This is a genomic window from Tenacibaculum aquaeponti, assembly GCF_052084715.1.
GTDB lineage: Bacteria > Bacteroidota > Bacteroidia > Flavobacteriales > Flavobacteriaceae > Polaribacter.
Map to the genome: position 1 here is coordinate 1 of NZ_CP197288.1, position 230,686 is coordinate 230,686.

The following is a 230,686-nucleotide window of genomic DNA, read 5'->3' on the forward strand; positions in this document are numbered from 1 at the left end:
ATGAATAAAACTGCTGAATTAGTATGGTTAAATTGCCTGTCTTTTATAAAAGACAATATAAAGCTTCAAGCCTATAAAACATGGTTTGAGCCTATAAAACCAGTTAAATTATCTGGAGAGGCATTAACAATTCAGGTACCAAGTAAATTCTTTTATGAATGGTTGGAAGAGCATTATATTAAATTATTACGAGTAGCGTTAGTTCGTGAACTAGGTGATAATGCGAAATTAATTTATGATGTTCGTATGGAGAATACTTATAGTAGTAATAATCCTCAAATTGTTAAAATTCCTAGTGCAAATAGAAACCCTCTTAAACCACAAAAAGTAACAGTTCCTTTAGAAAATAAAAGAGAATTGAAAAACCCTTTTGTTATACCTGGTTTACAGAAGGTTAAGATAGAGTCTCAATTGAATCCAAATTACAATTTTGATAATTTTGTGGAAGGAGATTCAAATAGATTAGCTAGATCTGCTGGTATGGCTGTAGCTAATAAACCAGGCGGAACATCTTTTAATCCTTTATTGATATATGGAGGAGTAGGGTTAGGAAAAACACATTTAGCTCATGCCATAGGTGTTGATATTAAAGATAAATATCCAGATAAAACAGTTTTATACATTTCTTCTGAGAAATTTACTCAGCAATTTATAGATTCTGTAAAATCTAACACTAGAAATGATTTTATTCATTTCTATCAAATGATAGATGTTTTAATTATTGATGATGTTCAGTTTTTATCTGGTAAAGCTGGAACTCAAGATGTGTTTTTTCATATTTTTAACCATTTACATCAAAATGGAAAACAGGTGATTCTTACTTCAGATAAAGCACCTGTAGATATGCAAGATATTGAACAGAGATTATTGTCTCGTTTTAAATGGGGACTTTCAGCTGAACTTCAAAGTCCTGATTATGAAACTCGTATTTCTATCTTACAGAAGAAACTATTTAGAGATGGTGTCGAGATGCCTGAAGATATAGTTGAATACATAGCTAAAAATGTAAAAACAAATGTTAGAGAACTTGAAGGGGTAATTATTTCTATGATTGCTCAAGCTTCATTCAATAGAAGAGAGTTTACCTTAGATTTAGCAAGACAAATTGTTGATAAATTTGTTAAGAATACCAAGAAAGAGGTGTCTATAGATTATATTCAAAAAGTAGTTTCAAAATATTTTGATATGGATGTAGCTACTTTACAGTCTAAAACAAGGAAAAGACATGTTGTACAGGCTAGACAATTAGCGATGTATTTTGCTAAACGTATGACAAAATCTTCTTTAGCCAGTATTGGAAGTCAAATAGGACAACGCGATCATGCTACAGTACTTCATGCTTGTAAAACTGTAGATAACTTAACAGAAACTGATAAACAATTTAGAAAGTACGTTGAAGATTTAACAAAGAAATTAACATTCTAATTTAATTTATAATGAAAATACTAATGGTTTGTTTGGGTAATATTTGCCGTTCACCATTAGCAGAGGGGATTTTAAAATCCAAATTAGATGCTGAGCATTTTGTTGATTCTGCTGGAACCTCTGGTCACCATAGTGGAGAATTGCCAGATAGAAGATCTATAGAAATAGCAAGATTAAATGGTTTAGATATTACAGATCAAAGATCAAGAAAGTTTACTGCAAATGATTTTGATAACTTTGATATGATTTATGCTATGGATTCTAGTAATTATCATAATATTATTCAGCTTTCAAGAAATGAAGAAGATGTTAATAAAGTGAGAATGATATTAAATGAATCTTCACCGGAAGAAAATTTAAATGTTCCAGATCCTTACTATGGAGGAGATCAAGGATTTGTTAATGTATATAATATGCTTGATGAAGCATGTGAAGTAATCGCATCTAAAATTCAATAATTATGATTGGTAAGTTATATTTAATTCCTACTACACTTGGAGATACAGAGCCTTTAGAGGTTATGCCTATTTCTGTAAAAAAAGTTATTGAACGTTTAGATTATTTCATTGTTGAAAATGAAAAAACAGCAAGAAGATATATTAAAAAAATAACACCAAATAAACCACAATCATCTTTAAACTTTATGATGATTGATAAATATTCACACGAACTAGAAACCAGAAACTATTTAGATGTTTGTGATGAAGGTATCTCTGTAGGAATACTTTCTGAAGCGGGTGTTCCTGGTGTTGCTGATCCTGGCGCTACTGTAATTAAGCAAGCACATGAAAAAGGAATACAAGTAATTCCGTTAGTTGGACCTTCTTCTATTTTAATGGCAATAATGTCTTCTGGTTTAAATGGACAGAATTTCGCTTTCAATGGATATTTACCAATTGATAAGTCCGATAGAAAAAGAAAAATTAAAGAGTTAGAAAAATTATCAAGAGATAAAGAACAATCACAGTTATTTATTGAAACTCCTTATAGAAATAATAAAATGCTTGATGATTTAAAAGCTACATTACAATCGAATACTCAATTGTGTGTAGCTTGTGATATTTCTTTACCTACAGAATACATTAAAACTTTTCCAATTCAAAAATGGAAAACTGAAAACGTTGATTTACACAAAAGACCTGCTATCTTTATTATTCAAGCGTAATCAAATTAAAAAGTTTTAAAGAATAGAGTTTCTTATACAGTTGCTTTTTTATCTGCCTTGATATGTGATAAATCATATCCAGCAAATTTTTTCATATAACTTTTGATAGATGTTCCGTAAGCATCTTTAAATTGGTAATTTCCATAAGAACGTAAGAATTTCTTTACATTGCCAGGTCCAGCTAAATGAGCAGAAGCTATTATCCCAGACTCAGTGATAAGTATTCCATTTATTCTTTTACCAACAAAACGGGAAATATCCCTTCTTAAAATCCATTTATTCACCCTACAAAGAGCAGTGAAAGCCCTCTCTTGTAGTTCAGGGTTTTTCAGGAATTTTTTTGTGTCGTAAATTTTAAATCTCTTTAAAGTACTTTTACCAAACTGATATTTACCTAAAAAACCATGAGTGTTAACCACATAATATCTACCTTGAGATTCTTTAAAAGCCAAAGCTTCTTTAAATCCAACAAAGTTTTTTTCTAGTTTAAGAATGTCTTTAGTAACTTCGTAGTTTACTGGTGTTGTTACACCTTTTTCGTATTTCTTTTCTATTTTTTTTGTAGTAAAACTTATAAGCGTAATACTAACTAATAATATCCCTAATTTTCTGATAATTAATATACTTTCTATTTGGCGGGCGCAAATATATGACAAAAAAAAGGATTAAAACAAATCTTAGGATTTTGTAGATTTCATGATTTTTAATTATTCGTAAAAATTCGTTTTTATTTTAATGAATATATAAATAAGGGTATAAATTCAGTGTTAAATTCTTTTAAAATGAGTTAATTAAGTTGAAATAAATTTTTGTTAAATTATCGCTTAATTCCTTGATTATTAATCCAAAACTGATATTTTTTGGCGTTTCTATTGTGTTGCGATAATGTTTTTGCAAACTCATGGAAGCCTATGTTATCTACACTAGCACACATAAAAAAGTAGTCGTGTTGTGCTGGATTTAAAACTGCTTCTATAGAAGATATATCGGGCATAGCTATTAAAGTAGGAGGAAGCCCAACGTTTTTATAAGTATTATATGGTGATTTTGTTTCTAAATCTTTAAAAAGGACTCTCTTAACTACAAAATCTTGACCATGTTTTTGTTTTAAAGCATATATGATAGTAGGGTCAGCTTCTAAAGGCCATTTATTTTTGTAACGATTTAAATATAATCCAGCTACTTTTGATCGCTCAGAAATTTTTGCAGTTTCTTTTTGAACAATAGATGCTAAAGTAATTACCTGATCTTTTGTTAAACCTTGTTTTTTTGCTTTTGCTAACCTTGAGGTATTCCAAAACTTATTATAATAGGAAAGCATTTTGTTTCTAAACTTATCCGCGGAAGTATTCCAATAGAATTCATATTGATTAGGAATATACATGGCAAGAGCAGAAGCTTCAGTAAAATTTTGTTTTTTTAAGAAATCACTATCTCTAAAAGAGTTTAAAAGAGTAATGCTGTCTGTTTCTAGTTGTTGCGCAATTCTACCAGCTAATTTTTCTAAAGTATCTTGATTGTTGAATGAAACTTTTACTGGTGTTTGATTTCCTGAGCGAAGTAAGTTAACAAGATCATTTAAACTCATTCGTTCTTTTAAAGAATATTTACCACCTTTAGGTTTCGTGAATTTTTTCTTTTCTGCAACCCAATTAAAATCATCTGTATCATTTATAAAATCACTAAGTAACTCTTTAAGTTCTGTCATTGTAGTTTTAGAAGGAATAAAAATATCTCCACTTTTAGTAACAGCAGGAGCGAAAATTTTTTGGTAATAAGTAAATCCTACAATTCCTAATATTATAAATAAACCAAGAGTTATGTATATGATTTTATTCTTCATGAATTAATTGAAATAAAATTTCGTTTTTATATTTTCCATTAACTAATATCCAATCTTTTTTAATCCCAACGTTTTTAAAACGATGCTTTTTAAATAGTGATAAACTATTATGATTATCTTCTGTAATGTTGGCGTACAATTGATGTAAATGTAAGGTTAAAAAACTATAGTTAATTAAAATTTTTAAAGCCTCAGAAGCGTATCCTAGATTTTGAAAGTCTTTATGAATAATTATTCCAACTCCAGCTCTTCGGTGTTGTGGGTTAAAATCAAATAAGTCGATTAACCCAACTCTTTTATTCGAACCCTTTTCAATAATAACTAAACGAAGTTGTTTAGCTTCATATAAATCTAAATGACAATTTTCAATATATTGTTTTAGTAAAAAACGTGAAAATGGAGTTTGGGTATGACTTACTTCCCAAAAGGACTCATCATTTTCAATAGTAAATAGAAAATCTAAATCTTCAGGTTCAATTGCTCTTAAGACAATATGATCACTTTCTAAAGTCTTCATTAATTTTAATACTTCCTTTAAAAACAAAAGTAGCAGGCCCTATTAAATGAATGTTCTTATAACTATTGTCGGTGTATTCAAAGGTAACTGCTAAATTTCCGCCTTCTACTTGTAAGTCTACAGTGTTATTTTCCGTTTTATTTAATTTATGCATGGCTAAAGCAACAGCAGTTACACCGGTTCCACAAGCTAAAGTTTCGTTTTCAACACCTCTTTCATATGTCCTAACACGGAAAGAATTTGTATTTGTTTGTTCTACAAAATTGATATTACTTCCTTCTTTTCCATAAATAGAATTCCTTAGTTTTCTTCCATTTGAAAAAACATCATAATCTTCAATATTTTCAACTAGCTCTACATGATGAGGAGAACCGGTATTAGCAAAAGCATAATTTTCATGAATCGTTACAGTATCAACATCGATCATTTGTAATTTCACAATCTCATTATTGATTTCAGCAATATGTAAGCCATCTATAGCTATAAATGTAGCTTTATTATTAATAACACCAAGCTTATTGGCAAAAGCGACAATACATCTACCACCATTTCCGCACATTGTACTTTCATTTCCATCAGCATTATAATAAACCATTCTGAAATCGGTATTATCATCATTCTCTAATAAGATTAATCCATCTGCACCAACACCAAAGTTCCTATGACATAGTTGTGAAATAAGCTTGGCGTTATCTTTTGGAAAGGTTTTTGCTCTATTATCGATCATAACAAAGTCGTTTCCTGTTCCTTGGTATTTATAAAAAGTAATTTCCATATGAAATTACAAATATATGTATTTACTTAGGAAAAAAGAGATGTTAAACACTGGTTAAAGTGCGTTAAAATGAAGTTAAACAGATAAGCTTAAAATGTTAAAATTGTATATTTGAGTAACAAAAAATTTTAGAACAATATGAAGAGAATTTTTGGAATAATAGGCGTTGCATTTTTAGGAGGTGCAACTGCTTTAGGAGGTTATAAATTATTTGTTGAACAACCTCAGGTGGTTATTGAAAAATCAGTAGAGCCACAGTTACAAACTGTTAAGGCAAGCTATACGCCAGCAGTTTTAAATACATCTTCTGTACCTACAGATTTTACAGATGCTGCTGAAAAAACGGTGAATACAGTAGTACATGTTAAAAACACAGCAGTAAAAGAAGTGTATAATCCTTTTGAAGAGTTTTTTGGTCGTGGCAATGGAAGAAGTAAACGAGAACAAGTAGGAACAGGAAGTGGTGTGATTATTTCTTCTGATGGATATATCGTAACAAATAATCATGTTATTGATGGAGCCACAGATATTGAAATCACACTTAATAATAGAAAAAAATTAAAAGCCAATTTAATTGGAGCTGATCCTAAAAACGATATCGCTTTATTAAAGATAGAAACTGACATGGAGTTGCCATTTATCACTTTTGGTAATTCTGATAATGCCAAAATTGGAGAGTGGGTTTTAGCAGTTGGAAATCCATATAATTTAAATTCTACAGTAACAGCTGGAATTGTTAGTGCAAAAGGGCGCGATTTAGAAGGAAACACTAATATCGAATCATTTATACAAACAGATGCGGCAGTTAATCCTGGAAATAGTGGAGGGGCTTTAGTGAATACAAGAGGAGAATTAATTGGAATTAATACAGCGATTACTTCTAGAACAGGTTCATTTATTGGATATTCTTTTGCCGTGCCTTCGAATATTACAAAGAAAATTGTAGATGATTTACTTGAGTATGGGAATGTTCAAGAAGCGATTATAGGTATTAATATAGATGCTTCTTATAATCAAATAGAAGGTGTAAAGATTGGTAATATAGACGAAGGGAGTGAAGCTTTAAAAGCAGGTTTAAGAGAGGGAGATGTGATTACTAAGGTAAATAATGTGAAGATAGCTAAGTTTTCGGATTTAAAAGGTCAATTAACAGCTAAAAGACCTGGTGAATTGGTAAATCTTACAGTAGATAGAAATGGAACAGAATTAACTAAGACTGTGAAATTATCAAAAAGAGATTCTTTTATTTCTGAGAGTTTTGGAATTGAATTGAAAGATTTGACAGAAGAAGAAAAAGAGAAAAGAGATATATCATACGGGGTTAAAATTTTGAGAACTAGTCATCCTGCATTTAAGCAGTTTAAGGTAGGGAAGGGATATGTAATAACAAAAATTAATAATAAAGAAATTCATAGCGCTTCTGAAGCGAAAAACATTTTAGATACCTATTCACCAAGAACAAGAAAAAGATTTATATTAGAAATGATAAGCCCGACAGGTCAAGTTGAACGATATGGGTTCTAGTGATTATAAAGATAAAAACTCGATATGAAAAATATCGAGTTTTTTTTATTTAAAAAAGTTACGAAATCGTTTGAAATAACTACTTTTGCAGCAAATTTTTTAAAAATTAGTTCACACAACTATGTCAATAATAACAAATTACGAAGAAGAAGTTGCTAGTCAAGTTCAAATTAGAAGAGCTACAACTGAATTTATCAATATTGTAAATGATTTATGGTACGATAAATCAATTGAATTAGTATTATTTAGAAATCCATTAGTAGATAAAAGAGCTAGTGAAGTATTAAATTTAATTGATTATGCAAAAGAATTTGTAGCAAAACCAATTTCTATTCAGGATGCGTTAGATATTGCTAAAGCAATTCAATCTACAGAATTACCAGCTTCAAAATTAGATATTGGAAAATTAGCTTATGAGTATCATTTGATAGATGATACAAACTTAGAAAAAGTTGATTTTGTAAAAAAACAATTGAAAGATGCTAAAGCTGCAAATGATATTCAACCAAAAGATGTTGTTCTTTATGGTTTTGGTCGTATCGGTCGTTTATTAGCTAGAGAGTTAAGTAGTAAAATGGGTAAAGGTTCTCAATTAAGATTAAGAGCTATTGTTACTCGTGGAAAGATTGATGAAAGTGTTTTAGAGAAAAGAGCTTCATTGTTGAGTATTGATTCTGTTCATGGTGATTTCTTAGGAACTGTAAGTGTAGATGCAGAAAATAATGCGTTAATTATTAATGGGACTTCAGTTCAAATGATTTCAGCTGCTGCACCAGAGGATATTGACTATACAGCTTACGGAATTAACGATGCTTTAATTATTGATAATACTGGAGCATTTAGAGATAAAGAAGCTTTAAGTAGACATTTACAAGCTAAAGGAGCAGAAAAAGTTTTATTAACTGCGCCAGGTAAAGGAATTCCAAATATTGTACACGGGGTAAATCATTTAGAAAATAATCCTGATAACATCGATATTTTCTCTGCTGCATCTTGTACAACTAATGCTATTACTCCTGTTTTAAAAGTTTTAGAAGATAACTACGGAATTAAAAAAGGCCATCTAGAAACAATTCATGCATATACTAATGATCAAAATTTAGTAGATAATATGCATAAAAAATATAGAAGAGGTAGAGCAGCAGCTTTAAATATGGTAATTACAGAAACAGGAGCAGGAAAAGCTGTTTCAAAAGCATTACCAGCTTTAGAAGGAAAATTAACATCTAATGCTATTAGAGTTCCAGTTCCAAATGGATCTTTAGCTATTTTAAATCTACAATTAAATTCAGAAACAACTGTAGATGCTATTAATGCGATCATGAAACAGTATGCTTTAGAAGGAGATTTAGTGGAGCAAATTAAATATTCTTTAAGTAACGAATTAGTTTCTTCTGATATTGTAGGAACAACTGCACCATCAATTTTTGATAGTAAAGCAACAATTGTTGATGGAGATACAATTGTAATTTATGTATGGTACGATAACGAATATGGGTATTCTCATCAAGTTATGCGTTTAGCGAAACATATTGCTAAAGTTCGTAGATTTACATACTATTAGTAGTAAATTTCATCTGATATATGTTAAAAAGTTCGGAGCATTTGCTTCGAACTTTTTTAATTAAAAATAGTAAATTGCATCTCTTTATTATTCTTTTGTTAAAATGAAACTATTTACTTTAGGACTTATTTTTTTTATGATGTCAACTCAAACACAAGCACAAAATTTACCATATTATGAAATTCCAAAAGCTTCTGATTCCTATACAGCAGGTTCTGTTGCAAGTAGAATGATAGATGGTTTAGGTTTTCGTTATTATTGGGCAACTGAAGGTTTAACTGAAAAAGATTTAAAATTTAAACCTAGTGATGAAGCAAGAAACTTATTTGATACTGTAGATCATATTTTAGTATTATCAATAATGACATTAAGTGCTGTTGAAGAAGTAGAAATGAGTTTTCCAGAAGAAGGAACATTAACATTTTCAGAAATGAGAAAATTAACATTAGAAAATTTTAAAAAAGCTAGTGAAATTTTAAAATCTTCAAATGATCTGTCAAAATATATAATGAAAATTCCTAGAAGAAATAATAATGTGGTAGAGTATCCTTTTTGGAATCAGTTAAATGGACCTATAGCAGATGCAATTTGGCATTGCGGACAAATAGTAACTTTCCGTCGTACATCGGGAAATCCTTTACCTAAAGGCCCTAGTTTTTTAACGGGAAAAGTAAGAAGATAAATGACAACAAAAGATAAAATTGAATCGCTTCGAAAAGAACTAAATCAACATAATTATAATTATTATGTTTTAGATAATGCAACAATCTCTGATTATGAGTTTGATATTAAATTAAAAGAGTTAGAAAAACTAGAAGAAGAGAATCCAGAGTTTTTTGATTTAAATTCTCCAACGCAACGGGTAGGAGGAGAAATTACAAAAAATTTTCAGACAATTACTCATAAAAATAGAATGTATTCTTTAGATAACTCATATTCTAAAGAAGATTTATTAGATTGGGAAAAGCGCATTCAAAAGAATTTAGGAACTGAAAATATAGAGTATACATGTGAGTTAAAATACGATGGAGCATCTATCAATTTAACTTATGAAAATGGTGTGTTTGCTAGTGCAGTAACAAGAGGTGATGGTTTTCAAGGAGACGAAGTAACAACAAATATTCGTACTATTAAATCTATTCCATTAACACTGTCAAATGATTTTGTTTCTAATTTTGAAATGAGAGGTGAAATTATTTTGCCTTTGGATGGTTTTAATAAAATGAACGAAGAGCGTATTGCTAATGGTGAAGATCCTTATAGAAATCCAAGAAATACGGCAAGTGGAAGTTTGAAACTTCAAGATAGTAGAGAGGTAGCTAAAAGACCTTTAGATTGCCTTTTATATCAGGTGGTTACTAATGAAAGAAAATATAAAACTCATTATGAAAGTTTAAATGCAGCTCGTGATTGTGGATTTAAAATTCCTGATACTATTACATTGGCAAAATCTATAGATGAAGTTTTAGAGTTTGTAAATCATTGGGATGTTGAACGCCATAATTTACCTTACGAGACTGATGGCGTGGTGATAAAAGTAAATTCTTTAATCCAACAAGAAGAATTAGGATATACATCTAAATCCCCAAGATGGGCAATAGCTTATAAGTTTAAAGCAGAGCAAGTTACTACAGTTCTAAATGAAATTACTTATCAAGTTGGCCGTACTGGAGCAATTACACCAGTAGCAAATTTAGAGCCTGTTCATTTAGCAGGAACAATTGTTAAAAGGGCTTCTTTACATAACGCAGATCAGATAGAAAAGTTAGATGTTCGTATAGGAGATACAGTTTTTGTTGAAAAAGGAGGTGAGATTATTCCTAAAATAATGGGAGTAGATTTGTCAAAAAGAGCCGAAAATTCTTTACCAACAAAATATAAGGAACATTGCCCGGTTTGTCATACTCCATTAGTAAGAACTGAAGGAGATGCAAAACATTATTGTCCAAATGAATTTGGATGTGCACCTCAAATTACAGGAAAAATCCAACATTATATCAGTAGAAAAGCGATGGATATAGATGGTTTAGGATCAGAAACCGTTGATTTGTTACATAAAGAAGGATTAATTAAAAATTATGCAGATCTTTATGAATTAACTGTTGAGCAAATTATTCCTTTAGAAAGAATGGCAGAAAAATCTGCTATGAATATGGTAGAAGGAATAAAAAAATCAAAAGAAATACCTTTTGAAAAAGTGTTATTTGCTTTAGGAATTCGATTTGTAGGAGAAACAGTAGCAAAAAAGTTAGCAAAACATTTTAAATCTATTGATAGTTTGTCTTCAGCTACTTTTGAGGATTTAGTTGCTGTAGATGAAATAGGAGATAGGATTGCGGAAAGTGTTATAGGTTTCTTATCCGATGAAAATAATATCGAAATTATAAATAGATTAAAAATCCATGGTGTTCAATTAGAGGTTTCTCAAGAAGCTCTAGCGAATCAGACTAATAGATTAGAGAGTAAAATTTTTGTGGTTTCTGGAGTTTTTCATCAAATGAGTAGAAATGAACTTAAAAAAGCAATAGAGGATAATGGAGGTAAGGTTAGTAGTTCAATATCTAAAAAAACAAACTATATTGTAGCAGGAGATAATATGGGACCTAGTAAGTTAGCAAAAGCTGAGTCTTTAAGTATTCCTATTATTTCTGAAGAAGATTTTTTAAAAATGATAAATTAAATAACTATTGAGTATAAAAAAAAGTTTTAAAATTCCATTTTTAATTATTTATGCCTTATTAGGTGTATTGTCTTTATATATTCTAGTGTATCATGAATATAAATACAGTCTGAAACTGTTACCTACTTTAATGCTAGCACTTTCATCTTTGCAATTGCTGAAAAAGTTTGATAAACGAATTTTTGCTTTTTTTTTAAGTATTATTTTAGGTGATGTGATTATTGTTAATTTCGCTAAATTCGGTTTAGGTTTATATTTTCATAGTTTAAGTTTTATTATTTTATCTTATTTGAGTTGGAGTTTTTTCAAGAAAAAATTAAGAAAAGAAATTATTAAGTATTTTGTGATATTTTTAATCTTATTTCTAATTGTTTTCTTTTTTTCAATAGATAATAAAGGAACTGCTTATAATTCTATATTTATATATGGTGTTTCTCTTTCTTTAGTTACATCATTATTATTTACAAATTATTTAAAAATGATGATACAGGCTAATTACATATTGTTTTTAGCCATTGCAGCAAGAATTGTGTCCGATTCAATATTAACAATTGTTATGTTTAATAATTATAATATGTATTACACATTTGTAGCATACATTATTTATTTTACATCAAACTATTTGTTTTTTAGAGGGTTTACCTTAAAATATGTTTAAAGAAATATTATGAATAAAAAAGTTATTTTTTCTGTGTTATTTTTGTTGGTTTCTTGTGTTGAGGTTTTAGCAACAATATATAATTACAGGGTGTTAGAACTTATTTTTAAACCACTAATTGCTGTTACGTTAGTTCTTTTGTATTTAGTTAATGTTTCAAAGCCAAGTTTTTGGTTTGTTTCAGCTCTTTTTTTCTCATTTTGGGGAGATGTGTTATTGTTGTTTCCAGAAGATTTTTTTGTTTTAGGATTGGTGTCCTTTTTGATAACACATGTAATTTACATTAAAATTGTTTCAGGGTATTTCAATAAAATTGAAATCAGTACAAAAATTCTTTCATTTCTAGCGTTTTTAATGTATTTCTCCGTAATTGTTTTTTTAATTAAAGATAACCTTAAAGAGTTACTTCTCCCTGTAATTGTATATGGATTAGTAATATCCATGTTTGGGACAACAGCATTGTTAAATTATATTCATAATAAAACAACAGAAAATTTATGGTTATTAATTGGAGCTCTAATTTTTATTTTATCAGATAGTGTTATAGCACTAAACAAGTTTTACAGTGAGCAACCTATATTCTCAAGTGTGATCATGATAACTTATATTGTGGCTCAATTTTATATTTGTAAGGGAATGATTGCAAAAAGCAACTTAAAGATTTAAAAAAGGAATTTCTTTTTTATGAAGTAATAATAATATTCCTCCACTTATAAGGGTAATAATAGCCATTATAAACAATGCTCCGCCATCATTATTATGAATAATGCCTATTTTAGTGATATGAGAAAAAATAGCTCCAGACATTATTCCAATAGTTATTAATGCGCCTAACCAAGTTCTTTTCGGAAGAAAAAGTAAAATTGTAGCAATTAATTCGATAATTCCAGTTCCGATTCGCATTAAAGCTTCATTTTCACCAGCTACTTTAGTAAATAAATCAACACTAGCTTCATTTGCAGTAAATTTGAAAAATAAAGTTTGTAGCATAATTATTCCAGAAATAATTTTAAGCATTAATGGTAAATGTTTTTTCATGGTAAATGAATTTTGTTTTTTATATAGACGGTTAAAGTTTATTATCTTTTCAAAAAAAGTTTTTTTTATTGAAGTTATACTTAACTTGTATTTTTAAGAATGTAAAAAAAATTAAACATCAAATAAAAATTTGTGTATTCTTGTCAAAACCCCTGTTTTAATTAAATAAAGCATTAATTTTACCTAAAAATTTGAACACTTAACATGCAACAGTTTATAGGTACAGGAGTAGCGTTAGTAACTCCTTTTAATGAAGATAAAAGTATTGATTTTGATGGTTTAGAAAGATTGATAAATTATCAAATAGACAATGGTGTAAACTATTTAGTTGTTTTAGGAACCACAGGAGAACCAGCTACTTTAACACAGGAAGAAAAAGAAGCAGTTAAATCTAAGATTATTGATGTAAATAATGGAAGGTTACCATTAGTTATTGGCATAGGAGGAAATAATACAGCAGCAGTAGTTGAAGAAATTAAAAATACTGATTTAACTCATTTTGATGGGATTTTATCAGTTTCTCCTTATTACAATAAACCAACTCAAGAAGGTATATACTTACATTTTAAAGCAGTTGCAGAAGCTACAGAAAAACCTATCATATTATACAACGTTCCTGGTAGAACTTCTTCTAATATGTCACCAGAAGTTGTAGTGCGTTTAGCAAATGATTTCAATAATATAATTGCTGTAAAAGAAGCAAAAGGAGATATGGTTCAAGCTATGCAAATTATACAACATGCTCCCGAAGACTTTTTAGTGATTTCTGGAGATGATATGATTGCTTTACCTATGACTTTAGCTGGAGGAGCAGGTGTTATTAGTGTAATAGGTGAAGGATTACCAAAAGAGTTTTCTTCTATGATTCAATTAGGATTAGAAGGAAAAACTAAAGAAGCATATGACTTACATTACAAAGTAATGGATAGTATAGATTTAATATTTGCTGAAGGAAATCCTGCAGGAATTAAATCTCTATTACAGAAAAAAGGAATTTGTTTAGATGAAGTTCGCTTACCTTTAGTTAAAGCTTCGGAAGAATTACAAACTCAAATTTCAGATTTTATAGATAGTTTATAAAACTCTAATAAAATAAACCACAAAACCATACGCTTATACCTTAAGCATATGGTTTTGTGGTTTATTTTATTTTCTACCTGTCAATATTTGCTAAGTTTAATAATGATTAAACTATACAAATATGAAACTTATCAAAATATTTTTTTGTTTTCTGTTAAGCTTATTTTTAAGTAGTTGTGGAGCGGGAAAATTACCACAAGCAGAAACTTTAGGAGAAGAGAATTCTTCATATTCATATGTGCCAATAGATCCTTTTCCTGTATCAACAGTAATGGGTAATAGTTGTGAACCTTGCCAACCTGGTCAAGATATTCCTTATAAATCATTATTAAACTCATTTCCTGATCAAACAGTTCGATTATCAATTGCAAAATTGAATGTAGATGGCTCCATTACTTATGGAAGTGTAGTAAAAGCTACAGCTAAAAATGAAACTTATGAAGTTACATTAGATTATGTAAATGTTGATGTAACTCAAATTCCTTTTTTTTATAGAGAGAAAGAATATTACAAGACAAATTCAAAAGGGAAAAATGAAAAAAAGATAGATTATGAGTTAAAACCAAGTGTAAGATATGATTATTTAAAAGGAAATTCTTTAGAAAATAATACAGTTCATAATTATGAAACAAAGAAGAAGCAAGTTGTAGCTTCTTTACCTGACGATAAAAAAGATTGGCAAGAAAAAGTAGTTCCTGTTTATATAGGAGTAGGATTAAGAGTTGTAGCTAGAGTTACAGTTTTAGATGCAGATGTTAATTTATCTGGATTAGGAGTAATTGGAAGTGAAGCAAAAGCAGGAAAGCTAAAAGGGAGTTTAAGTGTACAAACATTAGGTATAACTGGTAAAAGTGTTTCTTCAGCATTGCCGTTGCCAAGCGAAATTAATGAAACAACAATTCAAAATGCAATTCTTTCCATAGGAACTATAAAAGCTCAATTATATACATCTGATCCAAAGGATGATGAAAGCGGAGAAAATAAAGGTGATATTGTAATTTCACCAAGAGTTGTAGGTGTTTATAAACCATTTAAAGGAGGAGCAGAGGTTATTAATCCAATAATATCAGAATTAGCAAGAGAACCTGTACGTTGGTATAGACCTTGTAAAAGCAAGGCGAAATATCCAAGTTCTTGTAGAGAATAAAAACATAATAAATAATAACAAAATAAATTTAACATACGTTTAGTAGCTTTTTCAATTACTTTATCCGTTATTGCTTGAGAATTTCAATAAAAATTCAATTTTAATAATACATAATTAATTAGTAATTTTGCAAAATGCAAAAAATGAAGAGAATAGTTTACGCAGTATTTACATTTTTAATGTTAACTTCATGTGGAGAATATCATAGAGCTTTAAATCGTGGTACTACAGAAGAGCAATATAAGATGGCGATTAAGATGTATGAAGCCGAAAAATATAATAAGGCTTTACGTTTATTTGAAAAAATAACTCCTTCATATAGAGGTAAACCTCAAATGGAGCGTATACAATATATGGTAGCTAATTCTAATTTTAATGAAAAGAATTATGGAATGGCAGGGTATTATTTTGGACGTTTTTCAGATAATTACCCTAAAAGTTCTAAGAGAGAAGAAGCAGATTTTCTTTCGGCTTTAAGTTATTATAAAGCAGCACCAACATATACTAAAGATCCAACGAATATAAATAAAGCTATAGATGCTTTTCAGTCTTTTATTGATAAATATTCAGATTCTCCTAGATTAACTGAGGCAAACAAATATTATCAAGAGTTACGTTACATGTTAGAAAGTAAAGCTTTTGAAATAGCTAAAAACTATTATAATACTGCAGAGACCGATCCGAGAAATTACAAAGCTGCAATTGTTGCTTTTGATAATTTATTATCAGATTTTTTAGGAACATCGTATAAAGAGGAGGCATTATTTTACAGATTAAAAGCAGCACATGATTTAGCAGTAAAAAGTAGGTTAAGAAAAAAATCTGAACGTACTAAAGTTGCTATTAAAGCGTACGAAAAATTAAAACGTAATTTTCCTAAGACAAAATATGAGAAGGAATCTGAAGAAATGTACGCTACTTTAAAAGAGATAGAACAAGACATACAAAAACAATTAGTTAAAAGTTAAATATGAATTACAAAGAAACTAAAGCCCCAGTTAGTACAGTGACTTATGATAGAGAAGCTATTGAAGCATCTACTGATAACATTTATGAGGCTATTTCTATCATAGCTAAAAGAGCAACTCAAATTAATTCTGATTTAAAGAAAGAGTTAGTTGATAAGTTAGATGAGTTTGCAACTTATAACGATAGCTTAGAAGAAGTTTTCGAAAACAAAGAGCAAATCGAAGTTTCTAAATTTTACGAAAGATTACCAAAACCAACGGCTATTGCTGTTGAGGAGTGGTTAAACGACAAAATTTATCACCGTTCTACTATTGATAAAAAGAAATAATTAATGTCTATACTTAACGGCAAAAAGGTATTACTTGGTATTACCGCTGGTATAGCAGCATACAAAACGGCTAGTTTAGTTCGTTTATTTATAAAATCAGGCGCAGAAGTCAAAGTAATTATGACTCCTGCGTCTAAAGATTTTATAACACCTTTAACTTTATCTACCTTATCTAAAAATCCTGTTCATTCTACCTTTTATGACAAAGAAGATGAGAATGAATTATGGAATAATCATGTCGATTTAGGGTTATGGGCAGATATTATGGTTATAGCGCCTGCTACAGCCAATACATTATCTAAAATGACAAATGGAAGTTGTGATAATTTATTGTTAGCAACATATTTGTCAGCAAAATGTCCAGTGTATTTTGCACCTGCAATGGATTTAGATATGTATAAACATCCTTCAACAAAATCTAGTTTAGAGAATTTACAGAGTTTTGGAAATATAATGATTCCAGCAACTTCAGGGGAATTAGCTAGTGGTTTAGTTGGAGAAGGAAGAATGGCAGAGCCAGAAGATATAGTTAGTTTTATAGAGAATGATATATTAGCAAAGTTGCCTTTAAAAGGGAAAAAGCTATTGTTAACAGCCGGACCAACCTATGAAGCAATAGATCCTGTACGTTTTATAGGAAATCATTCTTCTGGTAAAATGGGATTTGCTATTGCTAATGCTGCTGCAAATTTAGGAGCAGAAGTATTTCTAGTTTCTGGACCATCTCATCAAACAATAAAACATTCTCTAGTACATAGAATAAATGTAACATCAGCTCAAGACATGTATGATGCCTGTCATACATACTTCAATGATGTTGATATAGCTATTCTTTCTGCAGCAGTTGCAGATTATCGACCAAAAAATGTAGCTTCTCAAAAAATAAAAAAGAAAGATGCTTCGTTAGTAATTGAGTTAGAACCTACAAAAGATATATTAAAATCTTTAGGTGAAATAAAGAAAGATCAACTATTAGTTGGTTTTGCTTTAGAAACTAATGATGAAGTGTCAAATGCACAGAAGAAGATACAAAAGAAGAATTTAGATTTAATTATTTTAAATTCTTTAAGGGATAAAGGAGCTGGATTTGCAGGAGATACAAATAAAATCACTATTATTGATACAGATTTTAACGAGAAAACATTTCCTTTAAAATCTAAAAAAGAAGTAGCCAAAGATATCATAAATGAAATCGTTGAAAAGCTAAGTAATTAAAGTTTTTTGTTATTTCAAACGATATTAATTTAATATTTACCTAGTATTATGATTGCCAAAAAAAGACTTGTTTTTTTATTAGTAGCATTATTGTCTTCATTAACAATAATAGCTCAAGAAGAACTAAATGCTGTAGTTGTTGTTAATGCAGATAGAGTTCAAAGTACAAACAAACAAGTATTTAGTACCTTAGAGCAATCACTAACGGAATTTATTAATCAAACAAAATGGACGAATAAGAAGTTTTCTTCTCAAGAAAGAATCAATTGCGCATTTACGATTATAATTAATGAGCAAAATTCAAATAATTTTACCGCTACATTACAAGTTCAATCTTCAAGGCCTGTTTATAATTCTTCTTACGAAACTCCTTTGTTAAATATTAATGATACGAATTTAAACTTTCAATATAATGAGTTTGAACAATTGTTATTCAACCCGAATTCTTTTGATTCTAATTTAGTTTCTACAATTGTATTTTATGTTTATGTTATATTGGGTGTAGATGCTGATACGTTTGCTTTAAGAGGAGGAGAAAATTATTTTAAACAAGCTGAAAATGTAATGCTTCAGGCTCAACAAGGAGGTGAATCTGGTTGGGAAAATAAAATAGGAGAACAAAACCGTTTTGCTTTAATAGATAGTTTGTTGTCATCTAAGTTCGGAACTTTACGTTCTATTTATTATGAATATCACAGAAAAGGTTTCGATTTATTTGCAGATAAAGAGAGAGAAGCAAAACAAAATATTGCAAATAGTATTCTTCAATTAGATAAATTATTCAATATTACTGTTGGTAATTACATGATCAGAGTTTTTCTTGATGCTAAATCGAATGAGATAAGAGAAACTTTTTCTCAAGGAAAAACGATAGGTATGGAGAATAAAATTAAAGAAACTTTACAACGAATATCACCAACTTTAAGCAGTCAGTGGAAAGAAATTAAATCTTAGAATTCTTTTAAGATTATACTAAGAAATTTCCGACTCCTCTTTTACTTAAATTCCGTATTTTTATAGGCTCTAAATGTTGGAATTTGTTAGCAAAATTATTCATACAAAATTATGCGTTAATAGATAAGTTATCTATTGATTTTACTGAAGGTCTTTCTATTATAACAGGAGAAACTGGTTCTGGTAAATCTATTCTCTTAGGAGCTTTAGGTTTAGTTTTAGGAAACAGGGCAGACTTATCTTCATTAAAAAAAGGCGATACTAAGTGTATTATTGAAGCTGAATTTAATTTAGCAGCATATAAATTAGAACGCTTTTTCTCAAAAAATGATTTAGATTATGAAGAAAATACAATCATTAGAAGAGAAATTCTTCCTTCGGGGAAATCAAGAGCATTTGTAAATGACACTCCAGTTAATCTTAGTAATTTAAGTCAATTAAAATCTAAGTTAATAGATATTCATTCTCAACATCAAACCTTACAATTGTCTGATGTAGATTTTCAGTTTTCTATTTTAGATGCCTTAGCAAAGAATGATAAAAAAATAGCTTCATACAAACGAGGTTTAAAACAATATAATATATTAATTTCTGAACTTAAAAAACTTAAAGAAAACCAAGAACAAGAACAGCAACAATACGAATATAATTTACATTTATATAAAGAATTAGAAGAAGCTGATTTTAAACTTGATGAACAAGAAGAGTTAGAAAAGAAACTAGATGTTTTAAATAATATAGAGGATATTAAGTTAAATCTATCTGAAGCAATTCAAATCACTACAGGTGAGGAATTTGGAGTTCAAAATTTATTAAGTTCTTTAGAGAATAATTTACAAAAAATAAGTGGTTTTTCTAAAGAGTATGAAGAACTTTATCAAAGAATTGTTAGTGTGAAAATTGAAGTAGATGATGTTGTTATTGAACTAGAAAATTCTAATGAAACAGTCGAATTTAATCCTGATGAATTAGAAACTATAAACGATAGGCTTCAATTACTGTATAGTTTACAAAAGAAACATCAAGTAGCAACTATTGATGAGTTATTGGCCATTTTTGAAAGTTTAGCAGTTAAAGTAAGTTCAGTTGAAAATGCTTCAGAAATTATAACCAGTAAACAAAAAGAGATTGAAGAAGTAGCTATTAAGTTAGATAGTGTTGCTGAGTTAATAACTGAAGCTAGAGAAAAATCGATTCCTAAATTAAAAAAAGAACTAGAATTTTTACTTTCTGAATTAGGGATGCCAAATGCAACTTTTTCTATAGCTGTACAACCTACAGAAAAATACTTGTCTAATGGTAAGGATGAATTACAGTTTTTATTTTCTGCAAATAAAGGAGGTAATTATGGAGAGCTTAAAAAGGTTGCTTCAGGAGGAGAACTATCTCGAATAATGTTGTCTGTAAAAAAGATTTTATCTCAAAACACGAAATTACCAACTATTATTTTTGATGAAATTGATACAGGAGTATCTGGTGAAGTTTCAAATAAAATAGCAGATATTATGCAAAAAATGGGGAATTTTATGCAAGTAATTGCTATTACCCATTTACCTCAAATTGCCTCTAAAGGAGTGTCACATTTTAAAGTATATAAAGAAGAAGTAGATGGAGTAACATCTTCTAATTTAAAGCAATTAACCAAAGAAGAACGAATTGTAGAAATAGCAGAAATGTTAAGCGGTAAAGATATCTCTGATAGCGCTTTAATTCATGCTAAAGAATTATTAAATTAAGAAGTTATGAGTGATAATAGAGCAGAAAATTTATTCTTTGAAGCAGATCAATTAATTGATGAGAATAGAATTATAGAAGCAAAAGAAATGCTTATTGATCTTTTGGCAGAATTTCCAGATTATGGTAGGGCACACAATCATTTGGGTTGGTTGTATAATTTAAAATTTAATAATTATCCTAAGGCTAAAAAACACTTAGAGTTAGCTATTAAATTTGCACCAGATTATCATGCAGCATATAGTAATTATTCATATCTATTAATCGATATGAATCTTAATGATGAAATGATTACATTTGGCAACAAAGTAAGACAATTATCAACACCAGATAAGTCTACAATTTTTAACAAAATGGCACAAGCTTATGAGTTAAAAGGAGAGATCATGAATGCCCATAAGTACTATAAGTTAGCAATTAAAGAAACACTAAATAATAAAACATTAGACTCTATTTATGCTTCAATTAACAGAGTAAGAAAAAAAATGAGTCTAATACAAAGATTGAAATTAATTAACCAATAAGATAATAAACACTAAATTATGTATAACTTATTAAAAGGTAAGAAAGGAATTATTTTTGGGGCGTTAGACCAAAACTCTATAGCATGGAAAGTAGCTGAGAGAGCTCACGAAGAAGGAGCAGAATTTGTTTTAACTAATGCACCTATTGCATTGCGTATGGGACAATTAAAAGAATTAGCAGAAAAAACTGGTTCTGAAATTATTCCTGCAGATGCAACTTCTATGGAAGATTTAACGAATTTAGTTGAAAAGTCTATGGAAATTTTAGGAGGAAAATTAGATTTTGTTTTACACTCTATAGGAATGTCTGTTAACGTTCGTAAAGGTCGTGCTTATACAGATCCTAAATACGATTTTACAACTAAAGGTTGGGACGTTTCTGCGGTTTCTTTTCATAAAACAATGAACGTTTTATACAATAAAGAAGCAATGAATGAATGGGGAAGTATTGTAGCTTTAACTTACATGGCTGCACAAAGAGTTTTTCCTGATTATAATGATATGGCAGATAATAAAGCTTTCTTAGAGTCAATTGCTAGAAGCTTTGGATATTTCTTCGGAAGAGATCAAAATGTTCGTGTAAATACGATTTCTCAATCTCCAACACCAACTACAGCTGGACAAGGAGTTAAAGGGTTTGATGGATTTATCAGTTATGCTGAAAAAATGTCTCCATTAGGAAATGCTACTGCTTTAGAATGTGCTGATTATACGATCTCATTATTCTCTGATTTAACAAAAAAAGTAACTATGCAAAACTTATTTCATGATGGAGGATTCTCTAATGTAGGTGTTAGTGATGCTGTTATGGAGCGTTTTACTGAAGAATAAAGAAAATAATCTATATACAAAAAATGCAAATCGTTAGATTTGCATTTTTTGTAATAATTACCAACAAAATGCGCATAGAATTTATAGAGAACCAATTACAGGATTTAAGAAAAGAATTACAAACTCACCCTCTATATGCTACATTAAAAAACATAAAAGATATTAAAGTTTTTATGGAAGAGCATGTATTTGCTGTTTGGGATTTTATGTCGTTACTAAAAGCATTACAATACCATTTAACAAATACAAATGTTCCTTGGTTACCTGTAGAAAATTCGGTTACGGCAAGATTTATAAATGAAATTGTGCATGGAGAAGAAACAGATATTAATGAGTTAGGTGAACCTAAGAGTCATTTTGAAATGTATTTAGATGCTATGAATGAAGTAAAAGCAAATACTTCTGAAATAGACATATTTATTGAGAAAATAACAGATGTCAATTCTATAACAAATGCATTAAAGTGTGTTAAAATAAATGAAACAACCCGAAATTTTGTTGCTTTTACTTTTAATGTAATAAAAATTAATCAACCACATATTATTGCTGCATGTTTTACGTTTGGTAGAGAGGATATTATTCCAGATATGTTTTTAGAAATTATAAATAAAGCAGAGTTAAATGAGAATAAAAAGTTTACAAAGCTTAAATATTATCTTGAAAGACATATTGAATTAGACGGAGATGAACATGGACCATTATCGTTACAAATGATTAGTGAGTTATGTGGGAATGATGAGCAAAAATGGAATGATGTTTTAGAATATGCCAGAAAATCAATGCAAATGCGTATTAATTTATGGAATGGGATTGAAGAAAAAATTAAGAAATCGGTTTTAGCATGAGTGAAATAAAGATATCACTTGTAATACCTGTTTACAATCGTCCTGATGAAATAGAAGAACTTTTAGAAAGCTTAATTCAACAAGATTTCAAAAAGAAGTATGAAGTAGTAATTGTAGAAGATGGTTCAACAGAATCTTCTGAAACCATTGTTAATAAATATACTTCTTTATTAAATATCAGTTATTTTTTTAAACCAAATAGTGGTCCAGGTGATTCAAGAAACTATGGTATGAAAAGAGCTTGGGGAAATTATTTCATTATATTAGATTCTGATGTAATATTGCCAAGTCATTATTTATCTACTATTGATAAATTTCTATCAGAAAATTATTTAGATTGCTTTGGTGGAGCAGATGCTGCACATGAAAGTTTTACAGATCTTCAAAAAGCAATAAATTATGTAATGACATCTTTCTTTACTACAGGAGGAATACGAGGTGGTAAAGTTAAAGTTCAAAAGTTTGAACCAAGAAGTTTTAATATGGGGATTTCTAAAGAAGCTTTTGAAGTAACAAAAGGCTTCTCTAAAATTCATCCGGGAGAAGATCCTGATTTATCTCAAAGAATAGTAAATAAAGGATTTACTACAGGTTTTTTACCAGATGCATATGTATATCATAAAAGAAGAATTTCTTGGAAGAAATTTCATACACAAGTCAAAAAATTTGGCTTAGTACGACCAATTTTAACCAAGTGGCATCCAGTTACAGCTAAAATAACATTTTGGTTTCCAACCTTATTTGTTCTTTTTACAGTTTTATCTTTAATAGGAGGAATATTTGTAAACTCTATTGCTTTAATTCCTTTAGTAAGTTATTTATTACTTTTATTTGTACACTCTACAATTCTAAACAAAAGTATTAAAGTTGGATTTTTATCTATTTATGCAGTATTTATTCAATTTTTTGGTTACGGATTGGCTTTTTTGAAATCTACTTTTTACATTCGCTTATTAAACAGAAATCCGGAAACACAATTTCCAAAATTATTTTTTAAGTAGGTGAAAAGAATATTAGTTACAGGAGGAGCAGGTTTTATTGGCTCACATTTATGCGAGCGATTATTGAATGAAGGTAATGAAGTAATTAGTTTAGATAATTATTTTACTGGTAGTAAAAAAAATATAATTCATCTTTTAAATAATCCTTATTTCGAAGTAGTTCGTCACGATATTACTGAACCTTATTATGCAGAAGTAGATGAAGTGTATAATTTAGCATGTCCAGCTTCACCAATTCATTATCAACATGATCCTATTAAAACGATTAAAACATCTGTTGTTGGTGCAACAAATATGTTAGGATTAGCAAAGAGAATTGATGCAAAAATTTTACAAGCTTCAACGAGTGAAGTTTATGGAGATCCTAAAATTCATCCACAACCAGAGTCGTATTGGGGAAATGTAAATCCTATTGGTTTAAGATCTTGTTACGATGAAGGAAAAAGATGCGCAGAATCTTTATTTGTGAATTACCATAAGCAAAATAATGTTCGAATTAAAATTATTCGAATTTTTAATACTTATGGAACTAGAATGAATACGAATGATGGTAGGGTAATTTCTAATTTTATTGTACAAGCTTTAAAAGGAAAAGATATTACTATTTATGGAGATGGAAGTCAGACTAGAAGTTTCCAGTATGTAGATGATTTAGTAGAGGGAATGATTCGTATGATGAATACTGATGATTCTGTAACTGGTCCAATAAACATCGGTAATCCAGGAGAGTTTTCTATTTTGGATTTAGCTAAAAAAATCATAGATATTACAAATTCAACATCTCAATTAATTTTTAAGCCATTGCCTGAAGACGACCCAATGCAGCGTAAGCCTGATATTTCTTTAGCCAAGAAAACATTGAATAATTGGGAACCAAAAGTTCCATTAGATGAAGGATTACTTAAGGTTATAGATTATTTTAAAGGTGTGATTTAAATTAAAACTATTATTTTAAGTTTGTTTAAAAAGTATCTAATAATAGTAATTTTCCTTTTATTTTCCTTTTATTTTCCTGTAATTCAAGAATTGACGATAAAGTTAAAGTGGGATTAATAAATGTAATCAATAATGATTCTCTATATGAGTTATTAACTAACGATTTTCATTTTAAATATTATAAAGATGGAGTAGGGAAAGATAGAACAAAATCAATTAAAAATGATACTATAATTCTCTTAAAAAACAATCTTATTACACCTGAAATCATAAATAAAATAAATAAAAGTAGAATTTTACTTTTAGACAGCATGCAAATATGTGAGCTATCATTTAAGTATGATAGAGAGAAAAAGATAATGAGACCTTTTTTAGAAATGCTTTATGATGAAAAATTAAATAAAGTAGTATTTGAAATTAAGCATTTAGTACCACAATATCTTAATAATAATTATAAATGTATTGAGTTAGGTGAAAACGATTTGTAAGGGCTTAATTAAAAATTCTATTCATTAAATCTTTAATGATTTGATCATTCGAAATGGTTTGATCAGTATTTCCAAAACAATTGGCATTTTTATTTTTAGATTTTATTTTTTTAGAAGCAGAAGTATGAATTTCTTCTAAACCTATTTTTTTAAACAATTCAACATTATTAGGGGTAATTCCGCTACCAGCTAAAATGGTAATTTTATCCCCATATTTTTCATGTAAATCTTTAATTAGAGCTAAACCTTCCTCTGCAGTATTTTTTTGTCCAGATGTTAAGACACGATCTACACCTAAATCAATAAGTTGTTCTATTGCTTCATAAGGATCAGGAGTGATATCAAAAGCTCTATGAAAAGTAAAAGGAAGTGGTTTACTTAATTCTATTAACGCTTTTGTACGCTCCATATTTATAGTATTATCACTATGTAATACACCAGAGACAATTCCAGAAAAACCTAATTCTTTGCACAATAAAATATTTTCCTTCATTATTTTATATTCCACAGGGGAGAAATTAAAATCTCCACTTCTAGGTCGTATTAAAACGAAAGATGGAATATTTATATTGTTAGCTATAAGTTTTAATAAGCCATAAGATGGAGTAATACCTCCTAATTGTAATTCAGAACACAATTCAATTCTATGAGCACCAGCTTCTTGAGCATGAATAGCAGATTGATATGAATTAGCACAAATTTCTAGTTTCATTAGTTGATAATTATTTCGTCAATAAAAGTCCAAGCATTATATCCAGCCCCTTGTTTACCTTCAGGAATAATTCCATAATTTGGGATGTCAATAAAAACTTTTGAAGCTTTTACATTTTTAAATTTCACATGTACATTACACAATAAAGAATCTCGATTTTTTATGGGGGTAAAATCTTGTTGTTGTTTTATATTCTCAGTACTAACGAAATCAAATTTTATTTTTTTAGGAGCATAAATCCATTGTCCGTTTCCATTATGAAAACGAATTTTTATTGAGTTAATAGGAGTTAGAGTATCAAAATCTATTGAAATATTAACATCTTTTCCAAAAAAACCTAACCATTCTTTGTCACCATATCTTTTACTACTGCCAGAAATACCATTAATTAAAGCTTTAGCTCCTCCAGCATTATAAGACGGATGCGGATCTGTACTTAATGTTATTTTTTTTCCAATAGCTTTGTGTAAATTAATTTTAGTAGAAAAAAGTGAACTTATTTTTTTACCATGATTATCAAAAACTAATGCTTTGAGGTTAGTAGTTTTATTAATTATGATTGGATTTACATATACTGTCGATAAATTAGAAGTAGGTTCAGTTCCATCTATAGTATAAATAATTTTTTCATTATTAGAAGTAGAAAGTTGATACATAAGTTTTCCTTTTTTTTCTAATAAATCACCTTTAATTATATGTAAATTATTTGCGTAATTAATATCTTTTGCGTTAAATCTTTGTTGAAAATGTGTTAATCTCGCTATAAAATTAGCATATTTTTTTTGATTTTCACTAGACCAAAGTACTTCTGATAAAGCAATTGCTCTAGGAAAAACCATATACTCCACTTTTTCAGGGGTTTTCATATATTCTGTCCATACATTTCCTTGAGCTCCTAAAACGTATTTTTCCTCTTCTTTAGTCAAATCTTCAGGAATAGGATTAAAATGATATACTTTTTCTAATGGTAAATATCCTCCGATAGCCAAAGGTTCATTTTCATCTTCTGATTGATAATAGTCAAAATAACAATGAGAGGTAGGTGTAAGTATTACATGATGTTTTTCTTTAGCTGCTTTAACTGCACCTTTAATTCCTCTCCAAGACATCACAGTTGCATTTGGGGCTAAAACACCTTCTAAGATTTCATCCCAGCCAATAATTTGTTTCCCTTTACTATTAATGTATTTTTCCATACGAGTAATAAAATAACTCTGTAAGCCATGTTCATCTTTCAAGTTTTTTTCTTTGATTAATTGCTGACAAAAAGAAGATGTTTTCCATTTTGTTTTTGGAGCTTCATCTCCACCAATATGAATATATTTTCCAGGAAACAGTTCAACAATTTCATCTATAACATCTTCTAAAAATTTAAATGTAGTTTCTGTAGGGCAATATACTTCATCAAAAACTCCCCAAGTTGTAGCTACTTTTATAGGTGTGTCAGAACAACCTAGTTCTGGATATGCAGCAATAGCAGCTTGAGAGTGCCCAGGCATTTCAATTTCTGGAATAATAGTAACAAAACGTTCGCTAGCATAGGTTACAATGTCTTTTACTTCTTTTTGCGTATAATATCCTCCATATTTTTTTCCGTCGAATTGTTGTGGTTGGCTATTATAGTGTCCTATTAAAGTTTCATCTCTATAAGCAGCAATTTCTTGAAGTTTAGGATATTTTTTAATTTCAATTCTCCAACCTTGATCTTCTGTTAAATGCCAATGGAATGTATTGTATTTTAATGAGGCTATAACATCAATATATTTTTTTATAAAATCTACAGAAAAGAAATGCCTACCTACATCTAAATGCATTCCTCGATATTTAAATCTAGGTTTATCTTTTATTTTTATACAATGAATAGGAATTTCTTCTCCATTGTTCACCACAGGTATTAATTGTAATAAAGTTTGAACAGCATAAAAAGCACCTTTACTTGTCTTAGACCCAATAATTATTGAGTTTTCATTTATCTCAAGAGAATAACCCTCTTCATCTGTTATATTAGTATCAGTAACAAAGTTTATTTCATTTTCAGCAGAAGGACTATTACTGTGTAATTGTAATTGATCGTCAAGATAAGATCTCAAATATTTAATAACATTTTTAAATTCTGATTCACCAGTAACAAATGTATCTTTTGTAAGATTAAAAATACCTTCTTTTATTTCTTGTTCTAAAGGCACAGGTATAATATTTGGAGAAATAGGAGCATTTTTTGAGTTTTGTTTTGTACAGGTTAAAAAACAAAAACATAGAATTACTAAAAAGAGATACGACTTCATTTTATTATCTTAGGATTTTTAAAAAACAACAAACCAAATGAATTTTAGTAAACAGCTATTCATACTAATTATTTTTTTAATTGTTAGTTGTAAAAAGCGAGAAATTTCGCTTGCACAAGATACAAAATCGTTATTAACTTATGTTAATCCCTTTATAGGAACTGGTGGTCATGGACATACATATCCAGGAGCAACAATGCCTTTCGGAATGATGCAATTAAGTCCAGATACACGTTTAGATGGTTGGGATGGTTGTTCTGGTTATCATTATTCAGATGAATATATTTACGGGTTTTCACACACACATTTAAGTGGAACAGGTGTTTCTGATTATGGAGATATTTTATTGATGCCAACCAATAAAGTAATTTTCAATAATGGAGCAGATGGTAAAGAAGGTTACCGTTCTAAATTTTCACATGATAAAGAAAAAGCAGAACCAGGATTTTACAAAGTACATTTAGATGACACCGATATTAATGTTGAACTTACTGTTTCTAAACGTAGTGGAATGCATAAGTATCAGTTTCCTTCGACTGAAAATCAATTTGTCACAATAGATATTGAGCATAGAGATGAGTTATTAGAAGGAGTCATAAATTTTGAGATAGAGAATAATAAGATTATTAAAGGATACCGATTTTCAAAAGCTTGGGCTACAAATCAAAAACTTTTTTATTACATAGAATTTTCACATGCATTAAGTCCTGTTAAAATAAATAGTGAAGTATCAACTGTAGAGGATATTAAAGCTACTAAAGGAATCTCTTCATTTAAATTCATTAATCCAAATAATGAACCTGTTTATGTTAAAATAGGAATTTCTGCTGTGGATATAGAAGGAGCGAAAAAGAATCTAGAGCAAGAAATAGGAGATAAAACTTTTTCATCAGTTAAAAAAGAAGCTCAAGAAACTTGGGAAAAGCAATTAAGAAAAATAGTTGTTGAAAGTGATAATGAAGATTATAAAGTCAATTTCTATACATCGATGTATCACACAATGATTGCTCCGAATTTATATCAAGATGTTGACGGTCGTTATAGAGGAATGGATTTAAAAATTCATGAAACTAAAGATTTCGATTATTATACAGTTTTTTCTCTTTGGGATACTTATCGTGCAACTCATCCACTATACACGATTATTGAGCAAGATAGAACGAACGATTTCATTAATACATTTTTAGCAAAGTATGACGAAGGTGGTATTATGCCAATTTGGGATTTATCCGCAAATTATACGGGTTGTATGATTGGTTATCATGCCGTTCCAGTAATTGCAGATGCATATTTAAAGGGAATTAAAGATTACGATGTTGAAAAAGCTTTACAAGCAATGAAACATTCTGCGACAAGAGATAAATTAGGATTAAAATCTTATAAATCTTTAGGATATATTCCTGTTGAAGAAGAAAGTGAATCAGTATCTAAAACATTAGAATATGCTTACGACGATTGGACAATCGCTCAGATGGCTAAACAAATGGGAAAAGAAGAAGATTATAAAGAATACATTCAACGCGCACAGTATTACAAAAATGTCTTCGATCCGAAAACACAATTTATGAGAGGTCGATTCAGAAATACTTGGTTTGCACCTTTCGATCCGTATGAAGTAAACTTTAATTATACAGAAGCGAATGCTTGGCAATACAGTAATTATGTTCCACAAGATATTTCAGGGTATATTAAGTTATTAGGTGGAGCTTCTGTTTTAGAAAAGAATTTAGATACACTTTTTGCTGCTGAATCAAATACTTCAGGTCGTCACCAGAAAGATATTACAGGATTAATTGGTCAGTATGCACATGGAAACGAGCCAAGTCATCATATGGCGTATTTATATAATTATGTAGGAAAACCAGGCAAAACACAGGAGAAGATATATCAAATTCTTACAGAACAATATACCAATGCTCCAGATGGTATTTCTGGAAATGAAGATTGCGGACAAATGAGTGCTTGGTACATTTTTAATTCGTTAGGATTTTATCCTGTTACGCCAGGTTCTAACAAATATATTATTGGTACACCATTACTTAAAAAAGCTACAATTTATTTAGAAAATGGTAAAACATTTACAGTAGTTGCTGAAGGAATCAGCGATGAAAATAAATATATTAAAAACGCGAGATTAAATGGTAAAACTTTAGATCGAACTTTTATTAGACATGAGGAAATTGTAAACGGAGGTTCTTTAGAATTTGAAATGACAAATTCACCAAGTAATTGGGGAACTCAAGAAAATGCTTTACCAAAGAGTAGTATAGAAGATCATTTGATCGTTCCTGCTCCATTTATAGAAAAAGGAGAAGTTGCTTTTAAAGGAAATACTCAAGTTGTACTAGCAAATGCTGACACAAATGCTGAAGTGTATTTCAAATTAAATGATGGAGAATTTAAAAAATATGAACAACCGATTCAACTTTCAGAAAAAACAAAGTTATCAGCTTATGCAAAAATAGGGGAAACCAAAAGTGCTATTATTGAAACTAATTTTGTGAAAATTGATCCGAATATTAAAATTTCATTAGAAACAGCATATGCAAATCAATATAATGCTGGAGGTGATAATGCACTAATCGATGGAATAAAAGGAGCAAGAGATTTTAGAACTGGAACTTGGCAAGGATATTCTAATGTAGATATAATTGCAACTGTTGATTTAGGAAAAGAAAAATGGGTTGAAAGTATTAGTACAAATTATTTAGAAGATCAACGTAGTTGGATATTCTTACCAACATCGGTTGTGTATTATACTTCTGTTGATGGAAAATCGTATAAGCAAGTAGCTGACTTAAAAATTGATTCAGCAAAACCTAAAGAAAATACGAGTATTAAAGAAGTAACAATGCACCTGAAAGGAAGTAATGTTAGATATGTAAAAGTTGTAGCTAAAAAATTAGGTGATTTACCAGAATGGCATTTAGGATACAAACATAATGGCAAGTCTTGGATATTTATTGACGAAATAATGATAAAATAATAGAACTAAAGGAAGAAAAATGATAAATAAAGAAACGTTATTTAGTGTAGGTTTGTTAGCTACTGTCTTAATGACAGGTTGTAAAACAGAAAAAAAAACAGAAGAATCAGTAAAAGTTCAAACAGTTACCACCGTAAATAAACCTTTAGTAATTGCAACTTGGAATACACCAGAAGCAGTAAATGCTGCTGCTAAAGTTTTACAAAACGGAGGAACAGCTTTAGATGCAGTTGAACAAGGATGTAGAGTAGAAGAAGCAAATCCTAAGAATCAAACTGTAGGAATTGGAGGATTACCAGACCGAGATGGTTTTGTGACTTTAGATGCTTGTATTATGAATGAAAAAGGTGATTACGGAGCTGTAGTTGGTGTAGAAAATATTAAACATGTAATTTCTGTAGCAAGAAAGGTTATGGAAGATACACCTCACGTATTATTATCGGGGAAAGGAGCTGAGCAATTTGCGGTTTCAAAAGGATTTCAAAAAGAAGATCTTTTAACTGAAGCTTCTAAAAAAGCTTGGGAAGAATGGAAAGTGAAATCAGAATACAAACCGATAATCAATATTGAAAATCATGATACTATAGGAATGTTAGCGATGGATGCTGAAGGAAATCTTTCAGGAGCATGTACAACAAGTGGTTTAGCATATAAACTAAGAGGTAGAGTAGGAGATTCACCAATTATTGGATCGGGATTATTTATTGACAATGAAGTTGGTGGGGCTGTAGCTACAGGTTTAGGAGAAGAAGTTTTAAAAACAGTAGGGAGTTTTTTAATTGTAGAATTAATGCGACAAGGAATGTCACCACAACAAGCATGTGAAGAAGCTATTAAAAGAATAGTTACAAAGCCTAATAGTAATTTTAAAGACTTTCAAGTTTGTTATATTGCTATGAATAAAAAAGGAGAAATAGGAAGCTATGCTATTCATGAGTGGTTTAGTTTTAGTATGTTTGATACTAATGGATATAACAATATTAAATCAGATTTTTACTTAAAAGATAAATAATAACTTATGACAACAACCAATAAATCTTACAAAACAGCTTTTATATTTTTAACGACTTTATTTTTTTTATGGGGATTTATTACCGTATTAGTAGATTCGTTAGTTCCTCGTTTGAAGGATGTTTTCGAAATGTCTTATGCGAAAACAGTATTAGTTCAATTTGCTTTTTTTACAGCTTTCTTTGTTATTTCTGTTCCAGCAGGGAAATTGTTAAGTAAAATTGGATATAAAAAGGGAATTGTATTAGGTTTAACTATTATGGCTCTAGGTTGTTTATTATTTTACCCAGCTTCTTCTTATAGAAGCTTCTCCGTATTTTTAATAGGATATTTTACTTTAGCTGGAGGAATTACGGTATTACAAGTTGCAGCAAATCCTTATGTAGCTTTATTAGGAAATGAAAATGGAGCATCAAGTAGATTAAACTTATCACAAGCATTTAATTCTTTAGGAACTACTATAGCGCCAATTGTAGGAGCATTATTCTTATTAAGTGATACAGTAAAAACATCAGAAGAAATAGAACAATTATCAGAAGTTGCAAAATCTGAATATTATGCAGCAGAAGCTGCTACCGTGCAAACTCCATTTCTTTTTATTGCAGGGTTTATAGCAATTTTAGCATTGGTGTTTTCGTTTATTAAATTACCAAAAGTAATGGAAGAAAGTCCGAAAGGAGGTTATCTTTCATTATTAAAAAATAAAGTAATGTTATTAGGAGCATTAGGGATTTTTGTTTACGTCGGAGCTGAAGTTTCTATTGGTAGTTTTTTAGTGAATTATTTCCAAGACATGAACTTAGCAACTATCATTTCTCAGAATGAAACTATGATGAATATAGCAAATACTATAGCTAGTGTTTTTAATAAAACATTTTCAAATTCAGATCCAAAATCGTTATTAGGAATTTTTGTGATTTTCTATTGGGGAGGCGCTATGATTGGACGTTTTGTTGGAGCATATTTAACAAAAATTATCTCCCCAGGTAAGGTTTTGGCAATTTTTGCAATTTTGGCAGTTACAATGATTTTTGTTTCTATTTCTACAACAGGGTTGATTTCTATGTGGTCTATTTTAGCGGTAGGATTATTTAACTCTATTATGTTTCCAACTATTTTTACTTTAAGTTTAGAAGGATTAGGAGATTTAAAAGCACAAGCTTCAGGATTACTTTGTATGGCAATTGTTGGTGGAGCAATTGTACCTTTTATATTTGGAGGTTTAATAGATAGTTTTGGCTTTAAAACAGCATTTATATTAACATTAGTTTGTTATGCGTATATCTGTTATTTTGGAAGAACAAAAGCATTAGTGAAAAGTTAATTCATAATATTTAAAATAAATATTAATATAGAAAATCAAAAGCTCGCCATTGGCGAGCTTTTATAATATATGATAATATGTAAATCTTATTTTTCGGGATTTAAAATACCTAAAATTGGTCCATTAGAAAGATATTTCTTAGCTAATCTTTGAATATCTTTTGTAGTAATAGCATTTACTCTTTCTTCAAAAGTGAATACATCATCAGGATTGTCATTTGAAAAATCAATTCCTTGTATTGTATTTAACCAAAATCTATTCTTTTTAATATCTTCCTTATGATCGTTAATCATAGCTTTTTTAGCTTTTTCTAAATCTTCTTCAGAAGGACCATTTTTAATTAAAGACTCTACTTCTGCAATAGAAATATCTTTTAATTTATCTACATTTTCAGGAGCACAAGGGAATCCTATAGAGAAACTATAACTTCCATATGGTAATTTACTCATTCCGCTACGAGCTCCAGCAGAGTATACTCCACTTTCTTTTTCACGTAATTTTTCCGTAAGCTTAATACCAACAACTTCTCCTATAAAATCAAAAATTAAAGCATCTTTATCATTGTAATCAGCTTCTCCTTGGTATCTAATACTTACAGTACTTTTAGGATCTTTTCCTTTAGCAACGATTTTAGTATGAGATCCAGTTTTTGGTCGGAAACTATGTACTTTATAAGACTCTTTAGAATTTGTACTAGGTAAGCTAGCAATATATTTAGTAGCTAATTCAGTAAGTTTCTTTTCATCAATATTTCCAACGAAATAGAAATTAAAATCGCTAGCATCAGCAAAACGCTCTTGATACTTTTTATAAGCCAAATTATAATCAGCTGCTTCATATTTTTCAGGAGAAGGGAATCCACTGTAACGAGAGTTTCCTTCGTTCATGAAATCACCCATTTCTTTTTGGAAGAAAAATCTAGGGCTGGCTAAAACATTCCCTAAGAAACTTTTTTGCTTGTTTACAAAAGATTTAAATGCCTTTTCATCTTTATTTAAAGCAGTAAAATATAAGTGAACTTGTTGGAAAAGTTCTTCTAAATATTTAGGAGATGCACTTCCAGAAAAACCTTCACTAATACTACCAATATATGGTCGAACTCGTGCAATTTTACCAGACATCATTTTACTCATATCGTTTAAGTTGAAACCATTAATTCCAGCTTCAGTTAAACCTCCATTTGCAAAAGAAGTAGCTTTAAGTTCTTCGTCTGAATATAAAGAAGTTCCTCCATAGCTATATGCCGTAAATAAAACTTCATCGTTTTTAAAGTCAGTCTTTTTAAACGTAATTTTAGCACCATTACTTAAAACTAATGTTTTTGTACCTAACTTATCGTTAGAAGTAGTTTTAGTTACTGTTCCTGCAGTAGGAGCTTTAGTAATTAAAGAAGAAGCTACAGCTTTATCTTCATAAGGCTTTAACTCTTTTGTTTTTACATCGTTTAAAGCTTTTAACACTTGTGCTTCTGTAACAGTCTTTTTTGAACCAGTGATAACAACTACTCTGTTGTCGTCATGTAAGTAATTTTTAATTAAATCATTTACTTCAGATAATTGAATTGAAGGTAACATTTTAAGTGTGTTTTTATAACTCCACTCAACGCTAGCCACAGGTCTATCACCTAAAAAACCACTAACTAGTGATCCTACAATACGGTTAGATTCTCTTTTGTTTCTATCTTTAAAAGATTTTTCGATACGAGAAATAATATTCTTTTTAGCTCTTTCAAATTCTCCCTTTTGGAAACCAAAACGTTTTACTCTTTCGTTTTCAGTTAATAAAGCAGTTAATCCTTTTAATTGACCATCAGCACTTGTTCCAGCCTGAGATTGGAATGCTCCTCTGTCTTTAGCTAATGTTCCACCATAGTAACTAAATCCATAGGTAAATGGAGGGTTTTCACTATTTCTTAATTCGTCAAATCTATTGTTAATCATTTGATCGAATAAGTTGTTGATTAAAGATTTTCTGTAACCGTCTATAGTAGTAACTGGTTTTCTATCTTCACGATCTTTGTACATAATCTCTACACTAGAGAAAGGAGCTTCCTTATCTGCTTCAATAGCAATAAATGTCTCTTTGTGATTCTTTAAAGTGTAGTGTTCTTTTTTTCTTGGATTTTTAGACGCTGGAATCTTTGAAAAATAATCTTTTACTTTTTGCTCTAAAACAGCAACATCTGCATCTCCAACAGCGATAACAGCCATTAGGTCTGGTCTGTACCAATCTTTAAAGAAACGACGGATACTCTCATGTTTAAAGTTTTCGATGTTTTCTTTTGTACCGATAGGTAATCTTTTTGCGTATTTTGATCCATATGCAATTTTATCGATGTAGTTTTCTAACATTCTAGAGTTTGCATCTCTACGAGAACGATATTCTTCAAGAACAACACCACGTTCTTCATCAATATCTTTACCTTCTAATAATGCTCCATGAGCCCAGTTTTCTATAATTTGAAAACCTTTATCAAGTTTTGCTGGATCATCACTTGGGATAGGTAAAATATATACAGTTTGATCAAAACCTGTATATGCGTTTAAGTGTGCTCCAAATTTAACACCTATAGATTGTAAGTAATCAACTAATTCGTTTCTTTTAAAATCTTTAGTTCCATTAAAGTTCATGTGCTCCATAAAGTGAGCTAAACCTAATTGGTCTTCATCTTCTAAAACTGAACCAGCTTTAATTGCTAAACGAAGTTCTACTTTGTTTGCAGGTTTTGCATTTTGTTTTACAAAATAAGTTAAACCATTAGATAATTTACCTGTTTTAACAGAAGGGTCATTTGGGATTTTTGTAGACTGTGCTACTACTATTTGGGACACAAATAGTGCTAGTGTAAATAGTTTTACAGCTTTTTTCATAGTAAATTGAAGTATTAATAATTGACGCGAATATACGCTGAAAGCAATTTAATTTTGAACTTTCTCTGTTAATAAGTGTTAATATTTAAGAATCTGTTACAGAATTTCTAAAATTTTTTGTGGAGGTCTACCAATAACAGCTTTTTTATTGTGAATAACTATTGGTCTTTCTATTAATTTTGGATTTTCCACCATAGCTTTAACGATATCATTATCAGATAATTCTTTCCCTTTGTAGTTTTCTTTCCAAATACTTTCATTCTTTCGAACTAAATCAATTGGAGAAATATTTAAAAGTGTAATAATTTCAGTTAGTTCTGTTTCGTTTAAAGTGTCATTTAAATATTTAACTATAGAAAACTCTTTTTTACTTTCTTCAAGGATAGCTAATCCTTGTCTAGATTTTGAACATCTAGGGTTGTGATATATTTTGATCATATTTTTATAAATTAATTATTAAAGTGAATTATAAAAAGAAAATTTAGGGACTTCAGATTTTTAGTTCTCTTTCTGTCCCATCATCATTAGATAAGATTTTAAGAATGGGTTAATGTTTCCATCCATTACAGCATCTACATTTCCAGTTTCATGAGCAGTTCTAACATCTTTAACTAATTTATAAGGATGCATTACATAATTACGAATTTGGCTTCCCCATTCATTTTTTAGTTTATTAGCTTCAATATCAGCTCGAGCTGCTTGTCTTTTTTGTAGTTCAATTTCATATAATTGAGACTTTAACATTTGTAATGCAGTAGCTCTATTGTCGTGTTGAGATCTAGAATTAGAACATTGTATTTGAATTCCTGTAGGTTTATGATGTAATTGAACTTTTGTTTCTACTTTATTTACATTTTGTCCTCCAGCACCACTAGAACGAGCTGTTGTAATTTCGATATCAGCAGGATTAATATCTATTTCTATAGAATCATCAGCAACCGGATATACATAAACAGATGAGAAAGAAGTATGGCGTTTTGCATTACTATCAAACGGAGAAATTCTCACTAAACGATGTACACCGTTTTCACCTTTTAACCATCCGAAGGCATAATCTCCATCAATTTCAATAGTAACTGTTTTAATTCCAGCTGTATCTCCGCTTTGATAATTTAAAGTTTTTAATTTAAAACCTTGTTTTTCTGCCCACATCGTATACATTCGAGTTAACATTTCTGTCCAATCACAACTTTCAGTTCCTCCAGCTCCAGCTGTAATTTGTATAACAGCGCTTAGACTGTCACCTTCTTCGGAAAGCATATTTTTGAATTCAATATCTTCTAAGAATGTATTTGTCTTTTCAAATTGTTCCGTAATTTCATTCTCCTCAACATCACCTTCTTTGTAAAAATCATAGAGAACATTTAAATCTTCATTTAAAGCAACGATTTCATTATAATCATTAACCCATTTCTTTTTTAAACGTAATGATTTCATTAAAGTTTCAGCTTCCTTAGGATTATTCCAAAAATTAGGATCGGCTGTTTTTTCTTCTTCGTTAGAAATTTCAATTAATTTCTGTTCTATATCTAAATAACCTTTAAGTTTTTCTACGCGTTCACTTATGTTTTTTAACTGGTCGTGTGTAATCATAATGGCAAAAATAAGGTAAAAAAAAGATTTAGTATTTTTAACAGCCTTTTAAATCTAAACCTAATTACTACATGAAAAAAACAATATTTTTTATCTGTTATTTTTTTGCTATTTCTACTTTTTCACAATTTTTTGATGGAAAGAAAAATGTAAAGAAATACGAAGGATTTATTCCTTTTTATTATAATGAAAAAACTGATGAAATTTACCTTGAGATTTCAAAACTAAACACAGAGTTATTGTATGTGAATGCATTGTCAGAAGGTGTTGGTTCTAATGATATTGGTTTAGATAGAGGTCAGTTAGGAAGTGGGGTAGTAGTTAAGTTTGTTAAAGCAGGTAATAAGCTATTATTAATTCAACCCAATCAAAATTATAGAGCTGTTACAGAAAATATAGAGGAGAAACAATCCGTAAAAGAAGCGTTTGCAAAATCGATATTACATGGATTTTTAATTACTGAAGAAAAAAATAGTAAGTTCTTAATTAATGCAACCGATTTTTTAATGCGTGATGCTCATGGAGTAGCAGATAGGCTAGCTTCTAATAATCAGGGAAGTTATAGATTAGATAAGAGTAAAAGTGCGTTTTATTTAGAAAGAACAAAAGCTTTTCCTAAAAATGTGGAGTTTGATTTAATGCTTACTTTTTCAGGAAAACCTAAAGGATATAATATTCGAAGTGTAACTCCAAATGCTTCTTTAGTAACTGTTCATCAGCATCATTCTTTCGTAGAATTACCAGATAATAAATACAAACCTAGAGTTTACGATCCTCGTTGTGGTTCTTGGCAAATGACATATTTAGATTATGCAACTCCAGTAGATCAATCCATTAGAAAAAGATTTATTTATAGACACAGACTAGAGAAGAAAAATCCAAACGCTAAAGTTAGTGAGGCTGTTGAACCTATTATTTATTATTTAGATAGAGGAACACCAGAACCTGTACGTTCAGCATTATTAGAAGGAGGAAGATGGTGGAATCAAGCATTTGAGGCAATTGGTTATAAAGATGCTTTTCAATTGAAAATGTTACCAAAAGATGCCGATCCGTTAGATGTTCGTTATAATGTAATTCAATGGGTGCATCGTTCTACAAGGGGTTGGAGTTATGGAGGAAATATTTCAGATCCTAGAACCGGCGAAATTTTAAAAGGTCACGTAAGTTTAGGATCTTTAAGAATTCGTCAAGATTTTTTAATAGCTCAAGCTTTACAAGCTCCTTATGCAAATGGTAAAAATGAAGATAAATTTGCTTTAGAAATGGCTTTAGCCAGAATTCGTCAATTATCAGCTCATGAAATCGGACATACATTAGGTTTTGCGCATAATTTTGCTGCAAGTACAAATGAGAGGTCTTCAGTTATGGATTATCCGCATCCAAAACTTACACTTAAAAATGGTAAAATTGACTTTTCTAATGCTTACGATAATAAAATTGGAGCTTGGGATAAAATAACAGTTGCTTATGCTTATCAAGATTTTCCAAGTAATGAAAAAGAAGGTTTAGTTAAAATCTTAGATGAAGCTTCGCAAAAAGGATTACGATTTATTTCTGACGCAGATGCAAGACCAAAAGGAAGTGCACATGCATATGCACATTTGTGGGATAACGGAAAAAGTGCTTCTGAAGAATTAAAAAATATATTAGAAATTAGAAACGAGGCTATAAAGAATTTTTCAATTGATAATATAAAAAGTAACCAACCTTATTCGGTTTTGGAAGATGTATTTGTTCCTTTGTATTTCTTACATAGATATCAAACTGATGCAGCTTCAAAATTAATTGGTGGACTTGATTATACTTATGCTGTAAAAGGTCAAAAAGATATTGTTGTAAAACGAATAGAAGGAAATGTAGAACGTGAAGCTTTGCAACAATTACTAAGAACTATAGCTGTAAATGAAATTGCAGTTCCGAAACGATTATTAGCACTTTTTCCACCTAGAGCTTATGGTTATAGTAGAACTAGAGAAAGTTTTAAAAGTAAATCGGGCGTAGCTTTCGATCCTTATGGAGCTGTTCAAACCAATGTTGCGTTTACACTAGATTATTTATTTCATCCAGAACGAGTAAATCGTTTATTACAACATTATAATATTGATAATTCTCAGCTTGGATTAGATGAAATGTTAACAACAGTAATCAAAAAATCTTTCAAAAAAGAATATAAAGACTCTTATTATAATGGATTACATAACGTAGTTAAAAAAGAAATTTTATCAAATCTATTTTATTTGTACAACAATGCTATTTATTTTGAAGGAAAAGCTATTGTTAACGAAAAAATAAATAGTATTGTAATGGATTTGAAGAATAGTGATAAGGCAATTGACCAAGAGTTTTTATTGTTGATTAAGGATTTTAAAAGCAATCCTTCTAAATACAATAAGAAACCCAAAACTTTAAAAATTCCTGATGGGTCTCCAATAGGAATGAAATAAAATAAAACAACAACACAAAAAGAAATATTACAGCATGCAAGTAAACTTAATAAGTGATACTGTTACTAAACCTACAGAAGGAATGTTAAAAGCAATGATGAGTGCTAATGTAGGTGATGATGTATTTAAAGGAGACCCAACTGTTAACCTATTACAAGAGAAAGTAGCAGATATGTTTGGAATGGAAGATGCTTTATTTTTTCCTTCAGGAACAATGGCTAATCAAACAGCAATAAAGCTACATACACAACCAGGAGATAAATTGTTCTGTGACAAATGGGCTCATGTATACAATTATGAAGGTGGAGGGGCAGCTTTTAATGCTGGAGTTTCTTGTAAATTAATTGATGGAGATCGAGGAATGTTTACAGCCGATCAATTACAATATATTGCTGAAGGAAGATCTGATATTCATGTTCCATATTCTCGATTAGTTTGTATTGAAAATACTACGAATAAAGGCGGAGGAGCTTGTTGGGATTTTGAAGAATTAAAAAACATTAAAAAAGTTTCAGATCAATTTAATTTAAGTTATCATTTAGATGGAGCAAGATTATTCAATGCTCTTGTAGAAAAGAATGAAACACCTAAACAATACGGAAAATTATTTGATACAATTTCTATATGTTTATCTAAAGGTTTAGGTGCGCCAATTGGTTCTGTTTTAGTTGGTTCTAAAGAGCATATGGAAAAAGCTTTGCGCATTAGAAAATTATTTGGTGGAGCTATGCGACAAGTAGGATATTTAGCTGCAGCAGGAATTTATGCTTTAGATCATCATGTAGCACGTTTACAAGAAGATCATCAAAAAGCTAAAGAAATAGGAGAGACCTTAGCTCAATTATCTTATGTGAAAAAAGTAGAGCCAATCGAAACTAATATTGTGATCTTTTATGTTAACGACAATATTAATGCCAATGATTTTATTAAAGATATGGAAGAGAAAGGAATTTTATTAATTTCAATGGGAGAAGGAAAAATAAGAATTGTTACGCATTTAGATTATACTGATAAAATGCATAAGGTTTTATTACAAGCATTACAGAATTATCAAATGTTGAAATTTTAACTTAGAAGAAAACTCTAAATACTGGTGAAAAAGCAGAGGCATAAATGCTTTTGCTTTCATCAAATAAAATATCGTAACGAAAACCGATAGAAATATTTCTTCCAATTCGATATCCTGCTCCTAAATAGAGTGCAGGATAACTAAAACTTTCCTTGCTTCCTTCGAAAGTTCTATTAACAAATAATTGTTCAAATTCAGCAGAAATTTGAACTTCTTCTATTGGGTTGTGAAAACTTAATATACTAGTACTGTATACATTATTTTTGAAATCACCTTGTTTAGCATACTGATATCCTAAGCCTAAACCTAAAGCAAAATTTGAATTAAAATTATAAATAGCATTAGGAGCAATGGCTATTGTTGTAGAGTTATTTCCAAAACCTAAACCAAAAGCACCTCCAAATTGAACATTATCCCAAAAATTCGTTTTAGAATCTTCTTGAGAAAATGAAATTGTACTAATTAGAAGAGCACAGAAAAAAAGTGTTTTTTTCATGAGTAAAATTTTTACTCTTCTAATTTAGCTAAATCTTTATAATTTTTGTTCAGTTTGTTTAGTAAAATTCCATAAAGTAATTGGTAAATAAGCCATATTACAGCTAACATAATAGCTAAAGCAATTAAAGAAGCTATAGCAACCCCTATAGTTTGAATTGTCGATAGATCTGCAAACTGTTTTTTAATCATTAAAACCAATGCTATAAGATAGAAAATAGTCAAATATGATAGGTTTATTAACACGTAATTTCTAACCGTTTTTCTCGTGTTAAGAATTTGATTCATTAAACTCTTAGTATTCTCTGTAGTAGAAATTGATCTAAAATTAACATAGAATTTATAAAGGAAATATAAAATTATACTTAAACCAACTATAGTATTAAAATGCATGAAATACTTATTAAGTCCAATGCTTTCATAAGCTTTTATACTTTTCTCTATATCAAAAAAGAAAAATGAAGATCCAATAAGTATAAATTCAAATAATCCTATTATAAAAATCCATTTAACTATTGATGAAGATTTAGATTTCATCATTTTATAAATCTCACTTTTAGATACTTTATTTGAGTTCTCAGGTTGATTATCCCAAGCTTCTTTATATTTTTCTAATACGTCCATATAATTTTTTATGGGTTTAGTATTTTTTTTAATTTATCTTTTGCTCTATTCATTTTTACTCTTGCATTAACTTCGCTAATACCAAGAGTATCGGAAATCTCTTTATACGATTTATCTTCTAAATAAAGAAAAACTAAAGCTTTGTCTATATCATTTAAATGTTGAATAGCTCCATATAATGCTTTTAGCTGCACTTCTTGGGTATCGTCATATTCTATAGCCTTTATCTTAAAAGCAATATCTGAGATATCTTGAGTTTTAACTTTTCTAGATGATTTTCGAAATAAAGAAATAGCTGTATTAAGTGATACTCTATATAGCCATGTACTAAATTTAGCATCACCTCTAAATTTGACATAGTTTTTCCATACTTGAATAGTTATTTCCTGAAACAAATCATTGTGATCACTTTGATTTGTAGTGTAAATTCTACAAATTTTATGAACTATATTTTGATTAGATTCGAAATCATCTAAAAATTTGTCTTCTAGACTTTTTGACACAATATTGATTGGTTAGTTACATTGTTAGTAGTCGAAATATATAAAATGTTACAGTATTTTTTAAGAAAATTTTATAAATCAATTTTATATTTATTATATTTGTTTAATAAAAAGCAATTAACGTTGAACAATATTAAGACAGTATTTACTATTAAAGACTTAGAAAACATCTCAGGAGTCAAAGCACATACTATTCGTATATGGGAAAAGCGTTATAATTTATTAGAGCCGAATAGAACAGATACTAATATTAGATATTACTCTTCAGATAGTTTATTGAAATTACTTAATGTAGCTTTATTAAATAAACATAATTATAAAATATCTAAAATTGCTCAAATGTCTGATGAGCAAATTTTAATTAATACTAGGGAGTTGGCATTTAAATTTGCTGCAAATGATGAAGCTATAAATGCTTTCAAAATGTCTATGTTTCAGTTTGATAAAGTATTATTTAATAGTACATATGAAAAATTGTTACATAAGAAAACATTCAGACAAATTTTTAAAGAGGTTTTCATTCCTTTTTTAAATCATATTGGTTTGTTATGGCAAACAAAAACCTTAATGCCAGCACATGAACATTTTATTTCTAACTTAATAATACAAAAAATTCAATTAAATACAGAAAAACTAGAGTATTCTGCCACAAATAAAGATTATACTTATGTGCTTTTCTTACCTGATGGAGAAATTCATGAAATAGGTTTAATGTATTTGAATTTTGAATTGGTTTTAAGAGGTTGTCAAACTATTTACTTAGGACAAAGTTTACCTTTAAATAATCTTAATTATTTTTTCGAAGGAGAATTAAAAGTGTGTTTTATTACTTCAATGACTGTTCAGCCAAGCGATGACAGGGTTTTTGAATATTTTTCAGAAATAGATTCGATATTGAAAAGTACAGAGCATAAGTTAGTTGCAGTTGGAAAAAAAGCAATGTTAGCTTCAGGTAAAGTTTTTACTTCTAATATTGAAATCTATTCTTCAGTAATAGAAATGGTAGAGAACCTATAATTTTTTGTTTAATTTTTAATTAAAACCATTAAACAAAAAATATTTTTGTTACCTTTAGAGTATCATAAATATTTTACTTTGAAAAAATCAATTTCAATAATAGGTTCTGGATTTTCTTCTTTATCATCTGCTTGTTACATGGCTAAAGCTGGATATAAGGTTACTATCTATGAAAAAAATAATACACTAGGAGGAAGAGCTAGGCAGTATTTAAATGAAGGATTTACATTTGACATAGGTCCTACTTGGTATTGGATGCCAGATGTTTTTGAAAAGTTTTTTGCAGATTTTGGTAAAAAACCATCTGATTATTATACTCTTGAAAAGTTAGATCCTGCATATCAAGTTTATTTTGGAGAAAACGATTCCATAACCATTCCGGGAAGCTTTGAAGAAATATGTGAAATATTTGAAAAAGAAGAGAAAGGTAGTTCAAAACATTTAAGAAAATTTATCAAAGCAGCTAAAGATAATTATGAGATAGCTGTAAAAGATATCGTTTACAGGCCAGGAATTTCTCCGTTAGAATTAATAACTCCTAAAACAGCAATTAGAGTAGGACAGTTTTTTTCAACTATTAAAAAACAAGTTCGTAAAAAAATAAAAAGCCAAAAATTAATACAAATACTAGAGTTTCCAGTTTTGTTTTTAGGAGCTAAACCTAGTAACACTCCTGCATTTTATAATTTTATGAATTATGCAGATTTTGGTTTAGGAACTTGGCACCCTAAAGGAGGTATGTATAAAGTTATTGAAGGTATGGTAACTTTAGCAAAACAGCTTGGAGTTGAGTTCAAAAATAACTCAGCAGTTCAAAGCATTAATGTAAATGAAAAAAATGAAGTCAAAAGTATCACTGTCAACAATGAAGAAATAGTAACTGATTTACTTTTAAGTGGTGCAGATTATCATCATACTGAAACTTTATTAGGTACTAATTTGAGACAATATTCTGAGAAATACTGGGATAATAGAGTTTTTGCGCCTTCATCTTTATTATTTTATGTGGGTTTTAGTGAAAAACTTAAAAATGTAGAACATCATACTTTATTTTTTGATACAAATTTTGATGTGCATGCAAAAGATATTTACGATACACCAAGATGGCCAGAGAATCCTTTGTTTTATGCCAGTTTTCCTAGTATTACCGATAGTTCTTTTGCTCCTGAAGGTAAAGAAGCAGGTACTTTTTTAATTCCATTAGCACCTGGTATAGAAGATACTAAAGAGATAAGAGAAAAGTATTTTAACATAATTATAGAAAGATTAGAACGTTTAACTAATCAAGATGTTAAACAAAATATTATCTTTAAAGAGAGCTATTGTGTTAATGACTTTATAGAAGATTATAATTCATATAAAGGAAATGCTTATGGATTAGCAAACATTTTAACACAAACAGCATTTTTAAGACCTAATATAAAAAGTAAGAAGGTTAAAAACTTATACTTTACAGGACAGTTAACAGTACCTGGTCCTGGTGTACCACCGTCTTTAATTTCGGGTAAAATAGCTTCAGATTTAATTTTAAAAAACCACCTATCATGAAAAATTTATTTGACGACGTTTCTTATAAGTGTAGCAAAATTGTTACCAACAGTTACAGTACATCTTTTTCATTAGCCACAAAAATGTTATCGAAATCAATTAGATCTCACATCTATAATATTTATGGTTTTGTGCGCTTCGCAGATGAAATCGTAGACACTTTTCATGATTATGACAAAGAAGATTTACTTGACCGTTTCGAAAAGGATTATTATTTATCAAAACATTCTGGAATAAGTTTAAATCCTATTTTAAATTCATTTGTGCATACTGTAAATAAATTCGACATTACAGATGATATGGTACAAGCTTTTTTAAAGAGTATGCGTGCAGATCTTCATAAAACTGAATATAATACTCAAGAAGAGTATAACGAATACATTTACGGATCTGCAGATGTTGTTGGATTAATGTGCTTGAAGGTTTTTGTAAAAGGAGATAATAGTAAATATGAAGCTTTAAAAGCCCCTGCAATGCGTTTAGGTTCTGCTTTTCAAAAAGTAAATTTTTTACGTGATTTAAAAGATGATGTAGAATTACTAAACCGTTCGTATTTTCCAAATGTAAATTTGAAAGAATTAGATAATAAATCTAAAGAAGAAATAATAGCAGAAATTGAAGAAGATTTCGATTATGCTTTTTCTAATGGAATTTTACAGCTACCTGTAGATGCTAAGTTTGGAGTATATATGGCATATCGTTATTATAGAAAATTATTAAATAAATTAAAGGCAACTCCATCAGCTAAAATTATGGATACTAGAATTAGGATTTCTAACCCAATGAAGATAAATTTGTTGGCTAGAAGTTATGTGAAATATAAATTAAACTTAATTTAATGACATTTACTTTAGTTACACTAGGAACATTTATTTTAATGGAAGGAATTACATGGTGCACTCATAAATATGTAATGCATGGTTTTGGTTGGTATTTACATGAAGATCATCATCAACCTGGTTATCCACATGTTTTTGAAAAAAATGATGCTTTTTTTGTAGTCTTTGCAATACCAAGTATGATGCTTTTTTTCTTTGGTATTAGACCAGAACTTAATTTCTTGTTTTTTATAGGTTTAGGTATTTTGTTATATGGATTAGCTTATTTTTTAATACATGATGTTTTAATTCATCGTCGATTTAAGTGGTTTGATAAAACTGACAATTGGTACTTTAGAGGTTTAAGAAAAGCTCATAAAATTCATCATAAAAAATTAGGGAAACACGAAGGAGAATGTTTCGGAATGTTATTTGTTCCCTTTAAATATTTTAAAGAATATTTAAAATAGTGGAATATCTTTATTTACTTTTAAATCTTGGTTCTTTAAGTATTCCGTTATTATATTCTTTTGAAAAGAATATGCGTTTTATCAAACATTGGAAAGCTGTTCTACTATCTTTAACTATAGTATCAACTGTTTTTTTAATTTGGGATGCTATTTTTACCAAAAATGGAGTATGGGGATTTAACCCAGATTACCATTTATCGTTTTTACTTTTAGGTATGCCGATAGAGGAATGGTTATTTTTCTTTTGTATTCCTTATGCAAGTATTTTTATCCATTATTCTTTAGAATACTTTAAACCCAACTTATTAATTTCTGAAAAGAATACTAAATTAATTACGTTAGCTACAATAGCTATTGTAACCCCTATTTTAATTTTAAATTTTGGGAAAGCTTATACAACTGTAAATTATTCTTTTTTAATCGGGATGTTACTTATTGGTTTTTTCTTTGGAATTGAATATTTAAGACGTTTTTATATTGCTTTTTTAATCATTTTAATTCCTTTTTTTATCGTTAATGGAGTATTAACAGGAACAGGTATTGAAGAACCAGTAGTATGGTATAATAATACGGAAAACTTAGGAATTCGTTTAGTAACAATACCTGTAGAAGATATAGGTTATGCATTTACCATGTTATTTGGAAATGTATTTCTCATAGAGAAATTTAAAAAGAAATATGAATCTTCCTAAAATAGGTTGATATAAATTTACTATTAATGATCAATAATTGATATCTCTTTGTTTTGATAATGATATTAAGAGTTATAATAAGGCTTATTTAAATTCATATTTTGTAGCTTAAAAAATTACTTTAGAATCTTTTCTAAATCAACTTTCACTTTATATATTCTACTTTGTCCGTTCATATAACTATTTGCAATTGAATTAAATTCAGAAAAATCACTTGATTTTTTAGATTTTGTTTCGTCTCTTTTACTTGTAAAATATAAAGTGTTAGTCTTTTTGTTGTAAAAAGGGCAATAATCCATTTTATTAGAATTTATCATTGAACCTAGGTTTTTTCTTTTCTGAAAAATTCCTGATTTATTCTTAAAACTAATGTATAAATCACCGCTTCCTAAACCATCTTTAGCCTTGTAAATTGAATATATAAGAAAATCTTCATTAGGAGAGATATATGAATTAAATTCATAACCTTTGCTATTAATATTTTCATTTAAAACTATTGGTTGATCGTAACTAGAACCATTCCATTTAGCAAATAAAATGTCATCTTTACTAGTTGTTACATTTTTATCTGAAGTATAATAAATATTATAATTTTTACTTAGAGAAGGATAAAATTCGTTATGTTTAGTATTTATAGGAGCTCCTAAGTTTATTGGTTCAGACCAATTAGAGTTTATAGTTTTTCTTTCTACATACCAAATGTCATAATCTGCTTCTTTTGTAGAATTGTTTTTAGGTCTATTTGATGAAAAGTATAACCTTAAATTATTTGGACTTAAAAAAGGTTCAATATCTCTAAACTTACCAGAAAACGATACTATTGTAAAGTTAGTCCAAGTGTTATTTATTCTTTCAGATTTTACAATAGTTCCCTTATTTTCATTTAAATTTTGAATTGTAAAATAGGCTTCCTTTCCATTTGAAGATAAAGTGAAATCTCTACAACTTATAAACTGTTTAAAATTTTTATCTAACGGGACAACTTTTTTAGTTTGACTATAAGTAATAAAAGAAAGAAAAAAAATGTACCCAGTGATAATAGTTTTCATAAAAAAAAAATTTATCACAAAGTACATTTTAAATTATTCACAGATTAGTTTAAAAAGAATTTTAACTAAATTTTAGTAGCTAATCCATTTTTAAGTTACCATTAAATCTATTTTTATAAAGATGTTGTAATGTTAGATTTTTACAAACTTTTTAGTCATTGTTTTAAGTGACTTTTCATTTGTTATTTTTACTATAAAAACACCGTTACTTAGTTTACTTAAGTTAATCGTTGAAATATCTTTTGTTGTATTCCCTTTTTTAACTGAACGACCTTTAATGTCATAAATAATATAATTTAAATTATAAAGATTATAGTTAATAATTTCAATGCTCTCGCTTTCTTTATTATAAAAAGTTCTAGTTTTAAAGAAATCATCTTCTTTAATACTAAGAGTAGAGTCGTTTTGTAATTCAAAAGCTCCAATATCTACAGGTTTAGAACCATATTGTCGTGGTGCCCCTGTAAAATCTTTATTAAACGCATTTGATAAAAAGTTATTATTACCAGCATTAATGCCTAGAGAATTTGGTTTTAAGCTATAATCTAAATTTTCGTTTGTAAAAGGAGCAAAATCTTTAGATGATGGATTGTTAAATTCTGGAGAATTTGTAATATTATTATTACCAGATTCATGTCCGTTTTCAATAATACAATTAGATACTAATGGATCAATTAATGTATTAAATCTATAAATATTCCCATCAGGAGCTTCATTATCCCAAAAAATAGAATTCGCAATTTCTGTATTATCATTAAAAACGATTGTTGAAGATTTACTAACTCTTTCAGTACTTTTATTACCTGAAAAAGTACAATTTACAACTTTATGAGATTGAAGGTTAAAAGTTGTATGCATATTTATAATCCTTAAACGGGCGACATTTCCTAAGAATAAAGAGTTATATATTTTTAAACTTGTATCATCTCCTATGGTTATTGCTCCACCAAAATCTTGAACAGTATTACCAGATATTTCAGTTCTATCTATAATTAAAGAATCAAAACCATTTCCTGAAGCAATTCCACCACCACTATTATAAATTGATGTGTTAGAATTAATTTTAGAATTTGTTATAATAGCTGTACCATTCTGACTTAAATATACACCAGCACCAATACCTTCTACAGTGTTATTAGAAATATCACAATTATCAATTTTTATATTTCCGCTTTCTGAGCAAATTCCTCCTCCAAAATCATCAGAAAAGTTATCATAAAATTGACAGTTAGCAATGGTAGGTGCTCCATTTAAGTTATATAAACCACCTCCTTTAGAGTCATTTGAAAAATTATTAGCTCTACCATTAATAATTTTAAAACCATCTAATCTAGTAGAGGCACTAACGTTTCTCATAAATACAACATGATTTGCGTTATCGGTTGATTTAGATAAATCTCCTATGTTTCCATCCAATGTTACAGTATTAGTAGAATAATCTCGTTCATTAAGATTACTTTCGTTACCAATAAAGCCTCCATAAATTTTTACACCACTAGGAATATTAAATCCATCAAAAGAAGGTTTATATGTACCTTTAGCAACCCAAATTTCATCACCAGAAGTACTCGAGCTTAATGCCGTGTCTAAAGAATTAAAAGCATTTTGCCAACTGGAACCGTCATTGTTTCCTGTTGCATTTAAGTTAACATAATATACAGTTGCATTAACTTGTAAATAAAAAAATAAGAATAAAAATGTAGATAAAGAAAGTATTTTTTTCTTCATAACAATTAGTTTTTTTAGGTTAGACAATTTCTGGTAAAAATAGAAATTTAATCGATCTACAGTTTATAAATATTAAGTTTTTTTTGTTTGATTTTATTTAATGATAAGTTATTTATACTTCCAATATGCGTATGTTTTTTTGAGGTGTCTGAAACGTATATTTTATCTTCAATTTCACCACTAATTTTTGAATATGCTTCTCTAAAAGGCATTCCATTAGTTACCAGATTATTAATGTTGTCTACAGTAAAGAGGTATTTGTATTTTTCATCATTAATATCAACATTTTTAACAATGATTTGTTGGATACTGTAATTAAAGATGTCTAAAATTAGTTTTGTGTTTTCTATTGCTTTAATACTGTTTTCTTTTGACAATTGATAATCTCTATGATAACCACTAGGTAGATTATTTGTTAACAACAACATTTCAGTTTGTAATGCTTGAATTTGGTTACATTTACCTCTAATTAATTCAAAAACATCTGGATTTTTCTTGTGTGGCATAATGCTACTTCCTGTTGTTAATTCATCAGGAAAAGAAATAAAACCAAAATTTTGACTCATATACAAGCAAATATCCATAGAAAATTTACTTAAAGTATTTGCTAAATTACCCAAAGAGCTTGATAGAATTCTTTCATTTTTTCCTCTAGACATCTGAGCAGCTACTACATTAAATTTTAAAGTAGAAAACTTTAATTCTTTAGTAGTAAAATCTCTATCTATTGGAAAAGAACTTCCATAACCAGCTGCTGAGCCTAGTGGATTTTGATCTACAATTTTTAAAGTAGCTTTTAATAATTCAATATCATCTAATAGTGTCTCTGCATATGCAGAAAACCATAAACCAAAAGATGAAGGCATTGCTACTTGTAAATGTGTGTATCCAGGCAATAATTTTTCTTGATGCTTTTCAGCTAACGAAATTAAAGTATTGAATAATTCACTTACTTTTTCTAAAATGAATTGTATCTCATATTTGTAGTACAGTTGTAATGCAACCAAAACCTGATCGTTTCTTGACCTTGCTGTGTGAATTTTTTTGCCAATTTCACCAAGTTTTTTAGTTAACTCATATTCGATTTTTGAATGTATATCTTCAAAATCATTCTCTATAATAAATGACTCATTTTCTATTTCTTTAAGTAAAGAGTTTAGAGCTTGAATCAATAGGTTTGCTTCTTTTTCAGATATAATCTTTACTGAAGCCAACATTTTTGCGTGTGCTTTTGAAGCAATCACATCGTATTTTGCAATATGTAAATCAATTTCTCTGTCATTCCCAACTGTAAAATCTTCAATGACTTTATCTAGAGAAAATTCTTTTTTCCAAAGTTTCATGTTTTCAATTGTCAGTTTTCGGTTATCACTTACTAGTTAATTGATCAATGATCAGTGAGAATTGTAGTAAGTATTTTAATATAAATATCTATTCCTTCTTTAATTTCATCAATGTAGATGAATTCATCTGCGGTATGAGAACGTCTACTATCACCAGGACCTAATTTTACAGACTGACAACTTAAAACTGATTGATCTGATAGGGTAGGAGAACCATAAGTTTCTCTGCCTAAAGCTATACCAGCTTGAATTAATTCATGATTTTTATCTATTGATGATGAATTTAATCGTAAACTTCTCGGCACAATTTCACAAGGAGCTTCTTTTTGTAATAAATCAGCAATCTCTTGGTTGGTATATTTATCGTTCACACGGACATCTACAACTAAATCTACTGCAGATGGAACAGCATTATGTTGTTTCCCTGCATTAATTTGTGTGACTGTCATTTTTACATTACCTAAAACTTCTGAAGTTTTATCAAATGTGTAGTTTTTAAACCATTCTAGAACCTCTATTGTATTGTAAATTGGATTATCCTCATTAGGATGTGCGGCGTGACTTGGTGTTCCGTTTACTTTAGCATCAAAAACAATCAATCCCTTTTCCGCAATAGCTAATTGCATTAACGTTGGTTCTCCAACAATGGCTACGTCAATTTTAGGAATTATAGATAACATGCTATTTAATCCGTTCGGACCACTACTTTCTTCTTCAGCAGAACCAACAAAAACTAAATTATAGTTTAAATTTTCTTGATGATAAAAATGAGTAAATGTTGCTAATAAAGAAACCAAACATCCTCCGGCATCGTTACTTCCTAAACCATATAGTTTTCCATCTTCTACAATGGCTTTGTGTGGATCTTTTGTGTATCCGTTATTTGGATAAACAGTATCGTGATGAGAGTTTAATAAAATAGTTGGTTTACTTTCATCAAAATATTTGTTTACAGCCCAAACATTGTTATTTGTTCTCTTATAATCAATACTATGAATCGTACACCAATAGGCTAAAACCTCGGCAGTTTTATCTTCTTCTGAAGAAAACGATGGAATCTCTATAAGTTTTTTTAAGAGATCGATAGCGCTATAGGTAAGTTCTTTTTGTGTCATTATTGTTGAAACGTTGTACATTTTACATTCGTGTTAAAAGGCATTGCGTTATTTCCTATATGAACACTATTCACGCCTCTTTTAATTGCTTGTAAACAGTTATGTATTTTAGGAAGCATACCTTCATTAATTATTTCTTCACGCTTTAAATCTTCAAATATTTTTTCATCAATCCTTTCAACTACGGAATCATCATCATTAATATCTGTTAATACACCATTTTTTTCAAAACAGTAATAAAGCGCAACTTTGTATGATTTAGATAATGCTATTGCTAGTTCGGCAGCAATAGTATCAGCATTTGTGTTTAGTAATTGTCCTTTTTCATTGTGTGTAATGGCACAGAAAATAGGACTAATTTTGTGTTCTAGTAAAATCCGTAAAGTGTCAGTATTTATCTGAATAACATCTCCAACAAAACCATAATCTATAGTAGTTATAGGTCTTTTTACAGAAACAATTGTATTGCCGTCAGCACCAGAAAAACCAATACTATTACATTTTCTAGCTTGTAATTGCGCAACAATATTTTTGTTGATTTTTCCACCATAAACCATAGTTATAATCTCTAAAGTATTAGCATCAGTAATTCTACGTCCATTAACCATATTAGGCCTAATTCCCATTTTTACTGATAATTCTGAAGCAGCTCTTCCGCCACCATGCACTAAAATTTTTGGTGATTCAAGTTTTGCAAAATCATCAAGAAAATCATTTAATAACTTTTCATTGTTGATTACGTTTCCACCAATTTTTATAATCTTTAATTCTTGCATATTATAAGTTTTCGAGGATGTTTTTTAAAACAACCTGAGCTGCATATGTTCTATTGTTTGCCTGATTTATTACTAAAGAATTATCCGAATCTAAAACTGCATCTTCAACAACTACATTTCTTCTTACAGGCAAGCAATGCATAAATTTAGCATTATTAAGCTTATGTTGCGTGATCATCCAATCGCTATCTTGGCTCAATATTTGTCCGTAATCCGCATATGAACTCCAGTTTTTCACATAAACAAAATCCGCATTTTTTAAAGCCTCTTCTTGATTATAATTTACCTGAGTATCTTTTGTGATTTCAGTACTTAATTCATAACCTTTTGGATGTGTAATTGTTAGATTTACCGGCAATTTTTGCATCATGTTTACAAAAGAATTTGCAACAGACTGCGGTAAGGCTTTAGGATGTGGTGCCCAAGACAAAACAACATTTGGCATTGCATCTGAATTAAATTCATTTATAGTAATTGCATCTGCTAATGCTTGTAACGGATGAGCTGTAGAACTTTCTAAATTCACTACAGGAACATCTGCGTATTTTGAGAAACTATTCATAATAACTTCTGCATAATCCAATTCTTTATCTTTTAGTGTTGGAAATGCTCTTACCGCAATTATATCTGCATATTGCGCAATTACTTTTGCAGCTTCTTTAATATGTTCAGATGTTGATAAATTCATCACAGTTCCGTCTTCAAATTCTAAATTCCAAGAGTCACTAATTTGTAAACAAATAACATCCATTCCTAGGTTTTTAGCAGCTTTTTCGGTGCTTAATCTAGTTCTTAAACTAGCATTAAAAAACAACATCACTAAGGTTTTATTTTTACCTAAGTTTTTATGCTCAAATGGAGCTTTTTTTAATGCTATTGCTTCTGTTATTGTTTGGGGTATATTTTTAATATCATTGATTTCAGTATATTTTTTCATGGGATTGAGTTTTGTATAAGATCATTCTGAATTTATATCAGGATTTCAATTTTTTTTAAACTTTATTTAATGAAATACTAAAAAAAATACAGCATGACGGATAATTAATTTTTATACTTTTTGTAACTCTAATGCTTTTGTTAATGCATTGATAAACACATCTACATGTTCTTTCTTAACTGTTAAAGAAGGAAGAATACGAAGTAAGTTCGGATTTTTAGAACTTCCTGTAAATATTTGATGATTATAAATCAATTCTTTACGTAATTCTGCAATTGGGAAGTCAAATTCTAAACCAAGCATTAAACCCCGTCCTTTAATTGTTTTTATTTCTGAAATTTGTGATACTTTATCGATAAAATAAGTCGAAATTTCTTCAACATTATCTAATAATTTTTCTTGTTGAATCGTTTCTATAACTGCTAATGCAGCAGTACAGGCCAAATGATTTCCGCCAAAAGTGGTACCTAATAAACCAAATGATGCTTTAATTTTCGGATGAATTAAAATTCCTCCAACAGGAAAACCATTTCCCATTCCTTTTGCCATTGAAATAATATCTGGTTCTATTCCATGTTTTTGAAAAGCAAAGAAATCACCAGTTCTTCCAAAACCAGATTGAACTTCATCAGCAATCAGTAAGGTTCCGAATTGTTTACAAAGTTGTTCTACAGTTTTGTAAAACTCTGTAGAAGCTTCATCTAAACCGCCAACTCCTTGAATAATCTCTGTGATTACTGCGCAAACATCTCCTTTAGCTAAAATCTTAGTTAAAGTTTCAATGTCTCCAAACTCAACAAAATCAACAGTTTGTTGAGCGTTAATTGGTGCAACAATTTTCGGATTATCTGTTGCAGCTACAGCTGCCGAAGTTCTACCGTGAAATGCATTTTTAAAAGCCACTACTTTATGTTTTTGTGTATGAAAAGAAGCTAATTTTATTGCATTTTCATTTGCTTCTGCTCCAGAATTACATAGAAATAATTCGTAAAGTTTACATCTAGATACGGAAGTTAATTTTTCTGCCAGTTGTTGTTGTAAGGGATTTTGAATAGAATTACTATAAAATCCAATATTTGCTAGTTGTTGTTGTAATTTTTCTACATAAGTAGGGTGAGAATGACCAATGGAAATCACAGCATGTCCCCCGTATAAGTCTAAATATTGTGTGCCATTTTCATCATACACATATACATCTTTAGCCTTTACAGGAGTGATATCGAATAATGGATAAACGTTAAATAAACTCATATTTGTTCTTTTTTAATAGTGTTAATTTTATTGAAAGAAGCAACCATTCCTTGAATTAATGAAGAACTTAAACCCTTGTGTTCCATTTCATTTAAACCTTCAATTGTACATCCTTTCGGTGTAGTTACTTTATCGATCTCTTGTTCTGGATGATTTCCAGATTGAATTAATAAATTAGCAGCTCCTTCACTTGTGAACATGGCTAATTCTTGAGCTTCTTTAGCATCAAAACCTAATTGAATAGCAGCTTGTGTTGTAGCGCGGATTAAACGCATCCAAAAAGCAATTCCACTTGCACAAACTACTGTTGCAGCTTGCATTAAGTTTTCAGGAATAATCATGGTATTTCCAAGTTGATTAAAAATAGATTCAACAATAGTAATTTTATTAGTATCATTAGTATTGGAAGAAATGCAGGTCATTGATTTTTCTACGGCAATAGCTGTATTGGGCATTGCTCTTATGATTGAAAAATCTTGCCCTAATATATTTTCAATTTTTTCTATGGAAAAACCAGTGATTGTGGAGATTACAAGTTGCTCTTTATTGATATATTTTTTTGATTGAAACAAAATTTCTTCCAATTGCTTTGGTTGAACTGCAAAAATTAAAACATCAGAATTTTGAATTGCTTCTCTATTATTACTGGTAATAATAATGTTCTCTTGTTTTGGTAAATCGTTTAATTCGCTTACGTTTCTTTTAGTTAAGTACAGTGAATTAAAGTTCTGACCTTTTATCAATCCTTTAGCTATTGATTTTCCTAAGTTTCCTGTTCCTATGATTGCTATTTTCATCAGTTTAATATTTAGAAATAATTAGCTTTTAATTGTAATCCTTCTGTCTCTTCAAAACCGAACATTAAATTCATGTTTTGTACTGCTTGTCCAGAAGCTCCTTTTAATAAATTATCAATACAACTTGTAATTAATAATTGATTTTCATGTTTATGTACATGAACTAAACATTTATTAGTGTTCACTACTTGCTTCAGATGTAAAGTTTGGTCAGCCACAAAAGTGAAAGCAGCGTCTTTATAAAATTCTTTATAAATTTTAATAGCTTCTTCTTCTGAACCTGAAAACTCAGTATATAAAGTAGCGAATATTCCTCTAGAAAAATTTCCTCTATTTGGTAAGAATAAAACTTGGTGTTTACTCTCTGATTGAAATTTTTCTATGGTTTGATAAATCTCTCCTAAATGTTGATGCGTAAAAGGCTTGTAATAGGAGAAGTTATTATCTCTCCAGGTAAAATGTGTAGTTTTCGATAAGCTAGTTCCTGCACCAGTTGCGCCAGTTATAGCATTTACATGAATGTCATTTGTGATTAGTTTTTCTGATGCTAAAGGAGCAATTGCTAATTGAATTGCAGTTGCAAAACAACCTGGATTTGCAATATAATTCGCATTAATTATTTCCTCTTTATTGATTTCAGGTAAACCATATATGTATTCATTTCCTTGAAATACTTTATTGTTTACAAGTCTGAATTCATTACTTAAATCAATAATTTTTGTAGTATCTGAAAATTGATATTTCGCAAGAAATTTACCAGAATTCCCGTGTCCTAAGCACAAAAACAAAACATCAACATTAGTATTAATTGTGTCTGTAAATTTTTGATCTATAGATCCAACTAAATCTTGATGAATCGCACTAATTGGATTACCAGCGTTTGAAGTGCTATACACAAAATCAATTGTTACTTCTTTATGATGAATTAACAATCTAATTAATTCACCTGCTGTATAACCAGCTCCACCTATAATTCCAGCTTTAATCATGACTGTTGGTATTTTGATAAATTTTAGTTTGATTTCCGTAGATATTAATAAAGCCTTTAGCATCTTCTGCAGTCCAAGCGTTATTCATTTCACCATAGCTACCAAATTTCGATTGTAACAAATCGTTATCCGAAGAAATTCCGTTTAAAGTAAAATGATAAGGCTTTAAAGTTATATACACATCGCCAGTTACTTGTTGTTGACTGCTACTTAGCATGGCTTCTAAATCTCTCATTACAGGATCGAGATATAAACCTTCATGTAAGTGATTTCCATACCAATTAGCTACATAATCTTTATGTTGTAATTGCCATTTGGTTAGTGTATGTTTTTCTAATAAGTGATGTGCTTTAATAATTAATATAGCAGCAGCAGCTTCAAAACCAACTCTTCCTTTAATACCAAGAATAGTGTCACCAACATGAATATCTCTACCAATAGCATATTTAGAAGCGATATTGTTTAGTTTTTCAATGATAACTCCAGAAGTATCTTTTTTGTCGTTAATTGCTACAGGTTCTCCTTTTACAAAGGAAATTTTAATATCAGTAGCTTTTGTTTCTTGTAGCTGAGAAGGATATGCTTCTTCAGGTAAGGCTAGGTGAGAGGTTAATGTTTCATCACCACCAATACTAGTTCCCCATAAACCTTTGTTCACAGAATATTTAGCTTTACTCCAAGATAAATCTACACCGTGACTTTGTAAATAAGCAATTTCTTCTTGTCTACTTAACTTTTGATCCCTAATCGGAGTAATAATTTTAATATTAGGAGCTAATGTGTTAAAGATTAAATCGAAACGAACTTGATCATTTCCAGCTCCTGTACTACCGTGTGCAATATATTCTGCTCCAATGGATTTTGCATAATTAATAATCTCGATGGCTTGTACAATTCTTTCTGCACTTACTGATAATGGATAGGTATTGTTTTTTAATACATTTCCGTAAATTAAGTATTTAATTACTTTCTCGTAGTAATTATGAACTGCATTTATATTTTTATACGTTTTTACACCTAATTGATGTGCTTTACTTTCAATATCATGTATTTCTTCATTGGTAAATCCACCTGTATTTACACTAACAGCATGAACTTCAAAATTTTCATCCTTTGTTAAGTGTACTGCACAATAAGAAGTGTCTAAACCTCCGCTATATGCTAAAACTAATTTTTTCATTTTTTCTCTTTTTTTAAGAATAAATGTTGTTTGATACTTTTCAACCTAGTGAATGTTTTTTCTTTAAATTTCTTAGGTTGATTGTTGTTTTCGGTAGCTGGATCATATAACATTCCCGTACATAAACACATTTTTTGTTCTGTTCTCGTTAAAACATCATAATTGACACAGGTTTTACATCCATCCCAAAACGTTTGATCTGTTGTTAATTCAGAAAATGTAACGGGTTTATAACCTAAGTTGCTATTAAGTTTCATAACGGCTAATCCAGTAGTAATACTGAATATTTTAGCATTGGGAAACTTAGTTCTTGAATGATCAAAAATCTTTTGTTTGATTTTTTTTGATAAGCCTAAACCTCTAAAGTTAGGATGAACGATTAATCCAGAATTGGCAACGAATTTTCCATGTCCCCAAGATTCTATATAGCAAAAACCGGCAAATGTATTTCCATCTAGAGCGATAACTGCGTTACCTTTTTCCATTTTAGAAATAATATATTCTGGTTTTCTCTTTGCAATACCTGTACCTCTAATTTTAGCTGCATTTTCTATGGTAGTACAAATTTCTTCTGCGTAAATTTTATGTGATATATCGGCAATAATGATTTCCATTACCTTAAATTTAAAATTGTTTGTTGTCTCTTTTTTTCTGAAGAAGAACCGGACTCACCTAAGTTCTATTAGTCATATAAGCCCTTACGGGCGAGGGAAAAATCGTCGTACAGAAATCCTATTATCAGTTGTGATAATTATGAATGGTAACGATAAAAAAATAATGTAAAATTGCATGATGATGTTAATAAGATGAATTCAAATTTCTATTGATTCTTAGGCAAGAATGAACTAGCTACGTCGCATGGGGCGTCGTCGGCGTAATGAAATTTGATTTGTCTTATTGCTTGTATGCATGCCGCTAATGTATAAAAAAAATCAATACTCCAAACTTATTTTTTAAAAATTTACAATTCATCATGTAAAATTTACAGTTCGGTAATAATAAGTTTTAAAATAAACAATGTCATTGCATTTTTGAAGTGTAATTAATCTTTAAAACTAAAAAAAAAATGAAATCTTTAAGTATTATTTTATTAGCACTATTAACTTTTAATAATTTATTTGCTCAAGAAGGAAATCAGAAAATTACAGTTACAGTAGTTAATGTTACATCAAATGAAGGAACAATGAAGTTTGCTCTTTCTGATAAAGAAAACTTTTTAATAGGAAAACCAATTCAAGCTAAAGAAGCAAAAATAGAAAATGGTAAATCAGTTGTTATTTTTGAAAATGTTCCAGCAGGAGAATATGCAGTTACTTGTTTTCACGATAAGAACAATAATGGAAAAATGGACTTTCAACCAAGTGGTATGCCGATGGAAGATTATGGTGCTTCTAATAATGTAATGAATTTTGGGCCTCCAAGATATGATGATGCAAAGTTTACTATTACTAACAAAGATGTATCTTTAGATATTAGATTATAACAAATAAAGTTTTAAAATGAGTAGTATATTAAGTTACTTAAAATCTGAATTTAAAAAAGATATTATTGTTTGCGTAAAAATGACTGTTTTATTTGGTGTTTTATTCACGTTAATAAACAGACAATTTACCTTAAAAGGAGCAAGTGTTACTTTTTTGTTTTCTGCATTATATTCTTTTATTCTCGGGTTAGGTAATGGTTTTATTAATGAGTTTTTAAATACTAAATGGGATTGGGTTAAAGAAACGAACCAGAGAGTTTGGGCAGGAATTATAGGAACCATATTATATACATCTGTAGGCGTTTTTATAATTCATTATATACAATATGTTCTTGTATTTAATAATGATTTTAAAGTTTTGTTTTCTGAAAGGTTGTTCTTTATCCATCTATTCGCTATTGTTTTATCATTAGGTGTGGCTGCATTTTTACATGCAAAAGGATTTATGATAGAATGGAAGAAAACCATGAATAAAGAAACTACTCATCAACAAATTGTAGCAAAAACTGAATCAGCGAAGTTTGAAACATTAAAAAGCCAAATAGATCCTCATTTTTTATTCAATAGTTTAAATGTATTGACTTCTTTAATTGGTGAAAATCCAAATCAAGCTGAAAAATTTACTACAAAATTATCTAAAGTATATCGATATGTTTTAGAACAAAGAAATAAAGAGTTAATTCCATTAACAGAAGAATTAAAATTCGCAAAAACCTATATGGAATTATTACAAATGCGTTTTGAAGATGCTTTAGAATTTGATGTTCCAACTTCAGTAACAAATAGTGATTTAAAAATAGTGCCATTATCATTACAATTATTACTAGAAAACGCTGTAAAACACAATGTGGTTTCTAGTTCTAAACCGTTACGAATTTCAATTTATGAAGAGAATGGATATTTAAAAATAGAGAATAATGTGAATCCTAAAGAAGCCATAGGAAAGAAGAGTACAAAAGTGGGGCTTCAAAATATAGCTGATCGATACGGACTTATTTCTAATGAAAGAGTTCATATTGAGAATAACAACAAAACATTTACAGTGAGTTTGCCACTGTTATCTAAAACAAAAAACATTATGAAAATATCAGATAATTTCGAAAATAGTAGTTATATAAAAGCGGTTGAACGTGTAGAAAAAATAAAAGAGTTTTATAGAAATTTAGCGTCGTACTTAATTTTTATTCCGTTTTTCATTTTCATTAATCTACGATTTTCTCCACAATTCCATTGGTTTTACTTTCCAATTATTGGTTGGGGTATAGGAGTATTATTCCATGGTTTAGAAGTGTATAACTATAATGTTTTTTTAGGTAAAGATTGGGAAGAACGTAAGATTAGAGAATTAATGGATAAAGATAAATTTTAATTTTTATGGAGTTTCCTAAAGAAGAAGAAATCAGATACATGAGAGCTCTTAAAAAAGTAAAAGAGATTAAAGAGTTTTATAGTCATCTAGTAATTTACATAATTGTTATTCCGATCCTAATTTTCATCAACTTAAAATTTTCGCCACAATTTCACTGGTTTTGGTTTTCAGTATTTGGTTGGGGAATAGGATTATTTTCTCATGGATTTCAAGTATTTGATGGCTTTAAATTTATAAAGGGAAAAGATTGGGAAGAACGTAAGATTAACGAATACATAAAAGAATACAACAGAAATGGAAAATAATTACATAGAAGAACAACGCTATTTAAAAGCAAAGAAAAAAGTAAAAGAAATTAAAGGTTTTTATGTGCATTTAGCATTGTATCTATTAAACACACCAATTATTGTATACACTAATTTAACTTTTTCTCCTCAGTTTCATTGGTTTTGGTTTTCTGTGTTAGGTTGGGGAGTTGCTATAGGAATTCACGCCTTTTTAGCTTTTAGTGATAATCTTTTCAGTAAAGAATGGGAAGAGCGTAAAATTAAAGAGATTATGAATAAAAAGTATTAATGATGAAGCAAGATTTTTTAGAAGAACAGCGCTATTTAAAAGCTAAAAAGAAAGTAAAAGACATAAAAGGATTTTATTCTCATTTTACAGTCTATATAGTTGTTAATTTATTTTTAAGTTCTATTATAATAGTAGGTTTAATGAATGATGATGGAGATTCTTTTGAAGATGCAATTAGTAATTTCGGAGTATACTCTACCTGGTTGTTTTGGGGAATTGGTGTTTTCTTTCATTGGTTAGGAGTTTTTGGGTTTGGTAACTTGTTATCTAAAGATTGGGAAGATCGAAAGATAAAAGAGTTTATGGAGAAAGATAAAAATAGAAGTCAAAAAATGTTAAATAAATAAAAAGATGTTTATAACAGATTACAATCAAGAAAATGAATATATAAGGGCTAAAAAGCGAGTAGATGAAATCAAAAATTTTTACAAGCAACTAGCAGTTTATATAATTATAAATATAGTTATATCAACTATGAAAATCAGAAGAAATCTATTAAATGGAGAATCTTTTGAAGAAGCTTTTTTCGACTTTGGAACTTTTGCTGTTTGGATTTTCTGGGGAATTGCTATCGTGTTTCAAGCTATTCGACTATTTGGAACAGATTATTTCTTCGGAAAAGATTGGGAGAAAAGAAAAATTGAAGAGTTAATGCGCGAAGAAGAAGATAAAAAAAGAAAAATGTTAAGAAATTAATTAAAAAATCAGAAAAGGTTATGGTGTTAGATGTAAAGAAGAATAAATATTTACAAGCTAAGAAAGAAGCAGCGAAAATAAAATCGTTTTACGATCACTTAACAGTTTATTTGGTCATTAATATAATTTTTGCCTTATCATCTAAGATATCAGAAATAAACTTTCATATATTCGGTGGCTTTAAAATTAGTAACCTTTGGTATAATTTTGAAAACTATAAAGTGTATCCTTTATGGGCTGTTTGGGGAATTATTATAATTTTTCAAGCCATAGATATTTACGCGATATCAATACTTTTAGGAAAGAATTGGGAAAAACAAAAAATTAAAGAGTTAATAGAAAAAGATAAAAAACAAGCAAATAAATATATAGACTAATTGGTATTAACAATATGAATGTTTTAATAATTGAAGATGAAAAACCAGCAGCAAGACGTTTAAATAGAATGTTAGCTGAATTGAATATAGAAGTAAATACAATGTTGCATTCTGTGGAAGAAGCGTTAAATTGGTTTCAAACGAATGAACATCCTGATTTAATTTTCTTGGATATTCAACTTTCAGATGGTTTGTCTTTTGAAATTTTTGAAGAAATACCAGTAAAATCTGCAATCATTTTTACTACAGCTTATGATGAATATGCGCTTAAAGCCTTTAAATTAAATTCTATTGATTATCTATTAAAACCAATAGATGATGATGAATTGAAAGTTGCTGTAGATAAATACAAAGAACAACAACCAAAAAGCAATAACATTCAGGTTGATATTAACGAAATTAGAAAGTTGTTAATTAATCCGATAGATAGAAAATATAAGAAGCGTTTTACGATAAAAATTGGTCAGCATATAAAGATTATACATACAGACAATATCGAGTGTTTGTATTCAGAAAATAAAGCTACTTATATACATACGAACGAGAATAGAAATTACTTGATAGATCATTCTTTAGAGCATTGGTACGATCATTTAGATCCAGAACAATTCTTTAGAGTAAATAGAACGTTTATAGTTCATATTAACGCCATAAAAGACATCATATCGTATACAAATTCACGATTAAAGTTAGTTTTACATTCTTTTACTGATCAAGAAATTATTGTGAGTAGAGAGCGTGTGAAAGACTTTAAAAATTGGATTGATTAAAAAAAACTAATGAGTTATAGTTTTACTGTTCTGTTTTAATGCCAAAAGACCTAATATTGGACCTATAGCTAACACAACAAATAAATATTCTTTAGGAATAAACTCTCGTAAATAGTTTATTGTTTGAATACTTATAATTGTTAAACTATATCCTAAACAGTTTACAATAGTAAGGGCAGTTCCCTTAATTTCTATAGGAGCATTTTTAGCTACTAAAGTTGAAAAAAGAGGAGAATCCATAATCACTGTAAAACCCCAGAGTAAAACAAAAAGAATAAATATAAATAACGGAGAAGAAAAGAATAGAGAAGAAGTAAGACAACATAATCCAGATATTGCTAATGCGATCATGGCAATCTTCTTAGTTTCCCATTTTAATGATAAATAGCCACCTAAAATACACCCTAAACTACCAATTGCTATAATACTAAAAGATAGTAGAGAAATATTAAATTTTACGGTTGGATTTCTATCTAAATAAATACCTAGAATAATAGGAACAAAAGCCCAAAAAGTATACAACTCCCACATATGACCGAAATATCCTAATGCAGCAGATCGAAATTTTTTCTTTTTAAAAACTTGAAAAATAGCATTCAGTTTTAAAGAACTGCTTTTTTTTCTGAAAGGACCATCAGGAATGCATATTAAAATTAGCAAACTCCCTAATAAAGCTAAACCTGAAGTACTACAAATAACAACTTTCCAAGGTAATGCTGTTGTAAAAAAGGACAAAAAGTGAGGAAAAGCTGTACCTAAAACAAGTGCGCCAACTAAATAACCTAAAGATTTCCCTAAGTTTTTATCAAAATGATCTGCGGCAATTTTCATTCCAACAGGATAAATACCAGCTAAGAAAAATCCGGTTAAGAAACGAAAGATTATTAAGCTATTTATGTTATTATCAGGATAAATTATTCCTAAGTTAAAAACAGCTCCTAATAATCCACTAACGAAAAATACTTTTGAAGGAGAAAATCGATCAGCAATATTTAATAATGCAAAGGATAAAGTTCCAATAATGAACCCGAATTGTACTGATGATGTAAGACTAGCTAATGATCCATTTTCTAAATTAAAAACAGTGATTAAATCATTTAAAACTCCATTACCAGCAAACCACAAAGAAGTACAGAAAAACTGAGCTAAAACAATTATTAATAATATAGCTGAAGTTTTTTTCAATTGGTTTTCGACTTAATAAAATCAGTAATTAAATAACTGATATATTTTCCTACTTGTTTTGTAGCTAATTTTTCATTGGATAATGAAGGAGCACCTTCACAAATATGTAAATAGTTTGCTGATTTATGCTTACCAAAGAAATAAACAACACGTCTTGCTTCTTCAGGAGTAAATCCACTTGGAGTCATCGCACTACTAGGAAAAGATTGAATACAATCGAGATCAATTTCAATTCCGAAAGGTTTCTCAGCAATAAAATTTATAGCTCGCTGTAATTCGCTTTCAAACGTTGTGCTTTTGTAAACAGCGATTTCTTCAAACATATTATATTCAAGATTGATGTTGTTGTGAATAAGATCGAATATGTATTGAGGTGTATAATTTCCATGCAAACCAAACATGAAATATTTATCTAAAAACCCATGTTGTAAAGCGTAAGAAAAACCATTTCCACTATGACGTTCTTCCAGTTTTCTAAGATCGGTATGAGCATCAAGATTAATAACATTTACGGATTGATTTAAAGCTTCTGAAAAACCTTTAATGTTTCCGTAAGAATTATTGTGTCCTCCACCAATTACAATTGGAATTTTGTTAGCTTGAACAATAATAGAAATCCATTTAGATAATTCAGTGTCTAACTTTTTTAATAGTTCATTTCCTTTATTACGATCTTCGGGATTAAAATCAATTACTTCATCTAAAAAATCTAAATAACCAAGAATCAATATATCATTACCATTAATAAACTGATTTTGTTGTGTGTTTAATAATGCCTGAAGTGCAGGAATGAAAGCTGTGTGAGCCCCAGCATTTCCATAATTCATTTGTACACCAATATCTTCAGGAACACCTAAAATAATAAATGTAGCAGAAGATGCTTTTAATTCTTCTACTACATTTTTATTGTTATGTATCGTTTGAATATGTTCACCAAGTTTAGATTCTCCATCTCTAAGTGATACAAATTCTAAAATGGTATTGCTAGAAAATGTTTGCAACATGCTATACAAGTTTTCCGTTTATATATACAGACTCAATTACGCTAGATCCGAAATTATAAGGTAAGAAATTATATGATGAGATTTCTTTAGTTATAAAAAAGTTAGCCTTTTTACCTTTAGTAATCGATCCAACTTCATCAGATAAGTTCATTGCATATGCACCATTTATTGTTGCAGCATTAATAGCTTCTTCTGGAGTCATTTTCATTTTTATACAAGCAGTGGCTACAACAAAATTCATGTTTCCAGAAGGAGTAGAACCCGGATTATAATCAGAAGCTAATGCTAAAGGTAAATTATTATCAATAATTTGTCGAGCAGGTGTGTAAGGAATACTTAAGAAATAAGAACACGAAGGAAGCGCTACAGGCATTGTCTCAGATCCTTGTAAAGCTTTTATATCGTCATCGTTTAAAACTTCTAAATGATCTACAGAAAGTGCATTGTTAGTAACACATTTTTCTACACCACCTATAGTTGTAAATTGATTTACATGAACTTTAGGTTGTAATCCTACTTTTTTAGCTGCTTGAATAATTCTTTCAGTTTGTTTTACAGTAAAATAACCTGTTTCGCAAAAAACATCTACAAATTCTGCTAAATTTTCAGATGCAACTTTAGGTAGCATTTCATTAATGATTACATCGATATAAGCTTCTTGGTTTTCTTTAAATTCTTGAGGAAAAGCATGCGCGCCTAAAAATGTAGCTTTAATTGGTAAATCGAATTCATCTCTAAGTCGTTTGATCACTCTAAGCATTTTAAGTTCAGCATCTGTTGTTAAGCCATAACCAGATTTTATTTCTATGGCTCCAGTACCTAAACGCATAACTTCATCGAGTCTAACTTTAGTTAATTCATATAACTCTTCTTCAGAACTTTCACGTAATCTTTTAGCAGAATTTAATATACCACCACCTTTTTTAGCGATTTCTTCATAGGTTAAACCGTTAATTCGGTCAACAAACTCTTGTTCTCTTGTTCCAGCGTAAACGATATGTGTATGACTATCACACCACGTGGGAAATACCATTTTTCCTTTGCAGTCTATTAAAATAGCAGCAGAATAAGAAGGTATATCCTTCATTAAACCAAAATCTATTATTTTCTCATTTTCAATAGCTAAAAAAGCATTTTTTAAGGTTGGTAGTTCTTTCATTTCATTTCCTGAAACCTTTTTAACGCTTTTTTCTCTAACTTGTATTAATTCCTTGATATTTATCAATAAGGTTGTCATAAGGGATCTTTAACTTTGGGTAATAACAAACATACATAAAAAGACGAATCAATATGACATTTTTTCTTGCAATTATATGTAGTATTATATTACTTATTATTTCTTTATTTCATTTCTATTGGGCTTTTGGAGGCACTTTCGGTCTCGATCGTGTTATTCCAACAAATGCAAAAGAAGCAAAAGTTTTAAAAGCTCCGCCAATTTTAACGTTATTAGTTGCGTTTTTTGTATTACTAATTTTTAGTAGTTATATACAAGTAGCTAAAATTTATGATTTTTACTTTCTACCTCAGTGGATTAAGATGAATGGTTTACTAATATTTTCTTCTATTTTTTTATTGAGAGCTGTAGGAGATTTTAAATATGTAGGTTTTTTTAAGAAAATTAAACAAACCAAATTTGCTGTAAACGATACTAAATACTTTTCGCCATTGTGTTTATTTTTGGCTTTGTCAGGGTATATTCTTTTATTTTTAAATTAGGAAATGGTATTTTTAGCATTAAATTTTATAAGATATTAAACTATAAAGGCTTATAAATTAATCTTTGGTTTAATAGACATAGATTAAAAATTTTATGATACCAACTACAGAATACAACCCGTATTATACTTCGTTTATTACAAACTTAGAAACTGAAAAATCTATAATCGAAAATTTAAAGACAGTTCAAGAAGATTTTGAAACTACTTTAAGAACTATACCATCAAATAAAGAGAATTATGCTTATGCTGATGGTAAATGGACAATTAAGGAATTAATTCAGCATTTAATAGATACAGAACGTATTTTTTGTTATCGAGCTTTATGTTTTGCAAGAAATGACAAAACCGATTTACCTGGTTTCGATCAAGATTTGTTCGTTATTAATTCTATAGCTCAGGATAGAGATTATAAAGATTTACTAGATGAAATGAATTTACTTAGAAAAGGAACGATTCAGTTATTTAAAAGCTTTAGACAAGAAGATTTACTGAAAATAGGTTCAGGTTCAGGAAATAAAATATCTGTTCGTGCTTTAGGAATGGTTATGGCTGGTCACCAGAAACATCATTTGCAAGTGATTAAAGAACGTTATTTGTTGTAATTTAAGGATTTATGAAAGCAGATTTAATTGATACAAACTATGTTTATAATCATAGGTTTTTTAGAATTTGGAAAGAATGTTTGCTGCTTTATGGCATTTTATTGATAGTATTAACAATGTTTGAAGCAGCAAATACTATTGGGAAATATGATTTCTACATAAGTTCATTTTCAAAGTTCTTTGTGTTTTCAGGAATGATTTTGTGGTTTATGAATAGTTGGTTGTTTTTAAGAATAGGAGAAGTGTCTACTACAAATAAGGAATTAATACTTGAATTTAAAGATTCAAAAAAAGTAATAGAATTAAATTCAATTAATCAAGTAATATTTGGTAAGGAATATAGGAAATTTTTTTATTTGAAAATCCAGGAATCTGAGTTAGTAATTGAACTTGACAAAAATCAAATAAAAGAATTAAAAAATATTTTTAAAGAATTCAATATAGAAATAAAATACAGACACTATACGGATAATATATCTGAGTGGTTTAAAAAAATAACTTTCCGAAAAAAAGTATAATAGAGTTCATGGTGAGTTTAATTCCTTTAAAAAAGAGTGTTTTAGTAAATTTCAATGGTATATTCTTTTTCAAACTCCTTATCTACGTCTAATTTGATAATACTATCTTTTTGAGTGAAATCTTGGTTGGTAGTTTCAAGATCAGCAGCTCCCATCCATGGTTCAAAACAAATGAAAGGAGCATCTTTTTTGGTCCAAAAAGCAAAATATTCCCAGTCTGAACTTAAAAAATTAAGTCCGTGTTCATGTTTGTTAGATTTTAGAGCAATCTTTTTAGAGGAAATGTTTTTATAAATTAGAGCATCATCTTTAAATAATTCATAATTTAATTTAAAGATCTTATCAATCGATTGTTCAGTCGGATTTATAGTACGCAATCCGTTAGTTTTATTTAAAGAATATTGTAGAGGAGTTTCATTAGTTTCAAATTCAATGTAATAATCAGAAAAATATGTTTCAGAAGTAATTGGACAAGAAAAAGCTGGATGTGCACCAATTGAGAAATAAATTGCTTTATCGTCCTCATTTTTTACGTGATACTCAGTTTTGATCGAGTTTTCTATTAGAGTGTAAGAAACGTGTAGCTTAAATTTATAAGGGTAAATTTCTAATGTTTTGTCAGAATAATTTAGTTCAAATGTGATTTTATTACCATTGTTAGACATCACACTAAATTCATTATCTCTAGCAAAACCATGTTGAGGTAAATGATATTTCTGATGATCTACGAAATATGTATGTTCTTTTAGTTTACCAACAATAGGAAATAAAATAGGAGCGTGGCGTTTCCAAAATTTCTCATCACCATTCCATAAATAATCTAATTGAGTTTGTTTTGAATAGATTTTAGTAAGCTCTGCACCAGCAGTTTTTATTTGTATTTGTAGTTGGTCGTTTTCTAGTGTAATCATCTTTTTTGAGATAAAAAAATCCTTATCTACAAGATAAGGATTTTCAAAATTAATATTCAATTTTATCGTCTTTTTCTGTCCACTTTTGAAAAGGTTCTAAGGCAATATCTCTACCTACTTGTTCAAAAGGAATACTTCTTTTCTCGTAGGGTAACGGAATTTCTTTATAAATGAACTCATCATCAAAACCTATATTGGCAGCATCAACTTGATTACTACCATAAAATACTTTATCCGGACGCGCCCAATAAATTGCTCCTAAACACATCGGACAAGGCTCGCAAGAAGTGTAAACAATACAGCCATCTAATTGAAAAGTTCCTAAGTTTTTACATGCATCTCTAATTGCTGTAACTTCAGCATGTGCTGTTGGATCATTTGTTGATGTAACTTTATTATTACCGCGTCCAACAATTTCACCATCTTTTACAATAATACATCCAAACGGACCTCCTTCATTGTTTTGCATTCCTCTTAAAGCAGCTTTTACAGCTTCACTCATATAAGTTTCGTGTGTATTCATAATTTTTATTTAAAGATAAAAAAAGGGCAGCAAAAATAGTAGATTTTATGATACGAATACAGTTTCTTGTCTTCTTTTCCAAAAAGTTGCTGTTTTCCAACGAGTTTCTGCACTGTAAAATAAGTCTTTATGCTTCAGATATTGATTCCAGATTGAATCTATTTGTGAGGTGTAATTATTTGATAAATAAGCTGTTTTTTCTTCATTTAGGTTTGATGAAATATTTACTTTTTTAAGTAAATCACTAACTTGCATAGCAGTTGCCATAGCATTAAACATTCCTTGAGAAGATAAAGGATCAAAACTAATTGCAGCATCTCCTAAAGCTAACCATTGTTGACCAACAACTTGATTTAATTTAGTAGAATTAGCACTTACAACACCATGAAATTCAATAGTATCAGTTTGATCTTCGATAAATTGATTTATAATTTTATTTTGATGAATAAGTTTTGAAAACGAATTGAAACTTTTAAAAACACTTTTATCTATAATATCTGCGTCAGTTTGATATGATAAAATTCTTTTATTATTAGGAATTACCGCACTGTACCACCAACCAAACTCATCTGGTAAAATAGTACTCATCGTATTTTGTGTGGTGTTAGGCACTGTTAGCCAACAAGAAATTAACGAATCGTATTTTGTTCTTTTGATATTTTGAGTTTTTGCAAAATGTGCTCCTCTTCCTGTAGCATCAATAACAAACTTTGTAGAGAAGACTTTCGTAGTACGATTTTTTATATCATCAGACTTACAAGTTATATTCCATGTGTTATCTTGATAAGAACTATTAAAAAAGCGTAATCCCCAGAAACAATCTACGCCTTTTTCAATAGCTTTTTCTCTTAAATAAAAAGCCAACTTTTTACGATCGACACTTTTTGATGTTCCATCAGGATTTCTTAAATGATCTATTATTTGTACTCGATCACTTCCCCAGTACGATTGCATTCCGAAATTATTGATAAAAATATTTTTATACTCACTATCGCTAAGTGAAAGTCCGAGTGCATTTAAAATTCGATGCGTAGCTGGTGCTAAAGATTCACCAGCTTTTTCTGTAGGCTGAATTAATTTATCTACTAGAGTTACTTTGTAAGTATCTGCTAGAGAAATGGCGGCAATACACCCAGCAATGCCGCCACCTAAAATTAATATTTCTGTATTATGATTTGGTATCATGTACCTTTCTCTTTACTTCGGAATAAACCTTGAGAATCGTGTCATTTTCTCTGGAATACCAACTTCAATCTTTTTCTCTGGTGCCGATTGATGAGATTTTGTTTTACTGATATTGTGCAGTTTGGAAGCTATTAAACTCACTGTATTAATAACATTTGCTGTTGGTGCAAAATCTTTTGTGATTTCATCTTCAACTAAAGTTAATAATTCATTTTGAGCACTTTCTAATAATAATTCTTCGTTTAATAAATTCTTATCTGATAATTTATCTACTGCAGTAGTTAAAATTTCTTTAGTCTCATCATTTAAAGTTCCTACATCTAAAATTCCAGCTAAATCTTCTAATGTTGCTTTTAATAAATCTGCTTCTTGCGCTGGAGTAGGAGTGATACCAACTTGCATTTCTTTAGGGAAATTAGGATCGTTTAATACTCCAGGTCGTTTTTGAACCACAGCTAATTTATCAAAATACTTTACCATACTGTTAATTTGGTTCGTGTAGTTTGGTGAAGCACCATCTAAAGGAAGATCACTCAACCAATCTGCTCTATCAGCAAAAGCTTCCATTCTTGTTTCTTCTGCTAAATTCGAATCTAAAGTTTGATCATAACGTTTTTCATTCAAAATATTATTAGGAACTCTCGCTGGCCAAAAAGTAGGTAAATAAGGATCGTATGTAGTTGTATAACCATCTCTACAACTTGCCGTATCTGTTTGCCAAGGAATAGCCATCCAACGTGTAATTCCACCAGCTACTTGCCCACCTAAAATAGGTCCTTTAGCTAAAGTTAATGTATCGCTATTCATTGTTGGTCCGTAGTAAATATTATTCACAGGAGGAGTTGCTTTTGCATGCTTAACTCTAAAAGCGCTCATATACATTCCAGAAGAACGCATTGGCCATGTCATTTCACAACCTGGATGGAAAGCATCAGCTAAACAGAAATCCATTGCAGCTTTTGTTAGCATATCTGGTTGTTCGTCTACTGGTAAATCATCAATTTTCTTAGGTTCAGCATGAAATGGACAACCTTCTGTATCCATATAATCAGCATCAAAATCTCCAGTAACCCATTGATCTAAAAATTCTAATTGTAATTCTGATAAAGTTGCGTGTTGACGAACTGATCCTGTGGAAGGAATACTAATAGCATCTCCATATAACCAAGGCCATAATTGTGGAGCTTCAGCACCTTTTACATCAATTCTTCTGAAATTATTAGAGATTGTTCTTCTCATTTCAAGAAAGGCAGGAGAAGGATTTCCTAATTTTTTTATCCATTCTTTTGAAGTATAATTGAACTGACCTCCCCAACCAAAAGCTCCAGCGAATCCAGCATTTACCCATTGTAAATCTGTCATACGTTGAAAAATTGGTAAAATATCTTTTGTGAATGACGGGCGTTGAGGCCTAGTTAACATTCCAGATTTTACAGCAACACTTCGCATTAAATCCCACATTGTTCTTACAGATTTTTGCATTGGTGCATAATCTGGTGGAGCACATACAACCCAAGCTGGATCTACTTTTAATTTTGTTCCGTTGTATTCAACTTCAGCAGTTACTGGTCCGTCTGAAGTATCATCATACCAACCCTCATTATTGGCGAAAGTAATGGCAATATCACCATCTATATTTTCTGATTTTCCATGTCCGCCTAACATAATTAGTCTTCCTTTTTCATCAGTACGCATTTCGCCCAAATACACTTTTTTATCTAAAAATTTACCTTCAAAAGTTGGTCCGTCTTCAATGCCTACACCAGAAATAGATTGAGCACTACCATCGATTAATAATGATTCGCGATTCGAAACATTAATATTTCTTAAAAATGAAGGTGGAGCGTCTGCAGCTTCAGGAATATCTAGAGCTAATTGAAATTGATACCAAGAAGCTTTTTGATTTGCTAAGTGACAATGCCAAGTGATGTTTGCATTTTCAGCAGTTAATTCTTTTACAGCTTTTCCTGCTGCATTAAATCCATATATTCTAAACTGTGCAGCTTGTCTTTTTAAAGCTCCGATTTCGTCTCTATAAGCATACGGATCTTCTTGGGCAATTGGTTCGTCAGTTAATGGACCTAAAAAATATTCATTCTGACTGTTACCAACACGCATAATTCCTATTGGAGGAAAAATTCCTGCAGTAACAATACAATCATCATTTTCATCGATGTTTCCTTCGAAATGCGGATTTCTCTTTTTAGGTTCTTCTAATAATTCTCCGTTAGCTTGGTGTCTGGTCTCAGCACTGGCAGCGTACACAACTTTTCTAACTTGAGCAATTGAACCTAATGGTTCGTGTTCTGGTAGTGTTCTCCAAATATTAAAAGCTAAGTTACTTCCAAATTCAGCTTGACCGATTGCAGCTACGTTTTGTTGAGGTAAATGTAATTTTGCGATACAGATATACGGGCTCTCTTCTGTACTCCATACAACTTGAGCATCGTCAATAGGCATGGTTTCAGGATTTGTTCGTAATTGGATTTCAAATCTGAAAGTAGCATCACCTTGTAATAAACGTTTTTCAAGATTAATCTTTAAATAGTCATTTTCATTAAAAGGAGTTCCTTTGTAAGTATTTTCTGGAACTAAACGGTATTTTACAATTTGATTTTCTCCTAATTTGAAAGGTAAAATAGCCCAATAACTAGCACTTAAAACACTAGCTTCTTCTTTAGTCATAGCTTTTAAGATAGCTGCTAATTCAGGATGTTTCGCTATGTAAGAATCGTAATCTCTGTCGATAACACCAGCAGTGGTGAAACTACACATCTGTTGCGCATCTCGAGCAAAAAAACGATCGATATTTTGCATGATGAAATCGGCATTTGTACCACTATCTAAAATATTTTCTCCATTTACACCAAAAAGTTTAAGTCCAATTCCAAGAGTAGAATGTAAATCAGGAGAAGTTGGTTCTGTATCACTAGAAAAACGAACAGCACATTCATAAGAATCTCCAGCAAATAAACCTAATTTAAAACGATCTTCAATATCTTTATTAATAACAAAGTTACCGTAAGCTATTCCGTGTTGTTTTCTGAATACAGCTCTTTCAGCAGGTTTTTGTCCTCTTTCAATTCTTGTTTTTTGTCCCATTTCTACAAACATCTCTTCAAGACGTTTTGTCACAATTTCGATGTCTCCGTCACAGTTCCAACATGACGATGATTTTTCGTTTTGAGGTTTTTCCATTATTCGTTGGTTTTAATTTATTACGAGATTAGTTAGTTCTAAAAGTAAAATTTAAAAGACGAACTAACTCAGGAATAATCCTTTAACGTGTTCTTTTTAGTTATAAATGATCTTCTTATGATGTTGAAAGTAAAACAAAAATTAACTGTTTAATTGTTACTTTTGCTTAAAAATTGAATGGAAAAAATACTAAAAATAATAAGTGATATTAAAATAATAGCTTCAGGAATTAAAAAAGAAAAAAGAAAAAAACTGATTGAATCGAATGAATTTTTACAGTATATTTTGTCTGAGAGTGGTTATTATCCTTATTCAGTTTTATTAGAATTAGGTAGAATAGAAGATAAATTCAATATATATTTTTCTGAAGAATTAAAAGAAGTATTAACTATTGTAGGTTATAAAGGGTTTTATTTTTCAGATATTTTTAATTTAAATGACTCCAATTATAGAGTAGAAGCTTTTTATTCAGAAAAATTTGTAAAGATTTTAATTGATTTAAGTATTGATAAGACGTTAATAGAAGATTCTTATTATGAATTAGAAGATCATTTTTTTAGTTCTGTTTTGATTAAAGAAATATATGATGAATTTAAAGAGGAAGAAGATCTGTTAATCTATTATATTCCATTCAATGAATGTTGTGGGGGTAGATCTTTATATATAATTAATGGTATTGATAAAGGTGTTATTGCATATGATAATCACACATCCTTTAAAAAAATTATAGTAGGAAATGAAATTTATTTATATAACTCATATTTAATAAATAATTGCAGAACTTTGTCTGAGCATGTTTATGAAGAAGTCCAAAAAATGAAGTACTATTTATTATCAGAAGTAAAATGATAATTATAAAAGATAAAGCCACAACATTTTTATTGTGGCTTTATCTTTTATATACTAATGATCTAGTAAAAACTGATCGAATTCTCTTTTATATCTAGAGAAACTTAAAGTTTCTTTTAATTTAAAGAATTGCTCTTTGTTTGAGCAATATTGATAACTAAGTTTTAAAAGGGCTAATTTATCTTGATCGAAATTAAATTCTTTTACAATAAGTCTAATTCTGTCAATAGAAAAACAATTGCGCTCTATGTGTTTCTTTGCTAGTTTCAAACGCTCTTTTGTAAATCTTTCATCTTTGATTGATTTTAAAACGTAATCGTATTCACTTTGAGATAAAGGTCTGCAATCATCAAATCCAACATGATTATTTAATTGACTTATTTCTCTATCTATAAATCTATTTAGCTGTTGCTTTAAATAATTATCACTAATTAACTGCTCTGTGTAATAAAAGTTTTCAAGATCGTAAGAAAATTGAAAAGCGAATTTTAATAAATCATAACGATTTCTATTGCTTTGTAACTTTTCAGTTAGCTTCATGATTTGTCTTGTACTTAAACAATTGTTAGAAATAATATCTTTTAAATAACGATTTCCATTATTTCTTCTATTTCCAATTTGACTGTAAATGTTTCTAAATTGATATTCAGGCATTGGTTGATTACAGTTATTAGTTGTTGGACCTCTGTAATACTCAGCATTCGGGTAATCTATCTGAGAAATTTCATTTTGATTTGCTTGTGTGTTATGATACAACTGCATTGCTAAAGAAAAATTTCTGAAAAGATCATAAACTTGAAAGAAGTTTCTTTTGTCAATTATTCTTGGATATGCATTAACACAGATTCTGTACTTTTTTCTATCACTAGAGAAAAAACGACAAGCATCAACAAGTTCTGAAACATAAATATCATGACTAGAAGAATAATTTAACGCTTTATCTAAAATTACTTCTGGTGTATATTTCTGTTGTTTTAATTCTTTTTTGAAAGTAGCATATTCCGTTTTCTTTTGTGCAAATGAAGAAAAAGAAATGCTCAGTGCTAAAAATAGTAGTGTTCTTAATTTCATAAGTTCTGTTTTAAGTAATTACTAAGCTTTTTTCAAACAACGTGCCAACTATTTTAAAATTTGTAAAATGAAAACACATTTTGTTTTTAAATGTCTTGCAATCAGTAATTAAAAAAGGTAAAATAAAAACCACAACATTTTGTTGTGGTTCTTAATTATTTATAAAATTTGAAGTTTTATTTATTTTAAACTTCCAGTCATATCTTCTGGTTTTACCCATTCGTCGTATTCTTCTGCAGTAACATAACCTAAGTTAATTGCCTCTTCTTTTAAAGTAGTTCCGTTAGCGTGAGCAGTATTTGCTATTTCAGCAGCTTTATAATATCCAATTTTAGTATTCAAAGCTGTAACTAACATTAAAGAGTTGTTTACTAATTCAGTAATTCTTCCATGGTTAGGTTCAATTCCAGCAGCACAATTTACATCAAAAGAGACACAAGCATCTCCGATTAATTGAGCAGATTGTAATACGTTAGCCGCCATCATTGGCTTAAACACGTTTAATTCGTAATGTCCTTGTGTTCCACCAACTGTAACAGCAACATCGTTCCCCATTACTTGTGCACAAACCATGGTGATTGCTTCTGCTTGAGTAGGATTTACTTTTCCAGGCATAATAGAAGAACCTGGCTCATTTGCAGGAATAATTAATTCTCCAATACCTGAACGAGGACCAGAAGCCATTAAACGAATATCATTTGCAATTTTATTTAATGAAACCGCTAATTGCTTTAACGCTCCATGAGTTTCAACTAAAGCATCATGAGCAGCTAAAGCTTCAAATTTATTTTCAGCAGTAACAAAAGGCAAACCTGTAAAATCTGCAATATACTTTGCAACTAAAATATCATAACCAGCAGGAGTATTTAAACCTGTACCAACAGCTGTTCCTCCTAAAGCTAATTGGCTTAAATGAGTTAATGAGTTTTTTAAAGCTTTTAAACCAAAGTTTAATTGGGCTACATATCCAGAAAATTCCTGACCTAAAGTTAGGGGAGTAGCATCCATTAAATGTGTACGTCCAATTTTTACAACATTAGCAAAAGCTTCAGATTTCGCTTGTAATGTATCACGTAATTGCTCAACTCCAGGAATAGTAACTTCTACAATCTTTTTATAAGCTGCAATATGCATTCCTGTAGGAAATGTATCGTTTGAAGATTGAGATTTATTTACATCATCGTTAGGTTGAATAGTTTTTTCCCCTTCACCAATTTTTTTACCAGCTATTTCATGAGCTCTATTTGCAACTACTTCATTTACATTCATGTTACTTTGTGTACCAGAACCTGTTTGCCAAATTACCAATGGAAATTGATCATCATGCTTACCAGCTAAAATCTCATCACAAACTTGTGCAATTAAATCTCGCTTTTCTTCAGCTAAAACACCTAATTCACAGTTTGTATAAGCAGCAGCTTTTTTTAAGTAAGCAAATCCATAAACTACTTCTAAAGGCATAGTTGCAGCAGGACCAATTTTAAAATTGTTTCTAGAACGTTCAGTTTGAGCTCCCCAATATTTATTTGCAGGTACTTTAACCTCACCCATGGTGTCCTTTTCAATTCTATATTCCATTGTTATTTATTTAGTATTTAAGAGATTTCAAAGTTAATAAAACTATAAGAAAATTAAGATTAAAAACTATAATGAAATATTTTTAAAAATCATATTTGAATAATAAAAATAAGTGTTATTTTTGCATTTAGATAATTTACAATAAGAACAGATGTTAGATTTTTCACAATTTTCAGGATTAGTATTATTCATGTTTATTTTTACAACTGGTTTTTGGTTGTTAATTTTCTTACTAACGTTTGTAGTTCCTTACTGGATTGGTGGAACTATTTGGGAAAATTTAAAGTTAAAAAGAGAAGCTAAAAAGGCTGCTGAAGGAAAGTAAGCTATAAAAAATAAAATTTAAAAAGGTCTACAATTATGTAGACCTTTTTTATTATTTAATATTTTTCGAAAAGATAAATTTAACTTTTTTAAAATATTTTATGAGTTGATTTAAAAATAGCATATTTAAATTTTAAGCATGCTATTTTTAAATCTATATTATGTTAATTTAAAATGCTTCGCCACCACCTTCATATTCTCTCTGTGGTCGTTCTCTTTTTTTCTTTTGATTAAATCTGTATGTAAAACTTAATGTAATTTGACGTTCTCTCCATTGAAATTCTTGATCTGCTATTGTAGAAGGATTTTCTTGGTTTGGATTAAAGGTTTGACTTCTACGAACACGGTCGTTAAGTAAGTCGTTAACATTTAAAACTAAAGTAGCTTTTTCTTTAAATAAATCTTTACTGAAAGCTAAATTGGCTACAAATACACCATCACGGTTTCCTTGAGCATTGGCTTGTGGTCCACGATAACGAACTCTAGTTTGCCATTGAATTTTTGCAGGCAATGTAATTCTAGAGTTAAAACGTACAAACCAACTATTATTATTAACTTCAGGTAAAAGTGTTGTTACTTCTGTTCCATCTGTTGCTGTAGATGTAAAAGAGAATTCATTTGTTTTGAATTTAAAATAATTGAATGTACTAGATAAACGCATCCATTTAAAAGGATTGTAATTAGTTGTTAATTCAAATCCATATCGATCTTCATTATTTAAGTTAAATGGCTGACGAACAAAAACATTTGTTGGTTGCCCATTAATTTCTCTTTCTTCAATAATAGAAACTCGCTGAATTAAATCTGTTGAACGTTGATAGTAAACAGAAGAATTTAAAGTTAGCTTTCCTAAACGAGTTGTATATCCTAAATCATAAGAATTCGTAAATGTTGGAGTTAAATCCGGATTTCCTTTAAATACAGCTGTAGCAGAGCTTCTAGTTTCAAACGGATTTAAAAACCAAAAACGAGGTCTACGCAAACGTCGACTATATCCTAAAGTAAGATTATCTGTTTCATTTAATTCATATCCTAAATTAACAGTAGGGAATATTTGTGTAAAGTTTTTTTCAGATTTTTCACTAGTATTAATTAAAAATAAATCGATTTCAGTTGTTTCAACTCTTAAACCTAATAAATAAGAGAATTTGTCGAATTTACTTCCAAATTGCGCATAATGCGCATAAATATTTTGCTTGAAATTAATGTTATTAGAAGGATCAGGATCTAAAGGAAGACCATTAGCATCTCTAACTCTAAAGTCTGAGTTTAAGTTTTGAAATTCTGATTTATGACCTAATTCTAACTGATGTTTTTCTCCAATAGGTAATACATAATCTGCTTGAAATAAAGTGTTAGTAGAATTAGTGAATTGACTATTTAATTCCGACAAAGTATTATTGTCTGTTATACTAGAAAATTCATCTTCATTGTTGTCACTGTGTTGAAAATCAATAGTTAACTTTTGACCTTTATCATCAAGATTGTTTGAGTAATTTAAAGAAAACTGTTTATTAATTCCATCTTCTTTTTCATTTTCAATTCTAGTAATTTCATCAGTACTAACTCTATTTACATCTAAAAAGTTAGTTATATTGGTTGCTATATCATCTCCGTTATTTTTTCTGTAGAAGAATGTACCTGTTATAGAACTATTTTTATTTAAATAATATTCCAAACCAATAGATCCGTTGTAATTATTATTTTTCCTTTGGAATGTTCTGTCTTCAGTTCTAAAATCTGTAATAACTCCATTTTCAAGATTGGTAAAATCACTAAAAGAATTTCCAGGACCATTTCTGAAAGAATATCCTAAGTTTGTAAAAATGTTAAACTTTTTAGTTCTGTAGTTTAAATTTCCTGATAGTTGAAATAAATCAGGATTACCAGCAGATAAATTTAAAGATCCATTGAATCCAGTTACTTTTCCTTTTCTAAGAATGATATTTAAAATTCCAGCTGTACCTTCAGCATCGTAACGAGCAGAAGGCGATGTTATTACTTCTACTTTTTCTATGGCATCTGCAGGTAAATTTCTTAAAGCATCTGTTCCATTCAATCCAACTAGGGCAGAAGGTTTACCATCAATTAAAATTCTAACGTTTTCATTTCCTCGTAAGCTTACAGCACCTTCAGCATCAACATTTACTGACGGAACATTATCTAACACATCAGAAGCATTTCCACCTTTAATGGTCATGTCTTTACCTACATTATAGATTTTTTTATCTAAACGAATTTCAACTGTAGATTTTTCGGCAATGATCTCTACTTCATCTAAAGTTTCAGCATCTTCTTTTAGAGTTATAGTACCTAAATTTGTGTTTTCAGTAAGTGTTTTTTGAGAAAGCTGTTTAGTTTTGAATCCAATAAATTCAACTTTCATACTGTAAGCTCCTTTAGGAACATCTATTGAGAATTTACCATTAATATCTGTTACTCCACCAGTAACTCTTTTTGTTTTTAAACTAGTTAATATTAATGTTGCGTATTCTAGGGGTTGCTTAGAGCTTGCTTCAATAATTTTACCACTAATATTAATTTTTTGTGGTTTTTGAGCAAAAACTGATATTCCTATCAGTAAAAAAAGTAGTGTGATTTTTTTCATTTATATCGGTTAATAGATAATTCTATTTAGACAACGAAGTTCTATAATGGTTTAAATACTCTTTGTTAAAACTCTGTTAAAGAAAAAACTCCTAAAGTTATTTAACTTTCAGGAGTTTTTTTGTGTTTTTAAATTTATGTGTAATTAAGCTTTTTCGGTTTTACAACATTCTTTTTTGCAATTTTCTTCACAAGTCTTTTTTTGTGTTTTATTAGTTTTACAACACTCATTTTTGCAATCTTTTTCACAGTTCATTTTTGAAGTTTCTGAAACTTTATATGATTCTCCATCTCCAACAGATTCAATAAATGCCATTAAATCAGTTTTGTTTAACTTATCTCCATTATACTTTATTGTTGCAATACTATCATTAAAAACTACTTTTGCCTCATAAACTCCTTCTTTTTTTACTAATTTAGATTCAATGGTTTTTGCACACCCCATTTCACATGTCATACCAGAAATATTTAAAGATAATGTTTCTGCTTTTGCTAAAGTTGCTGAATTAACTTCTTCTTTTTTTACTTCTTTTTTTGGTTCTGATTTACAACTAATAGCAACAGTAACTATAAGAAATAAAGAGAATATTGTTTTTAAAAATTTCATATTAAACATCTATTTAATTATAATACAAATTTATTAAAAAAGATTCTTAAATGTTTAAAATAAGCGATTTTTGTAATTTCAAATTAGACAAATGAGTAAATTTCAACAAAAATGGTTTTATCTGATTTTTCTAGCTTTAGTGTGGGGAAGTTCTTTTATCCTAATGAAAAAAGCTTTGATAGGATTAACACCAATTCAAGTTGGGGCTTTAAGAATAATTATAGCTACTATTTTTTTACTTTTAATAGGTTATAAGAGTTTAAGAAAAATTAAAAAAGAGCAATGGAAATATGTTTTCTTAAGTGCATTATTAGCAACTTTTTTTCCATCATTTATGTATGCCTATGCAATTTCTGGAATAGATAGTTCAATTGCTTCAATTTTAAATTCATTAACACCATTTAATACTTTATTAATTGGTTCTTTATTTTTTGGAATAACTTTTAAATCTAACCAACTAATTGGAATTTTAATTGGTTTAATCGGAACTTGTATACTTATTTTGAAAGGTGCTGACTTAAATCCAAATCAGAATTATTGGTTTGCATTGTTACCTATTTTATCTTCCATTGGATATGCTTGTAATGTAAATATTATTAAAAAATACTTACAAGAATTAGAGCCATTGGCAATAACTACAGGGAACTTTATTTTAATTGTTATTCCTGCTTTAATCGTTTTATTTTTTACGGGTTTCTTTACTACATTAGAATTAACAGAAGAAGTAGGAGAAGGATTATTTTATATATCGATTTTAGCTATAATAGGCACTGGAATTGCTAAAGTAATGTTTAATAAATTAATACATATATCATCGCCGGTATTTTCTACTTCGGTAACATATTTAATTCCTATTGTTGCTGTTTTATGGGGGATTGTAGATGGAGAAAAATTGAGTTTTATACAATTATTAGCTGGTGTTATCATTTTATTTGGAGTGTATTTAGTAAATAAAAAAAAGAGCTAGTTTTCTAGCTCTTTTAAACTTTTGGTAAGTTAGATTTTATTTAAAATCTGCATCAGATACACCTTCATTTAATTTAATCTCTTTTACGTCGAAATTTAATTCCATTGGCCCCATTTTTTGAATAATTTTATGAGGGAATTTAATTCCGTTAACTTCTTTATAATTTGAATAAGTAATTGGAACTTGTTGATCTCCTCTTGGAGTTTTTACAGTTTTCACAGTTTTTACTTTGTAACCAGTTTTAATATCGTAGAAAACTTCAGTGTTATTATATTTAATAACGTAAGCATTATTTCCATCGATAGATTCTATACGATCTAATTTACCAGACTTATAAATTTCATCTTCAAATGGAGTTTTGTTAGCTTTAGCTTCCTCTAATTGTTTATCATTAAACTCAAATTTACGACCTTGTTGTTCTGCATACCCTTTTTCACCGTCAAAAACATTTTTCATAAAAGTTTGTCCCATTCCAGTTAAAACTGTAACTGTTTTATTTGGTGCAGCATTTTTTGTAGTTAATACAACGTCAATTCCTTGAATTTTTCCATTAGCAACTGTCATAACAGATTTTACATTATCTATTTTATCTTTACCCCCAACAGCTTTAAAATAATTGTTAATTACTAAAGAAGCAGTCATTCCTTCTGGTATAGGTAAGCTCATTTCTGGTTTTGAAGTAGGATTACCTTTTTTGTCAAAATATTTTATAGCATAATCAGAAGTTTGTTCAAGATTTTTCAAAACATCAATTCCTTTACCAGTAATAAAGATTCTAGCTTTATCTCCTTTGAAGTATTTTATAGCAGCATTTTGAACATCATCTAAAGTTACCGAATTTATGTTTTCTAGGTATTTTTCATAAAAATCTTCAGGTAAATTATAGCGTGCAATATTTAAAGCATAATTAGCTACCGTTCTTGGTTTTTGAACATCTAACACAAAACTTCCAACATATTTAGCTTTTGCGTTTTTTAATTCTTCTTCTGAAACTTTTTGATAACGAATTTTGTTGATTTCTTTTTGCAATTCAACTACAGCGCTATCTGTTACCATATTACGAACACTAGCAGTAGCTCTAAATGTACCTGCATATCTACTTTGACTTAAACGAGAGTAAGAACCATAAGTATATCCTTTGTCTTCACGTAAATTCATAAATAAACGAGCAGTACCACCACCTCCTAAAATATTGTTAGCTAATAAACCTGCATAATAATCTTTATCGCCTAAAGTTAAATCAACATTATTTATTACAGCAATTTCAGATTGAACTGCATTTGGCATGTTAATGAAGTTAATTTCTGTAGTAGTAGGGTTGGTGGTTTTTGGAATTGTGTAAGCAGGAATAGATCCTTTTTTCCAATCACTAAATAATTTTTTAATTAGTTTTTTAGTTTCTTTAGGATTAATATCTCCAACAATAACTAAATAAGCATTATTAGGTCTGTAATATGTGTTATAATTATTTTTAACATCATCTAAACTAATGTTTTTAATAGATTCAGGAGTAGAGTATTCACCAAAAGGATGATTTTTACCATAAGTTAAATAATTTTCAACGCGTCTTGCAATAGCAGTAACGTTTTTTTCATTGTTTTTTAAGCTCTCAAGAGTTCTTTCGACTTCTTTATCAAATTCATCTTTTGAGAAAATAGGATTTTTTACTCCATCAGCCATTAATCCTAAAATTTCTGGAAAATATTTCTTTAATGAAGATGCAAAAGCGCCACTACTTGAAAAACCAACATTAGCTCCTAAATAATCTACTCTTTCATTAAAATCATCTTTAGAAATATTTTTTGTTCCATTTCCAAGTAATCCTCCTAAAAGACTAGATACCCCAACTTTATCTCCTTCGAAATAAGGTTTATTATCAATAGATAAACTTGCAGAAACTCTTGGTAATTTATGATTTTCAACCATTATGACTTGTAAGCCATTAGAAAGTTTAAATTTTTCTGGTTTACCTAATTTTACTTTGGGTGCTGGTCCTGGTTTTGGTTGTATATTTAAATCTCTTTGAGCATTTGTAGCAAAAATCATTGCTATAATAGCTACGAATGATAATATTTTTGTTTTCATGATGTTGTTTCGTTCTTTTTTGATATTGAAATTATTTCTTTTGCTCTGGTAAATATTCCATTACTAATCTTTGATTAGGATTTAAATACTTTTTAGCTACATTTCTAATATCTTCTCTGGTAATAGATCTGAAAATATCAATTTCAGTATTAATTAAATTAGTATCTCCATATAACATGTTGTAAGTGGCTAATGAACTAGCAATACCTTCAACGCTTGAGTTTGAACTTACAAATCTATTTTCGAATTGATTTTGTAATTTTTGGAAATCTTTTTCAGAAATTAATTCGTTTTGAAGTTTGATAATTTCTTCATCGATTTCTTTTATTAAATCATTTAATTTATTTTTTCCTAATGGTATTCCAAATAAGGCGTAAGTTCCATAATCTTCTTGACTCAAGTTTACAGCTTGAACAGCTAATGCCATTTTCTTTCTATCTACTAATTTTTTATATAAAACTGAACTTTTTCCTGTACTTAAATAAGAAGAAATCATATCTAAAACTCTAGAATCTCTAGTTTTCATAGAAGGAGTTCTATATGCAGCGATTACAGCAGGAATTTGGATATTAGGATCATAAGCTTTAGCACTGATTTGTTGAGTAATAGGATCTTCTTTAGGAAAGTTTTTTGTTATTTCTTTACCTCGTGGAATTCTACCAAAGTACTCTTTAATTAATTTTTTAGTTTCTTTTACATTTATATCACCAGCAACTACTAAAGTAGCATTATTTGGAACGTAAAACTTTTTATTAAATGCTAAAAACTCATCTAATGTAGCAGCGTCTAAATGTTCCATTTTTCCAATAGTGGTTCCTTTATAAGGATGCTTTTTAAACATGTGTTTTTTTACATTTTCCAATATTCTAGAATATGGTTGATTGTCTACACGCAATCTTTTCTCTTCTTTAACAACTTCATTTTGAGTATCTACACCATTTTGTTTAATAATTGGATGTAGTAAGCGTTCAGATTCCATCCAAAGACCTAATTCCAAATTGTTTGAAGGGAATACTTCATAGTAATAAGTTCTATCATCCGTTGTATTAGCATTATTACGCCCGCCATTAGAAGAAACAATTTTAGACCAATCTCCTTTTTTTATATTTTTTGTTCCTTCAAATAAAAGATGTTCAAAAAAGTGAGCCATTCCGGTTCTATCTGCTTGTTCATCTTTAGCACCAACATGATACATAACCGAAGTTACAACAACTGGAGCAGATTTATCTTGATGCAAAATTACATGCATACCATTATCTAAATTGTACTCTTCAAATTCTACTTTTTGTGCTTTAGCAGTGAAAAAGGCAGCCACAGTAGCTAGAGTTAATATTGTTTTTTTCATTAGTTAAAATTTGTTTTTTCAGTGATTTGGGAGTTTGACGCGATTTGAATCAAATTGTTACACCATTTTTGTAATTTTAAATTTATTTTAGTTTTGTAAAGATAAGTACTATTAATGACTTATTAATTTTATTGGTTTAAGATCTTGTTATACAGAATAAAAAATGTATATTTGCAGCCGCATTTCATAAAGAAATGTGTTAAGTAATTAAAAATAAACGCAAAACAAATTAGTATGTACGCAATCGTAGAGATAGCAGGGCAGCAGTTTAAAGTAGCAAAAGACCAAAAAGTTTACGTTCACCGTTTACCAGAAGCAGAAGGATCTAAAGTAACTTTTGATAAGGTAATGTTAATTGATGACAATGGTAGTGTAACTATTGGCGCCCCAGCTATAGAAGGTGCAGGTGTAACTGCAAAGATTTTAGGACACTTAAAAGGAGACAAAGTAATCGTTTTCAAGAAGAAAAGAAGAAAAGGTTACAAAAAGAAAAATGGTCACCGTCAATACTTAAGTGAAATCCAAATCGAAAGTATTGCTGCTTCAGGCGTAAAAGCTGCTCCTAAAAAAGAGGAAGCTAAAGAAGCAAATACAGAAACTAAAGAACTTGGTTCTATGACTGTTGCAGAGTTAAAAGCTCTTGCTAAAGAAAGAGGTATCACTGGTTATACTTCTTTAAAGAAAGCTGAATTAATTGAAGCTTTAAGTAAGTAATTAATTTTAAAAACTTAGAAAGATGGCTCATAAGAAAGGTGTCGGTAGTTCGAAGAACGGTCGTGAATCGGAATCGAAACGTTTAGGAGTAAAGATTTTTGGAGGACAAGCTGCTATTGCAGGTAACATTATTGTTCGTCAAAGAGGAACTCAACATTACCCAGGTGAGAATGTTTACATGGGGAAAGATCATACTTTACATGCTAAAGTTGATGGGGTTGTACAATTCCAAAAGAAGAGAGATAACAGATCTTATGTTTCTATACTTCCATTTGAAGCTTAAGAAACTTAGATTTTCGATATAAAAAACGCTCAATCATTGATTGAGCGTTTTTTATTTTTATAATACTTGCATTTAAATTTCAGCATTCCATTCATTATAAAATTGTTGTAAGAAGTTTTCCATATAAGAATGTCTTTGCTCTGCCATCTTTTTACCAGCCGATGTATTCATTTTATCTTTTAATAATAACAGTTTTTCATAGAAATGATTAATTGTTGGGGCAGTAGACTTCTTATATTCTTCTTTAGACATATTTAAGTTAGGTTTAATTTTAGGATCATATAAGACTCTATTTTTAAATCCACCATAATTAAAACATCTTGCAATTCCTATAGCTCCAATTGCATCTAAACGGTCGGCATCTTGTACAATATCTAATTCTATTGACTTAAACTCTTGTGTAAAGTTCCCACCTTTAAAAGAGATATTTTCAATAATTTTTATGACGTGTATTATGGTATTTTCTTCAACTTCTTGTGTTTCTAAAAATGTTCTAGCTTTTTTAGGTCCGATTGTTTCATCTCCATTATGAAACTTACTATCTGCTATATCATGTAATAAAGCACCTAACGCTATAATTAAAATATCTCCTTGTTGTTCTTGTTTAGCTATTTTCATAGCATTTTTATAAACACGTTCAATATGAAAAAAATCATGTCCGCCTTCAGCATCTTGTAATACTGATTTAACATGATTTATGGTGTTATTAATAACTTCTGTAGTTCTGTTCATAGTTCAAAAATAAAAAATCCTACTAGTGATAGTAGGATTTTAATAAAATTTATAACTAATAAAAGTTATACTGTTAAAGCACTTTTAATTAAATTTTTTTCTACCAAATACTCAGCAATTTGAACAGCATTTGTTGCTGCACCTTTTCTTAGATTATCTGAAACTATCCATAAGTTTAATGTATTTGCTTGTGATAAATCTCTACGAATTCTACCAACAAATACTTCATCTTTACCATGAGCGTTTAATGGCATAGGATAATCATTATTTTCAATATCATCTTGAACAATTACTCCTGGAGTTTCTGATAAAATTTGTCTAACTTCATTTAATTCAAAATCATTTTCAAACTCAATATTCACAGACTCTGAATGTCCCCCAACTACAGGAATTCTTACAGCTGTAGCTGTAATTCCTATACTAGCATCGTTTAATATTTTATGTGTTTCTCTAGTTAACTTCAATTCTTCTTTAGTATAACCAGCTTCTTCAAAAACATCACAATGTGGTAATGCATTTTTATGGATAGGGTGTGGGTAGGCATTTTCTCCTTCAACACCATTAACTTCGTTTTCTAATTGTTGCACAGCTTTTACACCAGTTCCTGTAATAGATTGATATGTAGAAATTACCAATCTTTTTATATTATATTCTGCATGTAAAGGAGCTAAAGCCATTACCATTTGAATAGTAGAACAGTTTGGGTTAGCAATAATTTTATCACTTTCAGTTAGTTCGCTTGCGTTAATTTCTGGTACTACTAACTTTTTAGTAGGATCCATTCTCCAAGCAGAAGAATTATCAATTACTGTTGTACCTACTTCAGCAAATTTAGGAGCCCATTCTAAAGAAGTACTTCCACCAGCAGAAAATAAAGCGATATCTGGTTTTAAGTTCACTGCATCTTGTAACCCGATTACATTATATGTATTTCCTTTGAAGGTCATTTCCTTACCTACAGAACGTTCTGAAGCAACTAAATATAACTCGCTAATATTAAAGTTTCTTTCTTTTAAAATTTGTAACATTACATTACCTACCATTCCTGTTGCACCAACTACAGCTACTCTCATGATGAAATATATTTTTTATACTTTGATTTTAAATTTATTACTACAAATTTCAGTATTTTTTTCTTTAAATACAATATTAAAAGTGTAAAATATTTACATTTTGTTTAATTTTAAACAAAATGATCTATTGGAAATAAAAACTAAAATTCTGTACATTTGCAGCTTAAAATATTGTTTAACTTAAAAAGGTATAGCATGCAACTGTACAACAAGTTAAGCGCAGAAGAACGCGCTAAATTAATTGACGAAGCGGGCAAAGACCGTCTTACTATTTCTTTCTATCAGTATTTCAAGATAGAAAACCCACAGATTTTTAGAGATAAATTATTTATAGAATGGAATGCTTTAGATGTTCTAGGTAGAACCTATGTTTCATATGAAGGAATTAATGCTCAAATTTCTGTACCAGCTGAGAATTTTCTAGCATTAAAAGAGCAATTAGATAGTATTTCTTTTTTAAAGGATATTAGATTAAATGTTGCTGTTGAGCAAGACAATAAATCTTTCTTAAAACTTAAAGTAAAAGTTAGAAAGAAGATTGTAGCAGATGGTTTAAATGATGATACGTTTGATGTAACTAATAAAGGAGTGCATTTATCTGCTGAAGAGTTTAATAAAATGTTAGAAGATCCAAATACTGTTTGCGTAGATATGCGTAATCATTATGAAAGTGAAATAGGTCATTTTAAAGGTGCTGTTACGCCAGATGTAGATACATTTAGAGATTCTTTAGATATTATTGAGGAGGATTTAAAAGAGCATAAAGAAGATAAGAATCTTTTAATGTATTGTACAGGTGGAATTCGTTGTGAAAAAGCTTCTGCATATTACAAACACAAAGGATTTAAAAATGTTTTCCAGTTAGAAGGAGGAATTATTGAATATACAAGACAAGTAAAAGCAAAAGGTTTAGAGAATATGTTTTTAGGAAAGAATTTTGTTTTTGATCATAGAAGGGCAGAACGTATATCGGATGATGTAATTTCTAATTGTCATCAGTGTGGTAAAGCTTGTGATGCACATACAAATTGTGCTAATGAAGGTTGTCATTTATTATTTATTCAATGTGATGAATGTGCTGAGAAAATGGAAAATACCTGTTCTCCAGAATGTCAAGAAATTATTCATTTACCATTTGAAGAGCAAAAAGCTTTGCGTAAAGGGAAACATGCAAGTAATAAAATATTCAAAAAGGGAAGATCTGAAAAACTTAAATTTCAAAAAAGTAATAGTTAATATAAACTATTTATTCTATAAAAAAGCCACATCATTGATGTGGCTTTTTCTATATAAATAAACTAACTGTATTATTTTTTCTTTTGAGCTCTGCGTTGTGCTTCTTGTTGTTCTTGAGCTTGTTTCATTGCAGTATCTAAACGCTCTCTAAATTTACTCTTTTTAACAGGTTTCTTTTTGTTTTCTTCTATTTGAGCATGAATCTTTTTTTCGTCGATTACATAATTTTTAATAACAAACATTATTGCAATAGTTAATAAGTTTGAAACGAAATAATATAAACTTAATCCACTAGCATAATTGTTAAAGAAAAATAACATCATAATAGGAGAGAAGTAGATCATATATTTCATCATTTTACTCATATCTGGCATTCCTTCTTGTGGTGGAGCTTGCATTGCAGATTGTTGACTTTGGTTCATTTTCATGTAAAAGAAAATTGCAACAGAAGCTAAAATTGGAAATAAACTAATATGATCTCCATAAAAAGGAATCTTGAAAGGAAGTTTAGCTATAATGTCATATGAAGACAAATCTTTAGCCCATAAGAAAGCTTTCTGACGGAAATCTATATTAGTAGGGAAAAACTTAAATAAAGCAAAAAATACTGGCATTTGTAACAATGCAGGAATACAACCAGACATCATACTTACCCCGGCTTTACGTTGTACAGCCATAATTTCTTGCTGACGTTTCATTGCGTTTTCTGTACCAGGATACTTTTTATTGATTTCTTCCATTTCTGGACGAATCACTTTCATTTTAGCACTAGATAAATACGATTTATATAATACAGGTGATAAGATAATTCTAACAACGATAGTCATTAAAATAATGATAAGCCCATAGTTTCCTAAGAATCCTTTTAATACATTGAATACAGGATAGAAAATAGTTCTGTTTAAGAATCCAAAAATTCCCCAACCTAAATCTGAAATTTCATTTAAATCTGTTCCCTTATATGTGCTTAATAAATTATAATCTGTTGGTCCGTAATACCATTCCATATTATAATTTAATTCACCATTTTTTAAAGCTAAAGGTGTGTTTAAGCTAAATGTTTTAGTGTAAATACTATCTTGATCTTCACCTAAATAGTCAACAGATTTTAATTTAGCATCATTAAAAGGAGTGTCTGTTAATAAAGCAGTAGAGAAGAAATGTTGTTTATAGGCAACCCATTCTACATTATTTACAACTTCATCATCTTTCATTTGTAAATAATCTACGTCACTATCTTCTTTAAAGTAATAGTATGTATACATATTTTCTGTACGCATACTTTTTTCCTTACGCAAAGATTTTAATTTCCAATCTAAGTTAATATTCTGAGAACTATTAATTACGTTACTTAAACCTTGTGAACGAACAGCAAAACCAATTCTGTAGTCGTTTGGTTTAATTTCGTAACGATATTCTAAATACTGACCTTCAGAAACTTTAAGTTTCATAGAAAGCACAGTGTTTTCTCCATTTTTCGTTTTTTCTGGAGCAAATAATAAATCTTGAGTGTTTAAAGTACGATTATCTGTTGTACCAAAATTGATATTAAAATTTGCATTTTTATTATTAATAATATGTAGAGGTAAAGAATCGTAAGTCTTATAATTCTTAATTAAAGCCTTAGTAATTTGTCCTCCTTTATTATTTATAGTTAATTGAACTAATTCATTTTCAATTACTGTTTCACCATCTTTTCCATTAATGGCACTATGAGCGAATGCTCCTAATTGATTTTTAAAAGCAATTTGTTGTAAAGAATCATTTACTACAATGTTTTTAGTCTTTGTTGTGTCTAAAACAGTATTTGTAGTAACTTGTTCTGTTGTTGTAGTGTTTAGTTTTTCAGCATCAACTTCAGGCTTATTAGAATTTAAATACCATAATAAAATTCCACCTAATAATAACATTCCTATGAATGAGTTGAAATCAAATTTTTTTTCTTCCATCGATATACGTTAAATGTCAACTTGTCATTTACTCAAAAAACTGAGTAATAAAACGCGACAAATGTAGCAAAACTACATCTTATTTCAGTTGTTTAGTTATAATTAATTTATGTCATATATATAGCGCAAACTATGTTCCGTTTTTTAAATTTGTTAAAACTAAATTATTGAAATGGCAAAAAAGTATACAATTCAAAAATCTCCTTTTGTAGTTCCAACAACAGATGGAAAATTAATTGAAGAACATTTTGGTAATGCTACCGATGGAAACTCGAAAGTAAGTATTGCACATATGATTGCTCCTGCAGGATGGGCTGAACCTTTTCAAACTCCAGAATTTGATGAATTTACTTATATAATTAAAGGAAAGAAACAATTTATTATTGATGGAGAAACTATAATATTAGAAGCAGGACAATCTATCAAAATAGAAAAAAACGTTAGAGTACAGTATTCAAATCCTTTTAAAGAAGAATGTGAATATTTAGCTGTTTGTTTACCTGCATTTTCTATTGATTTAGTTAATAGAGAAGATTAAAAATTAAACGGTGAAAAAGCTCACCGTTTGTTATTTTGATTTTAAAAACCTACAAATCTACATTCATATGTTCCTGGTGTAGGATTGTTGTCTAAACAAGGACCACATTCTGTAAATGGATTTGTACAAGAATTTTGACAAGCTCTAAGAGAATGATAATCACAAGTAGAAGCAATAGGTACAGGATCAAATCCACCTAAAATTTCTAATTGTTTTTGTTTACTTAGTTTTTTCCCGATTTCGAATACTTTTTTCATATTTAAGACTTTTTAGAAAATTAATATTCTGTGATTATTTTAAAGACATTCACAGTTTCATGTCTATTTCTTCGCGATAAGAATATTTTAAAGCTAAACTTTTAAATTCAATTATTAATAATCAATTAGTTAATATTTATTTAAATATTTATCCTTTTTATAAAAAAAAGATATACTCCATATTAGAGGAGTATATCTTCAAATAAAATTTTCTTTTCATTAAGTTTTTTTATTCACAAGTGCCAGTTAAACAGCAATGTGTTTCTGCTGTTCCTAAGCAACATCCATTAGAAAGAGAAAAACCACCACAAGATGTACATTGTTGAGCAGAATATTGAGGACAAGTTCCTCTTCCAAAACCCCCACTAATTTGTTGTTGTTCTTTTCTATTTAATGCTTTACCTAAATTTAATATTGAATTTTTCATAAAGATTGTTTTTTGTTTACTTGTGGTTAATTATATCTATACATTGAAACTCAGAAGAAACATGATCAAATGGTCCATTAGGTCCACAGAAAATTTGCACACATTCTTGGTTAGAAGGACAACCAGTACCACATGTACTATTTCCGCAACCATTTGGAAGAATTGCTGAAATAATCCCACCTGTTATTTCTTTTTGCTGTTTTTTGTTCAACGTTTTCCCTAGATTTAAAATTGTTTTTCTCATAAGTGTTGATTTTTAATTATTATGAAGTAAAAATTCAATTAATAAGTTCAACAAGCAATATGAAATTCAAAAGTGTATTATTTTTTTTCAAAAACGTTCTTATTAAAAAAGAGAATTCAATTTTCGAGTTCTCTTTTTAATAAATTTATACTTTGTAGGTTATTTACTATTGTAAAAATATATGAAAATTAATTAGTAAATATTCTGGATAAATACAGTTTGTTTCATTTATATAGGGCCTTGCTACTATGACATTATCATTTAGTATATCTAAATAACTAGTATTTATCATATAAGTTTCTGTTACACCATTATCATCGCTTCGACTAGAAACTGTTGATGAATGATGATATCCAAAATTAAAACTATTATGATTTAATGGATGTGCTGTAGATGTAATTGAATAAGGTAAATTAATATTTATTAAAGGAGATAATCCTTCAGGAAAATATAATTCTATACAGTTTTGTTCTAAAACAGATTGTAAAAAGAATTGTACAGCAATTTCTGTTAGGTTTACAGTTCCAGGAAACAAGCAATCTCCTAAGTCATCTTCACAAGTGATTAATGGTTTTGGAGGTGATTGTGTTCCGTGTATTGGGTCTCTATCGGGAGGAGATAAGTCGATATGTTCTCTAAGAATATTTAAGAATTCAGTTTTAAAATTTAAATTAGAATCTTCTCCAATTAATTCATTTAAAGTAATTGTTTCTCGTCCTTGTAAGTGATTAAATAATTCTATCCTGTTCGAAGATTCTTTCATTATAACTTGTGCACTTATGTAAGAAATCCATTGTAGTTTCTTTTGAAAAATACTTATAGTATCTATTTGAAAAGAATTAATAAGTTTTCCGTGTAATTCATATTTTTGTTGTTCATTAGTGAAAATTTCTAAATCATTAGCGTCATTATTACAAGCGATAGTAATAAATATAATACAAACAAAAAGTAATTTTGTTATTTTCATTTTACTAGATTTTTATATTTGAATGATCTGACAAATTACGAATTACAGATTTTGATTAAAATATCAATTTTAAATAGGTATTTATAATTTTCAAATTTGTTGTTGTGTTTTTCAAATGTGATTAAAATATTTTGTCAAGTGTATAATCTTTTCTTCTGGATGAAACTGGGATTTTTATTTCGTTTTTAAGTACTAAAAACCCTTTTTTATTATATTTAATTACATGTTTTTTATTTACCAAATAAGATTGATGGCAACGAATAAATTTTTGTTCAGATAACAATTCTTCTACTTTTTTAGCAGATTTTGTAATTACAATTTTATCTGTAATTGCTGTGTAAAAAGTAGTGTAATTACCATCAGATTTACAATATAATATATCATCTTCATGAATGGCAAATACTGTATCGGCAGTTTTTAAAACTATACGTTTATTTGTGCTAATTTCATTAAAAAAATCATTAGTAACTTCAATAGATTTCTCTAATTCATTTGTTCTGGTGTTTTGTAGTATTGCTCGTTCTACTGCTTTTACAAATTCTTCATCATCTATAGGTTTTAATATATAATCTAAGGCTCCAACTTTTATAGCTTTAATGGCATGTTTATCATAACCCGTAATAAAAATGATTTCAAAATCTTTGTAGGCTAATTGATTTAAAATATTAAAAGCAGTTTGTTGTCCTAAATTAACATCAAGAAATAGTAAATCTGGTTTTTCTTTTTCTATAATTAAAACTGCATCATCAACATTAGATGCTTCGCCTGTAACGTTAATTTTATTATAGAAGTTTTGTTGTATCTTTTTGTTAATATCGACTCTTACATGTTCTTCATCATCAATTATTATTGCTTTAATCATTATCTGAGAGTTTGTATGGTATTTCAAATGTTACTAGAACACCTGATTCTTTTGATTTATTTTTGATTGTAACTCCTTTTTTTATAACCTTCTTTAAATAACTATCTATAAGTTTTGTTGAAGATATTTTTGAGTTTTTTTTATAGTCAGATAATCCATTTCCGTTATCTTCAATTGTACATAACAAAGTTTCATTTTTACGAGCTAAATGTAATGTAACTCTTCCCAGATAATTTATATCTGATAAACCATGATCTATACTGTTTTCAATAAAAGGTTGAATTAACATTGGTGGAATGAAGATTAAATCATCTTGTTCTAAATTTATTAAATTAAGTTGAAAATTAAAGGTTTCAGGAAAACGCAATTGTTGTAATTCTATAAATTTTTGTAAAGCTTCTATTTCTTCATTTAACTGAATATAGTTTTGTGTTGAATTTTCAAGAATTAATCTTAGTAAACGAGAAAATTTTAAAAGATATTTGGTTGCTAATTTAGGCGTTTCTTCTATTTTGTTTTGAATAGCGTATAATGTATTGAATGTAAAATGTGGATTCATTTGTAATCTCAATAGGCGTTGTTGCATTTGTAAATTTTGCTTTTCAAATTTGTATTTACGTTGCTTGTAAAATAAATATCCAGAAGTAATAAAAATTACCACAAGTACCATTAAACCATATAATCTTTTTAAATTTTTTATTTCTAGTTCTTTTTTTTCTGCAATAATTTTCTTTTCTCTTTCAGACGCTTTTTTTAGTTCAATAAGTTCATTTTCAATTTTTTTATTATACTTATTTTTTTGATAGCTGTATAAGCTATCTAAGTTTATGTTTACTTGATCGATATTTTTATCTGTTAAAAATGAAAGGTGAAGTTGTGTTTGTAAAATGCTACGAATAGTTGTAGATTTTATGTTGTTATCTATTAAGTTTTTAGCCGAATCTAGATGTTTTTTAGCCTTTTGAAGTTTTTTTAAATGAATATAACTTTCTGAAATATTTTTATGTAATCCTGCAATTTCATTTTTTGAATTTATATTATTTGTGCTTTTTGATAAAAAATACAAAGCTTTTAAATAATATTTTACTGAATTAGCGTAATCTTTCTCGTAAAATTTATGAATACCAAGTTCTCTAAATAAATTATGTTTAGTGTTCGTATTCAGTTTGTTTTCAAGTTTAGAAATACTATCTAGTAAAAAAAAAGCTCTATTTTTATTGTTTAATTTGAACTCATATTGAGCTTGAATGATAAAATCTTCGCTAATATCATTTCTGTTATTTTCTTCTTGTAATTTTGCCTTTATTTGAAGTTTATTATGTTTTAGAGCTTGTTTAATATTACCATTACTTTTGTAAGTGTTTTCAAGCATGTACTGGTAATATGAATCTTCATTTCGTACTAATTTTTTATAATCATTTATTACAGTAAAACAATCTCCATAGTTTCCTTGTTCATTATGAAACTTCCAACAATTAAAAAAATATTTTAATTCAAGTCTGTTTTTAATACTATCTTTTACAAAATCTTTGGCTTTGTGAAAATATATGGCAGCGGAGTCATGAGATTTTTTGAATCGATAATAATTAGCCAGCATGTAATTATTCTTAGCTTGAACAGAATCACTAATAAAGGGATAAAGCTTAATTAAACTGCTAACTTTATTTAACTTTATTAAAGTAGAATCTCTGTTTTTAAAAGCCTTTTTATGAAGATGTTTAATTTCGTTTAGTACTTCTGATTTATTTTTTTTAGGAGTACAGGCATAAACAAAAAATGTTAGTGTTAAAAAAAAACACAGACGTTTTAACATAGTAAGATACTTGATTGATCAGACTAAGTTATGAAATTTAAGCGTAAAAAAAATTTAAAAAAGTTAGAAGTAGAAGAGTAGTTAAAATTGATATTTCTTATCGATAGCATACTTTACCAATTCATTTCCGCTATTTAAATTTAATTTTCGAATCATGTTTTTTCTGTGTGTATCAACAGTTGTTTTAGCGATAAAAAGATCTTCAGCAATTTGCTTAGATGTTTTACCATTAGCAATATGTTGTAAAATTTCTTTTTCTCTATTAGATAAAACAATTTTATCTGATTTACCAATAGTTACATTTTTATCGATGTAATCATTCATAAAATTAAAAGCTACGTTAGGATCAAAAAAAGTATTGCCTTCAGCTATAACTTTAATAGCTTTTGATAACATTTTTATTCCAGAGTTTTTTAATAAATATCCTGAAGCACCGGCATCTAACATTTGTTTTATAGCATCAGGTTGATCAAACATAGTTAAAGCCAAAACTTTAATATGTTTAAATCTAGATTTTATAATTTTTGTAGCAGCAATACCATCCATTTTAGGCATTCTAATATCAGTAATAACTAACTTCGGTTGTTTTAATTCTACAAGTCTAATAAGTTCTTCACCATTGTTTACACTGCCAATTATTTTGACTTCTTCATCATATTCAAAAAAAGACTTCACTCCATCAATCAACATTTGATGATCTTCTGCAATAACGATTGTTGTCATGTTTTTCAGATTTGTTTTACTCAAATATAATAAACCGTAATAGTATTGAATTACTTACTGCTAGGTATTTAAACAGGGATATTCATTATAATTGAAGTACCGCTTTTTGAAGAAGAATCTATTTGAAAAGTTCCTTCTAAATGTTCTATTCTTTTTTGAATAGAATGTAATCCCATTCCTGTTTTAGCTTTAATTTTTTTAGGATCAAATCCTTTTCCATTATCTTCAATTATGATATTTAAAGCATCATTAAACTGAGAAATATTTATGGTTGCTTCACTAGCCTCTGCATGTTTAATAATGTTTGTTGTAAGTTCTTGTATAATTCTAAATAAAGTAAGTTCTGTATTTGTATTTAATCGTTGCTCTAAGCCAAAATCTATAATTTCAATTTTTAATTGATTTGCAGCAGAAATTTTTTCAGCCATAATTTTTATAGCTACTAATAAACCTTGATTAGCAATTACGCCTGCATTTTTAGCATGAGCTATACTTCTGACTTTTAGATAAGTTTCATCAATTAATTTTTCAGTTTTTTCATACAATTCATCTTGATTGAAATGTTTTTTTTCTCTATTTAGTTTTAAGTTTTCAAAATGAAGTTTTAAAGTAGCCAGAACACTACCAATATTGTCGTGTAAATCTTCAGCTATACGAACGCGTTCTTTTTCTTGTCCAGTAACCATTGCATTGATGGTGTTAATTTCTTGTTCTTTAAGTAGTGTGAGGTTTTTCTGTTTTTCTAATTCTTTTTGTTGTTCTGCCAATAAGCGTTTTTTTCTAGAGTTTTTTAGGTTTAAATATGCTATAATTCCGCCTAACAAAAGAAAGATTAATGACCCGTAAAATAAACCCAAAGTTTCTTTTCTCTTTTGTTCACTGATTAGACTTTTTTGTTTGGCCTTAATTAACTCTTTTTCTTTTTCTAAAGTTTTGTATTTGACGTCAATATCATTTAAATCAATGTCTTTTTTATATTCATTTAGTTTTTCTTTGTGAGAGTTTGCTTTTTTTAAATAGGTAAAGGCACTTTTATAATCTTTAATTTTAAAGTAATTTTTAGCCAGCAGATCATTGAATTTGACTTTTTCAATTAACCTGTAAGAAGGAATTTTAATTTTACTTGCTTTATCATAAAATATTAAAGCCTGTTTAATCTTTTTTTGATCATATAAAGAAGAAGCTATATTAACGTATAAACCAAATTTTTCAATGTTGAAGATATATGAATTTTCATTTTCAATATATTTTAAAGCTGTTTGATAATTTTCTAACTCCTTTTTTTTATTTAATAATCTGAAATATAATATTCCAATAAATTGATAATACTTACAGATTAAAATTTTGTTTTTAGTTTTTAAAGCTGTTTTTATATTTATTTTAAAATTAGTTAAACTTTTTTGTATGCTATCTTTATTAAATTCATGTATAATTTTAAAATAATTATAGGTAGCACTATCATTTACATTTAATAAGTTTTTTCTGTAGATCTTTAAATATTTAGGAAGCAGATTTAAGTTTTTTCTATTTTTAAAAAGTTGAAATAATATTTTTTTTACACTTTCAGAAATTAGTACTGAATTATTAAGAGTAATTGCTTTATTTAAAGCTAAATTATACTTATCAAAAGAAAGACTGTCTTGAGATATTATTGAATTTAAATAAAAATCACCTAAAATTATATTTTTTAGTACTAATTCTCCTTCTTTATTATTAGTTTTTTTTAAGAATAAGGTATCTATTTTTCCTTTAGATTTAAGTTTCTTCTGAAAATCGATATAATTAAACTCAATAGAAGATAGTTCATCGGAGAAGTGTGATGAACTATCTTTTATAAAAACAATATCATTATTGTTTAGTTTATCTAAAAGTTTATTAAAACTTTGAGTGTAAACAAAGCAACTTTTGATGAGTATTATGAATATGATTTTTTTCAATTAATTATTTGTTATCATTACAGATTTACATATTCTCTCATCAATTACTGGTTTATAAATTTTGCAATTTTTATCTGGCATTCCTGTTTTTATTGAATCTGCTTCGTTGTTATAGAAAATATGTATGTCTAAATTTTCATTTTTCTTAAAATCAAAAACTTTTTTAATAGGTAGTTCGGTTACTCTTTTATCTTTACCTTTCTTTATTTCTTTTAATCTAAATTTTATGTGATGTGTAATTACTTGATCTTCATTTGGACAGGCTCTTAAATATTCTGCGCTAACTAAAGAATATTTTTCGCAATTTTTAATTTCTGCTAAACGAGCTAATAATCTAATTTTAGATTTATCATTAATATTTGAATCTGGTTTAGCTAATAAGACAAAGTCATGTGTTAAATCAACATGAATCATTTGATATTGATCTTTCTTATTTGTATTAAACTTTAAGCTAAAATCATTTGAACCATCTTTATCCATTCTGCCTTCTGTATTTTCACATTTTAAACATGAGCAGTTCATTAATATAATAATAGTTGTTGAGTAGAAAAAGATTTTTAATAAATGTTTATAAAGATTTCTCATTGTTTTATGTTTAATTTAGTTAATAATTCCCTTAATCGTCCTATTTTAAAAATTTTTTCGCCTTCACATAAACTATAATTACATATTCCCCATGTTTTACAATTTCTTCTTTCGCTTATTCTAAAAATTACAGAGCTTCCTCCAGATAATATGCCTATAACTTCATTTTTTTGATTAAAAACTGGTGATCCAGAATTTCCACTGTGAGCATCAATTTTGGCAATGAAATAATTTCCAATTTTATTTTTTAGTTTAGCATCATCACTAAATTTCATAGGTAATCCTAATGGATGTCCAAGTAAATATAGGTTTTCATCTGTGTTATAATCATATTCAAGATTGAATTTTAAATGACGTTTTTGCGGTAACTTTTTCCAAAGACCTTTAATTTTTAAAACAGCATAATCTTCTCCTAGTTTTCCTATATGAATTAATTTTATACGATAAATATCATTTTTATTAATAGTCTTTCCGTAGTTATCTCCTGTTTTAATGTAGTTAAAAGCTATTCGCATTTTACTCAGGTTTTTATCTTTAACACAATGAGCCGCTGTTAAAATATATTTATCAGAAATAGCAAAAGAAGTACAGGAGTTTGTAAGAGAAGGTTGTTTTATAAATCTAATAGAATTACAAAGATTATAATATCTCCTCTGTAATGTTTTAGTATTTAAAATATATTTTTTATTCATTTTAAATATAAACGGAGCAGTTTTTAATAAAGAATCATTTTCTTTTTTAAATTTTAAGAAGCCTTCATAATTATCATTAAAATCTTCATAGTTTACTAAAATTCCAACACCTTGCGCATTTTGTTTTACCTTAGAGTAAATAACATCTTCTATGTCTAATCTATTATCGTAATCGTAAATAGATATAGCTTGTTTAATTTTGTCAAATGATATTAAATTAGCAATTTCAGAGTATTTATCTTTTATGATTAAAGATTTTAAAGAATCATTTAATGGTATTATAGAATCTTTTCGATGGTATAAAATCTTCTTTAATTCTTCATAAGAAAAATTTTTCTGAAGATCTTTTATTGTATATTTTTCTTGAGAAAAAGTATGAAAATAAAATAATACAAATGTTAAATATGTTAATTTAATAATAGAACTAGACATTCTAACTTCATTGTTTGATTCGTTGATTTTTCAAAATTAGTTTCTTTTAAATACCTATTATATACCTATAAATAGGTATATTTTTTTACTTATTTTTAAGTAAAATTACGTTTAGTGGTCAATATTTATACTTCCATCTTTAGATTCAGGAACCATTGGATCAAAGGGGAGATTGAGATTGTTCACTTCTATATTCTCATCTGAAATATCAATATAACTAGTAAAAACTAATGCAAATAAAAATAGAGTTAGGAGTAGTGTTTTTTTCATATTTTAATTTTTATCCAACTAAAATATTAAAAAAAACTAGTGTAAAGTAAAAATAGTCAGTATAATACCTAATAAAATAGCTGTGAATTTTTGAAGATTGAATTTGTGATTTTCAGAGCTTTCAAATAAAATAATTGTAGAAATATGTAAAAATACACCTATAATTAACGAGGTAATTTCTTGATGATAATGTTGTATCCAGTTTATGGTTTCTCCTAAATAATAACCAATAGGACTCATGAGGCTAAATAAGAAAAGGAAGAAGAAAGTTTTTAATTTTGAAAACTTAGAATGTAAAAAGAAAGTAGTTAAAATTATGGCAATAGGTATTTTATGAACAACTATAGCCCATAGTAAATTATCATTTGAATTATGAATAGGTAAGCCTTCTGAAAAAGCATGTAATGATAAACTGATAAAAAGTAACCATGGAAAAGTGTTAGAGTTAGAGTGTAAATGCACATGTCCATGTTCTGCTCCTTTAGAGAAAGATTCTAAAATAGACTGGATTAGGATTCCTATTAAAATTAAAATACCGAAAGTGTGTAATCGGTGCTCGTCTTGAGTATTCGTGTATACCTCAGGAAGTAAATGTAAAATGGTTACAGATAATAAATATGAACCACTGAAAGCTAGTAATAATCTAGTGTATAGTTTGTTAGGTTTTTTATAAAGTACAAATATACCTCCAAATAAAACAGCTCCAATTAAGAGTAAATAACTCATTTAGCTACTAAAATTAATCGATTAGAATTTTGTTCCTCAAAAGGGTTTAAATTGTAATCGCCAAAAGTATCAATAATTTCTAATCCCACAGTATCAAAGTACCTTTTCATTTTATCAAAACTTAAGAATTTAACTTTTTCTGTATATGAATGTTTTTTGCTATCAGCTTTAAAATTAATATGCTTAAAGATAAATCCGTCTTTAATTTCACGTTTTATATGAAATTCGATATTGTCAATAGTTTTTATTTCTTGTTTTACAAGTAATTGTTCTGTTCTAATAACATTTAAAAAGTCCAAAACTAAAACTCCATCTTTTTTTAATCCAGATTTCATTGCTTTTAAAACCTGAAGATCTTCTTTATCATCATCAAAATAACCAAAACTTGTAAATAGATTAAAAATAGCATCGTATTTATTTTCAAGCATTTTACGCATATCCCAAACTTCAAAGCTTAAAGTGTCATTTTCAAATTTTTTTGCGTAATCAATGCTGTTTTTACTTAAATCACCTCCGGTTACTTTATATCCTAAAGAATTTAAAAAAATTGAGTGCCTTCCTTTTCCACAAGGTAAGTCTGCTATATGAGCAGAAGCAGGTAACTGTAAATGCGCTGTAATATTTTTCATAAATACTTGCGCATCTTCATCATTTCTGTGCTTGTATAATGTATGATAATATGGTGTGTCAAACCATGAACTGAACCAATCTTTTGTCTTCATAAATAATATGGACGCAAAAGTAATGAAAACTTACATTTTTCTTTCCTGAATTATTATCTAAAAACACAATAATTAAAATGTATTTTTGCAATCTAAGACAGCGTAGATGGATAAAGATTTTAAAATGGTTGCGACAACCATTTCTGGGCTAGAAGGTGTTTTGGCCGATGAGCTAAGAAAACTAGGTGCTAGAGAGGTAAAAGAAGCAATTAGAAGTGTACATTTTAGAGGAGATAAAGGTTTTTTATATAAAGCAAATATTGCATTAAGAACAGCAATTAGAATTTTAAAACCTATTAAACGTAGTAAAGTTTTTGATGAAGAAGATTTATATGAAGCAATTCAACGTGTTAAATGGGAACGTTTACTAGATGTAGATGGTACTTTTGCTATAGATGCTGTTGTTTATTCTAGAAATTTTACATCTAATTCTCATTATATATCATTAAAATCTAAAGATGCTATTGCAGATTATTTTATGCATAAGTATCAAAAAAGACCGAATGTAGATTTAAAATACCCAGATGTAAAGATTCATATTCATATTCATAAAGAATGGTTAACAATTTCTTTAGATAGTTCAGGTGAATCGTTACATAAAAGAGGATACAGAAGTGCAACTAATATAGCGCCAATTAATGAGGTTTTAGCAGCTGGATTAATTTTGCTTTCTGGATATAAAGGAGAAGAAAACTTTATAGATCCGATGTGTGGTTCTGGAACTTTATTGATAGAAGCAGCCATGATTGCAAATAATATTCCTGCAAATATCAATAGAAAACATTTTGCTTTTGAAAATTGGAAGGATTACGATGAGGATTTATACTTTATAATTCAAGATTCTTTATTGAAGAAAATTCGTAATGCACATTTTAAAATTATGGGGTTTGATAAAGCTCCTTCTGCTGTAAAGAAAGCAAAGCAAAATATAATTAATGCTAATTTAGAAGAGTTTGTGGGAGTTCATCATGTGAACTTCTTTAATTCTAAAAAAGAAGTATTTGGTAAAACTACAATATTGTTTAATCCACCTTATGGTGAGCGTTTAAATATTAATATTGAAGAATTTTACAGAAGCATTGGTGATACTTTAAAACATGGATATCCTAATTCTACTGCTTGGTTAATTACTTCTGATTTTAATGCTTTAAAGTTTGTAGGGTTAAGAACATCTAAAAGATTACCTATTAAAAACGGTGATTTAGATTGTCGATTTGTAAAGTATGAGCTTTATGAAGGAAGTAAAAAAACAAAGAAGTTTAGCGAGAGCTAAACTTCTTTGTTTTAGGTAAAATGGTTTACTTATTTATTTCTTGAATAAATAGCTGTTAAAACTTCTGCCATTTATTTTAGTGTATTTAGAATCAATATCGTAATTCACAATCATATTTTTTATATCAAACTCTCCAGATACTTCCATGTACTTGATATTTAAATCTTCTTCGAATTTTACATTATTAAAAGAAACCCCTCCGTTAAATTCTGTATACTTAAATGTTGTTGTTTCTTGAAAAATTGAATTAGCAAAACTTACAAATTTTCTAAATTTTGCATATTTAAAAGTAGCTGGTTCATCAAAGTTTGTGTTTTTAAAGCTAATATCTTTATCAAAAGAGGCATATTTGAAAGTAGTATCTTCTAAAAATTTAGAGCCACTGAAATCTGTATTGTATTCGAAGTCAGAGTATTTGAACATCGATTTTCCTTCGAAGGTACAATTTCTAAATGTTACATCATCTTCAAAATTAGCAACAAACGTATATCCGCTATCTTCATGAGGTATGTATGCCAAAACATCATCCTCAAAAACACAATTAATAAATGAAATTTTACTTACAATTTGTTTTTCAATAGTATTTGAACCACCATTATTCCACCATCTCTTTCTTTTGGGTAGATTTGGTAAAGCTTTATTCATATAGGTTAAATCTAAAACCCCTACTATGGTAGCGTTAGAAATAGTTATATTTTCTTCTTTTTCTATAGTCTTTAAAATTTCTGTTGCATTTACAGTTTTTTGTGCGATTAATAAAGAACTTGTAAAAAGTAGTAGTAATGTTGTAATTGTTCTCATGATTTAAATAGTTTACTTATTTATTCTAAAGACAATAACTCTTTTAATATGTTACAAAAAAAACGTCCAATATAAAATTGGACGCCTGTATACTTGTTTAGTGCTTGATTATTAGTTTACAGAATCACTTAAACCAGCACCTGCTTTAAATTTTACAACATTCTTAGCAGCGATTTGAATTTCTTTTCCAGTTTGAGGGTTTCTTCCGCTTCTTGCAGCTCTTTGAGAAACTGACCAAGTTCCCCAACCAACTAAAGCTACTTTATCACCTTTCTTTAAAGCGCTAGTTACATTGTTAGTTAAAGAATCTAATGCAGCTTTAGCAGCAGCTTTAGAAATTCCTGCATCAGCAGCCATTGCGTCGATTAACTCAGACTTGTTCATAATTTGTAGATTTTAAAATTAATTAATAAATTTTTTGCTTTAACGCTTAACAAATATAGATTTAATGGGGTATTGTGCAAGTTACAGCTCTAAAAAACCAAGATTTTGTTAATAAAAACCCTTGATTTGTTAATAACCATAAGGAAAAAAAGTTAAAATACGCTGTATCCCTTATGAATAAAGGGTTACAGCGCCTTAGCTTTATCAATAAATGTAAATCCATTTAATAAACTAGCAGCATCTAGTTTTTTCTTACCAGAAATTTTTATTTCATTAATAATTAAGAAGCCATCTTTAACCGCTACTTTTATTTCTTTCTTGGTTGTTAATATTGTGCCTATTTCAATATTATGATTCTCTTTTTGCTTTGAAACTCCATAAATTTTTGCGGAAATCTCATCTTCACCATTTATTATTGTAGTCCAAGCTGCAGGGTATGGATTTAATCCACGAATATGATTATAGATTTCGTTTAAAGATTTAGACCAATCTATTTTACAATTGTGAGGAAATAATTTAGGTGCAGCTTTTTCTTCTAGTTCAGGCTGTTTTGTTGTTGTTACATTTTCCGAAGCAATTAAGTCGACAGTTTCTACAACTAAATCGGCGCCTAAATACATTAATTTGTCATGTAGTTCACCAACGATTTCATTGGGAGTAATATCAATTTCTTTTTGTAAAATAATTTCTCCTGTATCAATTTTATCATCAATAAAGAAAGTAGTCACACCTGTTTTGGTTTCACCATTTATTATAGCCCAATTAATTGGAGCTGCACCTCTGTATTCAGGTAGTAAAGATGCATGTAAATTAAATGTACCATATTTTGGCATTTTCCAAACCACAGTGGGTAACATTCTAAACGCGACTACAATTTGTAAATCGGCATTTAAATCACTTAATTCTTGAACAAATGAATCAGCTTTTAAGTTTTTTGGTTGTAAAACTTTAAGGTTTTGAGAAACTGCATATTTTTTTACTGCAGACTCGTTAAGTTTTCTTCCTCTACCAGCAGGTTTATCAGGAGCTGTAATTACTCCAATAATAGTGTAGTTTTGCTCTACAAGTTTTTTTAAAATGGTAACTGCAAAATCTGGAGTTCCCATAAAAACAATTCTTAAATCTTTCATTTATACAAGTAAATACGTGTTATAATTTGTTACTTTAATTTTTTCTTCCGCAAGTAATTTTCGCAAATGTATTAAAATGTCTCTTTCTTTATAATTTAATATTTGACAGATTTCTCTTGAAGATATTTCTGTTCGTTCTTTAATAAGATTTAATATTTGAGATGAGACATCAATAATTTTTTCTTTTCTTAAACAAACATCGCATGTGTTACATACTTTAGGATTTTCTTCTCCAAAATAGGAGAGGAGTTGAACACTTCTACAAACAGTATCATTTTCAATAAATTGAATTAGGTTTTTAATTTTTTCATGCTTATAACTTAATAGCTGGGTAATTTTCTTGGATGACCTATTTATTGTTAAATCATCTTCTCTTGGATGTAAAAAATATAAAGTACTGTTTTTTGAAGATTTTTTATAATTAATAATTTGATCTATATGTAATTCATTGAGAATATCAATAACTCTCGTAGAAGTAATTCCTACAAGTTTTCCAATAGTGAATTCATTTATTTGTACTTCTTGTTCAAATAATCCACCATACATTCGTAAAAGTGTATCAATAAACTTAATTTTCTTACCATTAGCAGACTTATAAGAATTTAATTGATTATGATGAATTAAAAATTGTAATGTAGATTTCTTCTGACTAAAATGATTTAACTCAATAATCCCAAAGTTATTCAATATTTGAAGGATGTTAAATACTTTTCTGGTAGGTAAGTTATATACATTACAGAATTCTAAAATATTAAAATCGAAGCCTGTTTCTACCAATTCTCCTTTTGCGATTTGATAGTACTGATATAATTTAGCGTGAGTAAATTTTATTTCTTTTAGAGTAGGTTGAGAACTTTCAAAAAGATTTAAAGTAAGTTTTATATCACTTTCATTCGTTAATGTTATAGCATACGAATTGTCACTATTCCTTCCAGCTCTACCGGCTTCTTGTACATAGTTTTCTATAGAACTAGGAATATTATAATGTATAACAACTTTAACATCCGGACGATCTATTCCCATACCAAAGGCATTTGTGGCTACCATAATAGGAGTTCTGTTAGTCATCCAACCTTTATAAGCTACTTCTTTTTCTATAGCTGATAAACCAGCATGATATGAAGCAGATTTAAAACCATTTGCATTTAAAAAGTTTGAAATTTCTACAGTTTTTTTTCTAGAACTCACATAAACTATTGCAGGAGATTTTATTTTGGTAAATATTTCTTTGAGTCTGTATAATTTATCTTCACTCTTTAAAATACGATAGCTTAAGTTTGGTTTATAAAATGACTTTTTAAAAAGAATAGGTTCTTTTAACTGTAACGTACTATCTATATCTACTAAAACTTTTTTGGTAGCTGTAGCAGTTAAAGCTATAATCGGCGTATCGTTTTTTAGTTCTTTTAAAATAGATAATTCTGCGTACGATGGTCTAAAATCATGTCCCCATTCAGAAATACAGTGAGCTTCATCAATAGCGAAAAAAGAAATTGGTAATTGTTTTATTTTTTCTTGAATGAATTTAGATTGAATTCGTTCTGGAGATAAGTATAAAAATTTATAATTTCCAAATTTAAGATTATCAAAAATACGAACGACTTCATCTTGAGAACTTCCAGCAGGAATATGAAAAGCTTTAATCCCTTTTGCATCTAAACTATTAATTTGATCGTTAATTAACGCAATAAGAGGAGAAACTACAACACAAATTCCTTCTTTTATAAGCGCAGGAATTTGATAACATATTGATTTTCCTCCACCAGTTGGAAGTAAAGCTATTGTATCTTTATCATTTAAAACAGATTCAATTATTTCTAATTGTTGTGTTCTAAATGTATCAAAACCCCAATATCTTTTTAATATATCTACTGGGCTATTCACGATTTAAATATTATTCAAGATAAAGAAGCATCTGTTTCTAACACTATCAAAAGGAACATTAATAATTTCATAACCTAAATCCGAATACGCTTTATTTAAAAACTTACTAATTTTTTCAGCTTGTTCAAAAGTCTCGTAACGTTCATTGTCAGATTTGTAAATATCTTTCCAAGGTAAGAATTGAAATATTTTGGTGTATCTGTATTTTTTGCTTTTTTCTAAAAAAACTTCGGGTACTTCAGTATTAAAATATTGTAAATAAGCATGAACACTAGGAATTCCTCTATCAAAAAAAACAATTTCTTTGCTAGATTTATCTGCATTTATGTATTGTTTTTCTCTACCTTCAAGTAATTTATAACTAAATAAAAGAGGATCTGTAAGAAAAAGTTGATCGATACCTTGTTCTTGTGCTTCTCTAGTTACTTCTCTAGAAACTTCAGGCATACATTTGTAACCTCTTCTTTTTAAGTATCTTAAAACTGAAGATTTTCCTGTGCCTGGTCCGCCAATAAAAACAATTTTTTGTTGCATGACGCAAAAATACTAGATTCGTAAGTTAAATATAATAAATAGTGTAATTTTGTGTTCAATTTTTATAATGAAGGTGTAGCTTGAACACAAGCTTAAATTAATTTATGTAATTAAACTATGTCTGATAGAGAAGCATTTTATGCAAATTTGAAAGAAAAATTAAACGAAACGACTAAATTTCCTACTAAATATTTATATAAATTTATAGTTCCTAGTGAAGATGATAAGGTGGAACAAGTTCAAGATATTTTTAACAAAGGGGGCGCTGTAATTAATACTAGGAAATCTAGATCTGGAAAGTATACGAGTGTATCTATTCACTTGAACGTTTCTAACGCAGATGAAGTAATCTCTTATTATCAACAAGCCGAAAAAATAGAAGGCATTATATCATTATAAAACCTTATGAAAACGACTCTTATTACTATAATTTCACTTTTTATTTCTTGTTTTCTTTTTGCACAAAAAGATGAAGTTCTTTTAACTATAAATGATAAACCAGTCTATGTTTCTGAGTTTAAAAGAGTTTATGAGAAGAATTTAGATCAAATAAAAGAAGAAGAAAAAGATGTAGATAAGAATTTAGATCTTTTTATTAACTATAAGCTGAAATTAATTGATGCTTATAAGTTAAAATTAGATACTTCTAAGACTTATAAAAATGAATTGAATTCATATAAAAATCAATTAATGACGCCTTATCTTCATGATGATGAATTCAAGAAAAAAATGGTAAAAGAAGCTTATGAAAGAACTATTGAAGAAGTAAGAGTTAGCCATATATTATTAGCTTACCCTAAAAAAAGTAGTAAAAAAGATTCTATTTCTTTAAAGAAAAAACTAGAAGAAATTAGAAAAAGGATTGTAAATGGAGAAGCTTTTGAAAAAGTAGCAAAAGAAGTTTCTAGTGATCCATCAGCAAAAATTAATGGAGGAGATTTAGGTTATTTTTCTGCTTTTAGAATGGTATATCAGTTTGAAGATGCAGCCTATAAAACAAAAGTAGGTGAAATTTCTAAACCTTTTGGGACAAGATTTGGATACCATATTTTAAAAGTTACTGATAAAAGAAAATCAAGAGGAGAGGTTGAAGCGGCACATATTTTAATACGTGATATAGAAGCTAAAGGAAAAGCTAAAGTTGATTCTATTTATCAGCAAATACTAGAAGGAGCTAATTTTGAAAATTTAGCGAAGAAGTATTCTGAAGATAAAGGTTCTGCAAACTATGGAGGCAAGTTACCAAGATTTGGTTCTGGTAGAATGGTTTTACCTTTTGAAAATGCCGTAATGGAATTAAATAAGGAGAATGAAATAAGTAAACCTTTTCAAACCCGTTTTGGATGGCATATTGTAAAGTTGCTTAAAAAATATCCTGTTCAGTCTTTTGAAGAAATTGAAGAGGATTTAAAACGAAAAATAAGAACAAGTAACAGAGGTAATTTATCAACTCAACGTTTAATTAAAAAGTTAAATAAAGATTATAAACCATCTGAAAAAAGTTTGTTAATAGAGAAATTAATAAAAGAAGAAAAATTAACAAAAGAAGATTCTATTTCAGTTGTATATACTATTCAAAATAAAAAAATCAAATTAAATGATTTTTTAGATTTTGCAAAAAATAAGAAATATCTTTCTGTAGACAATTTATGGTCTAAATTTAAAGATAGAGAAATTTTAAATTATTATAAGAATAATTTAGAAAATATATTTCCTGAATATAAAAACACGCTTCAAGAATACAAAGATGGTTTGTTATTGTTTGATTTAATGCAATTAAAAGTTTGGAATAAATCTCAAAAGGAAGATAAAGGTTTATTAACTTTTTTTAATGAAAATAAAGCAAATTATAAAAGTGAAGATATAGAGAAGGTTAAAGGAGAAGTAATAAGTGATTATCAAAATCATTTAGAGGATATTTGGATTAATAATTTAAAAGCATCCAATAAAGTAAAAATTAATAAAAGAGTTTTAAAACGAGTAAAAAAAGCCTACAAGCAATAATATAAGTTAGTGAGAAAAATCATTTTTACATTTTGTTTTTTAACGCTTCTTTCATGCGATAAAATTAAAGACTTTATATCTACCAAAGATACAGGTGCTATAAATGAACCTATAGTTGCGTCTGTTGGAGAGGTGAATCTATATCTTTCAGATGTAGTTAATGTTGTGCCAAAAGGAACTTCTAAAAATGATAGTTTAGTATTAATTAAAAGTTACATTAACACTTGGGCTAAACAACAATTATTATTAAAAAAGGCAGAAGAGAATATTTCGGACGTAAATAATAAACAAATAAACGAGCTGGTTAAAAATTATAAAGAAAGCTTGTACATTAATGGATATAAAGAATCTTTAATTAATCAGCAATTAGATACTTTAATTTCAGAAGAATCTATACAAAAATATTATACAAATAATAAAGATAATTTTAGGTTAAACGAAGAATTATTACAACTTAAATATATTTATTTTGGTAAAGATTTTTTAGATAAACAAGAAGCTGTAAAAAAGTTTCAATCTACTACTATAGAAGATTTAGAGGACTTAGAAAATCTGACAATAAATTTTAAAGATTATATGTTGAGAGATTCATCTTGGGTAAGCTATGATGATGTTTTGTTAAAAATTCCACCATTTAGATATGAATCAAAAGAAAAACTGTTAAAAAAATCCAAATTCATTCAGAAAGAAGATAGTTTAGGAGTATATTTGGTCGCTGTGAATAATGTGTTAAAGAGAAATGAAATAGCTCCTTTAAGCTACATTAGAAATAATATAAAACAACTTATTTTACATAAACGTAAGATAGAATTAGTAAGAGAGATAGAAAAAACGTTGATTAATGATGCAATTAAAAACAATGAATTTAAAGAGTATTAGTATTTTAATTATCTTAGGATTGGCACCAGTTTTTGTTGGAGCTCAAAAAAATAAGATTGATGGTGTAGCTGTTGTTGTTGGTAAAAATGTTGTTTTAGATTCTGATATTGAAAAATTTAAAAAAGAAATTGAAACGCAAAGTGAAGGGAAAATAAAAATTACCGATTGTCAAATGTTAGAGCAATTGATGGATCGTAAATTACTTGCACATCATGCTGTTGTAGATAGTGTTACTGCATCAAAAGCTGAAATTGATGATAGAGTAAAGAGAACTATTGATTTCTTCATAAGACAGCATGGCGGAGAAAAGAAGGCTATTGAAGTTTATGGATTTAATGATAAAGAAGATTTAATTAAAGAACTAGAACGTGTTCAAAAAGAAGAAATCTTAATAGAAAAGGAACAACAAAAAATTACGGGTGATGTAGATTTAACTCCAGAAGAAGTTCGTTTATATTTTAATGGCTTAAAAGAGAAAAATGAATTACCTGAATTTCCAGCAGAAGTTGAGTTAGCACAAATTGTTTTAAAAGCTGAACCAACTAAAGAGGAAAATGAAAGGATTATAGCGAAACTTAACGAGATTAAGAAAGATGTAGAAGAGAATGATGCGAGTTTCAGGTTAAAAGCAATCGTAAATTCAAATGATCCTTCTGTAGCTAGAAATGGAGGTAATTTGGGAACTATTACTAAAGATACACAGTTCATAAAAGAGTTTAAAGAAGTTGCTTTTTCTTTAGATGAAGGACAAATATCTGAACCTTTTAAAACAATTTTTGGTTATCATATCATTTTATTACATAAAATTAAAGGTAACGGTAGAGAAGTTTCTCATATTGTTATGAAACCTGAAATTGAAGAGAGTAAACTTAATGACGCTAAAGAGAAATTAGAGCAAATTAGAAAAGATATTATTGCTGGTGAGTTAACTTTTGATAAAGCTGTAAATGATCATTCACAAGATGATGAAACAAAAAATAGTGGAGGACTAATTTTAAATCCATATACAGGAGAATCTACTTTTGATTTAACTAGAATGGATCCAGCTTTGTATGGAAGAATTAACGAATTAAAAAAAGGAGAGTTTTCAGAAGTTTTCTACGATGAAACTAGAGCAGGAGAGAAGATGTATAAATTGCTTTACATGAGAAATAGAACGAATACTCATAAAGCAGATTTAGTTAATGATTATGTAAAAGTTCAGAAACTAGCTCTAGTAAAGAAAAAAGAAGAAACAATTGCTAAATGGTCAAAAGACAAAATATTAGAAACTTATGTTAAGATAGGAAGTGATTACAAGAAATGTACTTTTAAATCTAACTGGAAAAAAGAAAATCAATAATGTCAGACGTTACGGCAGTTAATAATTTAGTAACTAAATATCAACAGTTACAGCAGGAAATAGGTAAAGTAATTATTGGTCAAAAAGAGGCGGTTAATTTTTCTTTATTATCTATTTTTTGTGGAGGTCATTCACTTTTAATAGGTGTACCGGGTTTAGCAAAAACTTTATTAGTTAATACAATATCAGATGCATTAGGTTTAAATTTTAATAGAATACAGTTTACACCTGATTTAATGCCTTCCGATATTTTAGGTAGTGAGATTTTAGATGAGTCTAGAAAATTTAAGTTTATAAAAGGTCCTATTTTTTCTAATATTATTCTTGCAGATGAGATTAATAGAACACCTCCAAAAACTCAAGCAGCTTTGTTAGAAGCGATGCAGGAGCGCTCTGTTACAATTGCAGGACATCATTATAAATTAGATTTGCCTTTTTTTGTATTAGCTACACAGAATCCTATTGAGCAAGAAGGAACCTATCCATTACCAGAAGCTCAATTAGATCGTTTTATGTTTTCTATAAACTTAGATTATCCATCGTTTGATGAAGAAGTGGAAGTTGTTAAAAACACAACAACTACCAAAGAGCAAAAAGTTAATGCTTTATTTAATGCCCAAGAGATTGTAGAAATACAAAAACTAATTCGTAAAATACCTGTAGCAGACAATGTAGTAGAATATGCAGTTAGTTTGGTTGGAAAAACTAGACCAAAATCTGATAAAGCTACAGAATTTGTTAAAAAATATATCGATTGGGGAGCAGGACCTCGAGCTTCGCAAAACTTAATTTTAGCAGCTAAAGCTAATGCTGCTGTAAATGGTAAGTATTCTCCAGATATTGAAGATGTTCAAAAGGTTGCAGTTCCAATTTTATCTCACAGAGTGGTTAAGAATTATAAGGCTGAAGCTGAAGGGATAACAATTGATGAGGTTATCACTTCTTTATTTTGATAATAAATAAATTACTTAAACAAACAAAAAAACTTGGATGATTTCATCTGAGTTTTTTTGTTTTAAATTAATGTCTCGTCCTGAAATATCGTTACACTAAATTTTAAGTGTAATGAACAAGAGTTATGTAAAGTATACTCAGAAGGACTATAGTTTAAGTTTGAAATTTCTAGTAGTTTATTTAGCAGAGTGAGAAGAGAATTCCACGATCAAGTAATCATTTTACTACTAACTCGTATCATTGATATAGAAAGCATAGGAATCTCATTGAACAGTTAATCTTCGAATGATTTAAACAGCTTTGAAGATGTTACTTATCTAGTAGGAAATCGATAAAATTGATGTGCTTATCTTTAGTTACAGATGCTTATTCTAAAATGATTATGGAACCATTTAGATAATACACTGGAAGTAAAATTAATCTTTAAAAACTCTAAAATGAGTTCTTAAAAATTGAATTTATCCTAACCAATTATTGATACATTACTTTGATAGGTGATTGAAGTATTTGTTGTAACGATAATCAATAGATTTAAGATAAAGCAAAGTGAAATGTATTATGATAAAATTTTGAATTTTTTTAATGTGTTGTTGTGTTGGTTATTTATGTTTTAAAACTTTTTTTGATGGGGGTATTGAAAATTAAACCCAAGTTAATGAAGAAAATCTCAGAATAAACCATGGTTTATTCTGAGATTTTATAACTTTAATTCTAATAAAAATCTATTGATTTATTTCTTTATAAATTTTTGAGTCATAATTTCTTCTCCGTCATTAATTTCAAGAATGTAAACACCAGTTTTTAATTCGTTAACTTGAATTTGATTACTATTTAAATAACCTTTTGAAATTTCTTGACCTAGTAAAGAAATTATTCGATAAGTTATATTTTCTACCTCTGAATCTTGTAACCTTAAATTTAATGTGTTTCCAGTAACAGGGTTAGGGTACATTTTAAAATCACCTTCAAAAACATCAAATTCATTGGTGTTTAAATAGCCTAATTCAGTTAAAGAAGAGTTGCTAGAAGCAACGTTAATTGATTTAGCTAAAACTCCAGAAGTACCTTTAATAGTTACTTGATCTATATATATATGATCACTATTTGTAGACGCGTCTGCTTGGAATCGGAATTGAGCATTTGATGTGAAATTATAATTAGAATTGCTTAACACTACTTTAGCATTATAAAAAGTATTGTTATCGAAATCAGTTCCTCTTGCCCAAACTTCAACTGTTTGCCAAGAACTTCCATCGTAATATCTTAACCAAAAATCTTCACCATTTTCCATACTATATGAATAAAAATAGAAATCAACTTCTACAGTGTTATATGTAGTTAAATCATAAACTTCAGATGTCATTGCGGAAGCAGTACCTGAATTATCTCTTAAGCGTATAGAATAAGATCCTTCGTAAGATCTTGCTCCTGAGTATCTCGCAACATCACTACCACCATCAGACCAGTTATCTAAACCTGATTCAAAATAAGATTCAGAGATTACTACAGGTCCTGTAGGATTTGTTCCTCCATTATTAAGATTGCCTAAGCCGTCAAACGTATCTACAGCAAGTACATCCCACTCAGAAATTGTATATGTAGTGTTAGGACTAGTTATGTTTGAAGTTCTTTGTAGGGTAACATCTTGAGCAAAATTTGCACTGCTATTTGGATTTCCTATTAAGTCTAATAAAACCTCGTTTTTAAATAACCCAATAGCATCATTTCCATTAAAAGTAGTAATACTAGCTTCTGTAATGTCAGCAACATTTAAAATAGTAGAATTAGCGTTAGAATTAGCAATTACATAAACATCTCCATTAGCTAATTGCCCGCTTAAATTTAGTATGCTAGAAAAACTTCCAGAACCGTTTGTAGCTTTTCTTAAAGAATATTCAGCTAAGTTTACAGTAGTTCCAGATACATTTGCTATTTCTATAGCTTTGTTATTAGAAGAACCTTCTATATATTCAGAAATAATTAAAGTTCCATTTGTTGAAGGTTCAGATAAAGTAGTTATACTAACAACATTACTAGAATTTGAAATGTTTCCCGCTTCATCTACAGCCTTTACTGAGAAATTGTAATTAGTATTTGCAGTCAAATTATTAACTGTATAATTAGTATTGGTAACTGTAGTTATTTTTGTATTCCCCTGATATACATCATATCCTGTTACAGCTATATTATCTGTAGAAGCTGTCCATGCTAAATCAGTTGAAGTTTGTGAAGTATTTGATGCAACTAGTCCAGAAGGTGTAGTTGGTGCTGTTGTGTCTGGAACAGGTAAAGTAGTTACATTAACAATATTACTTGAATTTGAGGTATTTCCAGCGGCATCAATAGCTCTTACTGAAAAAGAATAATTAGTTTCAGCTATTAAACCAGTTACAGTATAATTTGTTGTAGTAACTGTTGATAGTTTTGTAGTTCCTCTGTAAACATCATATCCTGTTACAGCTATATTATCTGTAGAAGCTGTCCAAGCTAAATTAGTTGAAGTTTGAGTAATATTTGATGCAATTAAACCAGACGGAGTAGTAGGAGCCGTTGTGTCTGCAGAATTAGTGTCCATGGTATGTGTACCTAAACCAGAGAAAGTATCTGTACTAAAAGAATCCCATTCAGATGCAGTATAGTTGTTATTTGGAGCAGTTATAGTGGATTTTCTTCTTAAAGTAACGTCCTGTGCAAATGTCGCACTGCTATTTTGATTTCCTATTAAGTCAATTAAAACTTCATTTTTAAACAATCCAATAGCATCATTTCCATTGAATGTTGTAACACTATTTTCAGTGATGTTCGCAACATTTGTAATTGCAGTAGAAGCATTGTTATTTCCTATAACATATACTTGACCATTTGCTAACTGTCCGCTCAAGTTTAATACGCTAGAGAAACTTCCAGAACCATTAGTAACTTTTCTTAAAGAATAAGAGGATAAATCAATAGCCGATCCAGTAAAGTTTGCAATTTCTATAGCTTTGTTATATGAAGAACCTTCAATATATTCAGAAATTAATAAATCAGAAGCATTTCCACCTCCATTATTACCACTATTTTGTGTTGTTATTGTAACAGTGTTACTGTTCCCAGAAATATTTCCTGCGGCATCATACGCACTAACATAAAAAGAATAAGTAGTACCTGAACTTAAAGCAGTAGCGGTATAATTTGGATTCGAAGAGGTAGCAATTTGAGCACCATTTCTATAAATTCTATAACCAGATACAGCAATATTATCTGTAGAAGCAGTCCAAGCTAAATCTACAGTACTTTGTGTTATGTTAGAAGAAATCAAATTAGAAGGAGTAGAAGGTGATTGTGTATCACTTCCACCAGTACTACCAAATAAATCCTCAGCTTGTGGTCCTCCCCAAATTTGTGTTGCAAAAGCAGGATTATCTATAAAAGGATTTCTATTTCCTTGTTCTTGTTCTAAAATTGGGTTTCTTTGTTTTTCAAAATCTGATACAGGATCTTCAGTGTTCCATTGTAAAAATAGATCAATCATATTAGGATCTGTAGCAACAATATTACCCACACCTACATTGGTTGGTAATGTTTGATTTCCATAACGTAAATACATGTACATCATCATTCTAGCTACATCACCTTTCCATTCATCTCCAGGGTACCAATTACCTTCAGGGGTAATGTATGAAGCAGTTCCATTACCAGCAGCGAATTTACGGTTGCTTCTTGAAGAATTTCTAGAGCCATCACAAGGTCTTAAGCTGTGTGCATCTGCACCAGCACCAGTAGTTCCTAAATTAGGATTTCCTAAAGATTTAGGGTAAACATGTTCTCTATTCCAATCACCAGAATTTCCTCCATTTTGATCTTTTCCTCTAGTTCTATCATTATTAATTTCTGAATCAGTATCATTCCATCCGTAAATTAATAAAACTTTAGAAGGATCTGTTGGATCTATATCTGTTAGTTTTAAAGTATTCCAAACCCCTGGTGTATAGCTTAAAAATATATTATGAGTACTAATGATTTTTGTAGATAGTTCATCTTTTAAGTTTGAACCATTAAGGGTTAAGTTAACATCGTTATAGTACGATGGTATTTGTCCAAATACAGATAACGAAGTTATCAGCATTATAACAGGTATTATTTTTTTCATGAAATAGTTTGTTGGGTTTAAATCGAAGCAAAGAACATATCGTAATGTTAACAAAACATTAATAAAGTGTTAATTTTTAAGAAGTTATTAACACTGTGGAAAATGGTATATTATTCCTAAATAATCTTCAGAAAAAATGTAAATTTGCAGGCTAAATACTAGACTAAAAAATGAAAATATCATATAACTGGCTACAACAATTTTTACAATTTGACTGGAATCCAGAAAAGATAGGGGAATTATTGACGGATTTAGGACTGGAAGTTGAGGGAATTGAACTTAAAGAAAGTATTAAAGGAAGTTTAAAAGGTGTTGTTGTTGGTGAAGTTCTAACATGTAAAAAACATCCTAATGCAGATAAACTTAAAGTTACTACTGTTAATTTAGGAGAAGTAGAACCAGTACAAATAGTTTGCGGAGCACCTAATGTTGATGCAGGACAAAAAGTTCCTGTAGCGACTATTGGAACAATGTTATACGACGAAAAAGGAGAAGGTTTTAAAATTAAGAAAGGAAAAATCAGAGGTGAAGAGAGTCATGGTATGATCTGTGCCGAAGATGAATTAGGTTTAGGATCGGGGCATGATGGAATTATGATACTAGATGAATCTCTAGTTCCAGGAACTCCTTGTGCCGATGTATTTAAAATAGAAACTGACCATGTTTTTGAAATTGGACTAACTCCTAACAGAGCTGATGCAATGAGTCATTATGGAGTGGCAAGAGATTTAAGAGCTGGTTTGTTACAAAACGATGTGAAATTAGAATTAATTTCACCTTCAGTTTCAGATTTTCATGTTGATGAAAGAAGATTAAAGATTGATGTTGAAGTTGAAAATAAAGAATTAACGCCAAGATATTGTGGAATAACCATTACTGATGTTGAAGTAAAAGATTCACCAGAATGGATAAAAAATAGATTGAAAGCAATAGGAATTGCTCCTAAAAGTAATATTGTAGATATTACAAATTATGTTTTACATGAATTAGGTCAGCCTTTACACGCTTTTGATGCTTCTAAAATTAAAGGAAATAAAGTTGTTGTAAAAACTTTAGAAGAAGGTACTAAGTTTACCACTTTAGATGAAGTTGAAAGAGAGTTATCAGCTGAAGATATTATGATATGTGATGCTGAATCTAATCCGTTATGTATAGCAGGAGTATTTGGAGGTGTGAAATCTGGAGTTACAGAAAACACAACTACAATTTTCTTAGAAAGCGCATACTTTAATCCTGTTTCAGTTCGTAAAACAGCTAAAAGACATGGATTAAATACAGATGCTTCTTTCAGGTTTGAAAGAGGAATTGATATTAATCAAACAAAATATGCTCTAAAGAGAGCAGCTTTATTAATTGAAGAATATGCTGGAGGAAAAATGTCTTCAGATATTATGGATTTCTATCCTGAAAAAGTAAATGATTTTGAAGTTTTTTTATCATTCGAGAATGTTTATAAATTAATAGGACAAGAAATACCTAAAGAAACTATTAAAAATATTTTAGCTTCACTAGAAATTAAAATTAATAGCATTACAGAAGCTGGTTTAGGTTTAGTTATTCCTTCTTATAGAGTTGATGTTCAAAGAGAGGCAGATATCATTGAAGAAATTTTAAGAGTTTACGGATATAATAATATTGAGTTTTCTCATAAATTAAATACTTCGATATCTTTTGATAATGATATTCAAGTTAAAGTTGAAAACATAGTTTCAGATCATTTAGTTGCTTTAGGCTTCAATGAAACTATGGCAAACTCATTAACTAAGGCTGATTATATTAGCTTATCTGAAGATTTAAATGAGAGCTTTAATGTAGAAATGTTAAATCCATTGAGTAATGATTTAAAAGTTTTACGTCAATCATTATTATTTAGTGGGTTAGAAAGTATTTCTTATAACATTAATCGTAAGAATAATGCATTAAAATTATTTGAGTTAGGAAAAACCTATCACAAATATGAGTCAGGTTACCAAGAAGATAAACACTTAACATTATTTGTTACAGGAAATAAACTAAAAGATAACTGGAAAATTGCTTCAGAAACATCTAGTTTCTTTTACATAAAAGGAGTAATTACTAGTATTTTTGATCGATTAGGTTTATCAAATTTAAAGAATTCACCAGTAAAATCATCTGTTTTTTCTGAAGGATTAACATTAAGTTTAGGTAAAACAAAATTAGTAGAGTTTGGAGTTGTTAAACGTTCTATATTAAAAGAGTTCTCAATTAAACAAGAAGTTCTTTTTGCAGATTTTAAATGGGATGTTATTTTAGGATTAGTTGGTAAGAGGAAAATAAAGGTTACCGATTTACCTAAATTCCCTGCAGTAAAAAGAGATTTAGCTTTATTATTAGATAGCAAAGTTGAATTTAAAGAAATTTACAATTTGGCTTTTCAATCTGAAAGAAAGCTTTTAAAAGAAGTGGACTTATTCGATGTTTACGAAGGAGAAAATTTACCTGAAGGAAAAAAATCGTACGCTGTTAGTTTTATTTTACAAGATGATAAAACATTAAACGACAAGCAAATCGACAAAATAATGCAAAAATTACAGCAAACATTCGAAAAGAATGTTGGTGCAGAATTAAGATAATAAATTTTTAAGCTCCCTTAGGGAGCTTTTTTTAAATATTTAAAATGTTATGAGAAAAGGATTTTTTTTAATATTCAGCTTAGTTTTTTTTCAAATCTATTCACAAGGGGACAATGATAAAAAGCTAGTAGAGTTAGATGATTTAGGATATGCAATAGATAGTACTTTATTTAATCAAGATCATACATATTTTGATAAAGTTTATGATAGTAAATTATTAGCTAATAGATTTTTTATAAAAACAGAGGATAAAGAATTATTAAAGTTTAATTTGTCATTTTATCAGGGTTTTTCTAAATCTTTTAGCTTCGGTAAAGAACTTTTAAAGCAAATAGAATTAGGTTCAGAGTATACCTTTATAAGATCATACAAAGAAAACGATAATTACTTTTTATTATTTAGGCTTTATGGAGAAGATGGTTTAAACTATCATAAACATTTAATAGAATATGTAAAAGGGAAGCCAAAAATATCTGACACATATATCTATATTTCTGGAGAATATTTATCTGAAACAATAAAGTTTCTTTACGAGAGAGCTGTAAACAATAGAAGTTTTTTGAAAAGGATTTTAAATAGAAAAGAAGTTGCTGATTTTGAAAAAATAGTAAAATTTAAAGCTTATAAAGATCAAAACCAACATAAAGAGGTTATTGATTTATACGAGTCTTTAACTGAGAATTCTAAAAAAAGAAAGATTTTTATGATTTATGCCTTAATGGCTGCAAGTAATTTTGATAATGAACTATACATTAAATATATAAATGATTATGAAAAGGAATACCCTAATGATGCTAGTTTATATTTAATTTCAATGGATGGTTATATCTTAAAAGAAGAATATGATAAAGCAATTGATGTTCTTGACAAATTAGATAAAGCAATAGGGAATGACGACTTTCTAGATTATTTTAGAGGTAATGTTTATTTTTTGAAAAAGGATTATAAAAAAGCGATAGAGAAATTTGAGAACTTAATAACTCTTTATCCAAATTTCTTTGATGGATTAGATAGCTTACTTACAACTTATATAGAGAATAAGGAAAATGAAAAAGCTATAAATATTTTAAATTTGTTTATAGAAAGATTTGAGCTAGATAAAGAGAGTTTAAAAGAGTTAGTTAAAGAAAATTTTATAGATTTTACAAAAAGCAAAGAATATAAAAACTGGTCAAATCAATAATATGTATAAATCAATAATTCGCCCTATTTTCTTTCTTTTCGATCCAGAAAAGATTCATCATTTCACTTTTTCTTTGGTAAAAGGAATATCTAAAGTTCCTTTTGTTTCATCTATTTTTAGAGGACTTTACCAAATAAATGATAAACGATTAGAAAGAAACTTATTCGGATTAACATTCAAAAATCCAGTAGGCTTAGCTGCTGGTTTCGATAAAAATGCAGTATTGTATAACGAGCTTGCTAATTTCGGTTTTGGTTTTATCGAAATAGGTACAGTTACTCCAAAAGGTCAGGTTGGTAATCCAAAGCAAAGATTATTTCGCTTAAAAGATGATAAAGGTATTATTAACCGAATGGGGTTTAATAATGAAGGATTATCTGCTGCTATATCACAGTTAAAAAAGAATAAAGGAAAAGTAATTATTGGTGGAAATATAGGAAAGAATACAGCAACAAAACCAGAAAATTATACAGATGATTACACAGTTTGTTTTGAAGAATTACATCCTTATGTAGATTATTTTGTATTGAATGTAAGTTGTCCGAATGTATCGAGTCATGCAAAATTAGAAGATGCAGCATATTTAAAAGAATTAATTACAGAAGTTCAAAAAATTAATAGTTCTAAAGAAAAACAGAAGCCAATTTTATTAAAAATAGCACCAGATTTAAATAACAATCAGTTAGATGAAATCATCGATTTGGTTGCTGAAACAAAAATAGACGGAGTTATAGCTTCTAATACTTCTGTAGATAGAACAGGTTTGAAAGCATCAGAAGAACGATTAAAAGCTATAGGTAATGGAGGTTTGAGTGGACAGCCGATTAAATCTAAAAGTACTCGTGTAATTAAATATTTAGCTGATAACTCAAATAAAGCATTCCCAATTGTAGGAGTAGGAGGAATTCATTCTGAAAAAGATGCCTTAGAAAAAATTGAAGCCGGAGCAGATTTAGTTCAAATTTATACAGGTTTTATTTACGAAGGGCCATCGCTTATAAAACGAATTAATAAAGCAATTTTGAAAAAATATTAAAACTTAATAAAACTCATAACCAATTCGGTTATGAGTTTTTTGATTAACAATTATTGCTTAACAAATTTAATAGGCAATTGATAAATTTTTCCTTTGCTGATAGTTGAAGCTTGTATCGCTTTGTAATTTAATTTCCTCTTAACGAATGATTCTATTACCGTATCACTTGTATTAATATCTATAATTACAATTTCATTTTTTTCATTAATCATAAAATCTACTTTAACTGTAAAATCTAGATTAATATCAGGTTTTTCGTTATTTAATAGTTTAACGATTTCAGTTCTTAATTCTTTTTTTAATTCTTTAGAAGGAATAGTAATGTCATTAGCAAAAGTTAAAGTGCTAGACAATAAGGCGATTAAAATGATTAAATTTTTCATATTCTTTTATTTTAAAATTAATTATGATACAAACCTATAGTAATTGCATTTCTTGTATAGTTAACTATTGTTAACCACTGTTAATTAACGTTTTATTAGTAATTTTTATAAAGGTGATTTTACTGTGTATATTTGTTTTGAAATTGTAAACTTATGATAGAAATTTTAATCTCTTTTGCTTTATCTACAATGGCTTTAGCTATATCACCAGGGCCAGATAATATTTTTGTTTTAACACAAAGTATAGTTAATGGAAAAAAGTACGGACTTGCTACCGTTTTAGGTTTAATGACAGGTTGTATTATTCACACAACTTTAGTCGCGTTCGGAGTTTCAGAGGTAATTAAAGCTAACGATAATTTATTTTTTATAATAAAGTTATTTGGAGCTTTGTATCTTTTATTTTTAGCTTATAAAGTGTTTAAAAGTGATGCAAGTATTACTTTTTCTACAGAAAATATTGAAAAGAAATCGACTTTATCGTTATTTAAGACAGGATTTTGGATGAATGTTTTAAATCCTAAAGTGACTATCTTTTTTCTAGCATTTTTCCCTCAATTTTTATTTTCAGAAACAATTTCTACAGTGTATCAGTTTTATGTTCTAGGAGGGATTTTTATTTTAGTTTCTTTTATCATTTTTTCTACCATAGCCATTTTAGCCGGAGCTATTTCAGATTTAATTAAAAAGAATGATAAAGTTGGGGTATTTTTAAAATGGCTTCAAATAGTTGTATTTGTTGGTATTGCCATTTTTATTTTGATTCCTTAAAACTTAAAAGTTATCTTGTAAAGAAAAAAGTTTTTATGAGAATGAATAAATTACTAAGAAAAAAAACAGTTAAATTTTTACTCTTTTCAATTTTACTACTTGTAATTTTACTGCTTTATAATTTTTATAGTTTTTCTAAAGTCAAGAAAGAATATAAGATAATAAATGAATCTTCATTAAAAAAATATCTTAGAATATATGATATAACAAATGTAAGACCTCCTGAAAACTTAAAAGAATTCAAGGGGTTTATAAAAAAAAGAAATCCTGAACTTTATTCAAAAATAAATGGCACGAGTATACAGTATTTGAAATTTCCAGAAATTAATTATGGGCAACTTTATTTAAAAGGATTTGATAATAAAAACGATTCGTTAAATGTTACATATGATATAGATAAGGTTAACTTTTTAAATTCTTTAACTATAAGAGGTGATGTAGAATTAAAAATAACGGGTTATAGATTTAAAATGAAATTAAACAAAATCTATAAGGTTACAAAAGATACAATAAAAGAAGTTGGAGATCTTACTTTAAAAAAAATTTATCAAGACTATTATAATTGTAATGAATTATCTGTAGTTCCTGATGAATATGGGTATGAATCGATTGTTGAAAGTGATTTATTCAAAATCATTTTAGATATAAAAAAGGATACTATTGTTACTCCATTTGTATCAGGTTTGATAAGTGAAAAAACAAAACAAGTTATATTTGATAGAATAAAGAAAACTCAATATTTTCTTAACAATAAAGAGGGCTATACGGTTAAATTTAAAGGTTATAATATTGAAAATTTTGAATGTGATACTGTTAGATAATTTATCATTTCCATCTTTTTCTAATCAAAAGCTGTTCTATATGAGCATAATGATGATCACAATGACAAGCATAAATACCAATATTTTCTCTCAAAGAGACTTTTTCATTTCCTTCAGGATGAATAAAATATTGATCTAAATCATCGTTAGATAATGTTTTTAAAAAATAAACCCATTTGGCATATAAAGCTTTTAAACTATTAATTGATAACTCTATTGGTCCATGTTTTGTGTCATCTAGATTAGCCCAGCGATCTTCATAATAAGCTTTAATTACTGGAGTGTTTTCGGTTAAAGTCCACTTAAATCGAGTATATGAATTATGATGACTATCAGCACAATGATGTATAACTTGTCGTATAGTCCAACCATTTTTTCTGTAAGGAGTATCTAGTTGTTCTGCAGTTAAAGGCATAACTAAGTGTTCCAGTTTTTCTGGAAAAGCAGCTAGTGTCGTAATCCAATTATCAATTTCTGCTTGAGTAATTTTTTTAGGTAAATTAGGTTTTCCAATAGGGTATCTTAATGTTTCCAAAACTATTCTTTTTTAAGTCTTTTTAAACTTTTTTTTGCTCTTCTATTTTCAGGATTTATACTTAAAGCTTTATTATAATATGTAATTGCTTTAGCTGTATCTTGTTTTTCAAGAAACGCATCTCCTAAACTATAATAACATGTAGAACTTTTAGGATATAGTTCAATATTAATTTTAAATGTAGAAATTGCTTTTTCTATTTCATCATTTTTAAGAAAAGCATATCCTTTTTGATTTATAGTTCTCTGTCTAATAACTGGATTTAAACTGTCTTTTTCTTTAATTAAAAGAAAACCTTTTAAAGCCATTTCAAAATTATTTTCCTTTAAGTATTCAGTAGGTGTTTTCTCTCCTTCTTTCAATTTAGTGAATATTAATTCTTCACCTTTATGTTCTCTTTTTTTAGCTAAAATAATTTTAGACTCTGTTGTATCAAAAATTAATTTTTCATTTAGTTCTCTTGCATAAAAAGTACTATCATTTATTTTTAAAGGTTTTAAGTCTGAGTTTCTCCATTTTAAGAATAATTCTTTATTTTTAAAGTATACTTCTATTATTTCATCTGCATTAAAAAAGTATCTTCCTTTAGTTTTAGAAATAAACTGATCATTGTTTGTTTTAGATGCACAACTTAAAAGTAATAAAGTAGTTAATATTAAAAGTTTGGTTTTCATTTTTTATTGTTTAATCACCTCAACAAATATGACGATCATTTTATTTTTTTGTTACGTTAAATTAATATTTAAATGGCATAACTATTGACATCTATAATTGAAAATATTTAATATTTTTAATTTATGTTACTGATAAATAGCTTGTTGATGTTTTTCTTCTAGCTCAGTAGATAAAAAAATAACGCAATCAATGTCATATTGACAGATATTCATACTATGAGTAAATCAAAAATAATACATTTAGACAATTTGTCTTTGCAAGATATGTTGAATGAAGATTCAGAGTTAATTCCTTTATTAACTCCAGAAGATGAAGAAATAATTAATAATGAGGAAATTCCAAACGAGTTACCTATTTTACCTTTAAGAAATACTGTTTTATTTCCTGGAGTTGTAATTCCTATTACTGCCGGAAGAGATAAATCAATTCAGTTAATAAAAGATGCTAATAAAGGAGATAAAACTTTAGGAGTTGTTGCACAACGTAATAGTGAAGTTGAAGATCCTACTTATGAAGATATTTACCACACAGGTGTCGTCGCTCAAATTTTAAGAGTATTAAAAATGCCTGATGGTAACACAACAGTTATTATACAAGGTAAAAAGCGATTTGAAATTACTGAAATGATTCAGCAAGAACCTTATATGAAAGCTAAGGTTACAGAAGCAATTGAAGAAAGAGATATCGATGATAAAAAAGAATTTGATGCTATTATCGATTCTATTAAAGAATTGTCTTTAGAAGTAATTAAAGAAAATCCGATGTTACCTTCTGAGGCTTCTTTTGCAATTAAAAATATTCAATCGAATTCATTTTTAGTGAATTTTATTTCATCAAATATGGATTTAAGTGTTGGACAGAAACAAGTTCTTTTAGAGAAGGATAATTTAAAAGAAAGAGCACTTTTAACTCTAAAGAATTTAGATAAAGAATTGCAAAAGTTACAATTGCGTAACGATATTCAATCTAAAACAAGATCTGATTTAGATAAACAACAGCGTGAGTATTACTTACATCAGCAGTTAAAAACAATTCAAGAAGAATTAGGTGGCGTTTCTCATGACCAAGAGTTAGAGGAAATGAAAGCCAAGGCGAAGGATAAAAAGTGGTCTAAAGAAGTAGGGGAGACGTTCGATAAAGAATTAAACAGACTTCGTAGAATGAACCCTCAAATGGCAGAATATGGTGTTCAGCGTAACTATTTAGAGTTATTATTAGAGTTACCTTGGGGAATATATTCAGAGGATAAATTTGATCTTAAAAAAGCGCAAAAGATTTTAGATCGTGATCATTTCGGACTAGAAAAGGTTAAAGAGCGTATTATTGAGCATCTAGCAGTTTTAAAGTTAAGAGGAGATATGAAATCTCCAATTATTTGTTTATACGGACCTCCAGGTGTTGGTAAAACGTCTTTAGGTAAATCAGTTGCCGAAGCTTTAGGACGTAAATATATTCGTATGTCTTTAGGAGGTTTACGTGATGAAGCCGAAATAAGAGGACATCGTAAAACTTATATTGGAGCGATGCCAGGACGTTTAATTCAAAACTTAAAAAAGGCTGGGACTTCTAATCCTGTATTTGTATTAGATGAAATTGATAAATTAGGTCAGAGTCATCAAGGTGATCCTTCTTCTGCAATGTTAGAAGTTTTAGATCCTGAACAAAACACAGAGTTCTATGATAATTATTTAGAAGTAGGTTACGATTTATCGAAAGTACTTTTTATAGCGACTGCAAATAATATTAATCAAATTCCATGGGCTTTAAGAGATCGTATGGAAATTATTAATGTTACTGGTTATACAATTGAAGAAAAGATAGAAATCGCCAAAAAATACTTGCTGCCTAAGCAATTAAAAGAACATGGATTAAATGATGAACATTTAAAACTAGGAAAAGCTCAAATTGAAAAAATTGTTGAAGGTTATACAAGAGAATCTGGTGTTCGTGGTTTAGAAAAACAAGTAGCAAAAGTTGTACGTTATGCAGCTAAATCTATTGCTATGGAAGAAGAGTATAATATTGCTTTAACTTCTGAAGATATTGAAACTATTTTAGGTCCGGCTCGATTAGAAAGAGATAAATATGAAAATAATGACACAGCTGGTGTTGTAACTGGATTAGCCTGGACTAGCGTTGGAGGAGATATTTTATTTATTGAATCTATTTTATCTAAAGGTAAAGGAGCTTTATCAATTACTGGAAATTTAGGAACAGTAATGAAAGAATCTTCTACAATAGCAATGAAATATATTAAGTCTAATGCTGAAGATTTTGGAATTAAACCTGAAGTTTTAGATAAATATGATGTGCATATTCATGTTCCTGAAGGAGCAACTCCTAAAGATGGACCAAGTGCAGGTATTACCATGTTAACTTCTTTAGTTTCTGTATTTACACAACGAAAAGTAAAAAATAAAGTAGCTATGACTGGTGAAATTACTTTGAGAGGTAAAGTACTCCCTGTTGGAGGAATTAAAGAGAAAATATTAGCTGCTAAAAGAGCTAATATTAAAGAGATCATTCTTTGTGCGGATAATAAAAAAGATGTTAATGAGATTAATCAGAGTTATTTGAAAGGGCTAAAGTTTCATTATGTGACAGAAATGAGTGAAGTAATTGATATAGCGTTGACAAAGCAGAAAGTTAAAAACGCAAAAAAAATAAACTAAAATGAAAAAAACTCCCTAATTATTAGGGAGTTTTTTTATTTTAAAAAGTACAGAATTTACTTTCCTGAAAGTAACTGCTCGTTATTTTGTTCATGTAAAGTATTAGCTAGAATATTAAGTTTACTTTTTGTGAGTTTAGAAGTTTTACCTACTATTTTAATAAACTCATCTACTTTTTTATTCGTAGTTGGATATCCGATATTATTACCATTTGCATCATAAGACATTTCAATAAAGTTTCCATTATTATCTAATATGTACCAAAACGGAAAGCCTTTTACTTTTGAATTAGTTGTAGTAATGTCGTTTCTTGAACCAAAATAAGTCTTAGCTTTTTCTTCTGGTAACACAATATCTACAACAATATAACTAGTATTGTACAAAGGTTTACAAGTTTCGTTTGTCATTTGATGTTTAAGTTTTTTACTTAACTCACAAGATTCTACTCTATAATTTACAAATACATATTTATTTTCTTCTTTAGCTTTGATTAACGCATTGTCTATTAGTTTTGATGCTTTAAGTTGCGCATCAGATGAAAATTGAAAAATAAAAAGTGTAGTAAGTAATAGTAAATATTTACGCATAAGATTGGGGATTAAAAAGTTATGTATTCAATTTAAAGAAAAAGATAGCTTTTTCTCCCTTCGTTCATCTACAGATTTTTTCTTTTCAACGAAACTTAAGAGTATTTCATAAAAGTAAAGTTAATAAGTTAAAGAAATTTAAATTTTTAAGAGTGCTAATATTAATTTATAGCCTTTCTACTTGATTATGAGTTTTTTATTGATGATGATTTTTGAGTGGTTTTCTATATTGGATATTTTTACAAAATATGTTCCACTTTCTAAACCTGATATTTTGTAAGGTTCAGTTGCTTTATTAGTGTTTATTTCAAAAACCATTTGTCCGAGCGTATTATAAACTTTAGCATTGAACTTGTTATTTAGTTTATTATTAATAAATAAATCATCACCACTTTTATAGGGATTAGGATATATTACAAAGTCATTTTTAATAATTTCATTCATACCTTCTGTACTTAATACCATGTTACTTTTTAATGCTTCGTATGCATTAATTCTACCATAACCAAAGAAATCATCTTTACCAGGTAAATCTGAATTTCCTCCAACTTTATCTTCAGAAGTATTTCTTAAAACTGTATTTATCTCATCTATAGTTAAATCTTTATTTAGAGATAACATAAGTGATATTAAACCAGCTACATGTGGAGCTGCCTGAGAAGTACCACTCCAATAATAATTGTAGTTAGTATCTGAAGCATTATTTAAACCATAAATATAATTACCTGGAGCTACAAAATCGATTTGAGGACCGTAATTACTTCCACTAGTACTGCTCCATGAAAATGGACGAGCAATTCTATCACTAGAATTTGTTGCTCCTACGGCTATAGCTTTTTCGTATCTAGCTGGATATTCAACAGAAGTATTTTTATTTCCTGCAGAAACTATAACAGGAACATTTTTACTATAAGCATAATCTATAGCTTCTTTTAAAACATTAGAAGGTTCAATGCCTCCTGCAGATAAATTAATGACATGTGCACCATTATTTACTGAATAAATTATAGCTTTAGCCCAATTAGAATAAAAGCCTAAGTTTTCTCTATCTAAAACACGACAAGCCATAATTTTACAATTCCAATTTACACCTGCATACCCAATATTATTATTTCCCGTTGCAACAGCAATACCAGCAACGTTAGTTCCGTGTCCATGATGGTCGTTTGGACTATTATTGTTTTCTACAAAATCCCAACCAATTTTATGATCATCAACATAGCCATTATTGTCATTATCGATAAAATCTCCAGGAATCTCGTCTTCGTTAATCCAAAATCTATTTAAAAATTCTGGATGATCTGTTTTTATGCCACTATCTAATATAGCTACAATAATGTTTGAATCTCCTGTGGTAATTTCCCAAGCTAAATCCATATCAATATCAGCATCAGGAATAGATGGAGATAAAGAAAAGCTTCCATCATTAACTAAGCTCCATTGACGATTAAATAAAGGTTCGTTAGGAGCTAAAATAGCTTTGCCATGTCCTTCTCCTATCGGGTCTATTTCTACATATTCGAAGAGTCCTGTATTTTGATATTCTGAAATTATTTTATTGTAATTTTTATTACTATTTAATTTTAATAAAAAGGTTTCATTTAGGTTATGTATTGATTCAATTCTAGTAACGTTAAGTGTTTTGTTAAGTTTAGAGAAAACTTGACTTTTACTTTTAACTCCTGAATTTTTAAATTTTACTATAAGTCTCTTTTGTGAAGTACTGTTGTTTTTGTTGATGTCATTTTGTTGTGAAATTCCAGAATAAACAACAAATAACATGCAGAAAGCATAGCATATATTTTTCATTATCATAGTTGGTTTTTTAGACAATGAAAGTTAATAAAAAATAAGTAAAAAACTTACTTCCATTTAATATTACAACCAATACTTGGTTTTTGATTTTCAAGAATGGTATTGTGTTCTATTAAAGCATCAATAGCGTTTCTGAAATCTTTACCAGAAACAGGAATATTATTACCAGGTCTTGAATTATCTAATTGTCCATGATATACACATTTTAAATCACCATCAAAAAGATATAAATCAGGAGTACAAGCAGCATTATAGGCTTTAGCAACATCTTGTGTTTCGTCATATAAATAAGGAAAAGGGTATTGAAGTTTTTCTGCATTTTCTTTCATTAAAACCGGACCATCCTGAGGATAATTTACAACATCATTACTACTAATAGCAATACAATTAATCCCTTTAGTTTTATAATCATTAGCAATTCTAACTAATTCTTCATTGATGTGAATTACAAAAGGACAGTGGTTGCAAATGAAAAATATAGCAGTTCCATTTTCTCCTTTATTTTCAGATAATTGAATTGTTGTATGATCTATTGTGTTTATTAAATTAAAATCTGGAGCGAAAGCACCAATTTGAAATTCATTAGATTCTGTTAAAGCCATAAGTCAATTAATTTTAGACTTCTCTTAAGTCAATTGTTTGTCCATTTGTGAGCTTATTGCTACTATCTAAGTTATAAATGCGTTCAGCTACAAATTGAGGAGAATAAAGTTCGTTATTATTTTTTAAATCTATAAAACGTTGTACGTTTTTAAAGTTAGAAACTTCTGTAGTTCTAATTTGAGATTGCATATTTGTGTCGACTACACCGGGACGGATTCCAAAGGCTTTTACACCATTTTCTACATTTTCTTGCTCTTTAGATATCGTAGCGGTTATCATATCCAGTGCAGCTTTAGAACTGCAATAAACACTCCAGCCTTCATAAGGTTTTTGTGCTGCGCCTGAAGAAATATTAATAATCTGTTTCTTACAATTAAGTTCAGACAATTTATTAATAAACAAGCTAGAAAAAATAAGAGGTATTGTTGTGTTTAAAAATATAGATTGATGAATATCTTGATAATTAATAGCTTCTAAATTCGCTATTTCACCAAGTCTACCTGCATTATTTACTAAAGTTATCGAAGTAATTGCTGTTTTTTTAACTTCATCTAAAAGCATTTCAAAAGCATTCTTAGCTTCTTTAATATTTAATAAGTCAACAGAAATTTGAGTAACATTTTGAATGTCTATAATTGACCGTGATAATGAAAAAACTATATAATTTTCTTGTAGATATTTTTCAACAAGAGCTTTACCAATTCCTTTACTACCTCCAGTTACAATTAATATATTACTCATTTAATAATTTTTTATAAAGGGCTAAAGTTTCTCGAACTGTTCGTTCTATACTATATACATTTTGAATTCTAGCTTTAGCATTTTTACCCATTTGAATTCTTTTTTCATTGTTGTTAGCTAAATCAGAAATAGCTTTACCAATACCTTTATAATTTTTTAAAGGCACAACAATTCCAGAATTTTCATCAATTAATTCGGTGCAACCTCCAGCATTTGTCATTATAATTGGTTTTCCAATACTCATTGCCTCGCTTATTGCTCTACCAAATCCTTCACTTAAAGAAGATTGTACATACATATCACAACCCGCTAATAATGACGGAACGTCATCACGCTTTCCTAAAACATGAATACGATTTTTTATTTTACTTTCCTCTTTTAATTTAGACAGGTGAGGAGCATCAGTTTTATCACCAATTAATATAAAATGAATTTCTTTTTCAGAAGTTAAATAATTAGATGCTTGTAAAAAATATTTTGTTCCTTTTACTTTTCTGTGATTACCTATAGAACAAACAATTATAGCATCTTTAGGAATTCCTATAGAAGTATAATCAAATGGAGTAGCATTATCAAACCAATCTGTACTATAACCTTTAAATATGCGTACAGCTTTTTGTTTACGTTTACCAAATAATTGTTTTTTTACATGGTTGTAAACGAAATTACTATTTCCAATAATTGCATCAATTCTTGGATGTAAGTAAGTTAAATAAGCGCTAGGATCATGCCAATGTAAACTTGCAGATCCGTAATAAATAACAGCTTTTATGTTAGGGTACTTTTTTAAAACGCCTAATCCGCTACGACTAGCTTTACCACTGATAAAATGTACAACATTTATCTTTTTAGAAGTTAAAAGCTCAGTGAAATTTTTTTGATATTCTTTATCAATTTTCTCTTTTGGATGTAAATATTGATAATCTGAATGATCTAATTTTTTTTCTTTAAGATAATTGATTACTTCATCAGATAAATTACCAATTAAATATATATTTACTCCTTGTTCTTTTAAGCCTAAATACAAAGCTATTTGAGCAATTTGTGCATTCAAATTACCACCACCAACTACAAAAAGTACATTCATTAATTGTTATTTATATAATTTCTTAGCTTCATTCCAAAAAATATCCATTTCAGTTAAAGACATATTAGATAAATCTTTACCAGCTAATTTAGCTTGTTCTTCTAGGTATTGGAATCGATTGATAAACTTTTTATTTGTCTTTTCTAAAGCATTTTCTGGATTAACCTTTATAAATCGCGCATAATTGATCATAGAAAATAAAACATCTCCAAATTCTTTTTCTATGTTTTCTTGATTTCCATTTTCAATTTCTTCATTGAGTTCATTCAATTCTTCTTGAACTTTTTCCCAAACTTGATGCGGTTCTTCCCAGTCGAAACCAACTCCAGCTACTTTATCTTGAATACGATTAGCTTTTACCAAAGCAGGTAAACTTTTAGGAACTCCTTCTAAAACAGATTTCTTTCCCTCTTTAAGTTTAAGTTTTTCCCAATTTTGTTTAACTTGTTCTTCGTTTTCAACAGAAACATCGCCATAAATGTGTGGGTGACGATCTATAAGTTTATCTGATATTGCATTGGCAATATCCGCAATATCAAAAGCTTTTTTTTCACTTCCGATTTTTGCATAAAAAACGATGTGCAAAAGCACATCGCCTAATTCTTTTTTAAGTTCTACTAAATCATTATCTAAAATAGCATCACCTAATTCGTAAACTTCTTCAATTGTTAAATGTCGTAAACTTTCTAATGTTTGTTTTTTATCCCACGGACATTTTTCACGAAGATCATCCATGATGTCTAAAAGACGATTAAAAGCTTCTAATTGTTGTTTACGAGTATTCATATTTTATTCTTCTTCCTCTGAATTTACAACTTCTTCGTTTAAAGAAGTAAAATCAAATTCTGCTTTTACTAAAATGTTATACCATTGTAATACTTTCTTAATGTTAGAAGTATATACTCTTTCCTCATCGTAACCTGGTAAAACTTCAGAAAAATAAGAAGTTAATTTATTAGCACTTTCTTTGTGCGAAATGGCTTCTTTATTATCTTCTTTATTAGCAATGTTTTTAAAAACTTCAGCTAATGGAATATCCTCTTCGTATGTAAAGATTGCGATATTTTCTAACAAACTAACATTGTGAGTTGCAGTAATAGGCATCCTTTTACCATCTAGTAATGATTTTACAATTACTCCCGCTTTAGTTTGCGATAAAATTTCATATAAACCAGGCTTTCCTGATACAGCTATTATTTTACTAAATTCCATATAATAAAATTATTTTTTTAAGTTAAGAAAACGCATTCTATAACCAGAATTTACTTTCCCTTTTGAAATATTTTCTAATTTTTTCTTAATTAATCTTTTCTTTAGTGAAGATAATTTATCAGTAAATAAAACACCTTCAATGTGATCATACTCATGTTGAAAAACACGTGCAGCTAATCCTGAATAAGTTTCTGTATGCTTTTCAAAATTTTCATCTTGATATTCAACAGTGATTACAGGCTTTCTCCAAACATCTTCTCTAACATCAGGAATGCTTAAACATCCTTCATTAAAAATCCATTCTTCTCCTTCTTCTTTAATAATTTTAGCATTAATAAATACTTTATTAAATGATTCTAAAACTTTTTTCTCTTCTTCAGGTAAACCATCATCTTCAGCAAAAGGAGAAGCGTCGATAAGAAATAAACGTATATCTTTTCCGATTTGTGGAGCAGCTAAACCAACTCCAGAAGCATTGTACATAGTTTCTTTCATATTGCTAATTAGCTCAGAAAGATTAGGATAATCTTTATCAATTTCTTTCCCAACTTTTCTAAGCACTGGGTCTCCGTAAGCAACTATTGGTAGTATCATATACTATGGTAAATTTTTTAATGCAAGCAAAAGTACAAATAAGCTTGTTTACTTAAAATTATTTGTTGTATAAATATGATTGTAGAATAATTGTAGCGCTAATTTCATCTACTAGAGCTTTATTTCTTCGTTGTTTCTTTTTTAAACCACTATCAATCATTGTTTGAAAAGCCATTTTAGAAGTGAAGCGTTCATCAACTCTTTCAAAAGGAATAGACGGAATTTCTTTTTTAAGTTTTTCTATAAATGAACTAATTAATTGTTCACTTTCACTATCAGAATTATCCATTTGTTTGGGTTTTCCAATAATAAAACGTTCAACAGTTTCTTTATTAATATAATCTTTAAGAAACTCAATTAAAGTATCTGTTTCTACAGTTGTTAACCCAGAGGCAATAATCTGTAATTCATCAGTAACAGCTATTCCAGTTCGCTTTAATCCGTAATCTATTGCTAATATTCTTGCCAAGTTTTACTTTTTATTTTGAGCAAAAATAGTCATTTTAAACAAGGAATTATTTTCTGTTTAAAAAATGTGTTTTACTACCAATTCTTTCTAGGGAGACTTATATTTGTAAAAAATATTTAACCAAGATGACTGAAATTCGTTCTATTATAGAAAACGCATGGGATAACAGGGAATTATTGAAAAATGAGGAAACTGTAACAGCAATAAGAAAAGTTGTTGATTTATTAGATGCAGGAGAGCTTCGTGTAGCTGAGCCTACTGATGATGGTTGGCAAGTAAATGAGTGGGTAAAAAAGGCTGTAGTATTATATTTCCCAATTCAAAAAATGGAAACTTTAGAAGCTGGTATTTTTGAATATCACGATAAAATTCCATTAAAGAGAAACTATCAAGAGAAAGGAATTCGTGTAGTACCAAATGCTGTAGCACGTCATGGAGCTTATATTTCTTCTGGTACTATTTTAATGCCAAGTTATGTAAATATCGGAGCTTATGTAGATGAAGGAACTATGGTAGATACTTGGGCAACTGTAGGATCTTGTGCACAAATTGGAAAAAATGTTCATTTATCTGGTGGAGTAGGAATCGGTGGTGTATTAGAACCATTACAAGCTGCTCCAGTAATTATAGAAGATAATGCATTTATAGGTTCTCGTTGTATTGTTGTAGAAGGTGTAAGAGTGGAAAGAGAAGCGGTTTTAGGTGCTAATGTAGTATTAACAGCTTCAACAAAAATTATTGATGTAACAGGAGATGAGCCTGTTGAAATGAAAGGAAGAGTTCCTGCTCGTTCTGTAGTTATTCCAGGAAGTTATACTAAGAAATTTGCTGCTGGAGAATACAATGTACCTTGTGCATTAATTATAGGTAAACGTAAAGAAAGTACAAATAAGAAAACATCATTAAACGATGCATTAAGAGAGTATGATGTAGCTGTTTAATATTTTAAACAAATAACTTTAATTCTTAAGATCAAATATAGTTTTATATTTGGTCTTTTTTTATGCATGAATAAAATAGTTATATATACAGCAGCTTTCGGAGAAAACTATGGTTTCATTCCACAAAAAAAAATAAAAGGAGTAGATTTTTTTTGTTTCACAGATGATATAAAAAAGGTTGTTGCTCCATGGAAACCAATAGAAGCAAAGTTTGAAGGAGATAATAATGTTTTAAGAAATAGGCATCCTAAATTATTACCACATTTGTATTTCAGCAATTATGAAATTAGTATTTATATAGATAGCAATTTTTTAATTGTAGGAGATATTTATGAACTTTTAAAATCTCTCAACGGTTTTAAAATGGCTACCTTTGACCATGCTCAATCTGATGATTCAAGAGATTGTATATACAAAGAATATGAAGCTATTTTAGAATTAATGAAACAGACAGGACAAGCAAAAGATAACCCCAAAGTTATGTCTGATCAGATAGCTGGATTTGAGTTAGATAATTATCCAAAAGAAAACGGATTAATTAAAGGAGGTGTTTTAATTAGAAAACACAATGATGTCGAAGTAATTAAAGTAATGGAAGATTGGTGGAAGATAGTTTCAACTCAAAGTAAAAGAGATCAATTAAGTTTTAATTATGTTGCTTGGAAAAATAACTTTATTCATAAAATAATTGATGGAGATATAAGAAGAGGAAATTCATATTTTTATTTTTTAGCATCAGCAAGAAAAAACTATTTAACAAAATTAATTAAGTATAAAATCAAACGATTTTTAGGAATAAAAAAACATCCATAGTGATTAAAATATCAATCATAATTTCATATTACAAAGCACTAGATAATTTAAAGTTAATTCTAGAAGCATTAAATCATCAAAGCTCAAAAGAATTTGAAGCAATTGTTTCTGAAGATGATAACAATCAGGAAACTATAGATTTTTTGAAATCTTTTAGAAATCAATATAATTTTCAAATTTTACATGTAAATCAAGAAAAAGATGATGGGTTTAGAAAAACGATGATGTTAAATAAATCTATCAGAGCTTCTAATGGAGAAACTCTAGTTTTTATTGATGGTGATTGTATTCCTCATAAACATTTTGTAAAAACGTATATAAATAATGTTGAAGAAGGAGTAATGTTAAAAGGAAGAAGAGTAATGTTAGGAGAAAAAATAACAAATAAAGTCACTTCAAATAAAACAATTAAACCTCTAAATACGATATCTATTTTACTTTCTGATTCCGATAAAAAGAAAGAAGGTATTTACTTGAAAAATAAAAGTTTAATTGTAACAATGAAAGACAAAGGTTTATTAGGTTGCAATTGGGGAATTCAGAAAAAGCATTTGATCGAAATTAATGGATTTGATGAAGATTACGTTCGTGCTGCAGTTGGTGAAGATACAGATATTGAATGGAGATTAAAACGAATAGGAATTGGAAGTAAATCCATGAAAAATAAAGCTATAGTTTATCATTTACATCACGAAAGAGGATATTCTCAGGAAGGAGTAGAAATAAACAGAGTTTTATTGAGAGATAAAATGAATAAAGATCTTTATATCTGTTTAAATGGTTTAGAAAAGCTATAGTATGAGAATAGGTTTTGATGCCAAAAGAGCATTTCATAATACTACTGGATTAGGTAATTATAGTAGAGATCTAATTCGAATTTTATCAGAATATTTTCCTGATGAAGATTATTACTTGTATAATACCAAGCCGAAAAAAGTAGATCGGTTAGATATGAGTAAACTCACAGAAATACTTCCAGAAACGAAATTTTGGAAGAAGTTTTCCTCGATTTGGAGGCAAGGTCCAATAAACAATCAAATAAAAAAAGATAGAATTCAAGTATATCATGGTTTATCAGGAGAAATTCCTAGGAATCTACATAAAACAGGAACAAAATCTATTGTTACAATACATGATTTAATATTTGTTCGTTACCCAAAATTATATTCTTTTTTCGATAGAAAAATACACTTTAATAAGTTTAAATATGCAGCACATAATTCAGACAGGATTATAGCAATAAGTGAACAAACCAAACAGGATATTATAGAGTTTTTAAAAGTAGATCCTTCTAAAATAGATGTTGTTTATCAAGGCTGTCATGCTATTTTCAAAGAAAAAGTTACAGAAGAACAAAAAACCATAGTAAAGAAAAAGTTCAATTTACCAGATCAATTTATATTAAATGTTGGTACGATAGAGGAAAGAAAAAACTTATTAAGTATTGTAAAAGCAATTAAAGATATTGATATTACACTTGTTGTAGCTGGTAGGAAAACAAAATACTATGATGAGGTTCAAGAATATATTAATACTAATAATTTACATAATAAAGTCATTTTTTTAGGAGGTGTAGATTTAAAAGAATTGGCAACATTATATCAAGCAGCAAAAGTTTTTCTTTATCCAAGTATTTTCGAGGGTTTCGGAATACCTATTATAGAAGCTTTATATTCCAAAACTCCAGTAATTACAACAAATGGAGGAGTTTTTCCAGAAGCTGGTGGGCCAAATTCAATTTATGTAGAACCTTATAATATCGAGCAACTTAGTTTAGAAATTACTACATTGCTAGACGATAAAACAAAACAAAAAGTAATTGCAGAGCAGGGATATGTATTTGTGCAAAAATTTAATGATAAAGCTATTGCAAATCAATTAATGAAAGTATACAAATCGGTTTTACATGGATAATAACAAAACAATATGCTTCTTTAATTCCACAAAAACTTGGGGAGGTGGAGAAAAATGGCATTACGAAATGTCATCTTATCTATTCTTAAAAGGAATTAAGGTTTTGGTTATTGTCTCTCCAAATAGCGAACTTCAAAAAAAAGTAAATACGGTTGGTATTCCATATGAAGAAGTTAAAGTTTCAAACTTTAGTTATTTAAATTCAAAGAAGGTTACAAATGTGGCTGCTTTTCTAATAAATCATAACGTTTCTACGATTGTTATGAATTCTTCCGAAGATATGAAACTTGGAGGTTTAGCAGCTAAAAAAGCTAAAGTAAATCGAATAATTTATAGAAGAGGAAGTGCCATTCCAATAAAAAACACATTCATAAATAGATATTTTTTTAAAAATGTTTTAAATGAAGTTTTAGCAAATTCTGAAGCTACTAAACATACTATCAATGAAAAAAATGAAAATTTATTTCCTAAAAATAAAATTACTGTAATTCCGAATGGAATAAACATATCTAAATTTGATGATTTAGCTTTCGAAGTTTTGTATACAAAAAACGATGATGAAATTGTCTTAGGGAATTTAGGAAGAATGGTTTTTCAAAAGAATCAAGAGTTTTTAATTCAATTAGCTTTGGAGCTAAGAAAAAGGGCATTGAATTTTAAAATACTAATTGGTGGAACTGGTAAATTAGAAGAAGTTTTACAAGAGAAAATTAAAAAGTGTAATTTGGAAAATGAAATAATTCTTTTAGGGTTTATTAAGAATCCAAAAAGTTTTATGAATAGTATTGATATTTTCTTACTTCCATCTAGATGGGAAGGTTTTGGTTATGTTCTTGCAGAAGCTATGCTTTGCGAAAAACCAACAATAGCATTTGATATAAGTAGTAACGGTCAAATTATAGAAGATAAAGAAAATGGTTTTTTACTTCCTTTTGACGATGTGTTGAAATTCAGTGATAAAATTGAATTTTTCATTAATAACAAAGCTATGATGACTGTAATGGGAAAAAAAGGAAGAAAGAAAATAGAAGAAGAGTTTAGTAGTGCTTTAATCCAAGAAAAAGTAAAAGAATATTTACTTTCTTAATTTCTTACGTCTTTCTATTAATTTTAAATATTTTAATACACTATATTCTGCTATATAAGTACTCCAAACATAGCCTTCATAACCATTAAACATATTTCCTCGAATCACATATTCCTTAAAAAAAGTAAATGGATATTTAAAGACAAGTAAAATTATATTTACTCGTTTTTTTCGTTTAAAATATTCTTCAGATACTAATGATGCATATCTGTTTTTCTTTAAATTAATTTGTTCTACAGAATTTGCAGTGTAATGGTAGAAGAAGTTTTTAAATCTTCCTTTTGCTCCTTTGTATTCAACAGTTTCATGAACTTTTTTATCAGAAAATCCAGCATTATTTTTATTAAAAAGTCTTAGAATAGGAGTGTTTTTTAAATATCCATATTCAAAAATTTTTCCTAAATAAACATGTTTTCTGTTTATAAAATAAGCTTTATAGGGAATTTTTTCCTTACAGAACTCAGTCTTTATTTCATCTATCAACTCATTAGTTAAAACTTCATCAGCATCAATAGATAAAACCCAATCATAAGAACATTTACTCACTAAAAAGCTTTTCTGTTCACCATATCCATTAAATTCTTTTTGAAAAACTTTTGCTCCGTAAGATTTACAAATTTCTACAGTATCATCACTACTAAAAGAATCAATAACCACAATTTCATCGCACCAGACTAATTTTTCTAATGTACGAGCAATATTTTGCTCTTCATTAAAAGTAATAAGTGCAGCACTAATTTTATGTTTATGCATTCAATATAGTTTTACTATAACAAACATAATGTAAATTAGCGGTTTTAAAGTAATATAATTTCTGTATCGTAAGATATAATTTACGAAAGGAGTATTTTTAGAAGTAAACCTTCATATTTTAAAACGAAATTATGATGATAAGCGAAGTTGTAACTGAATTAAATAAAGGAAAAACAATATTATATCCCACAGATACAGTTTGGGGATTAGGATGTGATGCAACAAATTCTGAAGCAGTACAAGAGATTTATAAGATTAAAAACAGAGAAGAAAGTAAAAGTTTAATTGTTTTGGTCAGTTCCTTTGAAATGCTAGAACAATATGTTTCAGTTCCTGATGTTGCTAAAGAAATACTTAAAAAAACAGAAAAACCAACAACAATAATTTATCAAAATCCAAAGGGTATTGCTGCTAACATTATCAATAAAGAGGATAACACACTTGCTATTCGCATAGCCAAAGATGAGTTTTGTGAAGAATTAATAAAGACGTTTGGAAAGCCAATTGTGTCTACATCAGCAAATGTTAGCGGAAACCCAACTCCTAAATCTTTTTCTGAAATAGAACAGTCTATTTTGGATGATGTTGATTATATAGTAAATTTGCATCAAAATAAAGTATCTGAGAAATCATCAACGATACTCAAATTAGAAGGAGAAAAAGTAATAGTGATACGAGAATAGAGTTTATGCAGGATCAATTTTTTAAAGAAGCACTAACACATAAAGTTTTTGAATACATAACTAAAGCAACCGATGAATTGGGTTTAGATAGCTATGTTATTGGTGGTTTTGTTCGTGATTTTATTTTAAAACGCGGAAATGCCAAAGATATAGATGTTGTAACTATAGGAAGTGGTATTGAACTAGCTCAAAAAGTAGCAAGTTTATTGCCAAACAAACCTAAAGTACAGGTTTTTAAAACCTACGGAACAGCTATGTTACGTTTTAATGATATTGAGGTTGAGTTTGTTGGAGCGAGAAAAGAATCATATACGGAAAATAGTAGAAACCCTGAAGTGTCTGTGGGTACGTTACAAGATGATCAAGATAGAAGAGATTTTACAATTAATGCTTTAGCGTTAAGCTTAAATGCTAAATCTTTTGGGAAATTATTAGATCCTTTTGATGGTATTGGTGATTTAGATCGAAAAACAATCAGAACGCCATTAAATCCAGATATTACATATTCAGATGATCCTTTGCGTATGATGAGAGCCATTCGTTTTGCAACTCAATTAAACTTTACAATTGAAAAAACTTCATTAGATGCAATTAAAAGTAATGTAGAACGAATTAAAATCATTACCAAAGAAAGAATTGTAGATGAGATTAATAAAATAATGGCTTCTCCAAAGCCTTCGATAGGTTTTTTACTTTTAGAAAAAACGGGTTTATTAAATAAAATTTTACCTGAATTAATCGCTTTAAAAGGAGTAGAAGAAGTTGAAGGGCAAACTCACAAAGATAATTTCTACCATACATTAGAAGTAGTTGATAATATTTCTGAAAATACAAACGATGTTTGGTTACGTTGGGCTGCTTTATTACATGATATAGGAAAAGCTCCAACAAAAAAGTTTGATAAAAGAAATGGGTGGACATTTCATTCTCATGAATTTATTGGTTCTAAAATGGTTTACAAATTATTTAAGCGTTTAAAAATGCCGCTGAATAATAAGATGAAGTTTGTACAGAAAATGGTGTTATTAAGTTCTCGTCCAATTGTATTAGCTTCTGAAGTAACAGATTCTGCTGTTCGTAGATTAATTTTTGATGCAGGAGACGATATCGATAGTTTAATGATATTGTGTGAAGCGGATATTACAACGAAAAACCCAAAGAAATTTAGACGTTATCATAAAAATTTTGAAATTGTTCGTCTTAAAATCAAGGAAGTTGAAGAGCGAGATAGAGTTCGTAATTTTCAACCTCCAATTACAGGTGAGGAAATTATGAAAACTTTCAATTTAAAACCTTGTAGAGAAATAGGGCAAATTAAAGAAGCAATTAAGGAAGCTATTTTAGAAGGAGAAATACCTAATGAATATGAAGCTTCTTACAACTTTATGATAAAGAAAGCAAAAGAGATAGGTTTAGTAGCACAAACTGAATTTTAAGTATGAAAATAGTACAAGTAATAGATCAATTAAGTTTAGGTGGGGCAGAACGAGTATGTCTTAATTTAGTTAATCTATTTCATAGAAAAGGCTATGATGTAAAACTTATTTTATTTAAAAATAAAGGAAAATTATTAGAGTTTATAGATCAGGGGGTTGATGTTGTTTTTTTGAAAGAAAATCAAAACAAAATTCAAGCTTATAAAAATTTAGTAGAAGAACTAGAAGATGCAGATATTGTACATGTACATATGCGTCAGAATTATCGTTTTGTTAAAAAAGCAATGCTATTTAAAAGCGTCAAAAAACCAGTGATTTTTCATGATCATTATGGTAAAATAGCAATAAAAAAACGAGTTCCTCTTTTTTATAAATCACTACTAAAACCACATTTTTACATAGGATGTTCTAAATTATTAACAGATTGGGCTGTTAATAAAGTAAAAATTAAAAAAGAACATGTTTTTTTGGTAGGTAATTTTGTGCTTAATTATAAAACTAATTATGAAAACCATACACCTAAAGGTTTAGTCTTAGTTGGAAGTCTTAAAAAGGTAAAAAATCATAAGTTAGCTATAGATATTGCAAAATCACTAAATAAAGATTTAACAATATATACTCCAAGCTTAAAAGGAGGAGAAAAAGGTTATTATGAAATGTTGGTTGACCATATTAATAAAATTGAATTTAAGGATAGAGTCCATTTTATTACTGGTTGTAGTAATGTTCAAGCTGAATTAAAGCAATATGAAATGGCTTTATTAACTTCTACTTCTGAAGGTGATCCATTAGCTCTAGTAGAATATATGGCGCAAGGATTACCGTTTTTATGTTCAGATTTGGGAGAAGCTGTAAAAGTTGTAAAAAAGTATTATCCTGAAATGGTTCAAAGTAATTTTGAAGTTGATAGTTGGGTGGCAAACTATCATAAAGTAAAAGAGATCCAATCTAAACAGATCGAATCTCTTTATAACGAACATTTTTCTTCTGATTTATATCTTGAAAAATATTTATCTATTTATAAGAAGTTTTTAAATTCTATCAAATGATTGTAATTCTACAAGTTTAGCATATTCACCTTTAGCAGCTAAAAGGTCTTCATGCTTACCTTGTTCAACGATTCTACCTTCTCGCATTACAACAATTAAATCTGCTTTTTGAATAGTAGATAGTCTATGTGCAATTACTACAGAAGTTCTATTTTGCATCATATTTTCCAATGCAGATTGAACTATTTTTTCAGATTCTGTATCTAAAGCAGAAGTTGCCTCATCTAAAATCATAATTGGTGGATTTTTTAGCACAGCTCTAGCTATAGATAAACGTTGTTTTTGTCCGCCAGAGAAGTTACTAGCACTGTCTGCAATATTAGTTTCAAAACCTTTTGAAGAATTTTCAATAAATTCTAAAGCATTGGCAACTTTTGTAGCAGCAATAATTTCTTCTTCAGTTGCATTCGGATTACCAACTTTTAAATTGTTTTCTATAGAATCATTAAATAATAAAGCATCTTGAGTAACGATACCTATTAAAGAACGTAACGATTCTTTAGAAACATTTTTGATGTTATCATTGTCAATTAATACTTCGCCCTGATTTACATCATAAAAACGCATTAAAAGATTAGCAATTGTAGATTTTCCACTACCAGATTGACCAACAAGTGCAACCATTTTTCCTTTTGGAATTTCTAAACTGAAATCTTTTAAAACATAATCATCTTCATATTTAAAAGAAATATTCTTAAAACTTATTCCTGTTGTAAATGATTCTTTATCAATAGGGTTTTCAATATTTAAAATAGGATTAGCTTCATCTAAAATATCATATAAACGTTTTGCAGATGCATCACCTTTTCTAATATTAGTAAAAATTCCCGCGATTGCTTTAGTAGGCTGTAATATTGAATAAAATAATCCAATATACATGATAAATGACTCAGGATCAAAGTCACTAAGAGTTTTAGTGTTATTAGATAGCACTAAACTTCCTCCATACAATAAAATTGCTAATACTGTTAATACTCCTAAAAATTCACTTAACGGTGAAGCTAATTTTTGACGATGAGTAACCTGTATATTTAAATTTTCTTGTCTTTTTGTTGAATTTGAAAACTTTCTAAAAAAACGATTTTCAGAAGTAAAGCCTTTTACAACTTTTAAACCAGCAATTGTTTCTTCTAATAAAGAAAGGTAAGTACCACTTTCTTGTTGGGATTGTAGAGCTTTAGATTTTAGTTTTTTAGTAGACCAAGAAATTATTAAACCAGATAGAGGTAAGGTTATAAATACAAATAATGTTAGCTTGTAACTCATAGCAAACATCATTAGTAAAACAATAATTATAGTTAAAGGTTCTCTAACAATTCCTCCAAAAGATGAAATAAATGACCCTTCAACAATTTGTATATCAGATGTCATTCTAGACATTAAATCTCCTTTTCGCTGTTCAGTAAAATATCCAATAGGTAAAGAGATTATTTTTCTATATAAATTGTCTCGCATATCCTTAACTGTACCATTTGATAAATATGCCATTTGATACGAGCCTAAAAAATAAAATAGATTCTTGAAAAAAAATAGAATCAAAACAATGATACATATAATAAGTAAAGCATTAACAGCTCCTTCTTCATTTATATAATTAGCAATCTCTACATAAAAACTATTTTTTAAGTATCCAAAAGTTGATGAAATTCCATCATAAACAGGTTTTTCTACTTTTTTATCAGGATTAAATAAAATAGATAGTACTGGTAAAAAAGACATGACTGCCAAAATATTGAATATCGCGTAAAGGATATTAAACATAGTAGCATAAATAAAACGCTTTTTGTAAGGTTTTACAAAAGATAAAATTCGTTTAAAGTAATTCATTAAACTCCTAACTGTTTTATAATTCGTTGGAGTTTTTCATCCAACTGTTTTCCAACTACATCTGCATTTTCAACTGTATCTAAAGAACCTTTTGTGCCGATGTAAAATTTAATTTTTGGTTCTGTACCACTAGGTCTACAAGCTACTTTAGTTCCATTTTCTGTTTCGTAAATTAATACGTTAGATTTTGGAATATCAATCGTAGCTTCTTCTCCTGTGATGATATTTTTTCGGATTGAAGTCTTATAATCATTTACAAATGTTACTTTTTCACCGTCTATTTCAGAAAGTGGATTATTACGCAAATCGATTAACATTTGCTTGATCTCTTCAGCTCCTTGCATTCCTTTTTTTACTAGTGAAACTAGTTTTTCTTTAAAGAAACCATGTTTTACATATATTTTTAGTAATTCATAGTAAAAAGAACTATTCTCAGATTTTGCTTGAGCAGCAATTTCACAAGCGAGTAGGGTAGAAGTTACAGCATCTTTATCTCTTACAAAATCACCAACCATAAATCCGAAACTTTCTTCACCACCACCAATAAAGTCTAATTCAGGATGATCTTTAATCATTTTAGCAATCCATTTAAATCCTGTTAAACCAACTTTAGTTTCTACACCATAACTTTCAGCAATAACATTAACTAAATTGGTAGATACAATGGTAGAACCAATAAATTGCTTGCCATTTAATAAACCTTTTTCTTTCCATTGGTTTATTAAAAAGTCTGTCATAACACTCATGGTTTGATTACCATTTAATAGTTTCATGTTACCATCAGTATCACGAACAGCAATTCCTAAACGATCACAATCAGGATCTGTACCAATTACAATATCTGCATTTGTTTTATTAGCATATTCGATAGCCATGGCTAATGCTTCTGGTTCCTCAGGATTAGGAGATTCAACAGTAGGGAAATCACCATTAGGTTCGGCTTGTTCTTCTATAACATGAACTTGAGTATATCCAGCTCTTTTTAATACTTCAGGAACTAATTTTATCGATGTTCCGTGTAAAGAAGTGAAAACAATTTTTAAATCTTCTCTACCTTTTATATTAAATGTACCACTTTTTAAAGAAGCATTCCAAAAAGCTTCGTCAACTTCTTCACCAATAAAAGAAATTAGCTCTTCTTTTTTATTGAAGTTGATGTCGCTAAATTCTAGATTATTTACTCCAGATATAATTTCTACGTCTTGAGGAGGAACTATTTGTCCGCCATCAGTCCAATACACTTTGTAACCATTATATTCAGGTGGATTATGTGAAGCGGTTAATACAATACCAGCATGACAATTTAAATGATTTACTGCAAAAGATAACTCAGGAGTAGGGCGTAAGTCTTCAAAAACAAAAGTTCTAATATTGTTCGCAGAAAGTACATCTGCAACCAACTGAGCAAACTTTTTACTATTATGTCTACAGTCATACGCAATTGCTACCTTTATTTCTTCATTAGTATATACTTTGTTTAAATAATTACTTAAACCTTGCGTAGCTTTTCCTAAAGTATATTTGTTAATTCGATTCGTACCGGCCCCCATAACACCTCGCATTCCTCCGGTACCAAATTCTGTGTTCTTATAAAATCTATCTGTAAGATCTTCTGTATTATTACTTATTAATTCAGAAATTTCATTTCTTGTTTCTTCATCGAAAGTATCAGTTAACCAAAGTTTGGCTTTACTTAAAATATCGTTCATAGTTTATTAAAAGAGGTGTTATAAATTTATTTTTTCTTTGATTTTATAATGTTTTTGAAGCGGATTACTTTTTATTATTAATTCGCCTAAAAAGCCAGATAAGAATAATAGTGTTCCTAAAATCATAGATGTTAAGGCAATGTAAAACCAAGGATTATCAGTGACTAATATGGTTTTTACCTTTGTATAAACTCTATAAAGTTTTATAACACCAATATAAAAAGCAGTAGTAAACCCGAATAAAAACATTAATGAACCCCATAAACCAAAAAAATGCATAGGTCTTTTACCAAATTTAGATAAAAAAGAAATGGTAATCAAATCTAAAAGCCCATTAATAAAACGATCTACACCAAACTTTGTAACACCATATTTTCTTGCTTGATGTTTTACTACTTTTTCTCCAATTTTTGAATATCCTTCATTTTTTGCTAGTATAGGAATGTAACGGTGCATTTCGCCACTAACTTTAATAGCTTTTACTACTTCTTTTTTATAGGCTTTTAAACCACAATTAAAATCATTTAATTGTAAGCCAGAAGTTTTTCGAGCGGCCCAATTGTATAATTTTGAAGGGATATTTTTTGTTAAAATATTATCGTAGCGTTTCTTTTTCCATCCAGATATTAAATCAAAATCTTTTTTAATAATTAAATCATATAACTCAGGAATTTCATCTGGATTATCTTGTAAGTCAGCATCCATAGTAATTACAACATCTCCTTTAGCTTCAGCAAATCCTGCATCTAAAGCTTGAGATTTTCCATAATTACGTTGAAAACGTATTGCTTTAACTTCTTGATTTTTTTCAACTAAATCTTGAATTACTTTCCAAGAAGTATCTGTACTACCATCGTCTATAAAGATTACTTCATATAAAAAGTGATTGGATTGCATAACTTTTGCAATCCAATCATATAGTTCTTGTAAAGATTCTTCTTCGTTTAAAAGTGGTATTATTACCGATATATCCATGAATATATTATTACCAGTTTTAGATGGTAAAGTTACAATATTATTATGGCTTAAAATGTGTCTTCTTCTCTTTTTTGCATTACAGCACCAGCAATAGCAGAAATGATAAATCCAATAATAGCAGAGCCAATTAAACTAAAAGCTGCTGTTATTCCTGGGGAAGAAAACTTTTTAGCCATTTCTTGACTAGCTTCAATTTGTTCTTCGCTATATCCTTTGTCTACCAAAGTTTGTAGTTGTATTTCAGCCATTTGCTCCATGTAAGTAGGTTCAATAAAACTCACAAAAATATATTGATAAATAACACTTATTAGAGCAGAAAATATAGCAATTCCAACTCCTACTTTAATAGCTTGACCAAAAGATATAAAGCCATTGTTAATGGTTTTAAACTTTTTTATTCCAAGCACAATAATCACTATTAAAAGTATTATTGCTATTACAGATAAAGACCAATGTGGTTTTAAATGATTACCTGTAGCATACATTATTAATCCTTGAAATACACTAATTATACCTAATATTCCACCATAATTAAGAATTATACTCTTACTACTTGCTTGATTTTCCATGTTTGTTAATGATTTGATTAGTTATTAATTTATAAAATTACTTAAAACATTTTATTAGTATTCAATGTTTTAAAAATGTTACAAAAAAAGATGTGTTTTTTTTTGTTTGTAATTCAAAAAAACGTTGTAAATTTGCAGCCGGCAAGTTCTACACAACTAGCTCCCTTTGAATCCCCCAGGGCGGGAACGCAGCAAGGGTATTAGGTTGTAGCAGTGTGATGTAGGTAGCTTGCCTTTTTTTATTTCATCTAATTCAATGATGATACTTTTCCATTTCTAGGATGATACTTTTCTACTACTTTTTGTAAATGACTTCTATCTAAATGCACATAAATCTCTGTTGTAGTGATGCTTTCGTGACCTAATAGCTGTTGTATAGCTCTTAAATCAACACCTTCTTTAAGTAAATATGTAGCAAAAGAATGACGAAGTGTATGCGGACCAATATTTTTATTTAAGTTACTTTTGGCTGCTAAATTTTTCAAAACAATAAAAATCATTTGTCTTGTGAGTCTTTTCCCTCTTCGATTTAAAAAAAGAGTGTCTTCATCTTCCTTTACAGGATTAATATGATTCCTTGTATGTTCTATATAAAATTTGATAAATTTTATTGTAGTTGAATGTATAGGTACAAAACGATATTTATTTCCTTTACCTAATACTTGGATAAAACCTTCGTTAAAAAATAAATCGGATAATTTTAGGTTAACTAATTCACTTACACGTAGTCCGCAACCGTATATAGTTTCTATTATTGCTCTATTTCGCTCTCCTTGAGGATGACTTAAATCGATATGCGAAATTAATTTGGTGATTTCATCATTTGTTAATACATCGGGTAATGTTCTTGATAATTTAGGTGATTCTATTAAATCTAATGGATTATCCTCTCTATATCCTTCAAAGATTAGATAGTCGAAGAAGCTTCTTAGGCCTGATATAATTCTGGCTTGAGTTTTAGGGTTAATTATTTTTGCTATTTCATAAATGAATTTTTGAATTTCTATTTTTTGAATAAAAATAGGTGATTTAAAAATTTTAAATTCAATTAAAAAATTTTGTAGTTTCTTAATGTCTCTAACATAACTATCAATAGAATTTATTGAAAGGCCTCTCTCAATTTTTAAGAAAGTTTTATAATCTTTTATTTTTTTATCCCAATCCAAACTAAACTATACTTTTTATCAAAATCCTTTTTTATTTCGAAAATAATTATACTTTTGCTTCTACAAACATATAATTATATCAAAAATTTTAAATTATGAAAAAATTATTTTTAACAATTGCTGTGGTTGCTTTTGGATTTGCTGCTAATGCACAAAAAAACGTTATTAAAGCTAATCCATTAGGTCTAGCATTTGGTGTTGCTGATTTATCTTATGAAAGAGCTGTATCTGATAACAGTTCTTTTGAAATTGGATTATCTTATGCTGGAGCGGATGTAACTTCTGGTTCAGAGAAAATTAGTACAAGTGCTATTGGAGCTGAAGGTAAATATAAATTCTATTTCTCTTCTGATAAAAATGCACCAAGAGGATGGTATGCTGCTCCATTTGTAAGTTATTCTTCTGCTTCTGCTAAAAACAATGGAGGTGATGATGTAGGTTTCTCTGCATTTTCTGGTGGTGCTTTAGCTGGATACCAATGGGTATTTGGAGGAGGAGATTCTGGTTTTGCTTTAGATTTAAATTTCGGAGCTCAGTATGTTTCAGCATCTCCAAAAGGAAATTCTTCAGTTAGTATTGATGGATTTTTACCAAGATTAGGTGTTTCATTAGGTTACGCATGGTAATCTATTATCTTATAAAGATATTTAAAAGGAGCCTTTTGGCTCCTTTTTTTATTTTATATTCGCATAAAATACATCACTTATGAAAAAAATATTCTTAGTATTAATCGTTTTTTTATCTCTTAAAAGTTTTTCTCAAGGAGAACAGTTGAACCTAGGAGTAAATGGAGGTATAACAGTTGGAAATTTAGAATCTATTTCTTCTGCTGCTTTTGGTGTAGATGCGAATTATTTATTTGAAATTTTTGAAAACTTTAATGCCGGACCATCATTGAATTTTATTTATTTTTTAACGAATGAAGTAAATGGATCGAAACCAGATGCTTTAATGTATTTGCCTATTGGTGGAGCTGTTAGATTTAAAGCTTTAGAAGAAAAATTTTATGTAGGTGCAGATTTTGGTTTTGCAATTGGTATTTCTCCAGAAGGAGATAATGGAGGAGTGTTTTTTAAGCCAATGTTAGGTTATAAAGTAACCAATAATGTTAAAGTAAACTTATTTTATGCAGGGGTTAAAAAGAACCTTCCTACTTATGGATATGCAGGTTTAGGATTAGTTTTTGATGTTTTTGGAAGTTCAAATCAATATTCTTTTTAAACTTTAAAAATGAATTTTCTAATTATAAACGGCCCTAATTTAAATTTATTAGGAAAAAGAGAGCCTAATATATACGGAGATAGCTCTTTTGAATCTTATTTTGAAAAGTTAAAAGAAAATTTCCCTAATACAAAACTTTCCTATTATCAGTCAAATATTGAAGGAGAAATTATAAATAAACTTCATGAAGTAGGTTTCGACTATGATGGAATTATTTTAAACGCTGCGGCTTATACTCATACTTCAATAGCTATAGCCGATGCTGTTAAAGCTATTAAAACACCAGTTGTAGAAGTGCATATCTCTAACACTCATGGAAGAGAAGAGTTTCGTCATAAAAGTTTTATTGCAAAAAATGCTAAAGGTGTAATTTTAGGTTTTGGTTTGGATAGTTATAAGTTAGCAATACAAAGTTTTTTATAAATAATATATAAATATCAAGTAATCTTTGAGATTACATTTTTAGGTGTAGTTAATAAAATTTCAAAAAATAGGGTTTAAGTTATTGCTTGAACCCTATTTTTTGAAATTTTATTAAAAATATATAACGTACGGCTAATAATAAAATTAGTGGATATAGCGGATAAGTAAACTTTTGAATTCTAAAAAGATGTAATAAAGGGATTAAAGCTAAGAAAACTAATAAAATAGTTAAATACTTATTTATCCATGGTTTAATTTCATCTTTAGTTACAAAAAAGGCCATGATTAAATTTGGGGCAAATGCCCAAAGAAAATTAAAGTTATTTGGAGCTGTCGAGTGATTTGTAAAGAACCATAAAAAGATAATTAGAACACCTATTAATCCAGTTATAAATAAAATCGAAAAATCTAAGATTTTAGATCTTTTACCTTTTTTAATATCATTATAGCTCATAAAAAGAATGATAAAGAATAATAACGAAAAAATTAAAAAAGGACTAAAACTGTCTGCTCTTGAAGCTTTAGTCTCGAATTCTAAAAGTGTTTTTGTGCTTCTAACTAAATTTGTTACTTCTCCTTTTTTTGTAAATTTAGATTTTTCGAATATAGAAAAGAGATACTCTGGTAAATACATGTATTCTTCAATTGTAGCAATTTGATCTAATCTGCTTCCTAGAGCTATGTTTATACCGAAACTTCCCCAAGTATTTGGATTTATTTTTTCATTCATTAAATCTCTAAGAGATTTTTGTTCTTTTAAAATAGAAGTATCAAATGAAAGCTTATCTTTTAAAATATCTTTCAGAATATCTTTTGGTCTGGTAGCACAATTATCGAAAAAAGGATCATAAAAATAACTAGCATTTTCTGGTTGTGCATTGATTTCTAGAAACTTGAAATACGCGTTTTTTTGCTCTTGCGTTAAGTTTAAAACTTGTTGTTTTACCCAACGTTCATCTTCATTAGCAGATTTTAAAGAGTAATGAAAAGGATATCTTTGTAATTTATACTTCATGAATCCTCTAACAAAATTCATGTAAAAATCAGGTCCGTTAAAATCGAAAATACCATAGTTATACAGTAGGTCAATATTTAACATAGGATCTTTAACTCTTACAGCTGTATGTCCAAATTTTTCATATAAATGATCACCTGGTCCAGAGGTAATAATACTAATTTCAGCATATGCAGAAAGTTGAGCTGTTTGAGAATAACTATAAAAAATAGAAAGTAAAAAACTTAAGGCAAGTAGTTTTTTTATCATGATTTATCGGTAAAAACTGTAGTCCAATTTAATAGAAAAAATATTAGAAAACAATGCATTTCCTACACTTCCAATATTAGTTAAAGCATAATCGATTTGAATTCCTTTATATTTAAATCCTAATCCGAAATTTGGTTGTACAGCGATAGATTCTTCACCATTAAATTCTGTAGTATTCTGAAAATTACCAGCACCAATTCGTAAATATACCAATTGATCATAATCTAATTGAAAACCAAAAGCAGGATCAATACTTAAAAAAGAAGTTGAAATAATATCGTTAGTTTCAGCAAATCTCATATTTAAATCAACTTCTGCAAGTAAATTAAAATAACGACCAATTTTAAAATCTCGTGCTACACCAACTTGAAGTTTAGGTTTAGTGATTTCTGTAGTTTCTGGTAATTCTTGATTTTGGCCTGGAACTGCGTTTCTAATTTTTTCAAATTCATCTTCATCTATAGACCAAGTATTAAATGTTGTTGTAATATCTCGAGCCATAGCTCCAAATTTCCATCCGTTTCTTTCAAATTGAATTCCTAAATCGAACCCGAATCCCCAAGAAGTAGCAAAATCACCAATAATTCTTCTAACAATTTTGGCATTTCCACCAATAGAAAAACCATCTAATAACATTTTTCGACCATAACTGATATTAAAAGCATAATCAGCAGCAGAGAAGAGACTGATCCTATTAAAATCGATATTTCCATCACTATCAATTAATTCAGTAGTATTTAAAATGTCATCAACACCAAATCGAATTAAAGATAAACCTACGGCACTTTGTTTATCGATAGGCATAGCAAAACCTGCATAATTATATGTTGCAATTCCAGCGAAATAAGAAGCATGCATTAAAGTTCCTTGATAATCTTCGATATTTACTAAACCAGCAGGGTTCCAATAGGTAGCATTTACATCATTTGTAGTTGCAACAACGGCTTTACTCATTCCTAATGCAGCTGCATCTACACCAATATTTAAAAATTCATTAGAGAAATTTCTAAACTGTGCTTGAGTCAATGTAGAAAATAAAAGAAAAATGTAAACTAATTTTGTTTTCAAACGATTAATTTAATAAGAACAAATATCCAAATTCCTTAGTAAATAACAGTAGTTTTTTAGAGTTATTGTTTACTATGAATAGATATTTAACTCATTTTGAATAAAATTAACAAATTGTTTTTCTATCCAATAGGATTGATCATTAAAAGAAGAAACAAAACCAACATGGCCGCCATATTTAGGGGTTAGTAAAAAGAAATTAGAAGATTTTTCTGCAATTTCATAAGGATAACATTCTAAAGATAAAAAAGAGTCATCTTTAGCATTTATTAATAAGGTTTTATGATTGATGAGTTTTAAATAAGGTTTACTACTTGCTTTTTCCCAATAATCCTCAGGACTATCAAAACCAAAAACTGGAGCTGTATAAATTTCTTCAAAATCTCTGAAAGAAGAAGCTTTTGCAATTAATTTTTTATCAGGATTATACCCTTCAAATTTTTGAGCTTTTAAATTAACTTTAGCTTTTAAAGTTCTTAAAAACTCTTGCATATATAGTTTGTTTTTTAGTTTGCTTAATTCAGCCTGAGAACTCGTTAAATCGATAGGAACAGAAACAGCAATACCGCCTTTTACAATAGAAGGAATTTGCTCTTCATATTCACCTAAGTATTTTAAAGTTAAGTTACCACCAAGACTAAAACCACCTAAAATAATATTTTGATAGTCATAATACTCTTCTAAATATTTTAAAATAAAATGTACATCATCTGTTTTACCAGCATGATATGTTTTTAAAATATTATTGTCTTCTCCACTACAACTTCTCAAATTTACACATACAACATCGTAACCCAAATTATTCAGGTAGTTTGCTGTTGATACCATATAGCTTGATTGAGAACTTCCTTCTAATCCATGAATTAAAACTATTAGAGAGAATGAGTTATTTGGTAGAAAATCTAAATCTATAAAATCATTATCCCAAGTATTAATTCTAACTCTTTTATAATCAGCTTTTTCTTTTGTAGTAAAAAATTTGTAAATCGTGTTTACATGAGGGTTTCTGAAAGGGAAACTTGTAGTTAGTTGATTTTTAAGTAATGGCATCTTTAAAACAATTTATTTTTAGATTAAACAGTAAAAAAACAATCAATTTCATATTTTCGTAAAAATCATAAAAAAAAATGAATATTAAAAAACACATTCCAAATATTATTACACTCGGAAACTTACTTTGTGGTACTATTGCCGCAATTTTAGCCGTTCGAGGATTTTTTTATGAAACAGCAATTTTTGTTGGAATTGGAATTGTTCTCGATTTCTTAGACGGTTTTGCCGCTAGATTGTTACATGTTCAAGGAGAATTAGGAAAAGAATTAGATAGTTTGGCAGATATGGTAACAAGTGGAGTAGTACCAGGAATTGTAATGTTACAGTTTATGGTTCATAGTTCTTATTACAGAGAATTTGGGTTTTCTTCTTGGGATTCTGCTTTAGATATTGGATTAGGTTTAGATAATTTAATTTCAATAGAACTACTAGGTTTGTTGCTTACTCTTTTTGCGGGATATCGTTTAGCTAAATTCAATATTGACACAAGACAAACAGATAGTTTTATTGGTTTACCAACTCCCGCAATGAATTTATTTGTGGTTTCTTTACCAATGATTGCAGGATACACAAAATCAGAATTTATCTTAAATATTATTCATAACCAATTCTTTTTAATTGCTGTAACTGTAATTTTAAGTGTTTTAATGGTTTCTGAACTTCCCTTGTTTTCATTGAAATTTAAGTCAACTAACTTAAAAGATAATCTTTTAAAATACTTATTCTTATTAACGTCAATTGTTTTATTAATATTTTTGAAGTTTATCGCAATTCCATTAATAATTATTATTTATATATTATTGTCTGTGTTCAATAACATTGTTGTTAAGAGTAAATAAATACTTTTCTAAGTTTTTTTGAGAAAGTATTAAGAACTGTATATAATTTTGCTCTGTTTTTAATAGAGCATGAATTAATTGAATAAAGAAAAACCATAACCAAAGTTTTTGATAGTATGGTAAAGTGGCGATTAAAGCACAGAGAACTAACTATTGGTTCGTGATTTAAATTTATAAACTAAAGAAGCTATAATATTAATAAATGGAATTACAACTAATAGTATTATGAAGAGTGAAAAAGATAGGATTAAAGCAGTGTTATAATCTTTGTAATTTCCACTCCAAAGATCTTCTTTAGTTAGATTATAATTATGATCTTGATATAATATATAAGATGTAAATATTAATAGAGTTGTACTTAATACTATCTTTATAATTAACCCCTTTTTAAATAGTTTTCCTTTGAATAAATCAATCAGATTATAGATTAAAAAGTTAAATATATATAGTAAAAAAAAAAGAAAAAGATATGGTTATAAGTAATCACAAAATAAGTGTCATGAATATTAATATCCATTACTAAATCTTTTAGATTTCTACCATTATTGAAACCAAAGTATCCATTAAAAATCAAAGAAATTATTAAAGATATTGTACCAAGAAGTATAAAAAAATAATAAGGTTTAGAACGAAACATTTAGAATTTCTTCTTCTTCAATTCAAAATCTTTACCTAAGTATACTTTTCTAACCATTTCATCAGCAGCCAATTCTTCAGGAATTCCTTCTTTTAAAATACCACCTTGATACATTAAATAAGAACGATCTGTAATTGCTAAAGTAGCCTGAACATCGTGGTCTGTAATTAAGATACCGATGTTTTTGTTTTTAAGTTTAGCAACAATTCCTTGGATATCTTCTACAGCAATAGGGTCTACACCAGCAAAAGGTTCGTCTAATAAAATAAATTTCGGATCAGAAGCTAAACAACGAGCAATTTCGGTACGTCTTCTTTCTCCACCAGATAATAAGTCACCTCTATTTTTACGAACGTGTCCTAAGCTGAATTCCTCAATTAATTCTTCTAATCTTTTTTTACGTTCTTCTTTAGTGCGATTTGTAAATTCTAAAACGGATAGGATATTGTCTTCAACAGATAACTTTCTAAAAACAGAAGCTTCCTGAGCTAAATATCCTATCCCTTTTTGAGCACGTTTATACATTGCATCATCAGTAATTCTTTCATCATCAAGGTAAATATTTCCACCATTAGGTTTAATCATACCAACGATCATATAAAAGGAAGTCGTTTTACCAGCACCATTCGGACCAAGTAAACCTATAATTTCTCCTTGTTGTACTTCTAAAGAAATTCCTTTTACTACTTTACGACTACCGTAGATTTTCTGTATGTTATCTGCTCTTAAAATCATATAATAAAAGTACAATGTTACTATTTAATAAAAGTACATTGTATTAATTGATTGTTAAATTGAATTAATTTGGAGTTTCCTCTTCAAGAGCTTCCCAAAATTCAACAGCTCTTCTTAAATGAGGAATTACAATTGTTCCACCAACTAAAGTAGCAATAGACATAGTTTCCATCATTTCTTCTTTGGTAACTCCATTTTTGTATGCAGTTTCTAAGTGATATGCAATACAATCATCACAACGTAATACTGCAGAAGCTACTAATCCTAATAACTCTTTGGTTTTAACTGATAAATGACCTTCAGCATAAGCATTAGTGTCTAAATTAAAAATTCTTTTGATTACTTTATTATCACCTGATAGTATCTTTTCGTTCATTTTTGAGCGATACTCATTGAACTCTTGGACTTTTTTCGACATTTTTTTGTTGTTTTTTAATTACATATTTTGAAATGTAAATTCCGACTTGATATAAAAACATGATTGGTACAGCTACAATAATCTGACTCGCAACATCTGGAGGTGTTATTATTGCTGATAATATTAGCACAACAACTAATGCATGTTTTCTATATTTTTTTAAAAATTCTGGAGTAACTAAGCCTATTTTAGATAGAAAATAAATAATAATTGGAAGCTCAAAAAATATCGCGACTCCAATTAATGTATTCGTAATTAAACTGATATATGCACCAAGTTTAAAGCTCTTTACAATAGCATCTCCAATAGAAAAATTGTAAAAGAAATATACAGACATCGGTAAGATTACATAATAACTAAAAAGAATTCCTGAAAAGAATAGGGAAGAAGCAGAAAAGATAAATCCTTTCGATTTTTTTCTTTCACTTTCTAACAATCCAGGAGCTATAAATCTCCATATTTCCCATAAAATATAAGGGAAAGCTAGAATTACACCTAAGATTAAAGAAGACCATATGGCAGTCATTAATTCTTCAGTAGGGTTTAATACTTGTAATTCTTGAGAAAAATCTATATTACAAAAACTACTATCAATTCCAATCAAAGTAAAAGCTTTACAGAAAAAACGATAGGTAATAAAGTCAGGTTTTAAGTGTGCTAGTAAAACTTCATCAAAAATTACTTTGATAAACGTAAAAACTAAAATTGCTACAGAAAATATAGCAATAATACTTCTTATAATATGCCATCTTAACTCTTCTAGATGATCTAAGAAAGACATTTCTTTTTCCTGTGCCATTAAAATATACCTTCTTTTAAAATATCATGTAAATGAACAACACCAACATAGTTGCTATCATTGTCACATACTAAGATTTGTGTAATATTATTATTTTCCAACGTATCTAAGGCATCAATTGCCATAGCATCAATATGAATAGTTTTAGGTTGTTTACTCATAATATCAGCAGCAGTTAAATCGTCTATTTTAGTAGTTTTATTTAACATTCTTCTAATATCTCCATCAGTAATAATACCTTCAATTTTATTTTCAGTATTAATTACAGCAGTAACTCCCAATCTTTTTTCAGAGATTTCAACAATTACTTTAGAAACTTTATCTGTAGGAATTACTTTTGGTAATTCATTATTATTAACTAAATCAGATACTCTTAAATATAAACGCTTACCCAAAGCTCCTCCCGGATGATATTTCGCGAAATCTTTATTACTAAAGCCTCTTAAATCTAACAAACAAACAGCTAATGCGTCCCCTAAAACAAGTTGTGCGGTAGTACTATTTGTTGGAGCTAAGTTATTTGGATCAGCTTCTCTTTCTACATAGGAATTTAAAACATAATCAGCATTTTTACCTAAAAAAGAATCCGCATTACCCGTTATGGCAATAATTTTATTGTTCGAATTTCTTATTAAAGGAACCAAAACTTTTATTTCTGGAGTATTACCACTTTTTGAAATACAAATTACAACATCTTCCGTTTGAATATTTCCTAAATCACCGTGAATTGCATCTGCAGCGTGCATAAATACTGCTGGAGTTCCTGTAGAATTTAGCGTTGCAACTATTTTATTTGCAATATTTGCACTTTTACCAATTCCAGTAATAATTACCCTTCCTTTAGAATTTAATATGAAGTTAACTGCATTAGCGAAGGAATTGTCCAAAAAATTAGTTAAATTAGCTATACTATTGCTTTGAAGTTCAATAGTTTCTTTAGCCTTGTTTAGTATTAAGTCTGTATTTTTCAAGTAAAACAGGTTTAATTTAAAGTGTAAAAATAGGAATATTTTAGCTAGAAAAACTTTCCTTTTAAAAGAAACTTTAGATAACTTTAAGTAATTATTTTTGTGTATTAGTTTGAATTTTTAATTTTGGCTTTCTGGGAACATTATGAGAATGAATTTATACGATGCTTTAAAAAAGTTTTTTGGTTTTAATCAATTCAAAGGACTTCAAGAAGATGTAGTTAAAAGCATACTGAACGACCAAAATACGTTTGTAATTATGCCAACAGGTGGTGGAAAATCACTTTGTTATCAACTACCAGCCTTAATGAAAGAAGGTACAGCAATTGTGGTTTCACCACTAATTGCTTTAATGAAGAATCAAGTTGATGCTATACGAGGAATATCTGAAACCCACGGAATAGCTCATGTTTTAAACTCTTCGTTGAATAAATCTGAGATAAATCAGGTGAAACAAGATATTATGGATGGCGTTACAAAATTGTTGTACGTTGCACCTGAATCTTTGATTAAAGAGGAATATGTAGATTTCCTAAAATCACAGAAAATATCTTTTGTAGCGATTGATGAAGCACACTGTATTTCTGAATGGGGTCATGATTTTAGACCTGAATACAGAAACCTTAGAGCAATTATCAAACAGATAGATAACGTTCCTGTTATCGGTTTAACTGCAACAGCTACAGAAAAGGTACAAGAAGATATCTTAAAAACTTTAGGAATGACTGATGCTAATATTTACAAAGCATCATTTAACAGAGCTAATTTATTCTATGAAGTTCGTCCTAAAACAAAAGATATTGAAAAGGATATCATTCGTTTTGTAAAACAAAAAGAAGGACAGTCTGGTATTGTATATTGTTTAAGTAGAAAAAAGGTAGAAGAAATTGCTCAAGTTTTACAAGTAAACGGTATTAATGCTTTACCATATCATGCAGGTTTTGATGCAAAAACCAGAGCAAAACATCAAGATATGTTCCTAATGGAAGATTGTGATGTAGTTGTTGCTACAATTGCATTTGGTATGGGAATTGACAAGCCAGATGTTCGTTTTGTAATTCACCATGATATTCCTAAAAGTTTAGAAAGTTATTACCAAGAAACAGGTAGAGCAGGAAGAGATGGAGGAGAAGGTCACTGCTTAACATTCTATTCTTATAAAGATATAGAGAAATTAGAGAAGTTTATGGCAAATAAACCTGTTGCAGAGCAAGAGGTTGGACATGCTTTATTACAAGAAGTTGTAGGTTATGCTGAAACTTCAATGAATAGACGTAAATACTTGTTACATTATTTCGGTGAAGAGTTTGACGAAATAAATGGAGAAGGAGCTGATATGGATGATAACATGAAAAATCCTAAGAAAAAACATGAAGCCCAAGAACAAGTTTGTACTGTTTTAAAAGTAGTAAAGGATACTAATGAAATGTATAAGGCTAAAGAAGTTGTGAATACAATAATAGGAAAAGAAAATGCCTTATTAAAATCTCATAAAACTACAGAGCAACCATTTTTTGGAATAGGTAAAGAGAAAGATGGTAATTATTGGATGGCTTTAATTCGACAAATGTTAGTTGCTGATCTTATTAAAAAAGAAATAGAGCAATATGGTGTTGTGAAGTTAACCAAAGCAGGAAAAGTATATTTAGAAACCCCATCTTCATTTATGATGACAGAAGATCATGTTTATAATGATACTGATGATGGATCTATAATTACGAATACTAAATCAAGTGCTGTTGGGTTAGATGATAAGTTGATTAGTATGCTTAAGGATTTAAGAAAGCAAGTAGGTAAGAAATTAGGTGTTCCTCCTTTTGCAGTTTTCCAAGATCCTTCTATTAATGATATGGCTTTAAAATACCCTATAACTTTAGAGGAGTTATCTACAGTTCATGGAGTAGGTGAAGGTAAAGCTAAGAAATACGGTAAAGATTTTATCAAATTAATCGGACAATACGTTACTGATAATGATATTACTAGACCAGATGATTTAGTGGTAAAAAGTACAGGAGTAAACTCTGGTTTAAAGCTTTATATTATTCAAAATACCGATCGTAAATTACCTTTAGAGGATATTGCAAAATCGAAAGGTTTAGAAATGAATGAGCTAATTAAAGAAATGGAAGCTATTGTATTTTCAGGAACTAAATTGAATATTGATTATGCAATTGAAGATTTATTAGACGAAGATCAGCAAGAAGAAATACATGAGTATTTTATGGAGGCTGATACAGATAAAATTCAAGATGCTTTAGATGAATTTGATGGTGATTATGACGATGAAGAATTACGTTTAATGAGAATTAAGTTTACTAGTGATGTCGCTAACTAGAATTTAAGAAATTTAATGAACGAAAGAGTTACAGCATATATATTAACTTCAGAAAAATGGACGCAAGAATTAAACCTTTTGCGTTCTTTTTTATTAGAATTAGATCTAGAAGAAGCTATCAAATGGGGAGCACCAGCATATTTGTATAAAGGGAAGAATATTATTGGTATTGCTAGATTTAAAAATTATTTCGGATTATGGTTTCATCAAGGAGTTTTCATTAACGATAGATATAAAGTTTTGATGAATGCTCAGGACGGAAAAACGAAAGCTATGCGTCAATGGCGTTTTACTTCTATAGAAGAAATAGATAAAGTAAAAATTGTAGATTACGTTTTACAGGCTATAAAAAATGTTGATGAAGGCAAAGAACTTAAGCCTAAAAGAAATACAAAACCATTAGAAATTCCTGAATTACTGATAAGCGAATTAAATAAGAGCGAAGATTTAATGATTAATTTTAAATCCTTTTCGTTAAGTAAACAAAGAGAATTTACAGAATATTTAAGTTCTGCTAAAAGAGAATCTACACAAGTAAGTCGATTACAAAAAATAATTCCTATGATTATGAAAAACATAGGATTAAATGATAAGTATAAAAAATAAAATTATTTTAGAATTATTTTATCAATAGTTGCAGTACTATCACAACGTATTACATATAAATCTAAATTTTTACTAGTTACGTAATATTCTGCACAAGGTCTTAAACGAGGTTTACTCTTTCCAAAATCAACATCGCCTGTTTTCAAAATAATAGAAACTTGAGCAGTATCTATATTGTTTGATAGCATTACAGACTTTGCATTATCTGAAAATAATCTTTTTTTGGTTCTAATACTTTTTAAAGTTCTTGCATCCATTCCATAATCAAAAGAAACTTTTTTGTTTTTCCAAAAGAAAGAAACAGCTAAAGTTCCTAAAGCCACACCGATTAAGTAAAACCCTATTCTTTTAAGTAATTGCATTGTTAAAATTTACATGTCAAAAATATTAATATATAAGCAGATGAAATAATTTTTTTAAACATATATTTTTTAATTGATAAGAAGAAACCTTAAGTATTTAAGGTTTCTTCTAAATTACCAAAACATAAGTTTTAGTAATTCCCCCAATTTAATATTTTATAAAGGGATAAAAGCTTGAATTTTATAAAATTCATCAGCATTTAAATTGTCATTAGAAATATTTGGTCCGAATGCAAAACGAAACCAAACTCCATTGTTAAGCGTTGCTTTTACATAACCACCTAAAAACTGATATAAAGTTTTAGTGTCTCCATTATCAACTCTAGTTTGTCCTAAATGCTCATAAAATCCTCCAAAAGAAAAAGAATCGCTCACTTTAAAACCAGGAATTACCCAGTTCAACATTAAATCTTGCGAGCTTCCTTCGCCACGTAAACTCATGTAATACGCATGATAAGTTTCAAATTCAAATCTTCCTGAATTGTATACAGCAAAGACACTAGGAATTAAACTTTCTGCAATTTTAGTTCCAGCAGTTTGAGATAATAACTTTCCATGTCCGAAACCTAAACTAGGATTTACAAATAGTTTACCGTCTTTAGAAGCAAAACCTAAACCGACACCAGTTTCTAGAAATAAATCTTTTCCTTGATTGCCAAAAGAAGGATTTACCCAAAAAACACTATAAAAAGTTAATTTTGTTCTTGGTTTAAGTTCATATGAACCTAAGAATACATTATTAAAACCAGCTCCACTATTGTGAATAGGCATAATGGCAAAAGAAGTTTTCGATTTTTTTTCTTCTTCTTGAGCAAAAATGGAAGTGATTGATAAACATAAAATTGTGATAAAAATGATTGATTTTTTCATGATAAATTGAGGTTAAATATTAATTAAAATTTGGAGTTCTTTTTTCTAAAAAGGCGCTCATACCTTCGGTTTGATTTTGAGTATGAAATAAAGAGTGGAATAACTTTCTCTCGAATACAATTCCGTCTTTTAAACTACTCTCTAAAGCTTGATTTGTAGCTTCTTTTGCTGCTTTTAATGCTGTTTTAGAATAAGAAGCGATCAAGTGTGCTTTTTCAATAATTTGCTTTGTAAAATTCTCCTGAGGCAGAACTTGAGTTATGAGTCCGATTTTCTCTGCTTCTTCGGCGTTAATTGTCTTTCCGGTTAAAATGATTTCCATGGCTTTAGATTTTCCAACGAGTTTTGTTAATCGTTGAGTTCCGCCAATTCCTGGAATAACTCCTAGTTTAATTTCAGGCTGACCAAATTGTGCGTTTTCAGAAGCGTAAATAATATCACACATCATGGCAAGTTCACATCCGCCACCAAAAGCATAACCATTTACCGCAGCGATTATAGGAGTTTTAATACGTGAAAAAATTTCCCAATACCCAAAATAATCTTCATTAAACATTGCTGTGAAATCTTTTTCAGCCATTTCTTTAATGTCAGCTCCAGCACAAAAAGCTTTTTCATTTCCTGTAATTATGATGCAGCCAATTTTCGGAGATTTATCGTATTCTAATAATCCAGAAATTAGTTCATGCATAAGTTCTGAATTCAGTGCATTAAGTGCTTTAGGACGGTTTAATTTGGCAATAACGATCCTATCTATTTTTTCAAATAGTACATTCATAAGTAATAAGTTTTGTGATTATTAAGAGTCCCAAATAGCTCCGTAAGCTGGAATTCCTCTGTATTCCATATTATGAACTACTTTTTGCGTTAAACTCTGATTAGAAATACAGATTACAGCTTCAGCATTAAAATCTTTATAGGCCTTATAAGCAAGTTTTACCAAATCAGGTTTTCCATGTTCATCTGTGTTCCAGATAATAGCATTAGGTTGTACATTTTTAATTTCATTAACTAATGCTTCTCCATATGTTTTTTCAGGAGATCGAGTAGACCAAATTAAAACTGAAGGAGTTTCATTGAGTAATAAATGTGGTAAACACGGACCAATACCGCTTCCGGTAGCAACCCAAATTACTTTTTTGAATAATTTATCTACATTTCCAACGCCTGCTGTAGGAATTCCTTTCACCCAAATTTTATCAGGTTTTTCTGAAATGAATTTTCCAGTCCAATCTCCAGCTCTAGAAATAGTTAAGCGGAAACCAGTTTTATCGGGAGCAGGAACATTTGCAAATGAATGCCATTCTAATAACGGATTTCTGCTCAATGCTGTAGATGAACCAGCAAAAGGTGTAACTCCGTAATCGAAGCTAGTTAAGGCAACGTGATTAGAAGGACTATCGATATTGATATTTACTTTTTTTAAACGTAACCACGGAATTATTACACTTGCGGTTAGAACAATTAAAATCCAAAAATCTAATTTATTCCACAAAGGAATTGAAGGAGATTCTAGTCGTACAAATAATAACATTTGAACCCAGAATAATATTAAAACTGACCAGCCACCAATTCTGTGAGTAATTTCGAACTGATTGTGATATTTGGCTCTCATTTTTGGCAAAGCCATAACTACAATAGTAACTAATAATACCAAGATGAATGTGGTAATAATTACTATAGGATTATTGATTTGATATACATTGTTAGATAAACTCTTATAAATCCCCCAAACAAACACAAAGTACCATAAAGTTCCCATAGTTGCACTAGAGCTGTGTAAACCGCCAAAATGATATACTTTGGCACATTTTCTTCGAATAAACAAAGGCCAATGTTTTGGAACACTTGTAGCTATTGTAAATAAAAGATTTATTACATACTGTTGTCGAATTAATATCGCGAGTGTAAAATTGAAAAGAATTACTCTAGAAATCTTATAAATAGCTATGCTTTCTGGATTAAACCAATTCCATGAAATTAATCCTTTGTAAAAAACGATAAAGTTTATTAACGTGATTAAAATAAATAATCGTTTGTAGGGAATAAGCAAAGGATGTTTTCCTAATCGATATAGAAAACTCTTTTTTGGTGGTAAAATTATCGTATTCATGATTGCTTATTTTAAGTAGGAAGTTCTAATTTTACGTTTGTCTATTTTACCTCTAGAAGTCTTCGGAAGTTCATTTAAAAACTTAAATTCACTTGGTACATAATAATAAGGTAAATCTCTTTCTATAGCTTCAATTATATGGTTCAAAAGAGTTTCAGTAGCTTTTTGATCAGTCAAACTAATAAAAGAAACCAAATGATTTTTATGTTTCAAAGTAACTGCTCGTTTAACTTCATTAAAGTTTTCGATGATTTTAGTTATAGCATCAAGTTCTACACGAAAACCTTTAATTTTTACTTGATCGTCAATTCTTCCATAATGAATTAATTCTCCATTTTCATCCCATCTTCCTAAATCACCAGTATTGAACATCATATTCTCTCCTTTCAAAAAAATATCTTTAGCATATCGAGTTTTATTTAGTTTGTCGTTATTGATGTATCCTTTAGTAACACAATCGCCACCAGCCCACATTACGCCAACATCGCCAATTTTTATTGGGTTTTTATCATTGTCTAATACATAAACGGTGTTATTTGGTGTTGGTTTTCCAATAGAAAGTTCATAACTGTTTGGAACACATTTTTTCATGGTATTCACAATAGTAGTTTCCGTTGGTCCGCAACAATTGTAAAAATCACATTTCTTAGACCAAGTATTAGCTAAAATTACAGGACAAGGTTCTCCTGCCACCGCAACAGTTTTAATTTCATGACATTGTTCTGCATCTATAGTGGTAAGAATAGTAGGAGTAGCAATAATAACATTGGCTTGTTTAGCGGTTTCTTCAATATCTTTTCCACGGATTAGTAAAGTTCCACCATTTCCTAAACAGCCTAAAACTTCCCAAGCAGCCATATCAAAAGAGATATTTAAAATTTGAGCAACCTTTATTCCAGGAGAAATACCAAGATTACCTGGAGCATTATATAGAATATTACATAAGTTTTTATGTGTTACTTCTACACCGTTTGGAGTTCCTGTTGTTCCAGAAGTAAATAAAATGAAACAAGAATTGTTAGTGTCATCATTCACATGATGAATTAATCTGATATTTCCATATAGGTTCTTATAGATATCTTTCTCTAACTCTATATCTATTTTAATTAGATTGTCGTTTTTGAAAAAGTCTAACTTTTCAGAATAATCCGATTGCGTTAAAATGATTTTAATATCACTAAGTTTAGTGATTTCACTGAGCATGTTTTTAGGAACTATTCTTGGATCTTGGGGAACATATACAGCTCTTAATTTTAAAACAGCTATAATTCCAATTAACATTTCTAAAGAACGATGTGTATACAAACCTACTTTATCACCTCTTTTTATGCCTTTTTGTTTTAAGATTAAAGCAAGTATTGTAGCTTCATCATCAAGTTGCTTGTATGTAATACTTAAATTTTGAAAAGTTGCGGCAATATTACCAGGTGTTTTTGATACCCAATATTCAAAAGCATGAATAACATTTTTGTATGGAGTATCGATTGTTGGAGCTATTCCATATTCAATAAATAAGTTTTGATCTTCTGATGATAGATGTTTAATTTCCTTTAAATTAATCTGTTTTCGTTGTAGATTGATTTTTTCTTTTAAAATCAAAGAGAAGTTATTATCATCATTGATAATTGATTTTTTCATGATCTATTTTAATAAAGGTTAATACTAAAATTGAAGAACTGCAGTTCAATTTTACAAGAACAAATAACTTTTTAAAGTATCACAGAAGTATCACAGAAGTATAAAATATATGTAACATTTTAATTTTTTTATATTAGCGCAACCCCGAATAAATCTACTCTCAAATGAAAAAAATATTAATTATAGATGATGATAAGTCAGTTTCAAATCTTTTAAAAATTAACATTTTAAATCATGGTTATGTCGCAGAATTAGCTTTTGATGGAACTCAAGGACTCGATTTGGCAATAACTAATGAATATGCTTTAATTCTTTTAGATATTACTTTACCTAAACTCGATGGAATTGAAGTTTGTAAAAGAATTCGTCAAAAAAAAGAAGTTCCAATTATCATGCTTACAGGAAAAACTGATGAACTAGATAAAGTTTTAAGTCTTGAATTTGGAGCAGATGATTATGTGACCAAACCATTTGGAATTAGAGAGTTAATGGCTAGAATTAAAGCTGTTTTAAGACGATACGAATACAATTTTAATTTAGATATTAATAAGACTTTGGTTTTTGATGATTTATCTATTAATATTCCTAAACGAATAGTTTATAAAAAGAATTCTAGAATTAATCTTTCTCCAAAAGAGTTTGATTTATTGACTTTATTCGCAAATAATCCTGGTAAAATTTATAGTAGGTCCACTCTTTTACAGCTTGTGTGGGGATATAACTTTAAAGGATATACGCATACTGTAAATTCACATATAAATAGATTAAGAAGTAAACTCGAGTATGATATGACTAATCCTAAATATATTCTAACAGAGTGGGGAGTTGGTTATAAGTTTAATGAATCATTAACATCCTATTTAGATGAGCAAATACCGATCATTGTCTAATAGATTTATTGTTAAATTAAGTATTTCTTTTCTACTTATAATTTTAATAATTGGTATAATTTATATATCGATAACGTTCTTTTTATTGAATCGATTTTATAGTCAAACAACACAACGTTTAAATGCTAATGTAGCAAATCATTTAATTGAAGAAAAATTTAAAAATACAGCACCTTTTTTAGAAAATGGAGATGTTAATGTTGAGTTATTTGACGATGTAATGCACGATATGATGGCTGTGAATAGGGCCATTGAAGTGTATTTGTTAGATATTGAAGGAGTAGTACTGCATTCAGTGGTTTTAGATCATTCAGATGAGTTTGAACCTATAAAAAAAGTAGATTTGATTCCTATTCGAGAGTTTATTAAAAATAAAAATGAATATATTTTAGGAGATGATCCTAAAAATACTTCTGAAAGAAAAATATTTTCAGCAGCATCATTTAATAATAATGGAAAGCAAGGCTATATATATGTTTTACTTGCTAGTCATGATTTTGAACAGATTTGTACTAGCTTATTTAAATCTTATTTTTCTAAATTAACTATCACTACAATATGTATAACTACATTTTTATCTTTAGTAGTAGGTTTTTTAAGTATATTTTTCATTTCAAAAAGTTTACTGATTATAATTCATCATGTGAATAATTTTAAAGAAGGGAATTTACAAAGTAGAATACCAGAGGCTTCTACTACAAATTTGTCAATTTTAGCAACAACTTTTAATGAAATGGCAGATACTATTGCTTACCATATAGAAGAGATAAAATCAATTAATAATTTTAAAAAAGAACTAATAGCAAATATTTCGCATGATCTTAGAACTCCACTTACAATTATAAGGGGATATGCAGAAACTTTAAGTGGAAATGAAATAAAAATGACAAAAGAAAATAGACAGGATTTTTTAAAAATTATAGAGAAAAGTACTTTCATCTTGTCAGATTTAGTTAATCAGTTATATGAATACTCTAATTTAGATGCAAAAGAATTACAATTAAACAAAACGAAATTTAATTTACCTAAATTAATAAATGAGATTGTTATGCGTTATGGGATGATATCTGAAAATAAAGAAATTTCGATAAAAGTTATATGTAAATTAGATGAAAATCAATTTGTGTTTGGAGATAAATTATTAATTGAAAGAGTTATTCAAAACATTTTAGATAATGCATTAAAATTCACTCCCCAAAAAGGTTGTATAACTTTATCTTTAGAAACAAAATTAGATAAAATAATCGTTAGTATAAAAGATTCAGGTTTAGGAATAACAAAGACCGAACTTGATTCTGTTTTAGACAGGTGGTATACTTCAGGAAATACAATTGAAAGTAGAGGTTTAGGTTTAGCTATTTCAAAAAAAATTATTGAATTGCATGGTACACATCTTATGATTTTCTCAGAAGGAAAAAATAAAGGATCAGAATTTATGTTTTCGCTACCGAATACTACAAAATTAATAAATTAATATCTCTAAAAGGAATATCGAACCAATCACCAACAGTTTTATTTGTTAGAATTCCATGATAAAAATACATACCATTTCGTAAGCTTTTATCGAACCTAGCAGCATTTTCAAAACCACCTTCTTCAGCAATGTTTAATAAGTAAGGAGTTAAAATATTACTAATAGAAACGGAAGCTGTTCTTGCATATCTAGATGGAATATTAGGAACACAATAATGAATAACGTCATGTTCTCTAAACGTAGGTTTACTGTGTGTGGTAACCCTAGAAGTTTCAAAACAACCACCTCTATCGATACAAACATCAACAATAACTGCGCCTATTTTCATTTGTTCTATCATGGTTTCAGTAACAATGATAGGAGATCTATCAACTCCTCTGATTGCACCTATGGCAACATCACAGCGCATTAATGCTTTTAATAAAGACTTTGGTTGAACAGTAGATGTATAAATAGGTCCAGGAATGGCTTCTTGTAATTTTCTTAATTTAGTAATTGAATTATCAAAAACTTTTATACGAGCACCTAAACCAAAGGCAGTACTAGCAGCATATTTACCTACAGTTCCAGCTCCTAAAATGACTACATCTGTTGGTGGAACACCACTTATATTACCTAATAATAAACCATTTCCTCCATTTGCAGAAGACATTAATTCTGCTGCTATATGCATAGATGATATACCTGCAATTTCACTTAACGATTTTAAAACAGGATATACACCATCTTCGTCCTTTATATAATCATATGCTATAGCAGTAATTCTCTTTTTTGCTAAAGCTTCGAAGTATTTTTTATCTTGAGTTTTTAATTGTAATGCAGAAATTAAAAATGATTGTGGATTCATTAATTTAATTTCATCTAATGTGGGTGGTTCAACTTTGACTACCAAATTACAAGCAAAAACTTCTTTTATATCATAAGATATCTTAGCACCAGCCTCAGAATATTCTCTGTCAGTATAATTAGTGCCTTCTCCAGCGTTATTTTCAACAACAACTCTATGACCATGTGCTACTAAAGCGGCAACAGCGTCAGGTGTTAAACTTATTCTTTTTTCCTCTAATCTGGTTTCTTTAGGTAATCCTATAAATAACTCGCCTTTTTGCTTCTTAATTTCTAGCATTTCAGGTTGAGGAAGTAGCTGCTCTTTAGTAAATGGTGTGATAGAACTCATTAATTTAGTTAAGTTGAATGTTTCTTAGATTATTGTCGGCTAAAGTGATTGTTACTTCACTAGCATTTAAAGGTAATAAATTTTTAATATTATTAGGCCATTCGATTAAACACCAATGACCTGAATCAAAATATTCTTCTATACCAATATCTAAGGCTTCTTCTTCATGGTTTATTCTATAAAAATCAAAATGATAAATGATGTCATCTGTTGTTGTGTGATATTCATTTACTAAAGAAAAAGTAGGTGAGCTGATAATATCATTACTTCCTAAAACTCTACAGATTTCTTTAATAAGTGTAGTTTTTCCAACCCCCATTTCACCGTTAAAAAGTAAAATTTTATGTTTTGAATTGCTAATTAATTCTTTAGCAATCATTTCAATTTCTTCTAACGAATAATTTTTATTCATAAATTATTTAGAATTATATATAGCGCAAGGTATAATAATTTCTTCTAATGAAATACCTCCGTGTTGATATGTATTTCTATAATATTTTACAAAATGATTAAAGTTGTTTGGATATGCAAAAAACAAATCTTCTTTTGTAAAAATAAAAGGACTATTTATAGATACACTTGGTAGATAAATATCTTTAGGATTCTTTACTTCATAAACATCTTTATTTTCATAACTTAAACTTCTACCTGTTTTATATCTTAAGTTAGAACTGATATTTTTATCTCCAATTACTTTTGTTGGTGTATTACAGTTAATTGTTCCATGATCTGTAGTGATAATTAGTTTTTGGCCCAATTCTCTTGCTTTCTGGATAATAGAAAGTAAAGGAGAGTTTTTAAACCAACTAACAGTTAAAGATCTGTATGCTTTATCATCACCAACTAATTCTTTTATTACTTCCATTTCAGTTTTAGCATGAGAAAGCATATCAACGAAATTATATACTACAACAGTTAGGTCATTATTTTTTGTGGCATTATAATTCTCTTCTAAATCTTTTCCGTTTTTAAGAGAAGTAATCTTAAAATATTCGTGTTTAATATTTAAGTTTAATCGCTTGATTTGTTCGGTTAAAAATTCATTTTCAAATAAATTTTTTCCACCTTCATCTGTATCGTTTTTCCAATAATTAGGATGTCTTTTTTCCATTTCAGAAGGCATAAGTCCAGAGAAAATAGCATTACGTGCATATTGTGTTGCAGTAGGTAGTATACTAAAATAAGAGTGTTCAGTTTCTTTTCTATAGAAGTTGTTAATGTGAGGTTCTAACACTCTAAACTGATCATATCTTAAATTATCAATTACCACAACAAGTAAACCTTGTTCTTTACTTAAATTAGGAACAATAAGATCTTTAAACAGTGTATGCGACATGGTTGGTTTGTCGTCACTAGTTAACCAATCTTCGTAATTCTTTTTAATGAATTTAAAAAAATGAGTATTTGCTTCAGATTTTTGACTTTCTAAGATTTCTAATAGGTTAGAGTCATCTATGTTTTCTAATTCTAATTCCCAGTGAATTAGTCTTTTATATAGATCGATCCACTCTTGATAAGAATTTACCATAGATAAATCCATAGATATTTTTCTAAACTCTTGCTGATAATTTAAAGTTGTTTTCTCCGTAACTAATCTAGAATGATCTAAATTCTTTTTTAAGCTCAATAATATTTGGTTCGGATTAACAGGTTTTATCAAGTAATCGGCAATTTTAGAACCAATAGCTTCTTCCATTATATATTCTTCCTCACTTTTAGTAATCATAACCACCGGAAGATTAGCTCTTTTTTGCTTAATTAGATTTAATGCATCTAAACCAGAAATTCCTGGCATATTTTCATCTAAAAAAACGATATCAAAATTCATATCATCTACTAAATCAACAGCATCAGTTCCATTCGTACATGTAGTAACTTTATAATTCTTTTTCTCTAAGAATAATATATGAGGTTTTAATAAATCTATTTCGTCATCTACCCAAAGGATATCAATTTTTCTCATAAGATTAATTTATTATCAAAGAACGATCAAATTAAATCTTTAGTACCGCATAAAAAAATAAATAACTCTTAAAATTTTAGATATTTATGTTTTTGTTGTTCGTAAATAAGCATTGTTTATATTTACATACTTTTGTTCAACACATAAAAAAAGAAAACACAACATATTGAGTAAGTCTAAAACTAACAAACTAAAAATACTTAACGATCCTATTTACGGATTAGTTTCTATCCCCAATTCCTTAATTTTTGATATTATCGAACATCGATATTTCCAAAGATTAAGGCGAATTACTCAAATGGGACTTACAAATTTAGTTTATCCAGGTGCTAATCATACACGATTTCATCATGCAATTGGGTGTATGCACTTAATGCAAAAAGCAATTCAAGCATTAAGATCTAAGAATATTGAAATTTCTGAAGATGAAGCAGTGGCTTTATGCATCGCTATTTTATTACATGATATAGGTCATGGAGCTTTTTCTCATGCTTTAGAATATAGTATTGTAAATGAAATAACTCATGAAGAGATTTCGTTACTTTTCATGAAAGCATTAAATAAAGAATTTAAAGGAAAATTAAGTTTAGCTATAGAGATTTTTGAAGGTAAATACGAAAGAACCTTTTTTCATCAATTAATATCAAGTCAGTTAGATATTGATAGATTAGATTATTTACAACGAGATAGCTTTTATACAGGAGTTGCAGAAGGAAATATTTCTTCTGATCGATTGATAGCTATGATGAATGTAAAAAATGATGAACTTGTTATAGAAGAAAAAGGAATTTATTCTGTAGAGAAATTTTTAATTGCTAGAAGATTAATGTATTGGCAAGTTTATCTTCATAAAACGTCTTTATCTGCGGAAACATTATTAGTAAAGATTTTGCAAAGAGCAAAAACTATAACTAAAGAAGGGAAAGATTTACCAGCGAATAGCGCTTTAGATTATTTCTTAAAAACACCAATCAATAAAGAAAACTTTAATATTGAAACTTTAGAAATGTTTGCTAAACTTGATGATTATGATGTCTTGTCAGCAATAAAAGAGTGGTGCGATAATGATGATTTTGTGCTTTCTAAACTATCACAAATGTTAGTAAATAGAAAGTTGCTGAAATTAGATTTACAGAGTAAACCTTTTTCAGAAAAATATAAAAATAAAGTTCAAGCTAAAGTAAAGAAGAAGTTAGGTGATCGAGAAAGTGATTTATCTTGTTTCGTTTTTGAAGATACGGTTTCAAATCAAGCTTACAATAAATCTATTCCGATTAAAATACTAACAAAAAAAGGAAAGCTAAAAGATATAGCTAAAGCTTCAGACAATTTAAATATAGAAACATTAGCTGTTCCTGTAGTTAAATACTTTTATTGTTATCCAAAGAATTTTGCTTTGATCTAGATCAACAGATTAAAACTAAACAAAAAATAATTACTTTTGCACCTAATGGAGTTTACAGCAAAACAGATCGCAGATATTTTACAAGGTGAGATTGAAGGAAATACGGAGGAGACAGTATTTGAACTTGCGAAAATTGAAGAAGCTCAAAAGGGTTCTTTAACCTTTTTAGCTAATCCAAAGTACGAACCATATATATACACTACATCAGCTTCAATAGCTATTGTTAGTGAAAAATTTATAGCAGAAAAGCATGTTTCATCTACTTTAATTAGAGTAAGTGATCCATATAAATCATTTTCAACATTATTAGAATATTACAATCAAGTAAAAAATAATAAAGTTGGTAGAGAAAATCCTATTTACGTTTCAAGTTCTGCCTCTATAGGTAGCAATGAGTATATAGGTGCATTTGTGTATATCGGAGAGAATGTAACTATTGGTAATAATGTGAAAATTTATCCTAATAGTTACATAGGGGATAACGTAAAAATTGGTGATGATTCAACAATTTTTTCAGGAGTAAAAATTTATTCTGAATCTGTGATCGGAAAAGGTTGTAAAATTCACTCAGGAACTGTTGTTGGTTCAGATGGTTTTGGATTTACACCAGATGAAAATGGTATATACAAAGCAGTTCCACAAATTGGGAACGTAATAATAGAAAATTATGTAGACATAGGAGCTAATTGTACTATAGACAGAGCTACTTTAGGATCTACAATTATAAAATCAGGAGTGAAACTAGATAACCAAATACAAGTTGCTCACAATGTAGAAATTGGTGAAAATACTGTAATTGCTTCTCAATCAGGAGTTGCAGGTTCTACAAAAATAGGTGAAAACTGTATGATTGGTGGTCAAGTTGGGATTGTAGGGCATATTACCATTGGCAATAATGTTAAGATCCAAGCACAATCTGGTATTGGAAGAAATTTAAAAGACGGAGATGTAGTACAAGGATCACCTGCAATAGGGTATTCAGACTTTAATAAGTCATATGTTTATTTTAAAAATTTACCAAAAATAGTATCAACCGTAAATAAACTAGAAAAAGAGTACAAGGCTCAACAAAACCAAAATGAGTAAACAACAAAGAACTATAGAAAATGAAGTTACTTTATCTGGTGTAGGATTACACACAGGAAATGAAGTAACTATGACCTTTAAACCAGCGCCAACCAATCATGGTTTCGCTTTTAAAAGAGTAGATTTAGAAGGTCAACCTATAATTGAAGCTAAAGCAGAGTATGTTATCGATACCCAAAGAGGTACTAACATGGAAAAAAATGGTGTTCAAATCAATACTTCTGAACATGTACTTGCAGCAGCAGTGGGATTAGATATTGATAATCTTTTAATTGAAATAAATGCTTCTGAACCACCTATTATGGATGGTTCTTCTAAGTTTTTTATTGAAGCGCTTGAAGAAGCAGGAATAGTAGATCAAGATGCTGAAATAGAAGAGTATGTAGTAAAAGAAATTATTTCATATAAAGATGAAAGTACTGGAAGCGAGATTATTCTAATGCCTTCAGATGAGTATCAAGTGACTACAATGGTAGATTTTGGTACTAAGGTTTTAGGAACACAAAACGCTACTTTAGATCATATTCAAGATTTTAAAGAGGAAATTTCTTCAGCTAGAACATTCAGTTTCTTACATGAAATAGAAATGCTTTTAGAACACAATTTAATCAAAGGAGGAGATTTAAACAATGCAATTGTTTATGTTGATAAAGAACTTTCTGAAAGTACTACAGAAAAACTTAAACAAGCATTCAATAAAGATGATATTAAAATCAAGCCTAATGGAATTTTAGATAATTTAGAATTACGCTGGGCAAATGAAGCTGCAAGACATAAATTACTAGATGTTATTGGAGATTTGGCTCTTGTAGGTACTAGAATTAGAGGTAAAGTTATCGCTAACAAACCAGGTCATTTAGTTAATACTACTTTTGCTAAGAAACTAGCAAAAATCATTAAGAAGGAAAAAAGAAATAATGTTCCTACTTATGATTTAAACCAGCCACCTTTAATGGATATTCATCAGATTATGGATATTCTTCCGCATAGACCTCCATTCTTATTAGTTGATAGAATATTAGAGTTGTCAGATAAGCATGTAGTTGGAATGAAAAATGTAACTATGAATGAAGATTTCTTCGTAGGACATTTTCCAGGAGCTCCAGTTATGCCAGGAGTTCTTCAGGTAGAAGCTATGGCTCAAGCTGGTGGGGTTTTAGTATTAAGTACTGTGCCAGATCCTGAAAATTACTTAACTTATTTTATGAAAATAGATAAAGTTAAATTTAAACAAAAAGTATTACCTGGAGATACATTAATCTTCAAAAGTGAATTAATAACGCCAATTCGTAGAGGTATTGCACATATGCAAGCTTATGCTTATGCCAATGGAAAACTTGTTGCAGAAGCAGAATTAATGGCACAAATTTCTAAAGCAAAATAATATGAATCAACCATTAGCTTACGTTCACCCCCAAGCTAAAATAGCAAGAAATGTAGTTATTGAACCTTTTTCAACCATACATGCAAATGTAGAAATTGGTTCTGGTACATGGATTGGTTCTAACGTAACAATAATGGAAGGTGCACGCATAGGAAAAAACTGTAGAATTTTTCCTGGAGCTGTAGTTTCCGCTATACCACAAGATTTAAAGTTTAACGATGAAGAAACTGTTGTTATAATTGGAGACAATGTAACTATTAGAGAATGTGTAACTATAAATAGAGGTACTTCAGATCGTTTAAAAACTGTAATTGGTGATAATTGCCTTATTATGGCATACTGTCATATAGCTCACGACTGTATAGTGGGAAATAATTGTATCTTCTCAAATAACTCAACTTTAGCTGGTCACGTTACCATTGGAGATAATGTTGTATTAGCAGGTATGGTTGCAGTTCATCAATTTGCTTCCGTAGGAAACCATGCTTTTGTTACTGGGGGTTCTTTAGTAAGAAAAGATGTGCCACCTTATGTTAAATCAGCACGTGAACCATTATCTTATGTAGGTATTAATTCTATTGGTTTAAGAAGAAGAGGATACACTACAGAAAAAATTAGAGAAATTCAAGATATTTATAGAATTCTATTTCAAAAGAATTACAATAATTCACAGGCAATAGAGATTATTGAAGCAGAAATGGAAGCTACTTCTGAAAGAGATGAAATAATTCAGTTTATTAAAGATTCTCATAGAGGTATAATGAAAGGATATTATAAAACAAATTAATATAAAAAACAATGGCAACAACTTCAGATATTAAAAAAGGATTATGCATAAAATATAATCATGATATATTTAAAATTATAGAATTCTTACACGTAAAACCAGGTAAAGGTCCTGCTTTTGTTAGAACTAAATTAAAAAGTGTTACTTCAGGAAAAGTAATTGATAATACTTTCTCTGCTGGACATAAAATAGAAGATGTTCGTGTAGAAACTCATAAATTTCAATATTTATATGCTGAAGGAGATGATTTACATTTCATGAATACAGAAGACTATAACCAAATTACTTTACAAAGAAAAGTAGTTGATGGTTCTGAATTTATGAAAGAAGGTGAAGTAGTTACAATTTTAATTAATACAGAAGACGGATTACCTTTATCTGTAGAGATGCCTTCTCACGTAATATTAGAAGTAACTCACACTGAACCAGGAGTAAAAGGAAATACAGCAACAAATGCAACTAAACCTGCAACAGTAGAAACAGGAGCTAGAGTTAATGTACCTTTATTTATTAATGAAGGAGATAAAATTAAAATCGATACTGAAAAAGGCGTATATTCAGAAAGAATCAAAGAGTAAAAAAATTTGATCCCGCTTAATTGCGGGATTTTTTTCATATGAAATTTAAAACTGTTCAAACTTTACAGCAGATAGCAAATCTGTTAGAAGTATCTTTTGTTGGAGATCCTAATTTTGAAATTATAGGATTAAATGAAATTCATGTTGTTCAAAAAGGAGAAATTGTTTTTGTTGATCATCCAAAATATTATGATAAGGCTTTAACTTCTGAAGCTACCACAATTTTAATTAATAAAGAAGTTGAATGTCCTGAAGGTAAATCACTACTAATTTCAGATGATCCTTTTAGAGATTTTAATAAGCTCACAAAACATTTTAACCCTTTTATTGCATCTAAACAAAGTATTTCTGATTCTGCTGTTATAGGTGAAGGAACTATTATTCAACCCAATGTTTTTATTGGAGAAGGGGTTATTATAGGTAAAAACTGTATTATTCATGCTAATGTTACAATTAATAATAATTGTGTGATAGGTGATAATGTAAATATTTATTCGAATACTGTATTAGGTAGTAATGCTTTCTATTATAAGAAAAGACCAGAAGGTTTTGATCCTTTAGTTTCTGGAGGTAGAGTTGTAATTGAAAATAATGTAGATTTAGGTGCTTCTTGTACAATAGATAGAGGTGTTACTGGTGATACTACTGTAGGAGAAGGAACTAAAATTGATAATCAAGTTCATGTTGGTCACGATACAATTATAGGCAAAAAGTGTCTTATTGCTGCTCAAACCGGAATTGCAGGTTGTACTGTAATTGGTGATGAAGTAACAATTTGGGGACAAGTAGGTGTTGTTAGTGGTTTAAACATAGAGAAAGGTACAGTCTTAATGGCACAAACTGGAGTAATGAAGTCCTTGAAAAAAGGAGTTTATTTTGGTACGCCGCAAAGAGAGTACCGTCAAACTATGAGAGAAATTATACATTTAAAAAACGAAGTAAATAAAGCAAAAAAGTAACCATAATTTAATTGGTTATCCTCAATTAAAAAACTATTTTTGCTAGACTTAAAAATTAAAAATAAACCAATGAGCGTTTTAGTAAATAAAGATTCAAAGATTATAGTACAAGGTTTCACAGGAAGTGAAGGTACTTTTCATGCTGGTCAAATGATCGACTACGGAACAAATATTGTTGGAGGTGTTACTCCTGGTAAAGGAGGACAAGAGCACTTAGGTAAGCCTGTTTTTAATACTGTTGATGAAGCAGTAACTAAGGCTGGTGCAGATACTTCAATTATTTTTGTACCACCAGCATTTGCAGCTGATGCAATTATGGAATCTGCTGAAGCAGGAATTAAAGTAATTATTTGTATTACTGAAGGTATCCCAACTGCTGATATGGTAAAAGTTAAAGCTTATATCGACGCATTAGAAGATTGTACTTTAGTAGGACCTAACTGTCCAGGAGTTATCACTCCAGATGAAGCTAAAGTTGGTATTATGCCAGGGTTTATTTTCAAGAAAGGTAAAGTAGGTATTGTTTCTAAATCAGGAACTTTAACATACGAAGCTGCAGACCAAGTTGTAAAACAAGGTTACGGAATTACTACTGCTATTGGTATTGGTGGAGATCCAATTATTGGAACTACTACTAAAGAGGCTGTAGAATTATTAATGAATGATGATGAAACTGAAGCAATCGTAATGATTGGTGAAATTGGTGGACAATTAGAAGCTGAAGCTGCACGTTGGATTAAAGCTGACGGAAACAGAAAACCAGTTGTAGGTTTTATCGCTGGACAAACTGCTCCTGCTGGTAGAACAATGGGACATGCTGGTGCTATTGTAGGTGGTGCAGATGATACTGCACAAGCTAAAATGAAAATTTTAGCAGAGAATGGAGTACACGTTGTTGAATCTCCTGCTAAAATTGGAGAAATGGTAGCAAAAGTTTTAGCTTAATTTCAAATACATAAAAAATTTTAAAGCCGATGCTATGTTTATAGCATTGGCTTTTTTAATAAACCTTTCAACTTATTATTATAAATATTAATTTTTTTTTATATTGAGATAATATTAACCTATAATAAATATTTAAAAAAATGAAATTGAATCACATTAAAAATTTTGGAAAAGAATTAACAAGAAATCAATTAAGAGAAACTACTGGAGGTAGAACATGGTATTATCAATGTGCTGATGGTAGAAGTGGGCAAATTAGAAATGGAGGAGATACCCTTTCCGAAAATCCTTGTGGAAACGTAGATGGCGAAGCATGGTCAAGAGGATAATTTGTTAAAAATAATATTATAAAAAACCAATATTTACTAAATATTGGTTTTTTTAATTAAAAATGAAATCTATTGTTAATCAAGTTAAAAGAATTTATAAGTAAAATATACTTACTTATAAATTTGTCAAGCCCAAGAATTATTAAGTTTAATAATCAGTAATATTTAGTTTTAAAACGCAGTAAAATCCTATTAAAAAGTAATCTTTTGCAGGATTTTTATTTTTATATTTGAATCCTGTAAAACAACTAATAAATGAAACTTTTAGAAAATAAAACAGCAATTGTTACTGGTGCTACAAGAGGTATTGGTAGAGGAATTGCTTTAGAATTTGCTAAGCAAGGAGCTAATGTAGCTTTCACATATAATTCTTCTGTTGATGCAGCTACAGCATTAGAAAATGAATTAAAAGAGTTAGGAGTAAACGCAAAAGGATATCAGTCAAATGCCGCTGAATTTGATGCAGCTCAAGAGTTAGCTAAAAATGTATTAGAAGAATTCGGAAGTATTGACGTATTAGTTAATAATGCTGGTATAACAAAAGATAACTTATTAATGCGTATTTCTGAAGATGATTTTGATAAAGTTATTGAAGTTAACTTAAAATCTGTTTTTAATTTAACAAAAGCTGTTATTCGTCCAATGATGAAGCAAAGAAAAGGCTCAATTATTAATATGAGTTCTGTAGTTGGATTAAAAGGTAACGCAGGACAAGCTAATTATGCAGCATCTAAAGCAGGTATTTTAGGGTTTTCTAAATCTGTAGCTTTGGAATTAGGATCTAGAAATATACGCAGTAACGTAGTTGCTCCTGGTTTTATTGAAACTGAAATGACTGCAAAATTAGATGAAAAAGTAGTTGAAGGTTGGAGAAATGAAATTCCTTTAAAAAGAGGTGGAACTCCTAAAGATATTGCTGATGCTTGTGTGTTTTTGGCCTCTGATATGAGCGCATATGTAACAGGGCAAACTTTATCAGTCGATGGAGGAATGTTAACCTAAAAAAGTTAATAGATATATAAAAAAAAGCAGTGAAATTAATTTCACTGCTTTTTTTGTCAATTACTTTTTTATAAAAATATTTGTATAGTACCAAGTCCCATTATCATTCTTCTTAGCAGTAAGATTAAAATGTGTAAAGTCTCCTTCAATATTTCTACGATGCCCATTACTATTAATCCATCCATTAACTAAAGATTGAGCATTACCATAGCCATATGCTACATTTTCAGCTATATTTTTTGCATCTACATTTTGCTGTAAATAATTACTTCGATCACTAAAATTATCATGAGAAATATCACCTTTACTAATCATGTAATCTGTATGTGCATCGGTTTGAGTTTTTATAATATCTAAAATTTCTAATGGACTTAAACCGTTATCAATTCTATGTTTGTTTAGTAAGTTTAAAATTTGTGTTTCGTATTCAATTTCATTTGTTGGATTTTCGAGGTTTTGATCTCTAGTATCAACGTTTTCTTCGTTAAAACTACAAGAAAAAAATGCTAAACAACAAATAAAGAATAGAGTTTTAATTAATTTCATAAGGAGATAATAAAGATTATTAAATGGCTTGTTTTATAAAATCTTCGTACTCATAATAAAACATTTCGAACTGAGTCATAGTTTCTACAAAAAACTCATAACAATCACGCCAGGTATTTTTATTATGGATACTAAATTTCTTTTCATGTAAAACGTATATTCTGTGAATATATTTTCCGTTTTCTAATTGAAAAGCGTTGTCAAAAATAACTTCAGGTAAATATTCTGATTCTAATATTTTTCGTAACGATAATAGCTGATCGTATAACAACTCATTAGCAACTTCTTCAGGATGTTCAAAATCTAAACAGACAAAAGCTTTTTTTCGATCAGCTTGAAATTTAAATGCAAATCCTTTGATTTTTGTATTGTACAATACCCATTTTCTTGGAAACGATTTACCAAAGCTCGTCCAGAATTCTTTCCTAATTTTAGCTGATTCTTCTTTGCTAAACATCTATTATAGTTATCTAGGTTTTTAAGAATTGATTTATCTTATCCGTGAACTTTAGCAGAAATACCTCTGTTTTTCATCATAAGGGCTTCAAAAGCAAGTAAATCATTCCACTTCTGATCAACAATTTCTCGGTTCATATACTTTCTGGCATAGCCTAAAAATAAAGTGTAATGGTTTGCTTCAGAAATCATTAAGTCTTTATAGAATTCAGATAACTGTTCATCTTCCATATTGTCAGAAAAAACTTTAAAACGTTCACAACTTCTAGCTTCAATTAAAGCAGCTACTAATAGTCTGTGAACTAAAGCTTCTGTTCTATCAGGAGTTTTAGGGAAGAATCCTTGTAATTTTAAGGCATAATCATTTTTAGTTGCTTGGCCTAAGACCATTCCTCTGTCTACCATTAAATTATGTACCATTCTAAAATGTTCCATTTCTTCAATAGCAATATCACTCATATCTTTTACTAATGCTGTTTCTTCAGAGTAATTTATAATTATAGAAACTGCATTACTGGCGGCTTTTTGTTCTGCAAATGCATGATCGGTTAAAAGTTGTTGCAAACCATTTTTTGCAACATCTACCCAAGAAGTTTCCGTATCAAATTGTAATCCTAACATGTCTTCAAATACCGTTAACTAATTAAAACAGCAAATTTACGAATTCTAAAATCTATTTCACTGGTATTTTATTAACTTTGAATATCAGTTAACTAGAAAAAAATTGTAAAAAACATGATCAAAAAACTATCATCTTATGTGTTGATTCTTATTGTTTTAATAACAGGATGTAAAAAGAAAACAGAAGTAAAAGAGAGTGATGTAACCAGTTTTACGGAGTACATTAGTGTTTATCCAGAAAAAATGATTTCTGTTTTACCCAAATTAGATTTTTACTTGAACAAAACAGTAGATGCACAAGAAATTGGTGATGATGTAATTACAATGAGTCCAAAAGTAAAAGGAAAAATAGAACTTAATAATACTGTTTTATCTTTTGTGCCTGAGGAAAAATTAGAAAGTAATAAAGAGTATTCTCTTACACTTCATTTAGATAAATTATACGGAAATGTCGATAAATCTCTTCAGGATTTTACAATTGCTTTACAAACAAAACCTTTACAGTTTAGTGTAGCATTACAAGCTCCTTCGATTTATAATAAAGACTGGTATTACATTGAAGGAAGTTTAACTTCTAGCGATGTAATCGAAGGAAAAAAAATAGCAGAATTAGTAAAAGCAAATTACAACGGAAAAGAGAAAAATATAAAGTTTGATATCACTTCAGATACTTACACAAACGCGGTACGATTTAAGATTGATAGTTTACAACGTTTTCCTGATGATAAAACTGTAAACGTAAATTGGAATGGAGCAGTTGTTAATTCAAGTTCGAAAGGTGAACGTGAAATGGTAATTACAGGAAAATCAAATTTTAAAGTATTGTCGTTCGATGTTTTTAATGAGAATAAGCAAAGAATAGATATTAACTTTTCAGATCCAATTAGTAAAAATCAAAATTTAAAAGGATTAATTCAGTTTGTAAATACTCAAAAACAAAATTTTACAACCAAAATAAAGAATAATGTTATAAGTGTATACCCAAAAGCTTCTATTCGTAATAAAGTAGATATTGAAGTTTTTAAAGGCATAAAAAATACTGAAGGTTATACTTTAAAAAGTAATGTTGTTAGAACTTTATATTTTGAACAATTAAAACCAGAATTAAGTTTCATTAAAAGTGGAACTATTTTACCAAATTCAGACAATTTAAAAATTAACTTTAAAGCAGTAAATTTAAAAGCTGTAGATGCTACTGTTTACAAAATTTATAAGAATAACGTTCTTCAATTTTTACAAAACAACAATTTAAATAATCAAGGTAATATTCGTTATGTAGGAAGACCAACTGCAAAATATACAGTCAATTTAGCGAATCAAGGATTACATTTAAGTAAGCCAAATGCTTTTGCAGTAGATTTATCAGACTTAGTTACTATTGAAAATGGAGCGATGTATCGAGTTGAATTATCGTATCACAAAGAATACTCTAATTATTCTTGTGATGGTGAAGAAAGTAATGCAACTATTGTTTTCGGGAAAAAAGAAGTAGATACACGCAATTACGATCGTGCTGGTTATGGTTATTATTACGATGATTATTACGACGATTACAATTGGAATGAACGCAAAGATCCTTGTAAAAAATCATTTTACAGGAATAAAAAAATTAGCACCAACTTATTAGCTTCTAACTTAGGAGTTATTGTAAAGAAAGGAAATAACGATAATACTTTCGTAGCAGTAACCAATCTTTTAAGTACTCAACCTTCAAACGGTGCTAAAGTTGAATTAATTAATCTGCAACAGCAGATTGTAGTTTCTGCTAAAACTAATGCGGAAGGTGTTGCAATTTTTGATGATGTAAAAGGAGCATATTTTGCAAAAGTATCTGATAATAACAGCACAACTTATGTAAAGTTGAATGATGGAAATTCATTGTCGATGAGTAAGTTTGATGTTTCAGGCGCAAGATTGCAGAAAGGAATTAAAGGATACATTTATGGAGAAAGAGGAGTATGGAGACCAGGTGATAAAATGTTTTTAACTTTTGTGTTGAATGATAAAGCAAATCCAATTCCTGAAAAACATCCAATTAAATTTGAATTGGTTGATCCGCAAGGAAAAATTACAGATCGAAAAATTGTTCAGAAGAATAATTTAAATGTATACACTTATGCGCCTAAAACAGATGCAGAAGCCATCACTGGAAACTGGAAATTAAGAGTGAATGTAGGTGCAGCCAAGTTCAATAAAGTATTAAAAGTTGAAACGATTAAACCAAATCGTTTAAAAATTAAAATAAAAACAGAAGATAAGTTTGTAAAATCAGGAAAACCTGTTCATGGTGAGTTAGAGGTAAAATGGTTACATGGAGCAATAGCAAGAGGTTTAAAATATGATATAGAATCTAAGTTTTCTAGAACAACAACTAAATTTCCTAAGTATGATAATTATGTTTTTGATGATGTTACAAGAAGATTAATAACGACTAATTCGGTAATTGCATCTGGAAATTTAGATAATGAAGGTAAAGTTAGTTTTACTAAAAAAGCAGATTTAGGAACTAGAGTACCGGGAATGGTTCGTGCTAGTTTTATAACTAAAGTTTATGAAAATGGAGGTGATTTTAGTACAGATGTGTACAGTACCAAAGTTTCACCATACAAATCATATGCAGGATTAAATTTAGCAGAAGAACAACAGTCTAAAAATTATTTATTTACAGATCAAGAATATGCTTTTAATGTAGCATCTGTAAATGAAGAAGGAAAAGGAATTATAAATGATTTAGACGTAAAAGTTTATAAGTTAAGTTGGAGATGGTGGTGGAGTTCTTCTAGCGACGGATTATCTTATTACGATGGTTCAACTCAACGTGAATATTATGATTCAAAGAATGTACGCACAGATGCAAACGGTAAAGGTGTTTTCAATTTAAAGATTGATAAAAATGATTGGGGACGTTATTTAATTAAAGTAAAAGATAAAAAAAGTAAACACGTTACTTCTGCAGTTGTTTATTTTGATTGGCCTTCTTGGTACGGAGCTAAAAGAGGAAGTCAAGACAAAACAAATGCAACAATGCTTGTGTTTTCAAGTGATAAAGAATCCTATAATGTAAATGAAAATGCTACAGTGAAATTTCCTTCATCAGCAGGTGGTAGAGCTTTAATTACTATTGAAAATGGAACACAAGTTTTAGATCATTTTTGGGTAGAAACAAAAGATAAACAAACAGATTTTAGTTTTCCAGTTTTAAAAACATACACACCAAATGTATTTGTAAATATTTCATTGTTGCAACAACATTCTCAGACAAAAAATGATTTGCCTATTCGAATGTATGGAGCAATTCCGATATTGGTGAAAGATCCAGAGACTAAATTAGAACCAGAAATTCAATTAGCAGATGAATTAAAGCCAGAAAGTATTGCGAAAATTAGAGTTAAAGAGAAGAATGCAAAAGCAATGACTTATACAATTGCTTTAGTTGATGATGGATTATTAGATTTAACTCGATTTAAAACACCAAATCCATGGTCGACATTTTATGCAAGACAATCTTTAGGAGTAAGAACTTGGGATATTTTTGACGATGTTATTGGAGCTTATGGAGGAGAAGTAAATCAGATTTTAAGTATTGGTGGAGATGAAGCTAAAGCAGGAAGTAAAAACAAGAAAGCGAATCGTTTTAAACCTATGGTTTCGTTTTTAGGGCCTTTTAAGTTAGGTTCAGGAGAAGTAAAAACTCATGAAATTAAAATTCCGAATTATGTAGGTTCAGTAAGAGCGATGGTTGTTGCATCAAATGGTACTAAAGAAGCTTATGGAAGTGACGAAAAAAATGCTTTTGTGCGAAAGCCTGTAATGGTATTAGCATCTTTACCACGTAAAATCACACCAAAAGAAACCGTTACTTTACCTGTAACAGTTTTCGCAATGAAAGAAAATGTAAAGAATGTAAAAGTTACGGTTAAACCAGATCCTTCATTTAGTATTGAAGGTAAAGCAACACAAACATTACAATTCAATCAGCCAGATGAAAAAATGGCATATTTTACTTTAAAAGTAAATGATTTTAAAGGTATTGGTAAAGTAAGAGTAGAAGCTAGTTCAGGAAGTGAAAAGGCATTTTACGAAGTAGAAATAGATGTATTAAATCCAAACCCAGTAACTACCGAAATTAAGGAGTTAGTATTAAAATCAGGAGAAGAAAATCAATTAGATTTAGCAACTTTCGGTACTAAAGGAACGAATTCTGCAAGTATAGAATTATCTACATTACCTCCAATGAATTTTACAAGTCGTATGGAGTATTTAATTCGTTATCCACATGGTTGTGTAGAACAAACGACGTCTAGTGTTTTTCCTCAGTTATATTTCCCAGAGTTGTTTGAATTATCTGGAGATAAGAAAAAATCAATAGAGCGAAATATAAAAGCAGCGATTAATAGATTATCATCATTTCAAAAATTAAATGGTGGACTTTCATATTGGCCAGGAGGAGTAAGTACTAATAGTTGGGGAACATCTTATGCAGGTCATTTTTTATTGGAAGCTGAAAAAAGAGGATACGCATTACCAATTGGATTTAAAGCCAAATGGTTAACATATCAGAAAAATGAAGCTAGAAAATGGAGAAAATCTTCAAAATATTATAACAATGAATTTGCTCAGGCTTATCGCTTATATTCATTAAGTTTAGCCAATAGTCCAGATCTAGCATCAATGAATAGATTAAGAGAAACTTCAGGAATATCGAGTTCAACAAAAAGACGTTTGGCAGCTGCTTACGCATTAATAGGAAAAAAATCTACAGCTGAATCTATTTTAAAATCAATTACAAGTAATGATTATAGCAGAAGATATTATTACAATTATGGTTCTGAAATTAGAGATAAAGCAATGTCGTTAGAAACGTATACTTTAACAGGAGATGAAGTACAATCGATAAAGTTAGCAAAAGATATTGCTGAAAGTTTATCTAGTGATCGTTGGATGAGTACTCAAACAACTTCATATGGTTTATTGGCTATGGCTCAATATGCGTTAAAGAATGGAGAAAATTCAGGTATTAATGCAAATTATACTTGGAATGGAACCAAGACATCAATAAACACAACAAAATCACTATTTGTGAAGGATATGAATTCGTTAAAGAGTAATAATGCATTTGTGATTAATAACAGTTCTAAAAGTCCATTATATGTAAGAGTGTATAATAGAGGGATTTTACCAGTAGGAGAGGAGAAAGTAATTCAGAAAAACCTTGATGTAAATGTAGTTTATAAAAACAAAGATGGTTACAGAATCGGTGTTGAAAGCTTATCTCAAGGAACAAATTTTGTTGCAGAAATAACTGTTAGAAATACAACAAACGAAACAGTTCAAAATATAGCACTGACACAATTTTTACCATCTGGTTGGGAAGTTGTAAATACTCGTTTTACAGAGTTTGGTAATAATACTACTTCTTCTGCAGTAGATTATACAGACATTAGAGATGCAAGTATTAGCAATTATTTTACGTTATCTGGATTTAAATCGAAGACATTTAGAGTGTTATTAAACGCATCATATTTAGGAGATTACTATTTGCCTGGTGTACAAGCTGAAGCCATGTATGATAATGATTATATTTCTAGAACTAGAGGCCAATGGATTAAGGTTTTAAAATAGAGGGATTTACATGCCGAAAATAAAAAAGGTCACTCAATTTCGAGTGACCTTTGCTTTTTTTAAGAAATTTATATTATTTTTTTATGAAGCGTTTTGTAACAGCTTTACCATCCGAAACAAACTTCACGAAATAAGAACCGGTTGCGAACTGAGAAGTATCAATAGTTGTTTTTTCGCTTACTTCTTTATCAGAAGTATAAACTATTTGTCCAGTGATAGAATAAATAGTTACTTGACTAAAGCTACCGTTTAAGATTTCAATATTTAAACTATTCACAGCTGGATTAGGATAAAGTTTTATATTCTTTAATGAGTTATTTGTAAAGTCTAATAATTCTTCACGAGGAGTATTTTCGCTTTTTGTATCTGGCACAAATGGAGTTTTTACATTGTCTCCACTAATTGTAATTTGATCAAAATAAACTCTATCAGCATTTCCACTTGCATCACAACGTAAACGGAATCTGTTTGCAGTAGTAAAGTTAAAATTAGCAGCATCTAAAGTGATAATATCGGTAAAGAATTCTTCGTTGTTATAATCTACACCTACAGTATATTGACCAATTACTTGATAAGAAGAACCGTTAAAGAATTCAACTAAGAAGTTTTCACCAGATTCAAAACTATTAATGAAAGCAAAAAACTCAAAAGTTATTTCGTTATTTCCAGAAAGATCTAATTCAGGAGAAACAGTATTCGAAGTAGAAGTATCATCTCGTAAACGCATAGAGAAACTTCCATCATAAGATCTTGTAGCATTATTTACACGAGCACAATCACTTCCTGGGTCACTCCAACCTTCAAGTCCAGTTTCAAAGCTAAACCCAGCAATAACACCAGATGATCCTCCACCACCGTTTCCAGTTTCTAAGTTTACAGTATAATCCTCAACTTCACCATAGGTAAAAGTCTCACAAGAAGTAGGAACACCGTTATATTTCATAGAAACTCTCATTCTAACAGAAGTCTGAGAAGTACCGTTAGGAATAGTAAAAGTTCCGGAATTAGTTGCATCTGTTGATGGGTTTTTAGACCACACTAATTCACCAGAATCATCAAAATTACCATTATTATTATAATCAATCCAAACAGCATAACCTTCATTGTAAATAGTTCCTGTCCAAGTAGGAGTAATAGTTATGGTATAGCTTTGTCCTTCACTTAAATTAGTAGAAATACTAGAAAAATCAGAATAGCCTTGTGCTCCAGAATTATTGTTAATCGTATTTAAAGTAACGTTACTTATAAACTCATCGCTTACATTATTTCCTGTAGAATCACAATACGGTAATGGTCCATCAATTGTGGTAAATATAATATTTATACTTCCTGAATTATTTCCAGCTGCATCCTGTGCTATAACAGCAGCAGTGTATTGCGTGTTAGGAGTTAATCCTGTTACATCAAAAGAAGTATTAGATGAAGTTCCAACTTGATTTCCATCTATAGAAATTAAATATCTAGCTACTGCTACGTTATCAGTAGCGGCAGTCCAATTTAACGTAGCTCCACTAGAAGTAATATTTGAAACAATTAAGTTTGAAGGATCTGTTGGAGCTTCTGTATCAGGTGGTCCAGCAGGTTGCATTTCAAATGTACCAACCACACCTTTTCTTCCATCATTCATATACTCTGTTATATACCAAAATGTACTATTATTTGATGGATCAACATCAATTTTACTATAATCACCATAACGTGTGCCTGGAATATTTTGATTACCATTTGCGATTAATCCTTCTGCAGCTGTCATTGTACCTAGAGGATCTCCATTTGATCTACCTGTGAAATAAGAACTTACTCTCGTTGTGGTTGTCGTTGTTGGTCCAGATAAAGATGTATATCCCATACCAATATTTCCATTTGCATCCATGGCTAAACTAGCATTCCAAGCATGTCTTCCGTCAGGAGCATTATATGTTCCTTCTTGGTATAAAGACCAAGGTTGATTATCGCCAGTTTGACGAAATTCCATCCAACGCACACCTGCTAGTTTTCCTGAAGAAGCATCAGTGTCTACGACAAAATTAAAAACAGCAGAATTATGAGTTGCGAATTTTCTAAATTGAGCTTGATTCATAATTGTAGCTTGTAAAGCATCAATTGTCGGTCCACCATTTGGTTGTGGTAAATTAGAGAAACTTCCTCCATCAAAGACACCAATAAAAGGAGTTACAGTAATTTCTTGTGGGTTAGAAACTGTTGAAGCAGCTGTATTGTTCCAATCAACATCAATAGTCCAAACTTTTACATGATCCGTAGAAACTCCAGACCAAGCATTATCTTGCATATAAACAACAGTTGCTCCACCAGTTGCCGGTAAGTTATTATCTGTAACATTTAATACTTGCGGGCTATAAAAACCACTGGTTTTAATGTTGGGTAAGTCAAATCCTAAGATGCCTGCATTAGTATCTCCCTGTAGCATTGCATTTCTTTCTAATGCCCAAACTCTGTTAGAGCTACTTGTATTATCGGTTAAATAATACCCATCACTCCAAATAGATAACTTTTGATAATCATTAATTTGACTAATATTATAAATATACCATCCAGAAGTTAGTGGATTTGGTCCATCAGAAACTGCAATTTGAGCTCCACCACCTAAAAAAGATAATACCCATCTGTCGGCAGCATTATCATAAGATACGGTTAAATCACAGCATCCACCAGATGGGAAAATTGCTGGGTTAGGAGCAGTTTCTCCTAACAATTCGTTTCCTTGTTTATCATAAATCATAAATCCAGTATTAAATACTACCATAACATGATTAGGACCAACAGCTAAAGAAGGATCGGTAGGTTGTGAACTAGAAGAATAGGTATCAAATACTAATCCAGCATTTGCCATTTTTCTACTTTGTTCCATAGGATGTCTGTTTCTTCTAAAAAAGTCGTCTTGCTTTTGAGGATCTTGTCCAGGAATAATAATATTCCCCATAGATCTTTTGTCTTTAGCTTCTTTTGGTACATCAACAAAAGGAACTAAATCTGCAGTTCTAGATACGATTGGTGAAACGTACTCTACAGAAGAGATTTTTCCACGATAAAAAGGTTTGTTTTCTTGAGAAATTGCCGCAATAGACAATAAGAAAAATACAATGAGAAATTGTTTTTTCATAATAATAGGGTTTTGGGGTTAATTAATTAACATAAAATTAACGAATTGTTTTTAATGTATATATTTGATTTTTAGTGTTTTTCCTGTTGTTTGTTAAAGGTTGTTATTAAATTGATATAAAGAGATAATTTTTGCTTACAGATTGATATAATCAATGAGTGCATTTATTTAAAAAAGCAACTAAGGTGCGTTTATATGTGGTTTAAAGTGAAAAGTATTAATGATTAAAGTAGTTGCAGTTATAAAAACACTCATTTATCATAAAATGATTACTATTGTATTAGTTTTATTATTAATAATTCTAGAAAAGTAATATGAAAAGGATCTTATTATTATCATTAGTAGTTATGATAATTGTCAATTGTTCAACAGAAATAAAAACTGATGTAGAATTATTAAATTTAGATAAAAATGAGCTTGAAAAAAGCTTAAATTCTTATAAGGTTTTTCCTTATAAATTTGGAAAAATAGCAATTCGATCTGCAGTTACAATAGATACTATTTCAGAAGAATATCAATCTTTTAAAATTTTTTTAGATAAAGTGTCTAAACGATTAATGCGACACGATTTATCAACCCCAGATGAATTATCATTATTTGATTATGTAAGTATTTACAGAGATTATAAAAAAATAGAAAACTTCATTATCAAAACAGATGAAGATATGTTTCCAACTATAGTTGATGCTTTACGAGTTACTTATGGAGATTCTATTCAAAAACAGCAGCCATATTTTTCAGGAAAACAAAAAGAATTAGTTCAAAATTTAGAGCATTCTGTTTTAAGTGCAATTGTAATTCTTAGTAAAGATTTAGGTAAAGAAGTATCATTATATGAATGTTCTAAAACAAATCCGGAGATTTTACCAGATTCAGAATTAAAAGCATTACTAAGTTATTTTAGAGGTTTTTTATTTTTTGAAAAGAAACTCTATTACCTTTCTGAAGATGAGATTTCAAGGAATATAACTTGGTTAGATAAAAATCAAAATGTCGATTTACACTATACACGAGCAATGTTTCAATGGGGAAACTTAAATAACCAACAAACTCATTTAGGTTTTCATGCGTTGAATCATTTATTTAGAGGATTCGATAGATTAATGATGAAACGCGAGATCGATGAAAAACGTGCATTAGAAGATTTTGAAGCTTTTTTAAATGATGCCAATGAAATCGGACTTAACAATGAAATCACTTGGGCTATAGAAACATTCTTATACTTAAAAACTGAAGACAAAGAGAAAGCTATAGCTTCTTTAACAAAATTAAAATCTAGTTCTTTATTATCTACCAAAGAGAAAGAAAAAATAGAAGAATCAATTAATTATATTAAGACTAGAGAATCAGGTAAATTACTTAATGGAGTTTACGATAAATTTTTCTTAAGCAAAATAGCAACAAAATATATGTTTTCTATTTTATCTCAAGTGAATTGGGAAAAATTACTAAAAGAAAACAATGTACCGCATACAGAAGAAATATTTTTGGTAGTGAATAATTTAAAAGAATTTATAGATAAGTTAAGCACATATACTTCTACAGATGAAATTAAAAAAGCAGGTGAGAATTTAAAAGACAAAGGAAAAAATCTTTTTGATAAGGCTAGAAGTTTAGTGAAATAAATGAGTATTTAGATTAATGCTATAATCTTGTTCTATATGTTACTTTCGGGAAACAAACATAATATACAAGAACCGTTGTATGTTATTTCCTCTACTTCTTAAAAAGTTAATTACTTTGTAGAAATGTTTTACCGAAGAAATCAGATAAAAAAATGCTTATTTTTAAATAATTATAAAAAGTTGCTTAAAATTTAAGAAAAGTATAATTAAATAAATAGATTTAATTTTAATATGAAACTCTTATATCTATCACTAGCCATTCTTATTAGCCTTATTATATATTGGATTTGTAAATGGGCAATTAACAAACTCTTAGATAAGGATGAATCACCAAAAAGTTTTAAAAAATCTGTTCATCAGCTTTTTACTGATTCTGATATGAATTGGGTTAATCGGTGGATTCTTGCAGAAAATTTACTTGCAATTATTATAAGTCTATGCTTTATAACAATTATCTTTTATAAAGGTTGGTTTGCTGGTGAAAAAGCCTTTATTCTCGAACCAAATCAACTAAATATTAATACCTCTAGTATAGTGGTATTAAGTATTATTTGTTCTATTCCATTAGCTTTTTGGGTAATGCGTTTACTAGGTCTCATATTGCTATTTACTTCTTTTAGCATGGATTTTTCTGATGTACATTGGCTTAAATGGATTCAAAGTTTTTTTATAAAAAATAAAAAAAAGGGGTGTTTATGGTCAATACTAAAATTATTTCAATTTGTTATTTTATGCTTTCAATTTACATTTTCATTTTTTATTTCTTATTCAATCTTAAGAATTGCCTTTAGTTAGAAAAAAATTAATGAAATTTAAAAAAAGATAAGACTTTAAAATCTCACTCAACAATTTATACATGTATTAAAATTTTTTGAAAAAGAAAACTCATTTGTAAAAAGAAAGAATTTAAAGTTGTTAGTAGTAAAAGAAAATAAATTATATATTTAAATTTCTTGATTAAAATATAAACTTTTGTACTTGAATTAAATACGTTTGAGGAAAAATCAAGATAATTAACTGAATTAAATTTTAAAATTGGAATGTAATTGATGTCTTTTTAATCAATTCAATAACCATTCTAATCTTAAAATTTAACAGTATGAACTTAATTTCTATTATTACACCAGTAATTGATCAAATGGAAGCTTCTCATTTGAAAAGTCAACTTTTAAAGTATTTCCCTTTACAAAAAGAGCAATTTGCAAAAATTGAAGCTTCTTTTAAAGCTTTAACAGCAAAGAAACAAGATCAAAACGCTTTAAACTTATTCTTTAAAAGTTGGAGTCAAACCAACAATAGTGCAATGACTGTTGCCGGGCTAAGTAATCGTATGACAATGTTAATTCATAAGAATAAAGAAGTACCAAGTGAGTATGATTTATTTAGAGCTGTATCGAGTTTAAATCGAATTGTAGATGAAGATTTAGCTGTTGTAGGTAGAGTTTTACATTCAAAGTTATTTTATGATATGGCAACTAGTATAGCTAGTGACGATTCTTGGTTATCAAATGATTTTTTAAGTCAAGAAGCTATTAATTTTAAAGCCTGGAAAGATAAAAATTCATTGCGAAATAAAGATATTATGATAGGTTTATTAACAACTTTAGTTCATGAAATATACACACATGGTGAAGTAGAGTTCATAATTCCATTATTCCGTCAATGGTTAGAAGAAGAAGGGCGTTTATCTTCGGACGAAATTGATAAATCTTTAGCTTGGATTCAAGTACACTGTGGCCCAACAGAAAAAGATCATTTTTTCCATGCGGTAGCTTCAGTACAATCTTATTCTAAGGCATTTAATGTAAATATTGAAGATTATGATTTACAAGAAATTGTAGAAGATTACTTACGTTTAAAATCAGAAGTAATGAGCGTTTTACATAAACAATTAGAACCAGAATTCGCAGTTTAAGATGAATTTTAAAAAATAAATTATGGTTAATAATATAATTTATGATTCTAATCAAGTAAGTACATTGTCTAAAAAAGGAGTATCAATTAGAGAATATAAACAACGATTAGAAAATTATGTTGGTGAACTTTCACATGATATCTCTGTATTTAAAAATACACCATTACTTAGTACAAATCATCAATTAGAATCCTATCAAGAATTAACCAAATTATTAAATAAAGCTTTACAACAAATAGTATCGAACTTTAATAAAGATATAAGAATTCAACAAATTTATCAGTTGGATGTAGAATTAGTATCTATTTTAAAATTAGCAGATAGCTTTCCTTATGAGGTAGGAATGTATCGTCCTGATATTATTTTCGATGATAAAGGACAAGCAAAAATTTGTGAAATTGGTTGTCGATATCCTATCAATGGATGGATGTTAAGTTATTATATAACTCAAGTTTTAAAGGAGTTACATACATTAGAAAACGATTGGAGTCCTGTGAGTTTTCAGTTAGATTTTATTTCTGAAATTTTTAAAAACTTTAATATAGATAAAAACATCTTTTACTTGCATAATAAAGAGAAAGGAACTGAAGCTTACTTATTGTTTGAAGAGTTAAATAAAAGAGGTTTTTCTATTCAAGATGTTGCTCCAAGCCAATTAAGTTTTGTAAACGATCAATTAGAATATAAAGGAGAACAAACCTCACAATTTATTTTAGAATTAGACAGAGAAGAGCTAAAAACAATAGATAAGAAGGTTTTAAAAGCTATTGTAAAGAGTGAACGCTGTATCAGTGATATAAGAAGCATCATTTTAGTGCATGATAAAAGAGTATTATCAGTATTATACAATGAGGAAATAATGTTGGATTATATGACTTGTAAAGAGTATCGTTTTTTAAAACAGTTTTTAATTCCTTCTTTTATTTTAGATACTTCAAAGAAAAGAGAAGAATTTTCTAAATCAGCAGAAAACTGGGTGTTAAAAAGAAGTAGCGGTGGTAGAGGAATTGATATGTATGTAAAAGCAGAATGTAGTAAAGAATTATGGGAAAATACGATACAAAATGAATGGAAAAATTACATGATTCAACAGTTTGTAGATCAGAAAAAAATACAAATTACAGAACATAATACTACTAACAAATTAAACATTGTAGGAATGTTACTTTCATATAATGAACAAACTTTTGGCCCAGGAATATATAGAGGTTCTACTAAAAGTATAATAAACGTTCATAGTGGAGCAAGTATTTTTCCAAGTGCCATAAAAAAATAAACATGAAGTTTTCTGTAGTTATACCATTATACAATAAGGCAACTTATGTTAGAGATACTTTACAATCTTTAATAAATCAAACAAAACTACCTTACGAAATTATTATTGTAGATGATAAGAGTACAGATGATAGTTTAAAAGAAGTAATGACTTTTCTTAAGAAGAATTTTAATAGACTAATTAATATAAAAGTTGAAGTTATTCGATTAGAAGAAAATAGAGGTGTAGGTTACGCACGAAATATCGGGTTTAAACAAACAACAGGAGATGTAATTAGTTTTTTAGATGCAGATGATGTTTATGATAAAAATTTACTGAAGGTTACAGAACGTACAATGCAAGAACATAGTATTGATTTTTTAATTTTAGGAATTCAATTGTTTCCATCCTATCAAATTTATCCTAAAATTTCTAAAATAGAACGAGAATTAGAACAGTTAAATCAAGAGTTATATACATTTAAAAAACCATTAAAAACAATAACTTCTCATAATTTTTATATGGGATTAGGAAGTAATGTGATTATAAAGAGAAAGTTAGGTGAAAAGGTAAAGTATATAGAAGAAAATATTTTTTATCAAGGTATAGATTATTGGTATAGAGTAATGAGAACTATGTTAAATCATGGAAACACTAATATAGGATTATTGATGGGTAATTATTTGAAAGTTAGAATTGTGCAAGGCAGTGCTTCTAGAAAGAAATACAAAACTTGGATTGATATAGATATTCCTCCTGTTTTAACACGATTTAAAGACAGTAAAGATTATTTCGATAGAAGATTAAAAGGAGTGGTAAGCTCTCGTTGGATTAAACACGCACTTTCAAACTTAGAATCTCGATCAGAAAAATTTAAATTTATCCTTCATTACAAGCGATTGTTTTTAAATCAATGTCACTATTTCTTTTTACACAAATTCTAAATTATTATGGAACATTTAAAACTTTCAGCACATTTTAATTTGGTAAAAAAATCTTCTTTATTTAAAGGTTTTTATGACGAAAAATTAAAAAGGGAAGAAGTACAACCGATGGAAAAACATATTTTGAGAAATGTATTGGAGAAAAACTTTAATGTAAAGAATGAAAAGAAAGGAGTGTATTTGGTACGATCTGGAGGTTCTTCAGCCAAACCACTTGTGTTTCCTGTAGATATAAAAGAAAATTTACATCAAAGAAATGAATTAGCTAAAGAGTTAGTTAAAGATAAAATATTTACATCAGAAACTATTGCTTTAAACTTATTCAGCTACAAAAACATGTATCGATCGGCAGGTATTTTAGATGATATTTTAGAACGTTGTGAAGCAACTACCTTATCTTTAAGTGCTGCTTCAGATTATGATATTATTTATAATTCAGCTATTGAATTTGGAGCAAATTTAGCTATGGGAACTCCAACAAAATTAGTGCGATTAGCGAATTATGTTTTAGAAAATAATTTAGAATTTCCTTTAAATAAAGTTTTATATGCAGGAGAGTTTTTAATGCCTTCACATGCAAAATTGTTTCAAAAAGTTTTTGGAGTAAAACAAATTTTATCACTTTATGGTTCTGCAGAAACTGGAATTTGGGGTTGGGGGAATTATACTGAACCTGATATGCATTTTAGAGTTTTAGATGATTTAATTATTGAAATTGAAGATTCAGATTGCGATGGAAATGGAAAAGTAATAGTAACAAATTTACTCAGAAAAAGATTTCCTATATATCGTTACTTCATGGGAGATATAGGTAGAGTTGTATATAAAAATGAACAACGATTTTTACTTCTAAAGTCGAGAGAGCCTAAATCTTTTTCAATACATTCAGAAGCTTATTTTTTAAATGATTTCGATTGGTTATATAATTATGTAGATCGTTTTCAAATTCAATTAAATATACCTTCAACACTTCAAACAGAGGTGAAATTCTTATTGGTTAACTGTAATAATTCAGAAGAAGATATTCAGATAATTAAAGAAAAAATGAATGCGATTTTTAAATTTGATTCGAAATTTGTTACTGTAATTATAGAGTTTGTAAAACAAGATCAATTATATGTAAATGAAACATCTTCAAAAACACCTATAATTGTAGATTTAAGAATGTAATTCATACCAAAAAATAACTAAACTATTATGAAAATTATTAAGCTGCTTTCTTTGGTACTAACAATATTATGTATTGTAAATTGTAATTCTAAAAAGAGAAATCAAACTAAAAATTTAATAGAAAAAGCTCAAAAAGATAAAGATTCTATTGTTTATAGTTTTGTTTTTTTTTGGATGTAATCGTGTTGATAGACATCAACAAGGTGATACTACAGCTACAAATGCGTCTACTGCAAATTTATCTGCCATGAAAAGGATATGGACTGAGGTCGCAAATTTAAAACGTAAACCAGAACTTTTGTTTTTCCTTGGTGATATGGTGCTTGCTGAAACCGATACTATTAATTTAAATAGTCAATTAAAAGCTTGGGTAAAGCTATACAACAACTCCAATTTTAGTCCAATTAGTACTTCGGGTATAGAAACTGTAGCAGTTCCAGGAAATCATGAAATGTTATACTGGCACGATTACAATGTACCAAAACATGATGAATGGCCATTAAAAGGAGCCACTAAAATTTGGATGAAATATATGAGTAACTTTATGCCTAAAGATAGAATATATGTAGAAGGAAAAGATAGTATAAACAATCAAATGACATTTGCATTTAAAAGAAAGAATATTGGGTTTATTGTGATGAATACAGATACTTATAATACACCAACTAAAGAAAATCCGTATGGTTTAGAAGGACAAATTCCTACAGATTGGATTATTAAAAAAGTTGAAGCTTATAAAAAAGATAAAGCTATAGAACATATTTTTGTACTGGGTCATAAACCATATTATGTAAATGGTAAACCACATACAGATCATCAAGGAATACCTGATGGCCCAATTTTGTGGCCTAAATTAGAGGAGAATGAAGTAGTTGCAATGTTATCAGCTCATGTACATGATTATCAAAGAATGCAACCAGGCAATAAAGGCACTTATCAAGTAATCGCTGGAAATTCAGGAAGTCCTGGATCAGCAACATTTTTTGGTTATACAAAAATCGATATTATGAGCAGAGGAAAAGTAAAACTGACAGCAATGGGATTCGATGTTGGTAATCCTTATTATAAAGCTGTTCCAGAAAATCCATCTACAGTAAGAGATCAAACTACTTTAACATGGAGTCAAAATTCAAATCTATATCAAAATTAAAAAAATTAATGAGGCGTAAATAATTTCTATATTTATTTTGTATGAAATAATTCTAATAAGGTCTTTATGTAGATATGTCCCTTTTGAAGCTTTTTCTTTTTAGGAAGATCAGAACATGGATGGCATGATAAGTTTTCTAAAACTAGAGTTGTAAAAATATAAATTAAAAATACTTCATATAATAGCTCTAAAAATGTTAAGACTTTAATAAAGGTATCGTTAACTCATTTTGACTATAATATCTAAAACTTTTTATCTAATTTGCAGTGAAATAAAAGAGATAATTATCTTTTAGAAAGAGAAAATTGCAGATGAATAAAATAAAGCAAATCTTAGGTAAACATAAGTTTAAAATAATCTTCTTTATACTTCTTATTTGGTATTATTTTGCTTTACCTAAAGAGCTGTTTAATACACCAACATCAACTGTGGTTACGTCTAATAATAAGGAGTTGTTAGGTGCAACAATAGCAAGTGATGGTCAATGGCGTTTTCCTGAATTAGATTCTGTTCCTACCAAATTTAAACATTGTATTATTCAGTTCGAAGATGCACATTTTTATAAACACTTCGGATTCAATCCTGTTTCCATTGTAAAAGCACTACGTCAAAACTTAAAAGCCAAAAGAGTGGTTCGAGGAGGTAGTACATTAACACAACAAGTTATTCGTTTATCAAGAAAAAATCAGCAAAGATCCTATATAGAAAAGTTTAAAGAACTGATTTTAGCTACACGATTAGAGTTTCGATATTCTAAAGAAAAAATACTTCAATTATATGCTTCTCATGCACCTTTCGGCGGAAATGTAGTCGGATTAGAAATGGCAGCTTGGCGATATTACGGTTTACAACCACATCAATTATCTTGGGCAGAAAGTGCCACTTTAGCAGTGTTACCAAATGCTCCATCTTTAATTTATCCGGGAAAAAATCAACTACGGTTAAAAAAGAAACGAAATCGATTATTAAAAAAGTTATTTCAAGAAGAAGTAATCGATAGTTTAACCTACACATTAGCAATAGAAGAAGAATTACCACAAAAACCACATGAATTACCTAATCTAGCTTCGCATTTTGTTCAAGAAGTAAAAAAGAAGCATAATGGAAAACGTATTCATAGCACTGTAAATATTGAACTTCAACAACAAGTTCAGAATTTAGCAAAGTTGCATTATCAGCAAATGCGACAAAATGAAGTCCATAATTTAGCTGTATTGGTATTAGATGTAGATACAAGAAAAGTACTAGCTTACTTAGGAAATTCACCAACAGATAAAAAACATCAAAAAGATGTAAATAATATCATAGCTCCTAGAAGTACAGGAAGCACGTTAAAACCGTTCTTATACGCCCATATGTTACAATCAGGAGAGTTATTACCAAGTCAATTAGTAAAAGATATTCCGACGGAAATTGCAGGTTATACTCCCAAAAACTTCGATTTATCTTTCGATGGTGCAGTTCCCGCTGATGAAGCTTTAACACGATCTTTAAATATTCCAGCAGTTCGAATGTTACAGGAATATGGATTAGAAAAATTTAGAGATCATTTAAAAGAATACGATATTACGCATATTAATAAATCAGCAGATTATTATGGATTGTCATTAATTCTTGGTGGGGCAGAGGCGAGTTTGTGGGATTTGTGTAAAATTTTTGCAGGTTATGCAGGAACGGTAAATCATTATGAAACCTTAAAGCATCAGTATTATAAAAATGAGTTTGTAAATCCTGTCTATCAGAATACCAGTAAAGTTGATTTTGGAAAAGTAAATGCGAATCAAAGTATTATCGATGCAGGTTCGGCATTTATTACTTTAGAAACACTTACGAATGTAAATCGACCATTATCAGATCAAGCATGGAAATACTACGATTCTTCTCAAAAAATAGCTTGGAAAACAGGAACAAGCTTTGGAAATAAAGATGCTTGGGCGATAGGAACCACATCGAAATATGTGGTAGGTGTTTGGGTAGGAAATTCTGATGGTGAAGGACGACCAGATTTAACAGGTGTAGGAAGCGCAGCGCCGTTAATGTTTTCTGTGTTTGATGTATTACCGAAAGCGACTTGGTTTTTAGAACCGTTTGAAGATTTAAAAGAAGTAGCTATTTGTAAGCAAAGTGGTTGTATTGCATTACCAATTTGTCCATCAACAATAAGAAGAGTTTCAAAGAATGGAGTTAGAGGAGCATCTTGTATTTATCATCAAGAAGTATTGTTAGATAGTGATGAAAATTTCCGAGTAAATTCAGAATGTGAATCAGTAAATAATATGATTACAAAATCTTGGTTTATTTTACCTCCATTAATGAGTTACTATTACAAACAAAAAAATCCAGAATACAAAAAATTACCAGAGATAAAAGCAGGATGTTCAACCATAGAAAAAAATACAATTGATTTTGTATATCCAACAACTATTCAGTCTAAAATGTCTCTTACTAAAGATAATAACGGAGATATTAATCCAATTCTAGTCAAACTCACACATAGTAATCCTGAAGCTAAAATTTACTGGTATATTGACAATACTTTTATGAAGGTAACTGAAGAATATCATGAATTACCAATTCAACCTTCAAAAGGAAAACACACCATAATGGTTATCGACGATAATGGAAACGAAGCCAAACGTTTCATCGAAATTTATTGATGAAGTATAAATAGAATTAATTCTAGTCTATACTTGCTGACTGAGCTAAGTCGAAGTCTGGTGACTGAGTTTATCGAAGTCAATACGGCCCTTCGAGAACCTCAGGGACCTTTGCAATCAAAATATAGTAGTATAAAGTTGGATGCAGAGCCTAGTCAAAGCCTGGCGATTGAGTTTATCGAAGTCAATATGGCCCTTCGAGAACCTCAGGGACCTTTGCAATCAAAATATAGTAGTATAAAGTTGGATGCAGAGCCTAGTCAAAGCCTGGCGACTGAGTTTTATCGAAGTCTGGTGACTGAGCTAAGTCGAAGTCAGAAATCAGTAAATCAACACATTAATTATAACATAAATAGATCAATTTAAACAGCCCTTGAACAATCAGCAACAGAATTGCATCAAAGTTTTATTATCAACTAAAAATAGTATACATTTACAAGTAATAATTAAATAAAAATGTTAGAATTAGCAGGAATTATCATTTTAGGAATTTTAGCACAGTGGGTAGCATGGAAATTGAAAATACCTGCCATTTTACCTTTAATTTTAATCGGGTTATTAGTAGGTCCTTTTGCCGCAGAGTTTTTTAACGATGGAAGTAAATGGATAGAACCAATATGGAATGGTGAAAAAGGATTATTTCCTGGAGAAGGCTTATTCTATTTCGTATCTCTAGCTATTAGTATTATTCTTTTTGAAGGAGGTTTAACACTAAAAAAGAGTGAAATAAGGAATGTAGGACCAGTAATTACAAAACTAATTACTTTAGGTTCTGTGGTTACTTTTTTCGGAGCAGGTATTTTCGCAAGATATATTTTTGATCTAAGTTGGGAAATGTCTTTGTTATTTTCTTCATTAATCATTGTGACAGGTCCAACTGTAATTTCTCCAATTTTAAGGAATATTCCGCTAAAGAAAGATGTTGCTGCTGTATTAAAGTGGGAAGGAATTTTAATTGATCCAATTGGAGCTTTAGTTGCCGTTTTAGTTTTTGAATTTATAAGTGTTGGTGGCGATAGTGGATTTACACAAACAGCACTAATTGAATTCTTTAAAATTGTACTATTTGGTTCTACTTTAGGTTTTGTATTTGCTAAAGGGTTGATCTTTATTGTAAATAGAAAATTTGTACCTCATTACCTATTAAATGTAGTATCCTTGTCTACGGTACTTTTAGTTTTTGTATTATCAGATTTATTAGCACACGAATCAGGATTGTTAGCAGTAGTAGTGATGGGAATGGTAATTGCCAACAGTAAATTAAAAAGTTTCGATGAATTATTATATTTCAAAGAATCACTTACTGTTTTATTAATTTCAATTCTATTTATTTTGTTAGCTGCAAACATGAAAATGTCTGAGTTGCAACTAATTTTAAACTGGAAAACAGTATTACTATTTGCCTTAGTAGTTTTTATTGTACGCCCTTTAGGAGTATTCATAAGTACACACAAATCCACATTACAATTAAACGAAAAAATCTTTATCAGTTGGGTTGGTCCAAGAGGTATTGTTGCTGCGGGAATTGCATCTTTATTCGGAACGAAGTTAATGAAGCAAGGTGTGGCTGGAGCAGAATATATAACACCTTTAGTATTCATGATTGTTTTAGGAACTGTATTATTAAATGCAACTACGGCAAGAATGTTAGCTAAAATGATTGGAGTATTCTTAAAAAAGTCAGAAGCAATTGTGTTTGTTGGAGCTTCAAAATCTGCACGTTTAATAGCAAGTTATTTAAAGAAAAACAATCGTCGTGTAATACTATTAGATAGCAACAAAGATTATGTAAATCAAGCTAAAGAAATGGGAATGGAAGCATTTAATATTGATATTTATAATGATAATTTAGATAATAATGTTGAATTAAATGATGTGGGGTATTTAATTGCTATGACAGGTAGTGATGTGATTAATAAATACGCATTAGAACGTTTTTCTGATATCTATGGAGAAATGGGAGCTTATCGTTTAGCGACATCAAGAGAAGTAGCTTCAAAACAATTAGAGAATTCAGATGTATTGTTTACGGCAAATGATGATTTTATTAATGTAACAGAAACAGTTCGTGATTTTCCAAAAATGAATGAATTAACAGTTACATCTTCAGAAGATTTTACAGAGAAAATAGAAGCAATACTACAAAAAGACAAAGCCGTACCATTGTTTTTGAAATCAGATAAAACAATTAAGATTTTAGCAGAAGTGACTCCTCAAGACATCAAAGAAAATGATGTAATAGTATATGTAGGAGAAACATTGTAACAGAATAAAAATATTCATAACAAAACCCCTTGAAGTAATTCAAGGGGTTTTGTTTTATATTGTCCGGTGGCTGAGGCTTTCGAAGCCACGGAAATCCACATTTTTTTCTGCAGAAATCACATTTTTTATCAAGTAGTTGCCTATTAGTTTTGTATATATAATTAAAAGGGGAATAGATATGGAAGAAATCGTTTTTAAAACACTAGTTAACAGAAAAAAATACACAAGTATAGATCATTTTATTGCAGAAGTGATGAACAATAATCACAAAGATGAGTTTAGCTACGACGGAATAAAAGATGCTGTTTTTAAGTTGATTATATATGGATTTATCACAGTTGATACCACATCTATTGAAAATTGTATCCGAAAAGAAAATAATTTCTATAAAGCAAAAAAACTAGGAGGAGTGGGAGAGTGGTTAAAATACCGTCAATCTCACAGAAACGCAGCATAAATAAGCATAAAAATATATAAAAAATCCTGAACTAGTTTCAGGATTTTTTATATAAAGTTTTTAGTTGTAAATAATATCATACTTTAAATACGGCCCTTCTAGAACTTTTGGGATCTTGTAATTAAAAATTCGAAACCTACTGGCTGAGTTTAGTCGAAGCTCGGTGACTGAGGTTCTCGAAGTCAGACATCTAATCCAAACGTCTGTTTCAACTTATCTAGAAGTGGATTTTTCTCACGTAACTTAGCGTATTTTTCTTGTGGAGTATAAGCAAATTTCTTCTCTACCGTTTCACTAACTTTAATATTAATTGCAAGTCCATAATTGTTTAAACGTACACGAATAAACTTTAATAAAGCAGGTTTACCTTTTTCAAGTTGATTCTTCATTAAAGTATTAGGAAGCGTTACAATAACCTCAAAGTTCTGATGCAATTTAGGTTGTCCTGCTAATAAGATAGAAGCTGTGTTTTTCTCTCCTAATTCCTGTAATTTAAAATAGTATTTCTTCCAAGCTTCTTCTAGTTGCTCTTGCGTAAACGGAGTTCTAGGGTGATTATCGTAGTTTTCTTCTTCAACTTCTACAACTTGAGTTTCTTTCTTTTGCATTAATCCTTTAAAAGAAAGTGCAGAAGTTCTACGTTTAATATTTTTAATAGAAGGCTTTTTTTCCTCCTGTGGTTTTGTTTCTGGTGTTTTTGGTGGAGGAGGAACAGCTTTAGATTGTTGTACAGATGAAATTGCGTCAGCCACTTGTTTTTTAGTAGGAGCTAACGAAGTAAAGAAAGTAGCAGGAATTATAAAGTTGCTATTTTTTTTTTGCTCCATCAAAATTGATAGAGGCAATCTGCATTAAGCACAGCTCAACTAGCAATCGTTGATTTTTACTTGCTTTATACTTTAAATCACAATCATTTGCCTTATCAATAGCCGGTAATAAGAAAGACATAGCAGCCTTATTGGCTTGTTCTAAATATTTCTTTTTGGTAGTATCTCCAACTTCTAATAACGGAATTGTAGCAGCGTCTTTGGCTACTAACAAATCTCTAAAGTGCGAAGCCAATCCACTAATAAAATGTTGTCCTTCAAAACCTTTTGCTAATACTTCATTATAAGCCATTAACACTTCAGGAATTTTATTTTCAAGTAATAAATCCGTCATGTTAAAATACACTTCGTAATCCAGAACATTTAAGTTCTGAGTTACAGCTTCACGAGTCAAATTATTTCCAGAAAAACTAACTACACGGTCAAAGATTGATAAAGCATCACGCATGGCTCCATCTGCTTTCTGAGCTATAATATGTAAAGCATCATCATCTGCAGTAATGTTCTCGCGCTCACAAATTACTTTCAAGTAATTTTTAGCATCTAAAACACCAATACGTTTAAAGTCAAAAATCTGACAACGTGATAAAATCGTTGGAATAATTTTATGCTTCTCTGTAGTTGCTAAAATAAAAATAGCGTGCGCAGGTGGTTCTTCTAAAGTCTTTAAAAAAGCATTAAAAGCTGCTTGAGACAACATGTGTACCTCATCAATAATATAAACTTTATATTTTCCTGTTTGAGGTGGAATTCGAACTTGATCGGTTAGGTTACGAATATCATCTACAGAGTTATTTGAAGCCGCATCTAATTCGAAAATGTTAAATGCAAAATCTTCATCTGCACTATCTGAACTTTCTTGATTAATACGTTTTGCTAAAATACGCGCACACGATGTTTTACCAACACCACGCGGACCTGTAAATAATAAAGCTTGAGCTAAATGGTTATTTTTAATAGCATTTTCAAGCGTATTGGTAATCGCTTGTTGACCCACAACATCCTCAAAGTTTTGAGGTCTGTATTTTCGTGCCGATACTATAAAATGTTCCATTCGATCTTGTGAATTATATAGCAAATGTAGCAAAGACTAAGACTACAAACAAACAAAGTTTCTAACAATGTTTTTTTCTAAAAACAAAGCATTAAGTTACTAACCTCATTTTGATTATTATTACAGATATAAACCAATAGAAAATTATAGCATCTTGTGAATAAAAATAGTGGAACGATAGCCGTTAAATTTGATCTTTGATAAGAATTACAAAAAATTAAGGTATCAGAGATGGGGTTTAGATGAAAAGCTGTTTGAGCAAAGCGAGTTCTTTTCATCTGTGGCTGGTAATACCGTAGTATTTTTTAATTCTTATCCTAAATCTTGATTTTTGCTTCTTTGTATCAAGACAAAGAAAGAAACAAACAAACAATAGTTTTTTACAAACTCAAAAACTCCTTTACATTAATTTTATATACCTTTCCAATTGGAATAATATGATCATTAATAAAAATTCGATTTCCTTCTACATACTTTATTTTCCTTTTTGCTACTAAAAAAGATTTATGTACTTGTAGAATATGATCTTTTGGAAATAAAGTTAATAAATCAGAGATCTTCTCTCGTATGGTGAGTTCTTCTTGCTCTGTTACAATTTTACAATAATTCCCAACAGCTTCTATGTATAATAAATCGTCTAATAAGATTTGATAATACTTCTTGTTCGATTTTATAATGACATGTTTATCACCTGTAGTTTCTGGCATTGTTGCTGTAACTGTTTTTGGAGTATAAATAACTTCTGTTTTTTGTATTGCTTTTACAAAACGTTCAAAACTAAAAGGTTTCAATAAATAATCTACAATATTAAGTTCATAACCTTCTAGTGCATATTCTTTATATGCAGTAGTAACAATTACTTTTGGCGGATTGGTTAAGGTTTTTAAAAAATCAAAACCTTTTAATTTAGGCATATTTAAATCCAGAAAAATCAAATCTACCGAGTTGTTTTTCAAACATTCTAAAGCTTCAATTGCATCATAACAACTTTTCACCAAATTATAATTCGATAACAAATCACAATATCCTTTTATAATATCGTGAGCAATATATTCATCATCAATAATTAAATAATTGGTCATATTGTAATGCTTAAAAATGCTTCAAAAGTATTATTTACTTTACGAGTAGTAAATGTATGGTTATTCGGATAGGTAAGTTCTAATCGGCGTGTTAAATTTTCCAATCCTATTCCTTTTTGAGTTATATGTGTCGGATCAAAATTATTTTTAATTGTAAATTTAATTTCTGATTTGGTAGTTTTTAAATCAATGGTAACAAAAGCTTCATCACGTAATACTTCAACGCCGTGTTTAAAAGCATTTTCTACCAGAATAATAAACAGAAGTGGTACAATATTTACGTCACTATTTTCAATGTTTGTTTGAAAAGAAATATCAATATTCTTCTTGTAACGCATTTGATGTAAACTGATAAAGTTTTGAATAAAATCGATTTCTTCTTGAATAGAAACGGTGTCTTTTAAACCTTCGTAAACACTGTAACGCATCATATCAGAAAGTTTTAAAACCAGTTGTTTCGCTTTTTCCGAATCACGATCTATGAGTCCGTATAAATTATTCAGCATGTTAAAAAAGAAGTGCGGATTTACCTGAGTTTGTAGATGAATCAACTCTGTTTTTTTCTTTTCATTTTTTAAATCAATAATCGTTTTTATTTGCTGAACCAACCAATGTATAGCGATTCCAAGAATAGTTAAAATGAGAAGAATGTAATATCCTAATAAAATAAAAACTACGCTTGAAGGCCAGTTTACGGTAATAACAAAAGAATCTTTATCGGTACTAATAATTTTATAACTAATCCATAGTAAAGGAATAGCTAAAGAAATAAAACTAATAAGTGTAAATATTCTTTTATTTTGTTTGAACCATTGTATCATACAGCTAAATTAAAGATTGACTAGGATTCTACAAATAAAGAAGACAAACGTTCGTAAACTCATAATAAACGGATAATAACTCGTAATAAAGGTACTTTTCAAGAAAAATAGAAGAGTTTAATGCAACTTAAGAGTCGTTTATCCCAATAGTTTTAAAAGGTTGAAGTGCTAAAATATTTTTGAGGAAACTTAAAACTTTAACCGATGAAAAAAAGAATCTTACGCTATGTAAAACATGTTTTTGTAACACTAACTGTATTGATTTTAGTGGGAAGCGGAATTATAATCGCAATGAATGGAACTTTAAATTATAATCAGAATAGTTTACGTTACAATTTAGAAGAAGAAGGTCCGTATATTTTTTATATGAACGATAGTTTAGTCAGTGTTGAATATGTAAAAGGAAATAAAAACGATGGTTTCTATGTAGATAGAAAAACATATGATACTAAAGCCGAAGAAGCGTTAACCTGTTTCTTTCCTTTGGATTCTTCTCGATTTTCTTTTGACTTACAAGCAGCGTTTGAAACTCCAAAATCTATATATAATGATGGGAATAAAATTTTAGCCATTTCAGATATTGAAAGTGGTTATAAAACATTTCGAGATTTCTTAATTCAAAATAAAGTCATCGATGCAAATTTAAATTGGACTTTCGGTAAAGGTCATTTAGTATTAGTTGGTGATTTTGTAGATCGAGGATTTTCTACTACTCAAGTACTTTGGTTTATTTTCAAACTGGAGCAAGAAGCTAAGAAAAAAGGCGGGACAGTACATTTTATTATCGGGAATCATGAGCTGAAGAATATGCAAGGCCAGTATAAATCAGCAGAACCAAAATACTATGCGGTGGCTTCAATTTTAGGAAAACAGCAGTACGATTTATATAACAAAAAATCTGTTTTAGGTAGATGGATGTCAAGTAAAAACACAATTGAATCTATTAACGGAACTTTATTTGCTCACGGAGGAATTCATCCTGAAATAGCAGAAACTAATTTAACATTAGACGATATCAATCGAATAAATAGAGCCAATTACTATCAACGTCATTTTCCAAAACCTAACAAAACTGTAGAAGATAAAGTGTTATCAACTAAAACCGGGATTTGTTGGTACAGAGGATATTTCAAAAATGAATTATCACAAGAAGAAGTAGTTAAAGGCATTTCAAAATTCAATGCAGAAAACATTGTAGTCGGACACACATTACAATGGAAAGTAAATAAAATGTATGACGGAAAAGTGTATGCGATTGATGTAAAACATCCGAGTGATTATATTTCCATGTTTCCAAATAAAAAATCGGAAGGATTATTAATTGAAAATAAAACCTTTTATAGAATTCTACACAACGGAAAACAATACCCATTATAAAGCTAAAAAACACTTTGAAGAAGTGTCGTTTTTTTGGTTCGTTTTTTTGACAAGCAAAAAAATGAACAGTTAACTAATAACTAACACAAATTCTTGTGATAAAAATATCATCAATTCAAAAGAATAATTCAAATGAAAACAAAAATATACACACAGTTAAGTAAATCTTATATCGTAGTTTTAGTAATGATTGTAGCTCCTTTTTTGGGGCATATCGACAGAAACTTTAGTTATTTTTTCGGATTAACAATAGCAGGTTTATTATTATGGTCGAGCCAATACAATTGGTCGCTATTTGGTTTCGGTAAGAAAATCAATAAAAGAACAATAGTGAGAGGAATTATTTATGCATTAATTATATATGTAATTTTTATTCCTATTGATTCATGGATAGAAAGTTTTTTAGGAAAAGCAAATTTATCGTCATTAACAGGAATAGAAGGAAACTTTATAAACTACATAATTACTTTAATTGTGATTTGGATTTTCGCAGCTTTTGGAGAAGAATTCTTGTTTAGAGGCTTTTACTTAAAAGGTTTAGTCGTTTTATTAGGAAATACAAAGAAGGCTTGGTATTTAGGAATTGTAATTGTGTCTTTATACTTTAGTATTTCTCATATTTATCAAGGAATAACAGGAGTTATACAAATATTCCCCTTAGCTTTATTATATTCTATTATTTTTTATAAGAATAGAAACAATTTGGGATTACTTGTTATAATGCATGGAGTTCACGATACAATAGCATTAACATTATTGTACTTAGGTTTGTACAGATAAATTTTAAAAAAAAACAAAAGCCTTACTTTTTAGTAAGGCTTTTCATAAATAACATAACAAACTACAACAGCATACGAAATTATTTGATAAAACTATCTATAATTTCATTTACTTGTTTTTTAGAAGCATCTGCTTTTAGTTTAAATAGATGCGCAAATAATTTTTTATCTTCAATTTTAGTCTGTAAAGTAATATCTTTATTCTGATTAAAAGTTTTATCCCATTTTTTACGAACTTTTTTCCACAACCCTTTGTTTTCTTTCCACCAGTTTTGTGCAGCAATACATTTATTATCAGGAACTCTTATGTATGTGTTAAACCCTTTTTCTTGAGCTAATAAGAAGTCTTTTTCACCATCTTTTCTGATAATTTTATCATTATCCTGATTGTGAATCCAGCCGTTTTCTATAATTTCATGACGATTTCTTCTTAACATTACATTGTAATCAGATCTTTTTGTATGTTCTCTTCTTGCTAAAGGAGCATCTGTAGCATTTTCCCAATAACTTTTTCCATCAACATGAACCCAAGATGCAGTACCTTCATAACGTGGACTATCATCTACTTGATATACCTTCTGAGTCCATTGACCTTGTACACTTTCTTTATCTAAGTTTAGATATTTCCAATGATTATCTTTATGAAACAGATATAAATCCTGATTTTCATAAAGCCAATCTTGACGCCAATGCTTAACAATATGTGGTTTGTTCTTCGGACCAACAATTAATAAATGTTGTAATTGAATTTTATTGTTTTTATCAGTAATAACTTCAACCCATTCTAAAGCACGATCGTGTTTTATTGCAGAAGGCTTGTATAAACTATCTTTTGAGTAATTAAAAGTTTCAGCAAAGTTAAAACTTACTTCAAAGCAACCTTTCATTGTTTTAATTGCCTTTATATCTTTTTGTTTTTTAGATTCTTGTGCGCTTGTGTATGTCATAGCACATAGTGTAAATATTACTACAATTTGATTTCTCATTTTTATAATGTTTGATTTTATTTTCGAGACAAAATTATAATTTATTTAGATTAATTAAAAATAAAAATCTACATTTGTCGAAAATTATTAAGAATGTTTCTAAATAAAGTTTTGGTTATTGCGATGTTTTTTTTGTTCACTATCATGTTTTCTCAAAAGAAGAGAAAGGATACGATTGTAAATAAATTAGATGAAGTAATAGTTACTGCAACTACTACTAAAAGACAATTATCATCTTTACCAATGCCTGTAACTTTAATTACGCAGAAAAACATAAAAAAAACTAGCGCTACACGATTACGAGATATTATTGTAGAACAAACAGGAATAATTTTGGTTTCAGATTTTGGAAGTTCAGAAGGTGTGCAAATTCAAGGAATGGATGCAGAATATACCTTAATACTGGTAAACGGGTTGCCATATATTGGGAGAACTTCGGGGAATTTAGATTTAAATAGAATCTCGGTAAACAATATTAAACAAATAGAGATAGTTAAAGGTCCTTCGTCTTCATTATATGGTTCTGAAGCTTTAGGTGGAGTAATTAACATTATAACAGAAATACCTAAATCAGAACAAACTAATTCAGAATTAAGTTATGCAGGTAGATTTGGTGCAGAAAAAGAGTTGGATTTAAGTTTTGAAATCACCCATCAAAAAGATAAGCTAGGCATAGAAAGCAGAATTAATTTGAATTCTGGTAGTGGTTATGATGTATCTCCAGAAACTGAGAACAATACTGTAAATCCATATCAAAATTATAATGGGAATTTAAGATTAACTTATGATATATCTGATCAATTAAAATTTGTTGCTGATGGAAGGTATTTTAATCAAAAAGTTTTCAATTCAGATAGTAAAGCTGAACAAAAAGATTATGGACTATCTACTAAGTTAACTCATTGGATTAATGAAAAAAATAAAATAGATTTTTCATTTTATACTACTCGTTTTAAGACAGAAAGCCAGTTTGATGGGAACACTTCAGTTTTCAATCAAACTTTATTAAGACCAGAAATAAAAGGGCAATTTAAAATTAAATCTTCAGATTTAATCGTTGGAGTAGGAGGTAATTTCGATGCTTTAGAACGTACTTTTTTTGATGGAAAAGAGCAGTATAATAGTCAGTATGTTTTCACTCAGTACGATACGAAAATTAAAAATAAAGTAAATTTAATTTTAGGACTTAGATATGATCATTTTAATACATTTAAATCAGCAATTAGTCCAAAAATTTCAGCAATTTATAAATTTAACACTTGGTTAAGTACAAAAACATCTGTTGGTTTAGGTTATAAAGTTCCTGATTTTAGACAATTGTTTTTTAACTTCAGAAATACAGCTGGTGGCTATGTTGTATTAGGAACTGAAGTTTTACATGAACTGTATGGTAATTTGTCATCGGTATCAAATTTATCTAAAGAGTTAGCTCCAGAAAGTTCAATAGGCTACAATCTTGGTTTTGATTTTAAACCATTCAAAAATTTAAGCCTGCACCTGAATTTTTTCAGAAATGATATTAGCGATTTAATAAACACTTTTGTTGTAGATACTAATTTTCCAGATTTACCAAATACTACTGTTTTTTCTTATGAAAACAGAGCCAAAGTTTTTACTCAAGGATTAGAGTTTAATGGGAGTTATAAAATTAATACAAACTTTAATATCACATTTGGTTATCAATTTTTAGATACAGGCGATAAAGAAGAAATAAATAAAATTAAATCAGGAGAAGTTTTCTTTAGAAGATCTCCAAGTTCGCCTTCAGAAATAATTCAGTTGGACAATTATTTTGGATTAGCAAATCGTTCACGTCATACTGGAAATATTAAACTATTTTATAAAAATTTTGACCACAACTTTTCACTTAATGCAAGAATATTGTATAGAAGTAAATATGCTTTATTTGATACCAATAATAGTGGTGGGATTATAGATGAGTTTGATCAATTTGCTTCTCCAAATACACAAATTAATATTGGAGGTTCTTTAAAATTATTAAACATTTTTACGGTTCAGTTCGGAATAGATAATCTTTTCAATAATACAGAACAAGAAAATAAGGCATCTTTCGAAAACATAGATGCAGTTTTACAACTAGGTAGAACTTTTTATACACGTATTCAATTCAATTTTTAATATATGATCAAATCAAAAATGATAAAAATAATTACACTCATTTTGAGTGTGATTTTGGGAGCTATGTTAGTATATGGAGGTATAGGGAAATTTTCAAAAGCTAATCCAAAACCATTAGCAGTTGTTGAAAAAGCTCAAAAGTTTAATCAACCTAATCAAGAACAAACACTACAAAAAGTGTTGTATATAAACGGGATGAAACAGACGGGATATCTATGGCAATTTTTAGGAATAATGCAAATCATTTGTGGTTTACTATTAATTAGCCAGGTTTTTACATTATTTGGAGCAATAATGGCAATGCCTATCGTAATAAATATCTTTTTATTTCATCTTTTTTTAGAAACTGATGAAGTAGGAGAGCTTATACAAACTGGAGTTTTACTTCTTATTAATATTTGGCTTTTAGTAGTTGATAGAAAAAAGTTAACATCAATATTATATCAATCAGAAAAATTACAATTTAATTAATAATCATGAATCAAATCAAATCAATATTTTCAATTTTATTTATAGCAATCGTATGCATATCATGTAATGATGAGGCGAAATTAGTAACTCTACCAGTAGAGTCAAAGTCGATTACAAATTTACCAGCATTACAGGATACAGATTTTACTCAAAATCCACCAGTAACAACAGGTACTTTTACTAAATTTAGTTTTAAAACTGGAGCTGTTGTTACAGATGATTCTTGGGACATCGCTTTTAGAGGTACTACAATTTTAGTAAATGGAGGTACTAAAGTGGGAGGTTTATCAGACGAACCTGAAAGAACAGGAAGTGCTGCTTTAGCTATCCAAAATGGAACATTTGCTAACATAACAACTGCACCAGAAGATACTTTATTTTCTCAAGATGCTTCAGGAAGTTATGCATTACCAACTGGTAGTGGTAATGGTTGGTATAGCTATGCAGGACCACCAAGTCATTTAATTAGTCCATTAGCAGGAAAAGTAATCATTGTAAAAACTGTTGATGGAAATTATGCAAAACTTGAAATTTTAAATTACTATAAAGATAATAACCCTGCAGTAGCAGAAAATGCTAGGTACTATTCATTTAATTATGTATATAATCCGAATGTAGGTGATAAAAGCATTCAGTAGGAGTCTCTATTGAATTTTGTTAGTTTATAATTTGAAAAGCTATCCGAATTTCTGGGTAGCTTTTTGTATGTTTTAGTATTTTTAAGCGACGAACACTAAAATTTTTAAAATCATGAAGAATATTATATATGTCGCTCTTTTTTTAATAGGAATAAATTTACAAGCACAAAACGATAAAAAAGTAGCTTACTTTGCAAGTGGTTGTTTTTGGTGTGTTGAAGCTATTTTTGAAAGTGTAGAAGGAGTCGACGAAGCAGTTTCTGGTTATGCTGGAGGGCAGACTAAAAATCCTACTTATAAAAGTATTGGTACAGGAAGAACAGGACATGCAGAAACCGTAGCGGTATATTACGATCCTAAAAAGGTAGATTTTAAAACCTTAGTTGTCGTGTTTTTTGGTTCTCATGATCCTACAACTGTAAATGGTCAACATCCAGATTATGGAACACAATACAGATCTATTGCTTTTTACAATAATGATGAAGAAAAGCAAATCATCGAAAAATATATTAAATCATTAAACTACAAGGTATATAAAGGTAAAGTTGTAACAGAAATATTGCCAATTAAAAAATTTTATGAAGCAGAAGCATATCATCAGAATTATGAACGTTTAAATCCGAACAATCCTTATGTTCAAAATGTATCAATTCCAAGATTAAATAGATTTAAAAAGAGATTTCCAAGTTTATTAAAGAAAGGTTCACACTAATAAAATGAGAAAAATAGTAAGTTTTTTAGTTGTATTAGTTGGTTTTCTTTCATGTCAATCAAATCATAAAAGTGAAAAAATGAATACTAGTTTAATTGTTAAAGAAAGTCCTTTAGATTTTCAAAATACATATTTAAGAGTAAAAAGTAAAATTGAAAACAATCCGAATTTAAAGTTGATTTTTGAACTTGATCATAGCGAGAATGCTAGTAAAAAAGATTTGTCGTTACGTCCAACTAAATTACTAATATTTGGAAATCCTAATTTAGGAACACCTTTAATGAATGTTGCGCCAACATTAGCAATAGATTTACCTCAAAAAATAATGATTTATGAAGAAGCAGGAAAAGTATACATTACATACAATAACCCTGAATATTTAAAAGAAAGACATAATATTGAAGGTAAAGATGAATTGTTAAATAAAATTTCAAATGCCTTAAATAAATTAACTACAGTTGAGTAAACTTTTACTCAATTAGTCTATAAAAAGATAATTCATAATCTGGTAATAATTCTGGATTAGTAATTTTAATTAAATCTTTTAAAACTAAATCAGGACGAATAGGAGCAAACTCAAAATATTTAATTCCTCCTGTTGCTCCTTTTATTGCCGCTATTGTATAAGTTTGATTTAGTTGTACAGGAGAAAATTTATCATAGTTTTTATTGGTACTTAACAATTGTGTTTTAGTTTCATTAATACCACAACCAATCCAATAATCAGCCTCTTGAGCTTTATCTAAAACACTTTCAAAGCTTAATTGTAAACTACCAGTGCCAGAGGTTTCTTTCCATAAATAATCCAAGTTAGCGTCATTGAAAAATTTGGCGATAAAACTTTCGCCAGCTGGAGCATACCAAACATCTTTAAAGAAACTTCCTGAAATTATTTTTGGTGATTTATCAACACTTTGAGCTATTTTTTTAACCGCTAAATAATCTTTTTCGATAGTTTCGAAAACAATTTTAGCTTCTTTTTCTTTACCTAATAAAACACCGAAAAACTTAATCCATTCAGCTCTTCCTAAAGGAGTTTCTTCTAACCACTCACCATTAAAAACAACAGGAAACCCTAACTTCTTAATATTGTTATACAGTTTATTATTAGGGTGTAATGAAAAACCAACGATTAAATCTGGAACCAAATCAATTAAGATTTCTGTATTCATACTTTGTTCTGAGCCAAGTTCAGTAATCAATCCGTCTTCAATACGTTTTCTTGTTTTTTCTGAAGAAATATATTTAGTGTTTGGAAAACCAATAATTCGATCTTCTGCATCTAACAATTCAATCATTGGAACATGAGTAGTGCTTGTAACAACTAAACGATTTACTGGAACTTTTATCTTATTGTTTTTTAAGTCATTTTTCTCAGAAAGTAAGTATTTAAAAGAGCTTATTTCGTTCTGAAAAACTTTTTTTATGAGTAGATATTTATTTCCATTTTCTTCGATAATATCAAATCCTTTGGCATATTTAATTGTTGAAGTATTTTGACTTTGAGTACTTTCTTTTACTCTTTCTTGTTTACATTGAATAAAAAGAAAAAGGCTCAAAATTGTATAGATGTAAGATAATTTAGTTGTCATTATCGGTTGATATTTTTAAGATTTGACCATAAGTCAATTTCAGTTCAAAAGTTTTATCTAGCGGAATGTTATTGTAGTGTGCCCAAATACAACGCATAACTCCAGCATGGGTTACAATAACAATATTTTTAGTGTTTAATTTTTCTATATCTTGTAAGAAATTTACAACACGATTATTTAAATCGATGTACGATTCTCCATTGGTCACGGGAACTTCAACGAAATTTTCCATCCAAGGATTAATTTCTTCTGATGGAATATCATTCCATTTTTTCAATTCCCAATCACCAAAATCCAATTCTTTCAATCGATTATCGAAAGTAATATTTGTGCTAATTTTTTCAGCTAGTTTTTTACAACGCTGTAACGGACTAGCATATATATAATCAAAATCAAGTGTTTTTAATTCTTTTAAAATAGGTTTTAATTCTTCAGAAAAAGTTGCAGTAACATCAATGTCTGCTTGTCCGTAACAAATTCCTTTTTCTATGTTTGGAGTCGTATGTCGTACTATAATAATTTCCATATGGCAATTAAAGAAATGTAAAAAACAACTTCAGCAACTTGCTGTAAAGCACCAGCGCAATCGCCAGTTTGACCACCAATCCATTTTTTAAAGAAATTCCCCATATATAAATAAGCAACTAACAAAGGAAAAATGCTAATAAATACAGTTGGTTTTTGAAAAAAGAATAGTGGTAGTACACCAAAAATAGCAGAGATAACTAATGATATTGTACTCATTTGTTTTGTAGTTGGTTTTACTTTAGAACTATCAAAATCTCTAACATATTCGTGAGTATACAGTAAAATAGTTGCTATAAAACGACTGATTGCATGACCAGAAATTAAAACTAATGGAATATTAACTTGACTTGAAAGTTCTTTTAAACTCAAGAATTTTAAACTTAAAATACTAAGTAAACCAATAACTCCGAAAGTTCCTAAGCGAGAATCTTTCATTATGGTAAGAATCTTTTCTTTAGTCCATCCGCCACCAAATCCATCACAAGTATCAGCAAAACCATCTTCATGAAAAGCACCTGTAGTCCAAATAGAACTTATCATACTTAAAACCAAAGAAATTTCAGTAGAAAATATAAAAGAACTTGCGTAATACACAGCAGCAGCAATACTACCAACTACAATTCCAACCAATGAAAAATAACGACTACTTTTATTTAAAGCTTCAGAAGAATGATCTACCCATTTCGGACAAGGAATTCTTGTAAAGAATAACACAGCAGTTAAAAAATAATGGATTTGTTTTTTCATGAAATGATGTTTTTACTCAGCTTCAGAAACATTAGCACTTTCGAATGTTGCCATTTCATTTAAAAAGTTTACAGCCGATTTAATTATAGGATAGGCAACTGCTATACCTGAGCCTTCACCTAATCGCATTCCTAAATTAAGAATTGGTTTTACGTTTAAATAAGACAACATTTTTTCATGACCTTGTTCACCTGACGTATGAGAAAAAATACAATAGTCTAAAACATTTTTATCTATAGCGTGAGCTGCAAGTAGGGCAGAAGTAACAATAAATCCGTCAATTAAAATTGTCATTTGTAAACGAGCTGCTTCTAACATTGCACCACATAACATAACGATTTCAAATCCACCAAAACTAGTTAAAACATCAATCGGATTTTGAATATTGTTTTTATGTATATTAAATACAGTTCTTAAAATTTCACCTTTAGTATTTACACCATTATCATCTAACCCAGTTCCTTTTCCAACACACTTTTCAATTGGTGTTTCAGTAAAATAACTCATTAATAAAGATGCTGCCGAAGTATTTCCAATTCCCATTTCACCAAAACCAACAATATTTGTTCCTTGGTTATGTAGTTTTTGAATTACTTTTTTACCAGCTTCTAAAGCAGTTTTACATTGATTTTCTGACATTGCTTTTCCTTCAGAATAATCTGAAGTTCCATTAGCAATTTTATGATTCAAAAGTTTTTCGCTGTACTCAAAAGTTCCATTTACACCAGCATCTACAATGTATAAGTCAATATTATTTTGTTTACAAAACACATTAATTGCTGCTCCACCTTGGGTAAAGTTTAAAACCATTTGTTGCGTAACTTCTTGTGGATACGGACTTACAGGTTTGTTTTTTACAATTCCATGGTCACCAGCAAAAACAACAACTGCAGGATTATTTAATTCTGGAGTTAACGTATTTTGAATCTGACTAATTTGTAACGCGATTTTTTCTAAAACACCTAACGAACCGATAGGTTTAGTTTTAAAATCTATTTTCTTCTGTATATCGTTAATTAACGTAGTAGAGATTGGTGGAATCATCTAGTTTTATTTTAAAGTTAATGGTAAGCCAGAGACCATAAATGTGGCTTTGTTTGATTGTTTTGCTATAAATTGATTTACCCAGCCTTGTAATTCAGTAAATTTTCTTCCGCTTTCAGTTTGTGCATGTAATCCCATTCCAATTTCATTAGAAATAATAATTATGGTTGCATTCAATTCAGAAAGCTTTAAAATTTCATCTTTAGCTAAACGTAAACATTCTTCGATGTCATTTTTTGTATCTACAAAAAAGTTTGTTAGCCATAAAGTAACACAATCAATAACTACAGTAGCATTTTCTGGAATTACTTGACTGATATTTTTTTCTTCTTCAATAGTTGTCCAACGTTCATCTCTATCAGAAATATGGCGCTTCACTCGGTTTTTAAAATCAGCGTCCCAAATTCTAGAAGTAGCTAAGTAATAAGGAGTTTCAGATAAAGATTCTGCAAGTTGTTGTGCGTAACTACTCTTACCAGATCGTTCTCCTCCGGTGATATAATACATCATAATTGAAGAAAATTTGAAAGCAAAGATTAGAAAGATTTTTTAGAAAAAGAAAATAATACTACAGAACTATGTATTTTAGCTATGTTAAAATTAGTCGTATGAAAGTATCGTCGTTTATGCCTGCGGTAACCCAAATGATTTATGATATGGGGTTACAAGAATACTTAGAAGGAATAACATTTGAATGTCCTGCAGTAGCTTTAGAGGAGAAAAAAGTTGTAGTGAAATATAAACTAGAAGGACAAACACTAACTAGTGAAGAAATCAATACGATTTTTTCGAAAACCAAAGCTGAAGGAGGAACTTTATATTATGTAGATGAACCAGTTTTAGAAAATATTGCTCCAGATTTAATTTTTACCCAAGATGTATGTGATGTTTGTCAGATCGATACTGAATCTGTAGCAAAATCAGCTTATAAATTACCAAAGATTCCTGAGTTAATTTCAATTACGCCAAATTCTTTAGAAGATGTTTTTGAAAATGCTTTAACTGTAGCTAAAGCTATGGGAAAAGAAGAAGTGGGAATTCATTATATTCAAAAATTACGAAATCGTATTGCAGCTGTAGTTGACGTTCAACGTGAACATAAAATTCAATCTAAAAGCATCATGTTATTAGAATGGATCGAACCTTTATTTAACTGCGGACATTGGATTCCTCATCAAATCGGTTATGCTGGTGGAATCGATTTATTATCACATCCATCAGGAGATAGTATTGTAATTCCTTGGGATAAAATTGTAAAATATGATCCAGAAGTTTTAATTATTGCACCTTGTGGTTATGGAATAGGAAGAACTTTAGAAGACATGGAGTTTTTAATAAATAAGCCTGGTTGGAACGAATTACGAGCTGTAAAAAATAAGAATGTTTACATCGCAGATTTTGCCATGTTTACACAATCTTCTGCAGGAACTTTAGTTGACGGAATAGAGTGCTTAGCTGCTATGATTCACCCAGAATACTACTCAGTTTCACAAGATTTAAACGTTAAATTCGCAAATTATCACGATTTGTTAGTGACTAATTTATAATTAAACAATACATTTGCCGTGAATTTTGGTTTTTCTTCAATTTTCAATTGGAGAAAATTAAAAGGGAATTCGGTGTAAAACCGAAGCTGTTCCCGCAACTGTAAGCTATATAGCTTGTAACTAATTACTTTTAACCACTGCGAAAGCGGGAAGGTAAGTTACAAGACGCAAGCCAGGAGACCTGCCAAAGTTTTATTTGATAACAAACCTTCGGGATAAAGGTTTTTACAGGGGTATATAATGAAGCAATTTTTATTTTGGGTTATTTGTTTTTGTAGCATCTTTTTAAAAGTTAATGCACAAAAAGACACGATACATAATCGTTTGAACGAAGTTGTAGTTCAGGCGAATAAGAGACTTTTAATGAATTCTAAATCGTTAAAGGTTGTTAATTTGAATGATTCAATTATTACAAATAATTTAGAATCATTTACTTCTTTACTACGTTTTAATACAGCAATTTATTTACGAGAGCATGGAGTTGGAGGAACGAGTTCTGCAAGTTTTAGAGGAACTAGTGCTTCAAATACTGCTGTGATGTGGAATGGAATTAACATCAATTCTATTAACAACGGACAAACAGGATTCAATTCTTTAACGGTAGGATTGTATGACGAATTAAACGTAAGAAGTGGAGGGGGAAGTATAGAATACGGTTCTGGAGCAATTGGAGGAACTGTTCATTTAAATGATGTATTAAAATTCAGAGAAAATAAAGAGTTTACAAATCAGATTGTAAGTGCTGTTGGAAGTTTTAGTACTATTAATAGTTTGTATAAATTGAAATATAGTTCTAAAAAGTACACAGCTAATTTCGGAATTTCTTACAACAGGTCAGATAATGACTATCCATTTTTAAACTCAGAATTCAGAAATTTTAATGGGAATTATAAGAACTATGCAGTCAATTTTTCTAATGCGTATAGAGTTTCAGATGAATTAGTTTTACAGTTTTTCACAACATATTATTTTGGTGATAGATTACTTTCAGGTGAATTACCTAATCCAACTTCTGCAGATGATAAATTTCAAGATATAAACCAAAGGAATTTACTGTCTCTTGAGTTTAAGCGTAATAATTTCAGATTAAATACTCGAGTTGGTTATCTATTTCAGAAGTATAAATATTTTGATGACAAAGATTCTGATGTTTTTAACTTCGGAAGTTCTAATCGTTTATATACAGATATTACTGCTGATTATACTTTTAAAAAGTTTAATGCTACTGTAACGTCGAATACACGATTTGAAAGTGTATACGGAAGAACAGATCAAATTAAAGAGAGGAATAGACGAGAGTTTTCACAATCTTTGATTTTTAACCATAAAATAAAGCGTTTTTTTTCTTATGACATAAAATTAAGAAAGGACTATAATTCAGATTTTGATGTGCCTTTAAGTTATGCTTTTGGATTTAAATTAACTCCTTACAAAGGTTTCTTTTTTAGAGCTAATACATCGAGAAATTATAGAGTTCCTACATACAACGATTTATTTTGGCCAGGTCAAGGTAATTTAAATTTAATTCCAGAAAACTCATTACAAGGAGAATTTGGAATAGGTTTTAAATCTAATCAATTATTTGTTGATGTAGCATATTTCAATATCAATTCAAAAGATAAAATTATTTGGACGCCAAATGGTGATCCGAATCGACCAGGAATTTGGACGCCAATTAATCTAGAGGAAACAAGAAATCAAGGAATTGAATTTGCTGCTAATTATAAGCATTTATTTTTTGATAACATTCAAACTGATCTTTCTGTAAACTACACTTATGTAGATGCGATTAATGAAGCGACAAAAACAGCAATTCCATTTGTTCCGAAACATGTTGCAAATACTAATGTTAGAATGAATTATAATCGCTTTTCGGTATTCTATCAGTTCTTGTTCAATGGTAAAACATATACAACTCAAAGTAATAGCGAAGACTTTGTTGTTAATGAATTTTTTATATCAAATATTGGAGGAAGCTTCAATATTCTAAAAAGAGAAAAACAAAACTTAAGTATTGGTTTTAAAGTCAATAATATTTTAAATGAAGATTATACTATTATTCGAGGTAGACCAATGCCAGGTATTAACTATAATTTCAACATAAACTATAAATTTTAAAAATGAAAAAAATCAATTTTATATTCAAAACATTATTTTTAACTAGTGTTTTATTTTTAGTATCGTGTAGCGACGATGATAACGTACCCGATGAACCTAAGGGAGATTATGAAAAAGGAATATTAATATCTGGAGAAGGTTCTGGAGCAGGAAGTGGTTCTGTTACATTTATTTCTAATGATTATACAACAAAACAAGGTAAGATTTATAATAAGGTAAACGGTGCAGATTTAGGTACCTTTTTACAATCTATGACTTTAGAAGGTGATAACGCTTATATTATAGTTGATAATCAAAATACTATTTCGATAGTAAATAGATATTCATTCCAAGAATTAGGAAAGGTTACTGAAGGATTATCTAAACCAAGATATATTGTTGTAGTTGGTAATAGGGGGTACGTTACTAACTGGGGATCTACAAGTGATGAAACTGATGATTTTATTGCGGTTGTTGATATTAATACTTTTGAATTTATTGAAAAGATAGCTGTTGGTAATGGTCCTGAAAGAATAGCTTTTAAAAATGGAAAGTTATATGTAACACATAAGGGAGCTTTTACAAATAACAATATTGTTTCTGTTATTAACTTAACAAATAATGAAGTGAGTACAATTACTGTTAAAGATAGACCAGACGAAATGTTCTTTAAATCAAATAATGAATTAGTAGTTTTATCTGAAGGAAGAACTTTATACGATTCTAATTTTAATGTAATAGGGCATACTCAGGCTGGAATTGCTACGATTAATTTACAAACGAATGTTGTTACTTCTGAAATTGAATTTTCAGAAGGTGTTCACCCATCTTTAATGGATATAGAAAATGGGCAATTATATTATGCTATTTCTAATGATGTTTACAAAGTAGCTATAAATACAACATCTCCAGCAACTAGTAAATTATTAACTGCAGTTGACGGTTATTTTTATGGAATGTCTGTTAAGAATGGAAAATTATATGCATTAGATGCTAGCTTTTCTGATATAAGTAAAGTCAATATTTTCGATTTATCGTCTAATGAAAAAACAAATACTTTCGATGCACCATTAGGAGCTTCAAAAATATATTTTAATTAAGAAATACTTCTGTAGATAGAAGTCCTCTTTTCTATTAAAAAAGGTTACCTAATTTTAGGTAACCTTTTTATTTATATCAACTTCTTTACTTGTTGTTTTATAATTGCTATAGCAGTTTCGGTTGGACTTTCAATTTGTGAGTAATCTATAAGTAAATTTTCTCTCAATTCTTTTGCTGTTTCACTATTTTCTGCTGTAGTTCTAATTTTATTAGCGATAGCTAATTTTGAGCCGACTACAGCTTTCCAAGTATCCTCATGTACATAAATCTGTTGTACCATATTGTGTTCATACTCTTGTTCAATATTAGCTAAAAGTAAGTGTACATAACTATTAACATCGTCGCCAATAGGATTCACTCTAGTTAACAATTTAGCAGGGTTAATTCGTTCACAAAAAAGTAATAAACGTTCATAGGCTTGTAATTTAATAGGTAAACTTTCTCTTTTTTTTGCGATTAATGCTTCGAATTTCTTTTCGTTTTCATCTCTTTGTAAAAAAGCGCTAAACATAAAATAAGCTACGCCTCCTGCTACTAATGCGGGTAATGCGTAAGCTAACCCTTCCATTATTTTATCTTCCATGTATTCAGTTAATTATTTAAAAAATCTAAAGCTAATTGTGTCATTGTTTTTACACCTAAAAGCATACCACTTTCATCTATAATGAAATCTGGAGTATGATGTGGATATGGATTTTCATTTCCAATTGTTTTTCCTCCTAAAAAGAAATAAAATCCAGGTACTTCTTTTTGAAAGAAAGAGAAATCTTCAGCTCCAGTTATAGCTTTAATAAGCTTAACGTTTTCTTTTCCTGCTACATTGTGTAATGTAGGCAAAACTTGTTTTGTAAGTTCAATATTATTAAAAGTAATAGGATATCCCTTTTCAATTTCAATAGTAGCTTCTGCTCTATATGATTTTGCTATTGCAGGAACCATTTCTTTCATTCTATCATTAATTTGTTTTTGCATTCCATAATCTAACGTACGAATTGTACCAATCATTTCTGCAGATTCAGGAATGATATTACTTCGTACACCAGAGTCTATTTTTCCAACAGTAATTACAGCGCCTTCATTAGTTAAATTAACTTCTCTACTAATAATAGTTTGTAAAGCATCAATAATTTTAGCAGATATCATAATTGGATCAATACCTGTCCATGGTCTAGAACCATGCGATTGTTTTCCTTTTACTTTAATTTTAAAACTTTGAGACGCAGCCATAATTCCTCCAGATTTATAGCTAATCGTTCCAACATCAAAACCAGAAGAAATATGTAATCCAAAAATAGCATCTACATCAGGGTTTTTTAATACTCCTTCTTTTACCATAAGCTCGGCTCCGCCTTCTTCACCTTCTGGTGCACCTTCTTCAGCAGGTTGGAAAATAAATTTTACTGTTCCTTTAATCTGATCTTTATTTTTAGCTAAAATTTCTGCAACTCCCATTAAAATTGCAGTATGTGTATCATGACCACAAGCATGCATAACACCAACATCTTTTCCTAAATAGTTAGATTTAACAGTAGACTTAAAAGGTAAATTATTACGTTCTATAACTGGTAAGGCGTCTATATCTGCACGTAGAGCAACTACTTTTCCGGGTTGTTTCCCTTTTAAAATTCCAATAACACCGGTTTTAGCTACATTTTCTTTGGTTTCTATACCAAGATTTTTTAAATGTTTGGCGATAGTTTTTGCAGTTTTAAATTCTCTGTTAGAAAGTTCAGGATTTTGATGAAAATGTCTTCTCCATTGAATCACTTTATCTTCAATTGAAGTGAAATCTTTATCCAATTTCTGAGATAAAATACTAATAGAAGAAAGCAATAAAATAAAACTTAATAGTGTTTTTTTCATAATAAACTTAGGTTTGAAGAGTATCCAGGTTGTTTTTGTTAGAAGGGTAAATATACAATTTGTTTTTGCAACTGATACTCTTAAAAAATCTAAATAATTGTGAATAAAATTGAGTTTTACTACTAGAAAAAGAGGAAATAATGGTTTAATTTAGCACTGAATTACTTTCAACCTATTATTTATTTTCATTGAATACTTATTTAGAACAACTTAACGAACCTCAAAGGGCTGCAGTATTGCAGAAAGATGGACCAATGATTATTATTGCTGGAGCAGGTTCTGGAAAAACAAGAGTATTAACTTACAGGATTGCTTACTTAATGCAACAAGGTGTTGACCCTTTTAATATTCTATCATTAACCTTTACAAACAAGGCCGCTCGAGAAATGAAAGAGAGGATTGGTAAGGTAGTAGGTAACAGTCAAGCTAAGAGTTTATGGATGGGAACTTTTCACTCTGTTTTTGCAAGAATTTTAAGAGCAGAAGCAGATAAGTTAGGGTATCCGTCAAACTTTACAATTTACGATGCACAAGATGCTGTTCGTTTAATTACGACGATTATTAAAGAAATGAATCTTGATAAAGATCGGTATAAACCAAAACAAATTCTAAGTAGAATTTCTTCTTTTAAAAATAGTTTAATAACAGTTAGAGCTTACTTTAATAATTCTGATTTGCAAGAAGCAGATTTAATGGCAAGTAGACCTAAAGTTGGAGATATTTATAAAGAATATGTAGATCGTTGTTTTAAATCTGGAGCAATGGATTTTGACGATTTATTGTTAAGAACGAATGAATTATTAGCTCGTTTTCCAGATGTTTTAGCAAGATATCAAGATCGTTTTAGATATATTTTGGTAGATGAGTACCAAGATACAAACCATTCTCAGTATTTAATTGTTAGAGCTTTAGCAGATCGTTTCCAGAATATTTGTGTGGTAGGTGACGATTCTCAAAGTATTTATGCTTTCCGTGGAGCAAATATTCAGAATATTTTAAACTTCCAGAAAGATTATCCTGATGTAAAAACATTCAAGTTAGAGCAAAATTATCGTTCTACTAGTAATATTGTAAATGCAGCAAATTCTGTAATCGCTAAAAATAAAACACGTTTAGATAAAGAAGTTTGGACAGCCAATGAGTCTGGTGGATATATCAAGGTAATGCGTACCATTTCTGATGGTGAAGAAGGAAGGTTTGTAGCGCAATCGATTTTCGATAATAAAATGAATCATCAGTTAACAAATAACGAGTTTGCCATTTTATATAGAACAAACGCACAGTCGAGAGCTATGGAGGACGCATTGCGTAAAAAAGATATTAAATATAAAATCTATGGAGGTATTTCATTCTATCAGAGAAAAGAGATTAAAGATTTACTATCATATTTACGTTTACTAATTAATCCTAACGATGAGGAGGCGTTAAAAAGAGTGATCAATTATCCTGCTAGGGGAATTGGTCAAACAACTGTAGATAAGCTTGCAATAGCTGCAAATCATTATAAAAAGTCAATTTTCGAGGTAATTTTGAATATGTCTTCTGTAGATTTAAAAATAAACGCAGGAACAAAAACAAAGCTCGAGAATTTTGCAAATATGATCCAACGTTTTCAAATTGAATCGCAAACAAAAAATGCTTTTGAAGTTGCAGATTTAGTGGTAAAGAAAACACAGTTAGTAAAAGATTTACAAAAAGACGGAACTCCTGAAGGAATCAGTAAAGTTGAAAACGTTCAAGAATTATTAAACGGTATTAAAGATTTTATAACTGATAAAATTGAAGCAGGAGAAGATGCTTCGCTACCAATTTTTTTAGAAGATGTTGCTCTAGCTACTGATTTTGATAGTGATAAAAAAGACGAAACTCCTCGTGTATCGTTAATGACTATTCACTTGGCTAAAGGATTAGAATTTCCATATGTTTACATTGTTGGTATGGAAGAAAATTTATTTCCTTCGGCAATGAGTATGAATACAAGATCAGAGTTAGAAGAAGAAAGACGATTATTCTATGTAGCATTAACAAGAGCAGAAAAGCAAGCTTATTTAACATATGCGCAAACCAGATATCGTTGGGGGAAACTTACAGATGGAGAACCAAGTCGTTTTTTAGAAGAAATAGACGATAAGTTTTTAGAGTATATAGCACCAAAATTACCAGAACCAAAATCAAATCGATTTATAGATGCGGATTTGTTTGGAGATGCTCCTAAAAAGATTCGTTTTCAAAAACCAATTCAAAAGAAAAGAAAAGAGTTTTTAGATAAAAAATCAGATCATTTACTTCCAAAAAAAGGAAAAATGAAAAAAGTTTCAGAGTTATCAGAAGCTAAAGCCAATCTTTTTGATGGAGAAGTTACTGTTGGAAATATTGTAGAGCACAATAGATTTGGTAAAGGTGAAGTTATAGCTTTAGAAGGAAAAGGCCCAAACAAAAAAGCAGAAATTCAATTTGCTACAGCAGGAAAGAAAAAATTATTATTACAATTTGCAAAGTTAAAAGTGATAGGATAATTGAAATTAT

General features: G+C 29.1%; 215 protein-coding genes, 1 other RNA gene, 1 pseudogene and 1 riboswitch. Of the genes and pseudogenes, 110 read left to right on the forward strand and 107 right to left on the reverse strand.

Translation table 11 applies throughout. The annotated features are described in order from the left end of the window. Genes dnaA through ACSIGC_RS00015 form a run of 3 tightly spaced genes read left to right on the forward strand, consistent with a single transcriptional unit; the run spans nucleotide 1 to nucleotide 2,590 of the window. Nucleotides 1–1,425, forward strand: a complete 1,425-nt coding sequence (gene dnaA, locus ACSIGC_RS00005) for a chromosomal replication initiator protein DnaA (protein ID WP_442266131.1) — start codon at nucleotides 1–3, stop codon at nucleotides 1,423–1,425. An 11-nt stretch (nucleotides 1,426–1,436) separates the two neighbouring features. Continuing rightward, nucleotides 1,437–1,883 (forward strand): low molecular weight protein-tyrosine-phosphatase, encoded by a 447-nt coding sequence (locus ACSIGC_RS00010; RefSeq protein ID WP_442266132.1) that lies wholly within the window; start codon nucleotides 1,437–1,439, stop codon nucleotides 1,881–1,883. A 2-nt stretch (nucleotides 1,884–1,885) separates the two neighbouring features. Continuing rightward, nucleotides 1,886–2,590, forward strand: coding sequence for an SAM-dependent methyltransferase (locus ACSIGC_RS00015; RefSeq protein ID WP_442266133.1), 705 nt, complete (start codon nucleotides 1,886–1,888; stop codon nucleotides 2,588–2,590). Nucleotides 2,591–2,622: 32 nt separating this feature from the next. Here the strand turns inward: ACSIGC_RS00015 and ACSIGC_RS00020 are convergent, their stop codons facing one another. The 4 genes from ACSIGC_RS00020 to dapF form a co-directional block, all read right to left on the reverse strand. Then, nucleotides 2,623–3,246 (reverse strand): peptidoglycan-binding protein LysM, encoded by a 624-nt coding sequence (locus ACSIGC_RS00020; RefSeq protein WP_442266134.1) that lies wholly within the window; start codon nucleotides 3,244–3,246, stop codon nucleotides 2,623–2,625. Nucleotides 3,247–3,407: 161 nt separating this feature from the next. Continuing rightward, complete coding sequence (mltG, locus tag ACSIGC_RS00025; RefSeq protein ID WP_442266135.1) at nucleotides 3,408–4,433, reverse strand: endolytic transglycosylase MltG; 1,026 nt, start codon at nucleotides 4,431–4,433, stop codon at nucleotides 3,408–3,410. Beyond that, nucleotides 4,423–4,950 (reverse strand): GNAT family N-acetyltransferase, encoded by a 528-nt coding sequence (locus tag ACSIGC_RS00030; RefSeq protein ID WP_442266136.1) that lies wholly within the window; start codon nucleotides 4,948–4,950, stop codon nucleotides 4,423–4,425. The genes mltG and ACSIGC_RS00030 overlap by 11 nt, the downstream gene beginning before the upstream one ends. After that, nucleotides 4,931–5,725, reverse strand: a complete 795-nt coding sequence (dapF, locus tag ACSIGC_RS00035) for a diaminopimelate epimerase (protein WP_442266137.1) — start codon at nucleotides 5,723–5,725, stop codon at nucleotides 4,931–4,933. Before dapF ends, ACSIGC_RS00030 begins: the two co-directional genes overlap by 20 nt. A gap of 138 nt (nucleotides 5,726–5,863) precedes the next feature. Here dapF and ACSIGC_RS00040 point away from each other — a divergent pair, with 138 nt between their 5' ends. The 6 genes from ACSIGC_RS00040 (at nucleotide 5,864) to ACSIGC_RS00065 (ending at nucleotide 12,817) form a co-directional block, all read left to right on the forward strand. Further along, nucleotides 5,864–7,249 (forward strand): trypsin-like peptidase domain-containing protein, encoded by a 1,386-nt coding sequence (locus tag ACSIGC_RS00040; protein WP_442266138.1) that lies wholly within the window; start codon nucleotides 5,864–5,866, stop codon nucleotides 7,247–7,249. A 121-nt stretch (nucleotides 7,250–7,370) separates the two neighbouring features. Further along, on the forward strand, nucleotides 7,371–8,813 hold the full coding sequence (locus ACSIGC_RS00045) for a glyceraldehyde-3-phosphate dehydrogenase (RefSeq protein ID WP_442266139.1): 1,443 nt from the start codon (nucleotides 7,371–7,373) through the stop codon (nucleotides 8,811–8,813). Nucleotides 8,814–8,949: 136 nt separating this feature from the next. Then, nucleotides 8,950–9,495: a DinB family protein gene (locus tag ACSIGC_RS00050; protein ID WP_442266140.1), complete on the forward strand. Its 546-nt coding sequence runs from the start codon at nucleotides 8,950–8,952 to the stop codon at nucleotides 9,493–9,495. Further along, the gene (gene ligA, locus ACSIGC_RS00055; protein WP_442266141.1) at nucleotides 9,496–11,493 is read left to right on the forward strand and encodes an NAD-dependent DNA ligase LigA; all 1,998 of its coding nucleotides are present in this window, start codon (nucleotides 9,496–9,498) and stop codon (nucleotides 11,491–11,493) included. Nucleotides 11,494–11,500: 7 nt separating this feature from the next. Then, nucleotides 11,501–12,151, forward strand: a complete 651-nt coding sequence (locus ACSIGC_RS00060) for a lysoplasmalogenase family protein (RefSeq protein WP_442266142.1) — start codon at nucleotides 11,501–11,503, stop codon at nucleotides 12,149–12,151. Between the two features lie 9 nt (nucleotides 12,152–12,160). Then, a complete protein-coding gene (locus tag ACSIGC_RS00065; RefSeq protein ID WP_442266143.1) occupies nucleotides 12,161–12,817 on the forward strand; it encodes a lysoplasmalogenase in 657 nt (218 codons plus the stop codon). Here ACSIGC_RS00065 and ACSIGC_RS00070 read toward each other — a convergent pair. Next, nucleotides 12,806–13,189 (reverse strand): DoxX family membrane protein, encoded by a 384-nt coding sequence (locus ACSIGC_RS00070; RefSeq protein ID WP_442266144.1) that lies wholly within the window; start codon nucleotides 13,187–13,189, stop codon nucleotides 12,806–12,808. The genes ACSIGC_RS00065 and ACSIGC_RS00070 overlap by 12 nt on opposite strands. 204 nt (nucleotides 13,190–13,393) lie before the next feature. Here ACSIGC_RS00070 and dapA point away from each other — a divergent pair, with 204 nt between their 5' ends. The 13 genes from dapA to ACSIGC_RS00135 all read left to right on the forward strand — a co-directional run bounded on the left by dapA (nucleotide 13,394) and on the right by ACSIGC_RS00135 (nucleotide 25,241). After that, nucleotides 13,394–14,269, forward strand: a complete 876-nt coding sequence (gene dapA, locus ACSIGC_RS00075; protein ID WP_442266145.1) for a 4-hydroxy-tetrahydrodipicolinate synthase — start codon at nucleotides 13,394–13,396, stop codon at nucleotides 14,267–14,269. A gap of 121 nt (nucleotides 14,270–14,390) precedes the next feature. Then, nucleotides 14,391–15,416 carry a hypothetical protein gene (locus ACSIGC_RS00080; protein ID WP_442266146.1) on the forward strand — a complete coding sequence of 342 codons (1,026 nt, stop codon included), beginning with the start codon at nucleotides 14,391–14,393 and terminating at the stop codon, nucleotides 15,414–15,416. A 143-nt stretch (nucleotides 15,417–15,559) separates the two neighbouring features. Next, nucleotides 15,560–16,384 (forward strand): outer membrane protein assembly factor BamD, encoded by an 825-nt coding sequence (locus tag ACSIGC_RS00085; RefSeq protein ID WP_442266147.1) that lies wholly within the window; start codon nucleotides 15,560–15,562, stop codon nucleotides 16,382–16,384. Between the two features lie 2 nt (nucleotides 16,385–16,386). Continuing rightward, the gene (locus ACSIGC_RS00090) at nucleotides 16,387–16,713 is read left to right on the forward strand and encodes a DNA-directed RNA polymerase subunit omega (RefSeq protein WP_442266148.1); all 327 of its coding nucleotides are present in this window, start codon (nucleotides 16,387–16,389) and stop codon (nucleotides 16,711–16,713) included. A 3-nt stretch (nucleotides 16,714–16,716) separates the two neighbouring features. Continuing rightward, nucleotides 16,717–17,928, forward strand: a complete 1,212-nt coding sequence (gene coaBC, locus ACSIGC_RS00095; RefSeq protein WP_442266149.1) for a bifunctional phosphopantothenoylcysteine decarboxylase/phosphopantothenate--cysteine ligase CoaBC — start codon at nucleotides 16,717–16,719, stop codon at nucleotides 17,926–17,928. A 48-nt stretch (nucleotides 17,929–17,976) separates the two neighbouring features. Further along, the gene (locus ACSIGC_RS00100; protein WP_442266150.1) at nucleotides 17,977–18,882 is read left to right on the forward strand and encodes a DUF4835 family protein; all 906 of its coding nucleotides are present in this window, start codon (nucleotides 17,977–17,979) and stop codon (nucleotides 18,880–18,882) included. Nucleotides 18,883–18,965: 83 nt separating this feature from the next. Continuing rightward, nucleotides 18,966–20,618 carry a DNA repair protein RecN gene (gene recN / locus ACSIGC_RS00105; protein WP_442266151.1) on the forward strand — a complete coding sequence of 551 codons (1,653 nt, stop codon included), beginning with the start codon at nucleotides 18,966–18,968 and terminating at the stop codon, nucleotides 20,616–20,618. 6 nt (nucleotides 20,619–20,624) lie between these two features. Further along, the gene (locus ACSIGC_RS00110) at nucleotides 20,625–21,140 is read left to right on the forward strand and encodes a tetratricopeptide repeat protein (protein ID WP_442266152.1); all 516 of its coding nucleotides are present in this window, start codon (nucleotides 20,625–20,627) and stop codon (nucleotides 21,138–21,140) included. Nucleotides 21,141–21,158: 18 nt separating this feature from the next. Beyond that, nucleotides 21,159–21,971, forward strand: coding sequence for an enoyl-ACP reductase FabI (locus ACSIGC_RS00115; RefSeq protein WP_442266153.1), 813 nt, complete (start codon nucleotides 21,159–21,161; stop codon nucleotides 21,969–21,971). A gap of 68 nt (nucleotides 21,972–22,039) precedes the next feature. Further along, nucleotides 22,040–22,816, forward strand: coding sequence for a DUF3050 domain-containing protein (locus ACSIGC_RS00120; protein WP_442266154.1), 777 nt, complete (start codon nucleotides 22,040–22,042; stop codon nucleotides 22,814–22,816). Next, nucleotides 22,813–23,817, forward strand: a complete 1,005-nt coding sequence (locus ACSIGC_RS00125) for a glycosyltransferase (protein ID WP_442266155.1) — start codon at nucleotides 22,813–22,815, stop codon at nucleotides 23,815–23,817. The genes ACSIGC_RS00120 and ACSIGC_RS00125 overlap by 4 nt, the downstream gene beginning before the upstream one ends. Continuing rightward, nucleotides 23,818–24,753, forward strand: a complete 936-nt coding sequence (locus ACSIGC_RS00130; protein ID WP_442266156.1) for a UDP-glucuronic acid decarboxylase family protein — start codon at nucleotides 23,818–23,820, stop codon at nucleotides 24,751–24,753. Nucleotides 24,754–24,860: 107 nt separating this feature from the next. Beyond that, entirely contained in the window at nucleotides 24,861–25,241 is a 381-nt protein-coding gene (locus ACSIGC_RS00135) for a hypothetical protein (protein WP_442266157.1), read from the forward strand. 4 nt (nucleotides 25,242–25,245) lie between these two features. On the opposite strand, the gene ACSIGC_RS00140 is transcribed toward ACSIGC_RS00135, so the two are convergent. Then, the gene (locus tag ACSIGC_RS00140) at nucleotides 25,246–25,953 is read right to left on the reverse strand and encodes a copper homeostasis protein CutC (RefSeq protein ID WP_442266158.1); all 708 of its coding nucleotides are present in this window, start codon (nucleotides 25,951–25,953) and stop codon (nucleotides 25,246–25,248) included. After that, nucleotides 25,953–28,238 carry a beta-N-acetylhexosaminidase gene (locus ACSIGC_RS00145; RefSeq protein ID WP_442266159.1) on the reverse strand — a complete coding sequence of 762 codons (2,286 nt, stop codon included), beginning with the start codon at nucleotides 28,236–28,238 and terminating at the stop codon, nucleotides 25,953–25,955. The genes ACSIGC_RS00140 and ACSIGC_RS00145 overlap by 1 nt, the downstream gene beginning before the upstream one ends. A 37-nt stretch (nucleotides 28,239–28,275) precedes the next feature. Between ACSIGC_RS00145 and ACSIGC_RS00150 the strand changes: the two genes are divergently transcribed. From ACSIGC_RS00150 to ACSIGC_RS00160, 3 genes are read left to right on the forward strand one after another with little or no spacing between them, the layout of a single operon-like run. After that, nucleotides 28,276–31,224, forward strand: coding sequence for a GH92 family glycosyl hydrolase (locus tag ACSIGC_RS00150; RefSeq protein ID WP_442266160.1), 2,949 nt, complete (start codon nucleotides 28,276–28,278; stop codon nucleotides 31,222–31,224). A 19-nt stretch (nucleotides 31,225–31,243) separates the two neighbouring features. Further along, a complete protein-coding gene (locus ACSIGC_RS00155) occupies nucleotides 31,244–32,236 on the forward strand; it encodes a N(4)-(beta-N-acetylglucosaminyl)-L-asparaginase (RefSeq protein WP_442266161.1) in 993 nt (330 codons plus the stop codon). Nucleotides 32,237–32,242: 6 nt separating this feature from the next. Beyond that, entirely contained in the window at nucleotides 32,243–33,559 is a 1,317-nt protein-coding gene (locus tag ACSIGC_RS00160) for a sugar MFS transporter (protein ID WP_442266162.1), read from the forward strand. Between the two features lie 86 nt (nucleotides 33,560–33,645). On the opposite strand, the gene ACSIGC_RS00165 is transcribed toward ACSIGC_RS00160, so the two are convergent. From ACSIGC_RS00165 to prfB, 3 genes are all read right to left on the reverse strand, one after another. Continuing rightward, a complete protein-coding gene (locus tag ACSIGC_RS00165; protein WP_442266163.1) occupies nucleotides 33,646–36,429 on the reverse strand; it encodes a M16 family metallopeptidase in 2,784 nt (927 codons plus the stop codon). Between the two features lie 96 nt (nucleotides 36,430–36,525). Further along, a complete protein-coding gene (gene arsC / locus ACSIGC_RS00170) occupies nucleotides 36,526–36,867 on the reverse strand; it encodes an arsenate reductase (glutaredoxin) (RefSeq protein ID WP_442266164.1) in 342 nt (113 codons plus the stop codon). A 60-nt stretch (nucleotides 36,868–36,927) separates the two neighbouring features. Continuing rightward, nucleotides 36,928–38,022, reverse strand: coding sequence for a peptide chain release factor 2 (gene prfB / locus ACSIGC_RS00175; RefSeq protein ID WP_442266165.1), 1,095 nt, complete (start codon nucleotides 38,020–38,022; stop codon nucleotides 36,928–36,930). Between the two features lie 71 nt (nucleotides 38,023–38,093). Here prfB and ACSIGC_RS00180 point away from each other — a divergent pair, with 71 nt between their 5' ends. Further along, nucleotides 38,094–40,469 (forward strand): zinc-dependent metalloprotease, encoded by a 2,376-nt coding sequence (locus tag ACSIGC_RS00180; RefSeq protein ID WP_442266166.1) that lies wholly within the window; start codon nucleotides 38,094–38,096, stop codon nucleotides 40,467–40,469. A gap of 34 nt (nucleotides 40,470–40,503) precedes the next feature. Further along, entirely contained in the window at nucleotides 40,504–41,538 is a 1,035-nt protein-coding gene (locus ACSIGC_RS00185; RefSeq protein ID WP_442266167.1) for a threonine aldolase family protein, read from the forward strand. Between the two features lies 1 nt (nucleotide 41,539). Here the strand turns inward: ACSIGC_RS00185 and ACSIGC_RS00190 are convergent, their stop codons facing one another. Genes ACSIGC_RS00190 through ACSIGC_RS00200 form a run of 3 tightly spaced genes read right to left on the reverse strand, consistent with a single transcriptional unit; the run spans nucleotide 41,540 to nucleotide 43,160 of the window. Continuing rightward, nucleotides 41,540–42,034, reverse strand: a complete 495-nt coding sequence (locus tag ACSIGC_RS00190; RefSeq protein WP_442266168.1) for a hypothetical protein — start codon at nucleotides 42,032–42,034, stop codon at nucleotides 41,540–41,542. Between the two features lie 11 nt (nucleotides 42,035–42,045). Then, nucleotides 42,046–42,657, reverse strand: a complete 612-nt coding sequence (locus tag ACSIGC_RS00195; protein ID WP_442266169.1) for a hypothetical protein — start codon at nucleotides 42,655–42,657, stop codon at nucleotides 42,046–42,048. Nucleotides 42,658–42,665: 8 nt separating this feature from the next. Then, a complete protein-coding gene (locus ACSIGC_RS00200) occupies nucleotides 42,666–43,160 on the reverse strand; it encodes an RNA polymerase sigma factor (RefSeq protein WP_442266170.1) in 495 nt (164 codons plus the stop codon). A gap of 123 nt (nucleotides 43,161–43,283) precedes the next feature. Here ACSIGC_RS00200 and ACSIGC_RS00205 point away from each other — a divergent pair, with 123 nt between their 5' ends. The 5 genes from ACSIGC_RS00205 (at nucleotide 43,284) to ACSIGC_RS00225 (ending at nucleotide 47,705) form a co-directional block, all read left to right on the forward strand. Then, nucleotides 43,284–44,177 carry a MerR family transcriptional regulator gene (locus tag ACSIGC_RS00205; RefSeq protein ID WP_442266171.1) on the forward strand — a complete coding sequence of 298 codons (894 nt, stop codon included), beginning with the start codon at nucleotides 43,284–43,286 and terminating at the stop codon, nucleotides 44,175–44,177. A gap of 78 nt (nucleotides 44,178–44,255) precedes the next feature. Continuing rightward, a complete protein-coding gene (locus ACSIGC_RS00210) occupies nucleotides 44,256–45,725 on the forward strand; it encodes a phytoene desaturase family protein (RefSeq protein WP_442266172.1) in 1,470 nt (489 codons plus the stop codon). After that, on the forward strand, nucleotides 45,722–46,564 hold the full coding sequence (locus ACSIGC_RS00215) for a phytoene/squalene synthase family protein (protein ID WP_442266173.1): 843 nt from the start codon (nucleotides 45,722–45,724) through the stop codon (nucleotides 46,562–46,564). The genes ACSIGC_RS00210 and ACSIGC_RS00215 overlap by 4 nt, the downstream gene beginning before the upstream one ends. Then, on the forward strand, nucleotides 46,564–47,013 hold the full coding sequence (locus ACSIGC_RS00220; protein ID WP_442266174.1) for a sterol desaturase family protein: 450 nt from the start codon (nucleotides 46,564–46,566) through the stop codon (nucleotides 47,011–47,013). Before ACSIGC_RS00215 ends, ACSIGC_RS00220 begins: the two co-directional genes overlap by 1 nt. After that, nucleotides 47,013–47,705 carry a lycopene cyclase domain-containing protein gene (locus ACSIGC_RS00225; RefSeq protein WP_442266175.1) on the forward strand — a complete coding sequence of 231 codons (693 nt, stop codon included), beginning with the start codon at nucleotides 47,013–47,015 and terminating at the stop codon, nucleotides 47,703–47,705. The genes ACSIGC_RS00220 and ACSIGC_RS00225 overlap by 1 nt, the downstream gene beginning before the upstream one ends. Before the next feature lie 116 nt (nucleotides 47,706–47,821). Here ACSIGC_RS00225 and ACSIGC_RS00230 read toward each other — a convergent pair whose 3' ends face one another. The 11 genes from ACSIGC_RS00230 to ACSIGC_RS00280 form a co-directional block, all read right to left on the reverse strand. Further along, on the reverse strand, nucleotides 47,822–48,754 hold the full coding sequence (locus ACSIGC_RS00230; protein WP_442266176.1) for a hypothetical protein: 933 nt from the start codon (nucleotides 48,752–48,754) through the stop codon (nucleotides 47,822–47,824). A gap of 132 nt (nucleotides 48,755–48,886) precedes the next feature. Next, complete coding sequence (locus ACSIGC_RS00235; RefSeq protein ID WP_442266177.1) at nucleotides 48,887–50,482, reverse strand: choice-of-anchor Q domain-containing protein; 1,596 nt, start codon at nucleotides 50,480–50,482, stop codon at nucleotides 48,887–48,889. 56 nt (nucleotides 50,483–50,538) lie between these two features. Then, complete coding sequence (gene argH / locus ACSIGC_RS00240; RefSeq protein ID WP_442266178.1) at nucleotides 50,539–51,825, reverse strand: argininosuccinate lyase; 1,287 nt, start codon at nucleotides 51,823–51,825, stop codon at nucleotides 50,539–50,541. Nucleotides 51,826–51,869: 44 nt separating this feature from the next. Beyond that, nucleotides 51,870–52,961, reverse strand: coding sequence for a M20 family metallo-hydrolase (locus tag ACSIGC_RS00245; protein WP_442266179.1), 1,092 nt, complete (start codon nucleotides 52,959–52,961; stop codon nucleotides 51,870–51,872). Next, nucleotides 52,940–53,716: an acetylglutamate kinase gene (gene argB / locus ACSIGC_RS00250; protein WP_442266180.1), complete on the reverse strand. Its 777-nt coding sequence runs from the start codon at nucleotides 53,714–53,716 to the stop codon at nucleotides 52,940–52,942. The genes ACSIGC_RS00245 and argB overlap by 22 nt, the downstream gene beginning before the upstream one ends. A 1-nt stretch (nucleotide 53,717) precedes the next feature. Further along, nucleotides 53,718–54,653, reverse strand: coding sequence for an acetylornithine carbamoyltransferase (locus tag ACSIGC_RS00255; RefSeq protein WP_442266181.1), 936 nt, complete (start codon nucleotides 54,651–54,653; stop codon nucleotides 53,718–53,720). 111 nt (nucleotides 54,654–54,764) lie between these two features. Further along, nucleotides 54,765–55,904, reverse strand: a complete 1,140-nt coding sequence (locus tag ACSIGC_RS00260) for an aspartate aminotransferase family protein (RefSeq protein WP_442266182.1) — start codon at nucleotides 55,902–55,904, stop codon at nucleotides 54,765–54,767. Then, a complete protein-coding gene (gene proC, locus ACSIGC_RS00265) occupies nucleotides 55,901–56,701 on the reverse strand; it encodes a pyrroline-5-carboxylate reductase (protein WP_442266183.1) in 801 nt (266 codons plus the stop codon). The genes ACSIGC_RS00260 and proC overlap by 4 nt, the downstream gene beginning before the upstream one ends. Before the next feature lie 11 nt (nucleotides 56,702–56,712). Next, nucleotides 56,713–57,690, reverse strand: coding sequence for an N-acetyl-gamma-glutamyl-phosphate reductase (gene argC / locus ACSIGC_RS00270; RefSeq protein ID WP_442266184.1), 978 nt, complete (start codon nucleotides 57,688–57,690; stop codon nucleotides 56,713–56,715). Next, the gene (argG, locus tag ACSIGC_RS00275; RefSeq protein WP_442266185.1) at nucleotides 57,683–58,870 is read right to left on the reverse strand and encodes an argininosuccinate synthase; all 1,188 of its coding nucleotides are present in this window, start codon (nucleotides 58,868–58,870) and stop codon (nucleotides 57,683–57,685) included. Before argG ends, argC begins: the two co-directional genes overlap by 8 nt. Then, nucleotides 58,867–59,484: a GNAT family N-acetyltransferase gene (locus ACSIGC_RS00280; RefSeq protein ID WP_442266186.1), complete on the reverse strand. Its 618-nt coding sequence runs from the start codon at nucleotides 59,482–59,484 to the stop codon at nucleotides 58,867–58,869. The genes argG and ACSIGC_RS00280 overlap by 4 nt, the downstream gene beginning before the upstream one ends. 452 nt (nucleotides 59,485–59,936) lie before the next feature. Between ACSIGC_RS00280 and ACSIGC_RS00285 the strand changes: the two genes are divergently transcribed. Genes ACSIGC_RS00285 through ACSIGC_RS00320 form a run of 8 tightly spaced genes read left to right on the forward strand, consistent with a single transcriptional unit; the run spans nucleotide 59,937 to nucleotide 64,141 of the window. Further along, on the forward strand, nucleotides 59,937–60,353 hold the full coding sequence (locus tag ACSIGC_RS00285) for a DUF2141 domain-containing protein (RefSeq protein WP_442266187.1): 417 nt from the start codon (nucleotides 59,937–59,939) through the stop codon (nucleotides 60,351–60,353). Between the two features lie 16 nt (nucleotides 60,354–60,369). Continuing rightward, nucleotides 60,370–61,722: a 2TM domain-containing protein gene (locus ACSIGC_RS00290; protein WP_442266188.1), complete on the forward strand. Its 1,353-nt coding sequence runs from the start codon at nucleotides 60,370–60,372 to the stop codon at nucleotides 61,720–61,722. Between the two features lie 5 nt (nucleotides 61,723–61,727). Next, nucleotides 61,728–62,027 carry a 2TM domain-containing protein gene (locus ACSIGC_RS00295; RefSeq protein ID WP_442266189.1) on the forward strand — a complete coding sequence of 100 codons (300 nt, stop codon included), beginning with the start codon at nucleotides 61,728–61,730 and terminating at the stop codon, nucleotides 62,025–62,027. Further along, a complete protein-coding gene (locus ACSIGC_RS00300) occupies nucleotides 62,017–62,298 on the forward strand; it encodes a 2TM domain-containing protein (protein WP_442266190.1) in 282 nt (93 codons plus the stop codon). The genes ACSIGC_RS00295 and ACSIGC_RS00300 overlap by 11 nt, the downstream gene beginning before the upstream one ends. Continuing rightward, entirely contained in the window at nucleotides 62,298–62,645 is a 348-nt protein-coding gene (locus tag ACSIGC_RS00305) for a 2TM domain-containing protein (protein WP_442266191.1), read from the forward strand. Before ACSIGC_RS00300 ends, ACSIGC_RS00305 begins: the two co-directional genes overlap by 1 nt. Before the next feature lie 4 nt (nucleotides 62,646–62,649). Continuing rightward, nucleotides 62,650–62,994, forward strand: coding sequence for a 2TM domain-containing protein (locus ACSIGC_RS00310; RefSeq protein ID WP_442266192.1), 345 nt, complete (start codon nucleotides 62,650–62,652; stop codon nucleotides 62,992–62,994). 20 nt (nucleotides 62,995–63,014) lie between these two features. Beyond that, nucleotides 63,015–63,371: a 2TM domain-containing protein gene (locus ACSIGC_RS00315; RefSeq protein WP_442266193.1), complete on the forward strand. Its 357-nt coding sequence runs from the start codon at nucleotides 63,015–63,017 to the stop codon at nucleotides 63,369–63,371. A 14-nt stretch (nucleotides 63,372–63,385) separates the two neighbouring features. Then, the gene (locus tag ACSIGC_RS00320) at nucleotides 63,386–64,141 is read left to right on the forward strand and encodes a LytR/AlgR family response regulator transcription factor (protein WP_299620370.1); all 756 of its coding nucleotides are present in this window, start codon (nucleotides 63,386–63,388) and stop codon (nucleotides 64,139–64,141) included. Between the two features lie 6 nt (nucleotides 64,142–64,147). Here ACSIGC_RS00320 and ACSIGC_RS00325 read toward each other — a convergent pair whose 3' ends face one another. The 3 genes from ACSIGC_RS00325 to hutI are packed head-to-tail and all read right to left on the reverse strand — an operon-like array spanning nucleotide 64,148 to nucleotide 67,567. Next, nucleotides 64,148–65,326, reverse strand: coding sequence for an MFS transporter (locus ACSIGC_RS00325; protein WP_442266194.1), 1,179 nt, complete (start codon nucleotides 65,324–65,326; stop codon nucleotides 64,148–64,150). Further along, a complete protein-coding gene (locus ACSIGC_RS00330; protein ID WP_442266195.1) occupies nucleotides 65,323–66,330 on the reverse strand; it encodes a formimidoylglutamase in 1,008 nt (335 codons plus the stop codon). The genes ACSIGC_RS00325 and ACSIGC_RS00330 overlap by 4 nt, the downstream gene beginning before the upstream one ends. 1 nt (nucleotide 66,331) lies before the next feature. Beyond that, nucleotides 66,332–67,567 carry an imidazolonepropionase gene (gene hutI / locus ACSIGC_RS00335; protein ID WP_442266196.1) on the reverse strand — a complete coding sequence of 412 codons (1,236 nt, stop codon included), beginning with the start codon at nucleotides 67,565–67,567 and terminating at the stop codon, nucleotides 66,332–66,334. Nucleotides 67,568–67,620: 53 nt separating this feature from the next. On the opposite strand from hutI, the gene ACSIGC_RS00340 reads away from it, so the two are divergent. The 3 genes from ACSIGC_RS00340 to ACSIGC_RS00350 all read left to right on the forward strand — a co-directional run bounded on the left by ACSIGC_RS00340 (nucleotide 67,621) and on the right by ACSIGC_RS00350 (nucleotide 69,171). After that, a complete protein-coding gene (locus ACSIGC_RS00340) occupies nucleotides 67,621–68,049 on the forward strand; it encodes a DUF3995 domain-containing protein (RefSeq protein ID WP_442266197.1) in 429 nt (142 codons plus the stop codon). A gap of 94 nt (nucleotides 68,050–68,143) precedes the next feature. Beyond that, nucleotides 68,144–68,653, forward strand: a complete 510-nt coding sequence (locus tag ACSIGC_RS00345; protein WP_442266198.1) for a DinB family protein — start codon at nucleotides 68,144–68,146, stop codon at nucleotides 68,651–68,653. Nucleotides 68,654–68,664: 11 nt separating this feature from the next. After that, nucleotides 68,665–69,171 carry a hypothetical protein gene (locus tag ACSIGC_RS00350; protein WP_442266199.1) on the forward strand — a complete coding sequence of 169 codons (507 nt, stop codon included), beginning with the start codon at nucleotides 68,665–68,667 and terminating at the stop codon, nucleotides 69,169–69,171. A 41-nt stretch (nucleotides 69,172–69,212) separates the two neighbouring features. On the opposite strand, the gene ACSIGC_RS00355 is transcribed toward ACSIGC_RS00350, so the two are convergent. The 4 genes from ACSIGC_RS00355 to ACSIGC_RS00370 are packed head-to-tail and all read right to left on the reverse strand — an operon-like array spanning nucleotide 69,213 to nucleotide 74,988. After that, nucleotides 69,213–70,082 (reverse strand): aldose 1-epimerase family protein, encoded by an 870-nt coding sequence (locus ACSIGC_RS00355; protein ID WP_442266200.1) that lies wholly within the window; start codon nucleotides 70,080–70,082, stop codon nucleotides 69,213–69,215. A 49-nt stretch (nucleotides 70,083–70,131) separates the two neighbouring features. Beyond that, nucleotides 70,132–70,605 (reverse strand): nucleoside deaminase, encoded by a 474-nt coding sequence (locus ACSIGC_RS00360; RefSeq protein WP_442266201.1) that lies wholly within the window; start codon nucleotides 70,603–70,605, stop codon nucleotides 70,132–70,134. Nucleotides 70,606–70,650: 45 nt separating this feature from the next. Further along, nucleotides 70,651–71,790 carry a tryptophan 7-halogenase gene (locus ACSIGC_RS00365; RefSeq protein WP_442266202.1) on the reverse strand — a complete coding sequence of 380 codons (1,140 nt, stop codon included), beginning with the start codon at nucleotides 71,788–71,790 and terminating at the stop codon, nucleotides 70,651–70,653. Nucleotides 71,791–71,802: 12 nt separating this feature from the next. After that, nucleotides 71,803–74,988, reverse strand: coding sequence for a LodA/GoxA family CTQ-dependent oxidase (locus ACSIGC_RS00370; protein ID WP_442266203.1), 3,186 nt, complete (start codon nucleotides 74,986–74,988; stop codon nucleotides 71,803–71,805). 177 nt (nucleotides 74,989–75,165) lie between these two features. On the opposite strand from ACSIGC_RS00370, the gene ACSIGC_RS00375 reads away from it, so the two are divergent. Continuing rightward, nucleotides 75,166–75,837: a hypothetical protein gene (locus tag ACSIGC_RS00375; RefSeq protein WP_442266204.1), complete on the forward strand. Its 672-nt coding sequence runs from the start codon at nucleotides 75,166–75,168 to the stop codon at nucleotides 75,835–75,837. 54 nt (nucleotides 75,838–75,891) lie between these two features. On the opposite strand, the gene ACSIGC_RS00380 is transcribed toward ACSIGC_RS00375, so the two are convergent. Both ACSIGC_RS00380 and fumC read right to left on the reverse strand, forming a co-directional pair. Further along, nucleotides 75,892–76,908: a DUF4476 domain-containing protein gene (locus ACSIGC_RS00380; RefSeq protein WP_442266205.1), complete on the reverse strand. Its 1,017-nt coding sequence runs from the start codon at nucleotides 76,906–76,908 to the stop codon at nucleotides 75,892–75,894. Between the two features lie 180 nt (nucleotides 76,909–77,088). Continuing rightward, entirely contained in the window at nucleotides 77,089–78,486 is a 1,398-nt protein-coding gene (fumC, locus tag ACSIGC_RS00385; protein WP_442266206.1) for a class II fumarate hydratase, read from the reverse strand. Nucleotides 78,487–78,637: 151 nt separating this feature from the next. Here fumC and ACSIGC_RS00390 point away from each other — a divergent pair, with 151 nt between their 5' ends. Beyond that, the gene (locus ACSIGC_RS00390) at nucleotides 78,638–78,811 is read left to right on the forward strand and encodes a hypothetical protein (RefSeq protein WP_173862350.1); all 174 of its coding nucleotides are present in this window, start codon (nucleotides 78,638–78,640) and stop codon (nucleotides 78,809–78,811) included. Between the two features lie 168 nt (nucleotides 78,812–78,979). On the opposite strand, the gene ACSIGC_RS00395 is transcribed toward ACSIGC_RS00390, so the two are convergent. Together ACSIGC_RS00395 and ACSIGC_RS00400 are read right to left on the reverse strand one after the other, a co-directional pair. Further along, the gene (locus ACSIGC_RS00395) at nucleotides 78,980–81,418 is read right to left on the reverse strand and encodes a TonB-dependent receptor domain-containing protein (RefSeq protein WP_442266207.1); all 2,439 of its coding nucleotides are present in this window, start codon (nucleotides 81,416–81,418) and stop codon (nucleotides 78,980–78,982) included. A gap of 144 nt (nucleotides 81,419–81,562) precedes the next feature. Continuing rightward, complete coding sequence (locus ACSIGC_RS00400; RefSeq protein ID WP_442266208.1) at nucleotides 81,563–82,024, reverse strand: cation transporter; 462 nt, start codon at nucleotides 82,022–82,024, stop codon at nucleotides 81,563–81,565. 91 nt (nucleotides 82,025–82,115) lie between these two features. On the opposite strand from ACSIGC_RS00400, the gene ACSIGC_RS00405 reads away from it, so the two are divergent. Next, nucleotides 82,116–82,991 carry a DMT family transporter gene (locus ACSIGC_RS00405; RefSeq protein WP_442266209.1) on the forward strand — a complete coding sequence of 292 codons (876 nt, stop codon included), beginning with the start codon at nucleotides 82,116–82,118 and terminating at the stop codon, nucleotides 82,989–82,991. A gap of 36 nt (nucleotides 82,992–83,027) precedes the next feature. On the opposite strand, the gene ACSIGC_RS00410 is transcribed toward ACSIGC_RS00405, so the two are convergent. Together ACSIGC_RS00410 and ACSIGC_RS00415 are read right to left on the reverse strand one after the other, a co-directional pair. Further along, complete coding sequence (locus ACSIGC_RS00410; protein ID WP_442266210.1) at nucleotides 83,028–85,076, reverse strand: M16 family metallopeptidase; 2,049 nt, start codon at nucleotides 85,074–85,076, stop codon at nucleotides 83,028–83,030. A gap of 31 nt (nucleotides 85,077–85,107) precedes the next feature. Beyond that, nucleotides 85,108–86,421, reverse strand: coding sequence for a M16 family metallopeptidase (locus ACSIGC_RS00415; RefSeq protein ID WP_442266211.1), 1,314 nt, complete (start codon nucleotides 86,419–86,421; stop codon nucleotides 85,108–85,110). Nucleotides 86,422–86,655: 234 nt separating this feature from the next. Here ACSIGC_RS00415 and rplU point away from each other — a divergent pair, with 234 nt between their 5' ends. Further along, entirely contained in the window at nucleotides 86,656–87,135 is a 480-nt protein-coding gene (gene rplU, locus ACSIGC_RS00420) for a 50S ribosomal protein L21 (protein WP_442266212.1), read from the forward strand. A gap of 22 nt (nucleotides 87,136–87,157) precedes the next feature. Next, a complete protein-coding gene (rpmA, locus tag ACSIGC_RS00425) occupies nucleotides 87,158–87,418 on the forward strand; it encodes a 50S ribosomal protein L27 (RefSeq protein WP_095071530.1) in 261 nt (86 codons plus the stop codon). Between the two features lie 72 nt (nucleotides 87,419–87,490). Here rpmA and ACSIGC_RS00430 read toward each other — a convergent pair whose 3' ends face one another. Together ACSIGC_RS00430 and ACSIGC_RS00435 are read right to left on the reverse strand one after the other, a co-directional pair. Next, the gene (locus ACSIGC_RS00430; protein WP_442266213.1) at nucleotides 87,491–88,150 is read right to left on the reverse strand and encodes an HD domain-containing protein; all 660 of its coding nucleotides are present in this window, start codon (nucleotides 88,148–88,150) and stop codon (nucleotides 87,491–87,493) included. A gap of 65 nt (nucleotides 88,151–88,215) precedes the next feature. After that, the gene (locus tag ACSIGC_RS00435) at nucleotides 88,216–89,223 is read right to left on the reverse strand and encodes an aspartate-semialdehyde dehydrogenase (RefSeq protein WP_442266214.1); all 1,008 of its coding nucleotides are present in this window, start codon (nucleotides 89,221–89,223) and stop codon (nucleotides 88,216–88,218) included. Between the two features lie 195 nt (nucleotides 89,224–89,418). Here ACSIGC_RS00435 and trhO point away from each other — a divergent pair, with 195 nt between their 5' ends. Beyond that, a complete protein-coding gene (trhO, locus tag ACSIGC_RS00440) occupies nucleotides 89,419–90,459 on the forward strand; it encodes an oxygen-dependent tRNA uridine(34) hydroxylase TrhO (RefSeq protein ID WP_442266215.1) in 1,041 nt (346 codons plus the stop codon). A 71-nt stretch (nucleotides 90,460–90,530) separates the two neighbouring features. Here trhO and yidC read toward each other — a convergent pair whose 3' ends face one another. Then, nucleotides 90,531–92,408 (reverse strand): membrane protein insertase YidC, encoded by a 1,878-nt coding sequence (yidC, locus tag ACSIGC_RS00445; protein ID WP_442266216.1) that lies wholly within the window; start codon nucleotides 92,406–92,408, stop codon nucleotides 90,531–90,533. Between the two features lie 172 nt (nucleotides 92,409–92,580). Between yidC and ACSIGC_RS00450 the strand changes: the two genes are divergently transcribed. Continuing rightward, nucleotides 92,581–92,946: a cupin domain-containing protein gene (locus tag ACSIGC_RS00450; protein WP_442266217.1), complete on the forward strand. Its 366-nt coding sequence runs from the start codon at nucleotides 92,581–92,583 to the stop codon at nucleotides 92,944–92,946. Between the two features lie 41 nt (nucleotides 92,947–92,987). Here the strand turns inward: ACSIGC_RS00450 and ACSIGC_RS00455 are convergent, their stop codons facing one another. From ACSIGC_RS00455 to ACSIGC_RS00515, 13 genes are all read right to left on the reverse strand, one after another. Continuing rightward, nucleotides 92,988–93,203 (reverse strand): hypothetical protein, encoded by a 216-nt coding sequence (locus ACSIGC_RS00455; protein WP_442266218.1) that lies wholly within the window; start codon nucleotides 93,201–93,203, stop codon nucleotides 92,988–92,990. Between the two features lie 229 nt (nucleotides 93,204–93,432). Then, a complete protein-coding gene (locus tag ACSIGC_RS00460) occupies nucleotides 93,433–93,630 on the reverse strand; it encodes a hypothetical protein (protein WP_442266219.1) in 198 nt (65 codons plus the stop codon). A 16-nt stretch (nucleotides 93,631–93,646) separates the two neighbouring features. After that, the gene (locus tag ACSIGC_RS00465; RefSeq protein WP_442266220.1) at nucleotides 93,647–93,874 is read right to left on the reverse strand and encodes a hypothetical protein; all 228 of its coding nucleotides are present in this window, start codon (nucleotides 93,872–93,874) and stop codon (nucleotides 93,647–93,649) included. A gap of 166 nt (nucleotides 93,875–94,040) precedes the next feature. Beyond that, nucleotides 94,041–94,841 carry a hypothetical protein gene (locus tag ACSIGC_RS00470; protein ID WP_442266221.1) on the reverse strand — a complete coding sequence of 267 codons (801 nt, stop codon included), beginning with the start codon at nucleotides 94,839–94,841 and terminating at the stop codon, nucleotides 94,041–94,043. Between the two features lie 121 nt (nucleotides 94,842–94,962). After that, nucleotides 94,963–95,703, reverse strand: coding sequence for a LytR/AlgR family response regulator transcription factor (locus ACSIGC_RS00475; protein WP_442266222.1), 741 nt, complete (start codon nucleotides 95,701–95,703; stop codon nucleotides 94,963–94,965). Then, nucleotides 95,696–97,300 carry a sensor histidine kinase gene (locus ACSIGC_RS00480; RefSeq protein ID WP_442266223.1) on the reverse strand — a complete coding sequence of 535 codons (1,605 nt, stop codon included), beginning with the start codon at nucleotides 97,298–97,300 and terminating at the stop codon, nucleotides 95,696–95,698. The genes ACSIGC_RS00475 and ACSIGC_RS00480 overlap by 8 nt, the downstream gene beginning before the upstream one ends. 297 nt (nucleotides 97,301–97,597) lie before the next feature. Beyond that, the gene (locus ACSIGC_RS00485) at nucleotides 97,598–98,239 is read right to left on the reverse strand and encodes a response regulator (RefSeq protein ID WP_442266224.1); all 642 of its coding nucleotides are present in this window, start codon (nucleotides 98,237–98,239) and stop codon (nucleotides 97,598–97,600) included. 68 nt (nucleotides 98,240–98,307) lie between these two features. Further along, a complete protein-coding gene (locus tag ACSIGC_RS00490; protein ID WP_442266225.1) occupies nucleotides 98,308–100,176 on the reverse strand; it encodes an ATP-binding protein in 1,869 nt (622 codons plus the stop codon). Next, entirely contained in the window at nucleotides 100,177–100,761 is a 585-nt protein-coding gene (locus ACSIGC_RS00495) for a hypothetical protein (RefSeq protein WP_442266226.1), read from the reverse strand. After that, on the reverse strand, nucleotides 100,758–101,885 hold the full coding sequence (locus ACSIGC_RS00500; RefSeq protein WP_442266227.1) for a trypsin-like serine peptidase: 1,128 nt from the start codon (nucleotides 101,883–101,885) through the stop codon (nucleotides 100,758–100,760). Before ACSIGC_RS00500 ends, ACSIGC_RS00495 begins: the two co-directional genes overlap by 4 nt. Nucleotides 101,886–101,996: 111 nt before the next feature. Further along, complete coding sequence (locus ACSIGC_RS00505) at nucleotides 101,997–102,155, reverse strand: hypothetical protein (protein ID WP_442266228.1); 159 nt, start codon at nucleotides 102,153–102,155, stop codon at nucleotides 101,997–101,999. A 36-nt stretch (nucleotides 102,156–102,191) separates the two neighbouring features. Next, the gene (locus ACSIGC_RS00510) at nucleotides 102,192–102,881 is read right to left on the reverse strand and encodes a ZIP family metal transporter (protein ID WP_442266229.1); all 690 of its coding nucleotides are present in this window, start codon (nucleotides 102,879–102,881) and stop codon (nucleotides 102,192–102,194) included. Beyond that, nucleotides 102,878–103,603: an SAM-dependent methyltransferase gene (locus ACSIGC_RS00515; RefSeq protein ID WP_442266230.1), complete on the reverse strand. Its 726-nt coding sequence runs from the start codon at nucleotides 103,601–103,603 to the stop codon at nucleotides 102,878–102,880. Before ACSIGC_RS00515 ends, ACSIGC_RS00510 begins: the two co-directional genes overlap by 4 nt. A gap of 106 nt (nucleotides 103,604–103,709) precedes the next feature. On the opposite strand from ACSIGC_RS00515, the gene ACSIGC_RS00520 reads away from it, so the two are divergent. Next, nucleotides 103,710–104,876, forward strand: a complete 1,167-nt coding sequence (locus ACSIGC_RS00520) for a THUMP domain-containing class I SAM-dependent RNA methyltransferase (RefSeq protein ID WP_442266231.1) — start codon at nucleotides 103,710–103,712, stop codon at nucleotides 104,874–104,876. Between the two features lie 33 nt (nucleotides 104,877–104,909). Here ACSIGC_RS00520 and ACSIGC_RS00525 read toward each other — a convergent pair whose 3' ends face one another. From ACSIGC_RS00525 to ACSIGC_RS00545, 5 genes are all read right to left on the reverse strand, one after another. Then, nucleotides 104,910–105,677 carry a pentapeptide repeat-containing protein gene (locus ACSIGC_RS00525; protein WP_442266232.1) on the reverse strand — a complete coding sequence of 256 codons (768 nt, stop codon included), beginning with the start codon at nucleotides 105,675–105,677 and terminating at the stop codon, nucleotides 104,910–104,912. Between the two features lie 111 nt (nucleotides 105,678–105,788). Next, nucleotides 105,789–106,061, reverse strand: coding sequence for an HU family DNA-binding protein (locus ACSIGC_RS00530; RefSeq protein ID WP_095071568.1), 273 nt, complete (start codon nucleotides 106,059–106,061; stop codon nucleotides 105,789–105,791). Nucleotides 106,062–106,246: 185 nt separating this feature from the next. Continuing rightward, on the reverse strand, nucleotides 106,247–107,191 hold the full coding sequence (gene fmt / locus ACSIGC_RS00535) for a methionyl-tRNA formyltransferase (RefSeq protein ID WP_442266233.1): 945 nt from the start codon (nucleotides 107,189–107,191) through the stop codon (nucleotides 106,247–106,249). Next, on the reverse strand, nucleotides 107,192–109,075 hold the full coding sequence (locus tag ACSIGC_RS00540; RefSeq protein WP_442266234.1) for a RecQ family ATP-dependent DNA helicase: 1,884 nt from the start codon (nucleotides 109,073–109,075) through the stop codon (nucleotides 107,192–107,194). It lies immediately after the preceding gene. A 3-nt stretch (nucleotides 109,076–109,078) separates the two neighbouring features. After that, nucleotides 109,079–109,609: an AAA family ATPase gene (locus tag ACSIGC_RS00545; RefSeq protein ID WP_442266235.1), complete on the reverse strand. Its 531-nt coding sequence runs from the start codon at nucleotides 109,607–109,609 to the stop codon at nucleotides 109,079–109,081. A 117-nt stretch (nucleotides 109,610–109,726) separates the two neighbouring features. On the opposite strand from ACSIGC_RS00545, the gene ACSIGC_RS00550 reads away from it, so the two are divergent. Genes ACSIGC_RS00550 through ACSIGC_RS00570 form a run of 5 tightly spaced genes read left to right on the forward strand, consistent with a single transcriptional unit; the run spans nucleotide 109,727 to nucleotide 114,787 of the window. Continuing rightward, nucleotides 109,727–110,008, forward strand: coding sequence for a DUF493 family protein (locus tag ACSIGC_RS00550; RefSeq protein ID WP_442266236.1), 282 nt, complete (start codon nucleotides 109,727–109,729; stop codon nucleotides 110,006–110,008). 6 nt (nucleotides 110,009–110,014) lie between these two features. Continuing rightward, nucleotides 110,015–111,613 carry a peptidylprolyl isomerase gene (locus ACSIGC_RS00555; RefSeq protein WP_442266237.1) on the forward strand — a complete coding sequence of 533 codons (1,599 nt, stop codon included), beginning with the start codon at nucleotides 110,015–110,017 and terminating at the stop codon, nucleotides 111,611–111,613. Between the two features lie 9 nt (nucleotides 111,614–111,622). Beyond that, nucleotides 111,623–112,492 (forward strand): hypothetical protein, encoded by an 870-nt coding sequence (locus ACSIGC_RS00560; protein ID WP_442266238.1) that lies wholly within the window; start codon nucleotides 111,623–111,625, stop codon nucleotides 112,490–112,492. Further along, nucleotides 112,455–113,834, forward strand: a complete 1,380-nt coding sequence (locus ACSIGC_RS00565) for a peptidylprolyl isomerase (protein ID WP_442266239.1) — start codon at nucleotides 112,455–112,457, stop codon at nucleotides 113,832–113,834. Before ACSIGC_RS00560 ends, ACSIGC_RS00565 begins: the two co-directional genes overlap by 38 nt. Further along, nucleotides 113,834–114,787 carry an AAA family ATPase gene (locus ACSIGC_RS00570; RefSeq protein ID WP_442266240.1) on the forward strand — a complete coding sequence of 318 codons (954 nt, stop codon included), beginning with the start codon at nucleotides 113,834–113,836 and terminating at the stop codon, nucleotides 114,785–114,787. Before ACSIGC_RS00565 ends, ACSIGC_RS00570 begins: the two co-directional genes overlap by 1 nt. Nucleotides 114,788–115,518: 731 nt before the next feature. Here the strand turns inward: ACSIGC_RS00570 and ACSIGC_RS00575 are convergent. After that, entirely contained in the window at nucleotides 115,519–118,920 is a 3,402-nt protein-coding gene (locus ACSIGC_RS00575; protein ID WP_442266241.1) for an endonuclease, read from the reverse strand. A 170-nt stretch (nucleotides 118,921–119,090) separates the two neighbouring features. Between ACSIGC_RS00575 and pheT the strand changes: the two genes are divergently transcribed. The 3 genes from pheT to ACSIGC_RS00590 are packed head-to-tail and all read left to right on the forward strand — an operon-like array spanning nucleotide 119,091 to nucleotide 123,733. Next, entirely contained in the window at nucleotides 119,091–121,514 is a 2,424-nt protein-coding gene (pheT, locus tag ACSIGC_RS00580; protein WP_442266242.1) for a phenylalanine--tRNA ligase subunit beta, read from the forward strand. Nucleotides 121,515–121,563: 49 nt separating this feature from the next. Next, the gene (locus ACSIGC_RS00585) at nucleotides 121,564–122,697 is read left to right on the forward strand and encodes a tetratricopeptide repeat protein (RefSeq protein WP_442266243.1); all 1,134 of its coding nucleotides are present in this window, start codon (nucleotides 121,564–121,566) and stop codon (nucleotides 122,695–122,697) included. A 1-nt stretch (nucleotide 122,698) separates the two neighbouring features. After that, complete coding sequence (locus tag ACSIGC_RS00590; protein ID WP_442266244.1) at nucleotides 122,699–123,733, forward strand: quinone-dependent dihydroorotate dehydrogenase; 1,035 nt, start codon at nucleotides 122,699–122,701, stop codon at nucleotides 123,731–123,733. Nucleotides 123,734–123,783: 50 nt separating this feature from the next. Here ACSIGC_RS00590 and ACSIGC_RS00595 read toward each other — a convergent pair whose 3' ends face one another. Then, nucleotides 123,784–124,116 (reverse strand): hypothetical protein, encoded by a 333-nt coding sequence (locus ACSIGC_RS00595; protein WP_442266245.1) that lies wholly within the window; start codon nucleotides 124,114–124,116, stop codon nucleotides 123,784–123,786. A 153-nt stretch (nucleotides 124,117–124,269) separates the two neighbouring features. Here ACSIGC_RS00595 and ACSIGC_RS00600 point away from each other — a divergent pair, with 153 nt between their 5' ends. Together ACSIGC_RS00600 and ACSIGC_RS00605 are read left to right on the forward strand one after the other, a co-directional pair. Further along, complete coding sequence (locus ACSIGC_RS00600; protein ID WP_442266246.1) at nucleotides 124,270–124,887, forward strand: LysE family translocator; 618 nt, start codon at nucleotides 124,270–124,272, stop codon at nucleotides 124,885–124,887. 41 nt (nucleotides 124,888–124,928) lie between these two features. Continuing rightward, nucleotides 124,929–125,708 carry a hypothetical protein gene (locus ACSIGC_RS00605; protein ID WP_442266247.1) on the forward strand — a complete coding sequence of 260 codons (780 nt, stop codon included), beginning with the start codon at nucleotides 124,929–124,931 and terminating at the stop codon, nucleotides 125,706–125,708. 4 nt (nucleotides 125,709–125,712) lie between these two features. Here ACSIGC_RS00605 and ACSIGC_RS00610 read toward each other — a convergent pair whose 3' ends face one another. After that, nucleotides 125,713–126,243 (reverse strand): YfiT family bacillithiol transferase, encoded by a 531-nt coding sequence (locus tag ACSIGC_RS00610; RefSeq protein WP_442266248.1) that lies wholly within the window; start codon nucleotides 126,241–126,243, stop codon nucleotides 125,713–125,715. Nucleotides 126,244–126,245: 2 nt separating this feature from the next. After that, entirely contained in the window at nucleotides 126,246–126,917 is a 672-nt protein-coding gene (locus tag ACSIGC_RS00615) for a tetratricopeptide repeat protein (protein ID WP_442266249.1), read from the reverse strand. Between the two features lie 216 nt (nucleotides 126,918–127,133). On the opposite strand from ACSIGC_RS00615, the gene lon reads away from it, so the two are divergent. Then, a complete protein-coding gene (lon, locus tag ACSIGC_RS00620; protein ID WP_442266250.1) occupies nucleotides 127,134–129,590 on the forward strand; it encodes an endopeptidase La in 2,457 nt (818 codons plus the stop codon). Nucleotides 129,591–129,646: 56 nt separating this feature from the next. On the opposite strand, the gene ACSIGC_RS00625 is transcribed toward lon, so the two are convergent. From ACSIGC_RS00625 to ruvX, 9 genes are all read right to left on the reverse strand, one after another. Beyond that, the gene (locus ACSIGC_RS00625) at nucleotides 129,647–130,177 is read right to left on the reverse strand and encodes a hypothetical protein (RefSeq protein WP_442266251.1); all 531 of its coding nucleotides are present in this window, start codon (nucleotides 130,175–130,177) and stop codon (nucleotides 129,647–129,649) included. A gap of 177 nt (nucleotides 130,178–130,354) precedes the next feature. Continuing rightward, on the reverse strand, nucleotides 130,355–131,986 hold the full coding sequence (locus ACSIGC_RS00630; RefSeq protein WP_442266252.1) for a S8 family serine peptidase: 1,632 nt from the start codon (nucleotides 131,984–131,986) through the stop codon (nucleotides 130,355–130,357). Nucleotides 131,987–132,039: 53 nt separating this feature from the next. Beyond that, a complete protein-coding gene (locus ACSIGC_RS00635; RefSeq protein ID WP_442266253.1) occupies nucleotides 132,040–132,594 on the reverse strand; it encodes a thioredoxin family protein in 555 nt (184 codons plus the stop codon). A gap of 13 nt (nucleotides 132,595–132,607) precedes the next feature. Then, entirely contained in the window at nucleotides 132,608–133,336 is a 729-nt protein-coding gene (locus ACSIGC_RS00640) for an SDR family NAD(P)-dependent oxidoreductase (RefSeq protein WP_442266254.1), read from the reverse strand. After that, on the reverse strand, nucleotides 133,329–134,423 hold the full coding sequence (locus ACSIGC_RS00645) for a glycosyltransferase family 4 protein (protein ID WP_442266255.1): 1,095 nt from the start codon (nucleotides 134,421–134,423) through the stop codon (nucleotides 133,329–133,331). Before ACSIGC_RS00645 ends, ACSIGC_RS00640 begins: the two co-directional genes overlap by 8 nt. A gap of 6 nt (nucleotides 134,424–134,429) precedes the next feature. Next, the gene (gene mazG / locus ACSIGC_RS00650) at nucleotides 134,430–135,209 is read right to left on the reverse strand and encodes a nucleoside triphosphate pyrophosphohydrolase (RefSeq protein WP_442266256.1); all 780 of its coding nucleotides are present in this window, start codon (nucleotides 135,207–135,209) and stop codon (nucleotides 134,430–134,432) included. 3 nt (nucleotides 135,210–135,212) lie between these two features. Then, complete coding sequence (locus tag ACSIGC_RS00655; RefSeq protein ID WP_442266257.1) at nucleotides 135,213–135,635, reverse strand: DUF5606 family protein; 423 nt, start codon at nucleotides 135,633–135,635, stop codon at nucleotides 135,213–135,215. A 9-nt stretch (nucleotides 135,636–135,644) separates the two neighbouring features. Continuing rightward, a complete protein-coding gene (gene def / locus ACSIGC_RS00660) occupies nucleotides 135,645–136,229 on the reverse strand; it encodes a peptide deformylase (RefSeq protein WP_442266258.1) in 585 nt (194 codons plus the stop codon). A gap of 58 nt (nucleotides 136,230–136,287) precedes the next feature. Then, complete coding sequence (gene ruvX, locus ACSIGC_RS00665) at nucleotides 136,288–136,698, reverse strand: Holliday junction resolvase RuvX (RefSeq protein WP_442266259.1); 411 nt, start codon at nucleotides 136,696–136,698, stop codon at nucleotides 136,288–136,290. Nucleotides 136,699–136,823: 125 nt separating this feature from the next. Between ruvX and ACSIGC_RS00670 the strand changes: the two genes are divergently transcribed. The 5 genes from ACSIGC_RS00670 to ACSIGC_RS00690 all read left to right on the forward strand — a co-directional run bounded on the left by ACSIGC_RS00670 (nucleotide 136,824) and on the right by ACSIGC_RS00690 (nucleotide 141,453). After that, nucleotides 136,824–137,639 (forward strand): 2,3,4,5-tetrahydropyridine-2,6-dicarboxylate N-succinyltransferase, encoded by an 816-nt coding sequence (locus tag ACSIGC_RS00670; protein ID WP_442266260.1) that lies wholly within the window; start codon nucleotides 136,824–136,826, stop codon nucleotides 137,637–137,639. Between the two features lie 66 nt (nucleotides 137,640–137,705). After that, a complete protein-coding gene (locus ACSIGC_RS00675; protein ID WP_442266261.1) occupies nucleotides 137,706–138,452 on the forward strand; it encodes a glycosyltransferase domain-containing protein in 747 nt (248 codons plus the stop codon). Next, nucleotides 138,452–139,249, forward strand: a complete 798-nt coding sequence (locus tag ACSIGC_RS00680; RefSeq protein ID WP_442266262.1) for a glycosyltransferase — start codon at nucleotides 138,452–138,454, stop codon at nucleotides 139,247–139,249. Before ACSIGC_RS00675 ends, ACSIGC_RS00680 begins: the two co-directional genes overlap by 1 nt. 1 nt (nucleotide 139,250) lies before the next feature. Continuing rightward, on the forward strand, nucleotides 139,251–140,366 hold the full coding sequence (locus ACSIGC_RS00685; protein WP_442266263.1) for a glycosyltransferase family 4 protein: 1,116 nt from the start codon (nucleotides 139,251–139,253) through the stop codon (nucleotides 140,364–140,366). Further along, nucleotides 140,359–141,453 carry a glycosyltransferase family 4 protein gene (locus tag ACSIGC_RS00690; RefSeq protein WP_442266264.1) on the forward strand — a complete coding sequence of 365 codons (1,095 nt, stop codon included), beginning with the start codon at nucleotides 140,359–140,361 and terminating at the stop codon, nucleotides 141,451–141,453. The genes ACSIGC_RS00685 and ACSIGC_RS00690 overlap by 8 nt, the downstream gene beginning before the upstream one ends. On the opposite strand, the gene ACSIGC_RS00695 is transcribed toward ACSIGC_RS00690, so the two are convergent. After that, the gene (locus ACSIGC_RS00695) at nucleotides 141,442–142,206 is read right to left on the reverse strand and encodes a glycosyltransferase family 2 protein (RefSeq protein ID WP_442266265.1); all 765 of its coding nucleotides are present in this window, start codon (nucleotides 142,204–142,206) and stop codon (nucleotides 141,442–141,444) included. The two genes, ACSIGC_RS00690 and ACSIGC_RS00695, sit on opposite strands and share 12 nt — an antisense overlap. Before the next feature lie 131 nt (nucleotides 142,207–142,337). Here ACSIGC_RS00695 and ACSIGC_RS00700 point away from each other — a divergent pair, with 131 nt between their 5' ends. The 3 genes from ACSIGC_RS00700 to ACSIGC_RS00710 are packed head-to-tail and all read left to right on the forward strand — an operon-like array spanning nucleotide 142,338 to nucleotide 145,374. Beyond that, nucleotides 142,338–142,889, forward strand: coding sequence for an L-threonylcarbamoyladenylate synthase (locus tag ACSIGC_RS00700; protein ID WP_442266266.1), 552 nt, complete (start codon nucleotides 142,338–142,340; stop codon nucleotides 142,887–142,889). A 5-nt stretch (nucleotides 142,890–142,894) separates the two neighbouring features. After that, nucleotides 142,895–144,325: a CCA tRNA nucleotidyltransferase gene (locus ACSIGC_RS00705; RefSeq protein ID WP_442266267.1), complete on the forward strand. Its 1,431-nt coding sequence runs from the start codon at nucleotides 142,895–142,897 to the stop codon at nucleotides 144,323–144,325. A gap of 2 nt (nucleotides 144,326–144,327) precedes the next feature. Continuing rightward, nucleotides 144,328–145,374 carry a glycosyltransferase gene (locus tag ACSIGC_RS00710; protein WP_442266268.1) on the forward strand — a complete coding sequence of 349 codons (1,047 nt, stop codon included), beginning with the start codon at nucleotides 144,328–144,330 and terminating at the stop codon, nucleotides 145,372–145,374. Here ACSIGC_RS00710 and ACSIGC_RS00715 read toward each other — a convergent pair. From ACSIGC_RS00715 to ACSIGC_RS00730, 4 genes are read right to left on the reverse strand one after another with little or no spacing between them, the layout of a single operon-like run. Next, nucleotides 145,357–147,201: an ABC transporter ATP-binding protein gene (locus ACSIGC_RS00715; protein ID WP_442266269.1), complete on the reverse strand. Its 1,845-nt coding sequence runs from the start codon at nucleotides 147,199–147,201 to the stop codon at nucleotides 145,357–145,359. The genes ACSIGC_RS00710 and ACSIGC_RS00715 overlap by 18 nt on opposite strands. Then, nucleotides 147,201–148,910: a phospho-sugar mutase gene (locus tag ACSIGC_RS00720; protein WP_442266270.1), complete on the reverse strand. Its 1,710-nt coding sequence runs from the start codon at nucleotides 148,908–148,910 to the stop codon at nucleotides 147,201–147,203. Before ACSIGC_RS00720 ends, ACSIGC_RS00715 begins: the two co-directional genes overlap by 1 nt. An 18-nt stretch (nucleotides 148,911–148,928) precedes the next feature. After that, the gene (locus ACSIGC_RS00725) at nucleotides 148,929–149,885 is read right to left on the reverse strand and encodes a glycosyltransferase family 2 protein (protein WP_442266271.1); all 957 of its coding nucleotides are present in this window, start codon (nucleotides 149,883–149,885) and stop codon (nucleotides 148,929–148,931) included. Nucleotides 149,886–149,935: 50 nt separating this feature from the next. Continuing rightward, nucleotides 149,936–150,457 carry a DUF4199 domain-containing protein gene (locus tag ACSIGC_RS00730; RefSeq protein ID WP_442266272.1) on the reverse strand — a complete coding sequence of 174 codons (522 nt, stop codon included), beginning with the start codon at nucleotides 150,455–150,457 and terminating at the stop codon, nucleotides 149,936–149,938. Between the two features lie 139 nt (nucleotides 150,458–150,596). Between ACSIGC_RS00730 and ffs the strand changes: the two genes are divergently transcribed. After that, nucleotides 150,597–150,695: signal recognition particle sRNA small type (ffs, locus tag ACSIGC_RS00735), an RNA gene on the forward strand. A gap of 10 nt (nucleotides 150,696–150,705) precedes the next feature. On the opposite strand, the gene ACSIGC_RS00740 is transcribed toward ffs, so the two are convergent. After that, a complete protein-coding gene (locus tag ACSIGC_RS00740; RefSeq protein ID WP_442266273.1) occupies nucleotides 150,706–151,623 on the reverse strand; it encodes a site-specific tyrosine recombinase in 918 nt (305 codons plus the stop codon). A 95-nt stretch (nucleotides 151,624–151,718) separates the two neighbouring features. Between ACSIGC_RS00740 and ACSIGC_RS00745 the strand changes: the two genes are divergently transcribed. From ACSIGC_RS00745 to aroQ, 3 genes are all read left to right on the forward strand, one after another. Then, nucleotides 151,719–152,249, forward strand: a complete 531-nt coding sequence (locus tag ACSIGC_RS00745) for a DUF3575 domain-containing protein (RefSeq protein ID WP_442266274.1) — start codon at nucleotides 151,719–151,721, stop codon at nucleotides 152,247–152,249. Nucleotides 152,250–152,328: 79 nt separating this feature from the next. Then, nucleotides 152,329–152,844, forward strand: coding sequence for a hypothetical protein (locus tag ACSIGC_RS00750; RefSeq protein WP_442266275.1), 516 nt, complete (start codon nucleotides 152,329–152,331; stop codon nucleotides 152,842–152,844). Between the two features lie 9 nt (nucleotides 152,845–152,853). Then, complete coding sequence (gene aroQ / locus ACSIGC_RS00755; protein WP_442266276.1) at nucleotides 152,854–153,267, forward strand: type II 3-dehydroquinate dehydratase; 414 nt, start codon at nucleotides 152,854–152,856, stop codon at nucleotides 153,265–153,267. Between the two features lie 79 nt (nucleotides 153,268–153,346). On the opposite strand, the gene ACSIGC_RS00760 is transcribed toward aroQ, so the two are convergent. From ACSIGC_RS00760 to ACSIGC_RS00770, 3 genes are all read right to left on the reverse strand, one after another. Next, the gene (locus ACSIGC_RS00760; protein WP_442266277.1) at nucleotides 153,347–154,531 is read right to left on the reverse strand and encodes a lipoprotein N-acyltransferase Lnb domain-containing protein; all 1,185 of its coding nucleotides are present in this window, start codon (nucleotides 154,529–154,531) and stop codon (nucleotides 153,347–153,349) included. A gap of 3 nt (nucleotides 154,532–154,534) precedes the next feature. Continuing rightward, nucleotides 154,535–155,599 carry a PorV/PorQ family protein gene (locus tag ACSIGC_RS00765; protein ID WP_442266278.1) on the reverse strand — a complete coding sequence of 355 codons (1,065 nt, stop codon included), beginning with the start codon at nucleotides 155,597–155,599 and terminating at the stop codon, nucleotides 154,535–154,537. A gap of 72 nt (nucleotides 155,600–155,671) precedes the next feature. Continuing rightward, on the reverse strand, nucleotides 155,672–156,649 hold the full coding sequence (locus ACSIGC_RS00770) for a YheT family hydrolase (RefSeq protein WP_442266279.1): 978 nt from the start codon (nucleotides 156,647–156,649) through the stop codon (nucleotides 155,672–155,674). Nucleotides 156,650–156,726: 77 nt separating this feature from the next. On the opposite strand from ACSIGC_RS00770, the gene ACSIGC_RS00775 reads away from it, so the two are divergent. Continuing rightward, complete coding sequence (locus tag ACSIGC_RS00775; protein ID WP_442266280.1) at nucleotides 156,727–157,491, forward strand: CDP-alcohol phosphatidyltransferase family protein; 765 nt, start codon at nucleotides 156,727–156,729, stop codon at nucleotides 157,489–157,491. Nucleotides 157,492–158,128: 637 nt separating this feature from the next. Here the strand turns inward: ACSIGC_RS00775 and lptB are convergent. From lptB to ACSIGC_RS00795, 4 genes are all read right to left on the reverse strand, one after another. After that, a complete protein-coding gene (gene lptB, locus ACSIGC_RS00780) occupies nucleotides 158,129–158,863 on the reverse strand; it encodes an LPS export ABC transporter ATP-binding protein (protein ID WP_299679206.1) in 735 nt (244 codons plus the stop codon). A 64-nt stretch (nucleotides 158,864–158,927) separates the two neighbouring features. Continuing rightward, entirely contained in the window at nucleotides 158,928–159,281 is a 354-nt protein-coding gene (locus ACSIGC_RS00785; RefSeq protein WP_442266281.1) for a carboxymuconolactone decarboxylase family protein, read from the reverse strand. Continuing rightward, a complete protein-coding gene (tatC, locus tag ACSIGC_RS00790) occupies nucleotides 159,253–160,080 on the reverse strand; it encodes a twin-arginine translocase subunit TatC (RefSeq protein ID WP_442266282.1) in 828 nt (275 codons plus the stop codon). The genes ACSIGC_RS00785 and tatC overlap by 29 nt, the downstream gene beginning before the upstream one ends. Beyond that, entirely contained in the window at nucleotides 160,080–161,051 is a 972-nt protein-coding gene (locus tag ACSIGC_RS00795) for a KpsF/GutQ family sugar-phosphate isomerase (protein WP_442266283.1), read from the reverse strand. Before ACSIGC_RS00795 ends, tatC begins: the two co-directional genes overlap by 1 nt. Before the next feature lie 148 nt (nucleotides 161,052–161,199). On the opposite strand from ACSIGC_RS00795, the gene ACSIGC_RS00800 reads away from it, so the two are divergent. Then, the gene (locus tag ACSIGC_RS00800) at nucleotides 161,200–163,383 is read left to right on the forward strand and encodes a RecQ family ATP-dependent DNA helicase (protein WP_442266284.1); all 2,184 of its coding nucleotides are present in this window, start codon (nucleotides 161,200–161,202) and stop codon (nucleotides 163,381–163,383) included. Nucleotides 163,384–163,398: 15 nt separating this feature from the next. Then, the gene (locus ACSIGC_RS00805) at nucleotides 163,399–163,989 is read left to right on the forward strand and encodes a YdeI/OmpD-associated family protein (RefSeq protein ID WP_442266285.1); all 591 of its coding nucleotides are present in this window, start codon (nucleotides 163,399–163,401) and stop codon (nucleotides 163,987–163,989) included. Between the two features lie 2 nt (nucleotides 163,990–163,991). Here ACSIGC_RS00805 and ACSIGC_RS00810 read toward each other — a convergent pair whose 3' ends face one another. The 5 genes from ACSIGC_RS00810 to ACSIGC_RS00830 all read right to left on the reverse strand — a co-directional run bounded on the left by ACSIGC_RS00810 (nucleotide 163,992) and on the right by ACSIGC_RS00830 (nucleotide 168,972). Continuing rightward, complete coding sequence (locus ACSIGC_RS00810; RefSeq protein ID WP_442266286.1) at nucleotides 163,992–164,351, reverse strand: DUF4258 domain-containing protein; 360 nt, start codon at nucleotides 164,349–164,351, stop codon at nucleotides 163,992–163,994. Nucleotides 164,352–164,507: 156 nt separating this feature from the next. After that, nucleotides 164,508–165,221 carry a DUF6733 family protein gene (locus tag ACSIGC_RS00815; protein WP_442266287.1) on the reverse strand — a complete coding sequence of 238 codons (714 nt, stop codon included), beginning with the start codon at nucleotides 165,219–165,221 and terminating at the stop codon, nucleotides 164,508–164,510. A 19-nt stretch (nucleotides 165,222–165,240) separates the two neighbouring features. Then, nucleotides 165,241–165,999, reverse strand: coding sequence for an enoyl-CoA hydratase-related protein (locus ACSIGC_RS00820; RefSeq protein WP_442266288.1), 759 nt, complete (start codon nucleotides 165,997–165,999; stop codon nucleotides 165,241–165,243). Nucleotides 166,000–166,020: 21 nt separating this feature from the next. Next, complete coding sequence (locus ACSIGC_RS00825; protein WP_442266289.1) at nucleotides 166,021–167,334, reverse strand: hypothetical protein; 1,314 nt, start codon at nucleotides 167,332–167,334, stop codon at nucleotides 166,021–166,023. Between the two features lie 6 nt (nucleotides 167,335–167,340). Then, nucleotides 167,341–168,972, reverse strand: a complete 1,632-nt coding sequence (locus ACSIGC_RS00830; protein ID WP_442266290.1) for an AMP-binding protein — start codon at nucleotides 168,970–168,972, stop codon at nucleotides 167,341–167,343. A gap of 164 nt (nucleotides 168,973–169,136) precedes the next feature. On the opposite strand from ACSIGC_RS00830, the gene ACSIGC_RS00835 reads away from it, so the two are divergent. Both ACSIGC_RS00835 and ACSIGC_RS00840 read left to right on the forward strand, forming a co-directional pair. Continuing rightward, entirely contained in the window at nucleotides 169,137–169,862 is a 726-nt protein-coding gene (locus ACSIGC_RS00835) for a response regulator (protein WP_442266291.1), read from the forward strand. 85 nt (nucleotides 169,863–169,947) lie between these two features. Next, nucleotides 169,948–171,336: an ATP-binding protein gene (locus ACSIGC_RS00840; RefSeq protein ID WP_442266292.1), complete on the forward strand. Its 1,389-nt coding sequence runs from the start codon at nucleotides 169,948–169,950 to the stop codon at nucleotides 171,334–171,336. Here the strand turns inward: ACSIGC_RS00840 and ACSIGC_RS00845 are convergent. From ACSIGC_RS00845 to ACSIGC_RS00855, 3 genes are read right to left on the reverse strand one after another with little or no spacing between them, the layout of a single operon-like run. Further along, nucleotides 171,317–172,513 carry an alanine dehydrogenase gene (locus tag ACSIGC_RS00845; protein ID WP_442266293.1) on the reverse strand — a complete coding sequence of 399 codons (1,197 nt, stop codon included), beginning with the start codon at nucleotides 172,511–172,513 and terminating at the stop codon, nucleotides 171,317–171,319. The two genes, ACSIGC_RS00840 and ACSIGC_RS00845, sit on opposite strands and share 20 nt — an antisense overlap. A gap of 4 nt (nucleotides 172,514–172,517) precedes the next feature. After that, nucleotides 172,518–172,925, reverse strand: coding sequence for a tRNA (adenosine(37)-N6)-threonylcarbamoyltransferase complex ATPase subunit type 1 TsaE (gene tsaE / locus ACSIGC_RS00850; RefSeq protein WP_442266294.1), 408 nt, complete (start codon nucleotides 172,923–172,925; stop codon nucleotides 172,518–172,520). A gap of 3 nt (nucleotides 172,926–172,928) precedes the next feature. After that, nucleotides 172,929–174,476, reverse strand: a complete 1,548-nt coding sequence (locus ACSIGC_RS00855) for a PglZ domain-containing protein (protein WP_442266295.1) — start codon at nucleotides 174,474–174,476, stop codon at nucleotides 172,929–172,931. Between the two features lie 166 nt (nucleotides 174,477–174,642). On the opposite strand from ACSIGC_RS00855, the gene ACSIGC_RS00860 reads away from it, so the two are divergent. The 9 genes from ACSIGC_RS00860 to fabG all read left to right on the forward strand — a co-directional run bounded on the left by ACSIGC_RS00860 (nucleotide 174,643) and on the right by fabG (nucleotide 182,951). Further along, nucleotides 174,643–175,881, forward strand: a complete 1,239-nt coding sequence (locus tag ACSIGC_RS00860; protein WP_442266296.1) for an HD domain-containing protein — start codon at nucleotides 174,643–174,645, stop codon at nucleotides 175,879–175,881. A gap of 45 nt (nucleotides 175,882–175,926) precedes the next feature. Beyond that, nucleotides 175,927–176,967 carry a UDP-3-O-(3-hydroxymyristoyl)glucosamine N-acyltransferase gene (gene lpxD, locus ACSIGC_RS00865; protein ID WP_442266297.1) on the forward strand — a complete coding sequence of 347 codons (1,041 nt, stop codon included), beginning with the start codon at nucleotides 175,927–175,929 and terminating at the stop codon, nucleotides 176,965–176,967. Next, entirely contained in the window at nucleotides 176,960–178,351 is a 1,392-nt protein-coding gene (locus ACSIGC_RS00870) for a bifunctional UDP-3-O-[3-hydroxymyristoyl] N-acetylglucosamine deacetylase/3-hydroxyacyl-ACP dehydratase (RefSeq protein WP_299679259.1), read from the forward strand. Before lpxD ends, ACSIGC_RS00870 begins: the two co-directional genes overlap by 8 nt. Nucleotide 178,352: 1 nt before the next feature. Further along, a complete protein-coding gene (lpxA, locus tag ACSIGC_RS00875; protein ID WP_442266298.1) occupies nucleotides 178,353–179,138 on the forward strand; it encodes an acyl-ACP--UDP-N-acetylglucosamine O-acyltransferase in 786 nt (261 codons plus the stop codon). A gap of 11 nt (nucleotides 179,139–179,149) precedes the next feature. Then, nucleotides 179,150–179,716: an elongation factor P gene (gene efp / locus ACSIGC_RS00880; protein WP_442266299.1), complete on the forward strand. Its 567-nt coding sequence runs from the start codon at nucleotides 179,150–179,152 to the stop codon at nucleotides 179,714–179,716. Nucleotides 179,717–179,754: 38 nt separating this feature from the next. Then, nucleotides 179,755–180,675: a UDP-3-O-(3-hydroxymyristoyl)glucosamine N-acyltransferase gene (locus ACSIGC_RS00885; protein ID WP_442266300.1), complete on the forward strand. Its 921-nt coding sequence runs from the start codon at nucleotides 179,755–179,757 to the stop codon at nucleotides 180,673–180,675. A 69-nt stretch (nucleotides 180,676–180,744) separates the two neighbouring features. Beyond that, nucleotides 180,745–181,620, forward strand: coding sequence for a succinate--CoA ligase subunit alpha (gene sucD / locus ACSIGC_RS00890; RefSeq protein ID WP_442266301.1), 876 nt, complete (start codon nucleotides 180,745–180,747; stop codon nucleotides 181,618–181,620). A 140-nt stretch (nucleotides 181,621–181,760) separates the two neighbouring features. Continuing rightward, complete coding sequence (locus tag ACSIGC_RS00895; RefSeq protein WP_442266302.1) at nucleotides 181,761–181,949, forward strand: hypothetical protein; 189 nt, start codon at nucleotides 181,761–181,763, stop codon at nucleotides 181,947–181,949. A 255-nt stretch (nucleotides 181,950–182,204) separates the two neighbouring features. Continuing rightward, a complete protein-coding gene (fabG, locus tag ACSIGC_RS00900) occupies nucleotides 182,205–182,951 on the forward strand; it encodes a 3-oxoacyl-[acyl-carrier-protein] reductase (RefSeq protein WP_442266303.1) in 747 nt (248 codons plus the stop codon). A 60-nt stretch (nucleotides 182,952–183,011) separates the two neighbouring features. On the opposite strand, the gene ACSIGC_RS00905 is transcribed toward fabG, so the two are convergent. The 3 genes from ACSIGC_RS00905 to ACSIGC_RS00915 are packed head-to-tail and all read right to left on the reverse strand — an operon-like array spanning nucleotide 183,012 to nucleotide 184,574. After that, the gene (locus ACSIGC_RS00905) at nucleotides 183,012–183,497 is read right to left on the reverse strand and encodes a CAP domain-containing protein (RefSeq protein WP_442266304.1); all 486 of its coding nucleotides are present in this window, start codon (nucleotides 183,495–183,497) and stop codon (nucleotides 183,012–183,014) included. A 19-nt stretch (nucleotides 183,498–183,516) separates the two neighbouring features. Further along, a complete protein-coding gene (locus ACSIGC_RS00910) occupies nucleotides 183,517–183,954 on the reverse strand; it encodes a DUF4268 domain-containing protein (RefSeq protein ID WP_442266305.1) in 438 nt (145 codons plus the stop codon). Nucleotides 183,955–183,992: 38 nt separating this feature from the next. Next, entirely contained in the window at nucleotides 183,993–184,574 is a 582-nt protein-coding gene (locus ACSIGC_RS00915; protein ID WP_442266306.1) for a tRNA-(ms[2]io[6]A)-hydroxylase, read from the reverse strand. 114 nt (nucleotides 184,575–184,688) lie between these two features. On the opposite strand from ACSIGC_RS00915, the gene ACSIGC_RS00920 reads away from it, so the two are divergent. Beyond that, complete coding sequence (locus ACSIGC_RS00920) at nucleotides 184,689–190,196, forward strand: alpha-2-macroglobulin family protein (protein ID WP_442266307.1); 5,508 nt, start codon at nucleotides 184,689–184,691, stop codon at nucleotides 190,194–190,196. 73 nt (nucleotides 190,197–190,269) lie between these two features. On the opposite strand, the gene ACSIGC_RS00925 is transcribed toward ACSIGC_RS00920, so the two are convergent. Then, a complete protein-coding gene (locus ACSIGC_RS00925) occupies nucleotides 190,270–193,317 on the reverse strand; it encodes a GEVED domain-containing protein (protein ID WP_442266308.1) in 3,048 nt (1,015 codons plus the stop codon). Between the two features lie 314 nt (nucleotides 193,318–193,631). Between ACSIGC_RS00925 and ACSIGC_RS00930 the strand changes: the two genes are divergently transcribed. The 10 genes from ACSIGC_RS00930 to ACSIGC_RS00975 all read left to right on the forward strand — a co-directional run bounded on the left by ACSIGC_RS00930 (nucleotide 193,632) and on the right by ACSIGC_RS00975 (nucleotide 206,755). Beyond that, the gene (locus ACSIGC_RS00930) at nucleotides 193,632–194,942 is read left to right on the forward strand and encodes a short-chain dehydrogenase (protein WP_442266309.1); all 1,311 of its coding nucleotides are present in this window, start codon (nucleotides 193,632–193,634) and stop codon (nucleotides 194,940–194,942) included. A 231-nt stretch (nucleotides 194,943–195,173) separates the two neighbouring features. Beyond that, complete coding sequence (locus ACSIGC_RS00935; RefSeq protein ID WP_442266310.1) at nucleotides 195,174–195,737, forward strand: hypothetical protein; 564 nt, start codon at nucleotides 195,174–195,176, stop codon at nucleotides 195,735–195,737. A 304-nt stretch (nucleotides 195,738–196,041) separates the two neighbouring features. Next, nucleotides 196,042–196,857, forward strand: coding sequence for a hypothetical protein (locus tag ACSIGC_RS00940; RefSeq protein WP_442266311.1), 816 nt, complete (start codon nucleotides 196,042–196,044; stop codon nucleotides 196,855–196,857). Between the two features lie 22 nt (nucleotides 196,858–196,879). After that, complete coding sequence (locus ACSIGC_RS00945; protein ID WP_442266312.1) at nucleotides 196,880–198,133, forward strand: hypothetical protein; 1,254 nt, start codon at nucleotides 196,880–196,882, stop codon at nucleotides 198,131–198,133. Between the two features lie 2 nt (nucleotides 198,134–198,135). Beyond that, a complete protein-coding gene (locus ACSIGC_RS00950; protein WP_442266313.1) occupies nucleotides 198,136–199,056 on the forward strand; it encodes a glycosyltransferase family 2 protein in 921 nt (306 codons plus the stop codon). Between the two features lie 6 nt (nucleotides 199,057–199,062). Then, complete coding sequence (locus tag ACSIGC_RS00955) at nucleotides 199,063–200,226, forward strand: hypothetical protein (RefSeq protein WP_442266314.1); 1,164 nt, start codon at nucleotides 199,063–199,065, stop codon at nucleotides 200,224–200,226. Nucleotides 200,227–200,374: 148 nt separating this feature from the next. Next, on the forward strand, nucleotides 200,375–201,376 hold the full coding sequence (locus tag ACSIGC_RS00960; RefSeq protein ID WP_442266315.1) for a metallophosphoesterase family protein: 1,002 nt from the start codon (nucleotides 200,375–200,377) through the stop codon (nucleotides 201,374–201,376). A gap of 311 nt (nucleotides 201,377–201,687) precedes the next feature. After that, nucleotides 201,688–204,033 (forward strand): penicillin-binding protein 1C, encoded by a 2,346-nt coding sequence (pbpC, locus tag ACSIGC_RS00965; RefSeq protein WP_442266316.1) that lies wholly within the window; start codon nucleotides 201,688–201,690, stop codon nucleotides 204,031–204,033. Nucleotides 204,034–204,489: 456 nt separating this feature from the next. Then, on the forward strand, nucleotides 204,490–206,298 hold the full coding sequence (locus ACSIGC_RS00970) for a cation:proton antiporter (RefSeq protein ID WP_442266317.1): 1,809 nt from the start codon (nucleotides 204,490–204,492) through the stop codon (nucleotides 206,296–206,298). A gap of 178 nt (nucleotides 206,299–206,476) precedes the next feature. Then, nucleotides 206,477–206,755, forward strand: a complete 279-nt coding sequence (locus ACSIGC_RS00975) for a hypothetical protein (RefSeq protein WP_442266318.1) — start codon at nucleotides 206,477–206,479, stop codon at nucleotides 206,753–206,755. A 182-nt stretch (nucleotides 206,756–206,937) separates the two neighbouring features. On the opposite strand, the pseudogene dnaX reads toward ACSIGC_RS00975, so the two are convergent. The 3 genes and pseudogenes from dnaX to ACSIGC_RS00990 all read right to left on the reverse strand — a co-directional run bounded on the left by dnaX (nucleotide 206,938) and on the right by ACSIGC_RS00990 (nucleotide 210,539). Then, nucleotides 206,938–208,636, reverse strand: a pseudogene (gene dnaX / locus ACSIGC_RS00980) (DNA polymerase III subunit gamma/tau). Nucleotides 208,637–209,016: 380 nt separating this feature from the next. Beyond that, nucleotides 209,017–209,718 carry a LytR/AlgR family response regulator transcription factor gene (locus ACSIGC_RS00985; RefSeq protein WP_442266319.1) on the reverse strand — a complete coding sequence of 234 codons (702 nt, stop codon included), beginning with the start codon at nucleotides 209,716–209,718 and terminating at the stop codon, nucleotides 209,017–209,019. Then, on the reverse strand, nucleotides 209,715–210,539 hold the full coding sequence (locus tag ACSIGC_RS00990) for a sensor histidine kinase (RefSeq protein WP_442266320.1): 825 nt from the start codon (nucleotides 210,537–210,539) through the stop codon (nucleotides 209,715–209,717). The genes ACSIGC_RS00985 and ACSIGC_RS00990 overlap by 4 nt, the downstream gene beginning before the upstream one ends. Nucleotides 210,540–210,743: 204 nt before the next feature. Between ACSIGC_RS00990 and ACSIGC_RS00995 the strand changes: the two genes are divergently transcribed. Together ACSIGC_RS00995 and ACSIGC_RS01000 are read left to right on the forward strand one after the other, a co-directional pair. After that, complete coding sequence (locus ACSIGC_RS00995) at nucleotides 210,744–211,916, forward strand: metallophosphoesterase (RefSeq protein ID WP_442266321.1); 1,173 nt, start codon at nucleotides 210,744–210,746, stop codon at nucleotides 211,914–211,916. Nucleotides 211,917–212,048: 132 nt separating this feature from the next. Continuing rightward, nucleotides 212,049–212,696 (forward strand): CPBP family intramembrane glutamic endopeptidase, encoded by a 648-nt coding sequence (locus ACSIGC_RS01000; protein WP_442266322.1) that lies wholly within the window; start codon nucleotides 212,049–212,051, stop codon nucleotides 212,694–212,696. Between the two features lie 79 nt (nucleotides 212,697–212,775). Here the strand turns inward: ACSIGC_RS01000 and ACSIGC_RS01005 are convergent, their stop codons facing one another. Continuing rightward, nucleotides 212,776–213,681, reverse strand: a complete 906-nt coding sequence (locus tag ACSIGC_RS01005; protein WP_442266323.1) for a DUF6607 family protein — start codon at nucleotides 213,679–213,681, stop codon at nucleotides 212,776–212,778. A gap of 93 nt (nucleotides 213,682–213,774) precedes the next feature. On the opposite strand from ACSIGC_RS01005, the gene ACSIGC_RS01010 reads away from it, so the two are divergent. The 5 genes from ACSIGC_RS01010 to ACSIGC_RS01030 all read left to right on the forward strand — a co-directional run bounded on the left by ACSIGC_RS01010 (nucleotide 213,775) and on the right by ACSIGC_RS01030 (nucleotide 218,107). Beyond that, nucleotides 213,775–215,820, forward strand: coding sequence for a TonB-dependent receptor plug domain-containing protein (locus ACSIGC_RS01010; protein WP_442266324.1), 2,046 nt, complete (start codon nucleotides 213,775–213,777; stop codon nucleotides 215,818–215,820). A gap of 3 nt (nucleotides 215,821–215,823) precedes the next feature. Continuing rightward, the gene (locus tag ACSIGC_RS01015) at nucleotides 215,824–216,291 is read left to right on the forward strand and encodes a DoxX family membrane protein (RefSeq protein WP_442266325.1); all 468 of its coding nucleotides are present in this window, start codon (nucleotides 215,824–215,826) and stop codon (nucleotides 216,289–216,291) included. Between the two features lie 5 nt (nucleotides 216,292–216,296). Next, the gene (locus tag ACSIGC_RS01020; RefSeq protein WP_442266326.1) at nucleotides 216,297–216,929 is read left to right on the forward strand and encodes an HmuY family protein; all 633 of its coding nucleotides are present in this window, start codon (nucleotides 216,297–216,299) and stop codon (nucleotides 216,927–216,929) included. Between the two features lie 112 nt (nucleotides 216,930–217,041). Then, on the forward strand, nucleotides 217,042–217,641 hold the full coding sequence (gene msrA, locus ACSIGC_RS01025) for a peptide-methionine (S)-S-oxide reductase MsrA (RefSeq protein WP_442266327.1): 600 nt from the start codon (nucleotides 217,042–217,044) through the stop codon (nucleotides 217,639–217,641). A 4-nt stretch (nucleotides 217,642–217,645) separates the two neighbouring features. Next, on the forward strand, nucleotides 217,646–218,107 hold the full coding sequence (locus ACSIGC_RS01030; protein ID WP_442266328.1) for a DUF302 domain-containing protein: 462 nt from the start codon (nucleotides 217,646–217,648) through the stop codon (nucleotides 218,105–218,107). Nucleotides 218,108–218,111: 4 nt separating this feature from the next. Here the strand turns inward: ACSIGC_RS01030 and ACSIGC_RS01035 are convergent, their stop codons facing one another. From ACSIGC_RS01035 to ACSIGC_RS01055, 5 genes are read right to left on the reverse strand one after another with little or no spacing between them, the layout of a single operon-like run. Then, nucleotides 218,112–219,233, reverse strand: a complete 1,122-nt coding sequence (locus tag ACSIGC_RS01035; protein WP_442266329.1) for an ABC transporter substrate-binding protein — start codon at nucleotides 219,231–219,233, stop codon at nucleotides 218,112–218,114. Next, nucleotides 219,223–219,759 (reverse strand): alpha-ribazole phosphatase, encoded by a 537-nt coding sequence (gene cobC, locus ACSIGC_RS01040; protein WP_442266330.1) that lies wholly within the window; start codon nucleotides 219,757–219,759, stop codon nucleotides 219,223–219,225. Before cobC ends, ACSIGC_RS01035 begins: the two co-directional genes overlap by 11 nt. Then, a complete protein-coding gene (locus ACSIGC_RS01045) occupies nucleotides 219,744–220,508 on the reverse strand; it encodes an adenosylcobinamide-GDP ribazoletransferase (RefSeq protein WP_442266331.1) in 765 nt (254 codons plus the stop codon). The genes cobC and ACSIGC_RS01045 overlap by 16 nt, the downstream gene beginning before the upstream one ends. Before the next feature lie 12 nt (nucleotides 220,509–220,520). Further along, complete coding sequence (cobT, locus tag ACSIGC_RS01050; protein ID WP_442266332.1) at nucleotides 220,521–221,552, reverse strand: nicotinate-nucleotide--dimethylbenzimidazole phosphoribosyltransferase; 1,032 nt, start codon at nucleotides 221,550–221,552, stop codon at nucleotides 220,521–220,523. Nucleotides 221,553–221,558: 6 nt separating this feature from the next. After that, a complete protein-coding gene (locus tag ACSIGC_RS01055; protein WP_299837701.1) occupies nucleotides 221,559–222,062 on the reverse strand; it encodes a bifunctional adenosylcobinamide kinase/adenosylcobinamide-phosphate guanylyltransferase in 504 nt (167 codons plus the stop codon). A 98-nt stretch (nucleotides 222,063–222,160) separates the two neighbouring features. Between ACSIGC_RS01055 and ACSIGC_RS01060 the strand changes: the two genes are divergently transcribed. From ACSIGC_RS01060 to ACSIGC_RS01070, 3 genes are all read left to right on the forward strand, one after another. After that, nucleotides 222,161–223,099, forward strand: a complete 939-nt coding sequence (locus tag ACSIGC_RS01060; RefSeq protein ID WP_442266333.1) for an ABC transporter substrate-binding protein — start codon at nucleotides 222,161–222,163, stop codon at nucleotides 223,097–223,099. 9 nt (nucleotides 223,100–223,108) lie between these two features. Then, nucleotides 223,109–223,302: riboswitch (cobalamin riboswitch) on the forward strand. A 37-nt stretch (nucleotides 223,303–223,339) separates the two neighbouring features. After that, nucleotides 223,340–225,217, forward strand: coding sequence for a TonB-dependent receptor plug domain-containing protein (locus ACSIGC_RS01065; RefSeq protein ID WP_442266334.1), 1,878 nt, complete (start codon nucleotides 223,340–223,342; stop codon nucleotides 225,215–225,217). Between the two features lie 2 nt (nucleotides 225,218–225,219). Beyond that, the gene (locus ACSIGC_RS01070; protein WP_442266335.1) at nucleotides 225,220–226,296 is read left to right on the forward strand and encodes a YncE family protein; all 1,077 of its coding nucleotides are present in this window, start codon (nucleotides 225,220–225,222) and stop codon (nucleotides 226,294–226,296) included. Between the two features lie 71 nt (nucleotides 226,297–226,367). Here the strand turns inward: ACSIGC_RS01070 and ACSIGC_RS01075 are convergent, their stop codons facing one another. Both ACSIGC_RS01075 and ACSIGC_RS01080 read right to left on the reverse strand, forming a co-directional pair. Beyond that, entirely contained in the window at nucleotides 226,368–226,880 is a 513-nt protein-coding gene (locus ACSIGC_RS01075) for a DUF7935 family protein (RefSeq protein WP_442266336.1), read from the reverse strand. 8 nt (nucleotides 226,881–226,888) lie between these two features. Next, nucleotides 226,889–228,160, reverse strand: coding sequence for an amidohydrolase (locus ACSIGC_RS01080; RefSeq protein WP_442266337.1), 1,272 nt, complete (start codon nucleotides 228,158–228,160; stop codon nucleotides 226,889–226,891). Nucleotides 228,161–228,348: 188 nt separating this feature from the next. On the opposite strand from ACSIGC_RS01080, the gene ACSIGC_RS01085 reads away from it, so the two are divergent. After that, nucleotides 228,349–230,676, forward strand: a complete 2,328-nt coding sequence (locus ACSIGC_RS01085) for an ATP-dependent helicase (RefSeq protein ID WP_442266338.1) — start codon at nucleotides 228,349–228,351, stop codon at nucleotides 230,674–230,676. Nucleotides 230,677–230,686: the final 10 nt, after the last annotated feature.

Bases quoted from the DNA above. Each gene is read 5' to 3' on its own strand.
- dnaA (WP_442266131.1), top strand. From the start codon at position 1: ATGAATAAAACTGCTGAATTAGTATGGTTAAATTGCCTGTCTTTTATA.
- ACSIGC_RS00010 (WP_442266132.1), top strand. From the start codon at position 1,437: ATGAAAATACTAATGGTTTGTTTGGGTAATATTTGCCGTTCACCATTA.
- ACSIGC_RS00015 (WP_442266133.1), top strand. From the start codon at position 1,886: ATGATTGGTAAGTTATATTTAATTCCTACTACACTTGGAGATACAGAG.
- mltG (WP_442266135.1), bottom strand. From the start codon at position 4,433: ATGAAGAATAAAATCATATACATAACTCTTGGTTTATTTATAATATTA.
- ACSIGC_RS00030 (WP_442266136.1), bottom strand. From the start codon at position 4,950: ATGAAGACTTTAGAAAGTGATCATATTGTCTTAAGAGCAATTGAACCT.
- dapF (WP_442266137.1), bottom strand. From the start codon at position 5,725: ATGGAAATTACTTTTTATAAATACCAAGGAACAGGAAACGACTTTGTT.
- ACSIGC_RS00040 (WP_442266138.1), top strand. From the start codon at position 5,864: ATGAAGAGAATTTTTGGAATAATAGGCGTTGCATTTTTAGGAGGTGCA.
- ACSIGC_RS00045 (WP_442266139.1), top strand. From the start codon at position 7,371: ATGTCAATAATAACAAATTACGAAGAAGAAGTTGCTAGTCAAGTTCAA.
- ACSIGC_RS00050 (WP_442266140.1), top strand. From the start codon at position 8,950: ATGATGTCAACTCAAACACAAGCACAAAATTTACCATATTATGAAATT.
- ligA (WP_442266141.1), top strand. From the start codon at position 9,496: ATGACAACAAAAGATAAAATTGAATCGCTTCGAAAAGAACTAAATCAA.
- ACSIGC_RS00065 (WP_442266143.1), top strand. From the start codon at position 12,161: ATGAATAAAAAAGTTATTTTTTCTGTGTTATTTTTGTTGGTTTCTTGT.
- ACSIGC_RS00070 (WP_442266144.1), bottom strand. From the start codon at position 13,189: ATGAAAAAACATTTACCATTAATGCTTAAAATTATTTCTGGAATAATT.
- dapA (WP_442266145.1), top strand. From the start codon at position 13,394: ATGCAACAGTTTATAGGTACAGGAGTAGCGTTAGTAACTCCTTTTAAT.
- ACSIGC_RS00080 (WP_442266146.1), top strand. From the start codon at position 14,391: ATGAAACTTATCAAAATATTTTTTTGTTTTCTGTTAAGCTTATTTTTA.
- ACSIGC_RS00085 (WP_442266147.1), top strand. From the start codon at position 15,560: ATGAAGAGAATAGTTTACGCAGTATTTACATTTTTAATGTTAACTTCA.
- ACSIGC_RS00090 (WP_442266148.1), top strand. From the start codon at position 16,387: ATGAATTACAAAGAAACTAAAGCCCCAGTTAGTACAGTGACTTATGAT.
- coaBC (WP_442266149.1), top strand. From the start codon at position 16,717: ATGTCTATACTTAACGGCAAAAAGGTATTACTTGGTATTACCGCTGGT.
- ACSIGC_RS00100 (WP_442266150.1), top strand. From the start codon at position 17,977: ATGATTGCCAAAAAAAGACTTGTTTTTTTATTAGTAGCATTATTGTCT.
- ACSIGC_RS00110 (WP_442266152.1), top strand. From the start codon at position 20,625: ATGAGTGATAATAGAGCAGAAAATTTATTCTTTGAAGCAGATCAATTA.
- ACSIGC_RS00115 (WP_442266153.1), top strand. From the start codon at position 21,159: ATGTATAACTTATTAAAAGGTAAGAAAGGAATTATTTTTGGGGCGTTA.
- ACSIGC_RS00120 (WP_442266154.1), top strand. From the start codon at position 22,040: ATGCGCATAGAATTTATAGAGAACCAATTACAGGATTTAAGAAAAGAA.
- ACSIGC_RS00125 (WP_442266155.1), top strand. From the start codon at position 22,813: ATGAGTGAAATAAAGATATCACTTGTAATACCTGTTTACAATCGTCCT.
- ACSIGC_RS00140 (WP_442266158.1), bottom strand. From the start codon at position 25,953: ATGAAACTAGAAATTTGTGCTAATTCATATCAATCTGCTATTCATGCT.
- ACSIGC_RS00145 (WP_442266159.1), bottom strand. From the start codon at position 28,238: ATGAAGTCGTATCTCTTTTTAGTAATTCTATGTTTTTGTTTTTTAACC.
- ACSIGC_RS00150 (WP_442266160.1), top strand. From the start codon at position 28,276: ATGAATTTTAGTAAACAGCTATTCATACTAATTATTTTTTTAATTGTT.
- ACSIGC_RS00155 (WP_442266161.1), top strand. From the start codon at position 31,244: ATGATAAATAAAGAAACGTTATTTAGTGTAGGTTTGTTAGCTACTGTC.
- ACSIGC_RS00160 (WP_442266162.1), top strand. From the start codon at position 32,243: ATGACAACAACCAATAAATCTTACAAAACAGCTTTTATATTTTTAACG.
- ACSIGC_RS00165 (WP_442266163.1), bottom strand. From the start codon at position 36,429: ATGAAAAAAGCTGTAAAACTATTTACACTAGCACTATTTGTGTCCCAA.
- arsC (WP_442266164.1), bottom strand. From the start codon at position 36,867: ATGATCAAAATATATCACAACCCTAGATGTTCAAAATCTAGACAAGGA.
- prfB (WP_442266165.1), bottom strand. From the start codon at position 38,022: ATGATTACACACGACCAGTTAAAAAACATAAGTGAACGCGTAGAAAAA.
- ACSIGC_RS00180 (WP_442266166.1), top strand. From the start codon at position 38,094: ATGAAAAAAACAATATTTTTTATCTGTTATTTTTTTGCTATTTCTACT.
- ACSIGC_RS00185 (WP_442266167.1), top strand. From the start codon at position 40,504: ATGCAAGTAAACTTAATAAGTGATACTGTTACTAAACCTACAGAAGGA.
- ACSIGC_RS00190 (WP_442266168.1), bottom strand. From the start codon at position 42,034: ATGAAAAAAACACTTTTTTTCTGTGCTCTTCTAATTAGTACAATTTCA.
- ACSIGC_RS00195 (WP_442266169.1), bottom strand. From the start codon at position 42,657: ATGGACGTATTAGAAAAATATAAAGAAGCTTGGGATAATCAACCTGAG.
- ACSIGC_RS00215 (WP_442266173.1), top strand. From the start codon at position 45,722: ATGAAAAATTTATTTGACGACGTTTCTTATAAGTGTAGCAAAATTGTT.
- ACSIGC_RS00220 (WP_442266174.1), top strand. From the start codon at position 46,564: ATGACATTTACTTTAGTTACACTAGGAACATTTATTTTAATGGAAGGA.
- ACSIGC_RS00230 (WP_442266176.1), bottom strand. From the start codon at position 48,754: ATGAAAACTATTATCACTGGGTACATTTTTTTTCTTTCTTTTATTACT.
- ACSIGC_RS00235 (WP_442266177.1), bottom strand. From the start codon at position 50,482: ATGAAGAAAAAAATACTTTCTTTATCTACATTTTTATTCTTATTTTTT.
- argH (WP_442266178.1), bottom strand. From the start codon at position 51,825: ATGAAACTTTGGAAAAAAGAATTTTCTCTAGATAAAGTCATTGAAGAT.
- ACSIGC_RS00245 (WP_442266179.1), bottom strand. From the start codon at position 52,961: ATGTACAACGTTTCAACAATAATGACACAAAAAGAACTTACCTATAGC.
- argB (WP_442266180.1), bottom strand. From the start codon at position 53,716: ATGCAAGAATTAAAGATTATAAAAATTGGTGGAAACGTAATCAACAAT.
- ACSIGC_RS00255 (WP_442266181.1), bottom strand. From the start codon at position 54,653: ATGAAAAAATATACTGAAATCAATGATATTAAAAATATACCCCAAACA.
- ACSIGC_RS00260 (WP_442266182.1), bottom strand. From the start codon at position 55,904: ATGAGTTTATTTAACGTTTATCCATTATTCGATATCACTCCTGTAAAG.
- proC (WP_442266183.1), bottom strand. From the start codon at position 56,701: ATGAAAATAGCAATCATAGGAACAGGAAACTTAGGAAAATCAATAGCT.
- argC (WP_442266184.1), bottom strand. From the start codon at position 57,690: ATGATTAAAGCTGGAATTATAGGTGGAGCTGGTTATACAGCAGGTGAA.
- argG (WP_442266185.1), bottom strand. From the start codon at position 58,870: ATGAAAAAATTAGTTTTAGCATATAGCGGAGGTTTAGACACTTCTTAT.
- ACSIGC_RS00280 (WP_442266186.1), bottom strand. From the start codon at position 59,484: ATGGAAATCATTATTGCCGATATATCACATAAAATTTACGCAGAAGAA.
- ACSIGC_RS00285 (WP_442266187.1), top strand. From the start codon at position 59,937: ATGAAATCTTTAAGTATTATTTTATTAGCACTATTAACTTTTAATAAT.
- ACSIGC_RS00290 (WP_442266188.1), top strand. From the start codon at position 60,370: ATGAGTAGTATATTAAGTTACTTAAAATCTGAATTTAAAAAAGATATT.
- ACSIGC_RS00295 (WP_442266189.1), top strand. From the start codon at position 61,728: ATGGAGTTTCCTAAAGAAGAAGAAATCAGATACATGAGAGCTCTTAAA.
- ACSIGC_RS00300 (WP_442266190.1), top strand. From the start codon at position 62,017: ATGGAAAATAATTACATAGAAGAACAACGCTATTTAAAAGCAAAGAAA.
- ACSIGC_RS00305 (WP_442266191.1), top strand. From the start codon at position 62,298: ATGATGAAGCAAGATTTTTTAGAAGAACAGCGCTATTTAAAAGCTAAA.
- ACSIGC_RS00310 (WP_442266192.1), top strand. From the start codon at position 62,650: ATGTTTATAACAGATTACAATCAAGAAAATGAATATATAAGGGCTAAA.
- ACSIGC_RS00315 (WP_442266193.1), top strand. From the start codon at position 63,015: ATGGTGTTAGATGTAAAGAAGAATAAATATTTACAAGCTAAGAAAGAA.
- ACSIGC_RS00320 (WP_299620370.1), top strand. From the start codon at position 63,386: ATGAATGTTTTAATAATTGAAGATGAAAAACCAGCAGCAAGACGTTTA.
- ACSIGC_RS00330 (WP_442266195.1), bottom strand. From the start codon at position 66,330: ATGTTGCAAACATTTTCTAGCAATACCATTTTAGAATTTGTATCACTT.
- hutI (WP_442266196.1), bottom strand. From the start codon at position 67,567: ATGACAACCTTATTGATAAATATCAAGGAATTAATACAAGTTAGAGAA.
- ACSIGC_RS00340 (WP_442266197.1), top strand. From the start codon at position 67,621: ATGACATTTTTTCTTGCAATTATATGTAGTATTATATTACTTATTATT.
- ACSIGC_RS00345 (WP_442266198.1), top strand. From the start codon at position 68,144: ATGATACCAACTACAGAATACAACCCGTATTATACTTCGTTTATTACA.
- ACSIGC_RS00350 (WP_442266199.1), top strand. From the start codon at position 68,665: ATGAAAGCAGATTTAATTGATACAAACTATGTTTATAATCATAGGTTT.
- ACSIGC_RS00355 (WP_442266200.1), bottom strand. From the start codon at position 70,082: ATGATTACACTAGAAAACGACCAACTACAAATACAAATAAAAACTGCT.
- ACSIGC_RS00360 (WP_442266201.1), bottom strand. From the start codon at position 70,605: ATGAATACACACGAAACTTATATGAGTGAAGCTGTAAAAGCTGCTTTA.
- ACSIGC_RS00365 (WP_442266202.1), bottom strand. From the start codon at position 71,790: ATGATACCAAATCATAATACAGAAATATTAATTTTAGGTGGCGGCATT.
- ACSIGC_RS00370 (WP_442266203.1), bottom strand. From the start codon at position 74,988: ATGGAAAAACCTCAAAACGAAAAATCATCGTCATGTTGGAACTGTGAC.
- ACSIGC_RS00375 (WP_442266204.1), top strand. From the start codon at position 75,166: ATGGAAAAAATACTAAAAATAATAAGTGATATTAAAATAATAGCTTCA.
- ACSIGC_RS00380 (WP_442266205.1), bottom strand. From the start codon at position 76,908: ATGAAATTAAGAACACTACTATTTTTAGCACTGAGCATTTCTTTTTCT.
- fumC (WP_442266206.1), bottom strand. From the start codon at position 78,486: ATGGAATATAGAATTGAAAAGGACACCATGGGTGAGGTTAAAGTACCT.
- ACSIGC_RS00390 (WP_173862350.1), top strand. From the start codon at position 78,638: ATGTTAGATTTTTCACAATTTTCAGGATTAGTATTATTCATGTTTATT.
- ACSIGC_RS00395 (WP_442266207.1), bottom strand. From the start codon at position 81,418: ATGAAAAAAATCACACTACTTTTTTTACTGATAGGAATATCAGTTTTT.
- ACSIGC_RS00400 (WP_442266208.1), bottom strand. From the start codon at position 82,024: ATGAAATTTTTAAAAACAATATTCTCTTTATTTCTTATAGTTACTGTT.
- ACSIGC_RS00405 (WP_442266209.1), top strand. From the start codon at position 82,116: ATGAGTAAATTTCAACAAAAATGGTTTTATCTGATTTTTCTAGCTTTA.
- ACSIGC_RS00410 (WP_442266210.1), bottom strand. From the start codon at position 85,076: ATGAAAACAAAAATATTATCATTCGTAGCTATTATAGCAATGATTTTT.
- ACSIGC_RS00415 (WP_442266211.1), bottom strand. From the start codon at position 86,421: ATGAAAAAAACAATATTAACTCTAGCTACTGTGGCTGCCTTTTTCACT.
- rplU (WP_442266212.1), top strand. From the start codon at position 86,656: ATGTACGCAATCGTAGAGATAGCAGGGCAGCAGTTTAAAGTAGCAAAA.
- rpmA (WP_095071530.1), top strand. From the start codon at position 87,158: ATGGCTCATAAGAAAGGTGTCGGTAGTTCGAAGAACGGTCGTGAATCG.
- ACSIGC_RS00430 (WP_442266213.1), bottom strand. From the start codon at position 88,150: ATGAACAGAACTACAGAAGTTATTAATAACACCATAAATCATGTTAAA.
- ACSIGC_RS00435 (WP_442266214.1), bottom strand. From the start codon at position 89,223: ATGAGAGTAGCTGTAGTTGGTGCAACAGGAATGGTAGGTAATGTAATG.
- trhO (WP_442266215.1), top strand. From the start codon at position 89,419: ATGCAACTGTACAACAAGTTAAGCGCAGAAGAACGCGCTAAATTAATT.
- yidC (WP_442266216.1), bottom strand. From the start codon at position 92,408: ATGGAAGAAAAAAAATTTGATTTCAACTCATTCATAGGAATGTTATTA.
- ACSIGC_RS00450 (WP_442266217.1), top strand. From the start codon at position 92,581: ATGGCAAAAAAGTATACAATTCAAAAATCTCCTTTTGTAGTTCCAACA.
- ACSIGC_RS00455 (WP_442266218.1), bottom strand. From the start codon at position 93,203: ATGAAAAAAGTATTCGAAATCGGGAAAAAACTAAGTAAACAAAAACAA.
- ACSIGC_RS00460 (WP_442266219.1), bottom strand. From the start codon at position 93,630: ATGAAAAATTCAATATTAAATTTAGGTAAAGCATTAAATAGAAAAGAA.
- ACSIGC_RS00465 (WP_442266220.1), bottom strand. From the start codon at position 93,874: ATGAGAAAAACAATTTTAAATCTAGGGAAAACGTTGAACAAAAAACAG.
- ACSIGC_RS00470 (WP_442266221.1), bottom strand. From the start codon at position 94,841: ATGAAAATAACAAAATTACTTTTTGTTTGTATTATATTTATTACTATC.
- ACSIGC_RS00475 (WP_442266222.1), bottom strand. From the start codon at position 95,703: ATGATTAAAGCAATAATAATTGATGATGAAGAACATGTAAGAGTCGAT.
- ACSIGC_RS00480 (WP_442266223.1), bottom strand. From the start codon at position 97,300: ATGCTGGCTAATTATTATCGATTCAAAAAATCTCATGACTCCGCTGCC.
- ACSIGC_RS00485 (WP_442266224.1), bottom strand. From the start codon at position 98,239: ATGACAACAATCGTTATTGCAGAAGATCATCAAATGTTGATTGATGGA.
- ACSIGC_RS00495 (WP_442266226.1), bottom strand. From the start codon at position 100,761: ATGAGAAATCTTTATAAACATTTATTAAAAATCTTTTTCTACTCAACA.
- ACSIGC_RS00500 (WP_442266227.1), bottom strand. From the start codon at position 101,885: ATGTCTAGTTCTATTATTAAATTAACATATTTAACATTTGTATTATTT.
- ACSIGC_RS00505 (WP_442266228.1), bottom strand. From the start codon at position 102,155: ATGAAAAAAACACTACTCCTAACTCTATTTTTATTTGCATTAGTTTTT.
- ACSIGC_RS00510 (WP_442266229.1), bottom strand. From the start codon at position 102,881: ATGAGTTATTTACTCTTAATTGGAGCTGTTTTATTTGGAGGTATATTT.
- ACSIGC_RS00515 (WP_442266230.1), bottom strand. From the start codon at position 103,603: ATGAAGACAAAAGATTGGTTCAGTTCATGGTTTGACACACCATATTAT.
- ACSIGC_RS00520 (WP_442266231.1), top strand. From the start codon at position 103,710: ATGGATAAAGATTTTAAAATGGTTGCGACAACCATTTCTGGGCTAGAA.
- ACSIGC_RS00525 (WP_442266232.1), bottom strand. From the start codon at position 105,677: ATGAGAACAATTACAACATTACTACTACTTTTTACAAGTTCTTTATTA.
- ACSIGC_RS00530 (WP_095071568.1), bottom strand. From the start codon at position 106,061: ATGAACAAGTCTGAGTTAATCGACGCAATGGCTGCTGATGCAGGAATT.
- fmt (WP_442266233.1), bottom strand. From the start codon at position 107,191: ATGAAAGATTTAAGAATTGTTTTTATGGGAACTCCAGATTTTGCAGTT.
- ACSIGC_RS00545 (WP_442266235.1), bottom strand. From the start codon at position 109,609: ATGCAACAAAAAATTGTTTTTATTGGCGGACCAGGCACAGGAAAATCT.
- ACSIGC_RS00550 (WP_442266236.1), top strand. From the start codon at position 109,727: ATGTCTGATAGAGAAGCATTTTATGCAAATTTGAAAGAAAAATTAAAC.
- ACSIGC_RS00555 (WP_442266237.1), top strand. From the start codon at position 110,015: ATGAAAACGACTCTTATTACTATAATTTCACTTTTTATTTCTTGTTTT.
- ACSIGC_RS00565 (WP_442266239.1), top strand. From the start codon at position 112,455: ATGATGCAATTAAAAACAATGAATTTAAAGAGTATTAGTATTTTAATT.
- ACSIGC_RS00570 (WP_442266240.1), top strand. From the start codon at position 113,834: ATGTCAGACGTTACGGCAGTTAATAATTTAGTAACTAAATATCAACAG.
- ACSIGC_RS00575 (WP_442266241.1), bottom strand. From the start codon at position 118,920: ATGAAAAAAATAATACCTGTTATAATGCTGATAACTTCGTTATCTGTA.
- pheT (WP_442266242.1), top strand. From the start codon at position 119,091: ATGAAAATATCATATAACTGGCTACAACAATTTTTACAATTTGACTGG.
- ACSIGC_RS00585 (WP_442266243.1), top strand. From the start codon at position 121,564: ATGAGAAAAGGATTTTTTTTAATATTCAGCTTAGTTTTTTTTCAAATC.
- ACSIGC_RS00590 (WP_442266244.1), top strand. From the start codon at position 122,699: ATGTATAAATCAATAATTCGCCCTATTTTCTTTCTTTTCGATCCAGAA.
- ACSIGC_RS00595 (WP_442266245.1), bottom strand. From the start codon at position 124,116: ATGAAAAATTTAATCATTTTAATCGCCTTATTGTCTAGCACTTTAACT.
- ACSIGC_RS00600 (WP_442266246.1), top strand. From the start codon at position 124,270: ATGATAGAAATTTTAATCTCTTTTGCTTTATCTACAATGGCTTTAGCT.
- ACSIGC_RS00605 (WP_442266247.1), top strand. From the start codon at position 124,929: ATGAATAAATTACTAAGAAAAAAAACAGTTAAATTTTTACTCTTTTCA.
- ACSIGC_RS00615 (WP_442266249.1), bottom strand. From the start codon at position 126,917: ATGAAAACCAAACTTTTAATATTAACTACTTTATTACTTTTAAGTTGT.
- lon (WP_442266250.1), top strand. From the start codon at position 127,134: ATGAGTAAATCAAAAATAATACATTTAGACAATTTGTCTTTGCAAGAT.
- ACSIGC_RS00625 (WP_442266251.1), bottom strand. From the start codon at position 130,177: ATGCGTAAATATTTACTATTACTTACTACACTTTTTATTTTTCAATTT.
- ACSIGC_RS00630 (WP_442266252.1), bottom strand. From the start codon at position 131,986: ATGAAAAATATATGCTATGCTTTCTGCATGTTATTTGTTGTTTATTCT.
- ACSIGC_RS00635 (WP_442266253.1), bottom strand. From the start codon at position 132,594: ATGGCTTTAACAGAATCTAATGAATTTCAAATTGGTGCTTTCGCTCCA.
- ACSIGC_RS00640 (WP_442266254.1), bottom strand. From the start codon at position 133,336: ATGAGTAATATATTAATTGTAACTGGAGGTAGTAAAGGAATTGGTAAA.
- ACSIGC_RS00645 (WP_442266255.1), bottom strand. From the start codon at position 134,423: ATGAATGTACTTTTTGTAGTTGGTGGTGGTAATTTGAATGCACAAATT.
- mazG (WP_442266256.1), bottom strand. From the start codon at position 135,209: ATGAATACTCGTAAACAACAATTAGAAGCTTTTAATCGTCTTTTAGAC.
- ACSIGC_RS00655 (WP_442266257.1), bottom strand. From the start codon at position 135,635: ATGGAATTTAGTAAAATAATAGCTGTATCAGGAAAGCCTGGTTTATAT.
- def (WP_442266258.1), bottom strand. From the start codon at position 136,229: ATGATACTACCAATAGTTGCTTACGGAGACCCAGTGCTTAGAAAAGTT.
- ACSIGC_RS00670 (WP_442266260.1), top strand. From the start codon at position 136,824: ATGACTGAAATTCGTTCTATTATAGAAAACGCATGGGATAACAGGGAA.
- ACSIGC_RS00675 (WP_442266261.1), top strand. From the start codon at position 137,706: ATGAATAAAATAGTTATATATACAGCAGCTTTCGGAGAAAACTATGGT.
- ACSIGC_RS00685 (WP_442266263.1), top strand. From the start codon at position 139,251: ATGAGAATAGGTTTTGATGCCAAAAGAGCATTTCATAATACTACTGGA.
- ACSIGC_RS00690 (WP_442266264.1), top strand. From the start codon at position 140,359: ATGGATAATAACAAAACAATATGCTTCTTTAATTCCACAAAAACTTGG.
- ACSIGC_RS00695 (WP_442266265.1), bottom strand. From the start codon at position 142,206: ATGCATAAACATAAAATTAGTGCTGCACTTATTACTTTTAATGAAGAG.
- ACSIGC_RS00700 (WP_442266266.1), top strand. From the start codon at position 142,338: ATGATGATAAGCGAAGTTGTAACTGAATTAAATAAAGGAAAAACAATA.
- ACSIGC_RS00705 (WP_442266267.1), top strand. From the start codon at position 142,895: ATGCAGGATCAATTTTTTAAAGAAGCACTAACACATAAAGTTTTTGAA.
- ACSIGC_RS00710 (WP_442266268.1), top strand. From the start codon at position 144,328: ATGAAAATAGTACAAGTAATAGATCAATTAAGTTTAGGTGGGGCAGAA.
- ACSIGC_RS00715 (WP_442266269.1), bottom strand. From the start codon at position 147,201: ATGAATTACTTTAAACGAATTTTATCTTTTGTAAAACCTTACAAAAAG.
- ACSIGC_RS00720 (WP_442266270.1), bottom strand. From the start codon at position 148,910: ATGAACGATATTTTAAGTAAAGCCAAACTTTGGTTAACTGATACTTTC.
- ACSIGC_RS00725 (WP_442266271.1), bottom strand. From the start codon at position 149,885: ATGGATATATCGGTAATAATACCACTTTTAAACGAAGAAGAATCTTTA.
- ACSIGC_RS00730 (WP_442266272.1), bottom strand. From the start codon at position 150,457: ATGGAAAATCAAGCAAGTAGTAAGAGTATAATTCTTAATTATGGTGGA.
- ACSIGC_RS00745 (WP_442266274.1), top strand. From the start codon at position 151,719: ATGAAAAAATTATTTTTAACAATTGCTGTGGTTGCTTTTGGATTTGCT.
- ACSIGC_RS00750 (WP_442266275.1), top strand. From the start codon at position 152,329: ATGAAAAAAATATTCTTAGTATTAATCGTTTTTTTATCTCTTAAAAGT.
- aroQ (WP_442266276.1), top strand. From the start codon at position 152,854: ATGAATTTTCTAATTATAAACGGCCCTAATTTAAATTTATTAGGAAAA.
- ACSIGC_RS00760 (WP_442266277.1), bottom strand. From the start codon at position 154,531: ATGATAAAAAAACTACTTGCCTTAAGTTTTTTACTTTCTATTTTTTAT.
- ACSIGC_RS00770 (WP_442266279.1), bottom strand. From the start codon at position 156,649: ATGCCATTACTTAAAAATCAACTAACTACAAGTTTCCCTTTCAGAAAC.
- ACSIGC_RS00775 (WP_442266280.1), top strand. From the start codon at position 156,727: ATGAATATTAAAAAACACATTCCAAATATTATTACACTCGGAAACTTA.
- lptB (WP_299679206.1), bottom strand. From the start codon at position 158,863: ATGATTTTAAGAGCAGATAACATACAGAAAATCTACGGTAGTCGTAAA.
- ACSIGC_RS00785 (WP_442266281.1), bottom strand. From the start codon at position 159,281: ATGTCGAAAAAAGTCCAAGAGTTCAATGAGTATCGCTCAAAAATGAAC.
- tatC (WP_442266282.1), bottom strand. From the start codon at position 160,080: ATGGCACAGGAAAAAGAAATGTCTTTCTTAGATCATCTAGAAGAGTTA.
- ACSIGC_RS00800 (WP_442266284.1), top strand. From the start codon at position 161,200: ATGAATTTATACGATGCTTTAAAAAAGTTTTTTGGTTTTAATCAATTC.
- ACSIGC_RS00805 (WP_442266285.1), top strand. From the start codon at position 163,399: ATGAACGAAAGAGTTACAGCATATATATTAACTTCAGAAAAATGGACG.
- ACSIGC_RS00810 (WP_442266286.1), bottom strand. From the start codon at position 164,351: ATGCAATTACTTAAAAGAATAGGGTTTTACTTAATCGGTGTGGCTTTA.
- ACSIGC_RS00815 (WP_442266287.1), bottom strand. From the start codon at position 165,221: ATGAAAAAATCAATCATTTTTATCACAATTTTATGTTTATCAATCACT.
- ACSIGC_RS00820 (WP_442266288.1), bottom strand. From the start codon at position 165,999: ATGAATGTACTATTTGAAAAAATAGATAGGATCGTTATTGCCAAATTA.
- ACSIGC_RS00825 (WP_442266289.1), bottom strand. From the start codon at position 167,334: ATGAATACGATAATTTTACCACCAAAAAAGAGTTTTCTATATCGATTA.
- ACSIGC_RS00830 (WP_442266290.1), bottom strand. From the start codon at position 168,972: ATGAAAAAATCAATTATCAATGATGATAATAACTTCTCTTTGATTTTA.
- ACSIGC_RS00835 (WP_442266291.1), top strand. From the start codon at position 169,137: ATGAAAAAAATATTAATTATAGATGATGATAAGTCAGTTTCAAATCTT.
- ACSIGC_RS00845 (WP_442266293.1), bottom strand. From the start codon at position 172,513: ATGAGTTCTATCACACCATTTACTAAAGAGCAGCTACTTCCTCAACCT.
- tsaE (WP_442266294.1), bottom strand. From the start codon at position 172,925: ATGAATAAAAATTATTCGTTAGAAGAAATTGAAATGATTGCTAAAGAA.
- ACSIGC_RS00855 (WP_442266295.1), bottom strand. From the start codon at position 174,476: ATGAGAAAAATTGATATCCTTTGGGTAGATGACGAAATAGATTTATTA.
- lpxD (WP_442266297.1), top strand. From the start codon at position 175,927: ATGGAGTTTACAGCAAAACAGATCGCAGATATTTTACAAGGTGAGATT.
- ACSIGC_RS00870 (WP_299679259.1), top strand. From the start codon at position 176,960: ATGAGTAAACAACAAAGAACTATAGAAAATGAAGTTACTTTATCTGGT.
- lpxA (WP_442266298.1), top strand. From the start codon at position 178,353: ATGAATCAACCATTAGCTTACGTTCACCCCCAAGCTAAAATAGCAAGA.
- efp (WP_442266299.1), top strand. From the start codon at position 179,150: ATGGCAACAACTTCAGATATTAAAAAAGGATTATGCATAAAATATAAT.
- ACSIGC_RS00885 (WP_442266300.1), top strand. From the start codon at position 179,755: ATGAAATTTAAAACTGTTCAAACTTTACAGCAGATAGCAAATCTGTTA.
- sucD (WP_442266301.1), top strand. From the start codon at position 180,745: ATGAGCGTTTTAGTAAATAAAGATTCAAAGATTATAGTACAAGGTTTC.
- ACSIGC_RS00895 (WP_442266302.1), top strand. From the start codon at position 181,761: ATGAAATTGAATCACATTAAAAATTTTGGAAAAGAATTAACAAGAAAT.
- fabG (WP_442266303.1), top strand. From the start codon at position 182,205: ATGAAACTTTTAGAAAATAAAACAGCAATTGTTACTGGTGCTACAAGA.
- ACSIGC_RS00905 (WP_442266304.1), bottom strand. From the start codon at position 183,497: ATGAAATTAATTAAAACTCTATTCTTTATTTGTTGTTTAGCATTTTTT.
- ACSIGC_RS00910 (WP_442266305.1), bottom strand. From the start codon at position 183,954: ATGTTTAGCAAAGAAGAATCAGCTAAAATTAGGAAAGAATTCTGGACG.
- ACSIGC_RS00915 (WP_442266306.1), bottom strand. From the start codon at position 184,574: ATGTTAGGATTACAATTTGATACGGAAACTTCTTGGGTAGATGTTGCA.
- ACSIGC_RS00920 (WP_442266307.1), top strand. From the start codon at position 184,689: ATGATCAAAAAACTATCATCTTATGTGTTGATTCTTATTGTTTTAATA.
- ACSIGC_RS00925 (WP_442266308.1), bottom strand. From the start codon at position 193,317: ATGAAAAAACAATTTCTCATTGTATTTTTCTTATTGTCTATTGCGGCA.
- ACSIGC_RS00930 (WP_442266309.1), top strand. From the start codon at position 193,632: ATGAAAAGGATCTTATTATTATCATTAGTAGTTATGATAATTGTCAAT.
- ACSIGC_RS00935 (WP_442266310.1), top strand. From the start codon at position 195,174: ATGAAACTCTTATATCTATCACTAGCCATTCTTATTAGCCTTATTATA.
- ACSIGC_RS00940 (WP_442266311.1), top strand. From the start codon at position 196,042: ATGAACTTAATTTCTATTATTACACCAGTAATTGATCAAATGGAAGCT.
- ACSIGC_RS00945 (WP_442266312.1), top strand. From the start codon at position 196,880: ATGGTTAATAATATAATTTATGATTCTAATCAAGTAAGTACATTGTCT.
- ACSIGC_RS00950 (WP_442266313.1), top strand. From the start codon at position 198,136: ATGAAGTTTTCTGTAGTTATACCATTATACAATAAGGCAACTTATGTT.
- ACSIGC_RS00955 (WP_442266314.1), top strand. From the start codon at position 199,063: ATGGAACATTTAAAACTTTCAGCACATTTTAATTTGGTAAAAAAATCT.
- pbpC (WP_442266316.1), top strand. From the start codon at position 201,688: ATGAATAAAATAAAGCAAATCTTAGGTAAACATAAGTTTAAAATAATC.
- ACSIGC_RS00970 (WP_442266317.1), top strand. From the start codon at position 204,490: ATGTTAGAATTAGCAGGAATTATCATTTTAGGAATTTTAGCACAGTGG.
- ACSIGC_RS00975 (WP_442266318.1), top strand. From the start codon at position 206,477: ATGGAAGAAATCGTTTTTAAAACACTAGTTAACAGAAAAAAATACACA.
- ACSIGC_RS00985 (WP_442266319.1), bottom strand. From the start codon at position 209,718: ATGACCAATTATTTAATTATTGATGATGAATATATTGCTCACGATATT.
- ACSIGC_RS00990 (WP_442266320.1), bottom strand. From the start codon at position 210,539: ATGATACAATGGTTCAAACAAAATAAAAGAATATTTACACTTATTAGT.
- ACSIGC_RS00995 (WP_442266321.1), top strand. From the start codon at position 210,744: ATGAAAAAAAGAATCTTACGCTATGTAAAACATGTTTTTGTAACACTA.
- ACSIGC_RS01000 (WP_442266322.1), top strand. From the start codon at position 212,049: ATGAAAACAAAAATATACACACAGTTAAGTAAATCTTATATCGTAGTT.
- ACSIGC_RS01005 (WP_442266323.1), bottom strand. From the start codon at position 213,681: ATGAGAAATCAAATTGTAGTAATATTTACACTATGTGCTATGACATAC.
- ACSIGC_RS01010 (WP_442266324.1), top strand. From the start codon at position 213,775: ATGTTTCTAAATAAAGTTTTGGTTATTGCGATGTTTTTTTTGTTCACT.
- ACSIGC_RS01015 (WP_442266325.1), top strand. From the start codon at position 215,824: ATGATCAAATCAAAAATGATAAAAATAATTACACTCATTTTGAGTGTG.
- ACSIGC_RS01020 (WP_442266326.1), top strand. From the start codon at position 216,297: ATGAATCAAATCAAATCAATATTTTCAATTTTATTTATAGCAATCGTA.
- msrA (WP_442266327.1), top strand. From the start codon at position 217,042: ATGAAGAATATTATATATGTCGCTCTTTTTTTAATAGGAATAAATTTA.
- ACSIGC_RS01030 (WP_442266328.1), top strand. From the start codon at position 217,646: ATGAGAAAAATAGTAAGTTTTTTAGTTGTATTAGTTGGTTTTCTTTCA.
- ACSIGC_RS01035 (WP_442266329.1), bottom strand. From the start codon at position 219,233: ATGACAACTAAATTATCTTACATCTATACAATTTTGAGCCTTTTTCTT.
- cobC (WP_442266330.1), bottom strand. From the start codon at position 219,759: ATGGAAATTATTATAGTACGACATACGACTCCAAACATAGAAAAAGGA.
- ACSIGC_RS01045 (WP_442266331.1), bottom strand. From the start codon at position 220,508: ATGAAAAAACAAATCCATTATTTTTTAACTGCTGTGTTATTCTTTACA.
- cobT (WP_442266332.1), bottom strand. From the start codon at position 221,552: ATGATTCCACCAATCTCTACTACGTTAATTAACGATATACAGAAGAAA.
- ACSIGC_RS01055 (WP_299837701.1), bottom strand. From the start codon at position 222,062: ATGATGTATTATATCACCGGAGGAGAACGATCTGGTAAGAGTAGTTAC.
- ACSIGC_RS01060 (WP_442266333.1), top strand. From the start codon at position 222,161: ATGAAAGTATCGTCGTTTATGCCTGCGGTAACCCAAATGATTTATGAT.
- ACSIGC_RS01065 (WP_442266334.1), top strand. From the start codon at position 223,340: ATGAAGCAATTTTTATTTTGGGTTATTTGTTTTTGTAGCATCTTTTTA.
- ACSIGC_RS01070 (WP_442266335.1), top strand. From the start codon at position 225,220: ATGAAAAAAATCAATTTTATATTCAAAACATTATTTTTAACTAGTGTT.
- ACSIGC_RS01075 (WP_442266336.1), bottom strand. From the start codon at position 226,880: ATGGAAGATAAAATAATGGAAGGGTTAGCTTACGCATTACCCGCATTA.
- ACSIGC_RS01080 (WP_442266337.1), bottom strand. From the start codon at position 228,160: ATGAAAAAAACACTATTAAGTTTTATTTTATTGCTTTCTTCTATTAGT.